Source organism: Saliphagus sp. GCM10025317, from assembly GCF_042663665.1.
Lineage (GTDB): Archaea > Halobacteriota > Halobacteria > Halobacteriales > Natrialbaceae > Natronosalvus.
On sequence record NZ_JBHTAQ010000005.1, the window covers coordinates 1,126,628 to 1,350,423 of the forward strand.

The 223,796-nt window shown below is 63.5% G+C and carries 224 protein-coding genes, 6 tRNA genes and 5 pseudogenes (2 of these 235 running past the window's edge); 121 read left to right on the top strand and 114 right to left on the bottom strand.

What is annotated here, in order from left to right:
- From mbhE to mnhG, 7 genes and pseudogenes are all read left to right on the top strand, one after another.
- Positions 1–441, top strand: partial view of a hydrogen gas-evolving membrane-bound hydrogenase subunit E gene (mbhE, locus tag ACFQS4_RS07590; protein WP_497903034.1) — the final stretch only. It extends 2,145 nt beyond the left edge of the window; the window shows 441 of its 2,586 coding nt (coding positions 2,146–2,586); its start codon lies off the left edge, out of view; its stop codon occupies positions 439–441.
- Positions 438–902: an MnhB domain-containing protein gene (locus tag ACFQS4_RS07595; RefSeq protein WP_497903035.1), complete on the top strand. Its 465-nt coding sequence runs from the start codon at positions 438–440 to the stop codon at positions 900–902. The genes mbhE and ACFQS4_RS07595 overlap by 4 nt, the downstream gene beginning before the upstream one ends.
- The gene (locus ACFQS4_RS07600) at positions 899–1,270 is read left to right on the top strand and encodes a sodium:proton antiporter (RefSeq protein WP_253433838.1); all 372 of its coding nucleotides are present in this window, start codon (positions 899–901) and stop codon (positions 1,268–1,270) included. Before ACFQS4_RS07595 ends, ACFQS4_RS07600 begins: the two co-directional genes overlap by 4 nt.
- Positions 1,267–2,928, top strand: a complete 1,662-nt coding sequence (locus ACFQS4_RS07605; protein WP_497903036.1) for a complex I subunit 5 family protein — start codon at positions 1,267–1,269, stop codon at positions 2,926–2,928. Before ACFQS4_RS07600 ends, ACFQS4_RS07605 begins: the two co-directional genes overlap by 4 nt.
- Positions 2,928–3,632 (top strand): Na+/H+ antiporter subunit E, encoded by a 705-nt coding sequence (locus ACFQS4_RS07610; protein WP_497903037.1) that lies wholly within the window; start codon positions 2,928–2,930, stop codon positions 3,630–3,632. Before ACFQS4_RS07605 ends, ACFQS4_RS07610 begins: the two co-directional genes overlap by 1 nt.
- Entirely contained in the window at positions 3,625–3,954 is a 330-nt protein-coding gene (locus ACFQS4_RS07615) for an MrpF/PhaF family protein (protein WP_497903038.1), read from the top strand. The genes ACFQS4_RS07610 and ACFQS4_RS07615 overlap by 8 nt, the downstream gene beginning before the upstream one ends.
- A pseudogene (gene mnhG / locus ACFQS4_RS07620) lies at positions 3,951–4,313 on the top strand (monovalent cation/H(+) antiporter subunit G); the annotation flags it as partial. The gene ACFQS4_RS07615 and the pseudogene mnhG, both read left to right, overlap by 4 nt.
- A gap of 98 nt (positions 4,314–4,411) precedes the next feature.
- On the opposite strand, the gene ACFQS4_RS07625 reads toward mnhG, so the two are convergent.
- The 6 genes and pseudogenes from ACFQS4_RS07625 to ACFQS4_RS07650 form a co-directional block, all read right to left on the bottom strand.
- Entirely contained in the window at positions 4,412–4,981 is a 570-nt protein-coding gene (locus ACFQS4_RS07625; RefSeq protein ID WP_497903039.1) for an SHOCT domain-containing protein, read from the bottom strand.
- 127 nt (positions 4,982–5,108) lie between these two features.
- Positions 5,109–7,553 carry a PAS domain-containing sensor histidine kinase gene (locus tag ACFQS4_RS07630; protein WP_497903040.1) on the bottom strand — a complete coding sequence of 815 codons (2,445 nt, stop codon included), beginning with the start codon at positions 7,551–7,553 and terminating at the stop codon, positions 5,109–5,111.
- 158 nt (positions 7,554–7,711) lie between these two features.
- Positions 7,712–8,227: pseudogene (locus ACFQS4_RS07635) on the bottom strand (peptidase M14); the annotation flags it as partial.
- 83 nt (positions 8,228–8,310) lie between these two features.
- Positions 8,311–8,703, bottom strand: a complete 393-nt coding sequence (locus tag ACFQS4_RS07640) for a DUF6176 family protein (protein ID WP_497903041.1) — start codon at positions 8,701–8,703, stop codon at positions 8,311–8,313.
- Positions 8,704–8,878: 175 nt separating this feature from the next.
- Positions 8,879–11,038, bottom strand: a complete 2,160-nt coding sequence (locus ACFQS4_RS07645) for a DHH family phosphoesterase (RefSeq protein WP_497903042.1) — start codon at positions 11,036–11,038, stop codon at positions 8,879–8,881.
- Between the two features lie 99 nt (positions 11,039–11,137).
- Positions 11,138–11,404, bottom strand: coding sequence for a hypothetical protein (locus ACFQS4_RS07650; protein ID WP_497903043.1), 267 nt, complete (start codon positions 11,402–11,404; stop codon positions 11,138–11,140).
- Between the two features lie 333 nt (positions 11,405–11,737).
- Between ACFQS4_RS07650 and ACFQS4_RS07655 the strand changes: the two genes are divergently transcribed.
- The 3 genes from ACFQS4_RS07655 (at position 11,738) to ACFQS4_RS07665 (ending at position 13,378) form a co-directional block, all read left to right on the top strand.
- A complete protein-coding gene (locus tag ACFQS4_RS07655) occupies positions 11,738–12,460 on the top strand; it encodes a metal-dependent hydrolase (RefSeq protein ID WP_497903044.1) in 723 nt (240 codons plus the stop codon).
- A gap of 18 nt (positions 12,461–12,478) precedes the next feature.
- Complete coding sequence (locus ACFQS4_RS07660) at positions 12,479–12,916, top strand: SHOCT domain-containing protein (RefSeq protein WP_497903045.1); 438 nt, start codon at positions 12,479–12,481, stop codon at positions 12,914–12,916.
- Positions 12,917–12,982: 66 nt separating this feature from the next.
- Complete coding sequence (locus tag ACFQS4_RS07665; protein ID WP_497903046.1) at positions 12,983–13,378, top strand: OsmC family protein; 396 nt, start codon at positions 12,983–12,985, stop codon at positions 13,376–13,378.
- Positions 13,379–13,543: 165 nt separating this feature from the next.
- Here the strand turns inward: ACFQS4_RS07665 and ACFQS4_RS07670 are convergent, their stop codons facing one another.
- Entirely contained in the window at positions 13,544–13,987 is a 444-nt protein-coding gene (locus ACFQS4_RS07670) for a DUF4870 domain-containing protein (protein ID WP_312912393.1), read from the bottom strand.
- Positions 13,988–14,126: 139 nt separating this feature from the next.
- Between ACFQS4_RS07670 and ACFQS4_RS07675 the strand changes: the two genes are divergently transcribed.
- Positions 14,127–15,194 (top strand): mRNA surveillance protein pelota, encoded by a 1,068-nt coding sequence (locus tag ACFQS4_RS07675; protein WP_497903047.1) that lies wholly within the window; start codon positions 14,127–14,129, stop codon positions 15,192–15,194.
- Positions 15,195–15,219: 25 nt separating this feature from the next.
- Here ACFQS4_RS07675 and ACFQS4_RS07680 read toward each other — a convergent pair whose 3' ends face one another.
- The 4 genes from ACFQS4_RS07680 to ACFQS4_RS07695 form a co-directional block, all read right to left on the bottom strand.
- Positions 15,220–15,984: a TrmB family transcriptional regulator gene (locus ACFQS4_RS07680; protein WP_497903048.1), complete on the bottom strand. Its 765-nt coding sequence runs from the start codon at positions 15,982–15,984 to the stop codon at positions 15,220–15,222.
- Positions 15,981–19,085 carry an MMPL family transporter gene (locus ACFQS4_RS07685; RefSeq protein ID WP_497903049.1) on the bottom strand — a complete coding sequence of 1,035 codons (3,105 nt, stop codon included), beginning with the start codon at positions 19,083–19,085 and terminating at the stop codon, positions 15,981–15,983. Before ACFQS4_RS07685 ends, ACFQS4_RS07680 begins: the two co-directional genes overlap by 4 nt.
- A 156-nt stretch (positions 19,086–19,241) precedes the next feature.
- Positions 19,242–22,310 (bottom strand): MMPL family transporter, encoded by a 3,069-nt coding sequence (locus ACFQS4_RS07690; RefSeq protein WP_497903050.1) that lies wholly within the window; start codon positions 22,308–22,310, stop codon positions 19,242–19,244.
- A 123-nt stretch (positions 22,311–22,433) separates the two neighbouring features.
- Positions 22,434–23,168: an MBL fold metallo-hydrolase gene (locus ACFQS4_RS07695; protein ID WP_497903051.1), complete on the bottom strand. Its 735-nt coding sequence runs from the start codon at positions 23,166–23,168 to the stop codon at positions 22,434–22,436.
- 168 nt (positions 23,169–23,336) lie between these two features.
- Here ACFQS4_RS07695 and ACFQS4_RS07700 point away from each other — a divergent pair, with 168 nt between their 5' ends.
- Both ACFQS4_RS07700 and ACFQS4_RS07705 read left to right on the top strand, forming a co-directional pair.
- Positions 23,337–23,993: a DUF7344 domain-containing protein gene (locus ACFQS4_RS07700; RefSeq protein WP_497903052.1), complete on the top strand. Its 657-nt coding sequence runs from the start codon at positions 23,337–23,339 to the stop codon at positions 23,991–23,993.
- A 678-nt stretch (positions 23,994–24,671) separates the two neighbouring features.
- Entirely contained in the window at positions 24,672–25,460 is a 789-nt protein-coding gene (locus ACFQS4_RS07705; RefSeq protein WP_497903053.1) for a hypothetical protein, read from the top strand.
- 251 nt (positions 25,461–25,711) lie between these two features.
- On the opposite strand, the gene phoU is transcribed toward ACFQS4_RS07705, so the two are convergent.
- The gene (phoU, locus tag ACFQS4_RS07710) at positions 25,712–26,383 is read right to left on the bottom strand and encodes a phosphate signaling complex protein PhoU (RefSeq protein WP_497903054.1); all 672 of its coding nucleotides are present in this window, start codon (positions 26,381–26,383) and stop codon (positions 25,712–25,714) included.
- A gap of 311 nt (positions 26,384–26,694) precedes the next feature.
- Between phoU and ACFQS4_RS07715 the strand changes: the two genes are divergently transcribed.
- On the top strand, positions 26,695–26,961 hold the full coding sequence (locus ACFQS4_RS07715; protein ID WP_312912402.1) for a MarR family transcriptional regulator: 267 nt from the start codon (positions 26,695–26,697) through the stop codon (positions 26,959–26,961).
- Positions 26,962–27,225: 264 nt separating this feature from the next.
- On the opposite strand, the gene ACFQS4_RS07720 is transcribed toward ACFQS4_RS07715, so the two are convergent.
- Both ACFQS4_RS07720 and ACFQS4_RS07725 read right to left on the bottom strand, forming a co-directional pair.
- The gene (locus tag ACFQS4_RS07720; protein WP_497903055.1) at positions 27,226–28,242 is read right to left on the bottom strand and encodes a lipid II:glycine glycyltransferase FemX; all 1,017 of its coding nucleotides are present in this window, start codon (positions 28,240–28,242) and stop codon (positions 27,226–27,228) included.
- Between the two features lie 2 nt (positions 28,243–28,244).
- Entirely contained in the window at positions 28,245–29,858 is a 1,614-nt protein-coding gene (locus ACFQS4_RS07725) for an alkaline phosphatase family protein (protein ID WP_497903056.1), read from the bottom strand.
- Between the two features lie 241 nt (positions 29,859–30,099).
- Between ACFQS4_RS07725 and ACFQS4_RS07730 the strand changes: the two genes are divergently transcribed.
- Together ACFQS4_RS07730 and ACFQS4_RS07735 are read left to right on the top strand one after the other, a co-directional pair.
- On the top strand, positions 30,100–31,335 hold the full coding sequence (locus tag ACFQS4_RS07730; protein WP_500192753.1) for a DegT/DnrJ/EryC1/StrS family aminotransferase: 1,236 nt from the start codon (positions 30,100–30,102) through the stop codon (positions 31,333–31,335).
- Positions 31,336–31,560: 225 nt separating this feature from the next.
- Positions 31,561–32,172, top strand: coding sequence for a trimeric intracellular cation channel family protein (locus ACFQS4_RS07735; RefSeq protein ID WP_497903167.1), 612 nt, complete (start codon positions 31,561–31,563; stop codon positions 32,170–32,172).
- Here the strand turns inward: ACFQS4_RS07735 and ACFQS4_RS07740 are convergent.
- The 14 genes from ACFQS4_RS07740 to ACFQS4_RS07805 form a co-directional block, all read right to left on the bottom strand.
- Entirely contained in the window at positions 32,169–32,360 is a 192-nt protein-coding gene (locus ACFQS4_RS07740) for a hypothetical protein (RefSeq protein WP_497903058.1), read from the bottom strand. The two genes, ACFQS4_RS07735 and ACFQS4_RS07740, sit on opposite strands and share 4 nt — an antisense overlap.
- A gap of 153 nt (positions 32,361–32,513) precedes the next feature.
- Entirely contained in the window at positions 32,514–33,311 is a 798-nt protein-coding gene (gene rpsB, locus ACFQS4_RS07745; RefSeq protein ID WP_497903059.1) for a 30S ribosomal protein S2, read from the bottom strand.
- Positions 33,308–34,513 (bottom strand): phosphopyruvate hydratase, encoded by a 1,206-nt coding sequence (gene eno, locus ACFQS4_RS07750; RefSeq protein ID WP_497903060.1) that lies wholly within the window; start codon positions 34,511–34,513, stop codon positions 33,308–33,310. Before eno ends, rpsB begins: the two co-directional genes overlap by 4 nt.
- On the bottom strand, positions 34,510–34,689 hold the full coding sequence (locus tag ACFQS4_RS07755) for a DNA-directed RNA polymerase subunit K (protein WP_253433913.1): 180 nt from the start codon (positions 34,687–34,689) through the stop codon (positions 34,510–34,512). Before ACFQS4_RS07755 ends, eno begins: the two co-directional genes overlap by 4 nt.
- Positions 34,686–34,880: a DNA-directed RNA polymerase subunit N gene (locus ACFQS4_RS07760; RefSeq protein ID WP_254160139.1), complete on the bottom strand. Its 195-nt coding sequence runs from the start codon at positions 34,878–34,880 to the stop codon at positions 34,686–34,688. The genes ACFQS4_RS07755 and ACFQS4_RS07760 overlap by 4 nt, the downstream gene beginning before the upstream one ends.
- A 12-nt stretch (positions 34,881–34,892) precedes the next feature.
- Positions 34,893–35,291 (bottom strand): 30S ribosomal protein S9, encoded by a 399-nt coding sequence (locus tag ACFQS4_RS07765; protein WP_253433919.1) that lies wholly within the window; start codon positions 35,289–35,291, stop codon positions 34,893–34,895.
- A complete protein-coding gene (locus ACFQS4_RS07770) occupies positions 35,285–35,734 on the bottom strand; it encodes a 50S ribosomal protein L13 (RefSeq protein WP_497903061.1) in 450 nt (149 codons plus the stop codon). Before ACFQS4_RS07770 ends, ACFQS4_RS07765 begins: the two co-directional genes overlap by 7 nt.
- Complete coding sequence (locus tag ACFQS4_RS07775) at positions 35,734–36,102, bottom strand: 50S ribosomal protein L18e (RefSeq protein ID WP_343233696.1); 369 nt, start codon at positions 36,100–36,102, stop codon at positions 35,734–35,736. Before ACFQS4_RS07775 ends, ACFQS4_RS07770 begins: the two co-directional genes overlap by 1 nt.
- A 159-nt stretch (positions 36,103–36,261) precedes the next feature.
- Positions 36,262–36,346 (bottom strand) — tRNA-Leu (locus ACFQS4_RS07780).
- A gap of 178 nt (positions 36,347–36,524) precedes the next feature.
- Positions 36,525–37,274, bottom strand: a complete 750-nt coding sequence (locus ACFQS4_RS07785) for a DNA-directed RNA polymerase subunit D (protein WP_497903062.1) — start codon at positions 37,272–37,274, stop codon at positions 36,525–36,527.
- Between the two features lie 3 nt (positions 37,275–37,277).
- Entirely contained in the window at positions 37,278–37,664 is a 387-nt protein-coding gene (locus ACFQS4_RS07790) for a 30S ribosomal protein S11 (RefSeq protein WP_253433931.1), read from the bottom strand.
- 1 nt (position 37,665) lies between these two features.
- On the bottom strand, positions 37,666–38,187 hold the full coding sequence (locus ACFQS4_RS07795; RefSeq protein WP_497903063.1) for a 30S ribosomal protein S4: 522 nt from the start codon (positions 38,185–38,187) through the stop codon (positions 37,666–37,668).
- Positions 38,187–38,708: a 30S ribosomal protein S13 gene (locus tag ACFQS4_RS07800; protein WP_253433936.1), complete on the bottom strand. Its 522-nt coding sequence runs from the start codon at positions 38,706–38,708 to the stop codon at positions 38,187–38,189. The genes ACFQS4_RS07795 and ACFQS4_RS07800 overlap by 1 nt, the downstream gene beginning before the upstream one ends.
- Before the next feature lie 106 nt (positions 38,709–38,814).
- Positions 38,815–38,897, bottom strand: a tRNA-Ser gene (locus ACFQS4_RS07805).
- Positions 38,898–39,080: 183 nt separating this feature from the next.
- On the opposite strand from ACFQS4_RS07805, the gene ACFQS4_RS07810 reads away from it, so the two are divergent.
- Genes ACFQS4_RS07810 through ACFQS4_RS07820 form a run of 3 tightly spaced genes read left to right on the top strand, consistent with a single transcriptional unit; the run spans position 39,081 to position 42,495 of the window.
- Positions 39,081–40,040, top strand: coding sequence for a DUF4129 domain-containing protein (locus tag ACFQS4_RS07810; RefSeq protein ID WP_497903064.1), 960 nt, complete (start codon positions 39,081–39,083; stop codon positions 40,038–40,040).
- The gene (locus tag ACFQS4_RS07815; protein WP_497903065.1) at positions 40,037–42,004 is read left to right on the top strand and encodes a DUF58 domain-containing protein; all 1,968 of its coding nucleotides are present in this window, start codon (positions 40,037–40,039) and stop codon (positions 42,002–42,004) included. Before ACFQS4_RS07810 ends, ACFQS4_RS07815 begins: the two co-directional genes overlap by 4 nt.
- A complete protein-coding gene (locus ACFQS4_RS07820; protein WP_497903066.1) occupies positions 42,001–42,495 on the top strand; it encodes a DUF7519 family protein in 495 nt (164 codons plus the stop codon). The genes ACFQS4_RS07815 and ACFQS4_RS07820 overlap by 4 nt, the downstream gene beginning before the upstream one ends.
- Positions 42,496–42,552: 57 nt before the next feature.
- Here the strand turns inward: ACFQS4_RS07820 and moaA are convergent, their stop codons facing one another.
- The gene (gene moaA / locus ACFQS4_RS07825; RefSeq protein ID WP_497903067.1) at positions 42,553–43,536 is read right to left on the bottom strand and encodes a GTP 3',8-cyclase MoaA; all 984 of its coding nucleotides are present in this window, start codon (positions 43,534–43,536) and stop codon (positions 42,553–42,555) included.
- Positions 43,537–43,761: 225 nt separating this feature from the next.
- Between moaA and ACFQS4_RS07830 the strand changes: the two genes are divergently transcribed.
- Complete coding sequence (locus ACFQS4_RS07830; RefSeq protein WP_497903068.1) at positions 43,762–44,427, top strand: DUF7504 family protein; 666 nt, start codon at positions 43,762–43,764, stop codon at positions 44,425–44,427.
- Positions 44,428–44,607: 180 nt separating this feature from the next.
- Here ACFQS4_RS07830 and ACFQS4_RS07835 read toward each other — a convergent pair whose 3' ends face one another.
- The 3 genes from ACFQS4_RS07835 to ACFQS4_RS07845 all read right to left on the bottom strand — a co-directional run bounded on the left by ACFQS4_RS07835 (position 44,608) and on the right by ACFQS4_RS07845 (position 47,521).
- Complete coding sequence (locus tag ACFQS4_RS07835) at positions 44,608–45,060, bottom strand: response regulator (RefSeq protein WP_497903069.1); 453 nt, start codon at positions 45,058–45,060, stop codon at positions 44,608–44,610.
- 116 nt (positions 45,061–45,176) lie between these two features.
- Positions 45,177–46,016 (bottom strand): VOC family protein, encoded by an 840-nt coding sequence (locus ACFQS4_RS07840; RefSeq protein WP_497903070.1) that lies wholly within the window; start codon positions 46,014–46,016, stop codon positions 45,177–45,179.
- A 368-nt stretch (positions 46,017–46,384) separates the two neighbouring features.
- Positions 46,385–47,521, bottom strand: a complete 1,137-nt coding sequence (locus tag ACFQS4_RS07845) for a cobalamin-independent methionine synthase II family protein (RefSeq protein ID WP_497903071.1) — start codon at positions 47,519–47,521, stop codon at positions 46,385–46,387.
- 407 nt (positions 47,522–47,928) lie between these two features.
- Between ACFQS4_RS07845 and ACFQS4_RS07850 the strand changes: the two genes are divergently transcribed.
- Positions 47,929–50,058 (top strand): PQQ-dependent sugar dehydrogenase, encoded by a 2,130-nt coding sequence (locus ACFQS4_RS07850; protein WP_497903072.1) that lies wholly within the window; start codon positions 47,929–47,931, stop codon positions 50,056–50,058.
- Between the two features lie 9 nt (positions 50,059–50,067).
- Here the strand turns inward: ACFQS4_RS07850 and ACFQS4_RS07855 are convergent, their stop codons facing one another.
- From ACFQS4_RS07855 to ACFQS4_RS07880, 6 genes are all read right to left on the bottom strand, one after another.
- On the bottom strand, positions 50,068–51,237 hold the full coding sequence (locus tag ACFQS4_RS07855; RefSeq protein ID WP_497903073.1) for a zinc-dependent alcohol dehydrogenase: 1,170 nt from the start codon (positions 51,235–51,237) through the stop codon (positions 50,068–50,070).
- A complete protein-coding gene (locus ACFQS4_RS07860; protein WP_497903074.1) occupies positions 51,234–52,007 on the bottom strand; it encodes an SRPBCC family protein in 774 nt (257 codons plus the stop codon). The genes ACFQS4_RS07855 and ACFQS4_RS07860 overlap by 4 nt, the downstream gene beginning before the upstream one ends.
- A 97-nt stretch (positions 52,008–52,104) precedes the next feature.
- Positions 52,105–53,790, bottom strand: a complete 1,686-nt coding sequence (locus ACFQS4_RS07865; protein ID WP_497903075.1) for an NADH-quinone oxidoreductase subunit D — start codon at positions 53,788–53,790, stop codon at positions 52,105–52,107.
- A 250-nt stretch (positions 53,791–54,040) separates the two neighbouring features.
- Positions 54,041–54,220 carry a glycine zipper domain-containing protein gene (locus tag ACFQS4_RS07870; RefSeq protein ID WP_497903076.1) on the bottom strand — a complete coding sequence of 60 codons (180 nt, stop codon included), beginning with the start codon at positions 54,218–54,220 and terminating at the stop codon, positions 54,041–54,043.
- Between the two features lie 163 nt (positions 54,221–54,383).
- A complete protein-coding gene (locus ACFQS4_RS07875) occupies positions 54,384–57,590 on the bottom strand; it encodes a M14 family metallopeptidase (RefSeq protein ID WP_497903077.1) in 3,207 nt (1,068 codons plus the stop codon).
- 115 nt (positions 57,591–57,705) lie between these two features.
- Positions 57,706–58,269 (bottom strand): winged helix-turn-helix transcriptional regulator, encoded by a 564-nt coding sequence (locus ACFQS4_RS07880; protein WP_497903078.1) that lies wholly within the window; start codon positions 58,267–58,269, stop codon positions 57,706–57,708.
- Between the two features lie 428 nt (positions 58,270–58,697).
- Here ACFQS4_RS07880 and ACFQS4_RS07885 point away from each other — a divergent pair, with 428 nt between their 5' ends.
- Entirely contained in the window at positions 58,698–58,856 is a 159-nt protein-coding gene (locus ACFQS4_RS07885) for a hypothetical protein (RefSeq protein ID WP_497903079.1), read from the top strand.
- 772 nt (positions 58,857–59,628) lie between these two features.
- On the opposite strand, the gene ACFQS4_RS07890 is transcribed toward ACFQS4_RS07885, so the two are convergent.
- Both ACFQS4_RS07890 and ACFQS4_RS07895 read right to left on the bottom strand, forming a co-directional pair.
- Positions 59,629–59,922 carry a HalOD1 output domain-containing protein gene (locus ACFQS4_RS07890; protein ID WP_497903081.1) on the bottom strand — a complete coding sequence of 98 codons (294 nt, stop codon included), beginning with the start codon at positions 59,920–59,922 and terminating at the stop codon, positions 59,629–59,631.
- Entirely contained in the window at positions 59,919–60,275 is a 357-nt protein-coding gene (locus tag ACFQS4_RS07895; RefSeq protein ID WP_497903082.1) for a DUF7344 domain-containing protein, read from the bottom strand. Before ACFQS4_RS07895 ends, ACFQS4_RS07890 begins: the two co-directional genes overlap by 4 nt.
- A gap of 421 nt (positions 60,276–60,696) precedes the next feature.
- Between ACFQS4_RS07895 and ACFQS4_RS07900 the strand changes: the two genes are divergently transcribed.
- A complete protein-coding gene (locus ACFQS4_RS07900; RefSeq protein ID WP_497903083.1) occupies positions 60,697–61,356 on the top strand; it encodes a helix-turn-helix domain-containing protein in 660 nt (219 codons plus the stop codon).
- Between the two features lie 587 nt (positions 61,357–61,943).
- Here the strand turns inward: ACFQS4_RS07900 and ACFQS4_RS07905 are convergent.
- Positions 61,944–63,185, bottom strand: coding sequence for an inorganic phosphate transporter (locus ACFQS4_RS07905; protein ID WP_497903084.1), 1,242 nt, complete (start codon positions 63,183–63,185; stop codon positions 61,944–61,946).
- Positions 63,186–63,396: 211 nt separating this feature from the next.
- On the bottom strand, positions 63,397–64,116 hold the full coding sequence (locus ACFQS4_RS07910) for a DUF2270 domain-containing protein (RefSeq protein WP_497903085.1): 720 nt from the start codon (positions 64,114–64,116) through the stop codon (positions 63,397–63,399).
- A 502-nt stretch (positions 64,117–64,618) separates the two neighbouring features.
- Between ACFQS4_RS07910 and ACFQS4_RS07915 the strand changes: the two genes are divergently transcribed.
- Positions 64,619–64,825: a HalOD1 output domain-containing protein gene (locus tag ACFQS4_RS07915; RefSeq protein WP_497903086.1), complete on the top strand. Its 207-nt coding sequence runs from the start codon at positions 64,619–64,621 to the stop codon at positions 64,823–64,825.
- Positions 64,826–65,123: 298 nt separating this feature from the next.
- Here the strand turns inward: ACFQS4_RS07915 and ACFQS4_RS07920 are convergent.
- Positions 65,124–65,194, bottom strand: a tRNA-Gly gene (locus ACFQS4_RS07920).
- Between the two features lie 149 nt (positions 65,195–65,343).
- Positions 65,344–67,254, bottom strand: coding sequence for a polysaccharide deacetylase family protein (locus ACFQS4_RS07925; protein WP_497903087.1), 1,911 nt, complete (start codon positions 67,252–67,254; stop codon positions 65,344–65,346).
- A gap of 270 nt (positions 67,255–67,524) precedes the next feature.
- Here ACFQS4_RS07925 and ACFQS4_RS07930 point away from each other — a divergent pair, with 270 nt between their 5' ends.
- The 26 genes from ACFQS4_RS07930 (at position 67,525) to ACFQS4_RS08055 (ending at position 82,734) form a co-directional block, all read left to right on the top strand.
- Positions 67,525–68,406, top strand: coding sequence for a putative RNA uridine N3 methyltransferase (locus ACFQS4_RS07930; protein WP_497903088.1), 882 nt, complete (start codon positions 67,525–67,527; stop codon positions 68,404–68,406).
- Between the two features lie 4 nt (positions 68,407–68,410).
- A complete protein-coding gene (locus tag ACFQS4_RS07935; RefSeq protein WP_312912428.1) occupies positions 68,411–69,430 on the top strand; it encodes a 50S ribosomal protein L3 in 1,020 nt (339 codons plus the stop codon).
- 11 nt (positions 69,431–69,441) lie between these two features.
- Complete coding sequence (gene rpl4p / locus ACFQS4_RS07940) at positions 69,442–70,194, top strand: 50S ribosomal protein L4 (protein ID WP_497903089.1); 753 nt, start codon at positions 69,442–69,444, stop codon at positions 70,192–70,194.
- The gene (locus ACFQS4_RS07945) at positions 70,191–70,445 is read left to right on the top strand and encodes a 50S ribosomal protein L23 (RefSeq protein WP_312912430.1); all 255 of its coding nucleotides are present in this window, start codon (positions 70,191–70,193) and stop codon (positions 70,443–70,445) included. Before rpl4p ends, ACFQS4_RS07945 begins: the two co-directional genes overlap by 4 nt.
- A gap of 2 nt (positions 70,446–70,447) precedes the next feature.
- Complete coding sequence (locus ACFQS4_RS07950) at positions 70,448–71,170, top strand: 50S ribosomal protein L2 (protein WP_497903090.1); 723 nt, start codon at positions 70,448–70,450, stop codon at positions 71,168–71,170.
- The gene (locus tag ACFQS4_RS07955) at positions 71,167–71,592 is read left to right on the top strand and encodes a 30S ribosomal protein S19 (protein WP_253433984.1); all 426 of its coding nucleotides are present in this window, start codon (positions 71,167–71,169) and stop codon (positions 71,590–71,592) included. The genes ACFQS4_RS07950 and ACFQS4_RS07955 overlap by 4 nt, the downstream gene beginning before the upstream one ends.
- Positions 71,593–71,599: 7 nt before the next feature.
- On the top strand, positions 71,600–72,073 hold the full coding sequence (locus ACFQS4_RS07960; protein WP_312912433.1) for a 50S ribosomal protein L22: 474 nt from the start codon (positions 71,600–71,602) through the stop codon (positions 72,071–72,073).
- Positions 72,073–73,071 carry a 30S ribosomal protein S3 gene (locus tag ACFQS4_RS07965; protein ID WP_497903091.1) on the top strand — a complete coding sequence of 333 codons (999 nt, stop codon included), beginning with the start codon at positions 72,073–72,075 and terminating at the stop codon, positions 73,069–73,071. Before ACFQS4_RS07960 ends, ACFQS4_RS07965 begins: the two co-directional genes overlap by 1 nt.
- Complete coding sequence (gene rpmC / locus ACFQS4_RS07970; RefSeq protein ID WP_497903092.1) at positions 73,071–73,292, top strand: 50S ribosomal protein L29; 222 nt, start codon at positions 73,071–73,073, stop codon at positions 73,290–73,292. The genes ACFQS4_RS07965 and rpmC overlap by 1 nt, the downstream gene beginning before the upstream one ends.
- Before the next feature lie 10 nt (positions 73,293–73,302).
- A complete protein-coding gene (locus ACFQS4_RS07975) occupies positions 73,303–73,737 on the top strand; it encodes a ribonuclease P protein component 1 (protein WP_497903093.1) in 435 nt (144 codons plus the stop codon).
- Complete coding sequence (locus ACFQS4_RS07980) at positions 73,728–74,183, top strand: 30S ribosomal protein S17 (RefSeq protein WP_497903094.1); 456 nt, start codon at positions 73,728–73,730, stop codon at positions 74,181–74,183. The genes ACFQS4_RS07975 and ACFQS4_RS07980 overlap by 10 nt, the downstream gene beginning before the upstream one ends.
- Complete coding sequence (locus ACFQS4_RS07985; protein ID WP_253433997.1) at positions 74,183–74,581, top strand: 50S ribosomal protein L14; 399 nt, start codon at positions 74,183–74,185, stop codon at positions 74,579–74,581. The genes ACFQS4_RS07980 and ACFQS4_RS07985 overlap by 1 nt, the downstream gene beginning before the upstream one ends.
- An 8-nt stretch (positions 74,582–74,589) precedes the next feature.
- Positions 74,590–74,946: a 50S ribosomal protein L24 gene (gene rplX / locus ACFQS4_RS07990; protein WP_497903095.1), complete on the top strand. Its 357-nt coding sequence runs from the start codon at positions 74,590–74,592 to the stop codon at positions 74,944–74,946.
- Positions 74,943–75,668, top strand: coding sequence for a 30S ribosomal protein S4e (locus ACFQS4_RS07995; RefSeq protein WP_497903096.1), 726 nt, complete (start codon positions 74,943–74,945; stop codon positions 75,666–75,668). Before rplX ends, ACFQS4_RS07995 begins: the two co-directional genes overlap by 4 nt.
- Positions 75,665–76,210 carry a 50S ribosomal protein L5 gene (locus ACFQS4_RS08000; RefSeq protein WP_254160195.1) on the top strand — a complete coding sequence of 182 codons (546 nt, stop codon included), beginning with the start codon at positions 75,665–75,667 and terminating at the stop codon, positions 76,208–76,210. The genes ACFQS4_RS07995 and ACFQS4_RS08000 overlap by 4 nt, the downstream gene beginning before the upstream one ends.
- Complete coding sequence (locus ACFQS4_RS08005; RefSeq protein ID WP_253434008.1) at positions 76,203–76,391, top strand: 30S ribosomal protein S14; 189 nt, start codon at positions 76,203–76,205, stop codon at positions 76,389–76,391. The genes ACFQS4_RS08000 and ACFQS4_RS08005 overlap by 8 nt, the downstream gene beginning before the upstream one ends.
- Complete coding sequence (locus ACFQS4_RS08010; RefSeq protein ID WP_254160199.1) at positions 76,388–76,780, top strand: 30S ribosomal protein S8; 393 nt, start codon at positions 76,388–76,390, stop codon at positions 76,778–76,780. Before ACFQS4_RS08005 ends, ACFQS4_RS08010 begins: the two co-directional genes overlap by 4 nt.
- A gap of 2 nt (positions 76,781–76,782) precedes the next feature.
- Positions 76,783–77,316, top strand: a complete 534-nt coding sequence (locus ACFQS4_RS08015) for a 50S ribosomal protein L6 (protein WP_254160201.1) — start codon at positions 76,783–76,785, stop codon at positions 77,314–77,316.
- 3 nt (positions 77,317–77,319) lie between these two features.
- The gene (locus tag ACFQS4_RS08020) at positions 77,320–78,027 is read left to right on the top strand and encodes a 50S ribosomal protein L32e (protein WP_497903097.1); all 708 of its coding nucleotides are present in this window, start codon (positions 77,320–77,322) and stop codon (positions 78,025–78,027) included.
- Positions 78,024–78,473, top strand: coding sequence for a 50S ribosomal protein L19e (locus tag ACFQS4_RS08025; protein ID WP_497903098.1), 450 nt, complete (start codon positions 78,024–78,026; stop codon positions 78,471–78,473). The genes ACFQS4_RS08020 and ACFQS4_RS08025 overlap by 4 nt, the downstream gene beginning before the upstream one ends.
- Positions 78,473–79,021 carry a 50S ribosomal protein L18 gene (locus tag ACFQS4_RS08030; protein ID WP_497903099.1) on the top strand — a complete coding sequence of 183 codons (549 nt, stop codon included), beginning with the start codon at positions 78,473–78,475 and terminating at the stop codon, positions 79,019–79,021. The genes ACFQS4_RS08025 and ACFQS4_RS08030 overlap by 1 nt, the downstream gene beginning before the upstream one ends.
- A complete protein-coding gene (locus ACFQS4_RS08035; RefSeq protein WP_497903100.1) occupies positions 79,018–79,650 on the top strand; it encodes a 30S ribosomal protein S5 in 633 nt (210 codons plus the stop codon). Before ACFQS4_RS08030 ends, ACFQS4_RS08035 begins: the two co-directional genes overlap by 4 nt.
- Complete coding sequence (locus tag ACFQS4_RS08040) at positions 79,647–80,120, top strand: 50S ribosomal protein L30 (RefSeq protein ID WP_497903101.1); 474 nt, start codon at positions 79,647–79,649, stop codon at positions 80,118–80,120. The genes ACFQS4_RS08035 and ACFQS4_RS08040 overlap by 4 nt, the downstream gene beginning before the upstream one ends.
- Positions 80,121–80,122: 2 nt before the next feature.
- Positions 80,123–80,635: an uL15m family ribosomal protein gene (locus ACFQS4_RS08045; protein WP_497903102.1), complete on the top strand. Its 513-nt coding sequence runs from the start codon at positions 80,123–80,125 to the stop codon at positions 80,633–80,635.
- A 2-nt stretch (positions 80,636–80,637) separates the two neighbouring features.
- The gene (gene secY, locus ACFQS4_RS08050) at positions 80,638–82,110 is read left to right on the top strand and encodes a preprotein translocase subunit SecY (RefSeq protein WP_497903103.1); all 1,473 of its coding nucleotides are present in this window, start codon (positions 80,638–80,640) and stop codon (positions 82,108–82,110) included.
- A gap of 195 nt (positions 82,111–82,305) precedes the next feature.
- Positions 82,306–82,734, top strand: coding sequence for a hypothetical protein (locus tag ACFQS4_RS08055; protein WP_497903104.1), 429 nt, complete (start codon positions 82,306–82,308; stop codon positions 82,732–82,734).
- Between the two features lie 399 nt (positions 82,735–83,133).
- Here the strand turns inward: ACFQS4_RS08055 and ACFQS4_RS08060 are convergent, their stop codons facing one another.
- Positions 83,134–83,394 (bottom strand): cytochrome C oxidase subunit IV family protein, encoded by a 261-nt coding sequence (locus ACFQS4_RS08060; protein ID WP_497903105.1) that lies wholly within the window; start codon positions 83,392–83,394, stop codon positions 83,134–83,136.
- Positions 83,395–83,718: 324 nt separating this feature from the next.
- Between ACFQS4_RS08060 and ACFQS4_RS08065 the strand changes: the two genes are divergently transcribed.
- The 3 genes from ACFQS4_RS08065 (at position 83,719) to ACFQS4_RS08075 (ending at position 86,464) form a co-directional block, all read left to right on the top strand.
- On the top strand, positions 83,719–85,125 hold the full coding sequence (locus ACFQS4_RS08065) for a hypothetical protein (protein WP_497903106.1): 1,407 nt from the start codon (positions 83,719–83,721) through the stop codon (positions 85,123–85,125).
- 153 nt (positions 85,126–85,278) lie between these two features.
- The gene (locus ACFQS4_RS08070; protein WP_497903107.1) at positions 85,279–85,563 is read left to right on the top strand and encodes a DUF7410 domain-containing protein; all 285 of its coding nucleotides are present in this window, start codon (positions 85,279–85,281) and stop codon (positions 85,561–85,563) included.
- Positions 85,564–85,672: 109 nt separating this feature from the next.
- Positions 85,673–86,464, top strand: a complete 792-nt coding sequence (locus ACFQS4_RS08075; RefSeq protein ID WP_497903108.1) for an NAD-dependent epimerase/dehydratase family protein — start codon at positions 85,673–85,675, stop codon at positions 86,462–86,464.
- An 88-nt stretch (positions 86,465–86,552) separates the two neighbouring features.
- Here ACFQS4_RS08075 and ACFQS4_RS08080 read toward each other — a convergent pair whose 3' ends face one another.
- Positions 86,553–86,888 (bottom strand): DUF7344 domain-containing protein, encoded by a 336-nt coding sequence (locus tag ACFQS4_RS08080; RefSeq protein ID WP_497903109.1) that lies wholly within the window; start codon positions 86,886–86,888, stop codon positions 86,553–86,555.
- A gap of 136 nt (positions 86,889–87,024) precedes the next feature.
- A complete protein-coding gene (locus ACFQS4_RS08085) occupies positions 87,025–87,681 on the bottom strand; it encodes a helix-turn-helix domain-containing protein (RefSeq protein WP_497903110.1) in 657 nt (218 codons plus the stop codon).
- Between the two features lie 282 nt (positions 87,682–87,963).
- Here ACFQS4_RS08085 and ACFQS4_RS08090 point away from each other — a divergent pair, with 282 nt between their 5' ends.
- The 3 genes from ACFQS4_RS08090 to ACFQS4_RS08100 all read left to right on the top strand — a co-directional run bounded on the left by ACFQS4_RS08090 (position 87,964) and on the right by ACFQS4_RS08100 (position 89,233).
- The gene (locus tag ACFQS4_RS08090; protein ID WP_497903111.1) at positions 87,964–88,605 is read left to right on the top strand and encodes a helix-turn-helix domain-containing protein; all 642 of its coding nucleotides are present in this window, start codon (positions 87,964–87,966) and stop codon (positions 88,603–88,605) included.
- Between the two features lie 92 nt (positions 88,606–88,697).
- The gene (locus tag ACFQS4_RS08095; RefSeq protein ID WP_497903112.1) at positions 88,698–89,051 is read left to right on the top strand and encodes a HalOD1 output domain-containing protein; all 354 of its coding nucleotides are present in this window, start codon (positions 88,698–88,700) and stop codon (positions 89,049–89,051) included.
- Positions 89,048–89,233, top strand: a complete 186-nt coding sequence (locus ACFQS4_RS08100; protein ID WP_497903113.1) for a hypothetical protein — start codon at positions 89,048–89,050, stop codon at positions 89,231–89,233. Before ACFQS4_RS08095 ends, ACFQS4_RS08100 begins: the two co-directional genes overlap by 4 nt.
- A 106-nt stretch (positions 89,234–89,339) precedes the next feature.
- Here ACFQS4_RS08100 and ACFQS4_RS08105 read toward each other — a convergent pair whose 3' ends face one another.
- On the bottom strand, positions 89,340–89,774 hold the full coding sequence (locus ACFQS4_RS08105) for a DUF7539 family protein (RefSeq protein WP_497903114.1): 435 nt from the start codon (positions 89,772–89,774) through the stop codon (positions 89,340–89,342).
- 144 nt (positions 89,775–89,918) lie between these two features.
- Between ACFQS4_RS08105 and ACFQS4_RS08110 the strand changes: the two genes are divergently transcribed.
- Entirely contained in the window at positions 89,919–90,314 is a 396-nt protein-coding gene (locus tag ACFQS4_RS08110; RefSeq protein ID WP_497903115.1) for a hypothetical protein, read from the top strand.
- A gap of 135 nt (positions 90,315–90,449) precedes the next feature.
- Here ACFQS4_RS08110 and citE read toward each other — a convergent pair whose 3' ends face one another.
- From citE to glmS (ACFQS4_RS08135), 5 genes are read right to left on the bottom strand one after another with little or no spacing between them, the layout of a single operon-like run.
- The gene (gene citE / locus ACFQS4_RS08115) at positions 90,450–91,496 is read right to left on the bottom strand and encodes an L-malyl-CoA/beta-methylmalyl-CoA lyase (protein WP_497903116.1); all 1,047 of its coding nucleotides are present in this window, start codon (positions 91,494–91,496) and stop codon (positions 90,450–90,452) included.
- 39 nt (positions 91,497–91,535) lie between these two features.
- Entirely contained in the window at positions 91,536–92,681 is a 1,146-nt protein-coding gene (gene mch / locus ACFQS4_RS08120) for a 2-methylfumaryl-CoA hydratase (RefSeq protein ID WP_497903117.1), read from the bottom strand.
- The gene (locus ACFQS4_RS08125; RefSeq protein ID WP_497903118.1) at positions 92,674–93,954 is read right to left on the bottom strand and encodes a methylaspartate ammonia-lyase; all 1,281 of its coding nucleotides are present in this window, start codon (positions 93,952–93,954) and stop codon (positions 92,674–92,676) included. The genes mch and ACFQS4_RS08125 overlap by 8 nt, the downstream gene beginning before the upstream one ends.
- Complete coding sequence (locus ACFQS4_RS08130) at positions 93,944–95,389, bottom strand: methylaspartate mutase subunit E (protein WP_497903119.1); 1,446 nt, start codon at positions 95,387–95,389, stop codon at positions 93,944–93,946. The genes ACFQS4_RS08125 and ACFQS4_RS08130 overlap by 11 nt, the downstream gene beginning before the upstream one ends.
- The gene (gene glmS, locus ACFQS4_RS08135; RefSeq protein WP_497903120.1) at positions 95,390–95,851 is read right to left on the bottom strand and encodes a methylaspartate mutase subunit S; all 462 of its coding nucleotides are present in this window, start codon (positions 95,849–95,851) and stop codon (positions 95,390–95,392) included.
- A 135-nt stretch (positions 95,852–95,986) separates the two neighbouring features.
- On the opposite strand from glmS (ACFQS4_RS08135), the gene mct reads away from it, so the two are divergent.
- The 7 genes from mct (at position 95,987) to ddfA (ending at position 100,735) form a co-directional block, all read left to right on the top strand.
- Positions 95,987–97,159 (top strand): succinyl-CoA:mesaconate CoA-transferase, encoded by a 1,173-nt coding sequence (gene mct, locus ACFQS4_RS08140; RefSeq protein WP_497903121.1) that lies wholly within the window; start codon positions 95,987–95,989, stop codon positions 97,157–97,159.
- Positions 97,160–97,212: 53 nt separating this feature from the next.
- Positions 97,213–97,533: a DUF5785 family protein gene (locus tag ACFQS4_RS08145; RefSeq protein WP_497903122.1), complete on the top strand. Its 321-nt coding sequence runs from the start codon at positions 97,213–97,215 to the stop codon at positions 97,531–97,533.
- Positions 97,534–97,766: 233 nt separating this feature from the next.
- Complete coding sequence (locus tag ACFQS4_RS08150) at positions 97,767–98,522, top strand: GTP cyclohydrolase III (RefSeq protein ID WP_497903123.1); 756 nt, start codon at positions 97,767–97,769, stop codon at positions 98,520–98,522.
- Positions 98,523–98,627: 105 nt separating this feature from the next.
- The gene (locus tag ACFQS4_RS08155) at positions 98,628–99,206 is read left to right on the top strand and encodes a CBS domain-containing protein (protein WP_497903124.1); all 579 of its coding nucleotides are present in this window, start codon (positions 98,628–98,630) and stop codon (positions 99,204–99,206) included.
- Positions 99,207–99,419: 213 nt separating this feature from the next.
- Positions 99,420–99,935 carry a GNAT family N-acetyltransferase gene (locus tag ACFQS4_RS08160; RefSeq protein ID WP_497903125.1) on the top strand — a complete coding sequence of 172 codons (516 nt, stop codon included), beginning with the start codon at positions 99,420–99,422 and terminating at the stop codon, positions 99,933–99,935.
- Positions 99,936–99,950: 15 nt separating this feature from the next.
- Positions 99,951–100,024 (top strand) — tRNA-Thr (locus ACFQS4_RS08165).
- Between the two features lie 435 nt (positions 100,025–100,459).
- Positions 100,460–100,735, top strand: a complete 276-nt coding sequence (ddfA, locus tag ACFQS4_RS08170) for a DdfA family disk-determining factor (protein ID WP_497903126.1) — start codon at positions 100,460–100,462, stop codon at positions 100,733–100,735.
- A gap of 91 nt (positions 100,736–100,826) precedes the next feature.
- On the opposite strand, the gene ACFQS4_RS08175 is transcribed toward ddfA, so the two are convergent.
- The 3 genes from ACFQS4_RS08175 to ACFQS4_RS08185 all read right to left on the bottom strand — a co-directional run bounded on the left by ACFQS4_RS08175 (position 100,827) and on the right by ACFQS4_RS08185 (position 103,273).
- On the bottom strand, positions 100,827–101,585 hold the full coding sequence (locus ACFQS4_RS08175; RefSeq protein ID WP_497903127.1) for a ribonuclease H-like domain-containing protein: 759 nt from the start codon (positions 101,583–101,585) through the stop codon (positions 100,827–100,829).
- Positions 101,586–101,828: 243 nt separating this feature from the next.
- Complete coding sequence (locus tag ACFQS4_RS08180) at positions 101,829–102,026, bottom strand: hypothetical protein (protein ID WP_497903128.1); 198 nt, start codon at positions 102,024–102,026, stop codon at positions 101,829–101,831.
- A gap of 104 nt (positions 102,027–102,130) precedes the next feature.
- Complete coding sequence (locus ACFQS4_RS08185) at positions 102,131–103,273, bottom strand: DUF7350 domain-containing protein (protein ID WP_497903129.1); 1,143 nt, start codon at positions 103,271–103,273, stop codon at positions 102,131–102,133.
- Between the two features lie 92 nt (positions 103,274–103,365).
- Between ACFQS4_RS08185 and ACFQS4_RS08190 the strand changes: the two genes are divergently transcribed.
- From ACFQS4_RS08190 to glmS (ACFQS4_RS08215), 6 genes are all read left to right on the top strand, one after another.
- Positions 103,366–104,223 (top strand): SCO family protein, encoded by an 858-nt coding sequence (locus ACFQS4_RS08190; RefSeq protein ID WP_497903130.1) that lies wholly within the window; start codon positions 103,366–103,368, stop codon positions 104,221–104,223.
- 1 nt (position 104,224) lies between these two features.
- Positions 104,225–104,782 carry a TlpA family protein disulfide reductase gene (locus ACFQS4_RS08195; protein WP_497903131.1) on the top strand — a complete coding sequence of 186 codons (558 nt, stop codon included), beginning with the start codon at positions 104,225–104,227 and terminating at the stop codon, positions 104,780–104,782.
- Positions 104,783–104,785: 3 nt separating this feature from the next.
- A complete protein-coding gene (locus tag ACFQS4_RS08200) occupies positions 104,786–105,460 on the top strand; it encodes a cytochrome c biogenesis CcdA family protein (protein ID WP_497903132.1) in 675 nt (224 codons plus the stop codon).
- A 154-nt stretch (positions 105,461–105,614) separates the two neighbouring features.
- Positions 105,615–108,950, top strand: coding sequence for a bacterio-opsin activator domain-containing protein (locus tag ACFQS4_RS08205; RefSeq protein WP_497903133.1), 3,336 nt, complete (start codon positions 105,615–105,617; stop codon positions 108,948–108,950).
- Between the two features lie 243 nt (positions 108,951–109,193).
- Positions 109,194–109,883: a helix-turn-helix domain-containing protein gene (locus ACFQS4_RS08210; protein WP_497901046.1), complete on the top strand. Its 690-nt coding sequence runs from the start codon at positions 109,194–109,196 to the stop codon at positions 109,881–109,883.
- Positions 109,884–110,310: 427 nt separating this feature from the next.
- A complete protein-coding gene (gene glmS / locus ACFQS4_RS08215) occupies positions 110,311–112,125 on the top strand; it encodes a glutamine--fructose-6-phosphate transaminase (isomerizing) (protein ID WP_497901047.1) in 1,815 nt (604 codons plus the stop codon).
- A 253-nt stretch (positions 112,126–112,378) separates the two neighbouring features.
- On the opposite strand, the gene ACFQS4_RS08220 is transcribed toward glmS (ACFQS4_RS08215), so the two are convergent.
- Positions 112,379–112,663 (bottom strand): translation initiation factor eIF-1A, encoded by a 285-nt coding sequence (locus ACFQS4_RS08220; RefSeq protein ID WP_256548189.1) that lies wholly within the window; start codon positions 112,661–112,663, stop codon positions 112,379–112,381.
- A gap of 167 nt (positions 112,664–112,830) precedes the next feature.
- Positions 112,831–114,012 (bottom strand): bifunctional sugar-1-phosphate nucleotidylyltransferase/acetyltransferase, encoded by a 1,182-nt coding sequence (gene glmU, locus ACFQS4_RS08225; protein WP_497901048.1) that lies wholly within the window; start codon positions 114,010–114,012, stop codon positions 112,831–112,833.
- Positions 114,013–114,215: 203 nt separating this feature from the next.
- Here glmU and ACFQS4_RS08230 point away from each other — a divergent pair, with 203 nt between their 5' ends.
- Both ACFQS4_RS08230 and ACFQS4_RS08235 read left to right on the top strand, forming a co-directional pair.
- Positions 114,216–115,532 carry an RNA-guided endonuclease InsQ/TnpB family protein gene (locus ACFQS4_RS08230; RefSeq protein ID WP_497901049.1) on the top strand — a complete coding sequence of 439 codons (1,317 nt, stop codon included), beginning with the start codon at positions 114,216–114,218 and terminating at the stop codon, positions 115,530–115,532.
- Between the two features lie 470 nt (positions 115,533–116,002).
- On the top strand, positions 116,003–116,212 hold the full coding sequence (locus ACFQS4_RS08235) for a DUF7563 family protein (RefSeq protein WP_253434122.1): 210 nt from the start codon (positions 116,003–116,005) through the stop codon (positions 116,210–116,212).
- Positions 116,213–116,325: 113 nt separating this feature from the next.
- On the opposite strand, the gene ACFQS4_RS08240 is transcribed toward ACFQS4_RS08235, so the two are convergent.
- The 8 genes from ACFQS4_RS08240 to trkA form a co-directional block, all read right to left on the bottom strand.
- Positions 116,326–117,417, bottom strand: coding sequence for a deoxyhypusine synthase (locus ACFQS4_RS08240; RefSeq protein WP_497901050.1), 1,092 nt, complete (start codon positions 117,415–117,417; stop codon positions 116,326–116,328).
- Positions 117,418–117,628: 211 nt separating this feature from the next.
- Positions 117,629–119,317 (bottom strand): hypothetical protein, encoded by a 1,689-nt coding sequence (locus ACFQS4_RS08245; RefSeq protein WP_497901051.1) that lies wholly within the window; start codon positions 119,315–119,317, stop codon positions 117,629–117,631.
- Between the two features lie 459 nt (positions 119,318–119,776).
- Positions 119,777–120,544: a Nif3-like dinuclear metal center hexameric protein gene (locus tag ACFQS4_RS08250; protein WP_497901052.1), complete on the bottom strand. Its 768-nt coding sequence runs from the start codon at positions 120,542–120,544 to the stop codon at positions 119,777–119,779.
- Positions 120,545–120,645: 101 nt separating this feature from the next.
- Positions 120,646–120,906, bottom strand: a complete 261-nt coding sequence (locus ACFQS4_RS08255; protein WP_497901053.1) for an AN1-type zinc finger domain-containing protein — start codon at positions 120,904–120,906, stop codon at positions 120,646–120,648.
- A 97-nt stretch (positions 120,907–121,003) separates the two neighbouring features.
- Positions 121,004–121,801, bottom strand: a complete 798-nt coding sequence (gene pyrF / locus ACFQS4_RS08260) for an orotidine-5'-phosphate decarboxylase (RefSeq protein ID WP_497901054.1) — start codon at positions 121,799–121,801, stop codon at positions 121,004–121,006.
- 646 nt (positions 121,802–122,447) lie between these two features.
- Positions 122,448–122,867 (bottom strand): VOC family protein, encoded by a 420-nt coding sequence (locus tag ACFQS4_RS08265; protein WP_497901055.1) that lies wholly within the window; start codon positions 122,865–122,867, stop codon positions 122,448–122,450.
- A gap of 51 nt (positions 122,868–122,918) precedes the next feature.
- Positions 122,919–124,472: a TrkH family potassium uptake protein gene (locus ACFQS4_RS08270; RefSeq protein ID WP_497901056.1), complete on the bottom strand. Its 1,554-nt coding sequence runs from the start codon at positions 124,470–124,472 to the stop codon at positions 122,919–122,921.
- On the bottom strand, positions 124,472–125,806 hold the full coding sequence (gene trkA / locus ACFQS4_RS08275; RefSeq protein ID WP_497901057.1) for a Trk system potassium transporter TrkA: 1,335 nt from the start codon (positions 125,804–125,806) through the stop codon (positions 124,472–124,474). The genes ACFQS4_RS08270 and trkA overlap by 1 nt, the downstream gene beginning before the upstream one ends.
- A 322-nt stretch (positions 125,807–126,128) precedes the next feature.
- Here trkA and ACFQS4_RS08280 point away from each other — a divergent pair, with 322 nt between their 5' ends.
- The 6 genes from ACFQS4_RS08280 (at position 126,129) to ACFQS4_RS08305 (ending at position 134,105) form a co-directional block, all read left to right on the top strand.
- Positions 126,129–128,489, top strand: coding sequence for an amino acid permease (locus tag ACFQS4_RS08280; protein ID WP_497901058.1), 2,361 nt, complete (start codon positions 126,129–126,131; stop codon positions 128,487–128,489).
- Between the two features lie 178 nt (positions 128,490–128,667).
- Complete coding sequence (locus ACFQS4_RS08285) at positions 128,668–129,099, top strand: universal stress protein (protein WP_497901059.1); 432 nt, start codon at positions 128,668–128,670, stop codon at positions 129,097–129,099.
- A complete protein-coding gene (locus tag ACFQS4_RS08290; RefSeq protein ID WP_497901060.1) occupies positions 129,092–131,407 on the top strand; it encodes an amino acid permease in 2,316 nt (771 codons plus the stop codon). Before ACFQS4_RS08285 ends, ACFQS4_RS08290 begins: the two co-directional genes overlap by 8 nt.
- 305 nt (positions 131,408–131,712) lie before the next feature.
- Positions 131,713–131,961, top strand: coding sequence for a hypothetical protein (locus tag ACFQS4_RS08295; RefSeq protein ID WP_497901061.1), 249 nt, complete (start codon positions 131,713–131,715; stop codon positions 131,959–131,961).
- A gap of 190 nt (positions 131,962–132,151) precedes the next feature.
- Entirely contained in the window at positions 132,152–133,678 is a 1,527-nt protein-coding gene (locus ACFQS4_RS08300) for a TrkH family potassium uptake protein (protein WP_497901062.1), read from the top strand.
- A 52-nt stretch (positions 133,679–133,730) separates the two neighbouring features.
- Positions 133,731–134,105, top strand: a complete 375-nt coding sequence (locus ACFQS4_RS08305) for a methylglyoxal synthase (RefSeq protein ID WP_497901063.1) — start codon at positions 133,731–133,733, stop codon at positions 134,103–134,105.
- Positions 134,106–134,567: 462 nt separating this feature from the next.
- Here the strand turns inward: ACFQS4_RS08305 and ACFQS4_RS08310 are convergent, their stop codons facing one another.
- Complete coding sequence (locus ACFQS4_RS08310) at positions 134,568–135,044, bottom strand: VOC family protein (RefSeq protein WP_497901064.1); 477 nt, start codon at positions 135,042–135,044, stop codon at positions 134,568–134,570.
- A 232-nt stretch (positions 135,045–135,276) separates the two neighbouring features.
- On the opposite strand from ACFQS4_RS08310, the gene ACFQS4_RS08315 reads away from it, so the two are divergent.
- On the top strand, positions 135,277–136,722 hold the full coding sequence (locus ACFQS4_RS08315; protein ID WP_497901065.1) for an aldehyde dehydrogenase family protein: 1,446 nt from the start codon (positions 135,277–135,279) through the stop codon (positions 136,720–136,722).
- Positions 136,723–136,782: 60 nt separating this feature from the next.
- Here the strand turns inward: ACFQS4_RS08315 and paaK (ACFQS4_RS08320) are convergent, their stop codons facing one another.
- The 6 genes from paaK (ACFQS4_RS08320) to paaA all read right to left on the bottom strand — a co-directional run bounded on the left by paaK (ACFQS4_RS08320) (position 136,783) and on the right by paaA (position 141,095).
- Positions 136,783–138,066, bottom strand: coding sequence for a phenylacetate--CoA ligase PaaK (gene paaK, locus ACFQS4_RS08320; RefSeq protein WP_497901066.1), 1,284 nt, complete (start codon positions 138,064–138,066; stop codon positions 136,783–136,785).
- Positions 138,067–138,234: 168 nt separating this feature from the next.
- Complete coding sequence (paaE, locus tag ACFQS4_RS08325) at positions 138,235–138,402, bottom strand: 1,2-phenylacetyl-CoA epoxidase subunit PaaE (RefSeq protein WP_305882370.1); 168 nt, start codon at positions 138,400–138,402, stop codon at positions 138,235–138,237.
- A 1-nt stretch (position 138,403) separates the two neighbouring features.
- Positions 138,404–138,808 carry a 1,2-phenylacetyl-CoA epoxidase subunit PaaD gene (gene paaD, locus ACFQS4_RS08330; protein WP_497903168.1) on the bottom strand — a complete coding sequence of 135 codons (405 nt, stop codon included), beginning with the start codon at positions 138,806–138,808 and terminating at the stop codon, positions 138,404–138,406.
- 162 nt (positions 138,809–138,970) lie between these two features.
- Positions 138,971–139,825 (bottom strand): 1,2-phenylacetyl-CoA epoxidase subunit PaaC, encoded by an 855-nt coding sequence (gene paaC, locus ACFQS4_RS08335; protein ID WP_497901067.1) that lies wholly within the window; start codon positions 139,823–139,825, stop codon positions 138,971–138,973.
- A complete protein-coding gene (gene paaB / locus ACFQS4_RS08340) occupies positions 139,825–140,154 on the bottom strand; it encodes a 1,2-phenylacetyl-CoA epoxidase subunit PaaB (RefSeq protein WP_253434174.1) in 330 nt (109 codons plus the stop codon). The genes paaC and paaB overlap by 1 nt, the downstream gene beginning before the upstream one ends.
- Before the next feature lie 2 nt (positions 140,155–140,156).
- Positions 140,157–141,095 carry a 1,2-phenylacetyl-CoA epoxidase subunit PaaA gene (paaA, locus tag ACFQS4_RS08345; protein WP_497901068.1) on the bottom strand — a complete coding sequence of 313 codons (939 nt, stop codon included), beginning with the start codon at positions 141,093–141,095 and terminating at the stop codon, positions 140,157–140,159.
- 87 nt (positions 141,096–141,182) lie between these two features.
- On the opposite strand from paaA, the gene ACFQS4_RS08350 reads away from it, so the two are divergent.
- Positions 141,183–141,821 carry a helix-turn-helix domain-containing protein gene (locus ACFQS4_RS08350; RefSeq protein WP_497901069.1) on the top strand — a complete coding sequence of 213 codons (639 nt, stop codon included), beginning with the start codon at positions 141,183–141,185 and terminating at the stop codon, positions 141,819–141,821.
- Positions 141,822–141,927: 106 nt separating this feature from the next.
- On the opposite strand, the gene paaI is transcribed toward ACFQS4_RS08350, so the two are convergent.
- Both paaI and paaK (ACFQS4_RS08360) read right to left on the bottom strand, forming a co-directional pair.
- Entirely contained in the window at positions 141,928–142,323 is a 396-nt protein-coding gene (gene paaI / locus ACFQS4_RS08355; protein ID WP_497901070.1) for a hydroxyphenylacetyl-CoA thioesterase PaaI, read from the bottom strand.
- A gap of 501 nt (positions 142,324–142,824) precedes the next feature.
- Positions 142,825–144,111 (bottom strand): phenylacetate--CoA ligase PaaK, encoded by a 1,287-nt coding sequence (paaK, locus tag ACFQS4_RS08360; protein ID WP_497901071.1) that lies wholly within the window; start codon positions 144,109–144,111, stop codon positions 142,825–142,827.
- Between the two features lie 162 nt (positions 144,112–144,273).
- On the opposite strand from paaK (ACFQS4_RS08360), the gene ACFQS4_RS08365 reads away from it, so the two are divergent.
- Entirely contained in the window at positions 144,274–145,446 is a 1,173-nt protein-coding gene (locus ACFQS4_RS08365) for a thiolase domain-containing protein (protein ID WP_497901072.1), read from the top strand.
- Positions 145,443–146,978 carry a zinc ribbon domain-containing protein gene (locus ACFQS4_RS08370; RefSeq protein WP_497901073.1) on the top strand — a complete coding sequence of 512 codons (1,536 nt, stop codon included), beginning with the start codon at positions 145,443–145,445 and terminating at the stop codon, positions 146,976–146,978. The genes ACFQS4_RS08365 and ACFQS4_RS08370 overlap by 4 nt, the downstream gene beginning before the upstream one ends.
- A gap of 93 nt (positions 146,979–147,071) precedes the next feature.
- Here ACFQS4_RS08370 and ACFQS4_RS08375 read toward each other — a convergent pair whose 3' ends face one another.
- Positions 147,072–148,214, bottom strand: coding sequence for a thiolase family protein (locus ACFQS4_RS08375; RefSeq protein WP_497901074.1), 1,143 nt, complete (start codon positions 148,212–148,214; stop codon positions 147,072–147,074).
- A 169-nt stretch (positions 148,215–148,383) separates the two neighbouring features.
- Here ACFQS4_RS08375 and ACFQS4_RS08380 point away from each other — a divergent pair, with 169 nt between their 5' ends.
- Positions 148,384–149,304 (top strand): 3-hydroxyacyl-CoA dehydrogenase family protein, encoded by a 921-nt coding sequence (locus ACFQS4_RS08380; RefSeq protein ID WP_497901075.1) that lies wholly within the window; start codon positions 148,384–148,386, stop codon positions 149,302–149,304.
- On the top strand, positions 149,304–150,146 hold the full coding sequence (locus ACFQS4_RS08385) for an enoyl-CoA hydratase/isomerase family protein (protein WP_497901076.1): 843 nt from the start codon (positions 149,304–149,306) through the stop codon (positions 150,144–150,146). Before ACFQS4_RS08380 ends, ACFQS4_RS08385 begins: the two co-directional genes overlap by 1 nt.
- Before the next feature lie 120 nt (positions 150,147–150,266).
- Here the strand turns inward: ACFQS4_RS08385 and ACFQS4_RS08390 are convergent, their stop codons facing one another.
- The 3 genes from ACFQS4_RS08390 to ACFQS4_RS08400 form a co-directional block, all read right to left on the bottom strand.
- Positions 150,267–150,863 carry a GNAT family N-acetyltransferase gene (locus ACFQS4_RS08390; RefSeq protein WP_497901077.1) on the bottom strand — a complete coding sequence of 199 codons (597 nt, stop codon included), beginning with the start codon at positions 150,861–150,863 and terminating at the stop codon, positions 150,267–150,269.
- Between the two features lie 73 nt (positions 150,864–150,936).
- Complete coding sequence (locus ACFQS4_RS08395; RefSeq protein ID WP_497901078.1) at positions 150,937–152,190, bottom strand: RNA-guided endonuclease InsQ/TnpB family protein; 1,254 nt, start codon at positions 152,188–152,190, stop codon at positions 150,937–150,939.
- Between the two features lie 214 nt (positions 152,191–152,404).
- Entirely contained in the window at positions 152,405–152,818 is a 414-nt protein-coding gene (locus ACFQS4_RS08400; protein WP_497901079.1) for a universal stress protein, read from the bottom strand.
- A gap of 145 nt (positions 152,819–152,963) precedes the next feature.
- Between ACFQS4_RS08400 and ACFQS4_RS08405 the strand changes: the two genes are divergently transcribed.
- From ACFQS4_RS08405 to ACFQS4_RS08425, 5 genes are all read left to right on the top strand, one after another.
- Positions 152,964–153,425, top strand: coding sequence for a MaoC/PaaZ C-terminal domain-containing protein (locus ACFQS4_RS08405; RefSeq protein ID WP_497901080.1), 462 nt, complete (start codon positions 152,964–152,966; stop codon positions 153,423–153,425).
- A 145-nt stretch (positions 153,426–153,570) separates the two neighbouring features.
- Positions 153,571–154,875: an ABC transporter substrate-binding protein gene (locus tag ACFQS4_RS08410; RefSeq protein ID WP_497901081.1), complete on the top strand. Its 1,305-nt coding sequence runs from the start codon at positions 153,571–153,573 to the stop codon at positions 154,873–154,875.
- Positions 154,876–154,893: 18 nt separating this feature from the next.
- Positions 154,894–156,939: an ABC transporter permease gene (locus ACFQS4_RS08415; protein ID WP_497901082.1), complete on the top strand. Its 2,046-nt coding sequence runs from the start codon at positions 154,894–154,896 to the stop codon at positions 156,937–156,939.
- Positions 156,939–157,748: an ABC transporter ATP-binding protein gene (locus ACFQS4_RS08420; protein WP_497901083.1), complete on the top strand. Its 810-nt coding sequence runs from the start codon at positions 156,939–156,941 to the stop codon at positions 157,746–157,748. Before ACFQS4_RS08415 ends, ACFQS4_RS08420 begins: the two co-directional genes overlap by 1 nt.
- On the top strand, positions 157,741–158,466 hold the full coding sequence (locus tag ACFQS4_RS08425; protein ID WP_497901084.1) for an ABC transporter ATP-binding protein: 726 nt from the start codon (positions 157,741–157,743) through the stop codon (positions 158,464–158,466). Before ACFQS4_RS08420 ends, ACFQS4_RS08425 begins: the two co-directional genes overlap by 8 nt.
- An 81-nt stretch (positions 158,467–158,547) precedes the next feature.
- Here ACFQS4_RS08425 and ACFQS4_RS08430 read toward each other — a convergent pair whose 3' ends face one another.
- Positions 158,548–159,807: a cation:proton antiporter gene (locus tag ACFQS4_RS08430; RefSeq protein WP_497901085.1), complete on the bottom strand. Its 1,260-nt coding sequence runs from the start codon at positions 159,805–159,807 to the stop codon at positions 158,548–158,550.
- 117 nt (positions 159,808–159,924) lie between these two features.
- On the opposite strand from ACFQS4_RS08430, the gene ACFQS4_RS08435 reads away from it, so the two are divergent.
- The 5 genes from ACFQS4_RS08435 to ACFQS4_RS08455 all read left to right on the top strand — a co-directional run bounded on the left by ACFQS4_RS08435 (position 159,925) and on the right by ACFQS4_RS08455 (position 165,549).
- The gene (locus ACFQS4_RS08435) at positions 159,925–160,545 is read left to right on the top strand and encodes a DUF8159 domain-containing protein (RefSeq protein ID WP_500192863.1); all 621 of its coding nucleotides are present in this window, start codon (positions 159,925–159,927) and stop codon (positions 160,543–160,545) included.
- Between the two features lie 146 nt (positions 160,546–160,691).
- Positions 160,692–161,186 (top strand): cation:proton antiporter regulatory subunit, encoded by a 495-nt coding sequence (locus tag ACFQS4_RS08440; RefSeq protein WP_497901087.1) that lies wholly within the window; start codon positions 160,692–160,694, stop codon positions 161,184–161,186.
- Between the two features lie 33 nt (positions 161,187–161,219).
- Positions 161,220–162,494 carry a cation:proton antiporter gene (locus ACFQS4_RS08445; protein WP_497901088.1) on the top strand — a complete coding sequence of 425 codons (1,275 nt, stop codon included), beginning with the start codon at positions 161,220–161,222 and terminating at the stop codon, positions 162,492–162,494.
- Between the two features lie 117 nt (positions 162,495–162,611).
- Positions 162,612–163,265 carry an HAD family hydrolase gene (locus ACFQS4_RS08450; RefSeq protein ID WP_497901089.1) on the top strand — a complete coding sequence of 218 codons (654 nt, stop codon included), beginning with the start codon at positions 162,612–162,614 and terminating at the stop codon, positions 163,263–163,265.
- A gap of 1,228 nt (positions 163,266–164,493) precedes the next feature.
- Complete coding sequence (locus tag ACFQS4_RS08455) at positions 164,494–165,549, top strand: Leu/Phe/Val dehydrogenase (protein ID WP_497901090.1); 1,056 nt, start codon at positions 164,494–164,496, stop codon at positions 165,547–165,549.
- Positions 165,550–165,607: 58 nt separating this feature from the next.
- Here the strand turns inward: ACFQS4_RS08455 and ACFQS4_RS08460 are convergent, their stop codons facing one another.
- Genes ACFQS4_RS08460 through ACFQS4_RS08470 form a run of 3 tightly spaced genes read right to left on the bottom strand, consistent with a single transcriptional unit; the run spans position 165,608 to position 167,175 of the window.
- Positions 165,608–166,012, bottom strand: coding sequence for a DUF7993 family protein (locus tag ACFQS4_RS08460; protein WP_497901091.1), 405 nt, complete (start codon positions 166,010–166,012; stop codon positions 165,608–165,610).
- A gap of 23 nt (positions 166,013–166,035) precedes the next feature.
- On the bottom strand, positions 166,036–166,488 hold the full coding sequence (locus ACFQS4_RS08465) for a DUF2240 family protein (protein WP_497901092.1): 453 nt from the start codon (positions 166,486–166,488) through the stop codon (positions 166,036–166,038).
- 51 nt (positions 166,489–166,539) lie between these two features.
- Complete coding sequence (locus tag ACFQS4_RS08470; RefSeq protein WP_497901093.1) at positions 166,540–167,175, bottom strand: ribonuclease H family protein; 636 nt, start codon at positions 167,173–167,175, stop codon at positions 166,540–166,542.
- Between the two features lie 132 nt (positions 167,176–167,307).
- On the opposite strand from ACFQS4_RS08470, the gene ACFQS4_RS08475 reads away from it, so the two are divergent.
- The 7 genes from ACFQS4_RS08475 to ACFQS4_RS08505 all read left to right on the top strand — a co-directional run bounded on the left by ACFQS4_RS08475 (position 167,308) and on the right by ACFQS4_RS08505 (position 177,397).
- Positions 167,308–168,963, top strand: coding sequence for an ABC transporter substrate-binding protein (locus ACFQS4_RS08475; RefSeq protein WP_497901094.1), 1,656 nt, complete (start codon positions 167,308–167,310; stop codon positions 168,961–168,963).
- Positions 168,964–169,129: 166 nt separating this feature from the next.
- Complete coding sequence (locus ACFQS4_RS08480; RefSeq protein ID WP_497901095.1) at positions 169,130–170,206, top strand: ABC transporter permease; 1,077 nt, start codon at positions 169,130–169,132, stop codon at positions 170,204–170,206.
- The gene (locus tag ACFQS4_RS08485; RefSeq protein ID WP_497901096.1) at positions 170,203–171,204 is read left to right on the top strand and encodes an ABC transporter permease; all 1,002 of its coding nucleotides are present in this window, start codon (positions 170,203–170,205) and stop codon (positions 171,202–171,204) included. The genes ACFQS4_RS08480 and ACFQS4_RS08485 overlap by 4 nt, the downstream gene beginning before the upstream one ends.
- Position 171,205: 1 nt before the next feature.
- Positions 171,206–172,417: an ABC transporter ATP-binding protein gene (locus ACFQS4_RS08490; protein WP_497901097.1), complete on the top strand. Its 1,212-nt coding sequence runs from the start codon at positions 171,206–171,208 to the stop codon at positions 172,415–172,417.
- Positions 172,414–173,712 (top strand): ABC transporter ATP-binding protein, encoded by a 1,299-nt coding sequence (locus ACFQS4_RS08495; RefSeq protein ID WP_497901098.1) that lies wholly within the window; start codon positions 172,414–172,416, stop codon positions 173,710–173,712. Before ACFQS4_RS08490 ends, ACFQS4_RS08495 begins: the two co-directional genes overlap by 4 nt.
- 100 nt (positions 173,713–173,812) lie before the next feature.
- On the top strand, positions 173,813–173,971 hold the full coding sequence (locus ACFQS4_RS08500) for a hypothetical protein (protein WP_497901099.1): 159 nt from the start codon (positions 173,813–173,815) through the stop codon (positions 173,969–173,971).
- A 474-nt stretch (positions 173,972–174,445) separates the two neighbouring features.
- Positions 174,446–177,397 (top strand): hypothetical protein, encoded by a 2,952-nt coding sequence (locus ACFQS4_RS08505; RefSeq protein WP_497901100.1) that lies wholly within the window; start codon positions 174,446–174,448, stop codon positions 177,395–177,397.
- Between the two features lie 397 nt (positions 177,398–177,794).
- Here the strand turns inward: ACFQS4_RS08505 and ACFQS4_RS08510 are convergent, their stop codons facing one another.
- Positions 177,795–178,913 carry a hypothetical protein gene (locus ACFQS4_RS08510; RefSeq protein ID WP_497901101.1) on the bottom strand — a complete coding sequence of 373 codons (1,119 nt, stop codon included), beginning with the start codon at positions 178,911–178,913 and terminating at the stop codon, positions 177,795–177,797.
- A 698-nt stretch (positions 178,914–179,611) separates the two neighbouring features.
- Between ACFQS4_RS08510 and ACFQS4_RS08515 the strand changes: the two genes are divergently transcribed.
- Complete coding sequence (locus tag ACFQS4_RS08515; protein WP_497901102.1) at positions 179,612–180,175, top strand: DUF7344 domain-containing protein; 564 nt, start codon at positions 179,612–179,614, stop codon at positions 180,173–180,175.
- Between the two features lie 278 nt (positions 180,176–180,453).
- Here the strand turns inward: ACFQS4_RS08515 and ACFQS4_RS08520 are convergent, their stop codons facing one another.
- Positions 180,454–183,372 carry an Eco57I restriction-modification methylase domain-containing protein gene (locus ACFQS4_RS08520; RefSeq protein WP_497901103.1) on the bottom strand — a complete coding sequence of 973 codons (2,919 nt, stop codon included), beginning with the start codon at positions 183,370–183,372 and terminating at the stop codon, positions 180,454–180,456.
- 229 nt (positions 183,373–183,601) lie between these two features.
- Here ACFQS4_RS08520 and ACFQS4_RS08525 point away from each other — a divergent pair, with 229 nt between their 5' ends.
- The 4 genes from ACFQS4_RS08525 to ACFQS4_RS08540 all read left to right on the top strand — a co-directional run bounded on the left by ACFQS4_RS08525 (position 183,602) and on the right by ACFQS4_RS08540 (position 186,985).
- A complete protein-coding gene (locus tag ACFQS4_RS08525) occupies positions 183,602–183,784 on the top strand; it encodes a DUF8106 domain-containing protein (protein ID WP_497903169.1) in 183 nt (60 codons plus the stop codon).
- 373 nt (positions 183,785–184,157) lie between these two features.
- Complete coding sequence (locus ACFQS4_RS08530; RefSeq protein ID WP_497901104.1) at positions 184,158–184,619, top strand: hypothetical protein; 462 nt, start codon at positions 184,158–184,160, stop codon at positions 184,617–184,619.
- An 832-nt stretch (positions 184,620–185,451) separates the two neighbouring features.
- The gene (locus ACFQS4_RS08535; protein ID WP_497901105.1) at positions 185,452–185,913 is read left to right on the top strand and encodes a type IV pilin domain-containing protein; all 462 of its coding nucleotides are present in this window, start codon (positions 185,452–185,454) and stop codon (positions 185,911–185,913) included.
- A 484-nt stretch (positions 185,914–186,397) separates the two neighbouring features.
- Complete coding sequence (locus ACFQS4_RS08540; protein ID WP_497901106.1) at positions 186,398–186,985, top strand: tyrosine-type recombinase/integrase; 588 nt, start codon at positions 186,398–186,400, stop codon at positions 186,983–186,985.
- A gap of 21 nt (positions 186,986–187,006) precedes the next feature.
- Here ACFQS4_RS08540 and ACFQS4_RS08545 read toward each other — a convergent pair whose 3' ends face one another.
- Together ACFQS4_RS08545 and ACFQS4_RS08550 are read right to left on the bottom strand one after the other, a co-directional pair.
- A complete protein-coding gene (locus ACFQS4_RS08545) occupies positions 187,007–187,510 on the bottom strand; it encodes a hypothetical protein (RefSeq protein ID WP_497901107.1) in 504 nt (167 codons plus the stop codon).
- A 73-nt stretch (positions 187,511–187,583) separates the two neighbouring features.
- Positions 187,584–187,775, bottom strand: coding sequence for a DUF8053 family protein (locus tag ACFQS4_RS08550; protein ID WP_497901108.1), 192 nt, complete (start codon positions 187,773–187,775; stop codon positions 187,584–187,586).
- A 121-nt stretch (positions 187,776–187,896) separates the two neighbouring features.
- Here ACFQS4_RS08550 and ACFQS4_RS08555 point away from each other — a divergent pair, with 121 nt between their 5' ends.
- The 3 genes from ACFQS4_RS08555 to ACFQS4_RS08565 are packed head-to-tail and all read left to right on the top strand — an operon-like array spanning position 187,897 to position 188,635.
- Positions 187,897–188,331 (top strand): DUF8023 family protein, encoded by a 435-nt coding sequence (locus ACFQS4_RS08555; protein ID WP_497901109.1) that lies wholly within the window; start codon positions 187,897–187,899, stop codon positions 188,329–188,331.
- A 16-nt stretch (positions 188,332–188,347) separates the two neighbouring features.
- Positions 188,348–188,473: a hypothetical protein gene (locus ACFQS4_RS08560; RefSeq protein WP_497901110.1), complete on the top strand. Its 126-nt coding sequence runs from the start codon at positions 188,348–188,350 to the stop codon at positions 188,471–188,473.
- Complete coding sequence (locus ACFQS4_RS08565) at positions 188,474–188,635, top strand: hypothetical protein (RefSeq protein ID WP_500192879.1); 162 nt, start codon at positions 188,474–188,476, stop codon at positions 188,633–188,635. It begins immediately after the preceding gene.
- Between the two features lie 380 nt (positions 188,636–189,015).
- On the opposite strand, the gene ACFQS4_RS08570 is transcribed toward ACFQS4_RS08565, so the two are convergent.
- The 14 genes from ACFQS4_RS08570 to ACFQS4_RS08635 all read right to left on the bottom strand — a co-directional run bounded on the left by ACFQS4_RS08570 (position 189,016) and on the right by ACFQS4_RS08635 (position 200,016).
- A complete protein-coding gene (locus tag ACFQS4_RS08570; protein WP_497901112.1) occupies positions 189,016–189,243 on the bottom strand; it encodes a hypothetical protein in 228 nt (75 codons plus the stop codon).
- A 94-nt stretch (positions 189,244–189,337) separates the two neighbouring features.
- On the bottom strand, positions 189,338–189,583 hold the full coding sequence (locus ACFQS4_RS08575; RefSeq protein ID WP_497901113.1) for a hypothetical protein: 246 nt from the start codon (positions 189,581–189,583) through the stop codon (positions 189,338–189,340).
- Between the two features lie 198 nt (positions 189,584–189,781).
- On the bottom strand, positions 189,782–190,048 hold the full coding sequence (locus ACFQS4_RS08580) for a hypothetical protein (protein WP_497901114.1): 267 nt from the start codon (positions 190,046–190,048) through the stop codon (positions 189,782–189,784).
- A 276-nt stretch (positions 190,049–190,324) separates the two neighbouring features.
- Positions 190,325–190,624 (bottom strand): hypothetical protein, encoded by a 300-nt coding sequence (locus tag ACFQS4_RS08585; protein WP_497901115.1) that lies wholly within the window; start codon positions 190,622–190,624, stop codon positions 190,325–190,327.
- A 335-nt stretch (positions 190,625–190,959) separates the two neighbouring features.
- Positions 190,960–191,031 (bottom strand) — tRNA-Ala (locus ACFQS4_RS08590).
- Between the two features lie 95 nt (positions 191,032–191,126).
- Positions 191,127–191,741 (bottom strand): rhomboid family intramembrane serine protease, encoded by a 615-nt coding sequence (locus ACFQS4_RS08595; RefSeq protein ID WP_497901116.1) that lies wholly within the window; start codon positions 191,739–191,741, stop codon positions 191,127–191,129.
- Between the two features lie 176 nt (positions 191,742–191,917).
- Complete coding sequence (rpsJ, locus tag ACFQS4_RS08600; protein WP_253434333.1) at positions 191,918–192,226, bottom strand: 30S ribosomal protein S10; 309 nt, start codon at positions 192,224–192,226, stop codon at positions 191,918–191,920.
- Complete coding sequence (gene tuf, locus ACFQS4_RS08605) at positions 192,227–193,492, bottom strand: translation elongation factor EF-1 subunit alpha (RefSeq protein ID WP_497901117.1); 1,266 nt, start codon at positions 193,490–193,492, stop codon at positions 192,227–192,229.
- Between the two features lie 249 nt (positions 193,493–193,741).
- Positions 193,742–194,686, bottom strand: coding sequence for a homoserine dehydrogenase (locus ACFQS4_RS08610; RefSeq protein WP_497901118.1), 945 nt, complete (start codon positions 194,684–194,686; stop codon positions 193,742–193,744).
- Complete coding sequence (locus tag ACFQS4_RS08615; RefSeq protein ID WP_497901119.1) at positions 194,686–195,321, bottom strand: amino acid-binding protein; 636 nt, start codon at positions 195,319–195,321, stop codon at positions 194,686–194,688. The genes ACFQS4_RS08610 and ACFQS4_RS08615 overlap by 1 nt, the downstream gene beginning before the upstream one ends.
- A 122-nt stretch (positions 195,322–195,443) precedes the next feature.
- Positions 195,444–195,806 carry a NifU family protein gene (locus ACFQS4_RS08620; RefSeq protein WP_312907027.1) on the bottom strand — a complete coding sequence of 121 codons (363 nt, stop codon included), beginning with the start codon at positions 195,804–195,806 and terminating at the stop codon, positions 195,444–195,446.
- Positions 195,807–195,844: 38 nt separating this feature from the next.
- Positions 195,845–197,401, bottom strand: a complete 1,557-nt coding sequence (locus ACFQS4_RS08625; protein WP_497901120.1) for an LVIVD repeat-containing protein — start codon at positions 197,399–197,401, stop codon at positions 195,845–195,847.
- Between the two features lie 87 nt (positions 197,402–197,488).
- Positions 197,489–198,466, bottom strand: a complete 978-nt coding sequence (locus tag ACFQS4_RS08630) for an ROK family protein (RefSeq protein WP_497901121.1) — start codon at positions 198,464–198,466, stop codon at positions 197,489–197,491.
- A 233-nt stretch (positions 198,467–198,699) separates the two neighbouring features.
- A complete protein-coding gene (locus tag ACFQS4_RS08635) occupies positions 198,700–200,016 on the bottom strand; it encodes an RNA-guided endonuclease TnpB family protein (RefSeq protein WP_497901122.1) in 1,317 nt (438 codons plus the stop codon).
- A 43-nt stretch (positions 200,017–200,059) separates the two neighbouring features.
- Between ACFQS4_RS08635 and tnpA the strand changes: the two are divergent.
- Both tnpA and ACFQS4_RS08645 read left to right on the top strand, forming a co-directional pair.
- Positions 200,060–200,457, top strand: a pseudogene (tnpA, locus tag ACFQS4_RS08640) (IS200/IS605 family transposase).
- A gap of 406 nt (positions 200,458–200,863) precedes the next feature.
- Positions 200,864–201,685 carry a TrmB family transcriptional regulator gene (locus ACFQS4_RS08645; RefSeq protein ID WP_497901123.1) on the top strand — a complete coding sequence of 274 codons (822 nt, stop codon included), beginning with the start codon at positions 200,864–200,866 and terminating at the stop codon, positions 201,683–201,685.
- Positions 201,686–201,760: 75 nt separating this feature from the next.
- Here the strand turns inward: ACFQS4_RS08645 and ACFQS4_RS08650 are convergent, their stop codons facing one another.
- From ACFQS4_RS08650 to ACFQS4_RS08665, 4 genes and pseudogenes are all read right to left on the bottom strand, one after another.
- Entirely contained in the window at positions 201,761–202,087 is a 327-nt protein-coding gene (locus ACFQS4_RS08650; RefSeq protein WP_497901124.1) for a HalOD1 output domain-containing protein, read from the bottom strand.
- A 66-nt stretch (positions 202,088–202,153) separates the two neighbouring features.
- A complete protein-coding gene (locus ACFQS4_RS08655) occupies positions 202,154–202,945 on the bottom strand; it encodes a TrmB family transcriptional regulator (RefSeq protein WP_497901125.1) in 792 nt (263 codons plus the stop codon).
- Positions 202,946–203,027: 82 nt separating this feature from the next.
- A complete protein-coding gene (locus tag ACFQS4_RS08660) occupies positions 203,028–203,363 on the bottom strand; it encodes a DUF7344 domain-containing protein (RefSeq protein ID WP_497901126.1) in 336 nt (111 codons plus the stop codon).
- A gap of 276 nt (positions 203,364–203,639) precedes the next feature.
- Positions 203,640–204,776, bottom strand: a pseudogene (locus tag ACFQS4_RS08665) (thiolase family protein).
- Between the two features lie 183 nt (positions 204,777–204,959).
- On the opposite strand from ACFQS4_RS08665, the gene ACFQS4_RS08670 reads away from it, so the two are divergent.
- Positions 204,960–206,927, top strand: coding sequence for a beta-propeller domain-containing protein (locus ACFQS4_RS08670; RefSeq protein ID WP_497901127.1), 1,968 nt, complete (start codon positions 204,960–204,962; stop codon positions 206,925–206,927).
- A 384-nt stretch (positions 206,928–207,311) separates the two neighbouring features.
- Positions 207,312–207,920, top strand: coding sequence for a DUF5806 family protein (locus ACFQS4_RS08675; RefSeq protein WP_497903170.1), 609 nt, complete (start codon positions 207,312–207,314; stop codon positions 207,918–207,920).
- 80 nt (positions 207,921–208,000) lie between these two features.
- Here ACFQS4_RS08675 and ACFQS4_RS08680 read toward each other — a convergent pair whose 3' ends face one another.
- A complete protein-coding gene (locus ACFQS4_RS08680) occupies positions 208,001–208,237 on the bottom strand; it encodes a hypothetical protein (RefSeq protein ID WP_497901128.1) in 237 nt (78 codons plus the stop codon).
- A 797-nt stretch (positions 208,238–209,034) separates the two neighbouring features.
- Between ACFQS4_RS08680 and ACFQS4_RS08685 the strand changes: the two genes are divergently transcribed.
- Entirely contained in the window at positions 209,035–209,607 is a 573-nt protein-coding gene (locus ACFQS4_RS08685) for a twin-arginine translocation signal domain-containing protein (RefSeq protein WP_497901129.1), read from the top strand.
- 156 nt (positions 209,608–209,763) lie between these two features.
- Positions 209,764–211,959, top strand: a complete 2,196-nt coding sequence (gene rqcH / locus ACFQS4_RS08690; protein ID WP_497901130.1) for a ribosome rescue protein RqcH — start codon at positions 209,764–209,766, stop codon at positions 211,957–211,959.
- 102 nt (positions 211,960–212,061) lie between these two features.
- Here rqcH and ACFQS4_RS08695 read toward each other — a convergent pair whose 3' ends face one another.
- Entirely contained in the window at positions 212,062–212,340 is a 279-nt protein-coding gene (locus tag ACFQS4_RS08695; protein WP_497901131.1) for a HalOD1 output domain-containing protein, read from the bottom strand.
- Between the two features lie 202 nt (positions 212,341–212,542).
- Between ACFQS4_RS08695 and ilvD the strand changes: the two genes are divergently transcribed.
- Positions 212,543–214,285, top strand: coding sequence for a dihydroxy-acid dehydratase (ilvD, locus tag ACFQS4_RS08700; protein WP_497901132.1), 1,743 nt, complete (start codon positions 212,543–212,545; stop codon positions 214,283–214,285).
- 695 nt (positions 214,286–214,980) lie between these two features.
- Positions 214,981–216,123 carry a S8 family peptidase gene (locus ACFQS4_RS08705; protein ID WP_497901133.1) on the top strand — a complete coding sequence of 381 codons (1,143 nt, stop codon included), beginning with the start codon at positions 214,981–214,983 and terminating at the stop codon, positions 216,121–216,123.
- Positions 216,124–216,342: 219 nt separating this feature from the next.
- Here ACFQS4_RS08705 and ACFQS4_RS08710 read toward each other — a convergent pair whose 3' ends face one another.
- The 4 genes and pseudogenes from ACFQS4_RS08710 to ACFQS4_RS08725 form a co-directional block, all read right to left on the bottom strand.
- Entirely contained in the window at positions 216,343–217,125 is a 783-nt protein-coding gene (locus ACFQS4_RS08710; RefSeq protein ID WP_497903171.1) for a CAP domain-containing protein, read from the bottom strand.
- 189 nt (positions 217,126–217,314) lie between these two features.
- Positions 217,315–217,419: pseudogene (locus ACFQS4_RS08715) on the bottom strand (AN1-type zinc finger domain-containing protein); the annotation flags it as partial.
- A 134-nt stretch (positions 217,420–217,553) separates the two neighbouring features.
- Complete coding sequence (locus ACFQS4_RS08720; RefSeq protein WP_497901134.1) at positions 217,554–217,679, bottom strand: hypothetical protein; 126 nt, start codon at positions 217,677–217,679, stop codon at positions 217,554–217,556.
- Positions 217,680–217,846: 167 nt separating this feature from the next.
- Positions 217,847–217,917, bottom strand: a tRNA-Pro gene (locus ACFQS4_RS08725).
- A gap of 162 nt (positions 217,918–218,079) precedes the next feature.
- Here ACFQS4_RS08725 and ACFQS4_RS08730 point away from each other — a divergent pair.
- Positions 218,080–218,370 (top strand): DUF5779 family protein, encoded by a 291-nt coding sequence (locus ACFQS4_RS08730; RefSeq protein WP_497901135.1) that lies wholly within the window; start codon positions 218,080–218,082, stop codon positions 218,368–218,370.
- A 14-nt stretch (positions 218,371–218,384) separates the two neighbouring features.
- Here ACFQS4_RS08730 and ACFQS4_RS08735 read toward each other — a convergent pair whose 3' ends face one another.
- Positions 218,385–219,107 carry a VOC family protein gene (locus ACFQS4_RS08735; RefSeq protein ID WP_497901136.1) on the bottom strand — a complete coding sequence of 241 codons (723 nt, stop codon included), beginning with the start codon at positions 219,105–219,107 and terminating at the stop codon, positions 218,385–218,387.
- Between the two features lie 118 nt (positions 219,108–219,225).
- On the opposite strand from ACFQS4_RS08735, the gene ACFQS4_RS08740 reads away from it, so the two are divergent.
- Complete coding sequence (locus ACFQS4_RS08740; RefSeq protein ID WP_497901137.1) at positions 219,226–219,909, top strand: hypothetical protein; 684 nt, start codon at positions 219,226–219,228, stop codon at positions 219,907–219,909.
- Positions 219,910–219,993: 84 nt separating this feature from the next.
- Entirely contained in the window at positions 219,994–220,419 is a 426-nt protein-coding gene (locus ACFQS4_RS08745; RefSeq protein WP_497901138.1) for a JAB/MPN domain protein-containing protein, read from the top strand.
- A 61-nt stretch (positions 220,420–220,480) separates the two neighbouring features.
- On the opposite strand, the gene ACFQS4_RS08750 is transcribed toward ACFQS4_RS08745, so the two are convergent.
- Entirely contained in the window at positions 220,481–221,245 is a 765-nt protein-coding gene (locus tag ACFQS4_RS08750) for an aldo/keto reductase (RefSeq protein WP_497901139.1), read from the bottom strand.
- Between the two features lie 121 nt (positions 221,246–221,366).
- On the opposite strand from ACFQS4_RS08750, the gene udk reads away from it, so the two are divergent.
- Positions 221,367–222,026, top strand: coding sequence for a uridine kinase (udk, locus tag ACFQS4_RS08755; RefSeq protein WP_497901140.1), 660 nt, complete (start codon positions 221,367–221,369; stop codon positions 222,024–222,026).
- A gap of 87 nt (positions 222,027–222,113) precedes the next feature.
- Here udk and fdhF read toward each other — a convergent pair whose 3' ends face one another.
- On the bottom strand, positions 222,114–223,796 hold the 3' portion of the coding sequence (gene fdhF, locus ACFQS4_RS08760; protein WP_497901141.1) for a formate dehydrogenase subunit alpha. Its footprint extends 396 nt past the window's final position; the window shows 1,683 of its 2,079 coding nt (coding positions 397–2,079); its start codon lies off the right edge, out of view; it ends in the stop codon at positions 222,114–222,116.

The window sequence follows — 223,796 nt, forward strand, 5'->3', positions numbered from 1 at the left end:
GCCTTCGTCACGGTGCTCGTGACGACCGGCGCCCGTCCGGACGGCGCGACCGACGTCGCCGAGTACTACGTCGAGTGGGCCGTAGAGGGGGGTGGCGGGACGAACATCGTCAACGTTACCCTCGTCGACTTCCGGGGGTTCGACACGCTCGGCGAACTCGTCGTGGTCGCGCTCGCGGCCATCTCGATTTCGACCCTGATCACGATGCGCTCGAACACCGAACGGACGGGCGACCGGGCGAAGCGGGCGCGACTCGAGGCGGACGACTATCCGGACGATGCCGATGTCCTCGAGCGCGGGATGGGGGGTGAGGCGCAGGGGTTCTACACGACGACTGGTGAGACGGATGTGGACGGGGATACGGACGAAGAAACTGGTGACACAGGGACGGATACGGACACGGACACAGACACAGATGACTCGAGAGGTGCCGACCGATGACCACCGTAATCATGCGGACCACCGCCCGCGTCGTCGTCCCCATCATCCTGGTCGTCGCCGCCTCGCTGTTCGTCGAGGGCCACAACCTCCCCGGCGGCGGCTTCATCGGCGGCGTCCTCGCGGCCACCGCCTTCGTCGTCATCTACCTCGCGTTCGACCTCGACTTCCTCGAGCGCGGCGTCCTCGGACGCGATGTCGAACCCGGCGGGCCACCCTCCCGGGATCGCGTCGTCCTCGCCTACCGTCGACTGTTTGAGTACGGGCTGGCTATCGCCGTCATCAGTGCCCTGGTCCCCATGGCCCTCGGCTACCCGTTCCTCAGCCAGACGTTCCGCGAGTTCGAGGGGGTCCCGATCTACCACCACGTCGAGATCGCCAGCGCGCTGGCGTTCGACTTCGGGGTCATGTGCGTCGTACTCGGTGGCCTCCTGACGATCCTCTCGGTGGTGGGTGACGAATGACCGCTATCGTCGTCGCGACCGTCGTCGGCGCGCTGTGTGCCATCGGGACGTACCTGCTGCTCCAGCAGGACCTCGTGCGCGTCGTCTGGGGGCTGTCGCTGCTCAGCCAGGCGGCGAACGTCTACCTGCTGGCAATGGGGAATATACTCCCTGCTGGCCCCGACGCAGTCCCCGTCCTGGCGGGCCACGGCGAGCCGCCGTCGGGCGTGACCGATCCGCTGGTCCAGGCGCTCGTGTTGACGGCCATCGTCATCGGCTTCGGGATGACGGCGTTCGCCCTGTTCCTCTCGTATCGGGTCTACCAGGAACACGGGACGCTCGCGCTGGCCGAGTTGGCCGAAGCGGACGAGGCGGGTGATCGACGATGATCGCGCCGTGGATCCCGATCCCGGCGGCAACAGGAACCGACGCGGCCTCCACCCTCGTCGTCGCTCCGCTCCTGATCGCCCTCGTGACCGCCGTCGCCAGCCTGCTCTCCGGCCGCCAGCACCGCGGCCGGATCGGTGTCAGCGTCCTCGGTGCGGTCGCGTACCTGCTCGCCGTGGTGGCGATTGACTGGTACCTCGTACTCGCGCCCGACGCCCCGGGGATCGCGACCTACCAGGTCGGCGGCTGGGCCGCCCCCTTCGGGATTACGCTGGTCGTCGACGGTCTTTCGGCGTTCATGCTGACGATGGTCGCCGTGATCGGGATGGCCTCGCTGCTCTCCTCGATCCGGGTGTTGCCCGACCTCGACCGCCACCGGTACTACTTCCCGCTGTTTCACTTCCTGATGGTGGGCGTGACCGGGGCCTTCCTCACGGGCGACCTGTTCAACCTGTTCGTCTGGTTCGAGGTGATGCTCATGGCCAGCTACCTCTTCGTCGCCTACGACGGCGGCCCCCTCCAGACCCGGGCGGCGTTCTGGTACGTCAGCCTCAACCTCGTCGCGAGCGCCGTCTTCCTGCTCGGCGTCGGCGGGCTCTACGCCACGACGGGGTCGCTCAACATGGCCGACCTCTCGAGGCGCCTCGCGGAGCCGGCGGCCTACGGCATTGACCCCGTGCCGGTCGTCGGCCTCTTCGGCCTCCTGCTCGCGGTCTTCGCCATCAAGGCGGGACTCGTCCCCTTCCAGTTCTGGATTCCGTCGGCGTACCAGGCCGCGCCGCCACAGATCGCCGCCCTCCTCGCCGGGGCGACGAAGAAGGTCGGCATCTACGCGATCATCCGGCTCTCGTTCACCGTTGTCGGCGACGCACCGGTCGACGTCTCCCTCGCGGTACCGTTCACGGGCCTCGAGCTTGCCGGCGACTCGCCACTCGTCTTCGTCGGCGCGGCGCTGTTCGCCATGGCTGTCGCGAGCATCTTCGTCGGCGGACTCGGCGCCGTCGGCGGCCGCTCCATCGAGTCGGTGCTGGCGTACTCGAGCATCGGCCAGGTCGGGTTCATCGCGCTCCCCGTCGCCATCGCGGCGGCGGTCCCGGAGCTCCGAACGCTCGGCATCGTCGCCGCACTCGTATACGCGCTCAACCACACCCTGGCGAAGGGGCTGCTCTTTCTCGCGGTCGGGGCGGTCCGGACCGCGACGGGAACGAGCCGCCTCGCCGACCTGGGCGGTCTGGCCGGGCGCAGTCCGTCGATTGCGGTGCCGTTCTTCGTCGGCTCGCTCGCACTCGTTGGCATCCCGCCGCTGTCGGGCTTCTTCGGGAAGTTCCTCGTCTTCGACGTCGCCGCGCGCACGGCCTCGAGCGCGCTCGTGGTCGTAGTCGTCGCCGGATCAGTGTTGTCGCTCGTGTACGCGACGCGCCTGTGGACGCGGAGCTTCTGGGGCCCGCCGTCCACGGCGGTCGAGACGGCGGTGACCGATCACGTACAGGCGGCCGTCCTCCTCGCGCTCGCCCTCGCGATCGTCGGCGTTGGCGTCGGCTTCGAGCCAGTCTACGCCTTCGCCGAGGCCGGGGCTGAGGCCGCGCTGGACGCCGACACCTACGTCGAGGCCGTCGATCCGGCTGACGAGGTCCCGACGGGATCCGGGGGTGACCACTGATGCGGACCAGAACCTGGCCCCTCGCCGGCGTCGTCTTTGCACTCCTGTGGGTGTTCGTCCGCGGCGTCACCCTGACGCCATCTGCCGTCCTCGGACAGCTGCTCCTGGGACTCGCCGTCGGCTTTCCCGTCGCGTTCGTCTTCCGTCGGCTCTACGACGAGTGGGTCGACGTCCCGCGGAGCGTTCGCGCGATTCCGTCCGCCCTCTCGTACCTCGGGATCTTCACTTGGGAGATCCTGCGGGCGAACGTCGACGTCACGAAGCGCGTCCTCTCGCCCTCGATGCCGATCGAACCGGAGGTGTTCCTGTTCCCCCTGCGCGTCGAGACCGACCTCGCGATCACGACCATCGCCAACAGCGTCTCAATCACGCCGGGGACCGTCACGCTCGACTACGACGGCGAGACGAACGCGCTCTACATCCACGCGGTCGACGGCCGCGACCCGGAGGCGATCGCCAGAACGATCAGGACGTGGGAGGAGTACGCACTCGTGATCTTCGACGAGCGAGCGAGTCCCGAGGATCCGACGCGGGACATCGTCGTCTCCGGCGGTACTCGGGCGAGCACGCCGACCCCGCCCGACGAACGCGCCGACGAGACCTCGGCGGTGAACCAGCTGCCAGCGGACGAGCTGGCCGACGAACTCGAGGCTGCCGACAGAGCCGGGCGAGAGAACGAAGACGGAGGCGAGAACCGTGACTGACCCCACCCTTCTCGAGGTGCTCTCGGCCACGCAGCCGAGCGCTCCGCCGGCCGTCCTCGAGACGACTATCCGTGCGGCGCTGGTGATCGCGGGTATTCTGTGCGTACTCGCGAGCTATCGCGTCATCCGCGGGCCGACGGAACCGGACCGCGTCATCGGACTCGACGCCATCGCGACGAACGTGGTAGCCATCGCCGTCCTCGTGGCCCTGTTGACCGACCGCGGGCTGTTCATCACCGTGAGCCTCGTCCTGGCGATCATCGGCTTCATCGCGACCGTGGCGGTCGCGAAGTTCCTCACCGAAGGGGAGGTGATCGAGTGATCCGAACGACCCTCGTGATCGGCCTGGTCGTCGTCGGGACGTTCTTCCTGACCGTCGGCACCATCGGGCTCCTGCGACTACCAAACGTCTACAACCGGATGCACGCGACGAGCAAGCCGACGACCCTCGGAACCGCCTCGATGTTCCTCGCCGGGTTCGTCCACTTCGGCCCCGGTGCCGAAGGACTGACCGCGCTCGTCGGCATCCTCTTCCTGTTCCTGACGATTCCGACGGGCTCGCACATGATCGCCCGCGCCGCCGAGCGCATTGGGATTCCCTTCGTCGAGGGGGTCACCTGGCCCGATCCCGACGCGCTCGAGCGACCGCCCGAACGGACCGGCGACGAACGAGCACCCGATCCTGGCGACTCGAGGCGATACGAAACGGGCGCGAACCGATCGGGAGAGCCTGGCGAGGCCGAGGACTGACCCCGCACCGATTCTCGTCGTATGAGCAACTACTCACGTTCGTTCTCGTGATCGCGTTCGCGATTGGTCGATCTCTCCCGTTCGCCCGGTTCCGACCCCTCGTCCGTCGTTCCGTCGCGTGTGCGCCTCCAGACCTCGGCGTCCTCGAGCGTCTCGACCTCGAGCAAGCGCTCGAGTTTGTGTTCGAACTGCTCGTCGGTCAACTTGCCGGCAGCGTACCGGGTGCGAAGCGTCACGAGCGCGTCGGCCCGGTCTTCTGACGACGGGGCTCGAGATGCGGGTTGTCGTTGGTTTGGTTCGTGTGTGGCGGTTGTGGCGGTTGTGGCGGTTGTGCTAGTTTCGTTCGTTTCGCCCGGGACGTTCGACCAGCCCGCATCGTCAGCTTCGACAGATTCGTCGGTTTCGTCCGCTTCGTCCTCATCGTCGTCGAACAGTATCGACACCGCGGGAACGATCCCGACGTACCCGACGATGAGCACGGCGAGCCACAGGTCGCCGCCGATATCCCCGACGAGCAACCCGAGCCAGAGACCAGTGACGAGCGTCGACGCGATTCCGGTCGCGTTCGCTCGAAATCGCGCCCACAGATCCTCGTCCATGTACATGCCTGCGTCCCCTCAGTAAAAAGACGTTTCTCTCGATAGGGGTTCGTGTCCGTTCGGTTCGGTGAACTGTACTATCTCGTTGCGCACCCCCTCGTCAGGCGTTCACTGCTATATCTGGCACCTACTCGGTAGTGGCTGGTACCGGAATGGACAACGAAAACGTCGCACCCTCACCTGGCTCCGAATCGACCCAGATGTCGCCGCCGTGGCGTTCGACGATTCGCTTACAGAGTGCGAGTCCGATACCCGTACCGGCGTATTCTTCCTGCGTGTGAAGTCGCTGGAATACCTCGAAAATTCGATCCTGGTTCTCTGGGTCGATTCCGATCCCCTCGTCACGGACCGACACGACCCACTCGTCACCGTCTCGTGTGGCCGAGACGTGGACGCGTGGCGGATCGTCACCGCTGTATTCGATAGCGTTATCGAGCAAATTCTGGAATAACTGGCGAAGCTGGCTCGCGTCACCTGCGACCTCCGGGAGGTCGTCAATCGTGATATCGGCGTCGTGTTCCTCGATCTGGAACTGGAGATCAGCCAACACGTCCTCGAGAACTGTGTCCAGTTCTACCGGTTCAAACGCATCGCCCTCCGTCTGGATACGAGAGTACTCCAGTAAGTCCTGGATCATCGACCGCATCCGGTCAGCACCATCCACCGCGAACTCGATGAATTCCTCACCGTCCTCGTCGAGCTCATCGGCATATCGATTCTCGATCAACTGGAGATAACTCGAGACCATCCGTAACGGCTCCTGAAGGTCGTGAGAAACCGCGTACGCGAACTGCTCGAGGCGCTCGTTCGACTCCTGAAGTTTGCGTTCGTACGTCTTTCGTTCAGTAATGTCACGAGCCACTCCGACCACCCGAGTCGAACCGTCATCATCCTGTACAGGGTATCCAGGCGCTTCGATCCACCGTACGTCTCCGTCTCGAATAATCCGAATCTCCTCGTGCTTTGGCTCACCTGTTTCGAGGGCCTTCTCGATACCCTGTTGTGCTCGTTGTCGATCGTCCGGATGAATCACGTCGACGAACTCCTCCCACGTTTCGACTGTCGTCCCATAGAGCGATTCTGCAGAGGGATAGAACGACGCTTCGTCGTCCTCGACGTCCCAGTCCCAGACGACCGAATCGGTGGCATTGAGAGCGAACTCCATCCGGTCCCGGATGCGCTGGAGCTCCCACTCTCGTTCTTTTCGCTTGGTGATGTCCTGGAGTGCGCCACGGAGCAAGACGACTTCTCCGTCATCGACGTCGGGGTCGCCCTTGACGTGAAGCCAACGGACCTCACCATCGGGTGTTCTGAACCGAACCTCCACGTCGAACGACTCGCCGGAGTCGAGGGCCTCCTCGACAGCGTGCTCGATGATCGATCGATCCTCTTCGTGGTACACGTCGAGGGCTTCGTCCAGCGGTGGTTCGTCGTCGTCGGGTATCGTCAGAATCTCGAAGAGGTGGTCGGTCCAGAACACCTCTCGGGTGTCGGTGTCGATCTCCCAGCCGCCGACGTCCGCGATGCGTTCGGCCTTCTCCAGGAGTTCGCGCGTCAGTTCGAGCTCTCTTTCGCGCTCCTTCCGCTCGGTGATATCCCGGAAATACACGGAGAGACCCGACTCGGAGGGGTATACCCGGATCATCGCCCAGATTCCCAGTGGGTCGGAGTACCGCTCGAAGCTCATCGGTTCCTGGGTGACCATCGTCGTTTCGAACTTCTCGAAGAGCGAGTCGGATTCGTCGACGTCGAGCACCTCCCAGGGTTTTCGCCCGAGAAGTTCCCGTTCCGACGTGTCGAAAAACGCCTCGGCGCGCTCGTTTACGTATTCGAACTGGAACTCGTCGTCGAGCGCGTAGAACGCGTCGTCAATTCGCTCGAAGACGTCGTCGAGTTCTCGCTTAAATTCGTCTCGCTGCCGTTCGAGCCGTTCAGCTTGCTCCTCTAGCTGCTGTTCGTACTCGCGCCGCTCGGTCATGTCACGCGTGACCTTGGTAAATCCTCGAAGGGTGCCCTCGTTGTCGCGGATAGCAGTGATCGTGACGTTTGCCCAGAACCTCGAGCCATCCTTGCGGACCCGCCACCCCTCGTCCTCGATACGACCTTCTGTCGCTGCGGTTTCGAGGTTGTGATCGGGCACCTCGTCGGCGATATCGGCCTCGGTATAGAACGTCGAGAAGTGTTCGCCAGTGATTTCCGCTTCGGAATAGCCCTTGATCTGCTCGGCTCCCTCGTTCCAGGTGACAACCGACCCCTCGGGATCGAGCATGAAAATCGCGTAATCTTTGACCGCACTCACGAGGGCGCTGAACTGCGCTTCGCCCTGGTGCGGGTCGTCAGCGAGATTGTTCGCAGCCTTCCACCAGATCCTGCTCGAGTCACCTCCCTGTTTGGTCTGAATCTCGCCCCGTTCGGCGAGGGCCTCCAGGCAGTGACGGACGGTTTGATGGGGACACTCGAGTGCCTCGGCGACTTCCTCGGTGAACACTGGCGTCGATGGCTGATCGGTTCGACTGAAGAACTCCTGGACGTCCGCGATCGTACGTTCCGGTGGTGGTCCAGGCGAAACCATTGCTTCCGGATATCGCCGTGACCCTAAAAGTTTGCTGTTCTAGGTGTCGTTTCTGACAGATCGCCTCTCTCTACGCACACGACGTGGACTGTTTTTCGCCTCTCGCCTTCCCCGTCGAAAGGCCAGGACGAAGGGATTGCTCGAGTCCAATCCCTGTTTTAGCGGAGTTCACCCCACATGCCCACGAGGTCACCGTCGACGTAGCGGCGCTGCTCGAACCCTAAGGCATTACAGATCAGCGTGTAGCCCATGAACGAGAGGGTGTAGTCGGCCATGCCGAACGGGTGGAGTTCCCGCTGGTTCGCTGGTGGCAAGAGCGAGCCGATAACGTTGATCTCAGCGGAACCCGCCGAGAGGGTCCCCGCTCCGACCTCGCCGGGGACGTATATCTGTTCCCAGTTCCCGTCTTCGTCCTGTTCCCAGTACGTCTCTTGGCCGAGTTCTCCGGCAACAGAGCCACCGGCGGCTTCGAAGGCAGCAGTATCGACGGTCCAGGCGGGCGAGTCGTCGCCCGTCGTATACCCGAGCTGGGATACTTTCCAGATCTCCTGTTGAATGGGCCTGACGTCCGTCAACAGCGCGTGCTCGAGGTTCCGACTTCCGGGATTCGGGATGTCCATCGTCTCGTAAGCGATGTCGTCCGCATCGAGTTCCGCGGCGTCACCGACCTCGATTCGGCGAGGAGGTCACCCCTCGCACTTCCGTCTGAACCACCTCGATAGGTTGTCGAGTCTCAGCACGATCCAGGATGCGTGTGTCAGGACTCCTCGACGTACTGGTGAACATCGAAATCGTTCGGGCGTTCGGAACTCACGCCGTGAAGCAGGGGTTCGAAATCACCGCTCTCGTTCGGATTTTCCAGGACGTCCTCCATCATCGCGTCTTCGACGTCGTGTAGCGGATGTGTCGAGGCACGTCGAGCGTCGATGAGCTGGTCCATCGAGTCCGCCTCGAGATACCAGACGAAGTAGTCGCCGTCTGAAGCGTGCTCGATGAACAACGATATCGTGTAGAGACTCTCCGCTGACCAGATGTCCTGGACGCCCTGACTGTCGGCTTCGGCTTCCTCGCCCATCTTTGCCATCCACTCGCGGAGGCGTTCGGTTTTGCCGGGGCGAATCTTCTGTTTTCGGATGAAGATTTCTGCCATCGGGGACAAATTTGATCGGCGAGATGATAGTTTTTCTGGGGCGAGACGTACTCTCGAGATTCTGTGCGGCCGTTCGAATAGATCTCTCTCCCAAGGATTTCAACGGGACCGCTCGTGTCTGTATCCGTATTCGTTATTGGTACCGCTCAAGCCAAACGAGACGGGAGAAACCGACTTACGCGAGCGTCTCGCCGAGCGCCTCGAGCGCCGCCTCGCGAACGGCCTCGCGTTCGCCAGAAAGGAACTCGACGTAGCCGTCGCGCCCGCCGACGACGGTGATTCCAGCGTCGGGGACGGTGGTCTCGAGTGTCGAACCGAGTTCGCGGACGTCGATGTCGTCGTCCGAGCGCACGTAGAGTTCGTCCTGGCCGACGCCGAGGGTGACCGACTCCTCGCCGCGTCGGTGGAGTTCGTCGAGCAACAGCGTCGTCGTCGGGAAGTCGAAGCGGTGGATGAACGCCGCGGTGTCGATCACGGCGACCGAACGGCCATCGACGTCGCGAACCTCGAGGTTCTCCCGGGCCGTCTCGAGTTCCGTCTCGAGTTTGGCCCGGAACTGGGCGGCGACGTGCGCCGCGAGGTCGCCGTCACCGGCGCCGTCGAATAACAAGTCGGCGACGAGTTCGCGCTTGTCCTTGTAGGACTGGTAGTACGCCTCGAGGGCGACGGCCTCCCGTCGCTCGGCGCAGGCGTCGGCGTCGTAGCCGGCGTTTTCCGCAAGGTCGGCGTAGGCTTCCGGAACGTCGCCCCAGAAACTCACGGCGGGCAGGTGCTCCAGGTCGGCGCGCACGTCGTCGTTGACGTGGGCGGCGACGTTCGCGGCGAGCGTGCTCGTGGTGATCGCCGAGCGGTCACTACTGGCGTCTTCGTCGGCGAGTGACGGCGAGACTACGACGTCAACGGCGTCGGCGACCGCCGCGTCGGCGCGACTGTCGTCGATCACGAGTCGGTCGGCACCGTAGATGTCGAGCAGTTCGAAGCCGTCAAGCGAGTCGGTCGTCGACCCGGCGTCGACGAGCACGATCAACGGCAACTGCTCGCCGTGGCGGTCGCGGGCCTCGAGCATCGAGGTCACGTCGCCCGTGGCGGCGTCCATGTCGTAGACGTGGCCGTCGAGCGGTCGGCGCTCGACGTAGTGGTAGACGGCGTCGTCGCGGGTGTGTTTCTCCTCGATCAGCGGCAGGATGGCGCGCTCGAGGGCGGCGCCGGCGACGTAGCCGTCGGCGGTCGCGCTGTGGCGGACGACGATGGGTCGTGCCTCGACGACCGCACGGCGGATGGCCGTCGCGGCGTCGACGATCTCGTCCTCGACCGTCTCGACGACCGGGTCGTCGACGAGCGGAGCGACGATGGTCGGACGCGCCTGCTGGTCGATGGCCTCCTCGAGTCGGTCGGTGACGGTCTCGCGGTCCTCGCCCTCGAGGACCTCGAGCGTCTCCGTTTCGATCTGGAGGTCGCCGTAGTGGCGCTCGACCTCGCCCTCGAGGGTGACGACGTCGCCGATTTCGACGGTGGGGTAGGCGCGAACGCCGGCCTCTTCGAAGGCAGCGGACTCGACGGTGCCGGTCTCGTCGCTGAGTTCGAAGACCGTCGGGCCGCTGGTCTGGCGGACGCCCGTGATCTCGCCCTCGAGTCGGACGATGGAGCCGACCTGGTTCTCGATCGCGTCGATCGTGGTCCGGTTGAGCGGGGTCGAGGGCGTCGCTTCCTCGGTTGCGGTCGCTGCGTGGGCGCTCGAGTCGGAACCTGAACTCGAACTCGATTTTGAATCCGAACCACGACCAGCATCGTCGCTCGAGGTCGAGGTCGATGCAGCGGCAGATGCCGATGTCGATTGCTCGTCGGCACTCGACGTCGTCTCGGTGATGACATCAGCGTCAGCCGACACGTCGGCAGTACCGCTCGGTCGCGTCTCGTTCGATTCGTCAGAAGACTCGCCACCGTCGTCGGCTCGTTCGTCCGGCAGGACGTCGCCGTCGGGGGTCTGGATGACCTTCCCGCGGAACTCGCGGTCGTCCTGGCGGATCGACCAGCCGAGGTCGATGTTGCCGTTGTCTCTGACGTCCAATACTTGTACGTAGACCGGATCGCCGGGCTCGAGATCAAGACTCTCGAGGCGACGATCCAGCTCGCTTCGGTGGAGCAAACCCGTGACGTGGTCTCCGATGTCGACGAAGAGACCGAAGTCAGCGTAGCCGTCGACCGAACCCCGGTAGTACCGGGAGGTGACGAGCTCCGACGCGGAGGTGCCTTCGAATTCGAAGGCGACGTCCTCCTCGTGGAACTCGCACACGTGGTCTTCGACGGGTTTGCCACAGATGATACAGGTACCCATCTACTTCACACAAGCAGGTTCGTCCTAAAACGGTTGTCGAAATCCACTCGCGTCGTGACGGCACGGTTCGTCCGCCGAAATCGATAGCCGTGGGCGCGATCACTCCTCGAAGACCGGTGATTCCGCCTCGAGCGCCTCGAGGTCGTCGGCGATCGCGCGAGCGTCCTCGGGGAAGAGCGCGGCCTGGAGTTCGTTCCCGTCGTCGTCCTCGAAGACGAGTTTGACGCGTTTGTCGCCGAACTCGCGGGCCTCCGCGCTGTAGACGTCGAACAGTTTCGCGGTCGCGGACTTGTTCGTCGGGCCGACGTTCTTCACCGAGCCGTCCTTGAGTTCGATCATGAAGTCCTCGAGCGAGAGGGTGAGCATACGCCCTATCCTCGGGGCGACCGCCGTAAAGATTGATGGTTCCGGGTGGTACTCGTCCGGTGCACGTCCGGGGCTCGACTGCCCGTCGGCTGACCAGTCTCGTCGATAAAAGACACGGCATCGCCGTGTTTTGCTCCCGGTTCGCGCGAACCGGCAGTCCCCGTCTCCCTGATCGGTTTGACCGCGTGGTGTGTCAGCAGTGCGGTCACCGACTATCGGCCCCATCGTCACATAAACATTGGTGATCGTACGCATTCACGGTCGACGAGTAGAGCCAGCCGGCACACGGTCGCGCCCACCTTTATGCCGATAACGCGAGTAGGTCGACCCGCAATGGAGCTCACCTGGCACGGCCACTCGACGTGGCACGTCACCGTCGGCAGTACCGACCTGCTGATCGACCCGTTCTTCGACAACCCGAACACGGACCTCGAGGCCGACGACCTCGAGACGCCGGACTACGTGTTGCTCACGCACGGCCACGCCGACCACATCGCTGACGCCGGCGCCTTTTCGGATGCTACGCTCGTGGCGACCCCGGAACTCGTCTCCTACTGCCAGGACGAGTTCGGCTTCGAGGACGCCGTCGGCGGCATGGGCATGAACATCGGCGGGACCGTCGAGTGCGGTGACGCCTTCGTCACGATGCACCGCGCCGACCACACCAACGGCATCATGACCGAGTACGACGTCGACGCCGGGATGCCAACCGGGTTCGTCGTCTCGGACACGAAGCCGACCCAGGTCGCGGACGAGGAGTCGACGACGTTCTACCACGCCGGCGACACCGGCCTCATGACCGAGATGCGGGAGGTCATCGGCCCGTACCTCGAGCCCGACGCCGCGGCGCTGCCCATCGGCGATCACTTCACGATGGGGCCGTGGCAGGCCGCCATCGCGGTCGACTGGCTCGACGTCGACTACGCCCTGCCACAGCACTACGATACGTTCCCGCCCATCGAGCAGGACCCCGACGACTTCGCTCGCGAGGTGAAAGCGACGGGGAGCAGTGCGGAGGTCGTCGCTCTCGAGGGCGACGAGACGTTCGACCTGTAAGGACAAGCTACCGAACCGATGATCGACGATCTCGCTGCGTTCGTGGCCGACGATCTCTGGCTGCTCGTCGCCATCGTGACCTTCGCCCTCGCCGGCTTGGCGGGCGTCGCAGGTCTCGGAGGACTGGCCGGAGCCATCACGATCGTCGGCTGGTTTCTCCTCACGCCGGTGTTCCTGTTCTGGGACGAGGAACTGGCAGCGATCGTTTTCGAGTCCGACGAACCCGCCCGCGGGGGCGACGAGCGAGCGCGCCAACGAGAGTACGATCCGCTCGAGAGACTCAAGGATCGCTACGCCCGCGGCGAGATCGACGACGCGGAGTTCGAACGACGGCTCGATCGCCTCGTGGAAGCCGACGACACGATCGAGCGCGTCGACCGAGGCCGCGCCGCCGGAAGAGACGACCCGGACCGTCCCGACGAGTTCGATGCGGAACCGGCCCTCGATCGGGAGTAACTGACTTCGAGGACTCCATCCGAGAGAACAACGTTTACGCCGCGGGGGCACGATTGTCGACGTGCAATGACGAAAGAAGTGACCACCATCTCCGAGGAGGGATTCAGTGCGACGAACGAGGTCCGCGACTTCAGCGTCGACATCGACGCCACCGGCGAGGAGGCCCCGGACACGCTCGAGAGCCTGCTCGCGGCCTACGGCTCCTGTTACGTCCCCGCCCTGCGCGTCGGCGGTCAGCAGCGCGGCGTCGAGGAGCTAGGGAAAATCGAGATCGACGTCTCCGGGGACCTGAACGACGACGACAAACTCGAGTCGACGGCGTTCGACATTCGCGTCGAAGCGGACGTCGACGACGAGACGGGCCAGAAGATCATCGACCGCGCGTTCGAACTCTGCAAGGTTCACGACGCGCTGAAGGACAGCCTCCACGCCGAAACGTCGTTCCAGGGCGACGCGTTCTAAGCGCGACGACCACAGATCGACGGTTCGACGTTTTCACGGCCCCGCTGGTACTGTTTTTCGCCGTTCTGGAACGGGTCGTCGTCCCACTCAGTCCGACGGGGTCGGTTCACGGCTATCGAGAACCCGTACTCGAGTTGCCCAGAGCAGGGTCGATTCTCGAGCCGATCAGAGCAGGGTCGATTCCGCGAGGTTCCCGACGACCGGGATTCGAGTGCGCTTGCCCTGGAACGCAGTCACGACCAGGTACAGCCAGACCAGGAAGAGCGCGAACCAGACGAACAGCGAGACGATTGAGAGCCCGGCCCCGACGAGCCACCCGATCAGGAAGACGTCGCCGAGGACGACCGAAACCGTCACCCCGACGATCGTCAGACCTGCGTACAGGGCAATCGCGCCGACGCAGAGAGCGATGCACTGGGCGGCGTGGAACCTGGCGAACTCGTTTTCGTCCTCGAGCAGGTAGACGAGTAGCCCGCCGACGAGGGTAAAGTACGACAGCGCTCCGAGGACGTTCTCGTCTGGCCCGAGGCTCGTTTCCTGGGTTCGTTCGTCGGCGATCGTCGTCTCCGCGACGTCCGTCACGTCAGGTGCGGGAGTGTCGTTTGACATGTGCGTACGTCCTCCACCACGTCGACCCTGATATCCTCATCTCGTGAAATTTGTTCACGGTGTGACGCGCTCGCGCAAGTCTGGAACCCGATCGTGGCCGACCGCAGGTAACTTACCCCATCGGCGTCCATCACGGAGTATGCAGATCAAGAGTCGCGAGCCCCTCGAGGGCGGACGCGAGCGGGTGACGGTCGTCCCCGAGAGCGTCGACGACCTCTGGCACCTCCAGTACGTCCTCGAGCCGGGCGACCGCGTCGCCGGCGACACCACCCGGCGGATCCAGCGGGACGACGAGCAGATGCGCGACACGGGCGGCGAGCGCGAACACATGTGGGTCGCCATCGCCGTCGACGACGTCGAGTTCCACAAGTTCGCCAACCGCCTCCGGGTCGGCGGCGAAATCGTCGCCTGCTCCCGTGAGGACCAGCTGGGCTTTCACCACACGCTGAACGTCGAGGCCCGCGACGAACTTTCGATCGACAAGCGGTTCAAACCCGACCAGGACGAGCGACTCGAGGAGGCCGCCGAGGCCACCGAGAACCCCGACGTCGCCATCGCGACCGTCGAGGAGGGCGAGGCCCACGTTCACACGGTCGCCCAGTACGGGACTGAGGAGCGGGCATCCATTACGGGCCCGACGGGGAAAGGCGAGTACGCCCGCGACCGCTCGGAACTGTTCGCCGAACTCGGCACCATCCTCTCGCGACTCGAGGTCGACGCGATCATCCTCGCAGGGCCCGGCTTCACGAAACAGGACGCGCTGAAACACCTCGAGCGCAATCACCCCGAGGTTGCCGAACAAATAACGATGGTCGACACCGCGGGCGTCGGCGACCGCGGCGTCCACGAGGTGCTCAAACGCGGCGCCGTCGCGGACGTCCAGGAGGAGACGCGGATCGAATCGGAGGCCGCCTACATCGACGAACTCACGAAGCGAATTGCCGAGGGAGCGAAAGCGGCCTACGGCCCCGAGGCGGTCGCCCAGGCCGCCGAGTACGGCGCCATCGAGCGACTGCTCGTCCTGGACGAGAAGCTTCGCAAAGAACGCGGCCCCGATGGCGACTGGGCGATAAACGTCGACGACGTCGTCCGGACGGCCGAACAGAAAGGCGGCGACGTGACGGTCTTCTCGAGCGAGTTCCCGCCGGGCGAACAGCTCTCGAATCTCGGTGGCATCGCAGCGTTGTTGCGGTATCGACTCGAGTAAGCTGTCTTGGCCTCGCGCCAGCCAGCTACTCCGCCCGTCCGCGCGCTTCGCTATTGGCCTCGATCAACTGGATCAACACCGAGGCGAACAGCGAGTTGGCGCTCCAGATGGCGGTTTCGCTCCCGTCGTCGTCGACGACGCTGAGCAGAATCGTCTGGTCGTCGACGATCAGGATCCGTCCCGAACGGTCGTCGGCCTGGCGATGTTCCGGGGACTCGAACACCGCGATGCCCTCGAGCCGTCCGAACCGCGACCGGACTTCGGGTTCGGCGCTCACGGCCGTCACCTCGAGCCCCTCCTCGGCGCTGCTCTCGAGCAGTTGCTCGATCTCGTCGGTGACGAGCGGCGGAAGTCGCGCGCCGAATATGATTCGGTCTTCGGCGCGCGAGCAGAGATCGACCACGCGGTCGTCGATGCGCGCTCGGCCGCGAACCGTCCAGATGTCCTCCTGTTCTTCCTCGCCTCCGGGTTCTTCCCGGACGCGCTCGACGTAGTCGAAGGCGCGCTCCTGTTCTGACTCGAAGCGCGAGCGGAGGATCGAGCGCGCTTCCTCGAGGTTCACCGGTCGATACCGGATGGGACTGGATTGTTGCATCTCGAGGAGTCCGCGGTCGGCGAGGCTCTCGGCCACGCTGTAGACCTGTGATCGAGGGACGTCGGCGACGCTCGCGACGTCTCGAGCGGTGCCCGAGCCGAGTTGCTGGAGCGCGATGAACACCCGGGCTTCGTAGCTCGTGAGTCCGAGTCGTTCGAAGGACTCGATGGCGTCGTTCTCGGTCGGCGCGCTCACTCGTCGTCACCTCCGGTGGTCGCGTCGCCGGCCTCGCGGCCGCCGTCGCTGGCCGGCGTCGGCCGATCGGTCGACCAGTCGGCGCTCGACAGGTCGGGTCCGAGGTAGCGCGTCCAGAGCACCAGGAGCGTCGGGAGGACGATGACGCTCGCGAGGAACGCGTAGATGATCGTCAGCCCGGTGATGATCCCGAACTGGCGCAGGACCGGCAAGATGGCGAACGCGAGGACGCCGAACCCGCCGACGGTCGTCGCGGCGCTGCCCAGGAGGGCGCCGCCGGTGCCGGTCACGGTGGTTTCCATAGCCGTCCAGACGTTCCCGTGGCGCTCGAGTTCGAGCATGTACCGGGAGCTGACGTGGATGCTGTAGGCGATGCCGAGCCCGATCGTGAGGCTGGTGATCATCCCCGTGAGGACGTTGAACGACATCCCCAGCAGGTACATCGAGCCGAGGATCCAGCTCACGGCGAGCGCGACCGGCAGCAGCGTCACGACGCCCAGCGTCGCGCCCTTCCCCGTCAGCCAGTACGCGATCGAGAGGAAGACCACGACTGCGACGAGCGTGATCAGCAGGCTCTCCAGGACGGTCTGCATCAGGTCGTTCTCGACGACGTGGTTGACGACCGGGTCGCCGGTAGCGGTCGCCTCCCAGCGCGGGTCGGTGCCGCCGTCGTCGATGTCGTCGGCGATGGCGCGCATCTCCGCGGTGACGTCCGCGAGGTCGGCGTTCCCCTGGACCGCGATGGACAACTGGACTGCCTCGTACTCGCCGTCGTCGGTCCGGTAGACGTACTGGGAAGCCGACGGTTCGACCTCGAGCAAGTGGTCGTAGACGCCCTCGAGGTTCTCGGTCGGTACCGAGTCGGGCCCGCCGCCGGCGGCGGTGAACGTCTCGTTGAACGACTCGTTCTCGGCCGCCACGTCGCGCATGGTCGACAGCGGTCCGGAGACGTCGGCCTCGCCGTTCGGCAGGACGTAGACGACGTCGTCGTTCGCGGCGGCAGCGGATTCGGCCGCGTCCAGGCGCTCGAGCGTCTCCGGATCGGTCACGTCGCCCTCGACGAGAACCTGGGCGCGGACGTCCTGGCGCTGGAAGTGATCGTTAACGTAGTCCAGGTTGGACTTGGCGGTGTACTCGCCGGGACTCAACGGCCCCAGGTTCTCGGTCCAGGCGGGCGGACTCTCCGCGAGGAAGTCCTCCTCGCTGAAGGAGGTGTTGACCTGGCTCGCGCCGTAGACCCCGCCTGCGGTAAACAGGAGGGCCACGACGAGGATCACGAGGGGTGCTTTACGCGCGGCCGTGGATCCGAGGGTGAGTGCGTCGCTGAACCGGCCGCTCCCCGTTCCGAACGCCCGTTTCCGCCGGTCGAATCCGCGGGACTCGAGCAGGCCGTCGAGCTCGACTTTTGCGGCCGGGATAAGAACGCCGAAGATCGCCAGCGCCGCGACGATGCCGAACGAACTGACGATGCCGAAGTCGCGGATGGGTGCGATGGGGCTGATGAGGTTCGAGAGGAACCCGATGACCGTCGTCGCGGTCACCCAGACAAGGGCGACGCCGACGCCGGCCAGCGCGATGCGCATCGATCCGCGGACTTCGTCGGTCGTTCCCGCCTCCTCGCGTTGCTCCCGGTGGCGCATGAAGACGTGGATGGCGTAGTCGATTGACAGCCCGATCAAGAGGACCGGAACGGCGACGAACATCTGGTTGAACGCGATGTCGGCCCAGCCCATGAAGCCGAACGTCCAGACCAGCACCAGCAGGATGCCGAAGACCCCCAGCGCGATGTCGATCAGGTCGCGGTAGGCGATGGCGAGCGCCGCGACGACGAACAGCAGTGCCAACGGACCGACGATGGCCAGGCTGTCGCCCATCGATCGATCGATCTCGTCCGTGATGACGCCCGCACCGAATACGAGGTACTCCTCTCCGCCGTCGTCCTCGCTCGCGAGCGTCTGCATGTCGAGCTGGGCGTCGAGCGCGGGTCCACCGCCACCGCCCATTTCGGCCATGCCGCCACCCTCGGAGTTCTGGGTGACGAACAGCATTCGCGCCTCGGCGGACGTCTCGCCCGGCTCGTACTCCGCGGGCATGAACGCGAGCGCGGCGGTGTCCTCGCCGTCGTCGGACAGGACGTCTGAAATGAGCTCCTCGTACTCGTCGTCGTCGAGCCCCTCGAGGGCCTCGATCTGTTCCTCGAGCGACGGCTGGTCGGCGGTCCGGAGGGACTCCTGGTCCGCCTGGAGCGCCTCGCTATCTTCCTCGAGTTGCGCCCACTCGTCGGCGAGCACGCCGGCGGTGCCCTGCTCGAACAGTCCCTCGCGTTGCTCGGCGAGTTCGGCGGACTGGGTCTCGTAGGCTTCGTCGCTCATCTCGTCAGCCTCGTACTGGCGCTCGAGCTGGGCCTCCTGGTTGACGACAGCACGGAGGTCCTTGACCGTTACCTCGAAGGTCGCTGCCTGCTCAGACTCGAGGTCCGCAGTCGCTTCGTCGATGGTTTCCTCGAGTTGGGTTTCGATTGCGGCCGATTCCTCCTCGTACGTTCCCTCGTCGATCTCGCCGTTTTCGTAAGAGGTGTTGAGGGCGGCGTACTCGCGCTCGAGGGCGACGACGGTCACCAGCGACTCGTTGAGTCGGTCGGTCGTCTCGTTGAGCCGTTCGGTTCGATTCTCGAGTTCGGCGCCGCGTTCCTGGAGGTCGGCGGCTTCCTGGCCCCGAATGTGGGTGATCGCGGCGATGTTCTCGACGCCGGTGATGGCGTTTTCGTCGGCGAGGGTCGCGTTGATCGACTCGTTCTCGCGAAGCGACTGCTGGAAGCGAAGCGAGTCGATTAGTGACTCCTGGGACAGGACGTTCTCGCCGTTACCACGGACGATCACCTGGACGGTCGTCGTGTTCTCGGCGCCCTCGACGGTGAAGTTCTCGGCGATGTACTCAGAGGCCGCGACTTCCGGCGACTCGCTCTCGAACTGCCCGAGTGAGGAGTCGTCGTCGACCATCGGCGCGCCGGCGCCCACCACGAGCGTGAGCACGAGCATGATCGCGAGCGCTGCCTTGCTGTGGCTCGTGATCGTTCCGGCGATACGATCGGCGAGACTCATCTCGAGCCTCCGTTCTCGTCTCGAACTGCTGGGGGTACCATTCTGTTGTTACGATCCTACTAAATCAGCGCATAAATACTCGTTGTTATGATTATACTAACAGAATCAGTGGCTGACAGGCCATTGGAGGTCAGGTGACTCGCGTGGCGACGCAGCTCACTCGCGATCGTCGTCTCGAGTCGGCCGCGACCACAGCGACTTCCTCGAGGGGGCGACCGCGAGCGACGGAACGCGATAGGGTTTCGGGGCCAGATACCGCGTCCAGGTTGCGAGTAGCGTCGGCAGGACGAGGATGGTCGCGAGGAAGGCGTACCCGATCGTTAGCGCCGTTACTAGGCCGAATTGCCGGAGCAACGGGACGAGAGCGAAGACGAGAACGCCGAAGCCACAGCCGGTCGTCGCGACGCTCCCGGCCAGCGCGCCACCGGTCGTCGACAGTGTCCGCTCGAGGACATCCCATGCGGTTTCGCCGGCCTCGACCGCCTCGAGTTCGTGCGTGTACCGGGTCGTGACGTGGACGCTGTAGTCGATGCCGAGGCCGATCGTCAGACTCGCCACCATGCCGGTCAGGACGTTGAACGGGAGGCCGAGGAGGGCCATCGTCCCCAGCGTGGCGCCGAGTGCGACGAGGACCGGGATCGCGGCCACGAGTCCCAGCGTTGCCCCGCGGCCCGTGACTCGGTAGCCGACGGCGAGCAGCGCGACGATCGCCCCGAGCGCGACCGCGAGTGCGCCGACGACGCTCTCGAAGAGGGTTCGTTCGAGCGCGTAGGTGGTGAGTGGCCCGCCGGTCGCGACGGCGTAGCCGGAGTCGCCGTCGCCCTCGAGTACCGCGGCGACCGCCCGCATCTCTGTGGCCGTCTCGTCGCTCTCGGCGCTGGTCTGCACCCCGACGACAAGTCGAACCGCCTCGTACTCGCCGGACTCGCTACGGTAGACGAGATCGCTCGCCGAGTCGGGGTTGTACTCGAAGAGGCCGTCGTAGAGCCCCAGGTGGTTCTGGTCGGGTACGCGGTTTCCGGTCCGATCGGCCAGCGAGAACGTCGCATTGAAGGATTCGCTCTCGTCTGCCGTCGCCCGCATCACCGACAGGGGCGAACGCACGTCGGGTTCGCCGTCCGGGAGCACGTACACCACCTCGCTCGCCTCTGCACGCGCCGTCGCGTCCTCGACTCGCTGGAGGGTGTCACCCGCCGTGACGTTGCCACGCAACAGGATCTGCACCTGTCCGCCCTCGCGCTGGTAGCGCTCCTCGAGCACGTCGAGCGACGACTGCATCCGGTACTCGCCGGGGGAGAGGGGGCCGAGCTGACCTGTCCACGACGGAGGGGCGCCTGACAGGAACGAGCGTTCGTCGAACGTGGTGTCGACGTGGGTCGCCCCGTAGGCGCCGCCCGCGGTCACCAGCAGGGCACAGACGAGGACGACGAGCGGCGCTTTCCGGGCGGCGATCGCACCGACGGCGAGCATTCGGGCGACGCGGTCTTCCCCGCCGATCGCTCGCCGACGCCGGTCGAAGTCCCGCGCCTCGAGGGCCGCGTCGAGTTCGACCTTCGCGGCCGGAACCGCGGCCCCGAAGACGACGAGCGCGGAGCCGATGCCGAAGGCGCTCACGGCCCCGAACTCCCTGATTGGGTCGATCGGACTGACGACGTTTGCGAGGAAGCCGATAGCCGTCGTCGCGGTGACCAGCACGAACGCCGTTGCGAGCCCCGCGAGCGCGCCGGCCATCGACGTTCGAACGTCGTCTTCACCCGCTCGTTCCTCGCGGTGGCGCATCACGACGTGGATGGCGTAGTCGATCGAGAGCCCGATCAGTAGAACGGGCACGGCCACGAACACCTGCGTGAACGCAACGCCAGCCCACCCGGCCATCCCGAGCGTCCAGACGAGCACCGTCGCCGTGCCCGCGACGCCCAGTGCGATGTCGAGAACGTCGCGGTAGGCGATGGCGAGCGCTACAATCACGAAGAGCAGCGCAAGCGGGCCGACGATTACCAGACTGTCGGCCACCGCGCGGTCCACTTCGTCGGCCACCAGCCCCATCCCGAAGACCATGTCGTCCTCGCTGCGCTCGAGCACGCGCTCCTCGAGGGCGAGCTGGCTCTCGACGATGTCGGGACCGATTTCGCCGGGCGGTCCCGACCCGCGGTCGAGCGACTGTGTCACGAGCAACAGTCGCTCCTCGGATTCCAGCGAACCCGGTTCGTACGACGACGGGAGGAGGCGAAGCGCCGCGGCACTTCCCGGGCCGTCCTCGGCCAGCACCAGGGTGACCGCCCGGTCGAACCGGTCGTCGTCGGCGCGCTCGAGGGCCGAAATTTGCTCCTCGAGTGGCGGTCGGTCGAGGCGCTCGACCCCGTCGCGCTCGGCCTCGAGTTCCCTCGCTTCCTGCTGGAGAGACTGGAGTTCGTCGCCGAACAGCCAGCGCGAACCGTCGACGACGGCCTGCTCGCGGTCGTCCACGAGTACCTCCATGCGAGCCTCGTACTCCCGGTCTGTGACGGTACCCGCGGCCCGCTGGCGCTCCAGGTCGGCCATCTCGGACTCTATTGCCCGAATGGTCGCGGCCGCCCGCTCGAACCTTGCTGCTCGCTCGCTCTCGAGGTCGGCCGTCGCGTTCGAAACCGTCGCGTCCAGGTCGGCCTCGATGGCGGCTGCCCGCCTGTCGTACTCCTCGTCGCTCACCTCCCCGGCCGCGTAGGAGTCGTTCAGGGCCTCGTAGTCGGCCTGGAGCGAGCCCACCCGCTCGAGTGCCGACGCGAGGCCGTCGATCCGTTCCTCGAGGTGGCTCACCCGGGTTTCGAGGTCGTCGGCGCGATCATCGAGTTCGTCTGCCTGTTCCAGCCTGATGATCGCCGTAGCGACGACGTTCTCGACGCCGATCGTCGAGTCGTTTTCGACCAGCGTCGGTCCGATTGCCTCGTCCTGGCGGAGCGACTGCTGGAACCGGAGGCCCTCGAGCAGCGACTCGCGCTCGAGGGCGTTCTCGTCGGTGACGACGACGTGAACGGTCGTCGTGTTCTCACCCCGTTCTTCGAAGCGACGATCGGCGTACTCGAGCGCCTCGCTCTCGGGGGTGTCGGTCCGGAACTGCTCGAGGGTGGTGTCGGTCTCGAGGGCGGGAATCCCCGCGCCGAAGAGTAGCGTTGCGAGGAGACAGCCGACCAGCACGAACCGTGCGTGGGTCGTGATCGCCTCGACCAGTCGGGAGCGTCGCCTCACGCGACCACCTGCCGACCGTGCGACCCGACTCGCTGCATTCGATGAGCCGTTGACAGGCCGCGAGTATATAACTTGATGACGGCGCGTCTCGAGCAGATGCTGGTTGGGCCGGACGCGGGACGGCTACTCGACCGAAACCGTCTGGAGGTCCTCGGCAAATCGCACATCGCCGTCGTAGTGACGGGCAATCGACTCGCGCATCTCCGTGTGACGCCCGTCCGTGTGGGGGTAGAGGTGACTCAGGTAGACGCGACCGATTTCGTGCCCCTCGAGGACCTGCCCGAGTTCGCTCGGCGTGGGATGGTTCGAGACGTCGACGTCGTCAGGGAACGAACAGTCGTGGATCAGGATCGCCGAGCCGTCGGCGAAGTTCGCCAACCCCGCGAACGCCTCCGTGTCGCCACTGAAGGTGACGTAATCGCCGAAGCGGTAGGCCAGACACGGCAGCGAGTGACGCGTCTCGTAGGCCTCGACGTCGAAGTCCGCCACCGTGAACGAGCCTGGAACGACCTCCCTGACCCGCAACTCGAGTCTGTCCTGCATGTACTCGTGAACCTCGAGCAAGCCGTCGACGAGCGCCTTCGTTCCCTGCGGACCGACGACCTCGAGGTGTTCCTCGCCGGCGAGCCACCGGGCTTTCATCAGCGGGAGCAGGTCGGAGACGTGATCCAGGTGGTGGTGGGTCAGGAGAACGCTCGAGATTGCCTCGAAGCCGACGCCCGACTGTTGGAGGCGCTGGAGGACGCCGGCGCCGCAGTCGACGAGGACGGTCCGTCCCTCGCTCTGGACGAGCAACCCGGTCTGGAACCGTTCACCGGTCGGGATCGCGCTGCCGGTGCCGAGAAACGTGACGCGCATACTCGTAGATGTGGCCGGATCACGGATATATGTTCGTGGCTGACGGCTCGAGGCCATGCCGTCGTTCGGTCGATCGGGCCGAAACGATGTGTGCCGACCGTCCTATCAAAAGTGATAGGTGAAACCATCGATTTATATAATGTGATTTACGTATCGGGTAACGTACAAATGAGTCCCGGTGAGTCCACCCCGCCGGATCCGGCGTTAGCGGTCGGGGAAGCGTCAGCGACAGCCGGGCGTCGTTCGGGTGACTCTCCACCGTCGCTTCCGCCCGACGACCGGTATCACATCTTACAGACGCGTCGTCGTCGCGATACGCTCCGGTACCTTCGTCGGCGCGACGAACCCGTAGACGTCCGAGACCTTGCCGAGTGGGTCGCTGCACGCGAACAGGAGACGACGCCGGAGAGACTGACCTCCCGCCAGCGCCAGCGGGTCTACATCTCGCTCTACCAGACGCACCTGCCCAAACTCGACGAGTACGGTGTCGTGCGCTATCACAAGGACCGCGGGGCCGTCACCCCGCTGACGCTCGTCGAGCACTTCGACGAGTATCTCACCCCGTCCAAGGCCGGGGACGGAGTCGAGGAGGAGGGCGAGGACAGAGTCGCTCGAGCGTGGTGGCGACCGTACCTCGCCCTCTCCGGTCTCGGCGTCGCACTGGTCGGTCTGGCGGCGGGCGGCACTCTCCCGTTCCCCGCGCTCGCCGCCGCGGGTCTCGTCGTCTCCTCGTTCGCGATGCTGTCGATTTTCCACGCGCTGGTGGCGACGGGGCGGACGAACGGACTCGACCTCGAGGCGATCCAAACCCGAATCAGGCGGTGACGGCGGTAGTATGATCGGTCGCCGACCCTAATCGCGCTGCAACGTGGGCGACTCGACTTCGTTGAACCCCTCGAGCGGAGATCGGTTTCAGTATGACTGCTGAATACAGAGCGCGAATGTTGCACTGCATATTGGAGGCTTTTAACGAAGCTATCGACGGCAAATGCAGACACTACGGCTACTACGTTGGCGTACCAGGCCTTTGCTCCTGCTACACCGCCGCCGATTGCCGCGCCGCAGTGCCCACACGCAATCAGGTAGAATCGTTTCGACGCCGCGAAAAACCCAGTAGTAGCGTCCATTTCTACGAACTCAACATCTTCCTTCTCCGAGAGCGTTACCTCACAGTCAGGGCAGTGTACCATGCTCTCTCTTTTTGATAAGAAATAATAAGTTTTGTCCACAACTCTTTCGTTTGAACTCTACGGACATGCTGACTACCTCCTCTAAATCGGTCACGCCACTCCTGACAGAAGCTGAGTAGTTCAAACAACCCGTGCTGAACTCAGAGCGCGAATGTTGCACTCAATTCGGTTCGGTTTGCGTAGGGTGGTGAACGTTCAGTACAGACTGGGCCCGCCCCGTCCAGTCAAAGTACGCATCTCTCACAGGTGTACCTACAACCCCTCTTTTAGTTACCCAAATAACTATTTCCGAGGGGCCTCAATAATTCAACAAATGAGACGACGACGGTATCTACTTGGATTGCTCACGGCACCAGCTGCTGGCGTAGCGGGGTGTCTTTCACGTGGTTCAACGCCGGATAATGGATCTGATTTGACCCCCGAGGATAACCGAGACGTCGAGACGGTTGCCACGGAGACGTTCGACGACGATTTCACCCCAATCTGTGCCGAAGGTGAATTGCTCGAATCGGATATTGAGGGATTATACGCGGAACTCGTGACCGATCACGAATTTTTCAGAGACACCGAGAGCGGTCGATACGGCGTTCGTGGTCGAATTGCGGCGAGGGAAGATGGGAGTTTCCCAGAGGTCCAAGCAGAATTTTCCGACGAGTCGCATGCAAAGGATACAGGATTCAGCGTTGCTGAGGACGAGACGTATTTGTTCACGGTGGTGACTTCTGAAGGCGATCCCAACGCGATAGATGGGTATTCGCTCACCGTCGAAGAAGGCGGGGTCGACGACATCGGGACTGTCCCTGAGGAGTACGCAACGATTGATGGGGAGTGGGGCCAGATTGGAACGTACGATGACGTTTCGGTGTATGGATACGCTGGGACAGTTACCAATGATCACACGAAGGATGTCAGGCTATACCCACACCTGAAGGCGTACCTCGATGAGGTGACAGTGGCATACGCTGGCAAAAGTACTGAATTTTTTGTCGATCTCGCTCCGGGAGACACGCAAACAGTCTACTTCCCCTATCCACGATGCGATCCCGCGAAAATTGACCACGTTGAGGGGTGGCTCGAGTGGGGCACGATGAATAACCCGTAGCTCGCTTCGCGGAAGAAACGAAGAATCTCTCTTGAAGCCAGCAACTCCAATCAGTCTCTCGCAATAGTGTTGATCACTGGCCATAATTCAAAGCCAGATATAATTGGGTGACACAACCAGTAAGCACCCGTATGTAGTGGTTGGTTCCGGACTGAGTGTGTGAAATAAACAGTGCTACCGTGCTGCATCCATTCTCTATATTCAGCACGCGATTCCTATCAACTACGAAGGTATTCAACAGAGCCAGCGACTCAGTAGATGAGTTCGTCGTCGTTCTCGACCATGTACAGCGTCCGGGCGGCGATGTTGACCGCGTGGTCGCCCACCCGTTCCAGGTCTCGAATCGTCAACAGGAGTCGAGAGACGTCCTGGAGGAGGCTTTCGACCTCGTCGGGGGCGTCGAGTTCCCGCTCGATGAGATCGCGAACGACGATTTCGCTCGCCCGTTCGGCGAAGTGGTCGAGGTCGTCGTCCCGAACCGCGAGTTCCCGACAGGCGTCGACGTCCTCCTCGTCGTAGGCTTGCAATGCATCGTCGATCATCTCGAGGGTCAAATCACCCATCGCCTGCACGTCGACGTCGGGAAAGAGGTCCTGTTCCGCGTCGATGGTGTACTCTCCGAGGTTGACCGCCAGGTCGCCGATCCGCTCGAGGTCGGTAATGACCTTGAACGACGAGGCGATGAACCGCAGATCGCTGGCGACTGGCTGCTGGAGCGCTAGGAGGTCGATACACTGTTGCTCGAGGTCGAGGTACATCCGGTTAATCTCGCCGTCGCCGGTGATGACCTCGTTGGCGAGGTCCTCGTCCTTTTGTTCGAGCGCGTCGAGACCCATTCGGAGGCGTTCCATGACGACCTCGCCCATGTAACAGATGTCCGATCGAAGTTCCAGAAGCTGTTCCTGGTAGGAGGTTCTGGCCATGCACGAATCACCACGGCCGGCGTCCAAATACCTTACGTACGGGTGAGTTGCCGCCGCGTCGTCGGTCCGTGCTCGAGCGCGTCGGTCACGCCCGACCGACCCCTCGTTTGCTACGGCAGAAACGATTATACACCCTATATGAGATCGTTGTACTGGCGGAAAATCGCCGCTACGACCCGTTTTACGGGTTTCAGTCTCGAGGCATGTCAATCACAGTGTATCGACGTATAGTGACCGCATAGTTCCGTGAACGATGGGCGCCGTTGATAGTGGGATCCGTGGTCTGTCGACGTACCGACCCGCCTCGACCAATGAGCGTTACAGATACCGAACACACTAGCGACGAATCGACGCAGAGTACACTGGTCAGCGACCTCCCGCCGAGTGCCAAACTGGTTTACAAGGTGCTCGAGTACGAGGGCGCGATGACCCAGGAAGAGATTGCGACGGAGTCTCGGTTGTGCGCGCGGACCGTCCGCTACGCGCTCACGAAACTCGAGAACGTCGACTGTGTCGACAGCCGCCCGTCGCTGCGAGACGCGCGCCGGTCGATCTACACGGTCGACGGCGAATTGTAACGGCCGATTCGGCCGTTCTTCGGTCGGGGGTGGCCCGCCCCGTAACCCTGTCACACCATCGCACCACCACTATCGGGCCACCCATTCTTCGATCGCTCACCTGGTGAGCCGTCGGTTTGTCTCTCGAGTAGTGTCCCGCCGGCATGTCCATTGTGTAGTGACCTGCCGGTACGCCCCTCGAGTAGTAGCTCGCTTGTATGCACTTCGCGCATCGACCGATTCCTCACGTATCGATCGTTTCATCGCCCGTCCACTGCTCTCGTCTCACTTTCGCTTCCGATACCTGTCGATCAGCACATCGAGTCCGAACGCCCCGGACGTGACCGTGTAGTGAGTCTCGAGACGCGGATTGAACTTCGCTTTGTAGCGGTTGATGCTCGGCACGCCCGCTCCGACCAGGTCGTAGCGCTCGAGGCCGGCCTCGAGGCCGTCGCGCATGACCTGCCAGTCGAGCAGATCGTTGACCGGCAGGTCGACGTCCGCGTCCGGTTTCACTCCGCCCTGCCAGCGATACCGCGTCGAGTCCGACTCGAGCACCAGGATGCCGCCCTGGACGTCACCGTTCACGCGACAGACGTACGGCCGGACCGACCCCCGGGGGAGTTCCTCGTAGAGCGACCGAACGAACCCCGCTGAGAGGTGAAACGACTGCCCCTGGCTCGCGTAGCGCGACCGAACCTGCTCGACGATTCGGTCGATGTCGTCGATCGAACCCTCCTCGATCACGTACACGCCCTCGAAGTCGTCGGCGCTTCGCACGTTGGATCTGGCGTCGCTGCTGAAGGTGTCGAGCAAGTGCTCGAGGTCGTCCCCGAGGTCGACGACGTAGGTGTACTTCGGGTCGACCTCGTAGCCGTTCCAGACGAAGGGGCGAACGTCGCCGATACGAACCGACTCGAATTTGGCGTACATCGGCGAAAGGTGCTCGTCGATCCACTCGAGGCTCTCCTCCAGAAACGTCTTCATCCGCCGGTCGGCCTTGCGCCGTTTCAGCTTCTCGAAATTGCACGTGACCGGTCCGAGATAGCAGCTCCAGGAGTACGGCGCCGGCGAGAACGCGCCCGTGACCGGCCCCTTCCTGAACTCGAACACGGGAAAGAGGCCGACGACCTCCTGACCCTTGAATCCGACTAGCGAGTGGACCGTCGTGTTCGTGTCCTCCGCCTGCAGCGCGAGCGACTCGGCCCGGTAGAACGGGTGCGTCCGATCCGCGCGCTCGACGTACCGGTTCCACTCGTCGGCGTCTTCGCGGACGTCCAATCGCTCGATTTCGATGCCCATGGTCAGAGGTACCCCAGGTCGGTCAGTCGGTCCTCGACGGTCGCGTCGTCGGTGGCCCTGATTCCGTCCGGTTCGTAGCTCGGGTACGCGGTGCGTTCGCTCGCCTCGACCACCGGGAGGACCTCGCCGTCCATCGCCGCGTCGACGTTCACATCGAAGAACGAGCAGATCGTCGGTGCGACGTCGAAGATCGTCGCGTCCGAGAACGAGGCGCCCTCGTCGAAGTCCGCCCCGGCCGCGGCGATCACGCCCGTTCGCTTGTGGTTCCAGGACTCCCAGGGTTCGGCAAAGTGCTCGCCTTCGAGCCCCTCGACGACCGCGTTGTCGAAGCCCGCCGGAACCGTCACGATGTCGGGTGCGCGCTCGAGTTCGGGTCCGTCGAAAACCGCTTCCCGTGGCTCGACAGCCTCGAACATCGGCTCGCCATCGGGCGTCTCGACGGCGCGGAGGTCCTCGATCAGGGACTGCCGGTAGGCGTCGTACTCCTCGGTCGACACCTGGCCATTGGGCTCCCGTCCCTCGACGTTGATCCTGACGCCGAGTTCGCTCTTCGAGCGGAGGTACGCCCGCGAGTTCGGGAAGTCGACCTGCTCGCTCGCCGACCGGATCACGTCGTTCGGGATACGTTCCCCGACGAACTCCTTCAGTCCGACGCGATCGAGTGCGTTCGCGACGCGTTGGGTAGTGACCCCAGCCCGGGCAGCCAGGTTCATCGCTCGCTCGAGCGTGCTCCGGTCGTGGGTGCCTGCCGACTCGCCCTCGAGTAAGTCGTTCTGCCAGGCCCGCGACCAGGTGGGCATCCCCTCGCCGCCGCTCCTGGCGACCACGTCCCCGCGGTCTCGGAGGAACTCGTTGATGCGGAACTCCCAGCCCTCGACTCGTCCCATGCCGTGGTCGCTGACGACGAGGACGTTGTCCGGTTCGAACTCGAGGATGATCCGGGCGAGCTGATCGTCGACGGCCCGGTAGACCGCCTCGACGGCTCGCTTCTCGCCCGGGCGCTCGTGAAACACGGAGTCGGTCTGCTGGAACTGGAGGAAGGCGAACGCGGGTTCGAATCGCTCGAGGAGGTACCGAAAGGCCCGGCCCCGCCCCGCGATCGTCCGCTCGTAGCTCTCGATCGACGTCCCGGGTTCGGGGCCGCTCTGAGGATAGACCCGGTACTCGCCGCACTCGGCTTCGATCTCCTCGAGGATTCCCTCGGGATGACACGGTGGATCTTCCGGCGCGGTCATTCCCGGAATCAGCGCACCATCGAACTCCCGCGTCGGGTGGGTCACGGGCACGTTGACGACGACGCTCGAGAGGCCGTGGTCGCTCAGCAGTTCCCAGACCGGCCGGGCGCGAACGTGCGAGGCGTTGACCACGTCCCAGTCGTACCCCTCGAATCGGAGGAAGTCGTAGACGCCGTGTTTGCCCGGGTTCTGTCCCGTGTAGAGGCTGGGCCAGGCGCTCGCCGTCCACGGCGGCAATTGTGACTCGAGCGGGCCGCAGGCCCCGACCTCGAACAGGCGACGAAGCGTCGGCGTCGTTCCCGCCTCGAACAGTGGCTCGAGCACCGGAAAACAGGCGGCGTCGAGCCCTACGACGAGCAGTTGTGGTCCGTCGTCATCCATACTCGAGTGTTGGTCGTCGGCGCCATTGTTATGCGATTGTATTGGCCGTGTACGTCGAAACTTCCCCTGGTCGGCAGACGATACAGCTGGCTTCTGGGAGGCTGTAAGCCGACGTTGAATGACCGAATCGATCCGTATCGTCCGCATCACTAAGCCGGTGGCTGTCCATGGTTTCACCGATGATGGCAGGGCGGGTGACAGGACGGAAATCGATCGACGGCAAGCGGGCGTGGGCGAAGCAATGATCGGGGGAACGCCGTCGGTACTCGCGTCGATACGCGACGGCGGACGCCCTCTCCTCGAGCGGGCGTTCATCGCGCCGACTCGATTTCGAGCCACGGGTGCGCTCGCGGACGACACCCCTCTGGCGTCTCATCCGAATCGCCCGACCGTCGCAGCCTACCTCGAGGGACGTGCCGACGAAATGGCGTACTACGGCTCGAGCAAGGCGGCGCTCCGCGACGGCCTCGCGACGCTCCTGGCGATGGACGGGGAGGCGGCGACGAACGTCGCCCTCCCCGCGTACCTCCCCGACGCCGTCGTCGAGCCGATTCGCGAACTCGGCCTCGAGCCCCGGCACTACGCCATCACCGAGTCGCTCGCGCCAAACCAGCGGGACCTGGAGTCCCGCATCGACGACCGGACGCTCGCCGTCGTCTCCGTGAACTACTTCGGGTTCCCCCAACGGGGGTTCGACGTGATCGAGTCGCTGGTCGACGAGTACGACTGCTCCCACGTCGAGGACAACGCACACGGCCCGCTCAGCCTCGAGCGTGGTCGATTGCTCGGAACGCGAGGCGACATCGGCGTGACCAGCCTGTGGAAACTGCTGGCAATCCCGAACGGAGCGGCACTCTACCTCTCGGATCCGGACGTTTCGGCGCGATTCGAGCCGTCCACCCTGGCCGGCGTCGACGGTCGCGTTCGACGGTCGGACCTCGCGTTCGTCTGTAAATCGCTCGCGACCGACGCCTTTGCTCGACGTCCGTCGCTCGAGGACGCTGCCACCAGGGTCTCGAGGACCAATCGTGGCGGCGAGGAGATTCCCGATTCGAATAGCCGATACGAGGCGTCGAAGCGGCGTCTGTCGCGGCTCTCTGCGTCGGTACTCTCGGGAACGGACCCCTACGAGCTCCGCTCGCGTCGACGGGAGAACTACCGCGCCTGGTCCGCGTTGTTCGCGAACCGTCCCGACGTCGACCCTCTCTTCGAGACGCCCCCGCCGGGGGTCTGCCCCCAGGTCTTTCCCGTCCGAACCGATCGGCCCGAACGGCTCCGTCGCCTGCTCGAGTCCCACGGTGTCCACGGCGTGCACACCTGGCCGCGGCTCTCGCGGTCGGTGCTCAAGAATCCCGCCTACGAGACGGCCCACCGGCTCTCCGAGACGGTCGTCCTCCTGCCGGTTCACCAGCACGTCGATCCGGACGCGATTCGTGCGGTCGAACGGGCTATCGAGCGCCGCCTCGAGCCCGGGTGACGAGCGTTCGATTCTCGCCTCACGACGCGCCAGGACGGATGTTCTGGTAGCCGCGCTACATCATTTACTATAAAATTTGTAGCATTAGCTTCGGGCTCGAGGTGCGAATCCTCCTGGAAAGCGCCTCGAGTCGCGAGCGGTCGTCCGACACAGTCAATACTGTCTCGCCCGTGGCCACTCGTAGTGAGTCGATTCCAGACGCTCGTCGTGGACCCCTTCCTCGTGATGAACGCGATCGGACTGGTCGCGTTCGCTCTGGTCGGATCCGCCAAAGCGATTCGGGCGAAGTTCGACCTCTTCGGCGTCACCGTCGTCGGCCTCGTGACCACGTTCGCCGGCGGTGCGACGCGCGACGTGCTGGTCGGCCGCGTCCCGCTCGCCCTGCAGAACGTGGGGGAGGTCGCCCTCGGACTCCTCGGCGTCTGCCTGGCGGTCGTCCTCTACACCTGGCTCGAGGCGCCCGACGACCGACCGATCACGCTGTACGCCGACGCGGTCGGCCTCGCGGCGTTCGCCACGGCGGGAGCGATCGTCGCCACCGAAATCGGGTTGCCGGCGTTCGGCGTCGTCGCCATCGCCACGATCAACGCCGTGGGTGGTGGCGCGGTCGCCGACCTGTTGCTGGATCGGTCCCCGTTCATCCTCTTCGAGGACTTCTACGCCAGTTGCGCCGTCCTCGGTGGGAGCGCCTACTGGCTCTTCACGGCGCTCGCCGCCGACGCGACCCTGGCGGCTGCAGCCTGTGCGACCGTCACTGTCGGGACCCGGGTACTCGCTCTCTCGCGGGGTTGGACCGTGCCGACGGCCCAGCGACTCGAGGCCGTCGCCGGCGATTAGGGATTCCGTCCCTCCTCGAGGGCCTCGACGCGCGCCTCGAGTTCGCGGATCCGTTCGCCGTGCGTTCGCCTCGACGCGAGGAGACTGTACAGCGCCGCAATGAAAGCGAGTGGTACGACCAGCGTGAGCACGAGTGCGATCAGTAGTTCGGGGCCTCCCGGCGCACCTGGTATGAAGAGTGGGACCATACGCTCGATCACTGGATTTAGTGTTAAATAAGTAATGACTATCGGGCTCTCGATCCCCGGTTCCCCTCACGAGCATCCCTTCGTGGGACTCGACGCCGATAGCGCCACCGCTCACCGGCTCGAACTCGCGGAAAACACGATCGAAACGCGACCTTACACCAGGCTCTCGAAGTCCTCGAGCGCGTAGCTTGGCTCTGCACCGCGGCGGTCGAGGGTCTCGTTGGCCAGTAGCCAGTAGACGACCGACAGCGCCTTGCGCCCCTTGTTGTTCGTCGGGACGACGAGGTCGACGTTGCTCGTCTGGTTGTTCGAGTCACACATCGCGATGACCGGAATGCCCACCGTTATGGCCTCCTTGACGGCCTGGGCGTCGCCGATCGGGTCGGTGACGACCACGACGTCCGGCTCGATGTAGCCGTCGTACTTCGGATTCGTGAGCGTCCCCGGGATGAACCGCCCGGTGCGGGCGCGTGCCCCCACGGCCTCGGCGAACTTCTCGGCGGGGAAGCGACCGTACTGGCGACTCGAGGTCACCAGAATCTGTTCGGGCGCGTAGTTCGCGAGGAAGTCCGCGGCCGTGCGGATGCGGCCGTCGGTCTTCGAGACGTCCAGCACGTAGAGTCCGTCGGTCCGGACGCGGTGGATGAACCGCTCCATGTCCTGGGTCTTCTGCTGGGTCCCGATGTGGACCCCGGCGCCGAGGTAGTCCTCGACGGGGATGAGGAGGTCGGCCTCCTCGTCGCTCATGACGTCGTCGTCGAGCGTGGGTCCGGCTGGCTCCGCTTCTTCCTGTTCGTCCGCGGCCTCAGCGGCCTCGGCGTTCTGTTCGTCTACTGGCTCGACGTCCTCGTCGGTGGATTCGGCGGCGGGGCCGGCCCCTTCGGCTGGCTCCTCGTCGATCTCCGCCTCGGCGGCGTCGAGTCCGTCCTGTTGTGCGTTGTCCTCAGTCATGTCGCATCGTCTGCAATTCGGATGAGTTCGTTGAGTTTGGCGGTTCGCTCGCCGCCGACGGCGCCCGTCTTGATGAACGGGACGTCCGTCGCCACGGCGAGGTGTGCGATGGTCGTGTCCTCGGTCTCGCCCGACCGGTGGGAGACGATCGATTCGTAGCCGTTCGCGCGGGCGAGTTCGATCGCGTCGAAGGCATCGGTGAGCGTTCCGATCTGGTTGGGTTTGATCAGGATGCTGTTTGCCGCACCCTGTTCGATCCCCTCGGCCAGTCGCTCGGTGTTGGTGACGAACAGGTCGTCGCCACAGACGAGCGTCCGGTCGCCCACCTCCTCGGTGAGGTCGGCGAAGCCCTCGTAGTCGTTCTCGTCGAGGGGGTCCTCGACGTAGACGAGGTCGTACTCGTCGACGAGGTCCGCGACGTAGGCGATCTGTTCGTCGGTGTCTCGAGTCGTGTCGCTGTACTCGTAGACGCCGGCGTCGTCGTCGTACATCTCGGCAGCGGCCACGTCCAGGCCGAACCGAATCTCGAAGCCGACCTCGTCCTCGATGGTCGAGACCGCTTCGTCGACGATGTCGAAGGCCTCGTCGTCGTCGATAGACGGCGCCCACGCGCCCTCGTCGCCCTTGCCGGCGGGGACGTCGCGCTCGTGGAGCAGTTCCGAGACCTCGGCGTGGACCGCCGCGTTCGCGAAGACGGCCTCGGCGACGCTCGGGGCGCCGACCGGTGCCGAGAGGAACTCCTGGATGTCCGTCGCGTCGGCGGCGTGTTCGCCACCGCCGACGACGTTTCCGAGCGGAACCGGGAAGTTGTCGCCGCGGAAGGTACCGCCCAGATGCTGGAACAGCGGCGCACCGAGTACGTCGGCGCCGGCCTTGGCGGCGGCCATCGAGATGGCGACCGCGCTGTTGGCGCCGATTTCCGAGAAGTCGTCGGTACCGTCGGCCGCCCGAAGGATGCCGTCGACCTCGCGCTGGTTGCCGGCGAAGGCCTCACCGACGAGACGCGGGACGGCGGTTTCGCGAGCGGCGGCGATGGCCTCGCCGGCCGGTCGCTCGATCGCTTCGTACTCGCCAGTGCTGGCTCCCGAGGGGGCCGCGGCGCGGCCGAATCCGCCACTCTCGGTGAGGACGTCGGCCTCGACCGTCGGGTTCCCCCGCGAGTCCAGCACTTCCCGGAGCCGAACGTCGGTGATGCGCGTCATTTCCCTCCTCGATGAACGGTGAAGGGCAGGACACCGGCATCGTACTCCTCGGCCGCGATCAGGATCGGTTCGGACTGATCCGTGTCGATCAATACTGGTGCCCCGTAGGACACCTGCAGCGCTCGAGCGCCGAGGATGCGCGCTTTCTCGTATCGATTGTGGCGTTGTTGCATCATTGGTAGGGTGAGACGACGTCGACGAGGTCGGTGTGACTGACGAGCATGCGTCGGCAACAGAAGCGGTCGACGCCGAGGTCGTCGAGGACCTCCTGTGGGTCCTCGCCGCCCTCGTTCGCTCGCTCGTCGAACGCTTCCCAGTGTTCGCCGACGACGTTACCGCACGTGAAACACCGGACCGGTACCATCATATCTTGATCACCTCAGCGGTAGGACTTCTGGTAGCGGGCCCGTGCGCCGGGGCCGCCCCACTTCTTGGGTTCGGACTGTCGAACGTCGTTGACCAGCAGCGAGCGGTCGAACTCCATGTACGCGTCGCGGAGTTCGGCGTCGTTGGTGTGCTGGACGATGCCGCGAGCGATGGCGGTGCGGACGGCGTTGGCCTGGCCGCTGACGCCGCCACCCTCGACGTGGACTTCGACGTCGATGCCGTCGCGGAGGTCGTCGCCCGCGATGCGGAACGGCTCGAGCATCTTCAGTCGGGACATCTCGGGTTCGACCAGCTCGACCGGCTGGGAGTTGATTCGGACGCGACCCTCGCCCTCGCGCACCGTGGCGCGGGCGACGGCCGTCTTCTTCTTTCCACTCGTGTTCGTTACCATGTGACGTTAGCACCTAACTGTTCGGAGACTTCGTGCAGGTGGACGAAGCGGATGTTCGAGAGTCGGTCCAGCGACGTGCCCTCCAGGACCTCGGCCTCGTAGTCGTCGTCGCCCTCGTAGGGGTTGCCGACGTAGACGCGGACGTTCGAGAGCGCCTCGCGGCCGCGGGGCTTCTTCGCGGGAAGCATGCCGCGAACGGCGCGCTTCAGGATGGCGTCCGGACGACGCGGGTAGTACGGCCCACTGTCGGAGCCCAGCTGCTGGCGCGTCCGGTAAGTCTCGAACACGTCGTTCTTGTCGCCGGTGATCACGGCGTCTTCGGCGTTGACGATGGCGACGCGTTCGCCGTCGAGGGCGCGCTGGGCGACCTCACTGGCCACGCGGCCGAGGATACAGTCGCGAGCGTCGACGACGACGTCGGCGTCGTATTCGGCGACGCTCATCAGGCGATCACCCGGACGTTCGACCCGTCGGGGTTCTCCTCGAGCAGCTGCTCGAGCGAGACCGACTGGCCGACCTGTTCGATCTTCGTCTCGGCCGACGACGAGAAGTCGACGGCGGCGACGGTAACGTTCTTTTGTAGTGCGCCGGACCCCAGCACCTTGCCGGGGACGACGACGGTCTCTTCCTCGCGTGCGTACCGCTCGATCCGCCCCAGGTTGACTTCCGCGTGGTTGCGGCGGGGCTTCTCGAGACGGTCCGCGATGTCTCGCCAGACGGCCGCGTCCCGCTGTCGGGACGTCGACTTCAACTCGGCGATGAGATCGGTGAGTCGCGGATTGGTCTTTGTACTCATTGATTTCCTCCAGATTCGGTCTGCGTCGCGATTGCAGGTGCAGTCGAAGTCGCAGCCGCAATCGCGGTCGTAATCGTAGTCGTAGTCGCAATCGTCGAGACGCCGACGAACGCTCGAGGCCCGGCCGAAGCCGTTCCTCGAGCAGTCGACGTCCGATTTCGATCGGAGAAGTGATGCAGGGAGCAGGATTTGAACCTGCGGACTCCTACGAGACAGCGCCCTGAACGCTGCGCCGTTGGCCTGACTTGGCTATCCCTGCTCGCACTCCTCCGTACCCGTCGCCCCGTAAAACCCCTTTCGATTTGGGAGTCCGATCGGCTGCCAGTTTCGCCGCTCGCGGCCTCGGCGGCCGTTGGCGGCGAATCGGCGTCAGTGTGAACGGGGGTGGAACGTCGGGTCATTGGTTGTTCGTGTGTCGTTCGTTGTTCGGGGGACGCTTACAGCTGAACGGCTTCCTCGAGTTCGGCAGCGCGCCGATCGATCGAATCGACCGCGCGCGTGACGAGTTCCTCGACGCTGAACGAGCCGTCGGTCTCGACGTGGAAGACGAACGCGCCGGGCACGTCCTCGACGCGCACTTGCTTGCCGGGGTAGCGCTCGGAGAGGTCGTGGCCGAACTCGCTCGTGGGAACGAGCTCGCCGTCCTCTTCGATCACGCCGCGGACGATCTGGGTCTCCTCGTCTTCGAACTCGGAGAGGTCGTCCTCGACGGTCACGCGCTGTAAGTGGCGGTAGCCGACGGCCACGCCGCCCTGGTGTTTGGCGTGGTCCTTGCCGCGGTCGATCACGGCATCGGCCTCGGCCTCGAGGCGCTGTCCGTCCTTGAGATCGATGATCGGGACGTTCTCGTCGGCGGGTCGAACGAGGTCGTCGCTCGTGACCAGATCGCCCGAGTAGGCGGTCGCCGGTCCTTCGACGTCGATCGAGAGGGTGACGGTGTCGTCCTCGACGAACTCGCCTTCCGGGGGCGTCGTCAGCGGGACGAGCCCCAGTCGAAGCGCGAGTTGCTCGTCGAACATCACCGACGAGTTCTCGATGAAGCGAACCTCGTCGATCGCCATCGTGGGTACGTCCGCGATCATCGCCCGGCGGATGCCGTTGGCGAACGCGGGCGTGAGGCCGCGGACGAGAAAGCGCGCGCTCCGGTCGTCGCGTTCGACGAACTCGACGTCGTACGCTTCAGTCATGATCTAGTAGCCGCCCTTGCCTTTGGGTGCGCGCGATCCGTCGTGGGGGATCGGCGTGACGTCTTCGATGCGGCCGATCTCGAGACCTGCACGGGCGAGCGCGCGAATCGTCGCCTGCGCGCCGGGTCCGGGCGACTTCTGTAAGTTGCCACCGGGACCGCGAACGCGGACGTGGAGGCCGGTGATGCCGGCCGCCTTGATCTCGTCGGCGATGGACTCGGCCATCTGCATGGCCGCGTACGGCGACGCCTCGTCGCGGTTCTGCTTGACCGCCGTCCCGCCGGAGGACTTCGCGATCGTCTCCGCACCCGTGAGGTCGGTCACGGTCATGACGGTGTTGTTGAACGATGCGTGTACGTGGGCAATGCCCCATTTGTCGTCGTCTGCCATGTTATTGACCCTCCGCTCGTGCCGGGTGGAGTTCGTCCGCGATCGGACTGTTCTCGTCGAAGTCGACCAGGTCCTCCTCGTCGACGTCGACGACGTACGACGGGATTCGCTGGCGCTGACCGTCGAGGACGATGTGGCCGTGGGTGATGAACTGGCGCGCCTGCTGTGGCGTCTGGGCCAGTCCCTTGCGGTAGGCGACCGTCTGGAGACGGCGCTCGAGGACGTCCTCGATCTCGAGGCTCAGGACGGCGCCGAGTTCGTCACCTTCGTTGAGGATCCCGACGCGCTTGAGGCGTCCGAGGAACTCCTCGGTCCGGTTGATGACGGTCGCTTCGTCCTGTGGCTGGGCGAGCAGGTCGCGAGCTTCGCGTCGGTACGAGCGAAGTTCGGACTGGGCTCGCCAGAGCTCTTCTTTGTTCTTCAGGCCGTAGCGGTCGAGCAGCGCGTGCTCGCTCGAGATACGCTCGCCCTGGTAGGGGTGATTCGGCGTCTCGTACTGCTTGGTGTTGGATCCCAGCGGCATTATTCGTCATCCTCCGCTTCCGCTGCGGCTTCCTCGGCCTGTTCTTCGCGGATCTCCTCGACGTTGACGCCGATGGTCCCTTCCGTTCGGCCTGTGGACTTCGTCCGCTGGCCGCGGACCTTCTGGCCGCGCTTGTGACGGACTCCCCGGTAGGAGTCGATCATCTTCATGCGGTTGATGTCGTGTTGACGGGTCAACTGGAGATCGTTCCCGATCTCGTGGGTCGATTCGCCGGTGTAGAAGTCCTTCTGGCGGTTGGTGAGCCACTCCGGGACGTCCTCGGCGTAGTTCTCTACGTGCGTGACGACTTCGTCGATCGTCTCTTGATCGAGGGCACCGAACGTCGCCGTACGGTCGACGCCGGCTTCCTCCGCGATGATCCGGGCGGCACGTCGGCCGATCCCGTTCATCTCGGCGAGCGAGCGTTCGACGGACTTCGTGCCGTCGAGGTCGGTCTGCCCGATCCGGACGAAGTACTGAAGCTCGTCTTCCTCCTGTTCTTGCGGTTCTTCCTCACTCATGTGTTGTAGGTCGTCTGTGGTTCGTTGATCGGCTCTCGCCGGCGACGGGTCACGGGTTGTATGCTTGGGTCCCGTGACTCGTGACCGGCTGCGAGTGGGTGATCGACGTCGTGGCGGGGATTTGAACCCCGGAGGCTTGACGCCACATGGTTAGCAACCATGCGCCTTGGGCCGCTTGGCTACCACGACACCGTGGTCATTGTCGCCCTCGCGGACTCGGGGCCGACCCCCTACATTCGTATTGCACCCGTCACTTCCCGTGGCCAGTACTTAAGGGCAACGAAAGGCCGTGATTCGTCGCTCTCGAGTCACGTGCTACCACCTCGAAATGCTACGACTTATTAGGAACTAGGAACAACGCACTGACAATCGGTGCCTTCCAAAGAAACGCTCCTCCGACTGGTGGTTGCCCTCCTCGTGATCGTCGCGATCGGCCTCGTCGCCGCGACTATCACTACGCCCACCGATCCCGGGAGCGACGGCGTCGGCACCGGCGAAGGCGTCGGCGAAGGGCCGGGCGAAGGAGAAGGTGAGCCGTACGCCGATTCGGGTGCGGGCGTATGGGGCTCGACACCGGTATTTCTCCAGTATCTCGTGTACGCGTTACTAATCATCATGGCGCTCGTGGTAGTCTGGTACCTGATCAACTACCGGCGCGAGCTCGTCAAAATGGGAGCCGCCGCGGTGCTCGCGGCGCTCGTCATTTTCGCGCTCGTCTACCTCATCCTCGAACTCGGCGCGCCGCCGGAGTTCCCGGACGAGAACGGGACGGTCGATCCGCCAAACAATAGCTCAGGCGGTGGCGGCAGCCCCGGGAGCGACGCCCAGAGTACGGACACCTCGTTCGATTTCGGTCCGCTCCTGGGTGCGCTCGCCGTCATCGCGACGATCTTCGTCGGGGGCCTCGTCGCGAGCAAGCGGTCCTCGTCCGCGGACGACGCTGCGGCACTCGAGGAGGCGGCGGACGGCCAAAACCCCGAACAGGCGGCGGTCGCGGCCGCCGCCGGTCGCGCCGCGGATCGAATCGCCGACGAGTCCTCGACGGGCGTCGACAACGAGATCTACAACGCCTGGCTCGAGATGACCGACCTCCTCAAGGTCGACCGTCCCGAGTCGACGACGCCTCGCGAGTTCGCGGCCGTCGCGGTCGACGCGGGCCTCGAGCGCGACCACGTCGAGGAACTCACGGACCTGTTCGAGGCCGTTCGCTATGGCCACGAGGACACGACCGACGAACGCGAGGAACGGGCGGTCTCGATCCTGCGAGCGATCGAGTCGACGTACGGCGAAACGGACGCCGCCAGCCGAGACGAGCGGGGTGACGACCGATGACCCGCCGTCTGCCGCTCGTCGTCGGCGTTTTCGTGTTTCTCGCGGGCGTTCTCGTTCTCGTCGGTGCGACCAACTTCAACGCCGGACAGAGTCTGATCGGTCTGATAGGTGTGGTGGCGATTCTGGTCGCGATCAGCGGATTCAGCCGTCGCCGCACCGAGCGCGACCTGACGAAGACGACGGATCCCGAACACCGGACGACTGTCCCCGTTCCTGGACGAACGCTCTCGAGCGCCATCGCCCAGTTTCGAACCGACTCCTACGGATTCGTCTCCGGCTCGAGACGCATCGTCGACGGACTCCGGGAGGCCGCGATGGCGGTTCTCACGCGGTTCGATGGGCTTTCGACGGACGAAGCGCGCGACCGCGTCGAATCGGGTACCTGGACGGCCGACGAACGCGTCGCTGCATTTCTCTCGCCGGACCTCGACCTCCCGGAGACGTCCCTCCGGAATCGGGTCGTGGCTGCACTCGACCGCGAGACGACGTTCCGTCAGAACGTCCGGCGAACGGCGGCCTCGATCGCGGCGATCGGCTACGGTGGTCTCGGCGATCAGGTATTGCCCGACTCGATCCCGCAGTACGACCCGGAAGAACTGGAGGACGTCACCCCACGGACGACCCAGGATTCGTTCACCGGCCGGGTCGAACGGTCGGTTCGCGAGACGGGGTACTGGACGGGCGTCGGCGGCCTCGCGCTCTTCGCCGTCGGCGCTGGTGCCGTCGCCCAGTCACCGGGCGCCGTCCTCGCTGGCGTCGTCGGGGTTGGCTACGCCGGCTTCGCCCACCTGCGGGCCGCCCCGGACCCCGACCTCACCCTCGAGCGCACGCTCAGTGCCGACCACCCTGATCCCGGCGAGGAGGTGACGGTAACGGTGACGATCACCAACGACTCGGGCGGATTCGTCCCGGACCTCCGGTTCGTCGACGGGATTCCCGCGGGGCTCGCACTCGAGTCGGGTTCGGCACGGCTCGGGACGTCGCTTCGCCCCCACGACTCGGTGACCCTCGAGTACACCGTCACGGCCCGCCGCGGCAGACACGCGTTCGACCCGGCACTCGCGCTCACGCGCGACCTCTCGCGCTCGAGTGAACGCGAATCGTATCTCACGACCGAGACGGAGACGGCCATCGTCGCCGAACCGACGCTCCAGCCGCTCACGACCGCGGTCCCGCTCAGACCCGCCGCCGCGGCGTTTTCCGGTCAGCTGACGACCGCCGACTCGGGGGAGGGAATGCAGTTTCACTCGGTTCGCGAGTACCGGCGCAACGACCCGCTCAACCGGATCGACTGGAATCGTCACGCCCGGTCGGGCGAACTCGCGACTCTCGAGTTCCACGAGGAGCGGGCCGCTCGCGTCCTCGTGTTGATCGACGCACGGAAGGCTTCTTACCTGGCACACCAACCCGACGCCGCTCACGCCATCGATCGCTCCGTCGAAGCGGCCGGTCGGATCGCCGCGTCGTTGCTCGACACCGGCGATACGGTCGGGCTGGCCGCGCTCGGCCCCGTCAACCGGGAAGCCAACCAGCGGCTCAACTTGCGTGAGACGTGCTGGATCGCCCCCTCGTCGGGACAACACCACCGAATTCGACTCAGCGAGGCGCTCGCGTCCCACGAACAGTTCTCGACGGAGCCGCCCCGCGATGAGACCCAGTGGCGACCCCAACTGCGGATGATCCGTCGTCGCCTCGCCGCCGAGACCCAGATCGTCTTCCTCAGTCCCCTGTGCGACGCCGCCGCGGCCCGGATCGTCCGCCGTCTTGACGCCAGGGGCCACGCGCTCACCGTCATCAGTCCGAACCCGACGGCCGAACGGACGACCAGCCAGCAACTTGCCCGCGTCGCCCGCCGCATCAGGCGGTTCGACCTCCAGCGCGCCGGCGTCCCCGTGATCGACTGGGAGCCATCGGAGACGATCGACGAGGCGGTCGCTCGAGCGAACGCGGGTGGTCGCCGATGAACGAACTGACCAGGCGACCGACGCGGATCGCGAGCCTCGGAGCGGCTCTCGCCGCGGTGATCGTCGTCGGAGCGACCGTCGTCGGGTCGCCAGCCGGCGCGGTTCTCGCTGTCGTCGGAACCGCCTCGCTCGCCGCAGGTCTGGTGTGGGGGATCACCGACGCGACCGACGCCGGCGCCGGGTTGCTGTTCGTTGCCGTCGTCGTCAGCGGGTTGCAGGGGATGCCCCCCGAAGTGACGGTCGTCGGTGCTATCGCCGCCCTCGTCGCCCTCGATCTCGGCCGGAGCGCCGTCGAACTCGGCGAGCAACTCGGCCGCGAAACCGACACTCGCCGCCTCGAGGGCGTCCACGTCGTCTCGAGTCTCTCGGTCGGGCTGGTCGCGGCGACCCTCGGGTACGGCGTGTACGTCTTCGGCGGCGGCGGACAGCCCGCCGGAGGCGTCGTGTTGCTGTTGCTCGCCGTCGTCTTTCTCGTGGCCGCGCTCAAGTAGCGTTCGCCCTCGTGGCTGCGACAGGACACCAAATAACGTTCTTCCGTGAGTCGTGAATCAGGCGCCGATGTCGATGTACTCGTCGTTGAGTTCCCACTCTCCACTTGCGTTCCGGACCATGTACTCGCCGTAGTAGGGGACGCGATTGGCCACGACCTCGCGGAACGCCTCACGAATCTCGGGTCTGGTCATCTCGCCCATCGGACGCAGGTCGTCGTTGCGGTTGAGACAGCCCTTGAGGTACCCCTCGTGGGTGACGCGAACGCGGTGGCAGTTCGCACAGAACGTCGGGTTCTCGACGGGGTCGACGATCTCGACCATCCCGCGACCGTCTCCGTCCTCCTGGCCGATCCAGTAGCGCTTCCGGTCGTGCATCTCGCGGTGTTCGATTGCCTCGGCCTGCTCGGCCAGCCAGTCATGGACGCGCTCGATCTCGACGTGCCACTCGGGCTTGCCGGTCAACTCCGGCATGTACTCGATTAACTGGAGCTGGAGGCCGTCGTTTTCGGCCACGTGCTCGACCATCTGCGGGACGTACCCCGCGGTGTGTTCGAACACGACCATGTTGAGTTTGACGGGGTCGAGTCCGGCCTCGAGCGCCGCTTCGACGCCCTCGATCACCCGGTCGTAGGCCCCGCTCTTCGTCACCGCGGCGAACGCCTCCGGATCGAGGGCGTCCTGGGAGACGTTCACTCGCTCGAGTCCGGCGTCGACGAGCGCTTCGCCGCGGTCGGGCAGGAAGGTACCGTTAGTCGTCAGCGAGACGGCCATCGAGTCGGGCGTCCGCTCGATAATCTCCTCGAGGTCGTCACGCAACATCGGCTCGCCGCCGGTGAACTTGACGGCCTCGACGTCGAACTCGGCGGCGACCTCGAGAAAGCGGACGACGTCGTCGGTCCCCATCTCGTTTTCTTGCGGGTCCATCGGTCCCCGCGTGTCCCCCAGTCCTTCGTTGTGACAGTAGATGCAGTCGAAGTTACACCGATCGGTGAGCGAGATACGTACCCCGGAAACCTCGCGCCCGAAGTCGTCGGTGAGCATGCGACTGTCTTACGCACGAAACCGCTTAAACTCGAGGGTACATTCGGACGAGAGGTAACCGTTTGTGCTTACTTTTTAGGCACGTGCGTAGCTTTCCTCCAGGGGTATGCGGGCAACTACCATCGACGAGGCAACCGATTCCTCGAAGGTCGGTGTGGTAATATTTACTCCGTTCTGGGCTGTCACGGCCGGGCACTTTATTACGAGGACCGACGAGGGGTTCCTATGGGACGTTCTCCTCCGGCAGCGCTCGATCAGTACGACCCGGGCTCGAGCGTACTGGTCGTCAGCCCCTCCATGGACGCGTCCGACATCGTCACCACCGTCGAGGGCATTCGTTCTCCCGATCCGACCGGCGAGACCGACGACGAGCGGCCGACGGTCGTCGTCTCGCGCGTCCACACGGCCGAAGCCATCCTGGACGCCTGGCGGTCGCGCATCGGCAACTTTCCGAGCCAGTTCAGCATCGTCTCCATCGGCGAGGTCACCCGCTCGGTAGCCGCCGGCGCCAGTTCCGTGGAACTCCCCCAGGCGCACATCCTCACTGTCGGTACCGAGGACGTCACCGGCATCGGCATCGCGATCGGCGACGCACTCTCGCGGTGGGACGAGGGCGAGGGTGAAACCGAGGCCGAGATCAAAGCTGAAGATGGAGATGGACACTCGAACTCGAATCCAAACCAGCACCCCATCCTCTGGTTCGAATCACTCACGCCGCTCCTCGAGCGCAAGGGTCTCGAGATGACCTTCCGATTCCTGCACGTGACCCTCGAGGAGATTCGTCGGGCCGACGCTGTCGCGTACGTCCACGTCGACTCGTCGGTCCACGACAGGGAGACGATCATGACACTTACGCATCTCTTCGACGACGTCGTCGAACTCGAGCCGTGAGTATGAGTTCGACGCTCTGCGACTACCGCTCGAGTTTGGCCCTGTGTACGACGGCGTGAAACCTGCTACTACCGAAAAAACCCTTCTGAGGCGAAGCAACGGCAGGTATCGACGATCAGAAAGCGTCGGCAAGAGTCGGACGCAACGGGACGCGACGATTCCTGACGACGGCTCTCCGCCTCAGGACTCGATCGGTGGGTGCTGTACCGACTCGATCCAGAAATCCTCGACCGCTCGCACCATCGAATCGAACTCGTCCGGCGAATCGGGTTTGGTCAGGTAGGCGTTGGCGGCCCGTTCGTACGATTTGATGATGTCCTCTCTGGCCGTCGAACTCGAGAGGACCAACACCGGCGGGGACGGATGATCGAAGTCGTCTTTGAGCATCTCGAGAATCGAAAATCCGTCGAGCCGAGGGAGGTTCAGGTCTAGCAAGATCAGATCGGGAAAGGGCCGTTCGTCGTCCTGTTGGCACTCGTGTAAGAATCGGACGGCTTCCTCGCCGTCCGTCGCAATCTGAAAGCGCACCTCGTTCAGAGCCGATTTGAACGCCTCCTCGGTGAGCCGAATGTCACCTGGGTTGTCCTCGATGAGGAGAATATCGACGGGCTCCGTTGGTCTGAACGTCTGCACACACGTCCTTTCTTCCAGACCTGCCTAAAGGTGGTCCCTAAGCATGTGGGGTAAGCACCGATACGCGTCGATTTCGTGTGGAAGAACCACAAGCGACGACGTACGCTCGTGACGGCTCACGCGATTCCGACGCGAACCGTGCCCCCGTCCGGATCGATGGTCTCGAACCCGTTCTCACGCTCCGTTACGGAGACGTTGGTGGCGTCCAGCCGGTCACGGATCGTCTCGAGTGCCGCCGCGCTCGGAACGAGGAGTTCGAACCACGCCAGCCCGCGGCCGTCCACCGGTCGTGGCTGTGATCGACCGGCCCACGCGTTCACGCCCAGGTGGTGATGGTAGCCGCCCGCCGAGACGAACAGGGCTCTGTCGAGTTCGGTCTGTACTTCGAATCCCAGCATATCGACGTAGAACTCTCGAGCGGCCTCGAGCGAGGTCGTTTCGAGGTGGACGTGGCCGACCGTCGTCCCGTCGGGAACGGTCGTCGCTCCGTCCGATTCGGCGGCGACGGCCTCGAGATCCAGCGGAATTGTGCCGATCCGAACCGTTCCGTCGTCGCGGCGCGGCCACGCTGATCGCGGTCGATCGCAGTAGATCTCGACGCCGTTGCCGTCGGGATCGTCGAGGTACAGCGCCTCGCTGACGTAGTGGTCGGAGGCCCCGTTCAGCGTCCAGCTGTCGCGAATCCGCTCGAGGGCAGCCCCGAGCGCGGCTCTCGAGGTGACCTCGAAAGCGTTGTGGAACAGCCCCGCCTGGCTCCGATTACGTGGAGGGGCATCGGCGTCTCGGCGAAGCTCGAGCAACGGTTCCGTCTCGGTGCCGAGCGTCGCTGCCGTCTCGCTGTTCGCTCGGACGACGAGCCCGACGACGTCCCGATAGAACTCGATCGATTCCTCGAGGTTCGCGACGGTCAGCGCGGTGCGGCCGATGCGCGTCGAATCCGGGAGGTGGTCAGTCATGCGATTCGTGATCCTCGTCGGCGGCGGGCGGTGTTCGTCGGTCGTCGATCCGGCTGGTGGCTGTCACGATGTTCTGTTAGATATTCGGGCGTGAGTCCGATATACTTTCGCGAACACCGGTTTCACCTGGTTACGTCTATGTCATCCGGCGGTTGCTCGAGGGAGTGCGTCCTCCTGGTTTGTCCGGTTCACCAATTCGTTCAGGAAGCGGCAACCGTCCGAGAGGCGGCAACCGTATAGAAGAGACAACCGTCTGGCGGCGGAAACTCTGCGAACCGCGACCACGGACCACGAACCACGAGCACGCACTGTGAACCGCAACTGCGCCGATCCATCGACCCCGACCCATCCCCGATGGATCAGCCCGGTCACGTGAGCCGACTCGAGGCGAGTTCCGCACCCTCGACGAGCGACTCGAGCTTCTTCCAGACGAGGTCCGGGTAGACGAGATTCGCAGTCATCACCGTCTCGAAGCCACAGTCGCAACCGGCGACTATTCGCGACGGATCACCGACGCTCTCGGCGAATCGCTCGAGTCGGTCCGCGACGACCTCGGGGTGCTCGACGACGTTCGTCTTCACGTCGATCACGCCGGGGACGAGCGTCCAGTCGTCGGGGAGCGGGTGTTCCGCGATGGTTCGATACTCGTGGTTGTGCCGGGGATTCGCGCCTTCGACGACCAGCCCCGAAACGTCGGCCTCATAGAATTTGTCGATGACGTCGCCAAGCGCCACGTCGTGGTGGTGGGGACCCGGATAGTTCCCCCAGCAGGCGTGGAGTCGAACGCGGTCGGACGGGACGTCGCCGAGCGCGACGTTGATCGCCTCCACGTAGGTTTCGACCTGGTCGCGGAACTCGTCGGTCGAGGCGTCCTTGTAGGTGATCGTGAACCCGGCGAGCAGTTCCGGCGCGTCGATCTGTAACTGGGCACCGCTATCGACGATGATCTCGTACTCGGTCCGGAGCGACTCTGCGAGGTCGAAGATGTACGCCTCGTTCGAGTCGTGATACGTCGAGTCGGTGAACCGGAGGACGGCCCCCGGCGACGGTGCAGTGTGGAATCGATCGCTGAAGGAAACGCCCGTCTCCTCGACCGCCTCGTCGAAGCGAGTCAGGTCTCGCTCGAGGGCCTCCTCCCCGACGTACTCGATGGGACCCGTCGCGATCGGTCCGCCGATGTTGTCGATGTCACCCAGCGCGTGTTCGGCGAACTCGGGATACTCCTCGAGGTCGGCCGGTAGGTCGCGCTCGGCGAACCGATCCGAGTACCCGGAGAGGCGGTTCGTCACGTCGACGGAGTACGCGAGTCGACTCTGTTCGCCGTCGTTCGCGACGTCGATCCCCGCTTCGGCCTGTTTCCGGACCACGTCGCGGACCGCCTCGCCGACGGCGGTCTCGAACGCCTCTGAACGTGAATCGTCATTGCGACGCAACACTTCGCGGAGGGCGTCCGACCGGGGAAGGCTCCCGACGTGCGTCGTCTGGATGGAGAGATCACTGGACATCTACGTTCACTCGTGTCACGTGAACGTGGTCGAGCCACGTTTATATTCTCTTCTCCGCTGCTTCGACCGTCACGCGGGGGGTACGGGCGGCCATCGACATCCACGTCGACGTCGATTTCGATCACGGCCAGCCCCCATCGCCGTCGATAGTCCACTCGATATATTTCGGTAAACGCGCTGTTTTGCTCGTTCTGGAGGCGAGAAGTGTTGCAATACGATCGGCGGAAGGATCGACCGGGTAGTCGGCCACGACGGAGCGGATCCGACGGCGTCGTCGAGTAACTCCACGTTACGTCTGCGTCACCCTGTGCTCGTCGTCCACTTTAGGGACAACAGCCAATTGAGCGAGAAAACGAGGGGAACGGTTGGTGGCGTTTATTCATTCGTCTCTCGCCGTCTCGAGCGTTATGAGCGAACAGCCAGGCGACGACGAGCGAACCACTCGTCCGTACGAATCCGCAGGGACCGGGAACTCTCGCTGGTGGCCGACCACGCGGCGACGACTGCTCCAGGCGACCGCCGCTGCGGGCGGCCTCGCCGCAATCGGTAACTCGACGCTCGCCCAGGAGAGCGAGACGATCGAACTCGGGGGCGAGACCAGCGGATGGCAAGGAGTCGCTCCGGGCGAAATCGAAGGCGAAACCAACCCCACGCTGGAACTCGAGGAGGGAACGACGTACGAACTCACGTGGGAGAATCTCGACGGCCAGGCGCACAACATCGCCATCGTCGACGGCGACGGCGAGGAACTCGAGGGCACCGAACTCCTGGCCGAGGAAGGGGAGACCCAGACGCTCGAGTTCGAGGCGACGAGCGAGATGGCGGAGTACTACTGCGAACCGCACGCGGGGACGATGCGTGGGGAGGTCTCGGTCGGCGGTGAGTCCGACGACGAAACCGGTGACGAGTCGGAAGACGGCGAAGTGCCGGCGTTCTTCGACCCGGGGGCCGAAATCGGGCTCCAGTCGGTCGCGGAGGGGATGACGGCGCCGACCGACTTTGCCGTGATCGGTGGGGGTCAGGACCAGGACCAGGACCAGTACCTCGTCGCCGATCAAACGGGCGAACTCTGGCTCGTCGACGGCGACGGACGGCGAGAGGAACCGTTCCTCGACGTGAGCGACCGGCTGGTCGAACTCGGGACGTTCGAAGGATCGTACGCCGATCCGAACCAGGACTACGACGAACGGGGCCTCCTCGGCGTGGAGGTCCATCCGAACTTCGCCGAGAACTGTCGCTTCTTCGTTCACTATAGCGCGCCGCCGAACGACGAGACGCCCGATGGCTGGAGCCACGTCGAAGTCGTCTCGGAGTTCCACGCGTCGGGCGACCGGAGTGAAGCCGACCCGGATTCGGAGACCGTCCTCCTGGAGTTCCAGAAACCGCAGTACAACCACGACGCGGGCCCGATGGCCTTCGGACCCGACGGCTACCTGTGCGTCCCGATGGGCGACGGCGGCGGCGCAAACGACGACATGGAGGGCCACCTCGAGGACTGGTACGACGAGAACGCGGGCGGAAACGGACAGAACGTTACCGATACCCTCCTCGGCGGCATCCATCGGATCGACGTCGACGCGGAGGGCGACGAGCCCTACGCCGTCCCGGACGACAACCCCCTGGTCGACGTGGACGATGCCATCGACGAGTACTACGCGTGGGGGTTCCGGAACCCATTCGGCATCTCGTTCGACAGCGACGGGCGGCTGTTCGTTTCCGACGCCGGACAGGACCTCTACGAGGAGGCGAACCTCGTCGAGGCCGGCGGCAACTACGGCTGGAACGTCAAGGAGGGGACCCACTGCTTCAGTACGGATAGCCCGAGCGATCCGCCCGCAGACTGTCCGGACGCCGCTCCCGACGAACCGCCGTACAACGGCCAGGAACTGCAGGATCCGATCGTCGAGTACCCCCACGTGTACGAGGGTGAGACAGTCGGGATCACGATCATCGGCGGCCACGTGTACGAGGCCGACCAGCTCGAGGAGTTACAGGGCAAGTACGTCTTCGGCGACTGGACGGCCGATCCGGCGCGCCAGGCGCCGGCGGGTCGACTCCTCGCGGCGTCAGAGCCTACCGATGACGATTCGGACGACGACGGAGGTTCGGGCGACGACGAGACGACGGATACCAACTCGAGCGACGATGCTGACGGCGGGGAGGAGGACGTCGAAGCCGTCCCCCGCGACGAACTCTGGGAGATGGAAGAACTCCAGGTCTCGGGGACCGAAGACGGTTCGTTCCCCTACTTCGTTCGGCAGTTCGGCCAGGATGGCGACGGCAACGTCTACGTCCTCGCGAACCGGGAGGGTGTTCCGTCGGGCGACACGGGAGTCGTCATGAAGATCGTCCCACCGGGTGAGGGAGACGATATCTCGGTACCCGAGGACGGGACTGACGAACAGGAGGCGGACGAGGAGGCGACCGAGGACACCCAGGACGAGCCTATCGACGAGGACGAAGACGAGGGCGACGGTGCTGACGGCAACGAAACTGACGACGAAACGAACGGGAACGAAACCGACGACGAGACGTAGCCAGGATGCTCAGGGGGTGAAGACTGGCCGCACGCACCCGTCTTTCTTGTGCTTGAACAGTTCGTACCCGCGAGGTGCATCCTCGAGGGAGAGTTCGTGCGTCGCCAGATACGACGGGTCCATCTCGCCCTCGGCAGCGTGCTCGAGCAGCCGTGGGACGTAGCGTTGGCCGTGCTGCTGGGCGGTTCGGACGGTGAGCCCCTTGTTCATGACGATTCCCAGGGGGAACTTGTCCATCAGTCCGTAGACGCCGAGAATCGAGAGGGTGCCGCCCTTCCGACAGGCGACGATGGCCTGTCGGAGCGCCTCCCCGCGGTCGGTGTGGAGTTTGAGTCGTTGCTTGAGCCGGTCGTAGGCGTGAACGACGCCCGTGCCGTGGGCCTCCATCCCGACGGCGTCGATACAGGCGTCGGGGCCGCGACCGCCGGTTCGAGCGTCGAGTTCGTCGACGACGCTGTCGACGGCGGTGTAGTCGACGGTCTCGGCGCCGGCCTCCGTTCGCGCGAGCTGTAGCCGTTCGGGAAAGCGATCGATCCCGATCACGCGTTCGGCGCCCATGAGTTTCGCGCTCTGCTGGGCCATCAGCCCGACGCCGCCGCAGCCCCACACGGCGACCGTGTCCCCGTCTTCGATCCCACAGAAGTCGGCGCCCATGTAGCCGGTCGCCCACGCGTCGGAGGCGAACAGCGCCTGCTCGTCGTCCAGTTCGTCGGGAACGTGAAAGCAGTTTTCGTCGGCGTGCGGGACGCGAACGTACTCGGCGTGGGAGCCGGCGTACCCACCGAAGGCGTGGGTGTATCCGTAGATGCCGGCGGTTACGTCACCCAGGATCGGTTCCTGTAGTTCCGGGTTCGGGTTCGTGTTGTCACACAGCGACCAGAGATCGTCCGCGCAGTACCCGCAGTTCCCGCAGCCGATGAACGACGGGACGACGACCCGGTCGCCTCGCTCGAGGTCCGACACGCTCGGCCCGACCTCCGCCACCTCACCCATGAATTCGTGGCCGATGACGTCTCCCTCGCGCATCGTCGGCAGGTAGCCGTCGATGAAGTGCAGGTCCGAGCCACAGGCCGTCGTCTTCGTCACCCGGAGCACGACGTCTCGCGGGTTGACGATCTCGGGCTCCGGAACGTCGTTCACCTGGAGGTCGTTGACGTCGTGCCAACAGAGTGCTCTCATACCAGATCACCGTAGCCTCGCGCGGAGGGATTTCGCTCGAGCGTGGGGATCTCACCCGTCTCGACGAGGGCCTTAAATCGCCGAAGAGTCTTCGTCACGAGCGTGGCGGGAACGATCCCGCTGCGGTTCACCGCTGCGTCACCGAGCGCCCCGCCGGGCGGGTCGAAATTCAGATCGAGCGTGACGACCGTTCCGCGGTCCGCGGGCGCGGGCCGGAACCGAACGGTTCCCCAGCTCGGGATCGCCGCGTCGTCGTGCGACTCCCAGCCGATAAACGTACCGGGCTCCGATTCGACGACCTCCGTCTTCCAGGTCCATTGCCGGTCGAACGGGCCGGCGATTCGCCACGTCCAGACGTCCGGATCGTCCGCGGTGACGTCGACGACTGACCCGAGAACCCTCGTCACGGTGTTGGGATCGCGCCACCGCTCGAAGAGTTCCTCCGGCGATCGGTCGATCGTGATCGATCGTTCCACCGCCGGGGCCGCGCCGGAGAACCGCGCGTCGGGTCTCCGATCGCCGTCCGGTTCCGACTCGAGCAGTTCCGACTCGAGAGCGGTTCCTCTCCCGTCGCGCGCCGCGAGACCCCGATAACAGAGCAGGGCGCCGACGCCCGCGGCTATCGCTCCGCCGAGCGAACGCTTTCTCACCCCGATCACCAGGAGCGCGCCGCCGGCGACGATGCTCGCGAGGCGCGCCCAGAAGGGTCGATCGATTGCGGTCGAACCGGTCTTCGCGGATCGGTGTTCGACGGTTCCAGATTGCGTCATCGAAATCCCTCTACCTGTACTCGCGACGATTGTCCCCATCGATCAACGGGTTGAAAGTGCAGCCACCGCGCCCGCGGCATCGTTTCTCGTGGACCCGTCACCTGTCGACGCTCCCGAGCACGATGTCGAGGCTGCCCAGCGTGGCGATCATGTCCGCGACGTACTCCCCTTCGGCCATCTCCGGTAACGCGGAGAGGTTGTGGAAACACGGGCTCCGGATCTTGAACCGGGCCGGCGAGTTCGAGCCGTCCGACCGGACGTAGACGCCGAGTTCGCCCGTGGCGCTCTCGACCGCCCGGTAAGTCTCCGTGTCCGCCGGCGGTTTGAGCGTCCGGGGGACGTTGCTCTGTACAGTTCGCTCGTCCTCGGGCCAGTCCTCGATCAGGTCCAGACACTGTTCGACGATCTTGGCGCTCTCCTCGACCTCGTCCAAGCGTACGAGCACGCGCGAAAAGTTGTCACAGCCGTCCTCGGTGACGACGTCCCACTCCAGTTCCGGGTAGTAGCCGTACGGGTCGTCCCGCCGGAGGTCGTAGTCGACGCCCGACCCCCTCGCGACGGGTCCGGTGCAGCCGTAGTCCTTCGCCACCTCCGGCTCGAGGATGCCGGTGTCGACGGTCCGGATCTGGTAGACCTCGTTGCTCGTGAGGAGGGCGCCGTACTCGTTCATCTTCCGCGGGAGTCCGTCGAGGAAGGTCCGCGTCTTCTCGATGAAATCCTCGCGAGGTTCGGGCAGATCCCAGGCGACTCCACCCAGGCGGAAGTAGTAGAACATCATCCGCTGGCCTGTGAGGTCCTCGAGGATGTCCTGGACGACCTCTCGGTCGCGGAACGCGTACTGGAAGATGGCCGTGAAGTCGCCGTACACGTCGAGGGCGAACGTGCCGACGGCGAGGAAGTGACCCAGCATCCGACCGAGTTCGGTCGTCATTGTCCGCAACACCTGCGCGTACTCGGGGACCTCGAGGTCCGCGAGATCCTCGATGGCGCGGGCGACGGCCCACTCGTTGGGGAGGTTCGACGTGTAGTGCCACCGGTTCGAGTACGGGATGATCTGGTAGCGGTAGGTGCCCTGCTGGCACATCTGCTCCTCGCAGCGGTGGAGGTAGCCGATGTCGGGATCGACGCCGACGACTGACTCCCCGTCGAGGACGGTTTCCAGGTGGAGGACGCCGTGGGTGGCCGGGTGATGGGGCCCGACGTTCAGGAACATCGTGTCAGTGTCCGCGTCGTGATGGTCGGGCTGGAGCGGGTTGGCGTGCGCCGCCAGGTCGACGACCTGGGGCTTGTTCTGGTCGTAGTCCAGCGAAAGCGGGTGCCCCTGCCACGTCTCGGGCAGGAGTATTCGCCGGAGGTCGGGGTGGTCGTCATACCGGATGCCGACCAGGTCGAACGCCTCGCGTTCGTGCCAGTCCGCGGTGCGGAAGACGGGTTCGGCGCTCTGACAGACCGGTTCATCCTTCGGGAGGGGAACCACCAATGTCACCTCGTGCGTCCGCCGGTCGTACTTCGTCAGGTGGATGTTCGACTCGTAGCGGTCCTCGTATTCCTGGGGCGTGATCAACGAGAGGTGATCGAACCCCGCCTCCTCGCGTAAGGTCGTGAGTGCCTCCTGAACCTGATCGGGGCGAATCACGAACGCGGGCGCGTTCTTGTGGTCGTCTCGGCCGATGGTGTACTCCTCGAGTAACTCGGCGACCCGGTTCTCGTCGACGAGGTCTCTTCTGACGTGGTCGAAATCGGGCGGGATCCGTCCCCGCTGGTGTGTCGATTGGTCGTTCATGGAATCCCCCGCTGGGCACGTCTCGGCGCTCGACGACGCGCGTACACGTCGCACCCCTGCTACGCAAAAGAAGCTTTTCGGCGACGGAGACGACCGTCACGACGAGCCGAGAGACCGTCGATGGTGACTGTTTCCCACGGTGGCTCGAGGCTCGCCCATCGGTGACGGGTCGACAGGTAACGGCGAACCTCGTCCCTGGAGCGCGAGGTGGTTCTGGTCGCTGCCGTTGCCACTCGAGTCGATGGAAAATCTACGACTGCTGATTTTCCGGCCAGCCGGCATCCATGCCCGCACCGAGGATAATTCCGAGAGCGATCCCGATGGCCAACTCGTCCATCGCGACGCCGATGGCGACGCCGAGTACGAGCCCAATCGACATCCCCGTCCCGGGCGCTCGTCCGGATCCATCCTCTTCGTCTCTGGTAGTCATAAGGACGTACTCGCCGCAGTCGGAGATAATCCTATCGCTGAACGTACCGAAAGCGGTCATGTGAGTTGAGCCTCTATTGGTCGCGGCGACGCCTGATACGCCGACGAGTTTCAGGACCCGACGGCGTGTCGAAGCACACGCGAGCGCCCCGTAGCCGTCGTGATCAAACGTCCTCCGCAACGACGGTTACGTCTCGATCGGTGCCACCGAGCAGAATCCACTCGCGGTCGGTGAGTGTCTCGTCGCTGCCTGTGTCACGCGAGACGGCGATCGGTCCGAACGTGTACTCACCGCTGTCGAGCAGGTCGTCGGGAGCCTCCGCGAAGTGCGTGAGGTTCTCGGAGACCGATTGGGCGTCCTCGAGGCCGAAGTAGACGTGCGTGCCACCGTTCGACGCCGGCGTCGTCGCCTCGACGTCGCCGTACTCCTCGTGGGCAGTCCAGCCTTCCGGCACCGTGTCGCGGACCAGAACCGGTTCGGTGGCCTCGACGTCCAGTTCGGTGCGATTCGTTTGTCCGCCGGTGAACACCGAGCCCGAATCCTCGCGCTCACCGGCGACCGCGAACGGCGGGCCCTGCTCGCGGTCGCCGACCGTCCGGACGACCTCGCCGTCCACGAACCGTCGCTGCTCCATGCCGAGCGCGTTGACGAGGACGGTGAACCCGAAATACGAGAGGACGTAGTTCTTCAGCCCGAAGGGGTGCAGTTCCTGCTGACTGGCCGGGGGAAACAGTCCGCCGATCGCGTGGATACCACGCCACTCCTCGCTGTCGGTGAAGATCGACCCGCCGCTCACCAGGTCGTCGGTCGTCCCGGCGACGGTTCCGCCGGACGTCTCGAAGGCATCCGCGTCGAGCAGCGTCATCGGCGCGTCGTTCGCGTACGGGTAGCCGAGCGGTGCCACCTTCCACGTCATCCGCTGGATCGGGCGGGTATCGGTGAGCAGCGGGTGTTCCTCGTCTTTCTCCTCGAGGTGACTGACGCCGAACGTCTCGTCGACGATGTCACCCTCGCCGACGCCGGGTGCGGTCTCCAGGTCTGCGAGCAGATGGAGGCCAGTGTCGGTCACCACGAGGTTGCCGCCCGACTCGACGAAGTCGTCGATCGCCGCGGCGTAGCCCTCGGGGTCGTCGCCGCGGTCGTCGTGGACGACGACGAGGTGATCGGCATCGACCCCCGCTTCGACCACCTCTTCGGGGGTGAGTGCGATCGTGGTGAGGAGTTCGTTCTCAGCCTCGAAGTCGTCAAAGAACGCCAGCGGCGTCACCTCGTACTCCTGCTGTTCGAAGCCGAGCGCGTCTCGAGGGTCCGGGTTGTCGGCCTCCGACTGCAGCGTCCCGACGTGAGCGTGGAGTTCCGTCGCCTCCTCGGTCATCAGGCTCTCGACATCGAGTGTCCACTCACCACCCGCCGGCTCTTTCACGACCATCGGCGGGATGTGGTGATGTCGATCGCCGTTGAACGTCGAGGGGCGGTACGAGCAGACCTCGTTCCTGTTCGGATCGCGGAGCACGACATCGACGAGGCCGTACGGCGCGTGCGCGTGTACTGACAGCGTGTGCAGGTCGTCGGCGACGTCGAACGTCAGCGTCTCGGTGGATTCGGCGTCGACGATGAGTTCGTGCTCGGTGCTGGCGAGTTCGGTTTCGCCGCTATCGGTATCGTCATCCTGCAGGAACGAGAGGTCGTCCGACGAGCGCGTGAGTTCGTCGGTCGTCACGTAGGCGATCTCCGTGGGTTCGCCGTCGCGGGTGACGACCTCGGAGTCGACGTCGCGGAGCGCGTAGTCGGTCATCGTCTTCATTGCCGCAATGTAGCCCGTCACCCACTTGTCGGCTAACTCGGGATTGTACACGTTCCCCCCGATCATGTGGCTGTAGGCCATCTCGAACGCCATCGTTGTCACGTCGAGGCCGCCCAGATCCTCGCTGGCGCCCATGAAGCCGATGAGCCCGCCGGTGATCGTGTAGCCGATCGTGTCCCAGATGGTCGAGTAGTCGTAGGCCGTCTCGGGCAGCGTGGGCATGAGGACTTCGGGGTTGAATTTGCCGGTGGCCTCCTCCTGGACCTCGGCGAGCGTTTCCCAGTCGTCCATCGCCTCCTCGAGGTTCGTCTCCAGGGTCCGGTTCATCTCGTAGAGGTCGTGGAACTCGTCCTGGGTGTACTCGATCTGGTTGATGAGTCCCAGGATGAAATCCGAGTTCCAGAACATCGCGTGGAGGTCAGCGCCGTGAGTGAGGTTTTCGTACCCACGGAAGTGCTCGACGACGCCCATCGCGTCGGGCACTTTGTCGACGATGTCGTGTGGATTGTCCTCTGCCCAGCGGCCCTCGTCCGGCTCTCCAGGATGGTGGACCGGATCGATCCACCCGATGGTGGGGTACTGCCGGTTCGTGTCGTACACCTCGGCGTTCCCCCGCTCGTGGAGTGGCGCCGCGGGAAGGCGCGGATGGGTCGCACCAGATCCCCCGGTCTGCCAGCCGCTATCGTACTGCGGGCTGCGGGCCACCCAGCCGTCGGGATTACACGAAAGGATGATCAACACGCAGTCGTCAAGCAGTCGCTCGAACTCCTGCTCGCGTCCCGTGAGCACTCGTTCGATGAAGCGATAACACGCCTCGGGGCCGGCGCGCTCGAGGCCGTGCATCGAGGCCTCGAACATCACCTTCTGACGGTTCTCGAACTCCTCAGTCCCACGAATTTCGTCGATGTCGTTCGTGATTTCGGCGACGTGGAGATCTTTCGGATCGTACCGGTCGGTGAGTCGGTTGTGGTGGCCGGGACTCGTCCCGAACTCGACGTCGTGCGGGTTCTCCGCGTCCGCGAGAGCGTAGAAGTTGAGCCTATCTGCGTGCTCGGACTCGAGGTACTCCATCCCGCTGATCATCTGCTCGTAGTCGATGAAGTCGACGGCGCGGTGGGGTGCCGGGAAGACGCCGAGGGGATAGTACCCCAGTCGCCAGAAGGGGTTCGACCCGGGCGTGTAACTCAACTCCTCGGCGGTTGGAATCTCGAGTACCTCCTCGACCTCCGCTGTCGTGAGTTGCGCGTAGGCTGCGGGTGGCTCCTCGAGAATCCAGTCGTCGTCGAGCTCGACCTCGAGGTCGAGTCCGAGCAGGTCGTCGATCCCCGACTCCTCCTCGAACTGGATCAGCGTCGCGACGGCGTAGTCGTCGGGTGTGTGATTGACGACGTACTCGTACTCGTCGGTCATCGCCGAGTCTTCGAGGTCAGCGATAGCGTTGCCAGGTAAGGCCAGGACGCCACCTAGTGCAGCAGAGAGCCGTACGAAGTCGCGTCGGTTGATCGGTACGGTATCGAAGGTCGCCTCGGCTTCGTGCGTGTCGTCCGCGCCGTGTTCGTGTTCCATCATAGTTCGTGTGCAGGGTGGTCCAGCGGACCTATCGCGGTCAACAATAATCATGATAAAAATGGTATTGACAAACTCATCCAGGGGTCTTCTCGAAGTCCGGATACCGATTGAATCAGCCGTCGAGACGGCTACACTTCGTAGACGATTTCGCGACTTCAGCCTCGAGTCGCGACTCGGACTCGTCCGATCGGTGATTCGACCAGTCTTCGAATATTACGGACTCGACGGTGGGATCGAGTTCGTTGACGACTGTCCGGCCGTCGCGCTCGCGAACGACGAAGCCGGCGTCTTCGAGCATCGAGAGGTGGTGTGAAACCGTACTCGAGTCGCACTCGAGTGCGGTAGCGAGGCAAGCGTTGTGCGTCGGACCCAATGTCGCCAGTGCCTCTAGCACCCGTCGCTTTGCCGGTTCGAAGAGGACGCTTCGCAACTCGACGTCGTCCTGACTGAACGGAAAATATCGTCGTTTCCCACAGACAGTGACTGATTGGATCACGTTCTCGTCTTCGAGAACGCGGACGTGATAGCGAACGGTCGAGAGTGCGATGCCGCTTTCCTCGCTCACGGCGGAGAGACAGAGACCGGGTTCGGTCTCGACGGTCTCGTAAATCGTCCGCCGTCGTTCGTTTTCGAGCGGACACGAATCGCCAGATGGCTCATTTTTGGAAACCGCCATCGTCACACTCGTCGTTGAAAGAACCGACATCTTGACGGACAGTCCATTACCACTACCAATCTCCTCCTCTCATCGACGACGTCGACTGCGCTCGAGCGAACCCGTTACGATTGGGTATCGGCTTCGTTCTACGAGCCGGTTCCCACCACCGCCGTTGTCCCAGTTCAAATGTGTCATCCATTCCGTGAAATCGAACTGCTCTGGTTTCGCGTGCCATTCAGTCCCATGAATATCACGATCTGGTATAAATCAATGTTGCCGATATATTTTGGATTGGGTGTCTATCTCGGACATATGTGAAAATGTATGTAAAATATTACCGATATGTGTGGGAATATGCCAGGAAAACACCGGATCGAGATCGAGGCTGAGGACGACCTGGACGACCTCCGCGAACGCGCCCTCGAACGCCGCGCCAGGTGGGCCTGATGAACGCCCGTCCGTGGGCCAGGTGCGCGGCGTGCGGCGGCGCCGTTCGGTTCGTCCGCGCGGACGGCCTCAATGCCGACCGCGTGCTTGAGCACTTCCGGTGCGACGACCGGAACCTGCCGAGCGGGCGGCCACCTGGTGCGCGATCGCCGGTCTGACGCCGTTGAGGCGCTCCAGGGACCCGTCTTCGAAGGACGAACCGCGGGGTATCGCGCTCATGAGCGCCTCGTCGACGTGTTTTGAGTGTGGGCGGGCGCTATCGCTGGTCCCCGAGGACGAAATCGCCCGTGCCCGGGAGTCGCTAGGATTCGGCCAGGCGAACGACCGACTTCGTGAGTTCTGCGGGGTCCGGTGCCGGGCGCGGTGGCGCCACGTCGATCCCGTCCTTAAGGAGACGCGCCAAACGCGGCTTGAGGCGTCGACCGCTGGTGGAATTGGTCTTGAGGCGCCAGGGGCGATCATATATGGACGGTGAGGTCGCCCCAATCAGGAACCGGTCACGCTCGTCATGCTTGAATGGAGCTGTTCGTCTATATCGCTGGTACAACCCGAAAATACCCCCTCATGGAGGGTATCTGTGGAATTTCAGACCGGTAGTGAGGGGAATCGGTCTCGGAGAGAAAGGGCGATACTGGGGCTCCCTCTCAGAGGCTGAACCCCGAATGTGGGGAGCTATGATAGGCCAAAGTGGCGTGTACAAGGATACGAAGTGATTTCTCATAGAGATTAGCAACGCAACTCATGGGTTGGGTCATTTCCTTCTATTATTCGACAGATAAGGTCTGCTGAATACACAGCGCGGATGTGGCACGAGCTGAGGGCCGATCCACGGAGGGTGCTGATCGATCAGTCCAAGTGAAGAACTCATCACGGTAGTGGCCGTCTATCCGACACAGCCCCCAGAGCCCGTTCTGGACCAGCCTCGGCCACTTATTCGACTGATCGGCCCGTGACGCGAATCTCGACCCCACCACCCCCCCAGAGTTCGACCTTAACCCCGTCGGTGCCGAACGTCACGGTCGTTCTCGACGGTGCGTCGTGGCGAAAGAGGGAATTGAGCGCGTCAGCGTCTATGTCTTCGTAGAGGACGAAATCCGCTCGCAAGAGGTCTTCCCCCTTATAGTCCTCGATGGCGTCGAGCACCGCTTCGGTCAACGAGCGATCCTGATCAGGGGTGAACCATTCCCGTGTCTGGCTCGTTTGCCTGGGCTTGTCTTGCGTCATGTGCTACTCACTCCTCCATGGCAGTTGGTGGAACCGGACTCGGAGAAGCGCCCCGCTATCTGTTCGAGTTGCGAGTGACCGTGATATCGGACCGTTTTGGTCCGCCTGTTGTAGTCAACGAGTCCAGCGTCGTCCAGTTTGGGGAGTGCAGCGTGGTGGAGCCGGATTGCAACCTGCGTCTCGTCTGCGTGGTCACGTCGGGCGAGCGCAATTGCAAGGTCATCGACGGTGGCGTGGTCTTCGGACGCATTTTTGAAGTACTCGATGACAAAACGAGAGTGCCGATTGGCGAGCGCGAGGAGGAGCGTATCTCTTCTGGGAATCATTGGCGAGGAGTCGGTTTCCGTGAACATGGTGTACTTAACTCTGAAGAGACCGCTCCACGTGAGATTTCATTTTGGTTATACAACTTCCTTTTATAGCTTCAGGCACAGGCCTCCAGCGCAGAGAGGGATTTGTCGAGGGTCTCCGCGTCCCTCGCCGGCGTCGAGAGGTACTTGACTGCTGTGAGATCCCGATTACTGCTTGTACGGACGTGTAGTGGGCGGGTGGTTCTCCGGGTTCGGTGTGAAACAAACGAAGCCGCCGCGCTGAACTCATCCTCTGTATCTCGCACGCTATCCTGATATAATTCGAGTTGTTCGGTCTACTCTGCTGAACACAAAGCGCGTAGTCAGCAGATTGAGCGCGCACAAAGCGGATTGACGGAGTCCTTCGTCCCCTCCACATTGTTCCATGGAAGAGTTTTACAATCAGTGCACCATCGTTCGAGTCATGGCGACTGAGGCGACCTATATCGTTCCATCCGATCAGTTCCCCCTCGGCACCGTCTTCGCACAACTCCCGGACGTGACGGTCGAACTGGAGCGACTGATCCCGTCACAGGACGTGGTGATCCCCTACTTCTGGGTTCGAGGAACGGAAGTTGAGGACATCGAGGCCGCGTTTGATGCCCACCCGGGCGTGAGGGACATCCAGCTCGTCGATTCCGTCGATGGCGAGTATCTCCTGCGGGTTGAGTGGTCGATCGAGTACGACGACGTGCTGAGCGTGCTGACTGAGACCGGCGTTCCGCTCATCAAAGCGACCGGCACGAGCCGTCGGTGGACGTTCGACATTCGCGGAGACACTCGAAGCGATCTTGCAACCTTTCAATCTCGCTGTCGAGAGTTAGACATCCCGGTCACGCTGACAGAACTACACGCATTGACACCGGTTGAGACCGAAACCGAGGCAGCACTCACTGACAAGCAACAAGACACACTGGTACTCGCCCACGAGCGTGGGTACTTCGAATCCCCGCGCGAAGTGACGATGGAAGAACTCGGCGACGAACTCGGCATCTCTCAGCAGGCCATCGCATCTCGGCTCCGCCGGGGGATAAAGCACATCCTCGAGAGTACCCTCCCCAAAACAGCGGAGTCGGATCAATAGCTTGCTTAAATACCCATTGGATACCCAAAAGAAGCGCTGACAGTATTACTCGCTGAAGGGATAGTTATGCCTAATGGAAAGAGCAAACGGACAGCCGTTACATGTCTCAATTGCGGAGCTGCCTATGCAGCGGAGCAATGGCCTGACGGCACGGCACAACCGATCGGGGCGAGAAACGGATGCCAATGCGGGTCAACCGAATTTCAGGCCGTCGAAAAGACGAGTAATACGGGTTTCCGTAACGACTGAGTTGACAAACGAGTGGGCTACTGAGCAGACCGAGGAAATACGCCACACTATCGTGGTGAACTTATTCTCTGTATCTTGCACGGCTCTCTTGACAGCGATTCGGTAGCTCGCTACACCTCTGCAAGATACAAAGCGCGTATTCATCAGACCAGTATCTACAACGAGTGAGTTCGGCAAAGGGCGAGAACTGGACTTTCTCGATTGACCTCAGCAGCAGCCTTCTCGCTCGCAATCTCTATCGGGGTATTGGTTTTGTGAGAAATGGCAATGATGGGCTTACCGTGGATATCTGAATTCTGACCAGGCTTGCCAGCCTGCTATTACATCTGACGGGGGTATCACAGGAACACGAACACCGGGTAGGAGGCGGCAACTGCCAGCGAGGGGGTCAAAACCCACATCGTAGCGATACGTTTTGCCGCCGCTGGATTAAAGAGACTTTTCTCGTCGAGATCAGCTGGTCCCTCTGCACTAATATTCGGTACATCTGGGATCTCCTCCGGCCTCTCTGGCGGTTCTTCGTGTCTGGCAATATCTCCAATAGTCGGACCAACGGGTACGTCTTCGGCGCGTGAGGTAACTAACGCACCTGTCGCCATCTCAAAATCCGAACGCTCGGGCGTCGGCGTCACTAACTTTGGAAGTGTCGCTGCCCGACTTGCCCGGCCCCACCCGAGCCCAATGATGGTCGCTGTTGTACTGACAGCGAGACTTGCAGGGATCCCAAAATAAGAGAGGATTGTGATGACTGTCCCACCGACTGTGGAGACAATCAGCGAAGCGAGAATCGGTAGCTCTGTGATTTCATCTCCAACTGTCTCCAGCGTACGACGAGCGATAGTGAAACTACCCAAACCGAAGGCAAACACCGCGAGCAAAACCCCCTGATTGACGGTAAGTGATCCCCCTTCGCCAACGAGGGGAGCCACAGCGTTCGCGGCGTTCGACGCCCCTGCCGAGAATGCCATATAGCAGGCAATGACGACTACCAAGAGTGATCCGACGATGTCTTGCGGAGATGCGTTCGGATTGACATACGGGCGTGGAATCACCTTCGAGCGGTCAAGCTGAACGAGCTGGAGGGTGAACGTCGTAAACGCGACGTAGCGGTCAAGATACGGGTAGATGTAGCGCCCAACTCCGATCCCGATACCAAAGCACAAGAGCGGGGCGACGATCCACGCCGAAATAATAACGAACATAAGCGCCTGATTGAGCGTACCCGACGCGAGTCCCAGTCCGACGATGGCTCCAACGGCTGTCATTGAGGTCGACGCTGGAACGCCGTAGAGATTCGAGATAAGTAGTGACGCACCGGTGAAAAACAGGACGACCACGCTTGCAACAGGCGTGAACTGGGTTGCTGGGACGATACTGCTGCTCATTGTGGCAATGACGTTTCGACCAACGGTCCACGCACCAAGGAAGCCGAACACGAGGAACAGGGCCGCCGCGGTCGTCTTCCGAACGAGGCGTGAACCGACCGCCGGACCGAACGCTACGCCCGTCGACGACCCACCGATATTGAACCCGACAAATACGGCGACAACAACACCGACGATAGTCAGCAGTGAGACCATCTTCCCGTGTGTGATAATGTCACTCGCCTCCCCGAATATAATTTCCGGATTGAGTTTCCTTGGAAAGCCCCGCAGATATTGATTGTTATGGCCTTGTTGAAACCCTCAAGCAGTGATAGGCTTCAGCGGCCGTATTGAATACTTAGCGCGAATGTCGCACGAAGTGGGAGCCAATCTGGATGGGGGTGATCGATCAGTACAGAGAACGGATTTATCGGTCTGTTTCTTTCCAATCGCCCGGGTCCCCTTCACGGAATTCACCCTTGGCATGGCGCTCGTGGGGCCAGAAGGTGACACCCAGCAGTACGACGTAGAACACACCCACAACGACAACCACAGCAATCCCGGGGATACGGGCGATTCCAGCGGTTGTCAGCCAGTCCTGGCGCGGCGCGAACGCTGTAATCCTGAAGACCCACGCGACCAATAGGACACTGAGCAGAGCAAGGTACACACGCCGGAGTCGGTTTGCGAGTGCTTCGTAGAACGAGACTTTCAGCGTCGGCCGGCGATAGTCCCTGCTCAGTTCCGCTCGCCAGTCGTGGCTTTCAGTACCCTGGGACGGATCGAGGGCGTTTGCGAACAGGTTCTCCTGAATGACTCGAGTGCGAGAGCGAAAGACATCGTAGTCCCGGTACCGCCGTGCTTCGATGCCCAGAAAGACGGTGACGACAACGATACCGATCAGCACGATATAGTGTGGGTTATCGGTACTCGAAAACGCCCACGTCAAGATTGCTGCCATCAGCGTTACCGCCCACGTCGTCGTCTCGTCGAGGCGCTGGCGCCACGTCCCCACTCGGTCGATCTCTCCGCGGTAGGCGTGGGCCATCACCGAACCGAGTCCCGTGCTGTCGTCAACCATTTTGCGGCCGACCTCCCGTTGGTCTGGTGCTGTTGGGTCGAACTCGTCTCTACTCGAATCGGTCATAGAGGAGAGACATCTCCTCGTTCCATAAGCAGCTATGGTGATGGCGTAATCTGAGTGCCATGTACTGAGTCGGTTACGTCGTTTCTGACAAGAACCGGGTAGTTCATGTAGTGTGTGCTGAACTCAGAGCGCGAATGTCACACGAAATTTGGCCTGATTTGTGAAGGTGGTGATCACTCAGTACAGTTGATTGGCTAATCGTTATTCCACTAACCGTTGTGTACCATGCCGTGCTACTTTCCTCGTTGTGGTCCATATTCTGAGCCAGACAATGGCAATTGATCCGCCTACCTCCGAAACAGAGTTCGCACAAGTACTCGGCACCCCTACAAAGCGCATACCAGAACGGGGTAGAAGTCGCTGATGGCGGCTACGAACTAATCCATCATGATGACTCCCACGCCAAGTATAACCGAGTCTAACCCTACTCTGAGATGTGGATACTATGACATCGACTGAGTCGGTTCAGAGGCAATACGATTGGTCGGATATGGTTCCGAGTATGGCCGTCATCGATGCGCTTGCATCCTTAGAAGACGTACGGCCAGTTAATCTCTCAGATGAAGTGGACGGGACCCTATGTGATTTTGTTGATCCGGAAGCGCTTGATGCTCTCGTCACCGACAAGGGCACAACCTCGATTTCGTTCACGATCGCCGAGTATGAGGTGCACATCGACGGAGACAAGTTGCAAGTCTATTGCGAGTGAGAGGTCTACTGGTAATCCCAGCGGTCAGTTCGCAGTCACATGTATCGGTTGGTTTCGGCCTGAACGTGTGGAATAAACGAGAGGACCGTGCTGAACTCATCCTCTAAGTCTTGCACGCCGATTTCAACATATCTGTAATCTGCAACACTGGAAAGCATGAGAATATACGCTAATCCTATCAGTAGCACCAACTGGAATCTCCAAATCCAATTTAAAGAGTAGAGGTTACTATTGGATTCGTTGACGTGGATCCTTGAGAAGGTGGATTTCGAGTAGGGTGTTGCACCCTTTGTATGTATGCGCTGGCTGGGATTTGAACCCAGGTTGTGACCATGGCAAGGTCACGTGATACCACTACACTACCAGCGCCCTGTTGCACTCTCACCTATACCGGCAAGGGTGTATAAGGGTTGCGAATCGGGAGGGGTGTGGGCTACGACTGCACGCCTCACACCGCGGGCCCGGCCGGCGGTTTATCGACTCGATAAATGCCTCGAGACCGGGAACTCGGTGACGACTTACTCGATCTCGAGCGACCAGTCGCCGTCGGCCTCGACGTCGATCCAGCAGACGTTGGCGGCGGCGTACGACCGGGATCCTTCGAACTCCCCGCTCTGGTTGACCAGCTGTTCCCAGCTACCGTCGGCTCCCCAGCCGTCCACGATGAACGTCCCATCCCCGCTGTGAGTGACCTCGAGGCTGAGGTCGTCTTCGGTCCACAGCGGGCCAACGAACGACGGCCCCGACCCGGACGCCGAGGTTGGGACGTCCGTCAGGCCATCGGCGTGAACTTCGGGCTGGTCGAGACCGATCTCCCACTCGCCGTCGGCTTCGACGTCGAGTTCGTAAGAGCCCTCGCCGACGATCATCATCGACTCGCCGTCCGCGCCGTCGGCGGTCTGTACCAGCAGGTCGTCAGCGAGGTCGTCGTCGCTCGACTGGAGCGTGGCGACGAACTCGCCGTCGGCCGAGAAGTCTCCAACGAGGATTCCCTCGGAGAGGTCGAACGAGTCCGACGTCGTCGAGCCGTCGCCGTCGAACGAGAGCGAACGGCCGTTCTCGAAGATCGTTCCCTCCGGTCGTTCGGCGGTTTCGTCCTCTTCGCCATCGTCGCCGTCGCCACCGCCACCGAGGTTATCGTCGACCACGTCCGACAGCGTCACGACGTCGAGACCGCGCTGTTCGATGTGGTCGAGCAGGTGCTCGAGGTCGTCGATGGACATGCTGTTCGACGTCGACTCGCCCTCGACGATCCGCGGAATGCGAAGGATGGAGAGCTGGTTCCACTGGTCGACGTTGTTGATGTGACGGCGGACGCCCTCGTGAAGGGCCGGCCCCCAGATCTGAGGGAGAGTGTGAATGGAGGTCGGATTGCCGCTGGTCGGTCCGCCGCCGAACAGCAGCCCCGAGTCGTAGTGCTCGCGGAGTGCCTCGTGGGTCTCCTGGGTCATCTGATCGTCCGGGACGACGAAGTGCCGGGCGCCCTTTTCGAAGCCACGCTCTTCGAGCGCGGTTCGAGTGGCTTCGAGGACGCGCTCCTGGCGCTCGATGGGCATCTCCGGTAGCGCACCCTGACTCACGGGATAGGCACAGACGTCCCAGCCCTGATCCTGCAGTTCCTCGAGTTGCTCGAGCGACATCTGGCTGCGCCCGCCGATCTGTTCGGGATCGACGGCGACCGCTGCAGACCAGCCGCGCTCCTCGAGCATCGGCGCGGCGATTTCGTACTGGGTACGGTGGCCGCCGTAAAACGCCAGGAGTGCCTTGCCGTTGTCGACGCCCTGCGTCCTCCGGAGGTCGTCGACCACGAGTCGCGTGGGTCCGTCCTCGGGGCCGTACCCGATGATGTTTATCCGGCTGACGTTCGGAAGGTCGGGTTCGCCGTACTTCTGGCCGTATCCGAAGTCGATGCGGAGCCAGCCTTCGTACCCGCCAGGGACCACGCGGATGCTCTTCAGTCGGTTTCCACGGCTGCCGCTGGTTTCGACCTCGAGGGCGACCCGGTTAGCCGACTCCACCTTGACCGCCAGCGAGACGTCGTATCCGTCGAGGTCGAGCCGATCAGGGAAAGCCGTCGTGGCGATGACCTGACTCGAGTCACTCTCGAGGACCGCCGCCTGCGATCCGGTTCTGGCTTCGTCGGGTGCGGCCTCGATCGTCCCCTCGGTCGTCCGCCAGTGCTCGAGGTTCTCGAAGGTGTCGATGGGTTCGCCGGTGTCGGTCGCGGGCCACGCGATGTTACCACCGTCGTCGTCGCCGTTCCCGGTTCGATCGCTGTCGCCGTTTCCGTTGCCGTTTCCGTTGCCCGACGTTCCGTTGCCGTTTCCGTCCCTCGGGTCGCCGCCGGGAATCATGTCCAGACAGCCAGCGAGCGATGCCGAGCCTGCGCCCAGTGCAGCCAACAGTTTGCGTCGAGATGACGGTTGCATTGGGCCACCGTCTGGGGCCGGGTGACTTCTTAATGGAGGATATAATGAAAAAAAGCCAACCGTTTCACGGATACGGACCAACCTTTCTCTCTCGCTAAGCGCGCCGAACCCGGTAGCGATTGCCGCGTTCTTGGGACCATTTTGTGTTCCCGAGTGTCACGAATTTGGCCCTGCGAACCCCTCACAGCCGGGAATCGAATCCGCTACCCTTTTAAGACACTGTCCGTAACACATCGCTACAGTCTAGTGACGAGGCGCCGAAGTCGCGGTATGACCGTCAGCGTGCTCGTGCCGTCGTCACTCAGCCGGGAAGCCGAGGACAAACGCGAGGCCACTCGCAAACTCGGATACGTCGCCCGTGCGGCGACCATCTTCCGGGCCGATCGCCTGATCGTCTACCCCGATCCAGGGGGCGACGACGGGCGATTTGGCGACGGGTTCGTCGAAACCGTCTTGCGGTACGCCGCGACGCCCCCGTACCTCCGAAAGGAGGCCTGGGGCAAGCGGGACGAACTGGAGGCCGTGGGCGTCTTACCGCCGCTCCGTGCCCCGTCACAGACCGGCTCCGAATCGAACGGTTCGGGGTCGACAAGACAAGGAATCGTGACCGAGGTCGGACCTGAAGGGCGCGTCCGGGTCAATTGCGGACTGCAACACCCGATCTCCCTCAACACGCCTCCCGGAATGGAGGTCGGTGAGGGAGAGCGCGTGACCGTCAGGATCTCTTCGCGACGACCGGTCCGGGCGAAACTCGTCGACGAACCCTCACCGGGGTTCGCCGTCGAGCGGACGGACCTCCCGGCAGCACTCGGCCGTGAGGACGCCGGCGTTCGCATCGCGGCCTCCCGATACGGTGAACCGCTCACCGTGGGACGCCTCGAGACGCTGGCCGGACGCGTCGAACGGGACGGGATGACCGTCGCCTTCGGCGCACCCGAGAGAGGGTTGCCGGACATCCTCGGTATCGACCAGGGAGCCGTCGAGGCCGCCTACGCCGATACCGAGGACGACGCAAACGTCGAACCCAGCGATCTGCGCACGGAAACGGGGTTCGACCTCTGGCTCAATACGGTTCCGAACCAGGGGAGCGCGGTCGTGCGAACGGAGGAGGCTCTGTTCGCCACCCTCGCACCCCTCTCACTGAGAGCGTGATAGAATGCCACAACCAAACGCACCACGCAAAGGCTCACTCGGGTTCGGCCCACGAAAGCGGGCGACCAGCGAGGTCCCACGCTTTTCCTCGTGGCCGGACGACGACGGACAGCCAACGCTCCAGGGCTTCGCGGGCTACAAGGCCGGCATGACCCACGTGGTTATGGTCGACGACACCGCTAACTCGCCGACCGAGGGAATGGAACAGACCGTTCCCGTGACCATCGTGGAGACGCCGCCGATGCGCGCCGTCGCCCTGCGTGCGTACGAGAACACACCGTATGGACAGCAACCGATTACCGAGGTCTGGACCACCGAGTTCGTCGACGAACTCGAGCGCGTCCTCGACGTCCCCGGCGACGAGTACGACGCCGAGGCCGCCGAAGACGAGTTCCGCGAGGAGCTCGAGGCCGGTCGGGTCGACGACGTTCGCGTCATCACCCACACCGTCCCCGGTTCGATCCCCTCGGTTCCCAAGAAGAAACCCGACGTCATGGAGACGCGCGTCGGCGGCGGCTCCGTCGAGGAGCGCGTCGACTTCGCGCTCGAGACGATCGCCGAGGGCGGCGAGCACGTCATGAACGACGTGTTCCGCGCCGGCGAGTACGTCGACGCCAGCGGCGTCACCAAGGGGAAAGGTACCCAGGGTCCCGTCAAGCGATGGGGCGTCCAGAAGCGCAAGGGCAAACACGCCCGGCAGGGATGGCGCCGCCGCATCGGGAACCTCGGTCCCTGGAACCCGAGCCGCGTCCGCTCGACGGTCCCCCAGCAGGGTCAGACCGGGTACCACCAGCGGACCGAGCTCAACAAGCGCCTCGTCGACATCGGCGACGGCGACGACGCGACGGTCGACGGCGGCTTCGTCAACTACGGCGAGGTCGACGGCCCGCACGCGTTGATCAAGGGCTCGCTCCCCGGGCCGAACAAGCGCCTCGTGCGCTTCCGCCCGGCGATTCGACCCGGAGACCAGCCGCGTCTCGATCCCGAGGTGCGCTACGTCTCCACCGCATCCAACCAGGGGTGAACTAGCAACACATGAACGCAACAGTACGAGACCTGGACGGCGCAGACGCGGGGGAGGTCGAGCTCCCGGCGGTCTTCGAGACGGAGTACCGCCCGGACCTGATCGCCCGCGCGGTCCGCGTCGCACAGGCAAACCGAAAACAGGCCTACGGTGCCGACGAGTTCGCCGGGATGCGTACCCCCGCCGAATCGTTCGGTAGCGGTCGCGGGATGGCCCACGTACCCCGGCAGAACGGACGCGCTCGCCGCGTTCCGCAGGCCGTAAAGGGACGACGGGCCCACCCGCCGAAGGCCGAGAAGGACCAGGGCGAATCGATCAACAAGAAAGAACGCAAACTCGCGACCCGAAGCGCCATCGCCGCGACGGCCGACGCCGACATCGTCGCCGAGCGCGGTCACGCCTTCGACGACGACGCCGACCTGCCGCTGGTCGTCAGCGACGACTTCGAGGAGCTCGTGAAGACGAAAGAGGTCGTCTCCTTCCTCGAGGCCGCCGGGGTCAACGCGGACATTCAGCGCGCCGACGACGGACGCAGCGTCCGCTCGGGGCAGGGCAAACTCCGCGGTCGAAAGCACAAAGAGCCCAAGTCGATCCTCTTCGTGACCTCGAGCGACACCGGTCCATCGCGCGCCGCCCGCAATCTCGCGGGTGCCGACGTGGCGACCGCTGCCGAGGTCAACGCCGAGGACCTCGCACCGGGCACCCAGGCCGGTCGACTGACCGTCTGGACCGAGAGCGCCCTCGAGGAGGTGGCTGACCGATGAGTTCGATCATCGAGTACCCGCTCGTCACCGAGAAGGCCATGAACGACATGGACTTCGAGAACAAGCTCCAGTTCCTCGTGCACGTCGACGCCTCGAAACCCGAGATCCGGGACGCCATCGAGGAGCGCTTCGACGTCGAGGTCGCGAACGTGAACACACAGATCACCATGGACGGCACGAAGAAGGCAACGGTGACGCTGGGCGAGGACGACGACGCCCAGGAAGTCGCCTCACGAATCGGGGTGTTCTGAGCATGGGACGACGAATCTTCGGTCAGCGTCGAGGGCGCGGATCGCCGACGTTCCGCGCGCCGTCGCACCGATACAAGGCAAATCTCGAGCACAAGACGCTCGAGGACACCGACGTGGTATCGGGCGAGGTCGTCAGCATCGAGCACGACCCGGCCCGCTCGGCACCGATCGCGGCCGTCGAGTTCGACGACGGTGAACAGCGCCTGATCCTCGTTCCCGAGGGCGTCGCCGTCGGCGAGGAGATCCAGGTCGGCGTCAGCGCCGAGATCAAGCCCGGGAACACGCTCCCGCTCGCGGAGATTCCCGAGGGGGTCCCGGTCTGTAACGTCGAGGCCAAGCCGGGCGACGGCGGCAAGTTCGCCCGCGCCTCCGGCGTCAACGCGGACCTCATCACCCACGACCGCAAGGCTGCGGTCGTCCAGCTGCCAAGTGGCGAAGTCAAGCGGCTCGATCCACAGTGTCGCGCCACCATCGGCGTCGTCGCCGGTGGCGGCCGCACGGAGAAGCCGTTCGTCAAGGCAGGCAAGAAGTACCACAAGATGCGCGCCCGCGGGATCAAGTGGCCGCGCGTCCGCGGGGTCGCCATGAACGCCGTCGACCACCCCTTCGGTGGCGGCGGTCGTCAGCACCCCGGTCGCCCCAAATCCGTCTCGAAGAACGCACCGCCGGGACGGAAAGTCGGTGACATCGCCTCCCGGCGAACCGGTCGAGGTGGAAACAAATGAGTTCGGAATACCGTACCGGCCGCGAGGGTGAGGAGTTCACCTACCGCGGTCACACGCTCGAGGAGCTCCAGGAGATGGAGCTCGAGGAAGTCGCTGACGTGCTTCCGGCACGCCAGCGACGGAGTATCGTGCGCGGGCTCTCGGTCGAGCAGGAGAAGCTGCTCGAGAAGGCCCGCGAGAAAGACGAACAGGAGACGGCCAACTCGCCGATCCGGACGCACCTGCGCAACATGCCGGTGCTTCCGGAGTTCGTCGGGCTGACCTTCGCCGTCTACACCGGACAGAGCTTCGAGCGCGTTCGGATCGAGCCCGAGATGATCGGCCACTACCTCGGTGAGTTCCAGCTCACCCGATCGTCCGTCACGCACGGACAGGCCGGTATCGGCGCGACCCGATCGTCGAAGTTCGTCCCACTGAAGTGATCATCGCATGGGAATCAACTACTCAGTCGACGCCGACCCGGACACCACCGCGAAAGCGATGCTCCGGGAGCGTCACATGAGCCACAAGCACAGCAAGGAGATCGCCCGCGAGATCAAGGGTCGAACGGTCGACGACGCCGTCGAATACCTCGAGGCGGTCGTCGAGGGCGAGCGCTCGGTTCCGTTCCGGTCGCACAACTCCGGCGTCGGCCACCGCTCGGACATCGACGGCTGGGACGCCGGTCGCTACCCCGAGAAGGCCAGCAAGGCGTTCCTCGAACTGCTCGAGAACGTGGCGGCCAACGCCGACCACCAGGGCTTCGACGGTGGGTCGATGGAGATCGCTCACTGTGCCGCCCACAAGGTCGGCGAGTCCGTCGGACGCAAACCGCGTGCGATGGGCCGGGCCTCCGCCTGGAACACCCCGCAGGTCGACGTCGAAATCGTCGTCGCGGACGCGGACGCAGAAGGTGACGACTAATGGCAGACGAACACGAATTCATCGAGAACGGCCTGCAGCGGTCCCAGATCGACGAGTTCTTCGAGGAAGAACTCGGCCGCGCGGGCTACGGTGGCATGGACGTCGCCAAGACGCCGATGGGAACTCAGATCGTCCTCAAGGCCGAGAAGCCGGGGATGGTCATCGGCAAGGGCGGCGAGAACATCCGGAAGGTCACGACGGCTCTCGAGGAGAAGTTCAACCTCGAGGACCCTCAGATCGACGTCCAGGAGGTCGACGAACCCGACCTCAACGCGCGGATCGTCGCGGACCGACTGGCCAACGCCTTAGAGCGTGGCTGGTACTTCCGGAAGGCCGGTCACACGACGATCGACCGGATCATGGACGCTGGCGCCCTCGGTGCCGAAATCGTCCTCGCCGGAAAGGTCACTGGCGCGCGCTCGCGCGTCGAGAAGTTCAACCGTGGCTACATCAAGCACAACGGCGAACCCGCCGAGGAGATCGTCGACACCGGCCAGGGCGTCGCGGTGATGAAGCTCGGTACGATCGGCGTGACGGTCAAGATCATCCCGCCGGGAGCCGAACTTCCCGACGACTTCCGCATCCACGACGACCTCGATCCCGAGGAAGTCGTCCCCGATGCCGTCGAGGCCAACGAGGCCGAGGGCGTCGAGGAGTTGCTCGAGGGTGAGCCCGAGGAAGATGAGGCCGAGGCCGACGAAGGCGAAACGGAAGCCGAAGGTGGCGAACCGGCACCCGCCGACGAGGCCGAGATCGACGAAGAGGTCGTCGAGGAGGTTCTCGAGGAAGAAGTCGTCGACGAAGAAGAGACCGACGCCGGGGAATCCGAGGCAGCGGTCGGTTCCGAAGACGCCGAGGACGTCGAGGAGGAACTCGACGAACTCGACGAGGAGATCGAGGCGGAAGCCGAGGACCTCGTCGCGGAGATGGAAGCCGAGGACGAGGGCGACGAAGCCGAAGCCGAAGACGACGAAGCAGACGAGGGAGGTGACGCCTGATGGCAATCCTCCACAACGAGGAGATCCGCGACATGACGCCCGCCGAACGGCAGTCCGAACTCGAGGACCTCGAGACGGAACTGCTGAACGCCAACGCTGTCCTCGCCGCCGGTGGAGCCCCGGAGAACCCGGGCGAAATCGGCGAGCTCAAGCGGACCATCGCGCGGGTCAAGACGATCCAGCGTGAAGAGGGCGACCTCGACGACACCGACGAGGAATAATCGATACACGATGGCACTGACACCCGAAACGCTCCCACGACACGAACTCAACGGCCTACCGGTCCGGGTCGTCGATAGCGACGACGCCGGCCGCGTGGGTATCGAGGGACGAGTTGTCCTCGAGACGACGAAGACCCTTTCTATAGAGATTCGCGAGAACGGGACGTCCCGGGTGCTCACCGTGCCGAAATCGGGCTCGGTATTCGAATTCGCGATCACAGATGAAGCCGCCGGAGACGAGAAGTCTCCGGGGACTGCGTCCAAACTGGCCGATACACAACCTGCCGATTCTCCGGCAGACTGCGCCGAGGGTGACAGCGTCGGCGATCGTGCCAGCGGGCACGCTGCTGGCGAGGACGTAGCCTACGTTACGGTCGATGGATCGCGACTGCTCTCACGACCCGCCCGACGCACCGAAACGAAAGGTGACTCACCATGGCAATAGGACTAGATGTTGAAACGCCTCCGGAACCCGAAAACCCGGAGGAGTACGACTACGAGAAGTGTCCGTTCTACGGCGACCTGCCGGTCCGAGGTCAGATCCTCGTCGGCACCGTCGTCTCGACGGACATGGACAAGACCGTAGTCGTCGAGCGAGAGTACGACGTGACGGTTCCGAAGTACGACCGTCAAATGAAACGTCGCTCGCGCATTCCGGCACACGTGCCGGGCGTGCTCGAGTCGCTCTCGGTCGGCGATACGGTCAAGATCGCAGAGACCCGACCACTGTCGAAGACGAAATCGCACGTGGTCGTCGAAGTAACCCAGGAAGCGACCGCCGTCGACGTCGCCGAACTGACGCTGGAAGAGGAACACGATCCTCAGCTGTCGGCCGAAGACTTGGCCGGCGGTTCCGGCGACGAGGACGAAGCCAACGAAGGTGATGCCTGATGGAGGCGATGAAAGCCGACGTCACGCAGGGCCTGAAGAAGGGCTCGCTCGTGACCTGCGCCGACAACTCTGGCGCACGCGAGTTGAAGATCATCAGCGTCGCGGGCTACCACGGCACCAAGAACCGCCAGCCGAAGGCGGGTCTCGGTGACAAAGTCACGGTCTCCGTGACGAAGGGGACGCCCGAGATGCGACGCCAGGTCCTCGAGGCCGTCGTCGTTCGCCAGCGGAAGTCGATCCGCCGGCCGGACGGGACGCGTCTGAAGTTCGAGGACAACGCCGCCGTCATCGTCGACGAGAACGAGGAGCCGCGAGGCACCGAGATCAAGGGGCCCATCGCCCGCGAGGTCGCGGAGCGCTTCGGCGCAATCGCCAGCACGGCGACGATGATCGTATAGGATAGACTATGAGTAAACAACCACGCAAACAACGAACCCAGACTGAGCAGGCGCCGCTTCACCAGAAGCACAAGCAGGTTCACGCCACGCTCTCCGACGATCTCCGCGAGGAGTACGACGTGCGTCGCACCCGCGTCAACGCGGGCGACCGCGTCGAGGTCATGCGCGGCGACTTCGCCGGCGACGAAGGCGAGGTCCTGCGCGTCGACCTCGACGAGGCCGTGATCCACGTCGAGGACGTGACGGTCGAGACGGCAGACGGCGAGGAAGTCGCCCGACCGCTCGACGCGTCGAACGTCCGAATCGTGGAGCTCGACCTATCGGACGAGCGCCGCGAGACGCGCCTGGAAGGTGATAGCGAATGAGCAACCATCAGAAACGACTCTCGGTACCGAAATCGTGGCCGGTCGAGCGCAAGACCGACGTCTTTACCGTCAAAGCGCGTGCTGGCCCCCACGGCGAAGCCGGCGTTCCGCTGGTCATCATCCTTCGGGACGTCCTCGGCTACGTCGACTCGAAGAAGGAGGCCCGCTACGCCCTCTCTCAGGACGCGATCCTGGTCAACGGCGAGCCGATCAACGACGAGAAGCGTCCCATCGGGATGTTCGACATCGTCGGCTTCCCCGGACGCGAGGAGTACTACCGCGTCTTCCCCGACGAGGGCGGCCGCCTCTCGCTGACCGAAATCGACGCCGATGCCGCAGACAGCCGTCTCGGTAAGGTCGTCGGCAAACAGCAGGTCAAAGGCGGCGAGACCCAGCTCTCGCTCCACGACGGCACGAACGTCGTCGTCGCGGACGAGTACAGCACGAACGACTCGGTCGTCGTCGACAACGAGGACAAGTCAGTCGTCGCGCACTTCCCCTACGAGGAGGGTGCGCTGGTCACCGCCGTCAGCGGCAACCACGGCGGGAAGATCGGCGAACTCGTCGACATCGACGTGACCCTCGGCAGCGGCTCGAACATCGTCACGGTCGAAACCGACGACGGCGAGTTCGAGACCGTCGAGGAGTACGTGTTCGTCATCGACGAGAACTTCGTCGGCGACGACTCGTCGGAGACGGCGAGCGGAGGTGACGACGAATGAGCGAAAGTGAAGCCGGTGAGGCCGACTTCCACGAGATGCGCGAACCCCGCGTCGAGAAAGTCGTCGTCCACATGGGCGTCGGCCGCGGCGGCCGCGACCTCGGACGCGCCGAGGACATCATCGAGGAGATCACCGGCCAACAGAGCGTCCGCACGCAGGCGAAGGCGACCGAACCCGAGTTCGGCATCCGCCAGGGCGACCCGATCGGCACGAAGGTCACCCTCCGCGGTGACGACGCCGAGGACTTCCTCGAGACGGCGCTGCCGCTCGCGGACCTCTCGGCGTCGCAGTTCGACCAGACCGGGAACTTCAGCTTCGGCGTCGCCGAACACACCGAGTTCCCGAGCCAGGAGTACGACCCGAACGTCGGGATTTACGGCCTGGACGTGACGGTCAACCTGGTCCGACCGGGCTATCGCGTCACGAAGCGAGCCAAAGCGACCCAGGCGATCCCGTCGCGACACCGGCTGACACCCGAGGACGCCATCGCGTACCTCGAGTCGAGTTACGACGTGGACGTGGAGGTGCCAGACGATGAGTGAGAGCGAAACCGAGACTGAGAACGAACAGACGGGCGAGCACGCCGCCAAGCGCACGGGGCAGGAAGCGGCCTGCCAGCGCTGTGGTCGCAAGCAGGGGCTGGTCGGCAAGTACGACATCAACCTGTGCCGGCAGTGCTTCCGCGAGATCGCCCGCGACATGGGATTCAAGAAGTACAAATGACCGGGAACGATCCACTCAGTAACGCGCTGTCGGGCATCGACAATGCCGAGAGCGTCGGACACCTGAGCCACGAGGTAGAACCCGCCTCCAACGTCATCGGCAGCGTCCTCGAGGTCTTCTACGACCGCGGGTACATCGACGGCTTCGAGTTCGTCGACGACGGCAAAGCCGGGACGTTCGAGGTCGAACTGAAAGGAGCGATCAACAAATGCGGCCCCGTCAAGCCCCGATATTCCGTCAAGGCCGACGAATTCGAGAAGTGGGAGAAGCGATTCCTCCCGGCTCGAGACTTCGGCGCGCTCGTCGTGACGACGAGTGAAGGAATCATGAGCCACTACGAGGCTCGAGAGCAGGGCATCGGTGGCCAGGTGATCGCGTACGTCTACTAACAATGCGAACCGAACTGGACATCCCAGACGACGTAACCGCCGAGGTCGATCACCTCGACGTGACGATCGAGGGCCCGGAAGGCAGCGTTACCCGCCGCCTCTGGTACCCGGACGTCACCGTCGACGTCGACGACGACCGCGTGGTCATCGAGAGCGAGACGGAGAACGCGAAAACGAACGCGACCGTCGGTACCTTCGAGAGCCACATCCGAAACGCCTTCCACGGCGTGACCGAGGGATGGGAGTACGAGATGGAAGTCTTCTACTCTCACTTCCCGATGCAGGTCCGCGTCGAAGGCGAGGAGGTCGTCATCGAGAACTTCCTCGGCGAGAAAGCACCGCGACGAACGACCATCCACGGCGACACCGAGGTGAACGTCGACGGCGAAGCGCTGACGCTCTCCGGCCCGAACAAGGAGCACGTCGGTCAGACCGCCGCCGACATCGAACAGCTGACCAAGGTGAAAGGCAAGGACACCCGCGTCTTCCAGGACGGGGTCTACATCACCCAGAAGCCACAGAAAGGAGGTGCCTGATAGATGGCTGACGACGACCAACCACAGGAACTCGAAGACATCAGCGGCGTCGGTGAGAGCAAGGCCGACGCACTCCGCGAGGCCGGGTTCGAGTCCATCGAGGACGTCAAAGAGGCCGACCAGGACGAACTGGCCGAGGCCGAGGGCATCGGTAACGCGCTCGCTGCGCGTATCAAAGCCGACGTCGGCGACCTCGAGGTCACGGAAGAGACCGAGGCCGAGATCGAAGACGAGGCCGCCGAGGAAGAAGAAGAGACCGAAGACGTCGAAACCGAACTGCAGCCCCGCGGGCTGACCGAGAAGACGCCCGACCTCGACGACGAGGAGGCGCGCTTGCTCGGACGGCGCCACGCCGAGGGCAAGCCGCAGTTCAAGCGACAGGACTACCACAAGAAAAAGCGCACGCCGGAATCCTGGCGTCGCCCCCGTGGTGGCCTCTCCAAGCAGCGTCGCGGTATCAAAGGCAAGGGCCCGAAGGTCCAGGCCGGCTACCGCACGCCCGAGGCTATTCGCGGCAAACACCCGAGTGGCTTCGAGGAAGTCTACGTCGAGAACACGGACGACCTCGAGGGTGTCGACGGCGACACCCAGGCCGTTCGTATCGCCAGCTCCGTCGGCGCTCGCAAGCGCGAGCGAATCGAGGAGCAGGCCGAGGACGCGGAAATCCGCGTTCTGAACCCGACCTACGTCGAAGTCGAGGTGGACGAATGACTGACCTGAGTTCACAGAAGCGACTCGCAGCGGACGTCCTCGACGTCGGGCAGAACCGTGTCTGGTTCGACCCCGAGGCCCAGGGCGACATCGCGTCGGCGATCACGCGTGAGGAGATTCGCGAACTGATCGACGACGGAACGATCCGGGCGAAAGACGCCCGCGGGAACTCCCGTGGTCGTGCCCGTAAACGCAACGAGAAGCGCTCCTACGGCCACAAGAAGGGGCCTGGCAAGCGCCGCGGCAAGAAGGGCGCCCGCCAGAACCAGAAAGAGGAGTGGACGAACAAGATTCGCGCACAGCGCCGGAAGCTTCGCGAACTCCGCGACCAGGGCGAAATCACGCCCACGCAGTACCGCCGGCTCTATCGGAAGGCAGCCGGCGGGGAGTTCCGCAGCGTCCGGTACCTGTTGAACTACATCGACAACGAATACGGTGACCAATAATGGCGACAGGACCACGATACAAGGTACCGATGCGGCGTCGCCGTGAGGTCCGGACAGACTACCATCAGAGGTTGCGCCTGCTGAAATCGGGGAAACCCCGCCTCGTTGCTCGCGTGAGCAACAAGCACGCCACGGCGCAGCTGATCACCCCCGGCCCTGACGGTGACGACACGCTCGCCAGTGCTCACTCGAGCGACCTCGAGGAGTACGGCTGGGACGCGCCGACGAGTAACCTCTCGGCTGCGTACCTGACCGGCCTGCTGGCCGGGAAGCGAGCGGTAGACGCCGGCGTCGACGAGGCCGTCCTCGATATCGGCCTCAACAAGGCGACGCCCGGAAACAAAGTGTTCGCGATCCAGGAGGGCGCGATCGACGCGGGGCTCGAGATTCCCCACAACGACAGCGTCCTCGCCGACTGGTCGCGTACTCGCGGTGAGCACATCGCCGAGTACGCCGAACAGCTCGACGAGCCGCTTTACAGCGGCGACTTCGACGCGACGGACCTTCCCGAACACTTCGACGACGTACGAGAGGCGATCTTAGAATGAGTGCAAACGACTACGACGACGGGTGGCAGCCCGTAACCCGACTCGGGAAGCTCGTTCAGGAGGGCGAAATCGACACGATGGAGGACGCCCTCAACTCTGGACTTCCCCTCAAAGAGCCCGAACTCGTCGACCAGCTCCTCCCCGGACTGGACGACGAGGTGCTGGACATCAACATGGTCCAGCGGATGACCGACTCCGGCCGCCGGGTGAAGTTCCGGTGTGTCGTCGCCGTCGGCAACCGCGACGGCTTCGTCGGCTACGCCGAGGGTCGCGAGGACCAGGTCGGCGCCGCCATCCAGAAGGCGATCGGTATCGCGAAGCTGAACCTCATCCAGGTGCCCCGCGGCTCCGGGTCGTGGGAGGACCGTTCGGACCGGCCTCACTCGCTGACCCGACGGACGACCGGCAAGGCCGGCTCCGTCGAGGTCGAACTCATCCCGGCCCCCGAGGGGCTGGGCCTGGCCGCGAGCGACACCGTGCGCGCGGTGCTCGAACTCGCCGGCATCGAAAACGCCTGGACGAAGAGCCACGGCAACACCCGAACGACGGTGAACCTGGCGAAAGCGACCTACAACGCACTCGAGAACGCCTCGCAGTCGCGCATCCCACGAGAGGTGGCCGAACGATGACGGCGAAAGCAATCGTCCAGATTCGCGGCGAGGTCAACCGCCAGCAGGCTGTCGACGACACGCTGTCGATGCTGAACCTGCACAAGGTCAACCACCTCACCATCGTCCCCGACTCCGACACCTACCGCGGGATGATCACCAAAGTCCACGACTTCGTGGCCTACGGCGAACCCGACGCCGAGGTGCTCGAGACGGTGCTCGCGAAGCGAGCGGAACCGCTTGAGGGCCGCCAGTGCGACGTCGACGAGGACTGGATCGCCGAGCACACCGAGTTCGACGACTTCGCCGCCCTCGCCGAGGCGCTCCTCGCAGAGGAGACGACGCTTCGCGAGCAGGGGCTGTCGCCGACGCTGCGACTGCACCCGCCACGCGGTGGCCACGAGGGCGTCAAACACCCAACCGGAAACGGCGGGCAACTCGGAAAGCATACAACCGAGGAGATTAACGCCCTGCTAACGGCGATGCGATAACCATGACGAGCAAGAAACGACGTCAGCGCGGCTCGCGAACCCACGGCGGCGGTACGCACAAGAACCGCCGCGGGGCCGGCCACCGAGGTGGCCGCGGCAAAGCCGGGCGTGACAAACACGAGTTCCACAACTACGAATCGAGAGAGAAACACGGCTTCAAGCGACCGCAGGGCGCCCAGCCCACCGTCGCCGAGATCGACGTCCAGAAACTCGACGAGGACGCGATCCTCTACGTCGCCGACGATCAGGCTGAAGAGACCGGCGACGGCTACGCCATCGACGCCCGCGACGTCGTCGAGGACGGCTACGAGGCCGACGTCGTCAAGGTCCTCGGCAGCGGCCAGGTCCGGAACGCACTCGAGATCACTGCGGACGGCTTCACCGAGACGGCCCGCGAGAAACTCGAGGACGCCGGTGGTGAAGCGATCGTCTCCGAGCGTGCACAGCAGGCTGCGGAGGCGGACGCTGACGACGCAGACGACGCTGACGAAGCCGACGAGGCGACCGAGGACTAACCATGGGATGGAAGGAAGCCGCCGAACCGGTCTTGACGCGGATGCCCACCGTCCGCCGCCCGGAGGGGCACGTCCCCTTCAAGCGAAAGCTGGGGTGGACGGCGGGAATCCTCGTGCTGTACTTCTTCCTGACGAACATCGCGGTTTTGGGGATCAGTACCCAGGGTGGTGAGGACCTGTTCGGCCAGTTCCGGGCGATCCTCGCCGGTGCACACGGCTCGCTCCTGCAGGTCGGTATCGGCCCGATCGTCACCGCCAGCATCGTGTTGCAGTTGCTCGGTGGGGCGAATCTGCTCGGGCTCGACACCGACGACCCGCGCGATCAGGTCCTCTACCAGGGCCTGCAGAAGCTGCTCGTCGTCGTGATGACGGCGCTGACGGCCCTGCCGATGGTGTTCGCCGGCAGCTTCCTTCCGGCAGCGAACGTCATCCAGCTCGGCGGCCTCACGCTCACCGGGGCGGAGGTGCAGACGCTGATGTTCATACAGATCTTCATCGGCGGGATCCTCATCCTCTACATGGACGAGGTCGTCAGCAAGTGGGGCGTCGGCAGCGGTGTCGGCCTGTTCATCATCGCCGGGGTCAGCCAGCGACTCGTCTCGGGATTCCTCTCGCTTTCCGACGAGGGATTCTTCTACAGCTGGTACCAGATCCTGTTCACCGACGAGATTGCGGTCAACTCCTGGCTCAGTAGCGAGGGCTTCAATACGCTGTTCATCGCCGACAACGGCGGACAACTGCTGGCGCTCGCGACGACGCTGTTGATCTTCGGGATCGTCGTCTACGCGGAATCCGTCCGCGTCGAGATTCCGCTGAGCCACGCCCGCGTAAAGGGTGCTCGCGGACGCTTCCCCGTGAAGCTCATCTACGCGAGCGTCCTGCCGATGATCCTCGTTCGCGCCGTGCAGGCGAACATCCAGTTCCTCGGCCAGATCATCCATAGTCAGTGGTCGATGCCCGGATGGCTCGGCGTCTACACCAACGGACAGCCGGTCGGCGGGTTCTTCTACTACTTCGCGCCGATCTACTCGCCGAACGACTGGATGTGGTGGACGGGACAGACCCCCGCACCGATCGACCCCTGGCAGATCATGGTGCGGATCGGCATCGACCTGACGTTCATGGTCGTTGGCGGTGCCATCTTCGCCATCTTCTGGGTCGAGACGACGGACATGGGGCCGAAGGCGACGGCTCGACAGATCCAGAACTCCGGGATGCAGATCCCTGGCTTCCGCCAGAACGCGGGCGTCGTCGAGAAGGTCATGGAGCGGTACATTCCGCAGGTGACCGTCATCGGCGGCGCGCTCGTCGGGTTGCTCGCCGTCTGGGCGAACATGCTCGGTACCATCGGTGCCGTCTCCGGAACCGGCCTGCTGCTCGCGGTCTCGATCACGTACAAACTGTACGAGGAGATCGCCGAGGAGCAGTTGATGGAGATGCATCCGATGATGCGCCAGATGTTCGGCGGCGAGTAGCCGCGCCTTTCACTTTTCCTGCCGTACTCATCGTTCTCGAGCGACGCATCTATCGGGGCCGCGGCGCCCGACGGGCTTTTTCGAGTCTCGAGCGAACCGTCCGAAGCACAACTGCAGGATATATATGGGCGAAGGGACAAGCCTCTGCTAAGAGCTGGTTCGATGTCAGAGATATACCTGATAAGCACACTCCTGATGGGATTAATCGTGCTCGGCGCGGCGGCGATCATCACCCGAATGGGTCAGCGGGCGACGCCGAGCGGGCAGGCGGGAACGCGCAGCGGGTACGCCGAGTGGTCACCGCGAACGGCTACCGAAGACAGCCGTCTCGTCGGCCTCGCGAAGACGCCCGCGGTCTGGGCGCTCGGCTTCGTCGGCACCGCCGTTGCCCTCCTGGCCGGCGCCGTGCTGGTCGTCAGTGAAGGTGAGTACGTCGACTCGGCGCTGGTCGAACCGATCGTCTTCGCCGTCGGCGGCGCCGCCCTGATCGGCTACGTCTTCTTCGGTGCGTACTTCGCCGCTCGAGATCGGTTCGGAAACACGGCCATGGGCGTTGCCTTCGCGACGCTCACCCTGGGCGTCCTGGGATTGCTCGCGGTTGCGGTCCTCCTCCTGATGGGATAGGCCTGACGTCTTTTCAGTACTTCAGTACGTTTTCTCGACTGGCCGGATTGATCGCTCGAGCGAGTGGGGACGCTTCTATCGTTCTCGAGTGTTATCCATGCCAGCGCAGTCTGCTGGGGGCACGTCCGTACGATGACTGCCTCGTGGATGTGGGTTCATCGGAGACGTCTGTACGTCGGTTGTGGACTCAGACGATCGCTCGAGTCCACGACCCGAGAGCGATACGTCTGTGACGTCGGCACCCGGTGTGGCTCGCCGTGACGACATCTCAGTCGGTGACTCGAGTGTCGTGACGTCACGACGTTCGCGAGACTGAGAGCGGGAGAAATGAGATACGAGAAAGAGCGGCACAGGCGAGAAAACGGAAGAGACCGTGCGAACCGCCGCGGCCTTCGACCGCTACTGGATCGAGAAGCCGGCGGCGACCGCCAGCAGGAAGACCATGAAGACGGCGCTGAGCATCACGTAGGTGATCGAGCGGGGTTCGTCTACGAGATGCTGAAACCAGCCAGCGATGAGCAGGGACTTGATGAGGGCGAGGAAGAGCGTCGCCCCCACGGCGAACTCGTAGGTGAAGGGGAGTTCGAAGAACACGAACTTTGCCGTCCCTAACGACAGCAACAGGACGTAGATGAGGGTGTAGGTTCGTACACTCGACATTGGTGAGACTTCGGAGAGACGCACACTTATACCTTCCTCATGCGGCTTCCACGGGTGACTGTTCGCGTTTGGGACCGGTCGCGTTTCGCGTGCTCAACTGGTTGTGTTGCACGGCCGAGAACGGTCGTGTTGCACGGTCGAAACTGACCGAACTGTACGATCGGCGAAGGTCGCTCTGCATGGTCGACACTGGCCGCCCAGTTTCGTCGACACGGGCCACTCGAGCCGACGATTGCAATATCGGCGACGAGCGTCCGGACTACGGGGCCCGGACCCGACTCGACAACGACACCATCATGCCCGTCCGGGCCCTCGAGTCGACCAATGACTGGGCGATCGGTCGCCGCTCGCCGAATGGGAATCGTCGCGGGGCTGGCCTTGCTCGCCGTCGCGGTCGCAACGGGCGTCGTCTCCGCGAGCAACATCGCCTCCGGATTGACCCAGAGCCGCGGCGACGTGAGCGTGCCGACGTGGCTCTACCTCGCGACCGGCGCGGGCGTCGTCGGCGTCTCCGCGCTGTTGACGATGCTGGTCACCGATCGGGAGTTCCTCGCACACGCCCACGATCAGCACGTGGGCCTCTCGAACCGGACGCTCGCTCGCGCCGCCTCGATCATCGGCGGGACGATCGGCGTGGGCGTCCTCCTCGGAATGGTCGTCGTGGGGATCGTCGGTCCGCAGGGAATCGGCCTGACCAGCGCTACAGTGCTCCTCTCGTTCGTCGTCGTTCGCGCCATCCTGACGACGGTGGCCTACACGGTGGGCGATCCGTGGCCCACCCTCAATCCCTGGCGACGGATCGCGAGCGCCCTCCCGACGCTCGACCGCACGTACCCGTCCTCGCTCGGCTCCTGGCCGGCCGTCGGCGCGCTCCTGGTGTTCGTCTGGCTCGAGGTCGTCGCCCCCGTCATCTCGAGTCCGCGGCTCCTGGCGGTGATCATCCTCGTCTACTCGGTGCTGACGGTGGCCGGCGCGGTCGCGTTCGGGTCGTCGACCTGGTTCGAGCGGGGCGACCCGCTGTCGGTCTGGTTTCGCCTCTACGGGTCGGTCGCTCCGATCCAGCGAACCGACGACGGCCTCTCGCTGCGCTGGCCGGGCGCCCGGTTGAGCGACGACGACGTGGTGACGGACCTCTCGGTAGTCGGGTTCGTGCTCGTGTTAGTCTGGGAACTCACGTTCAGCGGCTTCATCGTCACCCCACCGGGTGTCGCAGCGATCGAAGCGCTGGTTTGGATCGGTCTGCCACCACAGCTGGTCTACCTCCTGTTGCTGGTCGGAGGGTACGCACTCTGCTGGTGGGTCTACTGGGTCGCGGCTGGACTGACCCGCTCGAGAGCGGAGACGTACCTCTCCCGGCGATACCTCGCGATCAGGTACGCGCCGCCGCTGCTGGCGATCGCCGCCGGCTACCACTTCGCCCACTACATCGGCTTCTCCATCTCGCTGTGGCCGGCCCTGCTCGAGGCGCTGAGCGCACCCCTGAACCCGGGGGCGAACCCGACCCAGCTGGCGCTCACGTCCTGGTTCGGCTACGTCGAGATAGCTGGCATCCTGGTCGGGCACGTGCTCGCCGTGTGGATAGCCCACGCGGTCTCGATCGAGCTGTTCCCCGGGAAGCTTCAGGCGATTCGGAGCCAGTATCCGTTCATCGTCGTCATGATCGTCTTCACGATGATCAGCTTGTACCTGGTCTCGTTGCCCACGTTGAGCGCGCCGTTCGTTCCCGCTTAGGTGGGGACTCGAGGTTCGTAGCTGTTTTCGCCCTCGTCCTAACTCGAGCAACCCGACGCGCTTGCTATTGCTTCTACTCTCGTCTCACTCGAGCAGCCCCCTGTTCTGGAGAACCGGCAGACACTTTTTCGACCGCGCCCTACTCGGGAGTAGATGCACGCGGAGCCCGTCACCGAACCCGAATACGACGTGCCCGATGAGGGGCCGGCACTGACCTGTCCCTACTGTTCTCGCCCGCTCCAGACCGAGGAACTCCTCACGTACCACGTGGGTCTGGCTCACGACGACGTCTGCAGCGACGACGAGCACGAGGCGTTCGAGGAGGCCCGCGAGGACGAGGAGTTCGACCTGTTCACCTTCCACGCGAAGGCGGCCGTCTCGGTGTTTCTGGTCTACTTCATGTTCGTGTTCCTCTACGGGCTCGTCTGGTCGGGCTGACGCGATAGGCCTCGAGTTCGCCCCGCTCGAGCCCAGCTCCCGAGCCCATCCGCCAAAACCGGCGCGCGCCGCCCGCACCTATTTTGGGCTCTGCGTCGTGCAGCCGTCCATGGCGGACCACCACGGCTCGACCGATCGGACGGTGGCCATCACCGGCGCCTCCGGACAAGTCGGTCGACAGGCGATCGAGGCCCTGTCGGCGTACGACTGTCGACTCTTCAGCCACAGCGGACACGAGGACATCGACAGCGAGACGCTCGAGATTGCCGACCTCGACGCCTTCTCGAACGCGCTCGAGGGCGCGGACGTGCTGATCCACCTCGCCGCGAACCCCTCCCCCAGGGCCGAGTGGGACGACCTCGAGGGGCCGAATATCGATGGCGCGTACAACGCGTTCGAGGCCGCCCTCGAGAACGACCTCGAGCAAGTGATCTTCGCGAGTTCGAACCACGCCGTCAACGGCGAGAACGTCGTGGACCCGACGAGGGTCGAGACCACCGGAGGCGATCCACGCGTCGTCCGCCCCGACGACCCGCCCAGCCCCGACAGTTACTACGGCGTGACGAAGGTCTTCGGGGAGGCGATGGGGGAGTACTACGCCCGCAGACACGGCCTCGAGGTCGTGAACCTGCGGATCGGCTGGCTCCTCGACGAGGACGAGTTGCGCAAGACCTGCGACGAACGCGACGGCTCCGGCGAGCGCTACGCCCGCGCGATGTGGCTCAGCCCCGCCGACTGCCGGCGCCTGCTCGAGGCAACGGTTTCGGCCTCGCTCTCGACCCACGCGGTCACCGCCCACGGCGTCTCGAACAACGCCGATCGCTTCCTGTCGCTGGCTGAGACGATGCACGAACTCGAGTATCGGCCCCGCGACGACTCGAGCGTCGTGCTCGACGAGTAATCGCGCAGACGGTCGATACCGAAAATCGGTTAGATCGCTGGACCGAGACGGATCGAACCGTCGAACGGTTCGATCGTCGAAGGCGGCGTTACACTTGTGTCTCGTAGGACTCGAGCATCGTCAGCAGTTCCTGATCCAGGTCGTCGGTGGCGTTCCGAATCCGATTCGTTTCGGTGTCGCGGACGACCATCCCGCACGCTTCCAGTTTCGGGAGGTGGACGTGATGGAGCGCCGTTCGGACGCGTTGTCTGTGCTCGCTGTCTGCTCGATCCGTATTCCGTAGCGCTTCGGCAACCCGGTCCGCAAGCGCGTCCATCTCCATCGCCTCTTCGTCGGCGAGCTCTAACGTTCGAAGAATAACTCGACGCTGTTCGCTGGCAATTGCCAGGAGAACCTCGTCGGGAGGACTTGGTTCGCTGCTCACCGGTGAACTGGTTCTCGTCGCCTCTCCCCCTACCCCCAATCCTTCCGCGCTCGACTTGCTCGACTGGCGATCCATATCCACACATTACCGGGTGAGAAGTGTGAGGATTCGCCATGATGTACGAGGGAACCCGATCTCACGTGTCATCCTCGGAGGGGATGAGCGTGTACGTGACGAGCGCCCCGATCGCTCGGCGGAGTCGTTCCGTGACGGCCTGATCGGAAATCTCGAGTTCGTCGGCGAGTTCCTTGGTCGTACAGCCTCTCGGGATGTCGTAGTACCCCATCTCCACGGCCAGCGTGATCGCTTCTCGCTGGGGACTGGTCAGGCCGTGCCACGGACCGGCGTCCGGTTCTGTCGGATTGTACACGCGAGCCACTTCCAGCGAGATCTGTGCGTCCTCACAGCTGGTCGTGAACTCGCTGAGGGCCGTGTGATCGGGGAATCGCAGTTCGAAGGCCCACGATTCGGGTGTCCCGGTGGCACTCAAGAGCTGGCCCTCGGTTTCTCTGATTCCCCGAAAGAGGTGGTCCTGGTTCGCGTCCCAGTCGAGCGTGAAGAGCGTTCGGTCCTTGAAGACGTCGACCTCCGATGCGTCGTTGACGGTCGGGTGGCGTTTGACGGCGTCGACGAACGAGGTTCTCGTCGAGTTGTGGATCCAGAAGAGGGGAACGGTGGCCTCACCGATCGGCACGAGGTTCTCGAGTTCGATGGACGTAATCCCCTCGATGTGCAGAATCCGCCCGAGTTCGAAGTCGGCGGATGGGATTCGGAATTCTGCGATCACGCTCATGACTCGCTCTCGTCACCATGGTTGGCCATGCCGGTACAAAACTAGGTGGCATGGTACACCATGCTTTACCAAGATTGGAACCAGGCAACCGTTTCCCCGCCTCAAAATTCACTGCTCGAAGCATCATGTCGTGCTCACACTGCCATTACCTGGCACACCGCGTCTCCAAACTGCCATTACCCGAGTCGCTGCGTCGTTCTCGAATCGCCATTGTCGGACTGCTGCGTCGTGGCTTGATACATCACCCACACCGGTTATTCACCGTCCCGACGAACTGGGAGTATGGCTACCGTGCTAGAATTTACGAGTCCAGCAGAGGAGTTTCCGCTGGGAACGATCTTCGAAAACTTGCCGGGGGTCACGGTCGAACTCGAGCGACTCATCCCGCACGAGACCCTGATCATCCCCTACTTCTGGATCCGTGGCGCGGAGGCCGAGGATATTGAAGCCGCCTTCGAGGCTCACGCTGGCATAGTCAGCGTCGACCTCGTCGACAGCGTCGACAGCGAGTTTCTCATGCGGGCGGAGTGGGAGGAGTCGTACTTCGGTATCCTGAGCGCGCTTGCCAAGACCAACGTCGCCGTCCTCTCCGGGATCGGGACGAGAGACGGGTGGCGTTTCGAGGTTCGAGGCGAAAGTCGCGGCGCGATCAGCGAGTTCCGAACCAGTTGCCAGGAACACGACATCTCCATCGAAATCACTGCCGTGCACGCGCTACTCCCGATACAGGGCGACGGGTACGAGTTGACTGACCCACAGCGAGAGGCACTGGTGCTGGCGTACGAGCGGGGTTACTTCGATTCGCCGCGCGAGGCGTCGCTCGAGGACGTTGCCGACGAACTCGGCATCACCCAGCAGTCGCTTTCGTCCCGACTCAGACGCGGCCATCGCCGTCTCATCGGCGCAACGCTCGCTAATCCGTAGACATGGGCGGAATGCTCGGTAGACCGGTATTAGTATCTTCTGTATAATCAGTGCCGCTCTTCACCCGACTCAGGCCGCTAGGGTGACGTAGTATGATTGATACACAGGCCGGTGTCGAGTTGGCGTCGATGGCGTTTCATCCGGAGTCGGAAACGTACAGAGCCGAGTACGACCAGACTTCAGTCTCTGCGAGCATGGCCGTCGTGGCGGTGCTCTCGGAGGTGATGGATGTCGATCCAGTCGAACTGGAACCGCTTCACGCGTCCGTTAACACTGGTGCGCTCGACAATCTCGCCCGCGTTCGAGACGGAACGGGGGAGGGGGTTTCGATCACGTTTCGGGTAGCGACGTACGCGATAACCGTCTCCAACGACGGTACGGTCGCGCTCACTTTGCGAGAGCGGACGGGAACGGACGGCGTGGCCGAGGGAGTGTCTCCCGTATGACCTCCGAAGAAGCCTCACTCGCGACTCGAGCGGAACTCAATACCGAATTGCAGTCGCTCCTTCGTCGAGCGTCCGGTAACGGTGTCGACGTCGAAGGTGGGTGGGAGTGTCGGAACGGTCCCGAGCATCCAGACTGGGACGTGATCGTCACGGAAGTGCGAAAGAACGGCGAGTCGGAGTGAACGAGTGCGTCGGCGAACGCGATTTCTGCGGACGATGATCTTTTCGCCGAACGATGTTCAGCCCCGGTAGCAACGAAGGGAGTGCAGGCGTCCGATCTCGGCTCGATTACGTTTCGCGCTGGACTCGATGGACGAACTCCTCGAGTTCGTCTTCGATGAGCGTCGAAACGCGTTCTCCGTATCGCCAGAGTGCCGCGTTGAGTCGCTCTTCGATCTCGTCGTCGATATCGTCTCCATCTCGGAGGACGGAATCTTCGGTTATCTGTGGGTGATAGACACAGACGACACCGAGCGGGACGTCAGAGCCCATGTCACCGGCGGTGTGAATCCCGTACTGATCGGTTCCCCAGACGCCGTCTCCACCCTGTCGCTCGAGTGCCGAGTCGAGCGCATCGAGGAGCTGTACGTCCTCGGCCGTGAGAATCGGGTCGTCACCTTCGAACAGTTCGCTGTACGCCTCCGTTCGGGCACGGTTCGTCCATTGCTCCAGGTGAGACCGTGCGCGTACGATCAGTTGCCGTTCGTCCGGACGCTCAATCATGGCCTAGTGACGACTGCCAGGTCAATCAACGTTTGCGTCGACGGTCTGTGAGTTCGCTGGCGACGGTGGCGTGACAGCCATTCATGGGGCGTCCATTAACGTGCCGTCCACAGCGTTATCACGATCACGACTGTATGTCACTATATGGCAGACACGAAACGGAGTCGAGAGAAGCAGGCTCGGGACGAGGAGAACCGACAGCGAGAACGGGAACTCTCGGAAGCGCGCGACCGTGGCGACGAGGCCGAACCACCGGATGAGTGGGACGAAACCGACGAGGAAGGCCCGACGGGCGACGATTACGACTCGCCTCGAGAGTGCCACCGCCGCGACTGTACCGAACCGGCGACGTTCGTCGTCGTCGAACGCTATCAGGAAGAGACCGGACACGGTGCCGTCGAGGCGAAGGCGTTCCTGTGTCGCGCCCACACCGACGAAGAGAGTCCCGCTAATCTCGACGGTGCGTACGACGACTACCTGTTTCGCGTCGAGATGCTTTCGGAGGCAGGAACAGAGACAGACACCGCGACGACGGAGTGATTGGCGCCTCGATTTGCATTTGCAGTCGAACGCTCGAAGCCCGTTGCCCGATCGCTCGAGGCCGTTCCCCGGCCGCTCGAGGCTGCCTCCAACCGCTCGAGACCGCTCTCCCAACCACTCGGCGAGTCCGATGGCCTACCGGTACGATAGCTCGAGATCGAGCGCCCGCTCGAGCACCCCCTCGTCGTACAGGTCGTCCGTCTGTTCGGGACGGGTACGGTGGATCGCTCGAACCGTCTCGACGGTGTTCCGGAAGTTCTTGAACGTCGCCTCGTCGACCATCTGGCCGTCGATCGTCACCGCACCCGTTCCCTCGACCTTCGCGGCGTTGAACCGCTCGATCTTGTCCACGTCGCGCTCGAGTTCTGCCGGCGTGGGCGTGTGGATCCGGTTGGCCTGGATCGTCTGTTTGGGGTACAGCGACCAGGAGCCGTCGAGACCGATCCGCGCCTCACGCTCGACCTGGTCGGCGTAGCCGTCGGCGTTGTAGACGGTTACGCCCGCGCGTTCGGCGAAGAGGTCGTCGAACGGGCCGCCGATCGCCAGCAGGTCGTTCGCGCTCGCCTCGTTCGAGAGCGCCTCGAGCAAGCCGTCCCAGCGCGGGCGGCCGTCGCCGAGGTCGCGTCCGCCGAGTTCGGCGGTGTAGTCGACGGGGCCGAAGACGAGGGAGGTGAGGCGCTCGCCGCCGGTATCGGTCCCCAGCCGAGCGATTTCGCGCAGATCCGACCGGGCGCGTGCCGTTTCGACGATGATCGAGAGCCCAATCGATCCCTCGGGGTGGCCGTGATCGGCTTCCGCTCTGGCCACCGCCTCGAGGGCGCGCTCGACGTCTCCCTGTCGGCCGACCTTGGGGACCACGACGCCGTCGATTTCCTCGCCTACGTCGCGGACGAGCGTGTCTATTTCCTCGCGGCCCCTGGCACGCAACGTTTCGTCGTCGTAGCTCCACTGGACGCGCGGCCAGATCTCCCCGGGAAATTCGAAGTCGGGGAGCAACTCGCAGACGTTCTCGAGCCCCTCGGCTTTCATGTCCGGGGCAGTGCCGTCCTCGAGGTCGGGGACGAGCCAGTCGGGGGCCTGGAAGCCCTCGGCGGTGAGGCCGGATCTGAGGTACTTCGCCGTGTCGTCTTTCGGGACGGCGGCCGGTGCGGTCTGGAAGGTGCGGCAGGTTCGGTCGGTCATGTGGTATGTAGGTCGTGTTCGTGTCGTGATGAAAACGATTCAGTCGTCTCGAGTCAGCACTTCGGCGGTTCGAATCCCGGAGTACACCGGCTCGTCGTGCTGGTTGAACGCCACGTGCTGGAAGCGGACGGTCCCCGCCCGCTCGTTCGCGGTCGTCGTCTCGCGACTCGTCTCGAGGACGCGCGTGAAGCAGTAGACGGTGTCGCCGGGGGTGACGAACGCGTGGAAGCGTTCGTCCTCGAAGCCGACTTCGCGGTGGGTTCGCTCGTCCGAGCGAGCGTGGCCCAGCGCCGTCGAGCGCGTCACGTCGCCGTAGGCGACGATCCCACCCGAGGGAGCGTCGGCCATCGCGTCGGCGTTGTGGTGCTGTTTCGCCGTGTTGAGCGTCGCCAGCGGCAGGGTCGCGACGGTCACGTCGTCCATGGTGCGCCCGCGTTCGTGCCGGTAGGCGACGACGGCGTCCCGGTTCTCGGCCGTCTCGAGAGTAGCCTCGAAGTCCTCGAACGCGTCGCCTGCGGGGGTCACGAACGTCTCGGGGAGTGCACTCGCGGGACGTTCGGTATCTGACGGGCGGCCACCGCCGTCGGCCTCGGCGCCGCTCCCGTCCGTCTCGAGTCGCTCGCGTCGCGGAATCATGTTGGTCCGCTCGTAGGCACAGAGCGTTTTGCCCGTCCCGGCGTCGTACCCGCGGGTCGCCCAGGTGACGATGCCGTAGTCGGGCCTCGAGTTCGACCCCTTCGTAGTCAGGACTTCGCTCTCGACGCGCAGGTCGGTCCCCGGAGTGACGACGTCGGCCGGAAAGCGGACGTTCGTCCGGCCAAGGAAGTAGCCACCTTTCTCGCTCAGGTCCTCGACGGTGCAGCCGAGGGTGGCCGCCAGCAGGTAGTCCGGGTGGATCGGCGGTTCGTCGTACCCGCGATCGCTGGTGACGTCCGCGCGCCAGTACACGGGGTCGTGGTTCAGCGTCTGGCTCGTCCACAATTCGTTCCCCCAGCGAGTCAGCCGGAGTCCGGGTTCGTGTTGGATTACGTCTCCCTCTGCGAAGTCCTCGAAGTGGTGTCCTTTCTCGCGGGTGTCCGCTCGCTCGAGCGCGCTAGTGAAGGTGTCGGGGTCGGTCCACTCGAGGTCGTTCCTGACACTCGAGTCGCTCTCGTCTCGCGAACCGTCCGCGTTGGCGTCAGTCATCGGCAGTCACCTCCTCCGGTTCGCTCGAGGCGGTCGGTGCGTGCCCGCGGCGGGCGAGCGTCCGGCGCATCTCGTTCTCGACGATCATGTAGCCCTCGTCGAACCCCATGCCGGGCTTGGCCAGCACCTGGGCGGCGTCCGTCGCGAGCGCGACGTGCGCACAGGCACGTGCGGAGATGTCCGTCTCGTTGCAGGTGCCCCCGAGGTACGCGCGCGTGTCGGTCCCCTCGCAGTAGCGGACGGCCTCGCCGCTCCGGTGAACCCCGCCGAGGTCCGGCGTCTTCACCTGCACGAGGTCGGCGGCCCCGGCGTCGACGAAGGCCTGGACGTCCTCGAGGGTGTTACACCACTCGTCGGCCACGATGTCGACCTCCACGCCTGCCGACGAGAGCCCGTCGCGCAGTTCGGCCATCGCGTGAATCTGATCCTCGCGCGTGCCGACGTCCATTGGTCCCTCGATCTGGAGCGGAATCGGGTCAGCGGCGGCCTCGAGGTCGGCGAAGTACTCGAGAATTTCGTCGTCGTCGAACGGCGCGCCGAATAGCTCGCCGATCGTGCCGTAGACGTCGACGTGGAAGCGCGGTTCGTAGCCCTCGGGACCCAGTTTGCCAGCACGCTCGCGGAGCCACTCGAGGTAGGCGAGCAGGTTCTCGCCCTCGGGGCCGAGCTTCGAGGGGCTATTGAACAGCCCGTGGGGGAGAACGGGAACGCCCTTGAGCAGCATCTTCTCGGCGTTTCGTCGACGGTCGTCGCCGGACTGGCCGAAGACGGGGACCGGCTCGGTCGCCGGTTCCGTCCCGAGCACGTCTGCGAGCACGTCGGTCATAGTTCTCACGCGCGTGCGCGCGGCTGCGGCGAGGAGGGCCTGGGAGACGCCGTAGCGGACGGCAGTGTGCAGTTGGGAGCCGTCCTGGCGAAGCCCCTCGAGCACGGCCGCGTTCTCGCCGAAGTCTCTCGGGTCGCGGCCGACGAGCGCGTCGGCGACCGCCCCCTCGACCAGGGGGGCGTATTCGGCGGCGCGAAAGAGCGGGTCGCGCCCGCCCGCCCCGGAGTACTGGACGGCCGCGCAGTCGCCACGAACGACCGTTCCGTCGCTCAACTCGAGGTCGACGAGCAGGGCTTCGCCCGCCTGACGGACCGACTCGAAGCCGTCGGTGAGCGGTTCGCCCGCGTAGGCGAAGCCATCCTCGCGGGCGCCGCGCTTGATGGCCAGCTGGTCGTCGGTGTAGAAGCCGGAGACCCCGAGAGTTGCTCGGATTGATTCAATCTGCACGGGTGTCACCCCCGTTCGGCCGGCCGATGAGGCGGCCGTCGCTGATCGCGTCGACGTCGTCGGCGACCATGCGAAACGACTGCTGGCGGCCCTCGGTTTCGGCCCGCTGGGCGAGGCGTGCGGCGTGGGTTTCCTTGACCTCGTCGCTCATCGCGAGGTCGCCGAACTCGAGGATGCGGACGCGGCCGTCGTCGTCGCGGGCCGGGAGGACGGCTCCGCGGGCGCTGTCGCTCGGGGCGAAGGGAACGTCCATCGCGCCCAAGTCGAACGCCCGGATCGTTCCGCGGGCGACGTCACCGTCGCCGTGCTCGAGGACTGACTCGAGGAGACAGCGGGTTTCACGCTCGATCAGATCCTGTTCCTCGTCGATGCCGTCGATGTCGATGTCCTGTTCGAGTGCCATGTCGATGATCTGTCTCGTGGTTCGGAGGCCGGCCGCGTTCGCCTCCTTCGTCGGAACGCCCTGGAACTCCTGGGGTGATTTCGTGATGACCTTGTCGGGGCGGGCGATGGCCGCGGTCATGCCGCCGAGGCCGATGACGCCGTTCGCCCGCGCCTCGTCGGGCGGGAACCCGCCCATCCACTCGTGGAAGACGGTGGTGACGCACACCTCGTCGGGGAGGTACTCCTCGCCGAGGGATCGGAGTGCGCGGAGTGCGGCCACGTCCTGGACGACGTTCCCGACCTGGCCGTAGCCGAGGGTTAGCGAGCGCACGCCCTGTGTGGCAGCGAGCAGCCCCTCGAGCACCATCACCGCGATGGCGATGCTCGGCGGGACGAGCGTTCCCGTGAGCGGGCCGAACGGCTCGCGGTTGATTCGGACGCCGCGTTCGGTGTAGGCACCCGCCAACCGGTCGACGAACTGCCAGTGTTCGATGGTCGTCGCCAGGTCGTGGCGCTTCGTGTAGGGGATGTTGTAGGAGATCGGGCCACCCTCGAAGCTCTGGAACCCGCCCGCGAAGGTGATCGCGGCCAGCAGACGGGCGTCGGGGGTCCCGTGGCGGACCTCGATCGGTGCGTCGACGGCCTCGATCAGGTCGCGACAGCCGTCGACGCCGTGGTTGACCGCCGGGAAGCCGTTGAGGGTGTCCTCGCCCGACTCGCGGGCGGCCTCGAGTCCCTCCTGGGCCTTTCCGTACTCGTTGTCGCGCGTGTAGGAGTCGATGGTCGTCGGCAGGAGGTCCGCCTCGCCCTCCGAGTGAAGGTACTCGAGTAGGCCGATCTGGTCCTCGAGGCGCGGAACGCCCGCCCTCGGTTGCAAGAGCGGGTGGGTGGCCGACTCAAGTACGTCCGCGAAGCGCTTCGTGGACGGCAGCGACTCGTGGAACTCGACGGCTTCGTCGAAGTCGACGGCCTCGCCAGTGGGCCAGTTCTCGCGGAGGGCCGCGTCGATGCGTTGCAACTCCTCGGCCGGAATGCGCTCGTCGCGTATCATCTACGAGGTGACGGTGGCCCGGTCTCGTTCTTGCTCCGTGGCCGTGAGCTGGAGGTCGCGCTTCAGGGCCGTGATTGCCTCTTCGGGCTGAGTCTCGGCGTCGAAGACGCGATCGAATCCCAGTTCGTGGAAGGTCTCGCGAGTCCGCTCGAAGTCGTCCTGGCCGACGGCGAGGTTGCCGCCGATGTAGGTCACCGCGTCGACTTCGTGGGCCTCGAGCGTCTCCTCGAACCCCTGGCAGTCCTGTTCGGCGTGGCCGTAGAGCGAGGAGACCAGTACGGCCTCGGCGTCGTGCTCGCTGGCGGCGTCGGCGAACTCCTCTTGGGAGGTCTGGACGCCGAGGTTGATGACTTCGAAGCCTGCTGCAGCGAACGCCTGCTCGAGGATCGTGATGCCGACGACGTGGGCGTCGGACCCGATGACCCCGAGAACGACCGTGCGGGACATTGTGTGCACAACCATGATAGACCTGTGTTTAAAGTTAATGGTCGATCATGATAATACACCTAATACACCTTAACACCCCTCCTGTGGGACCCTATGACACCATCATGATTTATAGTAAAGGTTTTTACCTCCATTACGTGAGGTGAGGGCATGGGAGCGCTCTCCTCGCTTCGCGTGCTGGATCTGACGCAGGTGCTCGCCGGACCGTACTGTACGATGTTGCTCGCGGACATGGGCGCGGACGTCGTCAAAATCGAACGGCCGGGTGGGGACCTCATCCGACCAAACCCACCGTTCGTCGAAAGCGCCCAGGATGAGGCCTACGGCGGCTACTTCCAGAGCGTCAATCGCGGAAAGCGCAGCCTCGAACTCGATCTCGGGGCCGAGCGTGACCGCGAGGCGTTCCTCTCGCTCGTCGAGGAGGCCGACGTGGTCGTCGAGAACTACCGCGCGGGCACGATGGAGCGGTTCGACCTGGGTTACGAGACGCTCGCCGAGCGCAATTCGGAACTGATCTACTCCTCGATTCGGGGCTTCGGCGACCCGCGGACAGGCGAGACGCATCGGCAGGGCCAGCCGTCGTTCGACCTCGTCGCGCAGGCGCTGGGCGGCGTCATGGAGATCACCGGCCAGGAGGACGGCCCGCCGACGAAGGTTGGCCCCGGCATTGGCGACCTGTTCACGGCGACGCTGAACTGCGTCGGTATCCTCGCGGCGCTGCACCACCGCGAGCGAACCGGCGAGGGCCAGTACGTCGATACCGCAATGTACGACGCGATGATCAGCATGACCGAACGGGCGATCTACCAACACTCCTACACCGGCGAGGCGCCGACGCGTCAGGGGAACTCCCATCCGACCCTCTTTCCGTACGACGCCTTCGAGGCTGCCGACGGCCACGTCGTGATCGCCGCGTTCGGCTCGAACCACTGGAACGCCCTCTGTGAGACGATGGACCGTCCGGACCTCGCCGCCGAGTACCCGGACGCCTCGAGTCGGCTCGGTAGTCGAGAAACGCTTCGGGCGGCCATCCTCGAGTGGACGCGCGAGCGCACGTGTGACGAGATCTGCGACGCGCTCGAGGGCCGGGTCCCCGTCGCGCCCGTCCAGAACACAGCAGACATCTTCGACGACTCGCACGTGCACGCGCGCGAGATGCTTGTTCCGGTGGCCCAGCCCGGAGCCGACCGCGAAGTCGAAATCGCGGGCAGTCCGATAAAGATGAGCGAGACGCCCCCACGACCGCGTGGGCGCGCGCCGCTGCTCGACGAACACCGCGAGGAGGTACTCAGGGACGCGGTTCGAACGGCGGAATCCGACTGAGTCCGCGACAGCGGAGAGTAACCCTTTTGCGCCCCCCGGGCACACGCTCTGGTATGGACTGGCCACACGACCCCGACGGGGAGGAGGGCAGCGAAGGGATGCGCAAGTTCGACATGGCGATCATCGCCAAAAAGGTCGACGAGGACGAGGACTTCCCGCTCGAGCGCGACGCGTTCGTCGAGGCCCACGGCGACGAACCCATCCGTATCAATCACCAGTCGGTCGTCGCGCTCGCGGACATCTTCGAGTACGTCGACGAGTCGGAATTCGAGACGATTACGGACATGCACAAAGCGGTCGGCGCGGCCATGCGCGAGGGGAATTTCTGGGACTACCATCCGGTTGGCGCGAGCCCCGAGACGAAGTCGGCCTGATCGACGCGTCGTTTCGATCGACCGTCGGTGCGCCGTTCACGTTCTCGTTTTCGTTCTTGTCCCTTCTCGTTTCAGGTCTCAGTACAAATCGACTCGAGTCGCCTGACCAGTGACCGTTCCTCGGGCGCGGTCCGTGTGGTCGAGTAGACCCCCGATCGAGTTGCCTCTGATCTCTCATCACGAATCTGGATTACGTATCGCTTATACGATATCGTTCGAAACGGACGAGTACCGTGACGAACACGCAGGTAACGCTCTTTCAGATCGACAACTACGGACCGTGGACCGTGACGCCGGAACCGCGACGGGAAGCCGACCTCCAGACGCTCCAGTCGCGACTGTACGCCGACCTCTCGCAGTACATCGGCGCCCGCGACGGCTACGTCTTCTTCACGCGATTCGACAACATGATCGCCGTCACGAACGGCCTCGACGTCGAGGACCACGCGTTGATCCAGGAGTCCGTCGGCAACCGCTATCCGGTCACCCTGAGCCTCGGCGTCGCGACGGGGACGACCCCGGTGCAGGCGCTCTCGGACGCGACGAGCCTCATCCAGGACGCCGGCAGCGCCCAGGACGAGCATCGCCGCGAGATCCTCGAGGGCCGAACCATCGACGACGCTCACCGAACCGACGGGGACGTCCAGATCGCCCACTTCGACGTGATCGACGCGACGGGGCAGTACACCGACGAACTCAACGCCTTCGATAGCTTCATCGAGATCGAACAGGGCTACGCCGCGCTCATGCGCCACATGCGCCGCGCCCACGGCAGCCTCTCGTTTTTCGTCGGTGGCGACAACGTCATCGTCGTCTGCCCCGACCTTGAGCGAGCGGACTACCTCGAGGCCATCGAACACGTCGAGTCGGCGGTCGACGTGACCATGCAGGTCGGCGTCGGCACGGGAGCCAGCGCTCACGATGCGGGATACGCGGCGAAACACGCCCTTGAGCACTGTCGGGCGAACGGGACGCGCGTGGAGTTCTGAATCGCCGCCGGGCCGTTCGGGGAGGACAGAAATCGGAACTTCAGTGTGTGACCGTATATACGTGTCGGAGGTACCTTTTAGGTCGTTTGGGCTGTGTATTTGGCTATGGAATCGGATCTGTCGGTCAGGGATACCCTGACGACTGAATACGTCGGTGTAAGTGAATCCGACACCGTGCTCGGTGCGGTGCAGTTGATGCGCGAAGAGCGCGCCGGCTGCGTGCTCGTCGTTCGTGGATCCGAGGCCGTCGGAATCATGACCGAGTGGGACGTCCTGGGCGTCGTCGAAGACGAGGATGACCCGGGTAAGATGACCGTCGGCGAGGTCATGTCGTCGCCGGTGCTCACGATCGAGACCGACCGCTCGCTGACCGATGCCGCCGACACGATGGCGAGTCAGAACATTCGCAACCTCGCAGTGGAGGAAAACGGCGAACTCGTCGGGGTGCTGACCCAGCGCGACGTCATCGCCGTCGCGGGATCGTTCCAGGGCGCGACGAGTCAGCCGGCCGCCGAAGGGGTCGGCGTCACGAACGAGGGCACCACGACCCTCTCGGACGAGTACGCGACCAACGGTGGCGAGGAGTTCAGCACGCAAGGCGTCTGTGAGGCGTGTGGGACGCTCACCGACTCGCTCCAGGAGGCCAACGGCCAGTTGGTCTGCGTGGACTGTCGGCAGGTGTGACGTGCCCGCCGAGCTGTGTGGCCGGCCGATACGGCCCGTGGCTCGTTCACCCGGACATCTCGAGCGGCGAGGCCGGTACCTCGAGCGGCGATGTCCGTGTCTCTCCCGATGGCGCTCGGTCCTCGAGCGGCGGCACCCATCGTTCGAGCAGCGATACCCGCTTCTTGAGCCGCCAGTGCTAGCAAACCCACCTCGAGCGCCACCCACCCGCGAATGACGGTCGGTGACGATATCGACCTCGTGATCGAACTGGCAACGAGTGACGACCTCGAGGCCGTCACGGAGTGCTGGGTCCGCCTCGCGACCGATCAGCGCCGACACGGATCCGTCGTTCGCTCGGAGGCCAACCGGGAGACGATGCGGGCAACCCTCGGTGCCCACCAGGTCGACGACGGATTGCTGGTCGCCCGTGACGGGACCCGAATCATCGGATTCGCGTCCTTCTCGGTCGAACACGGCGCGCTCGAGTTGGCGTGTACGCGCGGTTTCCTCTCGAACCTCTACGTCGACCCCGACTACCGTGGCCAGGGAATCGGGTCGGCGTTACTCGAACACGTCGAGGCCAGCCTCGCCGACCGCGGCGTCGATCGGCTGATTCTCGAGGCAATGGCCGACAACGAGGCGGCCAGGCGCTTCTACCGCGAGGCGGGGTACGAACCGTTCAGGGTCGGGCTCGAGCGCGAACTCGATCGGCCGGCCGAAAACGATACACACTCAAAGGACGAGTGATAACTCACAGACCGCGCCAGGGGAGCATGGGTGGTACATGCACTCGACTTGTAATCGAGAGTTCACGGGTTCAAATCCCGTCCCTGGCTCCTTCTTGCGATCGTCGGCTCCGACGTCGAGCGGCGCGGACGATTGCCTCGATTCGGCGTCGCGCTGTACACGCTGACCCGGAGCGACTCGCCCGCAGTCCAGAAACACTCCGTCTTCACCTGCTGTCGAACTGTCGCTGTGAGTGTCACTTACTCACGTGGTTGATGGCGAGAAACCCGGTAAAAATTGTAACCAACTGTGACGTTCGGTCAATTGACCGACTGTTTCATAGAATCCAGACGTTCAATACGTGATTACACTCTCGAGTTCGCCACTGAGCTCGTTCAGACTACGCTGACAGTACTAATTTTATAATCAAATTAGGTCCCAAATTGAAAAATAATGGCCATACTAGGTCATTGATGGATAGAAATGTGCAGCAAGAGGGGCTTGAGGCCACAGGTTTTATATCCAACCGTGTAAAGCATCCGCCAATGCTACTGTCAGCCGACCGATCGAGCATGAAAGAAGGAGTTCCTCTTAGTTTCCGTATCGTCGAAGCCGTTGCCAGAGAAGAGGGTGTCGACCCAGTCGAAATCGAACCTCCCGAGTACGACGCGCTCTACGACGTTCTCAATCCAGAAGCGCTCGACTCCCTGTTTGCGCCACGCGAGGATGGCACCCCACGGAGCCCCGGCGAAGTAACGTTCACGTTCTGTGGCTACGAGATGGTCGTCGAGAGCGACGGCGAAGTCACTATTCTCGATTGACTCGTTCGCGTTTACGGTCGTCTTGCCCACACACCGCACAGCACTGCCCAGAGCGACGTAGTGTCGTCCGCATCGAACATGGCGCAAACGGCTACTCGAGTCTACGTCCGCAGACTGGTTCGAAGATTGACTCGTGGAGGCGTTCGGCCACCGTCTCCATCAGCGGCTCGAGGTTCGCGGTGTCGGCCCGATTGTACTGAACGAGCGTCTCGAGGGCGTCCTCGTCGCCACGTTCGTACTGGTGCCAGAGGCGAACCGCGTCGCGGCCGCTGATGTCCGGCTGGTCGCGGTCGATGCCCAGGTCCCGTTCGATCCGTTTGAGCCCGCCCGTCAGGTCGAGTTTCCGACAGGGATACATGAGGTCGATGTGGGGCACCGAGGCATCGACGTCGAACGCCGTCTCGAGGAAGGGGACGTCGAAGCGCTGCCCGTTGAACGTCACGAGCGCCGCGGCGTCGTCGAACTCGGTCTGGAGGCGGTCTCGCGTGAGGTCCTGGCCGTTGACGTACGTCCGGGTTTCACCCCGGCGGTGGACGCTCACCGTTGTGACGTCGTGATGGCTGGCATTGAGGCCCGTCGTCTCGATGTCGAGGTAGCAGACGTCGTCGCGAACGTTTTCGAAGAATCGCCAGCGACTCGCCGCCGGGAGCGCCTCGGCGAACGGCGAGACGTCACCGGCCTCGAGGTGGCGTCGGCCGTCGTCGATAAAGGTCTCGATGCGGTCGGCGACGGTCGAGCCGACGACGCTGCCGTCGAACTCGTCCCAGTGGGTGATGCCGTGTTCCCAGAGGCGACGCTCGGTGGTCTCGCCCACGCCGCGAACGGGGAGAAAGCTGTTCTCGATTTGCACGTCCGATGAGGGGCGTTCAGGTCGCAAAAACGTGTGGGTTCGACCGGACACGAAACGAACGGTCCGTCGTCTTTGCTATATTTTCTATACGTATGGTCGAGGTAGACTCGAGGCGCCCTCGGCGTTCGACTCGCCATTACTGGCTCGAACGGTATCGAAACCCCCCCCCCCCGTTGTACCCTGCGGTCGATTTCGATTGGCTAGCGGTCGGCTCGTGAGAATCCGAACCCCCTCCCCCGAAACCTAGTAATAGTACAGCTCGACGGTGTGACCGCAGTTGTGACACGTCGTCTCCGTACCGCTGAGACGGTGTTCCTCGTCGCTCGCCTCGAGGTCGTGTCCGGGTTTCCTGATCCCCGGTCCGCCGGGGACGGCCGCGCGAACGGACTCGCTACAGGCGGGACAGCCGACCGTTACTCGGGGGCGTTCAGATTGTGACATACCTGCCACGTACCGTATCGGTCGTTTTTGTTATACGAGTCATAAGCCCGGTCAGCGGCCGCCTAGCCGGGATCTAACTCGCTGAAACCGTTCGGAAGCGTGCCTCACCGATCGAACGAAACGGGCTCGAAGTCGAAGAACGCGGTCTCGTACCCGTCGTGTCGAGCGACCTGTGGCGCGGTGTCGACCGAGACGGTCACGTGGTCGGCCGCGGTCACGTCGTCGGTCGCCAGCCCGTAATGGTGACCGAACTCGTGATCGAGCGTTTCGACCAGCGGCTCCTCGAGCAGCGTCTCGCCGTCGGCCTCGAGGGTGACCGACAGCGACGTGAAGGGGAGCGGCACGTCGTTGTACGGCGTGCGCGGGAAGACGGCGAGGTACGTGTCTGCGTCCGCGTCGGCAGACAGCCGCTCGAGGTCGGTCTCGATGGCCGTAATGGCCGCGTCGCCGCTCCGTTCGGTGCCGAAGCGGGTTCCGGGGAGGTCCGAGACGGCGGGTCCGGTGAACGCGGGTGCGGCGCCGTTTCCGTGTTCGTCGTTGCCCGACCCGGTTTCGTCGTGCTCGCCCTCGTGCCCGCCTCCGCCCCCGTGGCTCATCACCCCGAGTGCCCCCCGCGTCCCCTGTTCGTCCTCGGGAACCGAGATCAGTTCGAGGTCGCGCACGTCAGCGCGGGCGTACTCGAACGGAATCTCGACCGTCTCGGGCGACTCGAGTCGTCCCTCGAGGTCGCCGGTTCGGCGGGTCGTGATCGGGCCGACCTGGATGCGGGCCGTGTACGATCCCTCCTCGGGGAGGGTGACGTTGTCGCCGTAGTGAAATCCCATTCGCTGGGCGAGCATCGACCAGGGGGCGTCGCCGTGGACGAGGTCGCCGTCGGCGTCGACGATCTCGAGGCCCAGGTCGGCGGGGAGGACGACGCCGGTCGCGTCGTCCCAGACGGTCATCATCAGGTGGTGCGTGTCCTCTGTCTGGACGTCGACGCGCTCGCGCTCGCCGGAGACGAGCCAGAACCGGTGGGGAAAGGTGTAGGTGAGCGAGACGGCGTAGTCGCCCGCCGTCGCCTGACCGTACGTGGCCATCTCCTCCTCGCCGGCCGGCACGTAGACGGCGTCGGGACGATCCTCGAGCAGCGGCGGGGTGTTCCAGGCCGACTGTTCCTCGAAGCCGAGGCGCTCGAGGCAGCCAGCGAGTCCGAGCGAACCGGCGATGGCGGCGTAGCGGAGCGCGTCTCGCCGAGAGGCGGTCATACTCGAACCGAGGGTCGAGGCGCCAAAACCGCTGTCGGTTCGCCGATCGCCGAACCAACGAGCCTTTGATCGACCGGTGCCAGGATTCGAGTATGGACAGACGGACGTATCTCGGCGGTCTCTCGACGGCGGGTCTCGCCGGGGTTGCGGGGTGTCTCGGCTCGGTCGAAGGCGTGCTGGGTGGCGAGGATTCCGACGACGACGTGAACGAGTATTGGGGCGACGGGCAGACCGTCCTCGAGGCGCCGGCCGAATCTCAGGGCGACCCCGTTTACCCGATTTACGGCCAGGAGATGCCGTCGTTTTCCTTCCCGGACCCACTAACCGGCGAAACCGTCTCCTCGAGCGACCTCGAGGGCGAAAAATCCTATCTGCTGACGTTCTTCTTCACGTCGTGTCCAGACGGGGTCTGCCCGGCCCTGCTGTTGCGCCTACGGCGGGCGCAGGCCGACGCTATGGAACGCGACTACGTCGACGATCTGGACCTGCTGGCACTCACGTTCGATCCCGAGCGTGACACCCCCGAAGTGCTCGAGGAGTACGCCGGTCAGCAGGGGGTCGATCTCGAGGTCGGCAACTGGCACTTCCTTCGGCCCGAGGACAACGAGACGGCGAAGACGACGATCGACGAGACGTTCGGGATGAAGATCGAGCGGGTGGACGACGCCGAGGAGGGTAGTGACGGTGACGGTGACGCCAGCGACGAAGGCGAAAGCGGAGGCGACGAGAATCACGGGAACGACCACGGAAACGAAACCGAAGCCGAAAACGACAGCGAGGATGGCGGCAATGATACCAGCGGCCACGACCACGGCGAGTACACGTTCACCCACATCGCCCTGACTTTCCTCGTCAACGAACACGGCGTCGTCGAGCGCGCGTACCGGAACGGCGCCTCGGTCGACACCTCGAAGGTCCTCGAGGACGTACGCACGGTCGTTGGACAGTAACATGCGCAGGCGCGACCTCCTCGCAGGGCTCGGCAGTCTCGGCGTCCTCGCTACGGGCGGCGTGGTCGCCACGACCGACGTCTCGAGCCTGCAGTCTCGCATCCGGCGTCGCTTCGGCGACGAGGCCGACCAACTCGAGATCGAGACGGTCGACACCCAGGGGAGCGAGGCCGGGACCATCGCCCTCCCGTCGCTCGAGCAGCCGACGTTCATCGACTTCTTTGGAACGTGGTGTGCGCCCTGCATCAAGCAGATGCCTGCCCTCGTCGAGGCCCACGAACAGCTGGGCGACGAGGTACTGTTCGTCTCGGTGACCAACGAGAACGTCGGGTCGTCGACCGGGGCCTCGATCACGGAGGCGGAACTCGCCGACTGGTGGGCCGAACACGACGGCAACTGGACGGTCGGCGTCGATCGCACCGTCGAACTCGCCGAGCGCTACGGACTCCAGGGCTACCCGTACGCAGTCGCCGTCGACGAGTACGGCTTCGTGCAGTGGTCCGAGGACGGCATCAAGTCGGTCGACGAACTGATCGCTGGCATCGAACGCGCGCTCTGATCGATGGTCGATCTCGCCTTCGTGTCGACGGTCGCGTTCGCAGTCGGAGCCGGTATCGCGACGTTCTTCTCCCCGTGTGCGTACCCGTTGCTCCCGGGGTACGTCGGCTACTACGCGAGCCGAACCGAGGACGCAGAGCCAACGCTCGGGGGTTCGCTCGCTCGCGGTGTCGTCGCCGGTGCTGGCGTCATTGCCACGTTTCTCGTCCTCCTCGGGGCGACGTTCGTGGTCGGCCACGAGACGCTCTCGAACATTACCCTGTTCGAACCGATCGTCGGCGCGTTGTTGATCGTGTTCGGACTTCTGGTCGTCGCCGGACGAGCCCCCTCGCTGTCTTTCGCGCTCCCGAAACGGCGCTCGAGCGTCCTCGGGTTCGGCGTCTTCGGCGCCGGGTACGCGCTCGCGGCGGCCGGCTGCGTCGCGCCGCTGTTCCTCGGCGTCCTGACCAGCGCGCTCTCGTTACCGGCGGGCGCTGGCGCGCTCGTCCTCATCGCGTACGTGGGGAGCGTCACCGGACTCATGATCTCGCTCACCGTCGCGACGGGGATGGGACTCGTCGCCGGGGCGGGGTGGATCGCAGCGCACACGGGAACGATCGAACGCCTCGCTGGCGCCGTCATGATCGTCGCCGGACTCGGGCAACTCTACCTCGCGATCGTGATCCTCGAGGTGCTGTGAGCGGTTTCGGAACCGTCGCCGTGAACGCAATCGCTCGCTACCGGTCGATACGGTGGGGCTACTTAATCGTCTCAGGACGGTCGTGTTCGACAGTGACTGACGAGACCGGGCGGCCAGACGACTCGCAGACGCCACCGCGTCGGAGGTGACTCCGGTGAGCGAGCGCGCCGGCCTCGAGTCTCGCGGTACGCCGCCAGTCCTCGTGATCGACCCGGCCGATAGCGTCGGCGAGACGGCGCGAACGCTCGAGGACGCCCTCGGCGTGGAGGCCGTTCATCGGGTGACCGACCTCGGGACGGCCCTCGAGTACCTCGAGATGGCGCAGGCGGGCTGTCTGGTGTACCCGTTCGACCTCCCACCGGCCGATCTGGAACGCGTTCGCGAGCGCGCCGACTGCCCGTTCCTGGCGGTCGCCGCTGGCGCTGACGCCGAGGCAGCGCTCGAGGCCGGGGCGACGGACGTGCTCGATCCGGACGCTTCGCGAGCGGAGGTTCGCGCACGCGTGGAAACAATACTCAAAGCGTCGTCACCGCCCGCCGTCGACCAGACCTGGACGGCACTCGAACGGGCCGCCCTCGAGAACGGACCCGGGACGGCTCTCGTCGTCGACTCGACGGATACCGTGGAGTCGGCCCTCCCCTCCGTCGAGGCCGTGATGGGGTACACGCCGGGCGAACTCGTCGGCCGACCCGTCGCGGATGTCGTCCACGACGACGACCGACAATCGATCCGGCGCGCGCTCGAGGTGGCACGAACCTCGTCGGCGGACGAGGCGGGGGACGAGACGGCGGACGAGGGGGGAGTCGAGGCGGGGGGCGCCCCGACTGGGCCGCGAATCGTTCAGCTTCGCCATGTCGATGGCACGTGGCGAACGCACGTCGCGACGGTGAGAGGCGCCGACCCGGTACCCGACGACGGCCTCGTTCTGACCGTCGGCCCCACGCCAGAACCCGACTCGAGCGACGTCGAAGCCTGGGTCGGCGCGCTCGAGCGCCCGGCGTTCGCCGTCGACGAGGCGTGGCGGATCGTCGCGGCGTCCGACGAAGCCAGCGTCCTCTTCGTCGACGGTCCCACGGCCCGGACCCCGATCCAGGAGGCGCTGCCGGCGGACCGTCACGAGGCGATTCTCGCCCGTCTTCGGGAGGCTCGAGAGAGTGGGTCGTCGGTTCGGTTTCGGACGTCGCTCTCCTTCGACGGGGAGGGGTCGCCGGACGAGGAAGGCTCGACGCTCGAGTGGGTGGCCGCGCCCACGGACTCGGGCATGCTGGCCATCGCCGTGGGTGCGTCGACCGATCGCGACGAGGCGTCACCGAAGGACGAGGCGGGTCCGGCCGTCGAGACGGCACGGGCGCTCGAGGCGGTGACGGCGGCGCTCCGAATCGGCGTCGTCGTCTTCGACCGGGAGACGGAGCGAACGCTCGAGGCGAACCCGGTCGCACGGGAGCTGCTGGGTGCGACGGACGTGCTCGCCGGCGCGCTCGACTCGCTGGTTGACGAGCGAACGATGGACAGAATCCGACATCGAGCGGGCGACTCGACGGTACGGCGCGCGGACACCTTCGAGGCGACCGTCCGAACGGGAGACGGCGACCGAACCGTCTCGTCGACCGTCGTATCGCTGTCTCGAGACCGGGCGGCGCTCTGCATGCTCGGCGACCGGCCGCCGTCGGCGGACGTCGCCATAGTCTCCGCTCTCTTCCAGGCGAGTCGCACGATCCGGTCGGCGAGGTCGCCGTCGGTAGTGAGCCAGCACCTCGCCGACGGCATCCTCGCGCTCACCCCGTCGTCGGTCGCCTGCTGTTACCTGCTCGATGGTGAACGACTCTATCCGGCGGCCGTCGCGCCGACCGACGCCGATCCGGCGATACACTTCCCGACCCTCGACTGTGCGGACGTCCCGGCGCTGGACCCGCGGCAGCTGTCGGGACCGTCGCTCGGCCGTCTCGAGTCCGGGGCGTTCGACCCGCTGCTGGCAACGGGTGCGGTGGCGACCGATCAGGTGTTCGTCGCCCCGGTCGGCGACCGCGGAGTCGTCGTCGTGACGGGACTCGGCCTGCGAACGCTCGATTCGATGGACGTCGAGGCGACCGGCTGGGTGACGGCTCTGGCCGCGACCGAACTCGAGGCGATGGATCGCCGGCGCGCGCTCGAGGCGCTGGAGGAGACGGTCGACCGCCTCGAAGCGGACCGCGACCGACTGGGCGAGCTCGAGGCGGTCGTGCAGGGGCTCGAGTCCACGCTGGCCGATACCTCGGACCGTCGGGCCACTGAGTCGATACTCTGTACCGACCTGGCGGCGCTCGAGTGGATCGACGGCGCCTGGTTCGGTGACGTCGATCCGGCCGCCGAGACCGTCACCGAGCAAGCGAGCGCTGGGTCGTTGACCGCGAGTTCGCCGATCGGAAGCGACGGCTTCGCGGAAGACGGCGACTCGCTTTCGGCGGCAATCGAGTCTGGATCGGTGAGCCACGTCCCCGCCGCCGACCGGAACACGCCGGGGACGGTGGGACGAACCGACCGTCGTGGCCGATTCGACCGCCCCGACGACCAAGTCGGGGACGTCGTCTTCCTTCCATTGTCGTTCGACGACCGGCGATACGGCGTGCTGGCGCTCTCCGTCCCGGCAGCCGCCGTGACGTCCGACTTGCTCGAGCGACTCGAGACCCTCCGAACGCACCTCTCGCTCGCCTTCGCCGTCGGCGAGTACCGACGGTTCCTGAGCGCCGAGGACCGACTCGAACTCACGTTCGCGCTTCCGTCGGTCGACGACGGGGCGGACCGTCTTCGAACTGCGCCGGAGGAGCCGGCAGAAGGGCTCTCCTCGGATGAGGGTGGTGGTAGTGGTGACCCCCTCGTCGCCCTCGCCACACGCTGTCGGTGCCGGATCGACCTGCTGGCGCTCTCGGAGGGGGTGAGCGGGACGTCAGTCGTGTGCTCGATTGCAAACGACGACCTCGAGGCGTCGGCCGTTCGCTCGAATGCTGACGGGATCGAGGGCCTCGAGGCACTCGACGTTTCGAGCGAACGAGGCGCCCGTCTCCACGTCGAGGTTCGACTCGCTGGCGAGACGCTCGCCGGACTGGTAGGCGCACACGGGGGAGACCTCCGAACGATAGACGGGCGCGAGCGGCGACCGGCGTTCGTCGTGGACCTCGCACCCGGAACCAGCATCCGGTCGTTCGTCGACCGACTCGAACGCTGGGAATCGGGCGTCGAACTCCGTTCGAAACGCGTCGTCTCGTCCGGGGACCGTCCGGCGAGTTCGTTCGAGGACCGCGTCAGCAATCAGTTGACCGAGCGCCAGCTCGAGACGCTCAGGCTCGCTTACTACTCGGGTTACTTCGAGTCCCCGCGCGAGCACACCGGCGGCGAGGTCGCCGATCTGCTCGACGTCTCTCAGCCGACGTTCACGCGACACTTGCGCATCGCCGAACGAAAAGTGTACGAACTTCTGTTCGAGGCGGGGTGGCTCGAGCGACCACCGGACTGACTCGCCGTTCCGGACCCTCATCTCGTCGCTGGAACGCACGTCGCGGCCGGAAATTCCGAATTACTCACCACGTCGTGACTATCACTGAAGTCGATGAATGAATCAGTTTAGCGCCTCGTTAACCGTCCGTTTCGCCATTTAGCGTCTACCACCAAGTGACTCGGGGCGAAATGCACGCTTGATGTACTTGTCTGCGATAAGCGGCGATTACCCGACTCTCGTTCCGTGCGGGGTGGTCCGTCGATGAGCACTAACCCCCTCGACGCCGATTCGGTTCCGCTTCGATCTCAGGCCGACGGCGGAATTGTCGCCGAACTCGAACTCGATCACGACGCGTTGATTCTTCGACCGACGCTTCAACGACTCTCCAGCGGTCGCGTCGACCTCGAGTACTCGAGCGAACTCGAGGACGGCACTACGGTGATCTTCTTCGTCGCCGAGGCCGCTCCTTTCGACGAGCTCGAATCTGCGCTCGCGCGCGATACCACGGTCTCGAATCCGACGCTAGTAGAACGATACCCGCGAAAACGGGTGTATCGAGCCACGGTTACCGACCGCGCCGTTCGATTCACGAGCCAGGTCGTCGAAGCCGGCGGCCGCGTCCTCGACCTCTCGAGCGGACAGACCGGCTGGGTGCTTCGAACGCGCTTTCCCGACCGCGATAGCTTACTGGCGTTCAACCAGTCGTGTCGCCGACGAGGAATCTCGTTTCACGTCAACCACTTGCGCCTGGCGGAAGCGAACGAGACGACCGCGATTGGACTAACCGAGAAACAGGAAGAACTTCTGAGCGTCGCCTACGAGGAGGGGTACTTCGACGTTCCTCGTGGCATCTCACAGGACGAACTCGCCGAGACGCTGGGGATCTCGAAATCCGCCGTCTCCCAGCGGCTCCGCCGGGCGGTGACCGAGCTGTGTGAGTCGTCGCTCTAGGGCTCGATCCGAGCCGCTCGAGTCACGATTATAGACTGTGTTATAGACGCTGTTTTCGATCGTGTAATCAGTTCAAAACTGTTTCCGGAAACGCGATGGGTGAACATACCGATGGAAAGGACCGTCTGCGCGGGCGGAATTCTCTCCCATCTCGTGAAATAATTCCATCTGCGTCGAAAGACGGCAATTTCGACGGGCTCGAGGCCGGTTCGCGACGTATCAGCCGGTGGAGAGAGTACGTGGTGACTATCGACTGCGTTAGTGGATCTATAGTAATGGGTCGAGCGCCGCTCTGTAGTGCTATGACAGTGCATCGTTTGACGGTCCGAGCGACCCGTGGCGGCTCCCCCCGAAACCGCTTCGCATCTCTCCCTCGCACCCGGCAGACTCCCGCGGTCGACGTCGCGATCAACGAGGTGAGCCACTGATGTGTGGCATCATCGGACGCGTGGGCACCGACCAGGCGATCGATACCCTGCTGACCGGGCTCGAGAACCTCGAGTATCGCGGCTACGACTCCGCGGGCGTCGCCGTCCAGAACGGCTCCGGAATCAAAGTCCAGAAGCGCTCCGGGAAGGTCGACGATCTGAAGCGCACGATCGACAGCGACAATCTCCACGGCGAGGTCGGCATCGGCCACACCCGCTGGTCCACCCACGGGCCGCCGACTGACGAAAACGCCCATCCTCACACCGATTCGACCCAGGACGTCGCCGTCGTCCACAACGGTATCATCGAGAACTACGCCGAACTGAAAGCCGACCTCGTAGCCGCGGGCCACGAGTTCACCAGCGACACCGACACCGAGGTCATCCCGCACCTCATCCAGTCGTACTTCGACGAGGGCGCCTCCGCCGAGGCGGCGTTCCGACAGGCCATCGACGACCTCGAGGGCAGCTACGCGGTGGCCGCGATGGTCGCCGACGATCACGTCATCTATGCCGCTCGACAGGGCTCGCCGCTGGTCGTCGGCCTCGACGAGGAGGGCTACTTCCTCGCCAGCGACGTCCCCGCGTTCCTCGAGTACACCGACAGCGTCGTCTACCTCGAAGACGGCGACGTGATCGTCGTCCGTCCCGACGGCATCGAGTTCACGGACCTCGAGGGCAACGCCATCGAACGTGAGGCCGAGACGGTGAACTGGGACCCCGAACAGGCCGGCAAGGGCGAGTACGACCACTTCATGCTCAAGGAAATTTACGAGCAGGGCACCTCGCTCAGCCAGGCCATCGAGGGCCGGATCGATCACGAGGCCGGCGACGTCGCCCTCGAGTCGTTCCCCCCGGGAACGTTCGAGGGAATCGAGCGCGTGCAGTTCGTCGCCTGCGGTACGTCCTATCACGCCGCCCTCTACGGATCGATCGCGATGAACTGCGCCGGCGTCCAGACGAGCGCCCACCTCGCCAACGAGTACGGGGTAAGTGCTCCTCCCGTGGACGAGGACACGCTCGTGATCGCCGTCACTCAGAGCGGTGAGACCGCAGACACCCTCTCGGCGATGCGCCAGGCGGCGGCCGACGGCGCCCGACTGCTGACGGTGACGAACGTGGTCGGCTCGACGGCCGCGCGACTGGCCGACGACACCCTGCTCATCCGCGCCGGCCCCGAAATCGGCGTCGCCGCGACGAAGACGTTCTCCTCGCAGGCCGTCATGCTCCTGTTGCTCGCCCAGCGGGTGACCGGCGACGTCGTCGGCGAGCAGCGAGCGAACCTGGAGTCGCTGCTCGAGGACATCTCGGCGCTCCCGGAGACGATCGAGTCGGTCCTCGAGGACGACGATTCGAGGGACCTCGCCGAGCAGTACCTCGACAGCCAGTCGTTCTTCTTCATCGGTCGCGGCCTCGGATTCCCGGTCGCGCTCGAGGGCGCGCTGAAGTTCAAGGAGATTACCTACGAGCACGCCGAGGGGTTCGCTTCGGGCGAACTGAAACACGGCCCGCTGGCGCTCGTCACCCCCGAAACGCCGGTGTTCGCGATCTTCACCGGCGAGGAGGACGAGAAAGTACTGAACAACGCCGAGGAAGCCCAGACGCGGGGCGCACCGGTGATCGCGGTGTGTCCCGAGGGCCATCGTGCGTTGAACATCGCGGACGCCCACCTCGAGATTCCGGACGTCGATCCGGACCTGGCGGGCCTGCTCGCGAACGTCCAGCTCCAGCTGGTGTCCTACCACGCGGCGAACGCGCTGGGACGACCGATCGACAAGCCCCGGAATCTGGCGAAGAGCGTCACGGTCGAATAATCGGGCATCAATTCGGGTGACCGCCTCGAGGTGACGAGGCCGCCGTTTCCGGTCACGTGATCCCGACTATCGAGACGCTGCCGTGGTGCCGGACGGTTTTCATCGGTTCGATTCCCAATACTATACAATCAATAGTCAGAACGCGGTCTCGTTACAGGTGGTCGAGTGACTCTCTTGGTCTCGGGTGACGCGCCGATTAGCACCGAATGCGTCGCTCTCGAGGCGAGCCAGCGAGTACCGTCAGCGAAAACACTCAGTCGATGTGCCCTTCGCGGCGCAGCTGGTCGGCGTCCTGGCCGGTGTAGCGCCACTCGATCGTCGCCTTCTCGTCCTGCCAGTCCCAGGGTTCGGCGACGACGATGTCGTCCTCGTTGATCCAGGTCCGGTACTTCATGCGGCCGGGGATACGGCCGAGACGGCTCTTGCCGTCCTCACACTGGAGTCGGACGTGGTTGCCGCCGAGGTGTTCGGTGACAACGGCGAACACTTCGTCGTCGTTGGGCATCCGCAAATTGCGTCGTTGGTGTTCTTCGCTCACACCATCACTACGAACTCCAGCGGTATAACGTATCGGTGGCTCGTGGTATCATATAACGAGACACTCGAGGGAGGAAACACAGAGACGCACCCGTCGGTTGGCGTCGGACTCGAGATGCGTCGAGAACTGTCCGTGAGTATCGGTCCTGGTCGACTGCCGCCTGCTGGCTATCGGTCCCGGTCGACGGTCTCTCCCGGATAACTTGTCGCCCCCGAAGAGAGTTTCAATCCCGGCGTCAGGCTGGTGTTGATGCCCGTCTTGACCTCGTCGCCCGCGACGACGCCGAACTTCCGGCGACCGGTCGAGACGCGCTCACCCTTTACGGTGAACCGGACGTCCTCGCCGTCGTGGCGCAGGTTCGCGACGTTCGTCCCGGCGCCGAAGTTCACGTTCTCCCCGAGGACGCTGTCGCCCACGTACGAGAGGTGGCCCACGGTCGCTCCCGCCGAGAGGACGCTGTTTTTCACCTCGACGGCGTGGCCGACTTTCGCGCCCTCGCCAACGAGGGTCGAGCCGCGAACGTAGGCGTTCGGACCCACGGTCGCCCCCTCCCGGATCAGCGCCGGTCCTTCGATTACGACGCCGGCACGGACCTCTGCGCCCTCCTCGACCACGACGGTTCCCTCGAGTGTGGCGTCCTCGCTCACGTCGCCGTCGATTCGGGAATCGAGTTCGCCGAGTTTCCACTCGTTGGCCTCGAGCAACTCCCACGGGCGACCCACGTCGAGCCAGCGGTCGACGACCACGGGCGTGACGTCGAACTCGTCGATGACCGTCGCGAGCACGTCCGTGATCTCGTACTCGCCGCGCTCGCTCTCGGGAACCTCGAGCCACGCTTTCGCCTCGGCGGGGAAGGCGTAAGCCCCGGCGTTGGCGAGGTTGGTGGGCGGGTTCTCCGGCTTTTCGACGATGTCCGTGACGCTTTCGTCGTCGGTGCTGAGCACGCCGTAGTGTTGCGGTTCCTCGACTTCGATCGCACAGACGGCAGGACAGCGAGTGAAGAGTTCGTCGATGGCCGCCTGATCGTAGAGGTTGTCGCCGTTGAGAACGGCGAAGGGGCCCTCGAGGTGCTCGCGCGCCGCGTTGACGGCGTGGGCGGTTCCCTCCTGGGACTCCTGGACGGCGTAGCGGATCGGTGTCGAACGGTACTCTGTGCCGAAGTGCGAGCGAACCGCATCGGCCTCGTACCCGATTACCAGAACGATTTCGTCGGCTCCGGCGTCGATGGCGGTGTCGACGGTGTGGCCGAGCAGCGGGCGGTCGGCAACCGGGAGCATCGGTTTCGGCAACTCGCCCGAGAGCGGACGAATCCGGGTCCCCTCCCCAGCAGCGAGAATCACGGCTTTCATCAGTACCTACGGGTTATACGAATTCACGGATAACTATACGGGTTATGGGATGAGAAGGTGCAAAACCTCGCCGTTCACGGTGGGGATACGCGCCGTCACTGGATGACACTACCCACCGATGACTGCACGGCTGGATATTCCACGTACCAACCCAAACATTCACAATAAAAGGCACCATAACTGGTTATGGAGACGTTTCACGAATGTACGTCCACCGCACATATCGGGCGAAAATCCGCAACCACTCACCAGTGGAGCGGATGCTCGACCTGCACGCATGGAGTGCATCGAAACTGTGGAACGTTGCGAACCATCACTCCCGGCAAGTGTGGGAGGAAACTGGCGAGATTCCCGACGATTCGGACTTGAAGCGCGAGTTGAAAGGTCACACCAAATACAAGGGACTGCACAGCCAGTCCAGTCAGCGCGTTCTGGAGGAACTCGCTGAAGCCTTCAACTCGTGGTATGGCAAACGCAAGAACGACTCTCGTGCGAATCCGCCCGGCTACCGCAAGAAAAACTACTACGACGACAACGGCAACCGCGTCCACGAAGAACACCCGCGTTCCACCGTGACGTGGAAGCAGAAAGGCATCCGTCACGACTCGAAACACAATCGCGTCCGCCTCTCGAAGGGCGCGAACCACAAAGACCACCCGCGAGACTGGGACTACATCCTCGTCGAGTACGAGACTCGTCCCGAGGTCACGGTTGAAAACCTGCAACAAGTCAGGGCCGTCTACAGCAAGTCGAAACAGCGGTGGGAACTCCACCTTGTCTGCAAACACGAAGTGGAGACACCCGACGCACCCGGCACCGAGACGGCGGGCATCGACCTCGGCATCTGCAACTTCGCCGCCGTCGCATACAGCACCGAGGAATCCGACCTCTATCCCGGCAACCGCTTGAAGCAAGACGGGTACTACTTCCCGAAAGAAATCGCCAAGTGCGACGACTCGGGCGGTAAAGAAGCTACTCGTCTGCACGCGAAGTGGTCGGAGCGCCGCACCCACTTCTTCCACAGTCTCGCCAAACACATCGTCGAACGGTGTATTGAGAGAGGAGTGGGGCGCATCAACATCGGTAAGCTCAACGGTATTCGAGAGGACGAGAACGGTGAGTCGAAAAGCTGGGGTCGGCACGGCAACCTTGACTTGCACGGGTGGGCGTTCGACCGCTTCACGAAGATACTCACTTACAAAGCGAAAGTCGAGGGCATCGAGGTCGTAGAAGTATCCGAACGCGACACGAGCAAGACGTGTTGCGTATGCGGTAGGAAAGTCGATAGTCAGCGCGTTGAACGCGGCCTGTACGTGTGCGACGAACACGATGATGCGTTCAACGCCGACGTGAACGGGGCGGAGAATATCCGTCTCGACATTAATCAAAGTAACTCCGAGTCTTCGGCCAGTTTGGACGAGGATAGGAGTACCGGCTGGTTGGCACAGCCCGGAGTCTACCTTCACGACTTGACACGCGGATTCTTACCGCGTGACCAAGTGGTAGACTGCAAACCATAATATCCCAACGCTCGGGAATCCTCGCCCTTCAGGGCGGGGAGGATGTCAAACGATCACCCGATGGGAACGTGACCGACTCTCGAGGACGTCGTTCAGCGAGGGAGACGCGACGGCGTTTCGTCGACCACACCGGTTCGGCGTTGAGATCGGGCCACTACCCGAGCGAGCACGGTCGGGTGAACGATTCGCATTCGTCTTCCCGAGTGTTGCAACTGACCGTATCGGGTTCGTTCGCGTTCGTTCCCCTCGAAAACGGCAGGGACCACTCGGCCGACTGGCGACCGTCTATCCCGCGACTAATTTCGTATTACGTGCAAATAACGATCCATTACACGCTTACCGTCGGCTGATTGTCCGGATTTCGGGACACTGTCCCATTCGAGACTTGCACGGCGATTTGAAACGCTTGCAGCCGATTTCATTCGTTAGGCGACCTATAGTAAATACCCTAACGTCGAAAGAGGCTGTTGATGTCGACTGAACCAACGCAGTGGACCCCGATGGCGTCTCGAGAGGCGGCGACCACGACTACACCTGAGTGCCTGAACTGTGGCAACCGGGTGACCCGGCAGTTCGCCCGCGTGTTCGGCGACAATCGAGACGACGTCCACGCGTGCCCGGACTGTTCGACCTACCGCGAGATGAAGACGGCCGATTTCATCCCCGAAGATCGACGCTGACCGCCCGTCGTGGTTCGTAAACCCCTACCTGATCACTCGGCCCCCACGCTCCGCGGCTCGAACACCAAAATCGCCTCGTCCGGGAATTGCCTGTCACCCGGCATCGAGGCGCTTTATTCGACGCGATCGCGCGCCGCCGCCACGACCAGCGGCAGCGTGATGGTCGCGTCGGCGTACACCGACACATTTTGAGCCTCCGGCTCGAGTTTCCCCCACGACCGGGCCTCGTCGAGGGTCGCCCCCGAGAGGCCGCCGGTCTGGGGCGGGTCCATCGTCAACTGGACGGCGTAGTCGTAGGCTCGTGGAGTGACCAACATCGTCTGGAGCGTGAAGTTCTTCGGCACCCCGCCGCCGACGACGAACGCGCCGGCCTCGTCCGCCTCGAACGCCAGGTCGGTCAGGCCGGTCATGTCCCCCAGTGCGTCGAGTGAGAAGGCGGTCGTCTGGGAATACATCCAGGCCTGGAGTCCCAGCACCGAATCCTGGACCGCGGGACAGTAGATCGGCACGTCGTTCTCGTAGGCCGCCGCCGCGAGACCGGGATCCTCGTCGATGCCGTTTCGTTCGTTCACGTCCGCGTTCGCCCGTCCGAGTTCGCGGGTCAGCCGTTCGATCGAGACCGACCCCTCGTCTTCGCACTCGGACTCGAGGACGGGGAACACCTCCTCCCGGAGGTGGTTCTCGAACTCGGCGAAGTGTTCCTGGGGGAGGTAGACGTTGTAGATTCGGTCGACGCCCTCCTCGCGAAGCGATTCGTCGTGTTCGCGTTCGGTCTTGCCCTCGGCGTGGACGGCGCCGTGGTGGTGTTTCCCGCCGATGGCCTCGATCGAGTCGTGAGTGAGGTTCGCCCCGGTCGTCACCAGGACGTCGATGTACCCGTCGCGAACGAGATCGGAGACGATCTTGCGCATCCCCGTCGGCACCATCGCGCCCGCGAGGCCGAAGAAGACGGTGACGTCGTCGTCGAACATGGCGCTCGTGACGTCGATCGCCTCGTGGAGGTTCGCCGCGCCGACGCCCGCGCGTCCGTACTGGGTCGCGAGATCGTCGACGGACATCCCGGAACGGACTTCGGCGTGGCCGACGGGGTCGTGGGCGAACGTCTCTCGCTCGGGTTCGTGATGATCGGCATCGTGTTCCGAATCGTGACCGTCGTTGTCGTGACCGTGATCGTGATCGGGGTCGTGGGCCTCGTCGCCAGTCATACTCGAGCGTGAGGGTGCCAGTCGTTTCAACGCCGCGATTTCCGGCACGACAGGTTCGTCGAATCGCACCGGCGTTCTCGATGATTCTGCCAATTGGTCTCGAGCGGTTCAGTCCGAACTGAAAGCCTACGGCTCGAGGCTCGTGGCTCACGCGTCGCATCGGCGGCGAAAAAATAACAGGTGCAGGGGAACTGTCGGCGTTCGCGTCAGGTCAGTCGTCGTACTCCTCACACAGCGTGTCGGTGTCGGCGTCGGCCTCGTCGATCTTCTTGTTGTTGAAGTAGAGGTTGACCATCGCCTTCCCTTTCTTGTCGAGGTCGACCCAGAAGTAGTGGGTCTCGCCGACGTCGAGTTTGATCGTGTCGGCCTCTTTAGTGTAGGCGCTCTTCCAGGTCACCCGGACCTTGTAGTCGTAGCAGTTGTGGATGGCGAACCTGGCCTTCCCCGGCTTCTTGCCCTTTCCGGGCTGGTAACAGAGCCCGTCGAGGTCGATGGCCTCTTTGGGGTTCTCGGGGCCACAGACCTTCTCGGCGACCTCGTCGGTGTCGAGTTCCTCGCCGAGGTACGAGAGGGTCACGTCGTCGTCATCGTCGTCGACGTCGACCCAGACGTCCAGCGAGTCCATCGCGGGGACGTAACCGGAGCCGTCGTAGTCGCAGTCGTCGTCATCGTCATCGTCATCGTCGTCGACCGACCAGGACACGGGCACCGTCTGCTGGTTGTAGTTGAACACGCGGAAGCGTGCGCGGCCGTTCTCGTGGCAGACCGCCCGGAACCGGATCTTGTGCGGGTTCGGCGTGCAGCGTTCGTCGGTGTTGGCGTCGGCCTCGTCGACCTGCTCGTCGTCGTAGAGTAGTTTGACGTGTGCCTTCCCCTTCTTGTCGAGGTCGGCCCAGAAGCATCGCGTGCCGCGTGCGGGCACTTCCAGGAGTCCCGCCTGGTGCATGTAGGTACTGCGCCAGACGACCTTGACGTCCTCGTAGAACTGGTTGTGGACGCAGAACTTCGCCATCCCGGGGAAGTGGTCGCCCTTCTTCTTTTTCTTCCCTTTCGAGCCGTCGTCGACGTCTCCGATCGTGAACGCGCTCACCGACGACTCCTCGTCGTTCAGCGTGAACCGCGCGGTGTAAACGCCCGCCTCGGCCGGGTTCTTGACGTCGTCGAGGCAGACCCGGATCTCGTCGCCCTCCTCGAGGTCGTAATCACCGCCGAAGGTGAGCGTGAGCGTCTGGCCATCGTCGTCATCGTCGACCTCGTCCAGGTCGTCGGTCACGTCGTCACCATTCAGCTCGACCGATACGTCATCGTCGTCGACGTTCGAGACGTCGATGCCGCTTCCACAGAAGTCGGCCTCGATCTCGTTCAGCGAGTTCCCGTCGGCGTCGTCACCGACCGTGAGCGTGAAGCAGTACGTCGCCTCGTCGCAGGTCCCGTCGGGGTCGACCGTGACGTCGTTCTCGCCGTTGTAGACGCGTTCATCGATGTAACACGCGGCCTCGAGGTCGATCGCTTCTTTGGGGTCTTCGGGCGCACACACCTTCTGGTCGTTGGCGTGCTTGACGTCGATCTGTTCGCCGTCGTAGAAGAGCCTGACCGTGGCGTCACCGTGGTCGGCGTTGACCCAGAAGTACGCCGAGTCCTTGCCGGACACTTTGAGCGAGCCGGACTGGTCGGTTCCGTAGACGTCCCAGGTGACTTTCACCGTCTTCTTGTTGTGGTTGTCGACGCGGAACTTCGATCGGTCTTCCTCGTAGCAGCTGGCCACGAGCCTGATGTTGTCGGCCATCCCCTCGCCTGCGCTCACGGTCCCGGTAGCGAAGCCGGTGCCACCGAGGAGCGCGCCGGAGGCGGCGATTCGTTTGAGGCTGTCTCGTCTCGTGATGGATCGTTCGTCTGTCATCGTAGTCTCCCGGGGGATCGCCCCCAGAGTGAGTACACCTCCACGAGATGGACAGTTTGTAATCGATGAACTACCGGTTTTCACGAGCATCCTTCGGCGCGAATCGTCTCGCACGCGAGAATGCCACCGTCGCTGAACGAACGAGGGTGTGAGAATCGCTCGAGTAACAGGTCCCAAACTCGATTCCATCACTGATTAGACGAGTGACAGGACACGTATCCGGCCAGCCGACCCGTCGATTCGTTCCCCGAGTAGAGACCCCCTTCGCCGGAAACGGACCGCCGTTTGAGGGAGTAGGAGGCGATTAGCGGGCTCGAGAACGGCCCATGTGGAGTCGTTGCCTCTCCTCGATGTGTTCGCGCGCCCCAGGGTAGCGACGGCGGAACGAACCGAAATTCGATGCAATGGTTGGCGAGCTAATTGGTCGACGCGGGCGCGGCTCGTCGCCGGATCACCTGCTCACAGCCCCGTCGGCGCCTCCAGGAACGTCGTCTCGAGGCCCCACTCCTCGACCATCCCCTGCAACGACCGGACGCCGAACGTCTCGGTGGCGTAGTGGCCCGCCAGGACGACGTGCACTCCCGCCTCCTTCGCCTCGTGGTAGACCTGCTGTTTGCCCTCGCCGGTGACGAGTGCGTCTGCGCCGGCGTCGACGGCCTCCTCGAGCCAGTCGACGCCGGATCCGGTGACGATGGCGACGTTCTCGATCTCGTCGGGACCGGAATCGAGGAGTTGGACCGGCTGGCCGCCAGTGTCGAGCGTGGACTCGAGCGTCTCCTGGAGTTCCTCGGGTGCGTACGACTCGGCCGTGCGCCCTCGCTGGCCGATGTACTCCGGCCCGTACGCGCCGAACGGTCGGCGCTCCTCGAGGTCGAGCACGTCGGCCACTCCGGCGGCGTTGCCCAGTTCCTGGTGGCCATCCAGCGGGAGGTGGGAGACGTAGAGCGCCAGGTCGTGTTCGATCAGGGGCTCGAGGCGGTCGTAGGTCCGTCCGGTGACGCGCTCGAACCCGCCCCAGGAGAGACCGTGATGGGTGACGAGTACGTCCGCGCCTGCGTCCGCGGCGGCGTCGATCGTCTCTCGAGCGGCGTCGACGGCGAACGCCGCGTGCTCGACCATCTTTTCGTCGGGGCCGACCTGGAGGCCGTTCGCGCTGGCGTCCAGGTCGGCGAAGTCCGCGGTTCTGAGTTCCGCGTCGAAGCGGTCGACGAGCGTGGTGAGGTCCATGCTCGAGGGTTCGTCGGGAGGGGTGTTGAGTCGGACGGTTCGGACTCGACGTCGATCAACGCTCGACGCATCTCGGGATAGCGGGAGGAACGTGACGATACTCAAAGGAACAACACGATCAGGGTGGCGAGTATCGCGAGAACGAGTATCCCCACGCCGATTCGTACCGGCGTGAAAGCGCTGTCCTCGTTCGCAGGTTGGACCGCTGTCTCACGAAACTCCGGCCCGAGGGTGTGAACTTGGTCCAGGTTCGGGCAGCTGTGGTTCTCGGAAAGACGGTGTTCGCGACAGTAGTATTCGCCACAGTAGTTGCAATCGTTCGGAAGATCCAGCGGTTCGTGGCACACGTGACAGCGGGACATCTGTACTAGCGCTAGCTCTCGATTAGGACGTGATAACGTTTCCCACGTTCGAGTTACTGGATGAAGAGTTCTATTCGACCATCGCTTCGGCTCGAGCCTACCGGTACTGATTCAATCGCGCTTTCAGCCGCTTCGCCGCCTGGCCCGCGACGTCGGCGAACTTCTCACCTGCCTCCTCGCCCGCGAAGATGATCCCGCGCGAGGAGTTCACGAGGCCGACCCCGTTCGCCAGGCCGAACTCGACGGCCGCCTCGGCGTCCCCGCCCTGGGCGCCGACTCCGGGGACCAGGAACGGCAGGTCGGGCACCTGCTCGCGCAGGTCCTCGAGTTCCTCGGGCTTCGTCGCACCCACGACCAGCCCCACGTTGTCGTTCTCGTTCCAGAGGTCCGCGAGGGCCGCGACGCGTTCGTACAGTGGTTCGCCGGTCTCGAGTTCGAGGTCCTGCAGGTCGGCCCCGCCGGGGTTCGACGTGCGACAGAGGACGAAGACGCCCGCTTCTTCGTTCGCCAGGAACGGCTGGAGGGAGTCCCGGCCCATGTAGGGGTTGACGGTGATGGCGTCTGCTTTCTCGAGCAATTGTGCATATTGTCGCGTCGTGTTCCCGATGTCTGCCCGCTTGGCGTCGAGCAGCACGGGAACGCCCTTCCCGTGGGCGTAGGCGATGGTCTCCTCGAGGGCTCGCCAGCCGTCGGGGTCCTCGTAGAACGCGGCGTTGGGTTTGAACACCGCGGCGTGCTCGTGCGTGGCGTCGATAATCCGGCGGTTGAACGCCCACCGCGGGAGGTCGTGGTCCCGCAGGTGCTCGGGAATGCGCTTCGGGTCCGGGTCGAGACCGACGCTGACGACGCTGTCGACCGTCACGATGCGGTCGTGCAACCGATCGAAGAAGTTCATGGCCTCAAGTGCTCGAGGCAGGGACGAAAACGTTGCTATTGTGGACGTCCGGACGGAGTGATGGTCGCTGGTTCGAACGACCGGTCGGGGTGGAAGGGATTCGACACCTGATACGGTCGCTTCGCCCTCTGGGTTGCGCCTCGAGAAGGGGATCTGGCGCCCATCTCCAGTTACATGTGTTATCCAGCACAATCTCGGATGCGTTCGAGCGCGCCAAAATAAACGCTCGAGGCGGCGCTCGCCGCAGAGAGCGCGGACAGTCGTCACCGCGCAGCCAACGCGTGTCGCTCTCGGGCCGCCAGTGCCCCGTCGTGGATCGCACGACGGTGATCGTTCCAGGTTACGTACTTCGAGATCGGCGTCGCCCCGACTGGGACGGTCGATCGGTGCTGTGCTTTCGGGTGCTCCATAGCACAGATACCTATGTCATGTGTGAGCATAAGACAGTCGTCGGCTGCCCGTCGACACAATCGTTCGCTGGCACGAGCGAGACCCTGTTCGCGGACGGCTCTCTTCAATCCTCCTCGGTTCGGCGCCTGTCAGTCCTCGCGCTCGAGAGCGAACGCCTCGAGGCCGTTTTATCGGCCGGATTCCTCCATCGAACGTTCGCCGAAACCACGGAACCGATGTGTCGTGTGCGAGCCGTCTACCGCTCGAGTACTTCCACCAGGTTCCCTTCCGGATCGCGCAGAAAGAGGATCGAGGTACCGCTCTCGGTGGTCCGGGGTTCGCTCAGCGTCTCCACCTCGGCGGGCAGGGACGCGAAGAACGCCTCGAGGTCGGCCACCTGGAAACCGACGTGGGTCGCTCCCGACTGATTCAGCTCGGGTTTCGACTTGGCCGTTCCCGTCGGCGCGTACTCGACGAGTTCGAGGCGAACGTCACCAGTCTCGAGGTGGACGAACCTGCCTGCGGCGTCGGGGACGTCCACGGCCTCAGCGAACGCTTCTCCCGAAACGGAGAATCGATCGAGCACGTCGAACCCGAGGACGTCTCGGTAGAAGGGAAGGACGGATTCGAGGTCAGAGACGGTGATCCCGACGTGATGTGCGCGTGGCGTCGTCATCGCCTCGACTTCGTGGGGGCGGCGTCAAAAGCGCGTCGACCGCCTCGCGGATCACGACCGCCAGTACGCCGCCGTCAGCAACACCAGTACGGGGAAGATCTCGAGACGACCGATCCACATGTAGAGGATCATCAGGAGCCGCGAGGTGACCGGGAACTCGCCGTAGCCGCCCATTGGACCGATGATTCCGAACCCGGGGCCGATGTTGCCCAGGGTGGCGATCGAGGCCGTGACCAGTTCGATGCTCTCGAGTTCAAGGCCGACGCGGGCGGCGTCGGCGGCCAACAGCAGAACTCCGAGGAAGAACAGGCAAAAGTACAGCAACGTGAACGCGTAGATGCCCCGAATCGCCTCCTCGTCGAGGGTTTTTCCGTTCATGCGAACCGGACGGACGGCCTCGGGGTGGACGGTCGTAAACAGTTCCCGCCGCAGGGATTTGAGGATGACGAGCCACCGGAGTACTTTGATTCCCCCGCCGGTCGACCCGGTGCTCCCCCCGATGAACATTGCAAAGAGCATCACGGCCTTCGCAGTGCCGCCCCACTGGTCGAAGTCGACGTTCGCAAAGCCGGTCGAGTTGGTCAGCGAGGCAATCTGGAAGGTCGCGTACCGCAACGAGGGCTCGAGGCGACCGCCGATCTGGCCGACCTCGTCGGTGCTCACGGTGGCGTCGAAGAAGAGGACGGCCGTGAGCACGACCGAGAGCGTGGTGACGGCCCCGAGGTAGAGTCGGAACTCGTTGTCCCGGAACAGGGCTCGCGTGTCCCCCGAGACGAGGTGCCACCAGAGGACGAAGTTGACCCCGGCGATGAACATGAACGGCACGATGAGCCACTGGACGGCTGGCGAGAACGCCTCGATGCTCCTGGCTTCGGGCGAAAACCCGCCGGTCGGCATCGTCGAGAGACCGTGAGCGATCGAGTTGTACAGATCCATCTCCGGTGCAAATCCAGCGAGGTGAAGGCCGTACAGCAGCGTCATCAGAAGGAGGGTGAAGCCGATGTAGGCGAACCAGAGCACCCGCGCCGTCTCCGCAATGTGTGGTGTCAGTTTCGACACGCCGGGCCCTGGGCTCTCGGCTTCCATCAACTGCGCGCCACCGACGGACATCTGGGAGAGGATCGCCACCGCGAGGACGATGATCCCCATCCCGCCGACCCACTGGGTGAGCTGGCGCCACAACAACATCGCCCTCGAGTGGGTGTCGAAGGAGATGTCGCCCATCACCGTCGCGCCGGTCGTCGTGAAGCCGCTCATGCTCTCGAAGAGGGCGTTCGTCGGATGGGCAACGGTTCCGTTCCCGGCGAGAAGGTAGGGAAGCGCGCCGAAGATTGCGGCGAAAAGCCACGTCAGCGCGACGACCATGAACGCCTCTCGAGCGCCGGGGTCCGGATCCGTGTCGAGTTGTCGGAGCACGAGGCCGAACCCGACGGTGACGCTCATCGAGATGACGAACACCCAGAGATCCTCGCCGCCGTATGCGAGCGCCGTCACGATCGGGAGGACGAAAGCGAGCGAGAGAAATGCGAGTATCGTCCCGACGAGGCTCAGCCCGGCCCGCCAGTCGACGCGGAGATGGGAGTCGACGTGGAGATGGGAGTTCATCAGATCGCCTCGAGCACCTGATCTAGAACCGTCGCATCGACGAACAGCACGATGTGATCGCCGGACCTGAGCGTCGTGTCTCCACGCGGGGTCACGAGGTTGCCGCCGCGGGAGATGGCGCCGATGACGACGCCCTCGGGGAGGTCGGCGACCGAGTCCATGATTGTTCGTTCGGCCAGGGCGCTGTCGGCACCGACCTCGATCTCGATGACCTCGGCGCGGTCGTGCTCGAGCATGGCCACCTTCTCTGCACGGTTCGATCGCGTGAAGCGGACGATCTCTTCGGCGGTCTCCTCGCGGGGGTTGATCGCCACGTCGACGCCCACGGTCTCGAACAGTTCGGCGTACTCGAGGTTCTCGATGACGGCGACGGTGCGGTCGACGCCGAGCCGTCGAGCGAGCAGGGAGACGAGCAGGTTGCGCTCGTCACTGCCGAGGGCGGAGACGACGATGTCAGCCTCGTCTATGTGCTCCCGCTCGAGGAACTCGGTGTCGGTGGCGTCGCTCTGCATGACGAGCGTGTTCGGGAGAGCTTCGGCGACCTCGCGGGCGCGGTCGGGATCTCGCTCGATGAGACGGGGTTCGTAGCCGTGTTCTTCGAATTCACGGGCGGTCTGGTAGCCGATCTCGCTGGCGCCAACGATGACGACCTCCTCCTGTTCGGTTTCCGGGAGACAGACGAGGTCGTCGGCGAAGGTCGAGACGGAGTCGGGACTCCCGATGACGACGACCCGGTCGTTCGGTTCGATCACCGTCTCTCCGCGAGCGACGATCATGTCCCCGTTTCTGAAGATTCCCGCGAACGTCAACGAGTCGTACCGGTCGGCGTCCTGGACGCTCTGGTTGGCGATCGGGCTCTCGGGGCTGATCTCGAACTCGGCCATCCGCACGAGGCCGCCGGCGAACATGTCGACGTCCTGAGCGCCGGGGAGGCCGGAGATGCGGAAGATCGCCTGGGCCGTGAGCAGGTCGGTACAGACCATGAAGTCGACGCCGAAAGCGCCCTCCGACCCCTCCCACGTCTCGAGCAGCGTCCGTCGTCGCACGCGGGCGATGGTGAACGCGTCGGTCAGCGTCTTGGCCGCGCCGCAGATGACGAGGTTCACCTCGTCGTCGTCCGTACAGGCGATGACGAGGCCGGCTTCCTCGACGTTCGCCTCGTGAAGCGTCGTGATCTCGGTCCCGTCGCCCTCGATGGCGAGCACGTCGAGCGAGTAGGTGAGGTCCTCGACGATGTCAGAATCCTGATCGACAATCACGACGTCGTGGGTCTCCTCGAGATTTTTGGCGATCGATCGACCGACTTCGCCGGCACCGACGATGACTACGTGCACGATGCCACCCGTGAAGGCTCGTTCATTGAGGTGGTGTTTTGTTGGTACCGAAATAGACGTTACGACGTAGTACGACAGGCTGACTGACTGGTTAGTATGCACGAGCCCACAATCTGGACGTCGCTGACGACGCCGAGAGAGCGAAGCCCTGATATCACCCGTGTGAATACGTGGTGGTAGCAGCCGTATTCTTCCAACTAATGTTCATACTCGCTCACCCATCTTCCGACCGTACCGACGGACGAACGCCACGAAATTACCACGGAACGCCGCGCTCGAGCCACACTCTCGCCCGCGACGAGGTCCCTCGAGGTGACCCGACGTGAGCGGCGATGAGGAACTCGCGAAGGACCTCGGGCCCCTCGCGGCGCTGACGATTGGGATCGGGACGATGATCGGGGCGGGTATCTTCGTCCTGCCGGGGACCGCCGTCTTCCGGGCGGGACCGTTCGCCGCGGCAACCTTCGTCCTCGGCGGGGTGATCGCCCTGTTTACGGCGCTCTCCGCCTCGGAACTGGGGACGGCGATGCCGAAATCCGGCGGGGCGTACTTCTACGTCAACCGGGCGCTCGGCCCGCTGTTCGGCTCGATCACCGGATGGGCCAACTGGATCGGCCTCGCGTTCGCCTCCGCCTTCTACATGTACGGCCTCGGCGAGTACGTCAACGACCTGGTCGGCCTCGGCGCGCTCGCACTCGGGCCGCTGACACTCGGCCCCGCCCAGATGATCGGCCTGGTGGGGGCGCTCTTCTTCATCGCCGTCAACTACATCGGCGCGAAGGAGACCGGGACGCTTCAGATCGTCATCGTGCTCTTACTCGTGGGGATTCTGGCGCTGTTCTCGGTCGTCGGTCTGCTCAATGCTGACCTGAACTCACTCGCCGGATCCGCGCAGCCGGGTATGGCCGCTGAAATCCTTCCCGTCACGGGGATCATCTTCGTCTCCTACCTCGGCTTCGTCCAGATTACCTCCGTCGCCGAGGAGATCAAGGACCCCGGCCGCAACCTGCCGCGCGCGGTGATCGGGTCAGTGGTCATCGTCACGACCATCTACGCGTTCTTCCTCGTGGTCCTGCTCGCGGCCGTGCCGAACGAACTCGTCGCCCAGAACAATACAGCCGTCGTCGACGCCGCCCGCCTTCTGTTCGGGAAGTACGACCTCCTCGGCTACAGCCTCGGCGCCTTTGGCGCTGGCCTCCTGCTCTTCGGCGGACTGCTCGCGACGGCCTCCTCGGCGAACGCTTCGATCCTGTCGTCCTCGCGGATCAACTTCGCGATGGGACGGGAGAAGATCGTCACCCCGAAACTCAACGAGATCCACCCCCGCTTCGGAACGCCGTACAAGTCCATCGCCGTCACGGGCGGGCTGATCCTCTTCTTCCTGATCGTGGGCGACCTCGCGTTGCTCTCGACGGCCGGATCGGTCCTGCACCTGATCGTCTACGGGCTGTTGAACATCGCGTTGATCGTCATGCGCGAGGCCGAACCCGAGGGTTACGACCCGGACTTCGAGGTGCCGCTGTATCCCATCGTCCCGATCATCGGGACGCTCTCCTCGTTCGCCCTCATCGTCTACATCGAACCCCGCGTGATCTATCTCTCGCTGGGGCTGGTCGCCTTCGCGGCGCTGTGGTATCTCTTCTACGCCCGACGGCACGTCGAAGCGGCTGGCGTCCTCGACGCCTGGATCCTCGACCGCTCGGAACAGCTCCCGGACGTCGCCGTCTCCGCCGCGACCTCCGTCGCTCCCGAACAGAGCGATTACCGGGTCATGGTGCCGCTGGCCAACCCCGAACACGAGAAGGACCTGATCTCCCTTGGATCGGCCGTCGCCAACCACCACGACGGTACCGTCGTCGCCGTCAACATCGTCGACGTCCCGAGACAGACCGCTCTCGAGGCCGCGCGCGAACAGAAAGCACACGAGACCGCCCACGACTTGCTCGAGCAAGCCCAGGCCGACGCCCAGACCTACGGTGCTGATATCGAGACGCACATCGTCCTCTCGCACGACCCGTTCGAGGAGATTTTCGGGGCGGCGAAACGCTACGGTGCCGACGTGACGGTGATGGGCTGGGGTCCCGAATCCCACGGTGCCCCGGGCCGGGCCGAAACCACCATCGACGAACTCGCTCACTCGCTCCCGTGTGACTTCCTCGTCTTCCGCGACCGCGGGTTCGATCCGTCCCGCGTCCTGCTCCCGACCGCTGGAGGTCCCGATTCCGACCTTGCCGCTGCCGTGGCGAAGACCCTCCAGTCGCAGTACGACGCCGACGTCACGCTGTTGCACGTCACCGATCACGGCGATCGCGAGCGCGGCGAGGCGTTCCTCGCGTCCTGGGCAGCCGACCACGACCTCGAGGACGCGAGGCTCCGCGTCGAGACCGGCGACGTGCAGTCGCGGATCGCGGAGGCGGCCGAGGGCGCGACCTTGCTCCTGATCGGTGCCACCGAGAAGGGCGTCCTCTCGCGCCTCGTTCGCGGGTCGCTCGTGCTCGACGTTCTGGACGAGGTCGATTGCTCCGTGCTGCTCGCAGAGAAACGCCACACGCGGAGCCTTCGCGATCGGCTCTTCGGCAGCGGAGCCGGCGACAGCGACCTCGAGGAGGACGACACGGGCGTCGAACCCGAGCCGACGACGCCCGACGTCGACGAGAGTAATACCGAAACCACCTCTCAGTAAACGGCGGCGAACAGAGTCACTATCGATTCGCCAATACCTCGTCCCAAGATTCAGGATTCGAAAATACAAGCGAGGGTTTTATCATGTATCGATAAATACCCTCGAATATGATACCATCGGATAGTCGCTGTACACTGCTCTGGAAGAACGCTCTCGAATCCACCGGAGGCGGCTTCGGATGAGCGAGGGGCCGTTTCGGCGCGTTCTGGTGCCGATTGCGAACGAAGAGGACGCCCGAGTAACGGGCAAGGCCGTCGCCGGTCGGTTCGACGACGCCACCCTGATCCCGATCTACGTCGTCGAAAAAGCTGGCGGTGCTCCCGACGCTGCAGGCGTCGAACAGCGAGAGGAGTTCGCCGAAACCCTCTTCAAGATCTTCGAGGCGGTCATCGACGATCCCACGCTCGCTGTCGAACCCACCCTCGGATACGGGCCCGACGTCGCGGCGACGATTCTCGAGGTCGCCGACGACGAACGCGCCGACGCGATCGTCTTCGTCCCGCGCAGCGAGAGTCGGTGGCGACAGCTGCTAACGGGGGACGTTGCACGAAAATTGATCAATCGAACCGATCGACCGGTCCTGATCCTTCCGGGTGACCGAGATGAGTGACGAGGAACTCGCCAAGGACCTCGGCTTGATTCCCGCAATGACCATCGGCATCGGGACGATGATCGGGGCGGGCATCTTCGTCCTTCCCGGTGAGGCCGCCCAGGGAACCGGCCCGATCGTGGTCATTTCGTTTCTCGTCGGCGGGGTCATCGCCATGGTCAACGCCCTGTCGGTCTCGGAACTCGGAACGGCGATGCCGAAAGCCGGCGGTGCCTACTACTACGTCAACCGCGCGCTCGGCCCCTTGTTCGGCTCGATATCTGGACTGGGCGATTGGCTCGGGCTCGCGTTCGCCTCGGCCTTTTACACCATCGGATTCGGCCGCTACCTGGGCGAACTCCTCGAGTTACCCTCGATCCTGTTTCTCAGTAACGTGCAGGTAGGGGCGATCCTCGCCGGGGCGGCCTTCGTCGGCGTCAACTACATCGGCGCGAAGGAGACCGGCGGCGTCCAGACGATCATCGTCACCATTTTACTCGTGATCCTGGGAATCTTCGCGGTCGCAGGCTGGTTCGCCTTCGACTGGGCGACGGTCTCCGGAAGCGGCGGCTATACGCCGTTCGGAACCGCTGAACTCCTGCCGGCGACCGGCCTCGTCTTCGTCTCCTTCCTGGGTTACGCCAAGATCGCCACCGTCGGCGAGGAGATGAAGAACCCGGGACGGAATCTCCCAATCGCCATCGTCGGCAGCGTCGCCATCGTCACGGTACTGTACGGCATTCTCGTGACGATCATGCTCGGCGTCGTCCCGTGGCCGGATCTCGACCTCGAGGCGCCAGTCGCCCAGGCGACCGAAGTGGCGTTTCCCGGCAACTTCGCAGGTGCGGCCGCGGTGATCATGGCCCTCGGTGCGCTGCTGGCGACGGCTTCGTCGGCCAACGCCTCGATTCTGGCGTCGGCCCGGATCAACTTCGCGATGGGTCGGGACAAGATCGTCAACGACTGGCTCAACGAAATCCATCCGCGATTCGCGACACCCTACCGATCGATCGTCGTTACCGGCGGGCTGATCATCGTCTTCATCGTCGTCATGGGCGGAGACGTCAAGGTGCTCTCGGAAGCGGCGAGCGTCCTCCACCTGATCGTCTACGCCCTGATGAACGCCGCGCTGATCGTCTTCCGCGAAACCGACCACCCCGACTACGATCCAGACTTCACGGTTCCGCTGTACCCGATCGTACCGATTCTCGGATTCGTCCTGTCGCTGGGACTCATCTACTTCATGGACCTCACCTCCCAGATCCTGGCAGTGGTGTTCGTCGCCGGCGCCATTCTCTGGTACGTTCTCTACGCACGCTACCGCACGCCAATCCAGGGCGTTCTCGGCGAGTACGTCCGCGACCGGTCCGAAGAAATGCCCGACATCGCGGTTTCAGCCGCCGAGGCTGCCTCCCCCGACGCGACCGCCCCCTACAACGTGATGGTCCCCGTCTCGAACCCCCGGACCGAGGACGAACTGGTCGCCCTCGGCTGTACGATGGCCGACCAGAACGACGGCGTCGTTCACGCCGTTCACGTCGTCGAGGTCCCCGACCAGACGTCCCTCGAGTACGTGGCCAATCAGCTCGAGACGGTCGACGGCGAGTCGAGTCGGCTCCTCAAGAACGCCCGGAGGGTCGCCGCGGAGTACGACGTCGAGATCGAAACCCACACCGTGGTCTCTCACCGATCGCTCGAGGAGGTCGTCGACTCCGCTAAACGGCTGAACGCCGACACGGTCGTCATGGGCTGGAGCCCGAACCGACCGTGGACCAGCGGGCGGACCAGCGCCGGCCTCGAGGACCTCACGATGAACCTCCCCTGTGACTTCCTGGTGTTCAAAGACCGCGGGTTCGACCCCTCACGCGTGCTCGTGCCGACGGCTGGCGGGCCGGATTCGGACCTCAGCGCCGAGGCTGCCAAGGCGCTTCGAGACGTCCACGGCGCCGACGTGTCGATCTTGCACGTCGTCGACGAGGACACCGACCGGGCGAAAGGAACGGCGTTCCTCGGCACCTGGGCCGACGACCACGGGCTCGGCAACGCGACCCTCCTCGTAGAAACAGACGGCAACGTCGAGGGAGCCATCGAGCGCGCCGCGAACGATCACACGATGGTGGTCCTCGGCGCGACCAGAAAGGGGCTACTCTCCCGGCTCGTGGGCGGCTCGCTCGTGTTCGACGTCGTCGATGAGGTCGACTGTTCGGTCCTGCTCGCGGAGCGTCCGGCCAAACGGTCGCTCCGCGAACGGCTCTTCGGCCGTCCAGGAGGCGAAGCGTCGACAGAAACAGAAGAAGAAGCCGAGACAAGAACGAAATCCGGCTCCTGATCAGCGGTCGACGATCTTCTCGAGCCTCGCTCGGTGATGTGCTCGAGTCTCGCGACACAGAACGGGCCGGTCTCACGGTCTGACACCCGCGGGAACAGTCGCGGAACGACGCGTTTGCAGGTACGACTCCTGATTAGTCCAACGTGTCCAACCTGGCTCACCTGGCCCGATTGACGCCTCTTTCGCCCCCACGAAACGGTCGCTTCCCTCAGTGCGAACGGCGCAATCGGATGCTCTCGAAGCGGTGATCCGAAACCTTCGACCGCAAGCAGTCAGGAAAAAGCACTTGAAGTAGAACAACGCGTATGAGAAACGGAACGAACACATCTCACTCGCCCGCCGATAGCGGCCTCGAGCGCGGCCGAACGTACACGCACGCACGGCAGGGGCGCGTCGAAGTTACGGGTCTCTGGCAGGGAACCCGGTGGGTCGACGCGGTGGACCAGCCAAACGAGGGGGAAATGGTCGTCGTCCGCTACTTACCCCCCGACGGAGAGAGTTGGAGGGACGAACGCTCCGCGCTCCTGAACAATTTTCTCGCGGCGCTCGAGTGAGCCCGTGGCCTTCGATGCTGCACTCTCGACGCCGCACTCTCGACGCTTTCCCCTCGAAACCGAACGCTCGACGCCCTGCCCCTGACACCGTACCCCCAACGTCACGATCGAATCCCGCTGAAACCCACCCGTATCGGACGACGAAACCCAGTATCGTTATCACCGTCGCTGACACAGGTCGAGTCGTTCGATGAGGATCCGAGTCGACTGGCGCTCGAGCTGTAGCGTGACGGGGACCGTTCTCTTCTGGCTCGCTGTCCCACTAGCCGCGCCGCTCGCGCTCGCGGCCCTCGACGGCGACGAGACGATTCCGTTCGTCGTCGCCATCGCCTGCACCGTCGCCGTCGGCACGCTGCTCGAGCGCCTGACCGACGAGCGCGACCTCGGTCAGCGCGAGGCGTTCCTGATGGTCGCGCTGACGTGGTTCGGAGTCGCGCTGATCGGCGCGATTCCGTTCGTCCTGCTGGGATTGGGTGCTGACCCCGCCTCCGCCTTTTCTGGCCGACTCGAGGGACCGGTCAACGCGATGTTCGAGAGCATGAGCGGCCTGACCACGACGGGCGCGACGGTGATGAGCGGCTGGGACTTCACGAACCAGCCGCGCTCGATCCTGCTCTGGCGACAGATCCAGCAGTGGCTCGGCGGGTTGGGCATTCTGATCGTCGCCATCGGCCTGCTCTCGAACCTGATGGTCGGGGGTGCACAGCTGATGGAGACCGAGACCCAGACCCAGACGGTCACGAAGCTCACCCCGGAAATCGAGAGCACGGCACGGCTCATCTGGGGACTCTACGTCGGGCTGACGGTTGCGGCGGCGGCGATTTTCTACGCGTTTCATCTCCTCGGTCTGGCGCCGGAGATGGACCTCTTCAACGCGATTTCTCACGCGCTGACGAGCGTCTCGACGGCTGGCTTCTCGCCCGAACCGGATAGCATCGGGGCGTTCACGCCGATCGTGCAGTGGACGATGATCCCGATCATGATCGTCGGCGCGACGAACTTCGTGTTGCTCTACGCGGTCGCCCGCGGGTCGTACACACGGCCGCTCGAGTCCGAGGAGTTTCGCTTCTACATCGGCGTCATCGCCGTCTTCGGAGCGCTCGTCTCGCTCCTTATCGGCCTCGCCGGGGACACAGTAGGCGTCGAGGCGACGCTCAGACACGGCCTGTTCAACGTCGTCTCGATGGTGACGACGACGGGGTACGCCTCGGTAAACTTCGACCTCTGGAATCCCGGCGCGAAACACATCCTCTTTCTGGGGATGTTCGTCGGCGGCATGGCCGGCAGTACGACCTGCTCGATCAAGTCCCTGCGCTGGCTCGTGATCCTGAAAGGATTGGCTCGCAACCTCTTTCTCTCCATCCACCCGCGAGCGGTCAGACCCGTCCGACTCGGCGATACCGTCGTCGACGAGGACACGATCAACGACATCTTCGCCTACGTGATGCTCGCGATCATCATTTTCTTCCTGTTGACCATCTTCATCGTTGTCGACGCGGCGCGCGACGGGATCACCGTCTCGGAATTCGAGGCCCTCGGCGCGGCCGCCTCCATCTTCCTCAACATCGGGCCCGCGTTCGGCCTGGCTGGTCCGTTCGAAAACTACGCCGGTTTTCCGCTGTTCACGCGCTTCGTCATGATCTTCATGATGTGGATAGGTCGCATCGAGATTATCCCCGTTCTCGTCCTCTTACTCCCGGCGTACTGGCGCTCGTAGACTCGAGGGCGAGCGCCCGAGGTATCTTGCCCCTCGAGGACGAATCGAGCCTATGGTTCGACTCGCACTCATCGCCCACGACGAGAAGAAGGACGACCTCATCGCCTTCGCTCGCGAGTACGAGGACGTGCTCGCCGACTACGACCTCATCGCGACGGGAACGACCGGCAAACGCCTCCTCGAGGCGACCGACCTCGAGATCGAACGGAAGGAGTCGGGACCGCTCGGCGGCGACCTGATGATCGGCAGCGAGGTGGCCCAGGACCTTCTCGACGGGATCGTCTTCCTGCGCGATCCGCTCACGGCCCAACCGCACGAACCCGACATCTCGGCACTCTTGCGGATCTGTGACGTCCACGACACCGCCCTGGCGACGAATCTCGCGAGTGCCCGATACCTGCTCGAGGGAATCGACGACGTATCATAAGTTACTGTACTATTTCACTAATATGTCGACAAACATATACTCATACTCTCGATTTTATCGCCCCTCCGCTTCGACGATACAAGGGTCGACCATATAGCCGTTATAGAGCTAATTACGGCAGAATCTGAACTTCATCGACCTTGTACGCTGGCCGTACGGGATCCCCGACGTCGAAGACTGCTGCTGGCCTTTTTCAGAAGTATACGCCGTCAAAGCCGATTCCTCTCGATCGACGTCACCGGCGCCAATTTCCGTTCTCGATACAGAAATACCATACTTTGGTCAATTATTTAATTCCGATAAATGACCAATCCAGGCCGAACGCGCCGTATTACGTTAGTAACTGACACACTATTACATAGCTATGCTCGTAATCTATACTAATTCATCACGCTTTCAGCGCGAACGCCCGGTCGGCTAGTCGCGAACTGGCGGACGGGCCACCGGCCAGCGAGAACGGACTCACTCGAGGGGTGTTCCATCGACGAACAATCGACAGCCAGCGTCCCGTTCGCCGGCGTACCCCTCGTAGTACTCAATCAGCTGGAAGAGGACGCCCGTGGGATTCGCCGGGGAGACGAACGCCTCGCCCCAAGTCTCGAACTCGTTGTAGTCGATGACCGACACCTCGGCCGCCTCCAGTGCCTCGACTGCGGCCTCGAGATCGGCCACCTCGAGGGTGACGTGGTGGAGGCCGGGGCCGTGTTCCTTGAGGTAGTCGGTCAGGAAGGACTCCGACCCCGGTCGCGGGGCGATGAGTTCGAGTCGGGAGGCGCCGCCGAGCACGTAGGTCGCCCAGGTGAATGACCCGTACTTGCTCGGCTCCTCGTGAATCTTCTCACAGCCGAGGGCGAACAGGAGCGGTTCGGCCTCCGGAATGGATTCGACGGCGATTCCGGTGTGATCGACGCGCATCGGCGGCAGGTCGTCCCCGTCCATACGTCGGAACGTCTCTCGAGAACGATAATCGTTTGGGATGTCGCCGTCGCGCTCCCTGCGGCGTCGAGTCCGGATCCCAAGCCGGGCCACCGTCTTCCGGGCGGGGCTCTCACTCGAGTCGTCTTCGCCGCGCTGGGAGCCGTGCGACGCAACTGAGACCCCCCTCCGAGCACGCCCTGAGGCGTGCCGTTACAGCAACCTATAACACGCTTCCGTCCGTCGGTTTTCGTGCATGAGCTACACGGGTCCAATGGACCTCTACATCGACGGCGAATGGGCCGACGGCGAAGACAGCGGGCAGATCGAGACGGTCGACCCCGCGAACGAGACGACCTACGCGACGGTCGCGGCGGCTGGCGAAGCAGACGTCGACGCCGCCGTGTCGGCGGCCGACGCCGCGCTCGAGCGCGGAAGCGAGTGGGCTTCGCTCGACCCCGCCGAGCGGGCGGCGTACTTGCAGGCATTCGCGGACCAGCTCGAGGACTGGAAGGACGAAATCGCGCTCGTCGAATCCCACGACAACGGCAAGACGCAGTTCGAGGCGACCCTCGAGGTCGGGATGGTCATCGACACGTTCCGGTACTACGCCGGCTGGGCGGACAAGCTCGCGGGCGATCAGATTCCCGTCCCCGGTGACCGCCTCGATTACACCATCCGAGAGCCCGTCGGCGTGACGGGCCACATCGTCCCGTGGAACTACCCGTTCCAGCTAGCGGGACGCAGTCTCGCCCCGGCACTCGCCTGTGGCAACACCGCCGTGGTCAAGCCCTCGAGCCAGACGCCCCTCTCCGCGCTGTACTACGCGAAGGCCGCCGAAGAAGTCGGGCTTCCCGACGGCGTGCTCAACGTCGTTCCCGGCCGTGGAAGCGTCGCCGGGGCGGCGCTGGCCGAACACGAGGGCGTCGACCACGTGGCCTTCACTGGCAGCACGGAAATCGGCAAGCGCGTGATGGGCCAGGCCGCCGACAGCGTCACCGGTGTTACGCTCGAACTCGGCGGGAAAGGACCAAACATTATCTTCCCCGACGCGGACCTCGAGGCCGCATCGAAGGGCGTCCACTACGGCATCTTCATGAACGCTGGGCAGATGTGCTGGGCTGGCTCCCGACTCGTCGTCCACGAGGACGTCCACGACGAGGTCGTCGAGAGCGTCGTCGCCGGCGCCGAGAACACGCCGCTCGGGAACGGCATCGACGACGACGCGCGAATGGGCCCGCTCGTCAGCGAGAGTCACCGTGACGAGGTCGCCGACTACGTCGAAACCGGCCTCGAGGAGGGCGCGACCGTCGCGACCGGCGGCGAGGTCCCTGACCGGGAGGGCTACTTCCTCGAGCCGACCGTGTTGACTGACGTGACCAACGACATGACCGTTGCCCGCGAGGAGATTTTCGGACCAGTGCTCTCGGTCATCGAGGTTGAGAGCGAGGAGGAGGCGCTCGAGGTCGCCAACGACTCGCCCTACGGCCTGCTCGCCGGCGTCTGGACAAACGACCTCTCGCGGGCCCACCGCTTCGCCCGCGACCTCGAGTACGGGATGGTGAGCGTCAACGAGTATCCCGTCACCTTCCCACAGACGCCGTTCGGCGGGGTCAAAGAGAGCGGCGAGGGCCGCGAGCAGGGCGCCGAAGCCATCGGCGAGTACACGCAGGCGAAGAACGTGAACATCAACTTCGAGTAGCAGGGCGAACGGCCGCGGTCGTCGCCCGGCGCCGATTCAGTCGGTTTGGTGCTATCCGAATCAGCGGTGGTCGTACACCCGCTTGACCTTCCCAACCTCGGTTCGTTCGATCGAGCCGTACTCCACGAGGTCTAGCGTGTCGGGAGTCAACGAGAGCGTGCTCGAGATCGCCTCGAGCAACCGTTCTCGGAGCGCTTCTTCGTCCCCATCGAACCCACGCTCGAGTTCCACCGTCAACTCGAGTCGGTCGAGCGCGCCCTCGCGATACAGGTCGATCCGGTACTGGGGCGCCATGGCGTCGAACTCGAGGATCACGGCCTCGAGTTGGCTGGGATAGAGGTTGACGCCACGGACGATTAGCAGGTCGTCGGCGCGGCCGGTGACGCCGTCCATTCGGATCGTGGTTCGACCGCAGTCACAGGGCGCTTCGATCAGGGTGGTCATGTCGCCGGTCCGGTATCGAAGCACGGGCAGGGCCTCCTTCGTGAGCGAGGTGAGCACGAGTTCGCCCTCCTCGCCAGGCGGCAATGGGTCGCCGGAGTCGGGATCGACCACCTCGGGGTAGAAGTGGTCGGTCTGGATGTGCAGCCCGTCCTGGGCGTGAGCGCACTCGACGGCGACGCCGGGCCCAATCAGCTCCGAGAGGCCGTAGTTCTCGATCCCCGTGACGCCGAGCCGGTCCTCGATGGCCTCTCGCATCGGCTCGGTGCAGGGCTCGGCGCCGTAGAGGACGACCGACAGCGGGAGTTCCCGCGGATCGATACCCATCTCCTCGGCCCGTTCCGCGAAGTACAGCGCGTAGGAGGGCGTACAACAGAGCGCGTCGCTCTCGAGGTCCGCGGCGAGTTCGACCTGGCGCTGGGTGTTGCCGCTGCTCGCCGGAATCACCGTCGCCCCGAGCGACTCCGCTCCGGCGTGAAAGCCGAGGCCGCCGGTGAAGAGCCCGTAGCCGTAGGCGTTCTGGACCGTATCGCCTGCGTCTAGGTTGGCGGCCCACATCGCTCGTTCCATCACCTCGTTCCAGAGCTCGAGGTCGCCCGCGGTGTAGGCGACGATCTTCGGCTTTCCGGTGGTCCCCGAGGAGGCGTGGATGCGGACGACGTCTTCGTCGTCGACGGCGAACAGGCCGTCGGGGTAGGTGTCTCGAAAGTCGGCTTTCGTCGTGAACGGCAGTTTGGTGACGTCCTCGAGCGTCTCGATGTCGTCGGCCGTGACGCCAGCTGCTGTGAGCCGCTCCTCGTAAAATGGGACGTTTTCGCAAACGCGTTCGACGGTCTCACGGAGCCGCTTTGTCTGCTGTTCCCGGCGTTCCTCCCGCGGGAGCCGTTCGTCGGATGCGACCATGCTGTCTCGAGGGGACGAAGGGGAGGCCTATAGTTCTTGGCGCCCCGGGGGGTCGCCGCACGCGGGTGGTTTGTGCGTCGGCGAGCGTTACGATTCCCGCGCGACCCGCTACTCTGCCGCTCTGCGACTCCATCACTCGAGTCCTCGTCGCTCAGTCGACCGTCTCCGTTACTCGAACTTCTCGAACGGCTGCTGGCACTCGTTGCAGTAGTGCATCGAGCGACACAGCGACGGGCCTTTCGGATGCTCGCGGACGGTGTCCGTCGACTCGCAGTACGGACACTCCGCTCCCGACGCCTCGCCGCTCGTCATCACGGATGGATCTGTCTCGCGCATATTAGACGCTCAACCCGAACTCTCGCAGGTCGGATCGGCCCTGTTCGGTCACCATCTCGATGGTCCAGCCGGGACTCCAGACGAGGCGGAGGTCGACCGACTCGACGCCGTCGACGTCCGCGACGGTCTCTCGGATCTCGTCCTGGAGCATGTCCCGTGCGGGACAGCCAGAGTACGTCAGCGTCATGTCGACGGTCGCGTGGCCGTCCTCGACTACGAGCCCGTAGATCAGGCCGAGGTCGACGATGCTGACCGGCATCTCGGGATCCTCGACCCCGTAGAGGGCGTCCCAGACGGCGGCTTCGACGCCCGTCGCGCCCTCGCCGGTCGCCGGGAGGTCCTCGACGGCCTCGCCGGATCGGTAGTCGGTGTACGAACACGGGGTCGCCTCGTTCTCAGCGTCCAGGTCCGGGTCGAACCCGGTTTCGAGGCCGTCGTCGGTTCCGTCGACTCCCTCGGTCGGTGGGTCGGCCTCGAGCGTGGCATCGGCGTCAACGTCGACATCGGATGGTGTGTTACGGTTCATTGTGGTTGGTAGCAGTGGGTACGGGACGGGTGCCTGGAGGCGTTACTCCGGTTTCTCCATGATCTTCGTCGCCCCCGAGCGACCCAGTTCGCGGTAGGTGCTGGTGAACTCCTCGCGGAGGTCCGCCCAGACGTCGGTGTGGTCGCCGTCGCGTCCGCGCGGAACGTCCGGGTCGAGGTCGAGGACATCGTCTTCGCCGATCGGCACGTCGAGTCCCAGTCCCTCGAGGAACGGCACGACCTCGCTCGCCCAGTCGGTGGCCAGCTCCTCGAGCGTGGCGTCGCGGAAGCCGGCCTCCTCGATTGTCGCCTCGGTTTCGTCGTCGACGGGGGCGAACAGGGTCAGTGCGTACGGGAACAGCCGGTCGACGGCCTGCTGGAGGCGTTCTCGGCCGCCGTCGTCTGCGTCGTCGTCAGCAAGCCGTTCCATCCAGTTCTGGGCGTGTTCCAGGTGGTAGCGCTCCTCGGCCTGAATCTTGCCGACGCGGTCGGCGAGTTTCGGGTACGCCGAGTCCTCGAGCGCCTCGAGGCGGCGCTTCTCCGCCACGTCGTAGAGGTAGTGACGGACGATGGCGTCGGCCCAGTCGCCCCCGGGGAACGGCCGTTCGACGAGGGTGCTGTGGCGCCAGGCGTCAGCCTCGCGCTCGTAGATGAGTTCGTGCTCCTCGTAGCCCAGGTCCTCGAGCACGTCGTACCAGAGGCGGGCGTGGCCCAGTTCGTCCTGGGCGTTGTTCGACAGCGCGAGGTCGGACTCGAGGGTTGGCGAGCGGACCTGCCACTCGGTGTAGCGCTCGGCGAGGACGAACTCGTCGTCCGCCAACCGGAGCAACAGCGCCTCGAGCGCGTCTCGTTCGTCGGCCGAGAGGTCGTCGGTCGTGACGGGTTCAGCACTCGCCATCAGTCGTCACCCTGCGCTTTCGAGCGCTGTCGTTCGGCGGCTTCCTGTTCCTTGTCCGATTCGATGACCTCGGCGGCGTGATCGACGTCGGACTTGTAGGTCGGCCCCCAGCGGTAGCTCTTGTCGGTCGTGCCGCCGAAGGAGGTCTCGTCGGCGTCGATTTCCGCGACCTCTTCCTTCGGGACGACCCAGAGGCTGTTGGTCGCCTTGCGCCGTCCGTGCTGGATGGCTGCAAACTGCCTGGCCATCTCGCGGTCGGGCGCGTGGACGTTGCCACAGTGGGTGTGGTATCCACCTTGCTCTTCCTGTCGGAATACTTCCCAGATCATGGTCAGTCAGCCGCCTGTGGTTTCGGGCTGCCGGTCGGTCGGTTCTCCCACTCGAGGCTATCGCGGACCCACTGGACGGCGTCCTGGGCCTGCTTACGGCCGTTGATCTGGCCGAGACCGGGCTCGTAGTCGTTCTTCGCGATCTGGAAGAACTCGTCCCAGTCCAGGTCGTCCTCGACGACCTCGTAGCCGTTGTCGGTTTCGCGGATACGTGGCTCGTCGGGAATTTCGAGCCCGTAGCGCTCGGCCTTCGGGATGTACTCCCGGAGGAACATCGAGCGCAGGTCGTCATTGGACTGCGCTTTGAGCCCCACCGCGGCGGAGAAGTCGTGGTGGGTGCTCTTGTCGTTGGTCGGCCCGAAGAACTGGATGATCCGGGGCCACCAGGTCTCGAAGGCCTCCTGGGTCATCTCCTGTTCTTTCTTCGAGCCGGTCATCAGCTCCGCGAGGATGCTCTCGCCGTGTTTGACGTGGAACCCCTCCTCGAAGCACACCTTGTCCATGGCGTGGGCGTAGGGCTCCCAGCTGGTGCGTCGCAGCGTCGCCTGGCGGCGCATCGCAGCGCCGTCGACGAAGAAGGCGATCATCGGCGTCTCGACCCAGCTGTCCATCGGGTAGTGGAAGCAGTTGAGGAACTTCCCCTTCCCGTTGGCCAGGTCGTCGAGCATCTCCTCGCGCGTCTTCACGCCCAGCGACTCCGCCGCACGGTAGAGCAACTGCCCGTGGCCGATCTCGTCCTGCACCTTCGCCGAGAAGGCCAGTTTGCGGTCGATACTCGGTGCCTGTCGAATGAACGGCCGCTCGAGGTATGCCCCCATGATCTCGCTGTTGGCGTGGAACTCGATCATCCGGGTGGCAGCCTCCCGGTACTCGAGGGGCATGTCGTCCGCGGGGCTAAACTCCCGCGGCCCGGCCCGTTCTTTGACGGTGTCGATGTCCATCGTTCATTATACTACACGTCGTTTCGACCCTTAGCAGTTGACCGCCACATGACGGGGTTTTAAATACTCTCGCGCGTATTTTTCTGCATGATCGAGGAGTGTCTCGCCGTCGAATTCCGGGTGCAGCACGACGATTGCCCGCTCGCCGAGGCGACGAAGTCGGTCGACCTCGAGGTCCACGCCCAGGCGCCACAGCTGCGGGCCGACGGCTACGATCTGCTGCAGTTTAGCTCGCCGCGAAACGACCACTTCGTCGAGACGCTCGACGCCGACGACCGCATCCGCTACCTCCACGTCACCGAGGTCGACGGGCGGTACCGATTCCGGTGTCTCTCGAAGCAGCCCTGCGTGGTCCACGACCTGATCAACGGCGGCCTGATCGTCGAGACGCTCCGCTACCGCAACGGTGCCGCCACGGTCTTCGGGGCCGTCGTCGGTCGGGACGTGCTCAAGAACGTGATGGAGACCGCGGGCGACACCGTCGGCGTGCGCCTCGAGCGCGTCTATCCCATGGAGTCGGAGGCCCAGGAGGCGCCGAGCCAGCAGTGGGACCTGACGCCCGCCCAGGAGGAGTGTCTCCGGGTGGCCATGGAGCTGGGATACTTCGAGATCCCGCGGGGGACGAGTTCGGAGGCGGTGGCGACGGAACTGGGGATCAGCAAGTCGGCGTTCCTCGAGCGGCTGCGCCGGGCGGAAGAGGCGCTGTTTCGACAGATTTTCGCGTGAGGTGGTTCGTCGCTCGTTGTGCTCGTCGTCAGAGTCGTGTTCGGCACCTCGAGGCGGGTCTCGAGACACGCTTCGACGAGGACCGGTTTTAGATCGACTCGATCGATCACCCGAGAATGTACACGCGACCGCGGAACGTCGCAATCCGATCGCCGGCCTCGTCGGTAACGATTACCTCGTACTCCGCGGTGCGACCGGTGACGTGGGTCTCCTCCGCTGTCGCCGTCAGGACGTCGCCCACGTCCACCGCCTCGAGGTAGGAGATGTTCGTCTCGAGGGCCACGGCGGTATCCCCGTGCGAGTTAGAGGCGGCCGCGAACGCCGCGTCGGCCAGTGAGTAGACCGCCCCGCCGTGGGGCGTCCCGTGGAAGTTCGTCAGGTCCTCGGTGACCTCGAGTTCGGTCCGGGCGAGGCCGGGTTCGAAGTCGACGAGGTCGATGCCGAGGGTGGCACAGTAGGGATCGCTCTCGATGTGCTCGCGCAGCGCGTCGGTGTCTGCCATACCCACAGCCAGTGTGGTCGGGTGGCAAGAAACTACTGGTGGGGGCAACCGAACGTCGGGAGGGACGTCGGCTCGAGCGATACGGGAGACGAGGCACGGATCGACCGGTGATCGATCACGAGAACCACAGACACGACGAAGGTCGGCCACGAACACGGCGACAAATACGACGAAAGCCCTCTCGGCGCGAGCGTCGTTCGCCCTTTCAGTCCGCCAGGACGGACGCCAGCTATTCCCCGAGTCGCACGGCCCGCTATCGCGGGCACGTGCTTCCGGCCACCGTACGTTCTGGTCCATGGCCGCATTGCCGGACTGGCGCGACTCCCTCTCGACTAGCTCCCCGGTTCGGGCTGGTCGCTCGAGTCTTCAGTCACTCTCTGGTTAAAACTATAGATTCTATACCTAATACTATAGACTCTATACCAATGCTCGTGAATCGACGCTCGAGAACACGTTGAGAACCGGTCTTCGAAATCGCGCTCCGTTCACCGAGAACTGGCTTCAGCGGTGGTCGTAGACGCGCTTGACCTTCCCGACTTCCGTCCGCTCGATGCCACCGGGCTCCTCGATCGTGAGGGTATCGGGGGTGAACGAGAGTACGTTCTGGAGGCGGGTGAGTACCCGGTCGCGCAGTTCCTCGCGGTCGCCCTCGAAGTCGTGCTCGCACTCGATGGTGATCTCGAGGGTGTCCAGGTTGTTCACTCTGTCCAGGTCGATCCGGTAGTGAGGCGCCACCTCGTCGAACTCGAGGACGACGTCCTCGACCTCGCTCGGGTAGAAGTTGACCCCACGGATGATCACGAGGTCGTCGGAGCGACCGGTGACGTTGTCCATGCGGATCGTGGTGCGTCCGCACTCACACTCCCCGCTCGAGAGCGTCGTCAGGTCGCCGGTCCGATACCGGAGGACGGGAAGGGCCTCCTTCGAGAGCGTCGTGAGGACGAGTTCGCCCTCTTCTCCTTCCGGCAGGGGTTCGCCGGTCTCGGGATCGACGACCTCGGGGTAGAACCGGTCCTCGTGGATGTGCAGTCCCTCCTGGGCCTCCACGCACTCGATGGAGACGCCGGGACCGACGATTTCGGAGAGGCCGTAAATGTCGATTCCCTTGACGCCGAGGCGTTCCTCGATGGCCTCGCGCATCGGGTCCGTGCAGGGTTCGGCACCGAAGATGACCACCCGCAGCGGGAGGTCCTTGAGGTCGACGCCCATGTCTGCCGCGGTCTCGGCGAGGTACAGCGCGTACGACGGGGTGCAGGCGATGGCGTCGCTCCCGAGGTCCTGGAGCATCTCGACCTGGCGCTGGGTGTTGCCGCCGCCGATCGGAATTACGGTCGCGCCCAGTTCCTCGACGCCGTAGTGGAGCCCGAGACCGCCTGTGAAGAGCCCGTAGCCATAGGCGTTCTGAACCGTATCGCCCGCGCCGAGGCCGGCGGCCTCGAGACACCGGGCGACGGCGTCGCTCCAGACGTCTACGTCGTTTTGTGTGTAGGAGACGATCTTCGGCTTTCCGGTGGTTCCCGAGGAGGCGTGGATCCGGACGATGTCCTCGTTGTCGACGGCGAACAGGCCGTCGGGGTACTCGTCGCGGAAGTCCTCCTTCGTCGTGAAGGGGAGTTTCGTGATGTCGTCGACCGTCTCGATGTCGTCGGGGGTGAGTCCGGCGTCCTCGAGCGCGTTCCGGTAGAAGTCGACGTTCTCGTAGGCGTTTCGCACCGTTTCCTGTAAGCGTTCGTTCTGGCACTCCCGGAGTTCGTTCCGCGGAGCGGTCTCTATTGCCTGGTAGGCCATCTCATCTCCCTCTCTGGAGTGGGGCACCAAAAATTATGTGGTAGGCACAAACCACCCACGGCGTCGGGGAACGCAACGTCCGTCGATGGTGACAGCGACTCGACTCGAGCGACAACTGCCAGGGTCCGAAGCTATATACCCGCCACCTGACAAGGACCGGGTATGCGGGACGTCTACGTCATCGGTGCTGGACAGACCGCCTTCGGTTCGTTCCCGGAGCGAGGCTACCGGGACCTGTTCGCGGAGGCGTACGCGGCCGCCAGAGATCGGGTCGACCACGGCCTGGACACGGACGACGTCGACGAGGCGGTCGTCGCCACCCTCGGCGTCGGCGGCCGCCAGATCGGCCTCTCGGGGCCGGCCGTCACGGAACACGTCGGCCTCCACAACGTGCCCTGCTCGCGGATCGAGAACGCCTGCGGCGCCGGCGGCTTCGCCGTCCGCCAGGGCGTCCAGGCGATCAGGAGCGGCATGGCCGACGTCGTCCTCGCGGGCGGCTTCGAGGTCATGACCGACATGTCCGGCGACACCACGAAGTACTGGCTCGGCGTCTCCGGAGAGACCGAGTGGGAACGCCTCACCGGCACCACTTTCTCCGGTGTGTACGCCCAGATGGCCAGCGCCTACCTGGACGCCTACGACGCGACCCCCGAGGACCTCTCGCGAGTCGCCGTCAAGAACCACGCCAACGGCGCGAAGAATCCGAAGGCCCACCTCGACTTCGAGTGCTCGCTCGAGGACGTCGTCGCGGCGCCGGCGGTCGCCGACCCCCTCAATCTCTACCACTGCTGTCCGACCTCCGACGGCGCCGCCGCGGTCCTCCTCGCCAGCGAGGACGTCGTGGCCGAGTACACCGACGAGCGCGTTCGCGTCGCGGGCGTCGGTGCGGCCAGCGAGCGGGTCGGCCTCGCGGAACGCGACAGCTACACGAGCATCTCGGCCTCCCAGGAAGCCGGCAGACGAGCCTACGAGCGCGCGGGAATCGGCCCCGACGACCTCGACTTCGCCGAGGTCCACGACTGCTTCGCCATCGCGGAACTCATCGCCTACGAGGACCTGGGCTTCTGCGAACCCGGGGAGGCGCCGCGACTCCTCCGCGAGGGCGTCACCGACCCGGACGGCGACCTCCCGGTCAACACCTCCGGCGGCCTCAAGTCGAAAGGTCACCCCATCGGTGCGACCGGCACCGGGCAGGTCGTCGAGGTCTTCGATCAACTGACCGGAAACGCGGGCGACCGCCAACTCGAGGACCCACGCTACGGGCTCACCCACAACGTGGGCGGGAGCGGTGGCGCGACGGCGGTCCACGTCTTCGAGCGGGAGGTGGCGCGATGACCGCCTCTCGAGCGAGCGGCGAGGCGCCCGGCCCGAGCGAGGCGACAAAGCTTGGTATCGCGGGCGTCGGCGCGTACGCCCCCGACTACCGGCTCACTGCGGAGGCCATCACGGAGGCCTGGGGGCAGTTCCAGGGCGCCGGCATCTCCGAGACCGCCGTCCCCGCTGGCGACGAAGATACGCTGACAATGGCCTACGAGGCCGCCCAACGGGCGCTCGAGGCCGCAGACGTCGACCCCGGAACCATTACGCACCTCCTCCTCGGGACGACCACGCCACCGTACGAAGAGGAGGCGCTGGGGCCGCGCCTGACCAGCTTCCTCGGACTTGCCTCGTCGCTCGAGAGCCGCCAGTTCACCGGGAGCACCCGCGTCGGCGCAGACGCACTCCGGACGGGCCTCGAAACCGCGACCGACGGCGCCGTCCTGGTCGTCGCCAGTGACGCCCCACGTGGCGCCCCCTCGGACGAACACGAGCACGCGGGTGGAGCGGGCGCCGCCGCGCTCGTCTTGACGCCCAACGGCCCCGGGAGAGTCACTGACGCCGGAGAGTACGTCGACGCCGTCCCCGGAATCAGGTATCGAGAGGCGGGTTCGAGGGAAACGACCGGCCTCGACATTACGCAGTACGACCGGGACGCCTACACCGACGCCGTCGCGTCGGCCGTCGAGGGGCTCGAGTCCTCCCTCCAGGACGTCGACGCCGTCTGCCTCCAGTCGCCGAACGGCAAACTGCCATACCGTGCGGCGAGCGCGCTGGGGGGCGACGCCGAACGGATCCAGGCGGGGACGACCGTCCACGACATCGGGGACACCGGCGCCGCGAGCACCCTCCTCGGGCTCGCGAAGGCGCTCGAGGCCGGCCACCGCTCGCTCGGCCTGGTCGCGTACGGGTCGGGCGGCGGCGCGATCGCGATGCGCCTCGAGGTGGGCGGAGGCGACGCGGACGGTGGCGACGAGACCGACGCGGGCGGTGACTCCAACTCGAGCGACAGCGTCCCCGTCGAAACCGCACTCGAGGGCAATCGAACGCTCTCCTACGGCGAGTACCTCCGCATCCGCGGCGACGTGACGCCCGGCGAACCCGACGGCGGCGGCGCCTACGTCAGCGTCCCCAGCTGGAAACGGACGATGGCCCAGCGCCACCGCCTGGTCGCGGGCCGGTGTCGGGAGTGCGGGCGGCTCGCGTTCCCGCCTTCCGGCGCGTGTCGGGAGTGCGGAACGCTCGACGAGTACGACGACGTCGAACTCCCCGGGACGGGAACCGTCGAAGCCGCGACCGTGATCGGCCAGGGTGGCGCCCCACCGGAGTTCGTCGAGCAGCAGGCCCGCGAAGGGGCGTTCGTCAGCGCCGTCGTGGCCCTCGACGGCCCCGAACCCGACGACGAGCCCGTCTCGACCCCCACGCAGGTGCTGACGCCCGACACGGCGTCCGTGTCGGTCGGCGACAGCGTCGACGCGACGGTCCGGCGGATCTACACCCAAGAGGGCGTGACCCGGTACGGATTCAAGATGCAGTTGCTCGAGTCCTGATCCTCGACTCCTGAGCGCCCGAGTTCTGAGCACTCGAGTCCTGATCGCTCGAACTGGATTTTCGTCTCGACAAAATAGCGCGCTCGAGCTGGCTCACTCCCGCTCGAAGACGACGGCGACGCCCTGGCCGAACCCGACGCACATGGTCGCGAGACCGTAGCGGCCGTCGCGGCGAGCCAGTTCGTGGAGCAGGGTCGTCGTAATGCGGGCGCCGGAGCAGCCCAGCGGGTGGCCGAGCGCGATGGCGCCGCCGTTGACGTTCAGCTCGTCGTCGTTGAACCCGAGTTCGTCGGCGCAGTAGAGGCTCTGGGAGGCGAACGCCTCGTTGAGTTCCACGAGGTCGAGGTCCGAAACCGAGAGGTCGGCGGCCTCGAGCGCCTGCCTGGTGGCGGGAATCGGCCCCGTCCCCATCACGGTCGGATCGACCCCGGCGACGCCGCGGGCGCCGACGCTGGCCATAATCTCGAGACCGCCTTCCTCGGCGTACTCGCGACTCGTGACGAGCAGCCCTGCGGCGCCGTCGGTCAGCGGGGAGGCGTTGCCGGGCGTTACGGTCGCCGCGTCGTCGTCCGCGAACACGGTGGGGAGGCCGGCGAGGGTCTCGAGGTCGGTGTCAGGGCGGGGGCCCTCATCCGTATCAACTGTCCTGTCAGGCGCTTCGACCGGAACGACCTCGTCGTCGAACCGACCCTCGTCCCACGCCTCGAGCGCGCGTTCGTGCGAGCGAAGAGCGAATTCGTCTTGGGCTTCCCGCGAAATGTCGTACCGCCTGGCGACCCGTTCGGCGGTCGCACCCATCGGCAGGTCGTCGGTTTCGTAACGCTCCTCGATGCCGGGGTGGAGCCAACTCGAGAACGGGATCCGGCTCATGTGCTCGACGCCAGCGACGGGGTAGACGTCGCCGTCGCCCGTCTCGACGGCCCGGACGGCGTCGACGAGCGTCGTCAGCGATGAGCCACAGAGCCGAGTCGTCGTGGCTCCAGGGACGGTCTCCGGGAAGCCACCGGCGAGTAGCGACTGGCGGGCCAGGTTCCGCCCCTGTTCGTTCTCCTGGTTGGCACAGCCGAGTCGGAAGTCGTCCCACTCCTTGGCGGGGACGCCCGTGCGTTCGACCAGCGCCTCGAGGACGGTTACGACGAGGTCCTCGGGGTAGGTCTCGGCGAGTCCGCCGTTCTTGCGTCCCTGCGGCGTCCGTACGGCATCGACGATAACGGCCTCTGCGTCGGCGTCTGTCATCACGAGGGTGGTCGGACGGTCGGGGGTTAAGCGTTTGGCTCCCTGCAGTGGTCGTCGGTCTTGTGGGGTCGGGGCGGCGGCGAACGACCCGACGCGCAGGGTTGTTCGCCAGGCCGAACGTATCGCCCGAACGGAAACGGCTTTCACACAGCCCCGAAAACCCCGACACATGCGAGTCGCAGTACTCGGCGCCGGCACCATGGGCCACGGCATCGCCCAGGTGACGGCCATGGCGGGCCACGACGTGACCGTGCGAGACATCGAAACCGAATACGTCGAGAACGGCCTCGAGTCCATCGAGGCCAACCTCGAGGGCGGCATCGAACGCGACAAGGTCACCCGCGAGGAGGCCGACGCCGCGCTCGAGCGCCTCTCGGGAACGACGGATCTCGCGAACGCCGTCGAGGGCGCGGACCTCGTGATCGAGGCCGTCCCGGAGGACATCGACCTCAAGACGGGAACGCTCGAGGACGTGGAGGAACTCGTCGACGACGAGACGATCATCGCGACGAACACCTCGTCGCTGTCGATCACGGAGATCGCGAGCGCGGCCGAACGCGACGGACGGGTGATCGGCCTGCACTTCTTCAACCCGGTCCACATCATGGGGCTGGTCGAGATCGTCGTCGCCGAACAGACTGACGACGACACCGTCGCGTTCGCCCACGACTTCGTCGACGATATCGGCAAGACGCCGGTCGAAGTGACCGACTCACCCGGCTTCGCCTCCTCGAGACTCGGCGTCGCCCTCGGCGTCGAGGCGATCCGGATGGTCCAGGAAGGGGTCGCCGACCCGCGGGACGTCGACGCCGCGATGGAACTCGGCTACAACCACCCGATGGGACCCATCGAACTCGGCGACGTGGTCGGCCTCGACGTTCGCCTGGACATCCTCGAGTACCTGCGCGAGGAACTCGGCGAACGGTTCAGGCCGCCCCAGGCGCTCAAGCGGAAGGTACGTGCCGGCAAGTTAGGCAAGAAGACCGGCGAGGGGTTCTACGTCTGGGAGGACGGCGAGATCGTTGGCGTCAGCGGCGAGTACGAGGGTGACGGCGGCGAAGACGGTGACAACCGCGGAGGGGCGAACTGATGCTCCCCGACGAACCCATCGACGGCGTCGAGGACGTCGACGCCGCGGCCGAGGACTGCGACCTGGTCCACGCGAGCGTCGGCGACCACGTGCCCGGCGTCGCGACCGTCACGATCGATCGCCCGGACGCCCGAAACGCGCTCAACGCGCAGGTTCGGCGCGAGTTGAAGGAAATCGCGGCCGCCATCGTCGAGAGTGACGTCCGCGTCGTCGTCCTCACGGGTGCCGACGAGGCCAAGGCGTTTGTCGCCGGCGCCGACGTCGGCGAGTTCCGCGATCGGAGCGCCCTCGAGCAGCGTGAAATCTCGAAGCGCCCCCGCGTCTACGAGGTCATCGACGACATGCCCCAGCCGGTGATCGGCCGGCTCAACGGCCACGCGCTGGGCGGTGGCTGCGAACTCGCCCAGGCCTGTGACGTGCGAATCGCCCACGAGCGGGCGAAGATCGGCCAGCCGGAGATCAACCTCGGGATCATGCCCGGCGGTGGCGGCACCCAGCGCCTCCCCCGTCTCGTCGGGGAGGGCCAGGCGATGCGCCTGATCCTCTCGGGCGACCTGATCGACGCCGCAGAGGCGCTCGAGATCGGTCTCGTCGATGTCGTCTGTGGAGACGCCGAGGAACTGGACGAGGAGGTTTACGGCCTCGCGGAGTCGATGGCCGAGCAGAGCCCCGTCGCCCTCGAACTGGCCAAGACCGCCGTCAAGGCGGCTTCCCGGACCGACCTCGAGCAGGGCATCGAGTACGAGGCCGAACTGTTCGCTCAGCTGTTCGGAACCGCGGATAAGAACGAGGGGATCGACGCGTTCTTCGAGGATCGAGAGCCGGAGTGGACGGGAGAGTAGCCCGAGTTTCTGGGTCTTTTGCGGACGCTGTTCCGCCCGTCTACGGATCTCGCTCGAGTCGTCGTACCAGCCGACTGTACGTGTACAGAAAATCGCGCCGATGGTCGGCTCGAGCGCCGTTCAGGCGGGCGTCTCCCGCTCGGCCGGCGGCAGTCGGACGGCGTCGACGATGGGTTCGTCGAACGAGAGGCGCATGGCCAGGTCGCCGCCGCTTCGACCGGTGATCCGAAACCCCAGTTTCCGGTAGACGTGTACGGCTCGCTCGTTGGCCGCGTCCACGTCGAGCGTGAGCGCCTCGTGGCCGTTCTCGGCGGCCGTGGCGATCGTGTGCCGGCAGAGTTCGCTCCCGACGCCGCCGTCGTGGTAGTCGGGGTCGACGAAGATCACGAACTCGGGTTCCGCGCTCGAGTTTGCCGCGTAGGCCGCGTGGCCGACGACGCGCGTCCCGTCTCGAGCGACGAGATTGGTGCCCGTCTCGAGCAACGCGTCGAGCCAGGTATCGATTCGCTCGAGACGAATCGGCGGCAGTCCCATCGACCGGTGTGCGTCGGGGTAGTCCGCGTACATGGCTCGGAGGCCCTCGCGGTGGCGGTCGCTCGCTGGTTCGACGAGGAGCGCTCGTCCGTGTTTGTCGATGAAGCGTGGGCACCGGGGCGGACAGCCAGCGGTCCCCTCACACGCTGACGGGTTCCAGGCGGCGCAGGTATCGGTCGACATTATCGTTCTTGTCAGTAGATACGGATGCCAGCACCATCACGTTCTCCCCGAACATGCGTGGGTAGTTTTTGAGCTACTCACGACTGAAGTCGTGGGATTCAGCGTGGACTCCCGTTCTGGCCGATTCCTCGGCAGGAGAATAGCCTCCATTCACGTTCATTATCCCGCTGTTCAAGCGCACGCCCAAGGATGCGCCTCCGCCAGACCCAGTTTGGTTCCGACGGAGATACCGTAAGCCGATGTTCTTCGCGGCGTTGTAATCTGCGTGATTCTCGTACCCGCACTTCAGACACTCGAACTCCTCGCCGTTGCGGTTGTCAGGGTGCGTGAACCCACAGTGCGAGCAACGGCGTGACATGTTCTCGGGGTCAACCTGCTCAACTGTGATGCCGTGTTCCTCGGCTTTGTACTCGACATACTCGTACAGACGGTTGAACGCCCACTTGTGTCCCCACGACGCGCCAGTTCGCTCACGGATGTCGGTCAAGTCCTCGAACGCGATGACCGTACACCCGTTCTCACGAGCATCAGCGACGAGTTCGTTGCTGATACGGTGAAGCATTAGCTTGAACCGATCTTCTTCCTTCCGTCCGACTGACTGGATGTTCTCGTGTGCCCAGCGCGTTCCGCATTGTTGGAGTGAGCCACGACGTTTCTCGTACTCGCGCCGCCAGTGGTCGAACTCGTCGCCCGTCCAGAACGTGCCCGTCGATGTGACGGCGAGGTTGTTCACGCCGAGGTCAACCCCGAGAACCGTTCCGTTCTCAGGTGTTGCCTTCTCCGACGTGTCAGACTCCACATCCTTCTTGCAGTGGACGTGAAGCACCCAGTAGCCGTTGTGGTAGTGTAGTTCCGCACCCGTGATTTCGTATTCGTGTGAAAATAGGTACTCCGAGTGCGGCGTGTCACTATCCTCGCCGGGCAGTACGTAGTCGGCTTCGATGCGACCATCTGTGGTGGCGAGAGATACGTAATCGTCGTGGAATGTGGCGGTTCGGTGGTCGTAGACGACGTGTGGGCTGGTGAACGTCGGCTTCGAAGCTTTCTTGCCGTTTTTCCAGCGTGCGACGACGCTTTTGCAAGCTTCAGCGGCCTTGTTCCGAGCGGCTTGCACCAACCCACCGTTGAACCCGTCCGTTTTCTCGCGTACGTCGTCGTAGGTTTCGTCGTCTAGCGTGGTTTTGCTGGTGGTGACGTAGTCACCTTTGAAAGCGTGGTCTACGACGTGCTGTGCCGACCAGAGGAACGTGTCTACGGTGTCTTCGAGGAGTGCGGCGCCGTCGCTGTCCACGTCGAGTGCAACGGGGACGGTACGCCGCACCTCCATATCTTATATGTAGCACTGGTATTTCTTAAACGCTGGGGAGTCGGCCTGCCACTGTAGCGTGGTTTGGTTCAGCAGTGACGGATTCATCCCACGGCTAAAGCAGTGGTTTTTCTCCTGAATTTTGTATAACTCTCGAGGGGCGAACGCCGCCTCGAGCGAGTGTCTCGAACGTGCGGCGAGTCCTGATCCTGCGCTCACTCTGGCGAAACGGTCGTCACTGGTCGCTCACTGCTGCGGACGACGGCGAGACGGTCGTCACCGGTCGCTCGCTACTGAGGATTACCGCCTGGGTGACGCTCCCGAAGAGCACCTTCCCGGTGGGCGTCCGCTTGCGGCCGGAGAGACAGATCATGTCGGCCTCGAGGTCGGCCGCCGCCTCGACGAGTTCGCTCGCCGGGTCCCCACTCGACTCGAAGTACTCGTACTCGACGTCGTGGTCCTCGAGGACGTCGATGGCGCGTCGGACGGAATCGAGTTGCTGGATCGACGCCCCCTCCGGGTTCTCCTGGAAGACGTGGGTCAGGATTGCGGTCACGTCCGTACTCGCTGCGGGCAGCGAGGCGATCATTCGAGCCTGGGCCTGTGCTCGTTCGACGTTCGTGTCCAGACCGACCAGTATTCGGTACATGCGCGTCGATTGTGGTGGAATCGTCATAATCTCTCGGGTCCAGGGGTCATTCGAGGCGATTTGGGTGTGCTGCTCGAGGGGCCGTCGGTCGGGACATATGACGGGAGGAAAATCTATTTATCCGCTCTATTGGAACAGTCGTATCATGGCATACAGCTACGAGCCTCACTACTTCGAGGACTTCGAAGTGGGACAGACCTTCGAGAGCGTCGGCCGAACCGTGACCGAGTCCGACTTCGTCCTCCACTCGATGTTCACCGGCGACTGGACCGAGCTCCACACGAACAAACACTTCGCGGAGGAGGGTCACTTCGACGGGCGGGTCGCTCACGGCCCGATGACGTTCACACTGGCGACCGGGTTCGTCTACCGCTGTGGGATCGTCGAGCGAACGGTCTACGCCTTCCTCGGGATGAACTACATGAACATCCCCAATCCGGTCTACATGGACGACACCATCGAACTCGACATGGAGGTCACCGAGAAGCGCGAACTCTCGAGCAAGGACGACGCGGGCCTGGTGACGATCGATACCACCATGACGAACCAGGAGGACGACGTGGTGTTCGAGGGCGACATGAAGTTCCTCATCAAGATGCAGGAGTAATATTTCAACGTCGTTCGGGGTGAACCGTTCGTCTTCGGTCGATTTTCCGACAGTCGAACTACTTCTGGGACATATATAACCCGTTCATCTACGGGTGAATATTTATACAACATCCGCGATAGATGGACTTGTGACTCGAGATACCATGAGACAGGGGAACAGGCGGCAGTTTTTGAGGGGTGCAGTCGCTGGCGGGGCAGCCGGGCTGACCGGACTCGCCGGGTGTATTCAATCGTCAGGTGACGGCAATGGCGACGGGAACGGGAATGGAAACGGCAACGGCAACGGTAACGGAAACGGCAACGGCGGCGCGAGCGGAACCGTTCCACTTGCCGTCCTCGAGCCGTTCACGGGGCCATTCAGCGCGCTGGCCGAAGAACGCCACCGAGGAACGGAACTGGCCATCCAGCAGATAAACGAGAGCGACGAGTACGAGTTCGAATTCGAATACGAGGAGTACGACACCCAGCTCGACTCCGAGTCCGCGATCCAGGAGGCGAACAATGCCGTCCAGTCCCAGGGCGCGGAGTTCTTCACCGGGTGCATCTCGAGTTCGGTCGCCCTGGCGATGAACGAGTTCGCCCTGAACAACGAGGTGCTGTACACGCCGGGGGCGGCCGACGTCTCCATCACCGGGGAGAACTGCAACGAGTGGGTGTTCCGGTTCGAGACGAGCACTGCCCAGATCGCGGAAGTCATGTCGCGGTGGATGGCCGAGGAAATGGGCGACCAGCTGTTCTACCACATAGCCGACTACGCCTACGGCAACTCCGTCCACAACGAGATCAGTACGCGGATGGAGAACCTCAGCGATGGGTACGAGGAAATCGGCATCACCCGCTCGGACCCCGGTTCGACGGACTTCGCCTCGTTCATCACGCAGATTTCGGACGCCAGCGACGAGGCGGATGCGCTCGTCGTTGGGATGACCGGCGCGGACCTGGCGACGTTCCTCACGCAGGCGAAAGATCGAGGGCTCCACGACGACATTCCGATCGTGACGACGACCGGATCGTTCCGGGCCGTGATGTCCGGTGCGGGCGAGGGTGCCTACGGCATCTACAGCGGGACCCGGTACGTTCCGACGATCGAGACCGGCGACAACCAGACGTTTGTCAGCGACTACCAGGACGCTTACGACGGCGACCTCCCGGACAACTTTTCGCGCGTCGGCTACGAATCGATCCGAATGGTCGCGAACGGTATTCGGGAGGCCGGTTCGACCGACCCTGCTGACGTCAAGGACACCCTGCCTGGTATGGAACACGAGACGATTTTCGGTCCCGTCGAATTCCGGGAGTGCGATCACCAGGCGACGAACCCGGTCTGGATGGCCGAATGCGTCGAACCCGAGGAGGGGGACATCGCGGACGTGAACCTCCTCGAAGGGTGGGAACTCGACGGCGAGGAAGCTGCCCCCGACTGTGAATCGACGGGTTGTTCACTCTGACCGGAGAGCACTAGTTGAATGATATCTTCACACATCCTTCTGGAGGGGGCCACGACCGGAGTCTTTTCTTTCGTCTCCTTGCAGGGACTGCTGGACGGGCTCACGGTCGGCCTCATATACGTCCTGCTAGCGGCCGGGCTTTCCGTGATCTTTGGGGTCATGCACGTTATCAACTTCGCCCACGGCGAACTCTTTACGCTCGGTGCGTACTTCGCGCTCGCGTTAATTGCACCCCTCGGTGGCGGTTACGCGTTCTTCGCCGCCCTGTTGATTGCACCGCTTCTCGTCGGGGTCGTCGGCGTGGCGATCGAACGATTCACCGTCCGACCGCTGTACGGTCGAAATCCCCTCTATCACATCTTGCTCACGTTCGGACTGGTGCTCGTCATCAACGACCTGATCTATCTGGTGTGGGGGACGGGGAACCGCTCGTTCAATCGCCCCGGGATTATCCGTGGCACCTTCGAGCTGTTCGGGTTTAGTTTTAGCTCGTACAACCTGTTCATCATCGTCTTCGGGACTCTCGTCGCCCTCGCCGTCTGGGCGGCGCTCGAGCACACGCGGTACGGGCTCATTATTCGCGCCGGGTCACAGGACCGCCAGATGGTCCGGAATCTGGGTATCGATATCGACCGATACTACTCGCTGGTGTTCGGTGCTGGCGCCGCCCTCGCGGCGATTGCAGGGATCATCGTTGGCGGAACCCAGCAAGTGAGCCCCAGCATGGGGATGTCGTTCATCATCCCAGCGTTCGTCATCGTCGTCCTCGGCGGTCTCGGAAGTTTCAAGGGTGCGGTCGTCGGGGGGCTTCTCGTCGGGGTTCTCCAGGAGACGATTATTCGACCCAACGTCCCCGCGCTCGAGGGGACCGTGATCTTCCTACTGATGATCGCGATTTTGTTGGTTCGCCCACAGGGGCTGTTCGGAACCGAAGCTCCGGAGGACGAAAGCGGGACGTTACTGGCCGGAACCGACGGTGGCTTTCTGGATCAGGACACGCGACTGAAACTCGGGTTCGTGATGGTGGTCTTGCTGGTGTTGATTCCGTTCGGAAGCGGCTGGCTCTACTCGGGGTACGCAGTCACGCTCGTGACCCGGATGCTCCTGTGGGGACTGTTCGCGCTGTCGCTCGATTTCGTCATGGGGTACACCGGCCTCGTTTCGCTCGGCCACGTCCTCTTCTGGGGGCTTGGCGCATACACGGCCGCGATCACGCTGATCAACGTGAGCGAGTCCGCGTTCGTCGCAATCGCGCTGGCTATCGCGCTCTCTGCGGTGGCCGCGTGGATTGTCGGGGTTCTCTCCATTCGGGTCGCCGGCGTCTACTTCGCGATGATTACGCTCGCGTTCGCGGAATTGTTCTACAACGCGATCTATTCGATGGATACAATTTCGCTCTTCGGTCTCATCGAGGAGCGGCCGTTTACCGGCGGTTCGGACGGGCTCTTTGGCTTCGGCGCGTACTACGGTGTCGGAGGCGCCGGCATCGAACTCAACGAAATCGAGGTCGTCCTCGGTCCGGTCGTCCTCGGTGGCTCAGCCCTGTTCTACTACGTCGTACTGGCCGCCCTCGTCGCTTCGTTCTTCCTCACCCGACGAATTCTCAACTCGCCGTTCGGCGCGGTCATGAAAGCGATCCGTGAGAACGAACAACGGGCGACGTTCCTCGGCTACGACACGACCGTCTACAAGCGCCGTGCGTTCGTCATCAGCGGGGCAGTTGCCGGACTCGCCGGCAGTCTGTCAGCGCTCAACACGGGACTCGTTACGCCCTCGGCCGTCGAGTGGATCAAATCGGGCGAGGTTATCGTTATGGTCGTCCTTGGGGGCATGGGGACGCTGTACGGGCCGATTCTGGGCTCGTTCGTCTTCTTCGGCCTCGAGAACGTGCTGACCGACTTCACCGGCTACTGGCGACTGGTACTCGGTGTCATCTTCATCCTGTTCGTCATCTTCCTTCCGCGGGGACTGGTCTCGATCCCGGGACTACTACGACCACTCCTCTCGGGTGGGCCCGGCTCGAAACCAACGCCGGACGACACAACTCCCGGAGGTGACGACTGATGGCGACCGAACCGCTTCCGAGCAACGCAGACCCTATCCTCCGCACCGAGGGACTGGTCAAACGCTTCGGCGAGTTCACGGCGACGGATCACGTCGACCTCGAGCTCGAGCACGGCGAGTTCCGGAGCCTGATCGGGCCGAACGGGGCCGGCAAGACGACCCTGTTCAACCTCATCTCCGGGGCACTTCCGGTCACGGAAGGGGAGATATACTTCGCCGGACGCGACGACGAGGAACCGACTGCCATCACGTCGCTCTCGCCGGCCGAGCGCGTCCGCCGCGGCATCGGCCGATCGTTCCAGATATCGAATATATTTGGTGGCTTATCAGTTAGAGAAAACGTTAGGCTGGCAGTCCAGTCGGTAAACCGAGAGGAAATTGGGCTGCTCGAGTCGCTGTTTCGACCGACCGACCGCTACGACGAGATCACCGCCGAAACCGAGCACATTCTCGAGCGCGTCGGCCTCGAGTCGGTCGCGGACGTCACCGCTAACGCGCTTGCGTACGGCGATCGCCGTCGTCTCGAGATCGGCGTCGTTCTGGCGACCGATCCCGAACTGGTCTTGCTCGACGAGCCGACCGCCGGAATGAGCGTAGAGGAGACGCGAGAGACGATCGATCTGATCCAGGACGTCCTGGTAGATCAGACATTATTACTCATCGAACACGACATCGAACTCGTCATGGAACTTTCCGATCGAATCAGCGTGTTGAATCGCGGTGAACTCCTCGCGGAGGGAACGCCGGATCAGATCGCCAGTAACCAGGCCGTCCAGGACGCCTATCTCGGAGGGACGCTCGATGAGTGATCGCGTCCCACTTCTGGAACTCGAGGACGTCGACGCGGGCTACGGCGAGACGCGAGTCCTGCACGACCTGTCGCTCGCGATCGACGAGGGTGAAATCGTCTCGTTGATCGGGCGCAACGGCGCCGGTAAGACGACGACGCTCCGGTCGATTATGGGAATTATCACGCCTACGTCGGGAACGATCGCCTATCGCGGCGAGGATATCTCCCAGCTCGACGCCACGGCGACCGCCAAGCGGGGACTCTCGCTCGTCCCCGAGGAGCGCCAGATCTTCCCCGAGTTGACCGTCCGGGAGAACCTCGAACTCGCTTCCTACGGCGGGGCTGACGAGGTCGATTCGCTGTCGGTCGACGAGGCGCTCGAGACGTTCGAGAACCTCGCTGAACGCCACGAAAACGCCGGGTCGTCGCTTTCGGGCGGCGAACAGCAGATGCTCGCCATCGCCCGGGCGCTCGTCGCGGGGGCCGACCTCATCCTGCTCGACGAACCGACCGAGGGGCTCGCTCCCTACATCGTGCAGGACGTCATGGACATCATCGAGGACCTCAACGACCGGGGGATCACGGTTCTCCTCATCGAACAGAACGTCCACGTCGGCCTCGCCCTCGCGGACCGGAACTACGTCATCAACCAGGGCGAGATCGTCTGGGAGGGGACCTCGGCGGAACTCGAGGCCGACGAGGAGGTACTCGATCGGTTCCTCGGCGTCACCGCCTGAGAACCGTCTCCCCCGTGCGGGATATTTGGCTCGAGTCGCCGCTGGCCGGCGAGTCACGACCTCCCGCTCACGGCGTCCAACTTACGACGAATCCGTCACCGCTCGCATGACGGGGTTCGCCGTGATTCCGTGGACGACGATCGAGACGAGGACGACGGCCCCGACGAGCGCCCAGAGCAGATCGGCGTCGGAGAAGGCGGCCTCGTTGAGGCCGTGAGCGAGATAGTAGAACGAACCGATTCCTCGGATACCGAAGAACGCGATGGCGCCGCGTTCGGCCCACCCCGTACTCGAGCCGAGGAAGCCGACGAGACCGGCCAGCGGACGCACGAGGAAGACGATGACGACGGCAGCGATCGCCGCCTCGAGCGTCAGCGGCGCCAGTAGTCCCCCGGCAATCGCCCCGCCGAAGAAGACCATGATGACCCCCATGGAGACCTGTTCGGCGAGTTCGCTGATCTGGTGGAGCGCGTCGTTGTACTCGTGCGACCGTTCGGAACTGCGGATCGTCACTGCGGCGACGAAGACGGCGATGAAGCCGTAGCCGCCGACGAGTTCGGTAATCCCGTAGACGAGGAGTGTCCCGGCGACGGCCTCGAGCCCCTGGACGGACCTGGCGATCTGTGTGTTCGGTTCGGTGCCGAAGATGAGTCTGGCGCTGATCCAGCCGAGGATGACGCCGGCGAGGGTCCCGACGACGACCCGGTAGCCGACGTCGACCAGCAGCCACTCCCCCATCCAGTTACCCGGGGCGATGCCGACGAGGGCCATGGCGACGGCGAGGTTCGTGAACGGGAAGGCGAAGCCGTCGTTGAGTCCGGCCTCGGAGGAGAGCGCGAACCTGACCTCGTCATCGTACTCCCCCTCGCCGATCACGTCCTCTTCGGATCCGTCTCCGGGGTCTTCAACCTGAACTTCGGAGGCGAGCACGGGATCGGTCGGAGCGATACACGCCCCCAGGAGAATCGCCGTCGGGACGACGAGGCCGACCAGCCACCAGCCAACCAGCGCCGCACCGGCGATCGATAACGGCATTGCGATCAGCAGCAATCGCCAGGTCGACGACCAGGCACGCAGCCCTGGCGCCCGGTCGAGTTTCAGTCCGACGCCCATCAGCGCGATGATGACCCCGAACTCTGCCAGTCGTTCGACGACGTGGCCCTGCTCGAGCGGATCGGGGGCAGGGAGCCCGAACGGTAATCCGAACGCGAGAAACCCTAGGACCACGAAGAAAATGGGCAGAGAGATCGCTCTGTCGGCGACGTATCGGGGGAGCACGGCGATGCCGAACAGCGTCACACCGACGACGACGAAGCCGATGTCGTACAACTCGAGTACCACACCGATACTATCCATCAACGATCGGATAAGACCGGACCCGTCAGTTGCAGGCACAGCGTCGTTTACCGTGGTCGTCGTTCGTTCGCTATGGACCGACGGTTCGGAGGGGCGTCGAGTGTGTCGGAGTCGAGCGAATCGGGGCGGATTGAGTCAGAGTCGAGTGCGTCGGATCGAATCTCGAGACGCACCGCGCTCGGCATCCTCGGCGTCGGCGTTACCGCGTCGCTCGCGGGCTGTACCCAGGACGTAGGTGAGGAACTCCCACCGAATAAGTCCTGGCCGATCGCCGAACTCGTTCCCGACCTGCCGATAACGAAACGGACGGACGTGTTCGCGGCGGGAGTAGAGTCGGTAGACGACGAAATCACCGACGAGGACGCGTTCGCAGAGACGCTCGAGTCCGAGGGACTCGAAGTCGAGTCCCTCGAGCGCGAGCGGGACGTGCTGACCCTCGAGTACATCAACCGGGAGCGGTACGAAACGGGGACGATCCACGAACTCGGACCGATCGTCGGAGCCTACGCGGCCCTGGTCGACGCCGGCTACGACGCCGTCGCCCTCGCGATCACGATTCTCGACGACGCGCCCGAATCCTACGGCTCGGCGACGGTCGAGAGCGCGTGGGCCGAACGCTACGTGAGCGGCGACCTGACGGCCGCCGAGTACGGCGAACTGGTGGCAGGGACGATCGATTCGCGGCGCCACCCGCCGTTCGTCGGCGTCTCTCCGGAGGAGTAGCGTGATCGAGTAACCCGCGCCGGTCGTCTCGGTAGCCTCGTCCAGGACGACACTCGAGTTGGTGCCGATAGTCCGTCCTCTAGGTTTCCGCCGATAGCCTACCGATTCCCGCGGCGTTTATTACGTTCCCTTCCCGTCTTCGGGGTATGACCATCTACGAGAGCGACCTTCCCGGCGTCGGCAAGAAGTACGAGGTGGAACTCGAGGACGGGGAGCGCCTCGTCATCGTCACCCACAACACGGGCAAACGGGAGATCTACAAGAAAGTCGAAGAGGGCGCCGACAGCGAGAAGGTGTTCGAAATGTCCGATCGGCTCGCCCGCAAGGTGGGAACGATCCTCGAGGGGGCGTACTTCCAGCCCGTTCAATCGGAGCGCGTCGAGACCATGCTCACCGGCGAGACGTTCATCGAGTGGTACAACCTGGACCCGGCCTCGGAACTCGTCGGTCAGACCATCGCCGAGGCACAGATCCGCGAGCGGACCGGCGTCTCGATCGTCGCGATCCAGCGTGGTGAGGAGGTTCTCGCCGCACCGGGCCCGGAGACGACGTTCGCGGCCGACGACACGCTCGTCGTCGTCGGCGACCGGGACGACTGTCGGGACTTCGAGTCACTCGTTGGAGGCGACGGCGGAAGGTGATCCCCGTGCAGCCACCACTGGAGGTGTCCGAGAGTGGCAGCTGAAACCCACCTCGTCGACGTCGGCGCGCTCTTCGCCGTCGCCGCCGTCGCTGGCCTGCTCGCCTCGCGCATCGACCAGTCGGTGATCCCGTTTTACATCATCGCCGGGATGCTTTCGGGCCCGTACGTGCTCGGAACGGTCGACCTTCCGGCCCTCCTGGGGACCGGCGTTCTCCCACACGGGGAGGCCCTGGCGCTCGACGGCCAGTCGGAGTTCATCCACCTGGGCGCCGAACTCGGGATCGTCTTCCTGTTGTTCTTCCTCGGCCTCGAGTTCAACCTCGAGCGACTGCTGGCGTCCAGACACGACATCGGGAGGGCCGGGAGCGTCGACCTGGCCATCAACTTCGGCGCCGGACTGGTCCTCGGGTTCGTCCTCTTCGAATCCCTCCTCGCGGCCCTGCTCGTCGCGGGCATCGTCTACATCTCCTCGAGTGCGATCATCACCAAGTCCCTGATCGACCTCGGCTGGATCGCCAACGACGAGGCGAACCCGCTGCTCGGCACGCTCGTCTACGAGGACCTCTTCATCGCGATCTATCTCGCGGTCGTCTCCGCGCTCGTCCTGGGCGGCGGCGACGTTGGCGAGGCGCTCGGCTCGATCGGGGTCGCGATCGGGTTCATCCTCGCGCTCTTGATACTCGTCCAGTTCGGCACCGCCTGGTTCCAGCGGAGCCTCGAGACCGACTCGAACGAGTTCCTCGTCCTCCGCACGCTGGGAATCCTCGTCCTGATTGCAGGCGCCGCGCTCGCCCTGGGTGTGAGCGAAGCCGTCGCCGCCTTCTTCGTCGGGATGGCCTTTTCGGCGACCGACCACGTCCACGACCTCGAACAACTGCTCGAGCCCGTCCGGGACGTCTTCGCCGCCATCTTCTTCTTCTGGATCGGCCTCGAGACGAACCCGCAGCTGTTCGCCGGCGTCGCCGGGTTGATCGCCGTCGCGGTGATCGCCACGACGCCGACGAAACTGCTGAGTGGCTACCTCGGTGGTCGAATCTACGACCTCGACGAACGACGATCCCTGCGGGTCGGCCTCGGCATGACGACTCGCGGTGAGTTCTCCCTGATCATTGCGAGCATCGCCCTGGCCGGTGCTGGCGGGGCGCTTTCGGACTCGATTGCGACCGACATCTACGCGTTCGCCGTCGGCTACGTCCTCGTCATGAGTATCCTCGGGACGACCCTCATGCAGTACGCCGACCGTGTCGAAGCGGTGCTCGTGCCGCGCCTCGAGGCGCGCAGCGGGGCGGTCTCGAGCGGCGATTGATCGATCGATTCGACCGTCGAGTTTCTTCGTCCGAAACGAACTCACAGCAGACGTCGGTACGACTCGCGCCAGAGTTCAACAGACAACTTCAAACCCCTCGAGCCCCCTCCATCCCCCATGCTCGAGGCAGTCGTCTTCGACCTAGATTACACGCTGGCGGTCCCCGACCGGGACCGGGAGACGTTGCTCACCGAGGCGACGGCCGCGGCCGGCGCGCCGCCGCTCTCGCGCGAGTCGTACCTCGAGGCCCACCGGAACAACCTCACGCGCGAGAGCCGCGAGCCAATCTTCGCGGACCTGCTCGCCGACCACGACACGAGTGCCGAACCCGGCGCCATCGCCACGGCCTACCGGGAGTCGATCGCCGACGCCCTCACGCCGCTGGCGGGCGTCGAAACCATGCTCGAGGACCTCCGGTCGACCTACCGCGTGGGACTCCTGACGAACGGGCCCGTCCGGGCCCAGCGGGACAAACTCGAGACGCTCGGTTGGGAAGGCCGGTTCGACGCGGCGCTGGTGACTGGCGAGCTCGAGGCGGGCAAGCCCGATCGGCGGGCGTTCGAGGCAATTCTGGGGGAGCTGGCTGTCGAACCCGAGCGAGCCGTGTACGTCGGCGACGAGCGCGAGGCGGACGTGGAGGGGGCAACTCGAGCCGGAATGCGGGCGATCCAGGTGCTCCGATCGGACACCGAACCCGACTCGCGGGCGGTCGCTCACGTCGACCAGTCTGCCATCACACGCGAACTGCCTGCTGTTCTCGCGTCGCTGTAACCACTCGCATCGGCACGTGGTCGCTAGAGTCGCGTGCGGTCCTGGCCCGTCACCGATACATTGGGGCCACCCCCACGGTGATATCGCGCATACCGGTTCCGGGCTACTAACCGCATGCTCACCCCGACATGGAGTAAATGTGGACGTAGCAGCTCTTGATTCCAGAGTAACCGCTAAACTGAAAGCGAAAGGTAGGGGTCTCAGTGAATATGCTCCCTAACGAACGAAGGAGTTCACAGAGGGGACGATCGCTTTACCATCGTATTGGCCGGAACACTTGATGGTCATAACCACGACAACTGTCCGGAAGATGTGTGTAGAAGCGGTCTATGGACGAACCTAGGAAGAGATCCTAAAGAAGGCGGTTATCGCTCGAGATGGCGTCCAGGACAGAGGGAGGCATGAGCAGGACAAAGAGAGTGACCCGGAAAAGAGGGAGAAATCACGCTCTCAAAAATTCATAATCGGTTACTGTCTTGCGTTTTCGGGGTTAGCGGTCACCAGGAAGAGAAACGCTACGAAGAGGGCCCCAAGCCAGTCTCACCAAATCGAATTCGCTGGTTTAGAGCCTTCTCTGGAGGGGATCTCACTCACCCACTCGAGTCGAACGTGTGGCCGACCAGTACACGACTCGAAAGTTCATAATCGGTTCCCTGCTATCGGTTTTGGGGTACTAGATAGCACTGGAATTACCGGAGAGACTGAGACACTTTCCGAGAAGGCAAACACACGCGAGAGCACGTCTCGAACCGGATATGAACGTTTAACGACTCGAGTCCTGCATCTGCTCAGCGAGCGCCGATCACGAAACGGACCTCGCTCACCCATTAGTCTCGGCAATCACCAAAACATACGCGAAGGCTCCTTAATCGCCTCGAGGGGGCTCTTACTCGATGATTGGGTCACAGGTCATGCTCTCGAGGGAGGCCCTTATCGTGCAATCCTTCCTAGACTATCTTCATAATCGGCCCTCGAAACAGAGACCAGACCTACTCTTCCGGACAGAGAACCCGATTATGAGGTATCTGATACGCGATTAGTACGTTTTGTTGTAAATCGACCAGATGCCGTGCCACCTTCGCGCTCTCAATTCGCACGACAACCGAAATGTATCGCCATAGATGGATCTCACGAGGCACAGTTCGCATCGTCTTTCCGCGACGAGGAACTGGACGCAAATAATCGAAAATAGCCACATTAATAGTTCCATTCGTGCAATTCTTGCACAATGGTACACGGGAAGATGGCTGCGTCCGGCCACGAACAGGTAACGCACTTCGTCGACGACGAAACCGGCCTGGAGGCGATCGTCGCCATCCACGACACGACGCTCGGCCCCTCTCTCGGCGGCACTCGGCTACTCCCCTACGAGGGCCACGACGCCGCCCTGCGCGACGTCATGCGCCTCTCGCGCGCGATGACCTACAAGGCGGCCGCCGCCGACCTCGACTTAGGCGGCGGGAAGGCCGTCATCCGCGCCGATCCGTCCGAGAAGACCGAGGACCTGATGGCGGCCTACGGACGGATGATCGACCGACTCGGCGGCTACTACATCACCTCCGTTGACGTCAACACCGGCGTCGCGGACATGGACGTGATCGCGGGCGAAACCGACCACGTCGTCGGTACGAGCGCAGGACTCGGAGATCCCTCGCCGATCACGTCCCGCGGCGTCTTCGAGGGACTGCGAGCCTGCGTCGAGGCCACCTACGGGACGCCGGACGTGGACGGCCTCTCCGTCGTCGTCCAGGGCGTCGGGAAAGTCGGCAGCGGCCTCGCCGAACTCCTCGACGAGCACGGCGCCGAGGTCGCGGTGAGCGACATCGACGAGGAAGCGACCGCCGCACTCGCCCGCGAGTACGGCTTCGAGACCGTCGCCCCTTCGGCCGTCTACGAACAGCCCTGTGACGTCTTCGCCCCCTGTGCGATCGGCGGCGTCGTCAACGACGAGACGATTCCCCAACTCGAGTGCGACATCGTTGCCGGTGGGGCGAACAACATCCTCGACGAGCGGGCCCACGCGCAGGCGCTCCGGAATCGGGACATTCTCTACGCGCCCGATTACGTGCTCAACGCGGGCGGTCTGATCACCGTCGCCGCTGAACATACCGGTGACACGAGAGAACAGGCGCTCGCCGACGCGATGGCCATCGGCGACCGGACCCGGACGCTCATCGAGCGCGCCGAGGCCGACGACGTAACCGTCCTCGAGGCCGCGGATCGGTACGCGCTCGAGCGGATCGAGGCGGCCGAGGTCGAGGCGGCGTCTCCGTCGTCCAGGTAATGCCTGAGCCGGACCGACCCGATCTCTCTTGGACCGAGTCCCTCCCGCGTCCCGGAGTTCACCGGCCACCGGTGTCCCGAGCCGCGGCCTGCACGACGGTCACGCCGCGTTTGACCGTCGCGGCGCGCTCGAGAAAGACGAGCGTCTTCGCCGGCGTCGTCGCCTTCGGGCGCGTTCGCAAGTCGGCCTCCCCGGCGGCGTCGACGGCCGCTTCTCGTCCCTGGTCGAACTCGAGGTGGGCCCGATCCGGGTGAACGAAGACGCGAGCGAGGCGCTCCAGCGGGTCGCCGTCCTCGTCCACGAAGGAAATATCGAACGCGCGAGCCCCGCCGACTGCCGGTTCGACGTTGCGGTCGGCGTTCGTCACCGCGAGTGACGCGAGTTCGTCGTCTGCCCGCCCGTCGATTTCGGAGGCGAGCAACTCGGCGATCCGCCGGCCGTCGGTAATCCGATCCTCGACCATACGCGCCGTTGTCCCCGGGCAGGCTAACCGTCTTCGATCAACGCCGAGCGGGCTGTAGGGGCGAGTTCGCCGACGTCGATCCCCTCACCGCTGGCGTAGACGACCGCAGCGGCCTCAATCGTGATCGCGTACTCCTGCTGGAGCGAGTTGATCGCGCCGACGGCCTCGTGCTTTTCGACGCCCGAGGCGACCAGCGCGTCCAGCACGCGCTCGAACGTCGAGCGCTCTCTGAGGAGGTCGTCGCCGGGGACGAAGTCGTCGTCGATGGTCACGCTCGAGGGATCGAACGTCGCCACCAGTTCGGGACCATCGCGCTCGAGGACGCCCTCCTGGGTCGCGACGTCGATGAGTCGCTGTGACTGGTCGGGTGAGAACCAGTCGCGATCGAGCGACAGCGCAACGACGAACTCGTTTTCGCGCAGTCGGTTCGTTCCGTGTTGTTTGAAGGGCGCGGCGACCGCGACGCGAAGGCTCATCGAGAACGACTCTCGCGACGGGGTGAATAACGTTGACGATTCAGGTTACCCTCAGTCCGACGCTCGCCTACCCTGATTCCGATTGGCTCGAGACGGCGGTGGAACTTGCGTCGACGTCACCTCGGGCGGGTCGGGAAGCACGCAGCGATCGAGTTCACGGTTGACGTGAGCGTACTCCTCGGGGGCGTTCGCGAGGGGATGTGCGGGGTTCTGGCTGCTGTCGATGCGAGCGGCCCGGACCTCGCCGAAGCGGTTGAGTCTGGCAATGATCCCGCGCCAGTGGTGAGTCGTCGCCGCCGGGACAGTGTACGGACGCGGCGGTTTGCGGTCGGGGTGTCCGGCGGCCAGGATCGCGGCGTTGACGTTGCTCGCGAGTTCGTCGTGATCGACGAGGATGCCGACGCGGGCGTCGACCGGCGCCCTGGCTGCGAGGACGTCGAGACCGAGGTGGAGTGCCCGGTACTCCGCGACGTTGTTGTCCGGCGGCACGTCGGTGGTCGCGATGCGACCGACGCGCGTGCCGTCGCGCGTTTCGATGACGGCCCCGAGGCCGCCACCCGCCCGTCGGAAGGACCCGTCGGTGGCGACGTAGAAGTCACGATGATGGGTTGACGGGGGGTGGGCGATGTGCGGTGTCGGCGACTCGTCGAACAGATCCCGAAGTGCGGGGCGGCCGTGAGCGGCCATATGCCGCTGTAGGACAGTCAAGTACTTAACAACTAGGCCGTCTCTCACCGAGCGTTAGTCGATCGGTTCCACCAATGTGCTGGTCGATCGAATCCAACAACGTATAAATAGGATGATTGTACATGTATGCGTATGCAGGGTGCTGACAAATTCACCACGAACCGCCGGAACGTCCTCCGATACACAGCCGGTGCGACCACGCTTGGACTCGCATCGATCGCCGGTTGTATCGGTGATGATCCGGACGATGGTAACGGCGGCAACGGGAACGGCAACGATAGTAACGGTAACGGCAACGGCAATGGAGGCGGTAGCCTCGACGAGATCACGCTGACGCTGACGCAGTTCCCGGACACCCAGGACCCGCTCGATCACATCACCGGGGACTACTTCAACGTCTACGACCACATCTACGAGCCGGTCTTCGACTTCCAACCCGGCGAGGGTATCCTCCCGCGCATCGCCGAGGAGTGGGAAGCACAGGGCGACGGCACGACCGAGGTCTCCCTCAGAGACGACGTGGTCTTCCACAACGGCGACGACCTCACCGCCGAGGACATCGCCTGGACGATCAACCGAACGATCGACCCCGATATGGGAGTCCAGAGTCCGATCGGCACGTACGGTCTCGGCTCCATCGAGGGCGCCGAAGCCGTCGACGAGACGACCCTCTCGATCAGCTACGGCGCGTCGGCCGGCCTCGCGGAGTTCGAGTTCGGGAACTACGCGCGAGCGATGAACAAGCAGTGGGCGGTCGACAACTTCGATGCCGAGAACGAAGCGATCGCCGGCGCTGATCCCGAAGCGTTCAACGGGACGGGACCGTACCAGGTCGTCGAGTACACCTCCGGTGAAGAAATCGTCGTCGAGGCGTTCGACGACTACTGGGGCGACCAGCCGCCGTTCAGCCGGGTCACGTTCAACGCCTCTGGCGAGTCGAGCAGCCGCGTCGCTGCACTCGAGACCGGCGAGAGCGACGTGACGATGAACATCCTCCCCGAGGACGTCCAGACCGTCCAGGACGCCGACGGCATCGACATCCGGAACGTCACGAGCTTCCGGAACATCTTCTGCCCGATGAAGAACACGGTGGAACCGTTCGACAGCCAGGAGTTCCGCCAGGCGATGAACTACGCCGTCGACAACGAGGCGATCGTCAGCGAGATCCTCAGCGGATTCGGCGAACCACGAGGACAGCCGGTCGCACCCGGTATCAACGGCTTCAACGACGAACTCGGACCGTACGAGCACGACCCCGGACGTGCCGAGAGCCTCGTCGAAGACAGCGGCTACGGCGACGTCGAGATCACGCTCACCGCCCCGCAGGGTCGCTACCTCAACGACGCCGCGATCGGCGAGCGCGTCGCCGACATGATCAACCAGCTCGACAACGTGAGTTGTGAGGCCGAAATCGTCGAGTTCGGGACGGTATCCGACGCCAACCAGGCCGGCGTCGACCCCAACGAGTTCGACATCCCGTTCTACATGATCGGCTGGGGGACCATCACGGGCGACACCGACTACGGCGTGCAGGGATTCTTCACGATTCCCGACAACCCGTCGCGAACCTTCGACGACGAGGAACTCAGCGACGCGATCCTCGAGACCCAACAGATCGACGACCCCGAGGAACGGACCGCGGCGCTCCAGGAGGTCAACGCGATGGCGCGTGAGAAGGCGCCGTTCGTCTTCCTGCACACCCAGGAGAGCATCTACGGGGCGAACAGCAACATCCAGTGGGAGCCCCGCGAGGACGAGACCATCTACATCTGGGAGATGGAGAACTAAGTCGGCCCTCAGCACCATCGAATAGAAACGCCATCTGACTTTTGTAGCGCCGAACGATCGGGTCCAGTAGTGACATCTCGGGCTCCCGTTCGGGTCCCGAAACCGCCAGAATCGGTCGGGGACCGACAGTATAATTAATGTTCGTGGATTCCTTCGATACATTCCGATGGCACTGAGGAAATTTCTGGTTAGACGAATACTGCAGGGCGTATTCGTCCTCTGGGGCGTGGTGACGGTCCTGTTCGGCCTCCGGGCCGTTTCACCGGGTGATCCGGCGACGCTGATACTCGGGCAGGGGGCGAACCGGGAGCTCGTCGAACGGGTCAGAGAAGAGGAGGGGCTCAACGATCCCATTTACGTACAGTACTTCGATTACGTCGAGGGGCTGCTCAGGGGAGACCTCGGCTATTCCTGGCAGTCGAGCCGGGACGTTTCGGCGATGGTCATCGAGCGAATTCCGGCGACGGTCGAACTCACGGTCGCCGCGACGATCGTGGCGATCGTCATCGCAATTCCCCTCGGAGTCGTCTCCGCGACGCGCCGGAACGAGCCCTCCGATTACGGCGCGACGCTGTTTTCACTCCTCGGAATCAGTACGCCGAACTTCTGGCTCGGGCTGATGTTGATCCTCGTGATGAGCGTCTGGTTCGGTATCCCGTATCCGGACGTCGCCACCGATACCTTCTCTATCGGAATCGTCCACATCCCGTATCCCACCTACATCGGCTTCGACTTCTACGGGTTCCCGACGGGGAGGCGTGGCGTGAGCTTCGCCGACGCAGTTCGGGCGATCGTCTTCGACCAGTCGATCAACGAGATGGGAACCTGGTTACACTACATCACCCTTCCGGCGATCACCCTCGGGACGTACTTTACCGCGCTTATCACCCGGCTCACCCGGAGCGGCATGATCGACGAACTCGGGAAGCCATACGTGACGGCGACGAAGGCGAAAGGGTTGCCGAACCCACTCATCCGATACAAGCACGTCCTTCGTAACACGATGATTCCGATTATCACGGTTCTGGGCCTTCAGATGGGGTCACTGATCGGCGGGTCGGTTATCACCGAAACCGTGTTCAACTGGCCGGGTCTCGGCCTCCGTCTGGTCGATGCGCTGAACGCTCGAGACTGGCCACTGATGCAGGGGATTATCCTCTTCATCGCCATCTCGTTCATCGTCATCAACATCGCTGTCGACGCGCTGTACACGTCGCTCAATCCGCAGGTGAACAACGAATGATCTCCAACCGAATTACGTCGAATCTCAAGCAGACGTTCGTCGAGAGTCTCCTGCCCAAAATCGGACTGGTTCTCCTGGTCGCAATCATCCTGATGGCGATTTTCGCGCCATTGCTGGCCACCCACGACCCGACCAGGACGGGGTACTACGCCGAGAGCGGCTCGCCGTACCCACCGCTGGGCCACTCCTACGAGACGCAGGTCGCCCAGGAGGGCGAAATCGGTGATGTCTCCGTCGAACCCACGAGCGAACACATCCTGGGAACCAACAACGTCGGACAGGACGTCTTCTCGCGGTTCGTCTACGGCGCTCGCGTTTCGCTGCTGGTCGCCTTGTTGGGAACCGCACTGGCCATGGTCGTCGGGGTTCCAGTCGGGCTCATCGCCGGCTACTACGGGGGCCGCGTCGACGACGGACTGATGCGGGTCGCCGACACGATGTTGGCGTTCCCCTCGCTCATCCTCGCGATGGCGCTGGTCGGCGTCTTCGGCTCCTCACCGATCTACGTCCCCGACCCGATCGTCGTGGCGGGACTCGCCGACGGCATGCCCGAATCGATACCCATTCCCGGTTCGGTGACGGTCGTGGCCGGTCTCGTCATCTGGGTCTGGTTCGCGCGAGTCGCTCGCGGAGAGGCCCTGTCGCTACGGAATCAGGAGTACGTTAAGGCGAGCAAGAGCTACGGGATGTCGAGTAGATCGATCCTCACCAAGCACATCCTCCCGAACAGCCTGACGCCCATCATCGTCCTCGCGACGATTCAGGTCGCCGTGGTGATTCTCCTCGAGGCGTCGCTGGCGTACCTCGGGTTCTCCGGCACGACACTGTCGTGGGGGTACGAAATCGAGCGTGGGCAGGACCTCCTCCGGACGCGCCCGTGGATCGCGATGATTCCTGGAATCGGCATCATGCTCACGGTGATTGCGGTCAACCTGCTCGGCGACTGGTTCCGCGATGCGCTCGACCCGAACATCGAAGGAAGCGAACGAGGTGCCTAACATGAGCGACGACATTCTCCGTATCAGCAACCTATCGACCCAGTTTTTCACCAGTGAGGGACAGGTAAACGCTGTCGACGACTTCGACCTGACGATCGAACGCGGCGAGGTCTTCGGTATCGTCGGCGAAAGCGGGAGCGGAAAGAGCGTGACGGCGCTTTCGATCATGGACTTGGTCGAATCGCCAGGGGAGGTGACGAGCGGGTCGATCGAGTACCGAAATCCGACGTTCGCCGACGCGATGCGAGAATCCCATCCGGCGGCCGTCGAGGGAGAGATGGTCGACCTGCTCGCGATTCCCGAGGAGGCTCGTCGCTCGCTCAGGGGCACCTCCTTCAGCATGATCTTTCAGGATCCCGAGAGCAGTTTCAACCCCAGTCTGACGGTCGGCGAACAGATCGCCGAAGCCGTCGAGGTCCAGCAACGGGCGACCCCGAACCCGCGTTCCGGCGAGGCTCGAACGCGGGGGCCGGAGTACTCCCTGAGATCGTACGTCATGTCGATGGCACTCCCCTCGAAACGCTACGTGAGCGAGGAGAGTAAGGCGAAAGCGATCGAATTGCTCAAGACCGTGGGGATTCCGGACCCGGCCCAGCGCGCCGACGAGTACCCCCACGAGTACTCCGGCGGCATGCTCCAGCGGGCGATGATCGCTCAGGCGCTTGCCGGCGAACCGGACATCCTGATCGCCGACGAACCGACGACCGCGCTCGACGTGACGATCCAGGCCCAGATCCTCGACCTCCTGGACGACCTCCAGGAGGAGTCGGGCATGACCATCCTGCTGATCACGCACAACCTCGGCGTCGTCGCCCGAATGTGTGATCGCGTCGGCGTGATGTACGCTGGGGAGATCGTCGAACGCGGCACTCTCGAGGACGTCTTCGACCGGTCGGTCCACCCGTACACGGAGGGACTGCTCGGGAGCGTTCCCGATCTCGAGGGAACCGCCGAGCGGTTGCGATCGATCCCGGGGAACGTCCCGAGCCTCCTCGATCACGAGATGCCCGACCGGTGTTACTTCGCTGATCGGTGCCCGAAGGCGATGGATGAGTGCCTGAAGAAGCCGCCGGCGTACGCGGCCGAGGGAAGTGCAAACCACACAACGAAGTGTTATCTCGCGGAGATGGAGTACGACCCGAATCAGGCGCTCGAAAACGATGCTCTCGAGCGGGAGGCGACGGCGACGACCGACGGAGGTGAGTCACAATGAGCCTCGATACCGGAAGTGACCAGCCGCTGGTGCGCGTCGAGGGACTCCGCAAGTACTTCTACGAGCAAGATTCGTACATCGACCGGTTGTTTGGGCAGGAGCCCGTCGCCGTCCGTGCGGTCGACGACGTAGACTTCGAGGTGCACCGCGGCGAGACGCTCGGTCTCGTCGGCGAATCTGGCTGCGGGAAATCGACGACGGGAGAGACGCTGTTACACCTGCAAGAACCCACCGACGGCGTCGTCCAGTTCGAGGGCCAGAACGTCTTCGAACTCGAGGGCGACCGTCGCAACGAGTTCCGGCGGAACGCACAGGTCGTCTTCCAGGATCCGTTCTCGAGCCTCGATCCGCGAATGACGATCGGAAAGACGATCCAGCAGCCACTCGCGGTCCACGACGTCGGCACTGCCGAGGAACGCCGCGATCGGGCCCAGGAATTGCTCGAGCGCGTCGGCCTGTCGGCCGACCAGATCGATCGCTATCCACACGAGTTTTCGGGCGGCCAGCGCCAGCGGATCGGCATCGCGCGGGCGCTCGCCCTCGAACCCGAGTTCATCGTCCTCGACGAACCGACGAGCGCACTCGACGTGAGCGTCCAGGCACAGGTCCTCAATCTGCTCGAGGACCTCCAGGAGGAGTTCGACCTCACGTACCTGCTCATCAGCCACGACCTCTCGGTCATCCGCCACATCTGTGATCGGGTTGCCGTCATGTACCTGGGCGAAATCGTCGAAACCGGCCCGGTCGAGGAAATTTTCGGCGCGCCGAAGCACCCCTACACGCGGGCACTGCTCGAGAGCGTCCCGCGGGCGTCGACCGACGAGCGCGATCGCGACCGCGAAACGCTATCCGGTGACGTCCCCTCGCCGCGGGACCCGCCGAGTGGCTGCCGGTTCCGGACGCGGTGCCCGAAGGTGATTCCGCCCGAAGACGTCGCTATCGAGCAAGACGCCTACCGGGAGATCATGACCCTCAGAGAACTGGTCGAACGGGAGAATATCAGTCTCGAGGTCGCCAGCGACCACGCCGTGATGACCGACGAGGGAATCGACGTCGACCCGGCCGATACGGACGCCTTCGTCGCGGACCTGAAGGCCCACGTTCTCGACACGCAGCTGCCGCCGAAACACGATGCGGTAGTCGAGGATGCGCTGGCGCCACTCGCCAACGGGGACTGGGACGAATCCGCGACGCGGTTGCGCGACGCCTACGAGAGCGTCTGCGAACTCGAGAACCCGGAGTTGGGGAACGACGCTCACCCCGTCGCCTGTCACCTCTACATCGACGAGCGCTGACGTTCGACGAATCTGGATTTTCCTGGGAAATGGCGGATTACTCCCTCGAGCGCCCCGTTTCGGACGCGATGCTTTTGCGCGTTTCTCGCGTATCGGTGCTATGGCGAGCAAAGCACCGATCTACTGCGAACTGTGTAAGGAGACGATCGACACCGACGAGAGCCTCGAACACCACCTGTTGAACGAACACCGACCGCCCGAACTGGCCGAGCGGCTCGCGTCCCAGTGGGAATCTGAAGAACTGGGCGATCCTTCCTGACGGATTTGTGTGCTGTGTACTGTGAGCCGTTTGCTGTGTGCTGTGTGCTGTGAACCGTGTGCTAAGCGACGTGATCCGTAGAGGCCACTCGAGAAGCGGCTTTTGAGCCTGGCAACCACACTGAACGCAGGGGTGACCTCGATAACCGGACTCCGGCCGCTGTCTCGTGCACTTCGCGAATGGATCGGTTCGGCTGCGTCGCCGACCGACCGGCGTTCGTACCGTTTACGAGCATCGGTTCTCGAGCCGTGGATCGATATCGGCGATTACACCGTTTTCTGACGACAGTAACGGCGATTACGGCTTCGCAATCGATGTTACTGGCAGACCCGAGATTTGTAATCGAAATTATCGGCGTGTTCGGTTTAGATAACAAAGTAGGGTATCCTCGAGAGGATGTGTTGGCGGGCTATCCGCCGGATGAAACAAATGTCAGGAAAGGACCGTTTTGTCGTAGCTTTCGTCGCGTTATTCGTGGCGACCGGCATGATCTTTGCCGGGAGCGCAGTGGCGCTAGGGGCGACATCGGCATCAGATGCATCGAATTGTGAACAGGCGGAAGTAACGATCGTCAATGGGGCGCAAGATAGCTATCAGGAAGCCGACGGCGACGAGAATTACCAGGACCAGGTCGCCACGGTAGACGGCGAGTTGCTACAGAGTCAACTCGCGACCGGCGACGACAACTGCCAGGAGGCGACCCAGGTGCTCTACTACCAGCAGAGCCAGGAGCAGTGGGCGTTGTTCGGTGACGACAACGAGCAGGTGGAGGACCAGGGTATCCTCGTTTTCTACACACAGAATCAGTCCGCCGAGGGTGACGACAACGATCAGAGCGCCGAACAGCACGGAGACATCCAGCAGGACCAGATCCAGTACGTCATCCTGGGTGTCGACAACGACCAGCTGAGCGCCCAGGAGGCGGCGCAGGTGCTCGTCCAATCGCAGTCCGTCGAGGGTGACGACAACGACCAGAGCGCCGAACAGAACGACAACAACATCAGCCAGTTCCAGATCCAGCTTTCAATTGCTGGGAACGACAACGCGCAAGGCGCGAGTCAGACTGGCGTGCAGGTGCTCGAGCAATCCCAGACGGCCGAGGGTGACGACAACGACCAGAGCGCCGAGCAAAACGACAACGACATCGGCCAACAGTCGGTTCAGTTGGTGATCTTCGGCAACGACAACGAGCAAAATACTACTCAGGCTGCCGAGCAACTCTTCAGCCAGGAGCAGTCCGCCGAGGGTGACGATAACGACCAGAGCGCCGAGCAAAACGACAACGACATCGACCAGCAGTCGGTTCAGCTCGTGCTCTTTGGCGACAACAACGATCAGGACGCCAGCCAGAGTGCGAGCCAGTCGTTGAGTCAGGAACAGAGCGCAGAGGGTGACGATAACGACCAGAGCGCCGAGCAAAACGACAACGACATCGACCAACGGTCGGTTCAGCTCGTGCTCTTCGGCGACGACAACGAGCAATCGTCCGACCAGGACGGTGAACAAAGCAGTAGCCAGGAGCAGACGGCAGAGGGTGACGACAACGAGCAGGAAGCCGAGAGCGAGCAGGAGATCGATCAGGACGCCGAGCAGAAGGCGAGCGGCTACGAGAACGAACAAGCGTCCGAGCAAGAAGCCGACCAGGAGGTCGAGCAGGAACAGGAAGTAGAGGACGGTGACGACAACGAGCAAGAAGCCGAAGCTGAACAAGAGTCAGATCAGGAGACCGACCAGCAGACGAACGGCGACTACAACGACCAGGAAGCTGAACAGGAGGCTGAACAAGAAGCTGAGCAAGAACAAGAAGTCGAGGACGGCGACGACAACGAGCAAGAAGCCGAAAGCGAGCAAGAATCTGAACAAGAAGTCGAACAGGACGCCGACGGCGTCAAGAACGACCAGGAAGCCGAACAGGAATCCGAACAGGAGGTCGAACAGGAGCAGGAAGTCGAGGACGGTGACGACAACGAGCAAGAAGCCGAAAGCGAACAGGAATCCGAGCAGGAAACTGAGCAGGACGCTGACGGTGCCCTGAACGACCAGGAGGCCGAACAGGAGACTGAACAAGAAGCCGAGCAAGAGCAGGAAGTCGAAGACGGCGACGACAACGACCAGGAAGCCGAAAGCGAACAGGAAACCGAGCAAGAGGTCGACCAGGACGCTGACGGCGCCCTGAACGACCAGGAGGCCGAACAGGAAGCCGAGCAGGAGGCCGAATCTGAGCAGGAAGTCGAGGATGGTAACGACAACGAGCAAGAAGCCGAATCTGAGCAGGAAACTGAGCAGGAGGCCGAACAGGACGCTAGTGGTCTCGACAACGAGCAGGAAGCCGAGCAGGAAGCCGAGCAAGAAGTCGAACAGGAGCAGGATGTCGAGGACGGTGACGACAACGAGCAAGAAGCCGAGGCTGAGCAAAAGACGGAACAGGATACCGAACAGGACGCCGACGGCGCCCTGAACGACCAGGAGGCCGAACAAGAAGCCGAGCAGGAGGGCGAACAGGATCAGGAAGTTGAAGACGGCAACGACAACGAGCAGGAGGCCGAAAGCGAACAAGAGACCGAACAGGAGGTCGAACAAGACACCGACGGTCTCGCTAACGAACAGGAGGCCGAGCAGGAAGCTGAACAAGAAGCCGAGCAAGAGCAGGAAGTCGAGGACGGCGACGACAACGAGCAAGAAGCCGAAAGCGAGCAAGAATCTGAACAAGAAGTCGACCAGGACGCCGACGGCGTCAAGAACGACCAGGAAGCCGAACAGGAATCCGAACAGGAGGCCGAGCAGGAACAGGAAGTCGAGAACGGTAACGACAACGAGCAGGAGGCGGAAACCGAACAGGAGACCGAGCAAGAAGTCGATCAGGACTCGAGTGGTGTCGCCAACGACCAGGAGGCTGAACAGGAAGCTGAACAGGAGGCCGAACAGGAACAAGAAGTCGAAGACGGCAACGAGAACGATCAGGAAGCTGACCAGGAGAGCGACGTCGAACAAGAGACCGACCAGGAGGCGACCGGAACCTCGAACGACCAGAACGTCGAGCAGGACGCCGAAACCGACCAGAACCAGGAGCAGACCGTCGAGAACGGCGACGACAACGAGCAGACTGCCGAGCAGGACGCCGAGGTCGAACAAAACGCCGACCAGGAGGCCACTGGCGACGATAACGACCAGTCCATCGAACAGGACGCGGACGTGAACCAGGACCAGGAACAGACTATCGAGGACGGCGACGGCAACGAACAGACCGCCGAGCAGGACGCCTCGATCGAACAGAACGCCGAACAGGACTCGGACGGCACTGACACGGTGACCCAGACCGACGAGACCGAGGTCGACCAGACGCAAACCCAGCACGCGTCTGGCGACGACAACACGCAGTCCCAGTCCCAGTCGACCACTATCACGACCAGCCAGAGCGCCGCGTAATCGCCTTCAGCTGGTATGTTTTTTTGAAGCCGTGCGACCCGGACTCGAGTACACACGTAGAAACGCAGCTTCGTTGTTTCGTCAGCTTCGCCGTTTCGTCGGCTTCGTCGAACGTCTCGAGCGAGTCAGGCGAGTTGAGCGAGTCGACCGTCAAATGTCTCGAACGTCTCGAACGAGGGTCGACCGAGAGTCGTGCGAAAATTGCCCCGCATCAATCCAGGTTATTCGAGCCAATCGGCCAGACCAGTTCGTCTGGCTGCTCGGTCCTGGAGGCGTTCGGGGCTCATCACTGACGAAATTTGTGACGAAATGGTGAGAAACGGCACGGACTTCGATTCGTTCGACGTCTGTCCACGCCTAGTGCTGTTTCCCGTTGGTCCGACTCGCCGTTCGTTATCTACGGGTGATCGGCCTTCTTTTGTTTCTTGTAATCCGGCATGCACTCGCTCTCGTCCTCATCTTCGTTTTCGTCTTCGTCGCCATCACTTTCGTCGTCCCCGTCGCTATCGTCTTCGTTTTGGTTGTCGTCGTTTTCGTCCTCGTCATCGCCGTCGTCACTTTCGTCTCCGTCACTCGTGCTCGTGTGTTCCTCCTGCGTGCTAATCTGTACGCTCTCCTGGATCACGTAGATCGCACTCTCGTCCGCCTCGACGGCGATATCGACGTCCTGGTCGTTCAGCTGAGAACTCTCCTGTATCACGTCAGCCGTCGCATCCGGACCTGCCGCGGCGGCCATCGCTTCTTGCTCGCTGACCTGGACGTTGATCTGGGCGACGACGACCGCCGCCTCCGAGGCGGTAACGTTCACCGAGGCGAACTGCATCGCACGCTGGTCGTTCTCCTGGTGGACGACCGCCGACGCGTTCTCGCCGGCCGCCGCCGCGTAGCCGGTCTGGTCGTTCTCCTGGACGTTCAGTTGTACGACCAGGACTGCTGCCCGCTCGGCATCGACCGTGACCGTCGCGTTTTGGTTCGTCGTCTGACTGTTCTCTTGATAGACCTCCGCGCGACTGTTGGGTCCAGTCGCCGTCGACTCGCCGTCCTGTTCGGTCCGGTCGCGTGTGACTTGCTCCACCGTCACGACCGTCCCGTGATCGGTCGTGATCGTCGCTTCACCGTCGTCGACGGCGAGCGTTTCGCCGTTCGCAGTCGACGCCGTCACGTCGTTCGTGAAGTCCGCGAGCGTCGCCCCATCGGTGTCGTCCGCCGACTCCAGCAGCGTTCCCCAGACGAGTTCGGCATCCTCGTCTTCCAGGGCATGTACCTGCGTGTTCTCTTCCCCGTCGACTGCACTCGATTCGATGACGACCGCCTCGAGTTCGTCGGTGTCGAACTCGGCGAGTGCCTCCTCGACCGACATCGTTCCGTCTTCGGTCACGACCGTGGCCGAGTCGGTGCCGTTCCCGGCGTTCGTGTGCGACTGATCGGGTTCGAACGTCGTCGCCTCGAGTGGCGTCTGGGTCGCTTCCGTGACGGTACCTGTCGCTGCCAGCGATGCGCCTGCTGGGACTGCCATGCCGATCACGACTATGACAACCGCGAGCAGTGTGATCGGGATGGGAGTGTGTTTTTGCATGATAATACCGATTCTGACGACGGTAACAGTGTGTTTTAATAATGACTTCCCAACCATTCGTAGGGTGGTTCAACGGGCCTGCTGGGGCAAATTCGGGAGACCGTCAGCAGGCAGAGTCGTCGGAAGCAGCGAATATCGAGCACGTACCGCAAACGTCGCTCGAGAGAGGAGGCCATTCCCGAGGTGTACGGACTGAATACCGATCGGTACGTCCAATTACGGACCGGAGCCGGCGCGAACGAACGGAGTTAAAAGGGGGTTACGGGCCGGCTGTCGGAATCGTCACCAGGAGAGGTGTCCATACGGATACCACCACGTTCGGTAAGCCTCGAGTACGAGGGACGTAATGTGGCCTTTCGATGAGATGATTCGTTCTCTCCCGGTGAGCGAATCGATCACAGCGCGACCCGGAACCCTCGCGGTTCGCGTATGGAAACCACTCTTGATATATCGGTGCCACGAATATTTCGGCGGCGAAATGGCACGTATCGACGACCAACACGCACGATGACGAGTAATCGCGTACGGAAATTTCGACATGTGACGGTTCACGGACGATATAAGTCTAATTGTCAGCCTATAACGAGGTTCTCCCTTTAAGAGATCGGTCGTCGATGAGTCGAGTGACTGCCGTACGCATGAACGGGAATAGCCAACTGCTCGAGGATCTCTCTGAAGACATCCGGGAGATGACGAGGAATATCCGGAGACGATACGTCCTGTATTGCCTGTCAGAGCGGGACGGACCGGTGGACCTCTTCGACCTCGTCGAACGCGTCGCGAGTTGGGAATCCGGGTGCGAACCCGATCAGCTCGACAGACGAACCATCAAGTCGGTCTACAGCTCGCTCTATCAATCGCACCTCCCGTTGCTCGAGGAGCGAAACCTCGTCTCGTTCGACCGGCAACGAAAGATGGTCTCGCCGACGGATCGAACGGAACGCGTCACGATCGAATTTCGGACGGACCCATCTCCTCTCGACCGACAGTCGATGGCCACGATCGTCGGGGTCTCTATCGCAGCCGCGTCGGTGAGCCTCTGGGGAGGACAGTTCTTCCCGACTGCGATCAGTGGTCTCGTGGGAATCACCCTGCTCGCGGTCGTGCTCGTCTCGAGCTATGCCGCGTATCGATCCGCTCGACAATCGACGACGTCGATTGCGCCGGATTTCACGCTCACGGTCGACGACACGCGTCGCTAATCGAGTCGCAGTCGCTCCCTTCTACTCGAGAACAGTGAAGATTGTGTAGACTCGAGTTCCGAATTGCCCGTCGGTGACGTTTCGGATACCGAAGCTCGAAATGAGACGGCGGACCAACGGATTCGTCCAGCGCGAACGACCGAGGCCGCTACTGAGGCCAACGGAACGGTAGCCTTGAGCCTACAGTTCGTCAAGGTTCCAGTGACGATAGTGGCGATAGTAGTGATAGTGGCAATAGTGGCGAGAACACATCGAGAACGGACGACTCCCCGCACCGCTCAAAAATCGTCCACTCTCGCATCCTTTTGGCCGTCCGGTTCGTAATCGGGTATCGAGGAGGGCAGATCGGAGTCGTTGAACGCGTCGAACTCGTCGATGCCTTCGATCAGGACGTTCTCCGTTGCCGCCCCGTCTACTCGTTGTGCCACCAGTCCGCTGTGGACAGCCTGCAGTTCTTCGACGGATAGTCCAATCTCCAGAAACTCGAGGATCACCTGATCGAGTTCGTCCTGCGCACCGTCGACACCACGCACCAGCTTCTCCCCGGCCGCCGCAATCCGCACCCGTTGTGACTCGGACATCAATTCCGGGCTCGGAACCGGAACCGACGAAACTTCGTACGTGAGTAACTGAAGCGCCCCTCCGCCCTCGTGTCGGCCCCACAGCTCGAGCAGTACCTTGTACACCGTCGAGTGGAGAACGGAGGGGAGCACGTCGTGGTACGCGGTTATATCGACGCACTGAATCGCGTTCGTTGGCGCGTACCCACCGGCGTTGTCGACCGTGAACACCCGTTCGTTGTAGAACACCGGATGTAAGACGTCCGGGACGAGCAGGTCTCCCAGGTTGAACCAGGGCGTGTGCTGGGACACGGTTCGTCCATCGGGGACGCCCGCTTCTTCCCCGTACTCGAGGTAGCTGACCGTCGACTCGTACCCGTCGTTGCGCAATTCCTCCTTTACGTCTTCTGCTCGCTCGCTCGTCGAGCCCAGTCCGTCCTGCCGTGACTCGACGGCATCGACGTACGCGCCGAAATCGAGAAGGTACTGATCCGTATCCGCCACGCGATACGACTCCAGCGCTCGAATCGATCGAATCGCTGGCTGCAAGAATCGTTCGTCGATCCCCCACTGTGTGACGTCCTGCTCGTCGAGTAAGAAAAAGTCGTTGTTGCCCGTCTTGTTGCCGAACGCCACGTCTGCATACGTATCCAGCCGTCGCATCTTGTCACTGTGTACGAGCGGAATAAACGGGCTCGGACCGTACAGGTAGTGACCGAGCTTTCGTCCACCCTGTCTCTCCAGGCGAGCCTGGGGGAGACTAACGACTCGGTACGCTTCGGTCGTCTTGATTCCAAACGCCTTCCCGTCGGGAATCGACCGTCGAGCGCCCGCAATCGACGACAGTTCCTTTGGCGACAGCGACTCTTTCACCCTGATGAGGTCCATAACCGTCTCTCGGCGCTCCGCTTCGTCGGTACATCGTTCAGCGAACAACACTACCGTATCGACGAGCGCAGTGAACGCTCTGTCGGAGAACCCGACGATGGCGTGGACTTTCGTTTGATCGTACAGGAACTCTTGAAACGACTCGCCGTATTTCGTCGTCAGCCACTTCGTGGGGACGATGAATCCGAGGCGCCCCCCGTCTCGGAGGAACTGCAACGCGTGGGAGACGAAGTAGACGTACGCGTCGGATCTAGTCGAAAGTTTGTTTTGTCCGCTCGCGTATCGACTCGAGTTCTCCGCGCCGTACTTTCTCAGGTGAGAACGGAAGTGGTCCCTGTCGGGAGACAGGTTCTCCTGGCGGATGTACGGCGGGTTCGCGACTACTGCGTCGTATCTCATCGGTTCGTTTCCCGTCTCGTCTCCCTCCGATAGCCGACTATCCCTGGGAGACACGTTGAAGAAGGAGTCGTTGATCGTGTGTAACCGGCTGGTTCGCTCCTGGACGGTTCGTGACGCGAGATTGAGCGCCGTGAGGTGTAACGGGAATCGATTGACGTCAATTGCGGTGACGTTGCCGAGGATTTCCTGGTGTGTTGCGGTGGGTGCAAGTTCCTGCATTCGGTGGTACGCTTTTACCGGGAACGTACCGCTTCCGGACGCCGGATCGAGGACTCGAGGGACGCCATTTCCCTGCGGTTGCAGTGCCCAGTTACAAATCGCTTCGGCGATAGCTGGATGGGTGTAAAACTGCCCGAAGGACTTTCGCTCGAGTTCCGGGATCAGTTCCTCGTACAGTTCTCCGACCAGGTCTTCGTCGACGGTAGAGAGGTTCTTCGCTTCGATGCTTCCGTGCAACGCACGAACGGCCGACCGCGTTTTCGAGTTGTGTGGGTACGCGGCGAACAACGACGTGTCGTCGTCGAGCACCGATTCGAGGCCCACTTCCGCCTGGAGATCTTCGAACAGCCGCGCTATTCCGGTTTCACCATCGGCCGTTGAGGCGTCTTCGACGAGGGACACGAGCGGATTCCCGCTCTTCGTCTCTCTCGGTTCGGACGGCTGTTCTCGAACGACCTCGGAGAACAGGACGTGACTGGCCACCAGGTACGCGTACTGTTTGGCGGCGAGGGAGAACTGTTCGGACTCCTCGAGTGACGCGTAGTCGTTCTCTCGAACCCACTCGTCGAACGTTTCGGCAAAATCGGGGTCGGTTTCGTACGTTTCTCGGGCGAGGGTTCGAAACGTCGGCCAGCTCGCGTCGTGAAACGAGCGAAGTGGACCGACGATTCGGTCGCGTGCGCTCTGCCGGGGAAGTTCATCGTGAGTCGTGAGGGACTGAACCGCGTGGAGGATCGTCGAGAGCCGGTCGTTTGCCGACGGACCGTCGAAGTCGACGTCACGGAAATCGAGGTAGTAGTACGGAATCTCCGAAATCCCACACTGGTCGGTGTTGTGAAACAGGAAGAAGTCACGGGAGTTGCACGTCGCGAAGTGCTCGACACCTGCCGCGTCGGCATCGTCTCGAGCCTGTGTAATTACGTCGACGTCGAGGGGATTGACGCAATCGCGCTCGACTTCGATAACCAGGCTCTCGATAACTTCGGATTCGACGACAATGTTTCCCAGTCCCCGTTCGGTCCCCTCCTCAAGGCGAACGGAATCGACCGACGTTCGTTCGCGGTCGACGTAGTCCCGCAATCGCGTACAGAGAAGACGGTGGAACTCCGGTTCGGATGGAGTGCCCGGCATAGTTTGGACTCAGACGGGTCCGTATTGATTCTATTGATCAGTCGGTCACTCGAGTACCGCTCGGTGAACGGACGCGTGACGGTGGTAAGGGCTCGAGGGCGACCAGTGTCTGCAGCTAGTTGTGGCTGTGGACCATCACGTGGCAACCACCGTTATCCGTGTCCGGCCGCTACAGTCGAGTATGTCCCCCTCCGCTGAACCCCCCGAGCAATCGACGCCACGAAAGTCGATGCTCATTTGTTTCACGTGCGGTCACGAAAGCCCCCTCGAAGCGGACTGGATCCGCCGAGTGCACGACGACGCCACCGACATCGAGTGTCCGACGTGTGGAACGACGATCACCTCTCGCCCGACCAGTGCCGATTCGGTCACGGAGAGCAAGGGCGGCCTTTGCTACCGTCCAGGCGATTGAGTCGTCGACGTGCCGTTCTCGGACGGCTGTTCGGCGTCGACCAGAACTGCTCGTGGAGTGGTCGGGTTCGCTCGTGCCAGTTCACTTCTTAGCGATGGCCCTCCGACCATCTCACCGACACCCATGTCTCCCTATCCGACTGGATTAGACTAACTCGACGCAATAGTGTGGTGAATTACCGATCCTCGGCGACTCGAGTGTTCGTCTCACGTCGCCGTTTCCGGCTTGCACAGCACGTGCAGGGGAAGGGTGGGTGGGGGGGGGTGGTCACTCGACGGGGCGTCACGATGAGGGCTCGTCCGTCGATGATGGTGCCTCTGCCAGGCACCCCCTGAACCATAAGATATTCAATGGGTAGTGATTGTATTTATCCATGGACGAGGGAATTTCACGCCGAAGGGTTATCTGCCTGAGTAGCGCCACACTTTTCGCCAGTCTCAGCGGTTGCAGCTCTCTGGCAGAGCAGGACGAAACTGGGCGGTTTACACTGTGTACCCTCGAGATCCACAACAGAGATCAGCACTCGAATCACACGATCGAAATTCACGTCCAGGCCGATGGTGAGACGGTTCATCAGGGCACCTACGACTTGCCGAGCGCCAATGGCGACGTCGTTTCCGACGAGGAGTTGAATCCTCGCGATTGGTTCGACGGGACGGTAGAAACCCTCACCCTGGAGGGCCAGGTTGACGATCGAGAGCGCGTCGGCCCTCGAGAGGTGACGGCCTCACAGGTTAGTGAACAAACCGAGGTCCTCTATCTCATCGAAGAAGATGGCACGCTCGACATAAGCACCATGGTAGCGGGCAATGCATGTACTCGTGATGAGCAGTAAGCTCACGCTGTGAGCGGTGTACTCCCGAGACTGCCGGTTTGAACCCGGAGGAAGACGGTCGCTCGCTTCGCTCGTGCTGTGATTTCCAGGGCTTCAAATCCTGCCTCGACATATTCTCTCGCTTGAAAATTCGTTCGCTCCGATGGATTCGCCGGGATTGCGAAAATCCGACGGGTTTGCGATGTTGGGGAGTCAACGACTCGACGGGCATTTCGTGTCCCCGTACTCGAGATTGAGCCTCCCGTGTCGCCGCGCGGCCTCGATACACTTCACTGGGTCGGGTACACCGCCCTCGTCGATTCACGTTCGCAAGCGCGAGCGCGGGAGATCCAGTGCCGAGGCGGTCGCTCCCGATTTGACGTCGTGTCTCGAGGCGTATCACGTCGCTTTTCGGTACTGCTCGACGATCTCGACGGCGTCCTCGTAGGCCCCATCGTCGAAGGTTCGCGCCAGATCCTTCTCGGTCACGAACACGCTGTCACTCATTGATCGAGTGATGAATGGTAGTGTGTAATAGGATTCGGGTTTCGACACCACAGCGGAAAAACGCCAGACGTGAACGTTTCAAGGGGGTGCTGTAGGCCTTCCACGAGTCGCTGATTATCAATTCTGAAACCGTCTCAGTTACCTTGAATCTCGTTTATTCATACCTAGCCACAGGGTTTATTATACAGCCGTTAAGTGAGACTATCAGCACAGGTGCGACGCGAAGAACTGACGGTGTGGGAAGGTGAGTACCCCCAACCCCATCCGCCGACTGACTCGACACCGGGTCAGTCAATAAAGTTTCTGACCGTTCACATCTGCTGTGCGAAATAGAACAACGATAATCATGGACCTGAAGAAATACAGAAGCAAGCTGATCGGAAACGAATCGGAACGGGCCGTCTCTCCTGTCATCGGAGTTATACTCATGGTTGCGATTACGGTTATTCTCGCAGCTGTGATCGCGGCGTTCGTGCTTGACCTTGGTTCCAATACAGGACAAGCCAGCGTTAATGCAGTCGTCGATATCGAAGGAGATGATACTGATACTATCACAATCAGTATTACTGAAATGGGCGACGCTGATGGTGTTGCAGTTGTTGATGAGAATGGCGATGTTCAAGGGACTCTGTCTGGAACTGGCGCGTCCGCAACTTGGAGTGCAACATCTGATTTGGGCTTGTCAAGTGGACAATCCAAAGACTTCACAGTTCAGGCGTACGAAGGTGAAGGCTTAGCTAATGATAGCCCCATTGACAATCAAGCAGAACGGAATACCGTGATTAACGACTTCACGGCGACTGCCTAATTACGTCTCGATCGATATCGTCTATTTCTCGGACAGTTCTTCTTAATAGGATTACACAGCCAGAGCGAGCAAACGCTAATGCCATTCAAGATGATTGTCTATTTGTCGTTACGATAACCCGGTTTGAGGCCCAGCCTCGGCAGATAGACCCTGAACTGATTAACCATGACAGAATACTTACTGAAAGTGGCAGATGAGCATCGGACGATCCTTTTTATAGGATGACGCCTTGTTAATCGTAGCGCTAACCCGTTTTGAAGTGGAGTTCCGGGACGCTGATCCGATATTAGCAGAAAAAGCGTGGGTGTTGGCTGAGAAGTTCGCTTCCAAATATGAGATCGACCCAGTAGATGCTGCAACGCAACTCGAGTGGCCGTCCGATAAGGAGTAGATCTCGGACGAGAACCGGCCCGATCGGGCCGCCCATCGCACCAAAACACTCACTATACCCCGGGTTGCCGTCCGCCTTACTCGTAACCCGGATATGAATCTCCAGCAACATCGCAATCGCGACGACATGAACGTCTGGCTCAGCCAGGCCGAAGTTGCACAGCTCCTCAAGGCCGCCACCGACACCCAGCAGCACCTCGCCTATTCTCTGGGCGCGCGTTGTGGGCTCCGGTCGCACGAAATTCTCGATGTCTCGCCCGAGGACGTCGTCGACACTGACGCCGGAACGGTACTCCGTGTCTGGCACGGAAAAGGCGACAAGTTCCGTGAGACACCCGTTCCGCGGGATCTGGCGACGACGATCCGAACCGTGGCCGACGTTCGCGACGCCTCGAGCGAGAAACCGTTACTCGAGATCTCGACGACGCGCTCACTTCGGCGCTGGCTCAGCGGGACTGCTCGCGAGCTCTACCAGGTGACCGGCGACGACGGCTGGCTGTATCTCGGGATGCACGATCTCCGACGAACGTGGGCGACCGCGCTCGCCGCTGCTGACGTCGATCCGCTCCTAGTGATCGACTGGGGCGGGTGGAACGACCTCGAGACGTTCCTCGAGCACTATCGCGGAACGTATTCGCCGGAAGCTCAGCAGCGAGAACGCAAAAAAGTCGACTGGCTTTGATCGGAGTTTGATTGGACTCCGTTATCGTCCTTTACCGCGCCCGCCACTAGGTGCAACTTCGTACGTACCGGCGACCGTGATAACGTCGCCAGCTTCGTTCTTCCCGTTATCTAAATCCTCGTTGAATTCGAACTCCACCTCAAATTCGTATATTCCGGGTGATTTTGGCGGTGTCGTGTAGCGCCAGTACGTCGTCCAACCGTCCTCATCCTCGTTGATATCTCCTCGATATGAGTCGAAATCGTCTATGGGTTCTCCATCGATCCACGCTCGAATATCATATTTCCCGAGGAAGTCCTCGAGTTCCCCCTTAGTCGGTGAAATCCATCCAATTCGATGAGTGATCCAGTCACCGGTCGACACCTCCTGGGGCTCTGGAGTCGGAAACGGATGGATGGATGTGCTCGAGACGTTCTCGTTCGGTGGAAGTCGTCGATCGGACTCTGCAGCGGCCAGGCCCGAAGCGGCTATCGTACTACCGAGCGCTACCGATCCTGCGTTCACAAGGAGTTGTCTGCGACGCATAGTAGGAAATTTGACCTAATCATCTAATATATTCCGGTCAGGAAATATAATTGATGATGAAAATATAACGCCGTTACCTTTCGCTAAAAGTAATCTCGACCAATTCGACGGTCCATTTCCCTTCGTCGACGTGACGAATATGCGCGTGGTGTTCGCCTTCGACTTCGCCGTTTTCGTCGAGAATTCCCTCGAGGCGGAGGTCGTCTTTCGGGAGCGTAACACCGGCTGAGTTCTGGTCGAGCTGGCGTAATTTGTTCAGTGCCATATCCGGCGGGCAACCCGCCTTGGTATAAAGGTTGCTGACAGTCTGTTTTGCCGATAAATACCCGAGGCGTCGCCTATGAAATACGGAGTTTTTCGACCCGTTGGGGCGCCGCTACGGAGGTATGGCACTTAGCCTACCGCAGAACATGGTTCCCGGCGCGGTTCGCCGGGAGGACGGAATCGACCTGATTGACAGCGTGCTCGCGCCGCTGTTCGTGCTCGCGTCGGTCTCGATGGTCGGCGTGGTCTCGATCGCGCTGAACGCGCCGTTCAACGTCGGGATGGACGCGGCGCTCTACGCTGCCCACGGCACCGAGATCACCTACGCGTTCATCGTCTCAATGCTGACGCTCGTGACCGCCTGGGTCACGAACGGCCAGACGACGCTCGAGGACTACACCGACGTCGAGACGGTGACACTCCTGTTGGCGTTCATCCTCAACATCCTGTCGGCACTCGTACCCGCTGTTTCGTACGCCGTCGACTCGATGTGGTATCTCGGCTGGTTCATTGTCCTGCTGAACACCGCTGCGTTCTACCTGATCGCATACAAGTAACCTCGAGGCTCAATTCATGCAACTCACGAAATTCACCGGTACGAAAGCGGAGTGGTACGATTCGACGATCACCGGCTACATCATCACGGCCTCGGAGCTCTCGGTTGCGCTTACTGGGGTGATGGCTGCGGGGGTGATATAAGTGCGGCCCACGCCCACGGCTGGCCGCCTGGCCGCCGTTGCCGTCATCGTGTTCGCGCTCGGTGCCGGCCTCCTGGTCGGCCTTTGCGCCGCGGACACGAGCGAGCTTGTTCACTCGACATCGGACACCTCCTGCTCCGGCGTCGGCACGTGGCGAACGTGACCGTCGACGAACTCCACCTCGAGGCCAATCCCGCCGTCGATCATGCCCCGGCTGTAGTGATAGATAAAGAGCTCGAGAATCAGAATCTATTTTACCCAGTTGGTGTTTGATAATTGTTATGAGTGCGACAGAACGACGGCTTCGGAACCTCCTGTTGATGGCGCTCGCAATACAGTGTTCGATCTTCGGAATAATCTCCTCCGAATTGACACTCTTGTATCTCAGCCTGGGGATTACGACACTTGCAATTGGTAACGAGGCGTTCTGGGTGTTCGAAATTGACAAAGCGATAGATCGGTAGCGCACACTGGCGAGAAGCTGGGGCTCACCCTCCAGACGATCAGTACCGCTCAAGCAGTGAGCGCTTATTTTTACGCGGACTAAGGTCCGTGGCGACCGGGAACGAGCTCGGGCTCGGGAATAGTGATGATGAGGTGGGCGCGGTCGCGAGCGAGTCGCCACCCCTCCTCGGTTCGCTCGACGACCCCCAGCGCCTCTTGATCTTGGAGCGTGAGCTCGACCAGGTCGATCGGCATCCCGGTGACGTCGACGATCTCCCACTTCGTGAGCGGTCCATTGGCGAGGATGTGTTCGTCGAAGCGGCCCATGTGACCGAGGGCCACACCAACCGAGAAATAGGTGAGCCGTCCGGGGCGAAAGTGGTCGATACCACGAGATCACTTCAGGCCCTTCCGGAGTGAACTACTCGTACAGCCAGCTCAGGAGGTAGACGACCAGGCCGAATGCGGCCAGGAAAGCCAGGTCAGTGAAAAGCTGCATCCAGACGAAGCGACCGGAAATGATGGCACCGATAGTCAGGTGCGCCACTACCAGAATTAGGAAGATGAAAATCGCGGCCAGAGTGATCTGGACCAGGAGGACCAGCCCGAGCACGGACTCCTCGTAGCCTCCAGCACCGAATCGAAGTCGTGGTTCGGACTTGCTCACAGCTGTACTTGGCGGCTCTCCCATCAAATATTTAAGGGTTGTTGCGATCGTGCGTCAAACAGGTAGCAAAACGGTATCGGAGCCTCGCCTCCTAACGAACTCCTCGTTTGGCAGGCGCTTCCAGAGGAGTGAGACATCGGGAAAAGGAATCCGCCCAGGCAGGCCGTTCGAAGTTCACGCCGGCTGCTCCGGGCGGAATTACTCGTACAATTTGCCGAGGAGGTACACGGCTGCGGCCATCGCGAGGATCACCGGTATCCAGTGACCGAGGTACAGCACTGATCGCTCGGAGAAGATGGAGTTGGCAGTGATAAGTGTCCAGATCAGCATGGTGGGGATCAGGCAGATCCCGATCAGGCCCCGGAGTACAATAATTGCGTTGACCAAGGATCCTTCGTAGCTTCCAGCATCGAACCGGAGTTCTGGATCTGGCGGGTCTATGCGATCTCGATCTGACTGGGCCATAGCTCTACTATTCAATCAACTTGTAGGAGTAATAAGTGTTGTCGAAGATTTGAGATAAACATGTAGGAAAACGACATCGGATTACCACCTCCTATCGACTGGTTTCAGACGAACCCTTGTGGGGTTGAAGCCAGGGATTGGCTTCTGAGGGACACAAATAGAGCCGCTGTGGGGAGTTCCTTGTTTATATTCAGCACGGAACTTCTATCACCTTCTGGGAGGTTCAACAGAGCCTAATCAACAGTTTGCTACTGACTTCTGAGCCGTAGAGCCCGGTCAAAACAGCGATTTCAGGCGATCAAGCAGGGTGCGGTTCTCCTCATCAACCGTCTTATCCGCACGCTCAGTAGCCGCCTGTTCGGTTGCGGCCTTCTGGTGATTACGATCGAGGCTATCCAAGCGCGAAAGCGCCTGCTCAATATCGAACTCGTCTGTCCGCAGTTCGTGTTGGTGGCTCCCTGGCTCAGACGTCTCGACGGGCCGCATCACGCTTTCCCCGCACTGCGGACAGTAACGTGGGTTCTGCAACGTCACTTCCCCACAGTTCCGGCATTGGAACCGAAGCGTGTCAGCCATCAACCGGGACTGGTCACTGGTGTAACATAGTTCTCGCGGCCTGATTATCAGCCGCAGCTGTTGGCAGGTGCGCGATGTGCAAGGATCGGTCTCAGTGGACCTGTTTTCACCAGTGAGAATTGGCGTGGGAGAAATGTATACGGGGATAACGTTTACTGGCTGGGCGTCGGTCCACTGGATACAATCGCATGACGGCTGCGACGGGTCACCCGAGACGGGGTCAAATCGAAGCGTTAGCGGTTGCCGGAAAACGGGTTGGACTCGGGGCTCTGGAGCGTGTGAGTATGATAAAAGGCCGACGTGGGCTATCGATTAGGCTCCGCGTCGTCGCGTCATGGACTCGCCGGGATTTGAACCCGGGGCCTCTTCCTTGCGAAGGAAGCGATCTGCCACTGATCTACGAGCCCTCGAGGAATTCTATCCATGGTTCGTACTTGTAGCTTGTGTTTCGGGGTGGGTTCGACATGAAGTGGCGTGCTCGTTCGAGTCCCTGGCTCGCTTCTCACGCCATCGCTCGAGTTCGTTCGGCGGCCCGCGAGACCTCGAGGACGCCCAGACGACCGGTCACGAGCCCCAGCAGGAACCCGGTGAAGTGGGCCACGAGTGCGATGCCTGGGGCACCGGTGGCGACCGTGATCACGGCCGCCAGGACGACGAACGCCAGTAGCGTCGCCCAGAGCGGAATCTCGACGCGGGCGGCTACACTGTCGGAGACGCGGTTACCGGCGATCAGGTAGCCCATGAGCGCGAAGACGGCGCCACTGGCGCCGAGGACGGACGTGGCCGGCCCAATTGCACTCGTCACGAGGATCTGTGAGATCCCGGCGATCGCACCGGTCAGCACGAAGAACGTGTGAAATCGAAGCCGGGTCGTCGCACGAGCGATGGGCCAACCGAAGACGATCAGCCCGATGCTGTTCGAGACGAGGTGACCTACGCCGCCGTGGGCGTAGACGCTCGTGAGAATCGTCCACGGGTTGGACTCGAGCGGCGGTGCGAGGACGAAGAGGCCGGCCATCAGACCGAGGCTGAACATCGCTGCGATCACCTGCAGGACGAACACGATCGCGAACAAACCGAGCGTCTCGAGAATCGGGCTCGCGGAGTCAGACGCCATATTAGGTGTTCGTCGATCGGACACAAAAGTATGTACCGCGAATGTGCGTCGTCGGGTTCGGGGGCGGCAGGGGTCGCATTGAGTCTCGAGCCTGCCCTCCCAGTGCAGCCGCTCGAGCGTCGAATAAACGAGTGAAAACGAATCTCGTGACCGTGATCGTGACTCGAGAAACCGCCTCAGTCCTCGAGGACGATCTCGATCGAGACGTCGTTCGGCACCTGGATGCGCATGAGCTGTCGGAGTGCGCGTTCGTCGGCGTCCAGATCGATCAGGCGCTTGTGGACGCGCATCTCCCAGTGCTCCCACGTAGCGGTGCCTTCGCCGTCAGGCGACTTTCGCGTTGGCACCTCGAGCGTCTTCGTTGGCAGCGGGATCGGCCCGCTGAGGTTGACGCCGGTGTTGTTCGCAATCTCGCGGACGTCTGCACAGATGTTGTCCAGATCGTTCGGGTTGGTGCCCGCGAGTCGAACGCGTGCTTGCTGCATTTATTTCTCGTTGACGCTCAGGACCTTGCCGGCGGCGATGGTCTGACCCATGTCGCGGATGGCGAAGCTCCCGAGTTCGGGGATCTCGCTTGCCGGCTCGATGCTGAGGGGCTTCTGCGGTCGGATCGTGACGACCGCGGCGTCGCCCGACTGGATGAAGTCGGGGTTCTCCTCGCTGACCTCGCCGCTCGAGGGGTCCATCTTCTTGTCGATGGACTCGATCGTACAGGCGACCTGGCTGGTGTGTGCGTGGAAAACCGGGGTGTATCCCGCGGTGATCACGCTGGGGTGCTGCATGACGATGATCTGCGCCTGGAAGGTCTCGGCGACGCTCGGCGGGTCGTCGGCGGGGCCACAGACGTCACCGCGACGGATGTCGTCCTTGCCGATGCCGCGGACGTTGAATCCGACGTTGTCACCGGGGCCGGCCGAGGGGACTTCCTCGTGGTGCATCTCGATCGTCTTCACTTCGCCGCCCACGTCGCTGGGCTGGAAGGAGACGTTGTCGCCGACGTTCATCGTCCCGGTCTCGAGGCGTCCGACAGGGACGGTCCCGATACCGGAGATGGTGTAGACGTCCTGGATGGGGAGACGCAGCGGTGCGTCCGAGGGCTCGTCGGTCTCGGGCAGGTCGTTGAGGGACTCGAGAAGGGTACGGCCGTCGTACCAGGGCGTGTTGTCGGAGGACTCGGCGATGTTGTCGCCCTCGAAGGCCGAGATCGGGATGAACGAGTCGTCCGAGACCTGGAACTGGACCTGGTTGAGGAGCTTGTTGACCTCGTCGACGACTTCCTTGTAGGAGTCTTCGGAGTAGTCGACGACGTCCATCTTGTTGATGCCGATGATGAGCTCGTTGATACCGAGCGTGCGGGCCAGGAAGACGTGCTCCTGGGTCTGGGGCGCGACACCGTCGTCGGCGGCGACGACGAGGACGGCGTTGTCGGCCTGGGAGGCGCCCGTGATCATGTTCTTGACGAAGTCGCGGTGACCAGGACAGTCGACGATGGTGAAGTAGTACTTGTCCGTGTCGAACTCCTGGTGGGCGATGTCGATGGTGACACCACGCTCTCGCTCCTCAGCGAGGTTGTCCATGACGTAGGCGAACTCGAAGCCGCCCTTGCCCTTCTCTTCGGCTTCCTGTCGGTGCTGCTCGATGACGTGCTCGGGTACGCTTCCCGTCTCGAACAGGAGGCGTCCGACCAGCGTACTCTTTCCGTGGTCGACGTGGCCGATGATGGCCAGGTTCTGGTGCGGTTTGTCGCTCATTGTTGTAGCTCACGCGCAAAGGCGCTTATATCGGTCTCTTTTGGCCGATGCGGTTAAAACCATTTCGAAAGCGTATTCGTGTGACCCCGTCGCTTGCTTGCGGTTTGTGAGTAGTGCGCACGCACTGACGGTGTTCGTTGCTGATCGGTGGGTCGCTCACTCGAGCCCGGCGCCAGTGTGACAAACCACGGGGCGACGGCACGCGGGTCCTGGGGCGTGCTCGAGTCCTCAGAGTTACCCCGCCTCCCCTCAGAGTCGCCCCACGTCCGAGAGCACCGCCGTCGCCGTCTCCGGTCCGCCCGCGCCGCGGCCGCTCGAGTAGAGATCGCCCGCGTGGCGCGTCTGGATCTGGACGATGTTTCGCGTGCCGGAGACGGCCATCGCGCCGTTTTCGGGGACGAGTCGCGGGCCAACGCGCACCCCCTCCCGGGTCGCCTCCCCGACGAGGCGAATCGTTCGGCCGTCCTCGGCCGCGAGTTCGAGCGCGCTCGGCGGAACGTCCTGGATGCCGGTCACGTCGGCATCCTCGAGGGAGAATCCGCCGTCAGCGAGGACGTTCGCCAGGATGACGCACTTGAGCGCGGCGTCGGTGCCGTCGACGTCGAACGTCGGGTCCGCTTCGGCCACGCCCAGATCCTGGGCCTCCGCGAGGACGTGCTCGTACTCGAGACCCTCCGCGGCCATCCGCGTCAGAATGAAGTTCGCCGTGCCGTTGAGCACGCCGCGAACCGTGGTGACGGCCTGGGGCGTGCAATCCTCGATGGTCGAGAGCACCGGAATCGCGCCGCCGACGGCGGCCTCGAACCGAACCGACCCCGCGCTTTCGCGATCGAGCGCGCGAACGTCCTCGTAGCGCTCGGCGACCGGCCCCTTGTTCGCGAGGACGACGTGTCTGTCGTCGGCCAGCGCTCGCTCGACGTGCGAGAAGCCGGGTTCGGCGTCGCTGAGGGTCGTCGGGGTCGCCTCAACCAGGACGTCGTAGTCGGTCTCGAAGACCTGATCTGGGTCGCTCGAGCCGAGGGGTTCGTCGCTCGCCGCTCGTTCGAGTGTCGACTCGACGTCGAGTTCCCCGCCAGCGGGGGCGACAGCGGCCCGACTCGAGTTCGCCAAGGCGACGACCTCGTGGCCGTACTCGCCGGCGAGTTCCGCGACCGACCCGCCGACGGCCCCGGCGCCGAGAATCGCGAGGCGCATCAGATCTCACCTCCCGACAGCGGCTCGATCAGGCCGAGTCCCTTCTCGTCGGCGAGTGAGCGGAGGCCCTCCAGGACGGTCTCGCGTCGACCCGTGTCCACGGCGAGGCGAAGTCGCGCGCTCGAGACCGCGTCGGTTCCGTCGGGGGCGTTCAGCGAGAGATCGAGAACGCCGGCGTGGGCGTCGCCTTCGATCCGCGAGAGCGAATCCGAGAGGTCGGTCTCGACGAGGTGGCCGACGAGCACCACGGTCAGTTCTTCGCCGTAGCGCTCGGGTCCGGCCTGGATGACGTTGATGCCGGCGTCGCGTAACCCGTCGACGACGTCGTCGAACCGGGCCGGGACGCACTCGAGGTCGACCTCGACGGGGATGTGACCTCGCGGGGTGATGTTTCCGCGCTCGTGGTGGATGCTCAGGAGGTTGCCGCCGTGTTCGCTGATCGGCGCTAGCGCCCGGAGGAGTTCGCCTGGTTCGTCGACCAGCTCGAGGCGGACGGTGTAGGCCTGTCGGCCACCGTCGGTCTCCGGAGAGTTGTCTTCGCCGTCAGTCCCGGCGTTAGTGTCGCCGTCAGCCCCAGCATCGTCGTCGGCCGCGGTCCCTGTTGTCGACGACCCGGAAGCGTACTCGTCACTCATCGACGATCCCTCCTGACGGTCGTCCACGCGTCGTCATGGCTCCATCTGCGTAACGGGCATAAAAAAGCGTATAGGCGCCGCCAAAACTGACCGGCGGTGTCAGCAGGTGCCACGGTCAGGCTTTAAAAGTGGTCCTTCCCCGGGTTCGAGGACCCCCAGTCCCCGCGTCCGCCCTCGGTTCGGTCGATGCCCATGATCGACTCGGCCTGGTCGGGTCCGCCGAGGCTCTCGCGTGGGTCGGGAACCCGGACGGTGATGTCGGTAATCTCGGGCCAGGTCAGCAACTCGGCCTCGATGTTGCTGGTCGTGATGTCCGCGACCTCACAGCCGGTACAGCCGCCGCCGAGTTCGATGATCACCTCGCCGGTCTCCGGATCGGCTTCGCGGACGGCGCTCGTCCCGCCGTGCATCTTGATGATCGGCATCTCGCGGGTGAGCCACTGCTCGACGCGCGCTTTCAGTGGCTCGTCGTCGGCGTCGGTCATTGGGCGTTCTAGGAAGCCGACCGCCGAAAGGGTTTGGTTTACCGGCGACGACGCCAGGCCTCGAGCGCGAGGGTCCCGCCGACGACTCCCGCTGCGCCCGCGGCGGTGAATCCGGGGGTCGAATCCGATTCGGATTCCTCGGCCCCGGCGTCTGCGTCGGCCGTCTCGTTGTCACCAGGGTCGCTTTCGTTTTCGTCGTTGCCCGTGTCGGTTTCATTTCCGTCGTTACCCGCGTCGGTTTCGTTTCCGTCGGCATCTTCACTGGGATCGCCCGTGTCGCCCTCGAAAGACGGCGGATCGGCCTGTTCGCCGGCCTCGCTCGCGAAGACGTACAGCGCGCCCTCAGTTTCGGCGTTGGGGAGGATTGGCGTACTGCTGGCGACGAACGTCGCCGACGGCTCGAGTACCCGGGCCGTCCAGAAGGCGGCAACGGACGGGTCTCGCCAGGCGGCAATCTCCTCGGGCTCCTCGAGCGTCGAGAGGTCGTGGAGCTTTACGCCGCCACGGTACCACGAGGAGTAGAGGTGGCCGTCGTGAAGTTCGAAGTTGTGCGAGGTCGTCCACTGGCCGGCCTCATAAGCGCCGTTCGGCGTCTCCGGCGCGTCGATGGTCGCCGCGTGGACGGGGTTCTCGAGATCACTGACGTCGTAGAGGTCGATGCCGCCGTGTCGGTTGGCCTCGGGTGCGTCGGTCACCCAGGCCTCCCGGCCCACCGCGAGGATCGACCCGGTGTCGTCGAGCGCGCCGTAGTGGTCGTTGCCGGGGAGTCCGGTGTAGTAGTCCATCATCTCGGCGTCGCTGATCTCGAGTTGCTCCTCGAGGGACGTCTCCGACACGTGCGAAACGTACGTTGGCTCGCTCGGATCGCTCACGTCGACGAGGTAGGTGCCGGCGTTCCAGAAGGGGAGGACGGCGATCTCGTCGTGGACGGTTACGTCGTGAAGGTACCAGAGGAAGTGGTTGGTGACGTCGTCCCACCGCGGCTCGTGATCGAGCAGCGACCATTCGCCGAGGCGTTGGGGGTCGTCCCCGCTCAGGTCGTAGATTTCGACCGCGTTCGGCCGCCGATTCTGCCCCACCTCGTTGCGGGGGAGGTAGAGACGATCGCCGTCGAGAAAGCAGTTGTGGAGGTGATACCCCGTCTCGACGGGCTCGCCGATCAGCGTCGGGTTCGCGGGATCGCTCACGTCGTACTGGAGAAATCCGTGGAATATGTCGGGCTCGCCGGGATTTGCCGGCCCGGGGACGATCAGGCGGTCGCCGCTAACCTCGACGTCGAGGATCTCGGTGAACGAGCGGTCCTCGTTCTGGACGTCCTCGAGGAGGCCTCGTCTGTCGGCTAGCACCTGCGGATCGGCCGGATCGCTCACGTCGACGGTGGCGAAGCCGTCGACCGTCGCGAGGTAGGCCGTCTCCTGGTCGTCGCCGACGACGACCTCGCAGGCCCCGTCGACGGGGACCGATCCCAGGGGTTCGTAGGATTCCTGTGCCGCCGAGGCGATTGCGGATCCGCTCGAGAGGCCGAGACCGAGACCGAGGCCGACGCCGACGCCACAGCCACCAGCGACCGACCGAAGGAGGGCACGTCGTTGCATATTCTCAACACGAACCGGGGGTATAAAACGTTGTTCGATGTCGTTGGCGGTGCGACCCGCGCAGTCGACGCTGACGCCAGTACACGGCTACCCGCGCATTCGACGCCGGTCGCCGGTTCCCTCGGTCATCGCGCTCGCTAGCGCCCCCTCGAGGACGACGTCGTCTCCGTGATCGGTGACGGTGATCTCGGGGACGTTCGACATCACCATCTCGGGGACCCGTTTGCGGATGGGGTCGACCACGAGGTCCTCGTTGTGCAAGACGACGGCACCGCCGAGGGAGACGACCAGCGGTGCGTAAGAGTGAACGATGTTCGAAATGCCGATGACGTTCCAGTGGGCGACCTGCTCGATCGTGTGGTCGGCGAGTTGGTCCTCGCCGGCCAGATCGAAGACGTCCTTGGCCGTGAAGTCGGGGTCCTCGAGGGGCAGGCTGGTGTCGATCGAGGGGTCGTCCTCGGCCAGCAGGCGGGCGTACTCGGGGATGTTGTTCCCCGAACAGTACCCCTCCCAGTGGCCTTCCTTGCCACATCCACAGGTCAGTCGCCCGCGGGGGTCGACGACACAGTGGCCGACCTCGCCCGCGTTGCCGTCCCAGCCGGAGATGATCCGCCCGTCACAGCACACTCCAGCGCCGATCCCCGAGGAGACCGTGACGTACACCATGTCGTCGGGATTCCGGTCGGAGTGGAATCGTTCGCCGATGACGCCTGCGTTGGTGTCGTTGTGGAGGTAGACCTCCTCGGAGTCGACGAGCACCGAAATTGGGCCCGTTAGCGGGATTCGATCGACCGTCTCCGGAAAGTTTGCGGGATCGATCACCGCTCCCTCGGCGAGGTCGAACGGACCGATCGAGCCGATGCCGACGGCCTCGACCCGAGCCGGTTCAACCCCGGCGTCCGCGCAGGCTTCCCGAAGCGTCGCGAGAACTTTCTCGGTCACGTCGATCCCGGTCGGGCCTCGAGGCGTCCCGTTCTTGCTCGAGCCGATGGTTCGACCCTCGCCGTCGCCGACGACCGCACGAACGTTGGTCGCGCCGAGGTCGACGCCCGCGTAGTAGACCATTCCTATCCGTGCAACCGACGCCCCCACACTTAACTACACACATCCTTACTCGAGAGCGAGTACACCACCCAATGCACGTGTCAACACGCGTCTCGAGTCGACCAGCCGAACTAACGAGAGGGTAAATTCATCAACGTGTCGGGAGAAAGGTCGTACTCGAGTCACTTGTCGTGTCAATCCTGGTGTAAACGACCACGGGTCGGGTGACCCGTGGCTTTTCTAGTTCCCTCAGCCTACGCCGATAGCACTCCACGCGAAGCGATTTCGCGGGATGAGGATGGGCGGTTTACAGAGCGCCCCGACCCAGACAGGCTCACCTTCCGAACAATCGGTTGGGTTTTGCGAGTCCGGTAATTAACCGATTCAACGTCTACGCCAGCGTGTTTCGCCCACGTTCGCCACGCCACATTCACGCTCGCGTTTCGGTCAGCGTGATCTTGCTGAACCGCACACTCATCGTTAGTGCAGCGGAACCGCCGACCTTGGCGGTAGCCACGGTGTCCACAGCACGAACACGACTTCGAGTTGTACGGCGACTCAACCGTCTCACACGGAACCTGATTCCACGTTGCCTTGTATCGAACCTGTTTCTCGAACTTATGGAACGGGAGTTTATGCAGACGCCGGTTCATGTACGTGCCGTACTTGATGGCGTCTCGAATCCCACTCAAGTCCTCGAACACAATAACAGGGTTCGAGAATTGTTGGGCGAACTCGACCACGACTCGGGACATCCGGTGAAGAATCCACTCAGTGTAGCGTTCTTCTTTCTCCCCGAGTTGGTGGTGGATAGAGTGTTGGCCGTGTTCTTGACAGCGTTTGGCGATGGTGTGGTAGCGTTGGCGCTCGGCTTTCACCGAGCCGTAGTCAAGCACGAGTGTTCCGAGCGTGTCCATCGTCTCACGATTAAGAGCGGTGAGAGAGATGTTGCGCTCGTTAATATCGACGCCGACGAGTGTGTCAGCGTCTTCAGGTTCAGGCACTTCGACTTCTGTTTTGACCGTGACGTGTAGGTAGTACACGCCATCTCGGTACAGAAGTTCGGCCTGTCCCAACGACCACTCATCTTCGGTCAAGGCTGACTCGATGAGGTTGATGTCTTCCGGTCGCCCTCGAAGGTGTCCTTTCACCTTCTTGTACGGCTTTGGACTTACACGGAACCGAATACGGTTGTCCTCGTCGTCGTAGGTGAGTCGGTAGCCTTCGGTGTGCGCCATAACGAGCGGATAGGCTCCTTTCTTGTCCGTGGCTGGTGGCGACGGTTTCCCGACGTTGGTGTCGTTTTGGTCGTACCACCAGTTGAGGAGTTCTTTGTAGGAGTCCCACGCTTGCAGGGCTTTCCCGACGACCGCACACTTGTTGTTCCGAAGGAAGTCATCGCGGTCAACTTCGTTCTGAATCTCAGTGCGGTTGTAGCCTTGTTGTTTGAGTCGGAGTGTGTCGTTGGAGATGTCTCGTGCGGTGAATCGGGCATCTTTGAGCCACGACCGCTCACCAGACTCTATGCAGAGCCGAGTGCGTGCGGTCTTCGTAACTTCTTCGATACCCATACCTTGACTATCGAATCAAATGATAATAAAAGAAGGGTTTAGGATGGGAGACTACAGGAGTCATGCACATTCGATTGGTTCGTGTAAATATCATTTCGTGTGGTATCCGAAGTATCGGCATGAGGTGTTGGAGTAGTTCGAGGCGAACTTGCGGAGTTGTTTCAAGGAACTGCTGAACGGTTCGGTCACGAGATCGTGTCGATGGAGATTGCTACTGACCACGTTCACTTGTTCGTGGAGGCTGACCCGAAATGGAGTCCTGCCGAGATTGCCAAGCAATTCAAGGGCTACTGGGGCCGAACGATTCTGAAACGCCATCCAGAAATCAAACAGCGGTATTTCTGGGGAAGTGGGTTGTGGAAGGATGGATACTGCGTTGGGACGACTGGTGTTGTTTCCGAGGACGTGGTTCGTCGGTACATCGAGGAGACGGAACACTAGGCGAGTGTACGCGATTCACCTACGGGTCAGGTGACCCGTGGAACTCTTGCTGTTTCCTTTAGACTTCGTTCGTCCCAGCTGGACGAAAAATCCGGCACCGTCGGATCACTCACTGGTTGACGACTTCGATTGTCACCGATGCCACGAGTGGACGACGCGCTACTCAGCGCAAGGGTCGGTAGAAAGCGACATCAGCGTGTCCCATAGTGGTTGGGCCATAACGGGACACGCCAGTTGTCCATAGCGAGTGTGCCCTCAAGTAGTTTGTGTGATTATCTGAGTGAACAGTGTCTCCTCGCTCGATCCGCCGGAACGGATCTAGTCCGAGCGCGGTCTACGACACGAATCCTTTTCCGTCACCGCCGCCAACCGCACACGTTCGGAAAACCGGACTCGTGGTTGGGCCATGACACAGGAAGAACGCATCTCAGAGGCGATTAGTCTGCTGCAGGAACTCGGACTCAAGGAGTACGAAGCGCGCTGTTTTCTGGCGCTCACACAGCTGTCCACCGGCACGGCGAAAGAGATCCACGAGATCTCCGAGGTGCCTCGGACGCGGGTGTACGATGCAATCGGTGTACTCGAGTCACAGGGACTGGTCGAAGTACAGCACGCGAGCCCACAGCGGTTTCGAGCCGTGGGGATCGCCGAGGCGACGCGGACGCTCCGCCGGAAGTACGACGCCCGTATCGAATCGCTCGAAACGTCTCTCCAGACGATCGAACGCCGAAAACTCGAGGAGGAGGACACCCAGCTCCAGGAAGTGTGGTCGCTGATGGGAAACGAGGCGATCGAGTCGCGGACGCTCGACCTCATCGATGGGGCGGAATCAGAAATCGCACTGCTCGTCGTCGACGAGGAACTGCTGTCGGAGACGCTGTTCGAGCGTCTCGAGGCGGCACGCGAACGAGAACTCTCGATTCTTCTCGGCGGGCAAACGGAGTCGATCACCGCGCAACTCGGGACGGGACTCCCCAACGTCCGCACGTTCGAGACCGACCTGGATTGGCTCACCGGACCGGCGGTCGCCCACGAGGTCGCGATCAGCCGGATCCTGCTCGTCGATCGCGAGACGCTGCTGATCGGATCGTACTATCCAGACGCCGACGACGGGAAAACGAAAGAGCAGGCGGTGTTCGCGCGCGGTCTCGAGAACGGAATCGTGGTGCTGTTGCGTCGACTGGTATCGGCGGGGTTGCCCCCTTCGAACGATCCGGGAAACGCGTAGCCAGACGACCGAAGTAGTCGGCGATGCTTTCCGTTCGTGATCCAAGAGCAATTCCTGACCACTCGATGTACAGAGCTACGGTGACGAGGGATCGCTCGGTTCTGAGACGATCAGTTCGTCACCGTCGAATCGGACCTGGTAGCGGTCGATCGAAATGGTAACGCCGATCGATTCCGATTTCTGCTCTCGGACGAGGATATCGAGTGCCTCCGGGTCGGCGTGATCGTAAAGCGTCGTCTCGAACACGGTCAGCAATTCGGCTGGGTCGACGCTCTCGACGGTCGCGAGGGCGTCGATTACGGCGAAACTCGGCGCCGTGGCCGACCAGTCGTACGTCTTCCGGAGGTGAACGGCAGCCGATTCTGACGACTGCGCATCCCCCTCTCGATCACTACTGACCATTGCTCGTCCAACGCGGCCAAACAGCATTAAACTGGTGTGATGATGTGAGTGAATTATTGGACAGGGTCACGCCGATCGAGTGTCGTTGAGTCGCCAAGTGAAGATGGCTCGCAGGACGACGACGAGACTGTTGCGGTCGCCAGCGCCCCAGATCGCCGTCTCCCCAATCTCGTCGGCGCCGCTAGCCCCGTTCACGAGCGCGCTGACGAGCGCCGTCTCTTCGTCGGTGATCAACAGGCTCCCGGCGGGCGTATCCTGCCACTCCCAGAGGGTTTCGAACAGCTCGATCGACGGCACCTCCTCCCGAACGCGATCTTCGACCGCCTCCGAGATGCCCGCCAGATAGATCTCGACCCCTCGGTCGGCAGCAGCCTGCAGCGCGTCGAGATGGGCATCGGTGAGTAACTCGTCGACGGTCATGTAGACGATCTGCTCGTCTGCCTCGGCGATGAACTCGTCGATGCGGGAGGACACCGCTTCTCGACCGGTGACCGTCCAGACGCCGAACTGCTCGCGTTGTGGCTGGGCGGGGCCGATTTCCTCCAGACACTCCGAGAGTTCGGTAATCGTGGTTTCGCGTTTGGTGTTGAGCGTACGGACGATGGTCTCCTTCGAGATTATGGTGAATTTCCGCGGCGTCGTGTGCTGGATGTCGACGAACCCCAGTTCGTGGAGTTGATCCGCCGCTTCGTACACCCGCGTTCGGGGAACGCCGTTGATACGAGTGATGTCCTGTGCGGTACCCGTCCCGAGCTGCAGGAGGTTGATGAGCGTCTGGGCTTCGTACTGGGACAACCCGAGCTCCTGTAACCGGTCGAGTGCCTCGGCTTCGGCCTGCTCCTCGTCGAACGCTACCATAGTTGATCCGTCAATGGAGAGCGCAAAAAGCCTACCTCACGGTGGCACGCTCGAGTCGGCCTCGAGTCACGCTGAGAGAAGACTACTCGAGTTCAGTGGTGACGAACTGGTGCAGTTTTTCGACGCGGTCGTTCGGATGATAACGAACCGTTTCCGTTCGGTCGTCGTACTCGACGAGGCCGGCCTCTTCCAGTTTCGGGAGATGGTTGTGATACAGATCGAGAAGAAGTCGTTCGGAACTCATCGTTTCAACTGAGTCTGGGGGAGGGTTCTCCGGCGACAGGTCCTCGGCGAGCAGATCCACCGCCACGGCGTTCTGCTCGCTTTCGATCAACTGCGTGAGAACCGATCGACGTCGTTGGTTGGCGACGAGGTGTAGCGCCGTTTCGGTCGATATGTTGTAGATGGTCTGACTCATTGTGTTCCTAATTCAATCTTATGACGGTCGCCACGGGGATTAACCCCACAGTTCACTCGCATCCTCACACTCCAGGTGCTGACAGATCACGATTGGGCAGGGTGTTCTACACCTGCACTCTCGAAAAGAGAGGTCGGTCCGAGAGATATTCCCCCTACCGAAGATATTCGCTACTCGACCTCGAGTTCGATCGCCGCTCCCTGACGCAACCACCTTTTAACTCGCTCGGCTCGCGCCTCGCTCGCAAAAGCTGGACCAAAAAACCCAGTTCAGGCTCTACTCGACCTCGAGTTCGATCGCCGCTCCCTGGCCAAATCCAACGCAGAGCGTCGCCAACCCGCGGCCGCCCCCTCGCTCGAGCAACTCGTGGACCAGCGCGACGGGCAATCGGGCGCCTGAGGCGCCGAGCGGGTGGCCGATCGCGATGGCGCCGCCGTTGACGTTGAACTGCTCGTTGTCGATGCCGAGTTCGTCCCGGCTGTAGACGGTCTGGCTCGCGAACGCCTCGTTGAGTTCCACCAGGTCGTAGTCATCGATGTCCCGGCCGGTGCGCTCGAGCAGCCCTCGGGTAGCGGGGACCGGACCGATGCCCATCACGGTGGGGTCGACGCCGGCGACGTTGTTCGAACCGACCGTCGCCATGATCTCGAGGTCGTGTTCCTCGGCGAAGGCCTCGCTCGTGACCATCACGCCCGCCGCTCCGTCAGAGATCTGGGAGGCGTTTCCGGGCGTCACGGTTCCGTTGCCCTTGAAGACCGTCGGGAGGCCCGACAGGGTCTCGAGGTCGGTGTCGGGGCGGATGCCCTCGTCTTTCGTCACGGTGCCGTCCTCGGTCTCGATGGGAACGATCTGATCCTCGAATCGGCCCTCCTCGGTCGCAGCGTGGGCGCGCTGGTGACTCTGGAGGGCGTACTCGTCCTGGGTCTCGCGGTCGACGTCGTAGCGTTCGGCGACCTTCTCGGCGGTCATCCCCATCTGGAGTTCGCCGACGTTGTACTCGGTCGCGAGCTAGGGGTGGAGCGTCGTGTAGCTGTCGCCCATCGACACCTTCGACATGTTCTCGACGCCGCCGGCGATGATGCACTCGCGCTGGCCGGCGCGGATGGCGTCGGAGGCGGAGATGATCGCCTGCATCGAGGAGGCACACCAGCGGTTGATCGTCGTCGCCGGCACGGACTCGCCGAGATCCGAGAGCAACGCGATGACGCGGGCGATGTTGTTGTCCTGTTCGTCGCGCTGCTGGGCACAGCCCCACATCAGATCGTCGACGTCCTCGCCCGAAAGGCCGGTCTCGGCGAGCATGTCGTCGATCAGCGGAATGGAGAGATCCTCGCTGCGAACGTCGGCGAACACGCCGCCGTCTTTCCCTTGGGGGGTCCGAACAGCCTGGACGATCACTGGCGTCTGTGTCATACTGACACGGACGTCCCTCACGAACTTAAATGGCCGTAGAACTCGCGGAGACGCGTACAAAGTTTACGAATCAAAGCAGTAAACTGTCGTCCGACTCGAGACAGGTGCTTTGAATCGCTCACGGTGAAAGAGCGATTTTACCTTACCTTAGTATATTGAGGTATGGGGACGAATCACTAGCCGATGGGATTCGATCGACAGGTGCTGGCAGTCGCCCTCGTCGCCCTGCTCGTGGGCTCGAGCGTGGGATTCGCCTTCGCCGGCGAACTCGGTGGGACGAGACCGGCGGCAGCCGACACCAACGAACCGGAGAATCGACAGCTATCGAACGACACTCCTCAGCCGACTATCGAGCAGTTCGACTCCGAGGCGGCGTTCGCCGACTACCTGCGAGCGTCGAACGAGGGTTCCGGGTCCTTCGGCTTCGGAATGGGGCGGCCGGTCGAGACCGCCGAGGAGGAAGCCACCGACGACGCGGCGGACGGAGACGGCGCGAGCGGTAACGGCGGGAACGGCAACGGGAACGACGCGGCCAGGAGCGGCGACTCCTCGGGTGCCGACGAGCGCCGCTACGCCGAGACCAACGTCCAGGAGGTGATGCTGGACGAGCCCGACATCCTAAAGACCGACGGCCAGACCGTCTACTACGGCGACCGGCGCTTCCACGGCGGAAGCGCAACCCATGTCATCGACGCCTCGACGCCGAACGACCCGACAGCGCTGAGTGAGATTCCACGCTCGGGCGAGATGCTCTTGACTGACGACGACGTTCTGGTGCAGTTCGACCGCAATCGCCTGCGTGGCTACGACGTCTCGAGTCCCGAAGACCCTGAAGAGGCCTGGTCGGCGGACTTCGAGGGTCACCTCGAGACGGCCCGCCTCTACGACGGTGACGTCTACCTCGTTGTGGCCGACCGCGTCTCGCCGGCCGAACCCTGTCCGGTCGAACCGCTCGGCGACGACGGCCCCGCGGTCGACTGCACGGACGTCCACTACCCGAGCGATCAGAACGGCGCCGACACGGTGTACACGACGCTGCGCCTGGACCCCTCGAGCGGCGAGGTCACGGACTCGGTGAGTTTCCTCGGCTCGTCGTACACGACCGCGACCTACGTCTCCGAAAACGGCGTCTACCTGACGTACGTTGACTCGCCGTCCCACGCCGACGTCCGCCTCGAGTTCCTCCTGACGACCGGTGAGGCGTACCTCGACGACCGGACGCTTGAGCGACTCGAGCGCCTGCAGGGCTACGACCTGTCCGAACGCGCGACCATGACCGAGATCGAGGCCATCCTCGCCGACTGGCGGGCCGGACTCGACGACGACGAGCGACGAACGAAAGAGCGCGAACTCCGCGACGCCTGGGAGGAGTACGTCGAGGAGAACAAGCGAGCGTTCGACCGGACGGGGATCGTCAAGGTCGGATTCGGTGGCGACCTCTCCGTCGACGCCGGCGGCGCCGTCCCCGGCACGCCGCTGAATCAGTGGTCGATGGACGAACACGACGGCCACCTGCGCATCGCGACGACGATCAACGCCCCGGGCGCCGAGTGGGAGAACGACCTCTACGTGCTCGACTCCAACCTCGAGGTGACCGGCTCGGTCACCGGCATGGGCGTCGACGAGCGGGTCTACTCCGTGCGCTACGAGGGCGACAAGGCCTACGTCGTCACGTTCCGTCAGATCGATCCGTTCCACGTCATCGACGTCTCCGACCACGAGAACCCGGTGCTCGAGGGTGAACTCAAGCTTCCGGGCTACTCCGACTACCTCCATCCGCTGGGCGAGGAGCGCATCCTCGGCATCGGGCAGGAAGACGGGAAGGTCAAGGCCGTGATCTTCGACGCGAGCGACCCCGAGAACCCGGTGATCGAGGATGACGAGATCCTCGAGGATCGCTGGTCGGCTGTCAGCGAGAGCCACAACGCCTTCCTGCTCGACGAGCGCCACGGCGTGTTCTTCCTGCCGGGCAGCGAGGGCGGCCACGTCTACGCCTACGAGGACGGTCTCGAGCGCGTCACGACCGTCGACACCGACGGTCCGGCGTTCCGGGCGACGTACATCGGCGACTCGCTGTACGTCTTCGGCGAGGACGAACTGGTCGTCGTCGACCAGACGACCTGGGAGGAAGTGAAGCGCCTCGACCTGTAGCGCGCGAGGACAACCCTTATTTCGAGCGTCTGGGAATGACGTCGCATGGACGACACCGGCGAGCAGGACACCGGATCGCGGGCCGACGACCGCGACCGGATGACGGATCGCGACGGCGATAGCGACGCCGAGTCGGACGGCGTGGACGACGCCTCCGACCCCGGTACCTCCTCGAGGACGACACCCGGGTCAGACGGAGAAGGAACGGACACGGCCGTCGAGGGCGAACGCGTACGCGAACACGAGTCTCGAGGTTCCGAGGGCGGATTGGGGCGAACCACAGCAGGTGAACCTGAGGAACGGGACGACGAATCTGAGGGCCGTGACGTCGAAGGCGAGAGACGAGATGTCGAAGCCGAGGCACGAGACGACGAACCCGAAAGTCTGGACGACGAATCCGAACGGGACACAGCTCGCTCGAGCGAGGACCGCGACGAGACGGCGACGCCCGAACCGCCGATGCCCGGCGTCCCCGATCCCGACGCCGTCGACGAGGACGACGAGATCCCGGCCGACGTCCAGAAGTACGCTCGTTTCCAGAAGATGGACGGCGCCCAGTACGACCGGGTCAACGAGTTCCTGCGCGACCGAACGTACGTCACTGCCCGCGAGTGGGCCATCGCCCGACTCTGTTCGGACTTTCGGACCGAGACGGGCGTCGAGATGACCAAAATAGGCGAGAACCTGCCCGAACTCGTGCCGTTCATGACCGACACCTACACCCCGCAGGCGGTCAACCAGGCGCGGTCGTCCTTCGAAGAGAAAGTTCGAAAGTCGGGCGCGACCTTCCTCTACGGCGCGATGTGTGACTTCTTCACCGCGGAGGAACTCGACGACGTGATGTACGAGGCCACCGAGGTCGCGAAGTTCCTCCTCGAGGTCGAGGGCGTTGACCTCTCCGTCGAGGACGAACTCGAGGCCGAAGAGCGCATCTCGAGCGTGATGCGCGAGGTTCGCGAGGCGAGCAAGGAACTCCGGGAGGAGGAAACGTAGGCGACCTACAGGCCGGCTGTGAAACGACTTCTCGACGAATCTCCTCGACGCGCTGCGGTCGGAAATCGGCCGCTCAGCAATTAGGCCAGGTGAAAGAGGTTACGAAGCGTTCCGTCGTGGTCGCGTTCGGTACCGGGCGGAGGCCCAGCGGCTGTGCGATCCCCCTCGAGTACGGTGAACTCGCTCGAGCCACACGAGCAGCCGTTTCGCTGCCCGATCGGGCTGACGGTTCCATCGGGGTTCACGTGGGAGGCGTACACGTTCCCGCAATTGGTGCACTGTGCGATGACCTCGGAGAGTTCGTTTCGGTCGGTCATGACACGCACACCTACCACGGCCGTAACACAGAGTCTTTTGACAAACTCATCAAAACGTGCCACTCGAGCGCCTGGGGACAGGGAGACCGTAGGATCAACAGAGAACACGATGACGCTCCGTCGATGGCTCGAGGGACGGCGTCGAAACGGGGGCCTTCATTCGGAGCCGCCCTCGGCCCGCACTGATTGTTCCTTTTCATTGTACGACGGACGCTTTCGCCGTTCGTGGCGTTCAGCGTACGTGCCGACGAGAATATCGAGCGCTGTTCGTAACGGAAAACGGGGCGAGATCGCGTTCGCCCCCAATGATCGCCGTACTGGACCGGGTGTTCACTTTCACGTAATCGAGCCGTTTCGGGGAGAAATTTGGTTCAATTGCCCCGCCAAAACCAGACTCCTATTGCTGGTTCGGATTGGTCCAGTGGCGCTGGACGACGGCATGAGCGGTTTACGCTGCAATTTAACGGCGGGTTGAGCACACTACCGAACACGCTCCGTGGGACCGTATCTACCAGGACACCTCGAGCGAGCCCCCGGTTTCGGACAGAGGAATCATTACCCCTCTCTGTCCGTCCGTTTCAGGTGGAAATGCGTCCGTTACGGTGGCGGCCGTCGGCTCGGTGAAGAAATCAACAGTTACAGATCGAATTCGATAGACGAGAGAAGCGCCGCTACAGCTATTTTTGAGTCCGCACGAGGTATTATTCCCGACTGTTTGCGAAAAGAAGTGAAACGAACGAACTTACTTATACGAAACCTTGGCCAAACAATCGACCGCCCAACCTGGGCTGAGAGACATGAGAGAAGAACGAGACCCAGACGACGGAAGACGGTCATTCATGAAGAAGAGCGCGTTAGCAACAACCGCCCTGGCTGTCGGTGCCGGTGCCAGCACGAACGTGGCGGCTCAGGAAGACGAGGAGGACGGTGAAGGACTCCAAGAAGGAGAAGTCGTTATCCACGGTCGCGATTACTTCCCGGACTCCGATTTCACGGTCCTCGCCGAGTTGGACTCGGGATCTCGAGACACCCTCGTCGAGGCACTCGGCGACGAGTTCGACGACGATTGGGACGTGTACATTATTCAGGTCGACATCGGTACGGGTGGCCCGTTAGGGCACCTCTTCGTCGACGAAGACGAGGCGCAAGTCAGCGAAGGTGATACGGCAACGATGTCGTCTGACACCGTGTCGTACCGCAATCCGGAGTTGAACCTGCTCGAGCTCGATATCGGCGCCGCCAGTGGTGGAGGTGCTGCAGGAGGCGCCGAGGACGAGGAGGAAGAGGAGAACGGAGCCGGAAACGGCGGCGGCGCTGGGAACGAAACCGAAGATGATGCCGGAAACGGCGGCGGCGGCGGCGGTAACTGACGCGACTACTCTCGTCTCGGATTTTTTCGAAACTCGAGGATCAGGCGATGCTGTGAGCGGCCCGAAACGGGAGCCGTGGACAGATACTGTACGAGCTCGCCCTCTTCACACTCGAGGAACGACACGTCTTTCCCACCGTGGGCGACACTGTGGTGTATGAGCACCGAGCCAAAGCAGGAACTCACCAGCGTCGACCTCGCGGCGCTCGTCGGTGAACTCGGATCCTACGAGGGGGCTAAAGTCGACAAGGCCTACCTCTACGGCGACGACCTCGTTCGCCTCAAGATGCGTGACTTCGACCGCGGCCGGGTCGAACTCATGCTCGAGGTCGGCGACCGCAAACGCGTCCACACCGTCTCGCCAGAGCGGGTGCCGGATGCGCCAGGGCGCCCGCCGCAGTTCGCGATGATGCTCCGCAACCGCCTCTCGGGGGCGGATTTCGTCGGCGTCGAGCAGTACGAATTTGACCGCATCCTCGAGTTCGTCTTCGACCGCGAGGACGGCGTGACGCGGATCATCGTCGAACTGTTCGGCCAGGGCAACGTCGCCGTCACCGACTGCGAGTACGAGGTGATCGACTCCCTCGAGACCGTTCGGCTGAAGTCCAGGACGGTCGTCCCGGGCTCGCGATACGAGTTCCCGGAGTCTCGCGTCAATCCACTTACCGTCTCGCGGGAGGCGTTCAATCAGCAGATGGACGACTCCGACACGGACGTCGTCCGGACGCTCGCGACCCAGCTCAATTTCGGCGGCCTCTACGCCGAGGAATTGTGTACCCGCGCGGGCGTCGAGAAGACCCTCGACATCGAGGACGCGAGCGAGGACGAGTACGAGCGGATCTACCAGGCCATCGAGCGACTGGCACTCGACCTGCGAAACGCTACTCTCGAGCCGCGGGTGTATCTCGAGGGCGGCGGGAATGACGGTAACGACGAGAACGGCGACAGCGGCAGCGACGGGAACAGCGACGACGTGAATGCGGAACGCGAAGACGAGATGAACGACGCCCACGTCGTCGACGTCACCCCGTTCCCGCTCGAGGAGCACGAAGACCTCGCCAGCGAATCCCACGAGACGTTCAACGGCGCCCTCGAGGAGTACTTCTTCCGGCTGGACCTGGACGCAGACGAGCCGGATCCGCGCGACCAGCGCCCGGATTTCGAGGAACAGATCGCCAAGCACCAGCGGATCATCGACCAGCAGGAGGGCGCAATACAGGGCTTCGACGAGCAAGCCGAGGCCGAGCGCGAGAAGGCCGAGCTGCTGTACGCCCACTACGGCACGGTCGACGACCTCCTGTCGACCGTTCGCTCGGCCCGCGAGGAGAGCGTTCCCTGGGGCGAGATCGCCGGCCGACTCGACGAGGCGAAAGAGCAGGGGATGGACGCCGCCCAGCCGTTCGTCGACGTCAATGGGAAAGAAGGGACGGTGACGATCCGCCTCGAGGACGAGCCGATCTCGCTCCTCGTCGAGGACGGGGTCGAGAAGAACGCGGACCGGCTCTACACGGAGGCAAAGCGCATCGCCGAGAAGAAGGAGGGTGCCCTGGCGGCGATCGAGGACACGCGCGAGGAACTCGCAGAGATCGAGCGTCGGCGCGACGAGTGGGAAGCCGATGGCGGCGACGAAGAAACCGACGAGGAGGACGACGACGAACGCGACTGGCTCGCCGAACCCTCCGTCCCGATTCGCCAGAACGAGCAGTGGTACGAGCGGTTCCGGTGGTTCCGGACCAGCGACGACTACCTCGTGATCGGGGGTCGGAACGCCGACCAGAACGAGGAACTCGTCAAGAAGTACCTCGAGCGCGGCGACCGCGTGTTACACACGCAGGCTCACGGGGGGCCGGTCACGGTCCTGAAGGCCACCGACCCCAGCGAGGCGTCCTCGGGCGACATCGAGATTCCCGACTCGAGCGTCGAGGAGGCGGCCCAGTTCGCGGTTTCGTACTCGTCGGTCTGGAAGGACGGCCGGTACGCAGGCGACGTCTACGTCGTCGACTCCGACCAGGTGTCGAAGACGCCCGAGAGCGGCGAGTACCTCGAGAAGGGCGGATTCGCGATTCGCGGCGACCGGACCTACCTGGACGACACGCCGGTGGGCGTCGCGGTGGGCATCCAGTGTGAGCCGTACACGCGAGTCGTCGGTGGGCCACCGTCGGCGATCGAGGGCCAGGCGGTGACGACGATCGAGGTCGAACCTGGCCGGTTCGCTCAGGCCGACGCCGCAAAGCGAATCTACCGCGAACTCCGCGAGCGCTTTGCGGACGAATCGTTCGTCAGAAAGATTGCGAGCCCTGACCAGATCGCGCACTTCCTGCCGCCGGGTGGGAGTCGGCTGCTCGAGGAGTAGCGTTCGACGTGCGGTCCCGTTCGTGGGCTCAGAAGAGGTACCTCGACTTTGACCGAGAGCTCGAGGGTCGTCCGTCGTCCGACGTCCGTCGTCCGTACCCGACTACGCCTCGCTGTGGTGTGACTGGCTGCCGCAAGCGGTGGAGGAGTCACACTCGGGACGCGGGGTGAGTTGGACCGACTCGGGCCCGTCGAGGTGCACCGTGTACCGGCCGTACTCGAACGAGATGGAGGTGGAATCGTTCGTCGATCGAAGAACGTCCTCGAGTGCACCGACGTCGATTGCGACGTGGAGCGGTGGGTCGACGTCGAGCGGGTCGATCCCCTCTCGCGTGGCGATGGCTTCGATGATCCGGTAGCCGATATCGTGGTCCTCCTGCATATTTGTGGTGGCTACAACCGACGATAAATATCCCAGTGATTGTGTGGTGATAGGAGTCTGACGTTCGTCATGCTCCTGCCAGACCCGCTGGATCGAGCGTGTGCCACAGCGGACGGAGCCGAACACGTACGATTCGTCCTCGAAATCCGGCACCACTTGACCGAGTGGGGTGACTTATGCACGCTCGAGCCAAGTGGCGACCATGAGCAGCGACGACGCGTTCGACCACGGAAAAGACGAGCGGTTGACCAGCCGCGACGTGACCGAGGGGGCCGACCGGGCGCCCCACCGGGCGATGTTCCGGGCGATGGGATTCGACGACGAGGATTTCGGCTCGCCGATGATCGGGGTGGCGAACCCCGCCGCGGACATCACGCCCTGTAACGTCCACCTCGACGACGTGGCCGACTCGGCGCTCGAGGGCGTCGACGAGGCCGGCGGGATGCCCATCGAGTTCGGCACGATCACCATTTCCGACGCCATCTCGATGGGAACCGAGGGGATGAAAGCTTCGCTCATCTCGCGGGAACTCATCGCCGACAGCGTCGAACTCGTCAGCTTCGGCGAGCGGATGGACGGCCTCGTCACCGTCGCCGGCTGCGACAAGAACCTCCCCGGGATGATGATGGCCGCGATCCGCACCGATCTCCCCTCCGTCTTTCTCTATGGGGGCTCGATCATGCCCGGCCAGCACGAGGGCCGGGACGTGACCATCGTCCAGGTTTTCGAAGGCGTTGGCGCGTACGGAACCGGGGAGATGGACGAGGAGGAACTCGACGACCTCGAGCGTCACGCCTGTCCCGGCGCCGGCTCCTGTGGCGGGATGTTCACGGCGAACACGATGGCCTCGATTTCGGAAGCGCTCGGGCTGGCTCCCCTGGGAAGTGCCTCGCCACCAGCCGAGGACGAAGCGCGCTACGAGGTCGCCAGACGCGCGGGCGAACTCGCCCTCGAGTGCATCGAGGAAGATCGGCGCCCCTCGGACATCGTCACGCGCGAGTCCTTCGAGAATGCCATCGCCCTCCAGACCGCCATCGGGGGGTCGACCAACGGCGTCCTCCACCTCCTCGCGCTCGCCCGCGAGGCCGACGTCGACCTCGAGATCGGCGACTTCGACGAGATCTCGCGGCGGACGCCAAAGATTGCCGACCTCCAACCGGGCGGCACGCGCGTGATGAACGACCTCCACGAACTCGGGGGCGTCCCGGTCGTCCTCCGCCGACTGCTCGAGGCGGACCTGCTCCACGGCGACGCGATGACCGTCACCGGCCGAACGATCGCCGAGGAACTCGCTCACCTCGAGGAAACTGGTGACCTGCCGGCGAACGACGCCGACCTCGAGGCGGACTTCCTCTACACCGTCGAGAACCCGAAGGAGGAAGAGGGCGCGATCAAGGTCCTCGAGGGCAATCTCGCCCCCGACGGTGCCGTGTTGAAGGTGACCGGGGACGACGCCTTCCACCACGAGGGGCCGGCCCGGATCTTCGAGCACGAGGAAGACGCCATGGCCTACGTCCAGGAGGGCCACATCGAGAGCGGCGACGTGATCGTCATCCGCAACGAGGGCCCGCGCGGCGGTCCCGGCATGCGCGAGATGCTCGGCGTCACCGCGGCCGTCGTCGGCGCGGGTCACGAAGACGACGTCGCGCTCATCACCGACGGCCGGTTCTCCGGGGGCACCAGGGGCCCGATGATCGGCCACGTCGCCCCGGAAGCCTTCGTCGGTGGGCCCATCGGCCTGCTCGAGGACGGGGACGTCGTCACGGTCGACATCCCCGACCGGACACTCGAGGTCGACCTCGACGACGCGGAACTCGAGGACCGACGCGAGGCGTGGGACCGTCCCGATCCGGTCTACGACGGGGGCGTTCTGGCGAAGTACTGTCGGGATTTCGACTCGGCGTCGAACGGCGCCGTGACGAATCCGCGGCTCACTCGAGACTGAGCGAGTGCGGGCGGCGTTCTATCACTGACGGGCGTCCGTTTCGCCGCACTAGCTGTTCGCACAGACGCCATGCGACTTTCGACCCTCGACCCTCGACCCCACCATCGTATCAGAAAACCGTGGCGAATATTGAAATTCCTCGGTGTCGTCTTCAAAACCGGGGTGATCGCCTTGCGCGAGCACAATCGCGTCATGGCCGTGTGCGAACGCTGCGAATCGGTATACGCAGCGAAAAAGCTCCAGAGCGGTCGTATCCGCCCGATCGGAACGCACTCCTGTCGGTGTGGATCCGAACACTTCCGAGCGATCAGGTGAACTGATTCGCCACAACCATCGCGAACGCCCCTTTCACGTCGTGACGGCGCACTCGACCAGTCGCCGGTCTGGCGTGTGACGATATTACTCCAGTCGAATATGCGACGGATGCTGTCCACCCTCGAGCATACAGTGTGTGGCCGATATCGACCCCTGTCTCGACCATCGTAGGTGAATCGATAGCGTTGATACGTCGATACAACCGGCACAGACAGTTGTGTTGGGGAGTTGTTATTACATCTTTATTGACTCCAAATTAGTTCGAATGTACTTTTATATACGATGGTGACCGTCATTGCCTTACTTAATTTGCTATTCACTTAACATATGGATGTTACGACCGAAACGTTCATCATTGGGTGAGTGTCACGTGAAAACGGATGTCACGGGACACGCACCCAGTTGACAGACGAACAGTGTTGAAAGCAGTGGGCGGCACGCTCGCGACCGCCGGGGTCTCCGGGCTGGCAGCGGCCGACCCGGACGACGTCGTCGAGGTCAACGTCGGCTTCTCGAACGGCCGCGGTCGAACCGCGGCGCTCGAGGCGGCCTCGGACACGGTTCGCGAGTTCGCGTTCGACGCGGTGACGATTCGGGTACCAAAACGCGCCGTCTCCGGACTACAGAACAACCCCAACGTACGATACGTCGAGGAGAACGGCGAGATGCACGCGCTCGCCCAATCCACTCCGTGGGGGATCGACCGCGTGGATGCGAACGTCGCGCACGACAACGGCGAGACCGGCGCCGGGGCCGACGTCGCGATCCTCGACACCGGAATCGACTCCGATCACCCCGACCTACAGGCCAATCTGGGCGACGGCCGGGCGTTCGTGAGATGTAGAGGCGGACAGTGTACCGAAGACTGGGACGACGACAACGACCACGGAACCCACTGTGCGGGGACCGCCGACGCCGTCGACAACAACGAAGGCGTCGTCGGCGTCTCCACCGAGGCGACGCTGCACGCGGTCAAAGTCCTCGACAAGCGCGGCAGCGGATCGTTCTCCGATATCGCGGCCGGTGTCGAGTACGTCGCCGACCAGGGCTGGGACGTCGCTAGCCTCAGCCTCGGCGCGAGTTCCGGCTCCCAGACCCTCAGGGACGCGGGCCAGTACGCGTACAACAACGGCGTGTTGCTCGTCGCCGCCGCGGGTAATTCCGGCCCGTGTTCTGACTGCGTCGGCTACCCGGCCGCCTATCCGGAGTTCATCGCCGTCAGCGCGACCAGCGAGGACGACTCGCTGGCCAGTTTCTCCTCGACCGGTTCCGAGGTCGAGATCGCTGCCCCCGGCGAGGACGTCAACTCGACGGTTCCCGGTGGCGGGTACGACACGTTCTCCGGAACCTCGATGGCCTGCCCGCACGTTGCCGGCGCGGGCGGCCAGTTGATGGCCAACGGCTACACGAACACCGAAGCCCGTCAGCAATTGAAAGACACGGCCGAGGACATCGGGCTCTCAGACAACGAGCAAGGAAGCGGTCTGCTCGACGTCGCCGCGGCGCTCGGTCTCTCGAGCTGAACGGACCGGTCCCCGTTTCGTCGTCGCTCGGTACGCGACTCGTTATCAGTGAGACGACGAGGACGGAGTGATAGTCAACTCGAGGGCGTAAACGGGTGAACGAATCCGGAATGGAGTTAGACGTAGTTCTTTTCGCGGTCAGTCGTCGTCTTCAGCCATCACCCGGTCGGGAATCGTCTCCCGTCCTGGCGTGTCGAGTCAGCTACGGAACAATAGCGATTAACAAAAGTTCTGTGTCGCATATACTTCTCCGTCATCGCTAATGTGTAGACCAAGCCCCTGCCGGTGCCACTCTGTTCGGAGAATATTCTCACGGTGCCCTGGTGAATTCATCCATTCTTTCACAAGATGTTTTGCTAGTTCCTCTTCATCCGTGATTCGAACTGTGCTTCCCTTGTAGGACGCTCTAACTCGTTCATGAACGAACGTTTGCGCGATGTTCTCGCCTCCAGCGTCACATTGATATCCATAATCACGATACCGACCCATGACGTCCTGCCCATTTGGATCCACGTGATCGAAATAGTCTCGAGTATCCATGTCCTTGCTGTGCTTGGAAGCTATAATAGCGAGATCGTCATCATAGGCCAATGAATCAGCACCATGCTCTGTTCGCACCTGATTAATCTCCTCGTGAAAGATACGTTCGACTTCTGCTTCATCAAACGATTGGTCGTCATGGAGATCATTTGCCAGCCCCTCTAAATGGTCAGTCTCGTCGTTCAGGTAAACGAAGCCTCCCGCGACACCTGCCACAAGTAGTAAAGCCAGAATTGGCGTTGAGTACATTCGAATGAAACGGCCAACGCCTTTGATAACCCTGATCGGTAATCCGAGAATCAACATTAGCACCCCTATGATCAAAAAGACAGGAAAGAAAACTACATTCATCGTTTCATCTATAATTCTTGAGAATAGGGACTGTTGACTGTGATTCAAGTCCGGTTCTGCAGTCTCTTTTGAAAGTGACCCATTGACCTTCGTGCCCGGGCTCGGGTTCATATTCTTCACTTCCCGACGGCAGGTCAAGCAAAGGTCGTTTTCGGGAGTAGTATACGCTGAACAGCGGTCACATTGCTTTCGTTCCGATGTGTCCGATTTCCTTAATTTATCGAGAAATCCTTCATCTTGTGATTGATTCCAATTCCGGAATTCTGGACCTAGCGTTTTTGCATTATGTCTGCTTGGGCACCTGTGGTTCTCAGGGAGTCGGTGTTTAGAGCAGTGAGTTTTCCCACAGTAGTTGCACGTATAAGGCATATTGGCCCCCTCGCCGCAAACTGAACAATTCGCCATTTGAGTGAGTCACAGACCTCACTACAATTATATAAAATTTCCTGACGTCTTCTCCTTTGTGATTCAAACCCTCCTAAGTAGCCTTGCTAATCCATGTTAGCGAGGAACCAGTCCATCAATGTTGTAGTATATACTCAACCACAGAATTCCGGTCTATCGTTGCGCTCCGCCACGCCCATGATGTGTTGAATACGGTCGGCGTAGCTCTCGATGCCGTACTCGGCGCTCTCGACGAGCGCACGGATCTCCTCGCGATACATCCTGGCCCGATACGAGACCTTTGCATGTTCGATCTCGGCTCAATGCATAGTCCTGGCGCTCACGGATTTGTTCGCGTCAGAATATGGGACCGCCGAGATTGAGCAAACTCGAAGAGTTTGCGATGTACGGCGGTCTCACGATTGAGTGAGCATCGCGAATGAATGAGTGGGACCGCCGAGAGTCGAACTCGGGTCCTACGGACCCCATCCGCAGAGGATACCACTACCCCACGGTCCCGCATCTCGAACGATGCGCGTGTGTCGTTTAAGGGTATCGCTTCGGGGGCGGGGTGTGACTCCTTCGCCCGCTTCCGCCGACCCGCCGACCTCACCTAGACTCCCGACCAGGAGCGCTACCGACGGGGGGAACGTTTTTCTCGTCGGGGTTCAACCTCCGCACATGAGCGATTTCGACCTCGACCTGCGAACCGTCGAGGAACACATCGACGACGAACTCGAGCTCGAGGGGAGCATCCTGCTGGACGTCCTCGACGGCTCGAAAGACCCCGAAGAGTGGCTCGAGGCCGTCAACGCGGGCAACGTCCTGGTACTGAACGTCAACGGCGACGTCAACGAACTGGCGGCGGGCTTCGCTCGAGACATCAAGGAAGCGGGCGGCACGTTAGTCCACTTTCGGGGCTTCTTGATCGTCGCGCCCCCGGGCGTCGACGTGGACACGAGCCGCCTCTGAGCGAGTTTCGCTTTTCAATCCTCGAACACCGTCAGGTGGTGGCCGTCGGGGTCGCGCCCAACGAGTCGCGAGTCGGATCGCTCGAGCGAGCAAACCCACTCCTCGAGCACGGCTTCGACGGCGTCCAGGTCGTCCGTCTCGAATCCCAGGTCGACGTGGACGCCACCTCTGGCGTCGGCCAACCCTAGTTGCGGTTCCCAGAGTTCGAGGGCAACGAGGCCGTTCATCCGAACGCGACGGCGATCCGAGCCGCGGTCGACGGTCTCGAACCCCAGACGTCCGTAGCGGTCCTCTGCGTCCTCGAGCGACGCGACCTCGAGGACGACCTCGAACACGCCGTCGATGCCCGGCCCCGGAACGTCGCCCTGGCCCAGTTCCACGCAGTTGCCGTCGGGGTCGTAGAGGTAGAGCGAGCGAGCGTCACCGAAGGTGTGTTCCTGGAGGTCGTGTTCGTCCTCGAGTGCGTCCCACCAGTCGTCGTACTCGGCGGCCGGGATCGAGCAGGCGAAGTGGGTGTGGAGCCCGCCGCGCGGGAGTCCCGTCGGTCGCCGGAGGATCAGGTCCGTGCCACCGGCGTCGAACGCGACCGCTCGTCCGTCGTCGTCGCTTCGCGCCTCGTTCACGTGCCGAGCGAGGGGGCGATCCACGACCGACAACTCGAGGGTCTCCTCGTAGAATCGGCGTGCGGGTACGAGGAACTCGACTTCCAGCCCCAGCCAGGCCAGCCTGGTCAGCATGCGTCCGAGTACGCCGGATGGCCTCAAAGTCCCATCGCTGCCTCGAGTATCTGTTCTTCGGTCGACCTGTTCGTTCGCCTGTATGACGTTTATATTCGTCGCGTTCGAAGGGCTACGCATGAGCTTTCGTGTCGACGAGAGTGAGACGGCCCTCCAGGAGATCGACCGATTCGACGGCGGCGTCGGCTGGATTGCCCATCCAGAGGAGGCGATGAAGCGGGCCAGCCACGCCCTCGAAATCGACGGCGAGGTCTGGGTGTTCGACCCCGTCGACGCCGATGGGGTCGACGAATTACTCGCGTCGCTCGGCGAGGTGGCCGGCGTCGTCGTCATGCTCGACCGGCACAAGCGCGACGCGGGAGCGATCGCCAAACGCCACGACGCCGCGGTCTACCTGCCCGAGTGGTTCGACGGCGTGAGTGAGGAGGTCGGCGCGCCGGTCGTCAGGTTCGGCGACGAACTTGCGGACACGGGCCTCGAGTCGTTCGTGCTGAAGGACGGGCGATTCTGGCAGGAGGTCGGGCTGTACGATCCAGTCCGTGGAACGCTGATCGTCCCCGAATCGCTCGGGACCGTGGCGTACTTCCTGGCGGGCGACGAACCGCTCGGCGTCCATCCGATGCGCCGTCTGTCGCCGCCGCGTGGGACGCTCGGCGGCTACCGGCCCGAACGCATTCTGGTCGGCCACGGCGAGGGTATCCACGACGACGCGGCTCGGATTCTGTCGGAGACCCTCGATACGTCGCGGCGGCGGACCCCCAGAGTGTACGCCGGGGCGGTTCGGCAGTTCCTGCCGTTTTGACCCTGTGGCCCAAACTATGGCCGCGAGCCAACCCATGACGGGAACAGGTCTTTGTAGCCTCCGGGCCGAACTCAGGTCGTAACAGTGGTCTACATCACCCGCGGGCTGGTCGACGTCTTGCTCGAGTTGGCGGCCGACGCCGAGCCGTCGCGCCTGACGACGGGCCTCTCCGTCTCGGAGTCGTCGATGCTCGAGGGCGTCGATGCCGGTGTGCTCCCCGCGGAGACGCCGGTGTTCACAGACTTCTTCCTGCCCGACCCCGGCAACGCGGTCAACGCCGTCTTCGGCGTCAACCTGTCGACGCCGGCCAGGGAGACCCAGGGCCGATTCGTCTCCCACCCGACCGGCGAACTGCTGGTCACGCGGCGGGACGACCTCGCGGAGGTCGTCTTCGTGGCCGTTCCGCCGTGGGAACCGACCCCCGAGTCGTTCGCCGCCTTCGATCGGGCCGGCGAGCGACTGTTGCTCGAGGTCGTCGACGCGGAGCCGCCGGTGGAGTCCCTCGAGTAGTCTGGCTCGACGTTTTCGGGGACTCGTCGGCGAACTCGCCGTGGACTAATCCGTCGAACCGTCACTCGGGAAACAGCTCCTTACGCCGCTCGATCGCGTCTATCGCGTCGACGTCGCCGGACTCGAGATTGAGTCCGGCTGCGTCGAGATTGGCCTCGAGGTGCTCGCGGCTGCTGGCTTTCGGAATTGCGTGGACGCCGTCGTGAGTGAGGACCCACGCGAGTGCCACCGCCTCGGGCGTCGTTTCGTGCTTCTCGGCGACCGTCACGATGGGCTCGAGGTCGCGCACCCGACCGCCGGCGAGCGGCGAGTAGGCGACGACGGGGTATTCGTAGCGACGAGCGTGCTCGAGCAGGCCCGGAGATCGAAAGAGCGGGTGGAACTCGACCTGGTGGGCAGCGATCGGGGCCACGAGGATCGATCGGGCGGTCTCGAGTTCCTCGCGTGTGAAGTTGCTCAGGCCGACGTGTTCGATCCAGCCGCGCTCGCGGAGGCTGTCGAACGCAGGGAGCGTCGCCTCGGGGTCGTAGGTCTCGATCGGGCGGTGGACGTACAGGAGATCGATCGTCTCCACCCCCAGGCGCTCGCGGCTCGCGTCGGTGCTGTCGATCACGTCGTCGGGGGCGAGGCTGTCGGCCCAGACTTTGGTGGCGACGGTGAGCTCGTCTCGCGGGACGTCGCTCCGGGCGATTCCCTCACCGACGACGGCCTCGTTGCCGTAGATATGTGCGGTGTCGAGGTGACGGTAGCCGACCTCGAGGGCGGTCGCGATCACGTCCGGGTCCTCGATGCCCATCGTGCCGAGGCCGATCGGTGGCAGGTCCATACGTCGACTATCGGTCGGCGGTATTTCGGTGTCCCGGTCGGCTATCCGGGTCTCGCGCTGCGTCCCTTTCGAGCCGCCCGAGACCACCGTCTTCTTAACCGTGCGTTTCGATCCTCGAGTAATGAGTATCCCCTCCTTCGTCATCGGGATCGCCGGGGGAACGGGCGCCGGGAAGACGTCCGTCGCCCGCGACGTCGCCGAGGCGGTCGGCGAAGCCGTCACTCGAATCCCCGTCGACAACTACTACGAGGACCTCTCGCATCTCGAGTACGAGGAACGGACCGAGGTCAACTACGACCACCCCTCGGCCTTCGAGTGGGAACTCCTGCGCGAGCACCTCGACACGCTCTCGATGGGGCAATCGATCGAGATGCCCCAGTACGACTTCGAGCGCCACAACCGAATGGACGAGACGGTCACCGTCGAGCCCACGGACGTCATCGTCGTCGAGGGGATCCTCGCGCTGTACGACGACGTGATCCTCGCGATGCTCGACCTCTGCGTCTACGTCATGACCGACGCGGACGTCCGCATCCTCCGGCGGATCCAGCGGGACGTGATCGACCGCGGCCGGGACCTGGAGGGCGTCATCGACCAGTACCTCGAGACGGTCAAGCCGATGCACGAGCGGTTCGTCGCGCCGACGAAGAAGCACGCGGACGTCATCATCCCCGAGGGGGTCAACCGGATGGCGATCGACCTGCTCACGGAGAAGATCGAGTCGGAGCTCTCCGAGGAGTTCGAGCCGCGAGAGCCGCTCGAGACGCTGGATAACGACTGAGCCGCCGTTATCCTCTTTTCTCGTTCCAGCCGCGACGACTCGAGCCCGATCAGTCGTCGGTCAGCGCTCCACCCTCGCTGACCGCGGTCAGTCGTCGGCCGGCGCCCTACCCTCGCCGACCGGTTCGACCTCAGCCGCGGCCGCCTTGTACTCCGGAATCTTCGCCAGCGGATCCAACACGTCGTTCGTCAGCGTGTTCGCTCGGGCGTCCGAAAAGTGCGGGGTGGTCCACACGACGCCCTCCTTGATGTCCTCAGTGACGTTCGCCTCGAGGACGATCTCGCCGCGACGGGATCGGAGCACGACGTACTCCCCGTCCTCGATTCCCCGGTTCGCGGCGTCGGCGGGGTGGACGTCGACGAAGTTTTCGGGAGTCTTCCGGCGAAGCGTCGGCGACCGGGTGCTCATCGTCCCCGTGTTGTAGTGTTCCTCGAGGCGGGCGGTCGTGAGCACGAGCGGGAACTCGTCGTCCGGAACCTCGTCAGGTGCCTGATGGCGAACGCCGCGGACGACGCCGAGGCCGTCCTCGGTATCGAACGAATCGGCGTAGAGGTACTGGTCGCCCTCGTCGCCCGGTTCGTAACAGGGCCACTGGATGCCCTCGCGGCCGATGCGGTCGTAGGTCATGCCGTGGTAAATCGGACACACCTCCCGGAGTTCCTCGAAGACGGCTTCGGGGCCGTCGAAGTCGAATCCCGAACCAAAGAGTCGGGTACCGACGTCACAGAGGATGTCCAGGTCGTGGCGGGTGTTTCCGGGGACGTTGGTCACCTTTCGCATCCGCTGGACGCGTCGGTCGGTGTTGGTGACCGTGCCGCCACGTTCGGCCCAGGACGTGGCGGGCAGTATCACGTCCGCGAATTCCGCCGTGTCGGTCATGAAGATGTCCTGGACGACGAGGAACTCGAGGTCGGCTATGCGTTTTTCGACCTCGAGGGCGTCGGGTTCGCTCATCACCGGGTTCTCGCCCATGACGTAGAGTCCGTGGACCGAGTCGCCGATGGCGTTCGAGACCTCGACGTTCGTCAGCCCCGGTTCGGGTGGAATCTCGAAACCCCAGACCGATTCGACCGCCTCCCGGGCTTCGTCGTCGTCGACGTTCTGGTAGCCGGGGAGGACGTTCGGCATCGCGCCCACGTCGCAGGTGCCCTGGACGTTGTTCTGGCCGCGAAGCGGGTTGACGCCCGTGCCGGGGCGCCCGACGTTGCCGGTGATCAGTGCGAGGTTGACCTCGTTTTGGACGTTGTCGACGCCGCAGGCGTGCTGGCTCATCCCCATGCCGGTGAAGATGGCGCTGTTTTCGGCCTCGGCGTAGATCCGGGCGGCCTCCTGGATGTCCTCGAGCGGAACGCCACAGGTGTCGGCGGCCGCCGCCGCGTCGAAGTCCGCGAGGGTCGCCTCGAGGTGGTCGAACCCTCGCGTTCGTTCCTTCACGAAGTCCTCGTCGTACAGCCCCTCCTCGAGAATCGTGTGCAGGACGACGTTCAACAGTGGGATGTCGGTACCGGGCTCGAGCTGGAGGTGAATGTCCGCGTCCCGGCTCGTCTTGTTGGCGTGTGGGTCGACCTGGATCAGCGTCGCCCCCTCGCGGACGGCCCGGCGGAAGTAGTTGCTGTGGGCGATGACGTGCTGTTCGGCGGGGTTCGCCCCCTGGACCCAGTAGACGTCGCCGTGGGTCTCGAGGTCGGCCATGCTGTTGGTCATCGCGCCGGCGCCCAGACTCTGGCGGAGCGTGTAGACGGTCGAGGCGTGACACATTCGGGTGCAGTT

Bases quoted from the DNA above. Each gene is read 5' to 3' on its own strand.
- ACFQS4_RS07595 (WP_497903035.1), top strand. From the start codon at position 438: ATGACCACCGTAATCATGCGGACCACCGCCCGCGTCGTCGTCCCCATC.
- ACFQS4_RS07600 (WP_253433838.1), top strand. From the start codon at position 899: ATGACCGCTATCGTCGTCGCGACCGTCGTCGGCGCGCTGTGTGCCATC.
- ACFQS4_RS07605 (WP_497903036.1), top strand. From the start codon at position 1,267: ATGATCGCGCCGTGGATCCCGATCCCGGCGGCAACAGGAACCGACGCG.
- ACFQS4_RS07610 (WP_497903037.1), top strand. From the start codon at position 2,928: ATGCGGACCAGAACCTGGCCCCTCGCCGGCGTCGTCTTTGCACTCCTG.
- ACFQS4_RS07625 (WP_497903039.1), bottom strand. From the start codon at position 4,981: ATGGACGAGGATCTGTGGGCGCGATTTCGAGCGAACGCGACCGGAATC.
- ACFQS4_RS07630 (WP_497903040.1), bottom strand. From the start codon at position 7,553: ATGGTTTCGCCTGGACCACCACCGGAACGTACGATCGCGGACGTCCAG.
- ACFQS4_RS07640 (WP_497903041.1), bottom strand. From the start codon at position 8,703: ATGGCAGAAATCTTCATCCGAAAACAGAAGATTCGCCCCGGCAAAACC.
- ACFQS4_RS07645 (WP_497903042.1), bottom strand. From the start codon at position 11,038: ATGGGTACCTGTATCATCTGTGGCAAACCCGTCGAAGACCACGTGTGC.
- ACFQS4_RS07650 (WP_497903043.1), bottom strand. From the start codon at position 11,404: ATGCTCACCCTCTCGCTCGAGGACTTCATGATCGAACTCAAGGACGGC.
- ACFQS4_RS07655 (WP_497903044.1), top strand. From the start codon at position 11,738: ATGGAGCTCACCTGGCACGGCCACTCGACGTGGCACGTCACCGTCGGC.
- ACFQS4_RS07660 (WP_497903045.1), top strand. From the start codon at position 12,479: ATGATCGACGATCTCGCTGCGTTCGTGGCCGACGATCTCTGGCTGCTC.
- ACFQS4_RS07665 (WP_497903046.1), top strand. From the start codon at position 12,983: ATGACGAAAGAAGTGACCACCATCTCCGAGGAGGGATTCAGTGCGACG.
- ACFQS4_RS07670 (WP_312912393.1), bottom strand. From the start codon at position 13,987: ATGTCAAACGACACTCCCGCACCTGACGTGACGGACGTCGCGGAGACG.
- ACFQS4_RS07675 (WP_497903047.1), top strand. From the start codon at position 14,127: ATGCAGATCAAGAGTCGCGAGCCCCTCGAGGGCGGACGCGAGCGGGTG.
- ACFQS4_RS07685 (WP_497903049.1), bottom strand. From the start codon at position 19,085: ATGAGTCTCGCCGATCGTATCGCCGGAACGATCACGAGCCACAGCAAG.
- ACFQS4_RS07695 (WP_497903051.1), bottom strand. From the start codon at position 23,168: ATGCGCGTCACGTTTCTCGGCACCGGCAGCGCGATCCCGACCGGTGAA.
- ACFQS4_RS07700 (WP_497903052.1), top strand. From the start codon at position 23,337: ATGAGTCCCGGTGAGTCCACCCCGCCGGATCCGGCGTTAGCGGTCGGG.
- ACFQS4_RS07705 (WP_497903053.1), top strand. From the start codon at position 24,672: ATGAGACGACGACGGTATCTACTTGGATTGCTCACGGCACCAGCTGCT.
- phoU (WP_497903054.1), bottom strand. From the start codon at position 26,383: ATGGCCAGAACCTCCTACCAGGAACAGCTTCTGGAACTTCGATCGGAC.
- ACFQS4_RS07715 (WP_312912402.1), top strand. From the start codon at position 26,695: ATGAGCGTTACAGATACCGAACACACTAGCGACGAATCGACGCAGAGT.
- ACFQS4_RS07720 (WP_497903055.1), bottom strand. From the start codon at position 28,242: ATGGGCATCGAAATCGAGCGATTGGACGTCCGCGAAGACGCCGACGAG.
- ACFQS4_RS07725 (WP_497903056.1), bottom strand. From the start codon at position 29,858: ATGGATGACGACGGACCACAACTGCTCGTCGTAGGGCTCGACGCCGCC.
- ACFQS4_RS07730 (WP_500192753.1), top strand. From the start codon at position 30,100: ATGATCGGGGGAACGCCGTCGGTACTCGCGTCGATACGCGACGGCGGA.
- ACFQS4_RS07735 (WP_497903167.1), top strand. From the start codon at position 31,561: ATGAACGCGATCGGACTGGTCGCGTTCGCTCTGGTCGGATCCGCCAAA.
- ACFQS4_RS07740 (WP_497903058.1), bottom strand. From the start codon at position 32,360: ATGGTCCCACTCTTCATACCAGGTGCGCCGGGAGGCCCCGAACTACTG.
- rpsB (WP_497903059.1), bottom strand. From the start codon at position 33,311: ATGACTGAGGACAACGCACAACAGGACGGACTCGACGCCGCCGAGGCG.
- eno (WP_497903060.1), bottom strand. From the start codon at position 34,513: ATGACGCGCATCACCGACGTTCGGCTCCGGGAAGTGCTGGACTCGCGG.
- ACFQS4_RS07755 (WP_253433913.1), bottom strand. From the start codon at position 34,689: ATGATGCAACAACGCCACAATCGATACGAGAAAGCGCGCATCCTCGGC.
- ACFQS4_RS07760 (WP_254160139.1), bottom strand. From the start codon at position 34,880: ATGATGGTACCGGTCCGGTGTTTCACGTGCGGTAACGTCGTCGGCGAA.
- ACFQS4_RS07765 (WP_253433919.1), bottom strand. From the start codon at position 35,291: ATGGTAACGAACACGAGTGGAAAGAAGAAGACGGCCGTCGCCCGCGCC.
- ACFQS4_RS07770 (WP_497903061.1), bottom strand. From the start codon at position 35,734: ATGAGCGTCGCCGAATACGACGCCGACGTCGTCGTCGACGCTCGCGAC.
- ACFQS4_RS07785 (WP_497903062.1), bottom strand. From the start codon at position 37,274: ATGACTGAAGCGTACGACGTCGAGTTCGTCGAACGCGACGACCGGAGC.
- ACFQS4_RS07790 (WP_253433931.1), bottom strand. From the start codon at position 37,664: ATGGCAGACGACGACAAATGGGGCATTGCCCACGTACACGCATCGTTC.
- ACFQS4_RS07795 (WP_497903063.1), bottom strand. From the start codon at position 38,187: ATGCCGCTGGGATCCAACACCAAGCAGTACGAGACGCCGAATCACCCC.
- ACFQS4_RS07800 (WP_253433936.1), bottom strand. From the start codon at position 38,708: ATGAGTGAGGAAGAACCGCAAGAACAGGAGGAAGACGAGCTTCAGTAC.
- ACFQS4_RS07815 (WP_497903065.1), top strand. From the start codon at position 40,037: ATGACCCGCCGTCTGCCGCTCGTCGTCGGCGTTTTCGTGTTTCTCGCG.
- ACFQS4_RS07820 (WP_497903066.1), top strand. From the start codon at position 42,001: ATGAACGAACTGACCAGGCGACCGACGCGGATCGCGAGCCTCGGAGCG.
- moaA (WP_497903067.1), bottom strand. From the start codon at position 43,536: ATGCTCACCGACGACTTCGGGCGCGAGGTTTCCGGGGTACGTATCTCG.
- ACFQS4_RS07830 (WP_497903068.1), top strand. From the start codon at position 43,762: ATGGGACGTTCTCCTCCGGCAGCGCTCGATCAGTACGACCCGGGCTCG.
- ACFQS4_RS07840 (WP_497903070.1), bottom strand. From the start codon at position 46,016: ATGACTGACCACCTCCCGGATTCGACGCGCATCGGCCGCACCGCGCTG.
- ACFQS4_RS07845 (WP_497903071.1), bottom strand. From the start codon at position 47,521: ATGTCCAGTGATCTCTCCATCCAGACGACGCACGTCGGGAGCCTTCCC.
- ACFQS4_RS07850 (WP_497903072.1), top strand. From the start codon at position 47,929: ATGAGCGAACAGCCAGGCGACGACGAGCGAACCACTCGTCCGTACGAA.
- ACFQS4_RS07855 (WP_497903073.1), bottom strand. From the start codon at position 51,237: ATGAGAGCACTCTGTTGGCACGACGTCAACGACCTCCAGGTGAACGAC.
- ACFQS4_RS07860 (WP_497903074.1), bottom strand. From the start codon at position 52,007: ATGACGCAATCTGGAACCGTCGAACACCGATCCGCGAAGACCGGTTCG.
- ACFQS4_RS07865 (WP_497903075.1), bottom strand. From the start codon at position 53,790: ATGAACGACCAATCGACACACCAGCGGGGACGGATCCCGCCCGATTTC.
- ACFQS4_RS07870 (WP_497903076.1), bottom strand. From the start codon at position 54,220: ATGACTACCAGAGACGAAGAGGATGGATCCGGACGAGCGCCCGGGACG.
- ACFQS4_RS07875 (WP_497903077.1), bottom strand. From the start codon at position 57,590: ATGGAACACGAACACGGCGCGGACGACACGCACGAAGCCGAGGCGACC.
- ACFQS4_RS07880 (WP_497903078.1), bottom strand. From the start codon at position 58,269: ATGGCGGTTTCCAAAAATGAGCCATCTGGCGATTCGTGTCCGCTCGAA.
- ACFQS4_RS07885 (WP_497903079.1), top strand. From the start codon at position 58,698: ATGAACGCCCGTCCGTGGGCCAGGTGCGCGGCGTGCGGCGGCGCCGTT.
- ACFQS4_RS07890 (WP_497903081.1), bottom strand. From the start codon at position 59,922: ATGACGCAAGACAAGCCCAGGCAAACGAGCCAGACACGGGAATGGTTC.
- ACFQS4_RS07895 (WP_497903082.1), bottom strand. From the start codon at position 60,275: ATGTTCACGGAAACCGACTCCTCGCCAATGATTCCCAGAAGAGATACG.
- ACFQS4_RS07900 (WP_497903083.1), top strand. From the start codon at position 60,697: ATGGCGACTGAGGCGACCTATATCGTTCCATCCGATCAGTTCCCCCTC.
- ACFQS4_RS07905 (WP_497903084.1), bottom strand. From the start codon at position 63,185: ATGGTCTCACTGCTGACTATCGTCGGTGTTGTTGTCGCCGTATTTGTC.
- ACFQS4_RS07910 (WP_497903085.1), bottom strand. From the start codon at position 64,116: ATGACCGATTCGAGTAGAGACGAGTTCGACCCAACAGCACCAGACCAA.
- ACFQS4_RS07915 (WP_497903086.1), top strand. From the start codon at position 64,619: ATGGCCGTCATCGATGCGCTTGCATCCTTAGAAGACGTACGGCCAGTT.
- ACFQS4_RS07925 (WP_497903087.1), bottom strand. From the start codon at position 67,254: ATGCAACCGTCATCTCGACGCAAACTGTTGGCTGCACTGGGCGCAGGC.
- ACFQS4_RS07930 (WP_497903088.1), top strand. From the start codon at position 67,525: ATGACCGTCAGCGTGCTCGTGCCGTCGTCACTCAGCCGGGAAGCCGAG.
- ACFQS4_RS07935 (WP_312912428.1), top strand. From the start codon at position 68,411: ATGCCACAACCAAACGCACCACGCAAAGGCTCACTCGGGTTCGGCCCA.
- rpl4p (WP_497903089.1), top strand. From the start codon at position 69,442: ATGAACGCAACAGTACGAGACCTGGACGGCGCAGACGCGGGGGAGGTC.
- ACFQS4_RS07945 (WP_312912430.1), top strand. From the start codon at position 70,191: ATGAGTTCGATCATCGAGTACCCGCTCGTCACCGAGAAGGCCATGAAC.
- ACFQS4_RS07950 (WP_497903090.1), top strand. From the start codon at position 70,448: ATGGGACGACGAATCTTCGGTCAGCGTCGAGGGCGCGGATCGCCGACG.
- ACFQS4_RS07955 (WP_253433984.1), top strand. From the start codon at position 71,167: ATGAGTTCGGAATACCGTACCGGCCGCGAGGGTGAGGAGTTCACCTAC.
- ACFQS4_RS07960 (WP_312912433.1), top strand. From the start codon at position 71,600: ATGGGAATCAACTACTCAGTCGACGCCGACCCGGACACCACCGCGAAA.
- ACFQS4_RS07965 (WP_497903091.1), top strand. From the start codon at position 72,073: ATGGCAGACGAACACGAATTCATCGAGAACGGCCTGCAGCGGTCCCAG.
- rpmC (WP_497903092.1), top strand. From the start codon at position 73,071: ATGGCAATCCTCCACAACGAGGAGATCCGCGACATGACGCCCGCCGAA.
- ACFQS4_RS07975 (WP_497903093.1), top strand. From the start codon at position 73,303: ATGGCACTGACACCCGAAACGCTCCCACGACACGAACTCAACGGCCTA.
- ACFQS4_RS07980 (WP_497903094.1), top strand. From the start codon at position 73,728: ATGGCAATAGGACTAGATGTTGAAACGCCTCCGGAACCCGAAAACCCG.
- ACFQS4_RS07985 (WP_253433997.1), top strand. From the start codon at position 74,183: ATGGAGGCGATGAAAGCCGACGTCACGCAGGGCCTGAAGAAGGGCTCG.
- rplX (WP_497903095.1), top strand. From the start codon at position 74,590: ATGAGTAAACAACCACGCAAACAACGAACCCAGACTGAGCAGGCGCCG.
- ACFQS4_RS07995 (WP_497903096.1), top strand. From the start codon at position 74,943: ATGAGCAACCATCAGAAACGACTCTCGGTACCGAAATCGTGGCCGGTC.
- ACFQS4_RS08000 (WP_254160195.1), top strand. From the start codon at position 75,665: ATGAGCGAAAGTGAAGCCGGTGAGGCCGACTTCCACGAGATGCGCGAA.
- ACFQS4_RS08005 (WP_253434008.1), top strand. From the start codon at position 76,203: ATGAGTGAGAGCGAAACCGAGACTGAGAACGAACAGACGGGCGAGCAC.
- ACFQS4_RS08010 (WP_254160199.1), top strand. From the start codon at position 76,388: ATGACCGGGAACGATCCACTCAGTAACGCGCTGTCGGGCATCGACAAT.
- ACFQS4_RS08015 (WP_254160201.1), top strand. From the start codon at position 76,783: ATGCGAACCGAACTGGACATCCCAGACGACGTAACCGCCGAGGTCGAT.
- ACFQS4_RS08020 (WP_497903097.1), top strand. From the start codon at position 77,320: ATGGCTGACGACGACCAACCACAGGAACTCGAAGACATCAGCGGCGTC.
- ACFQS4_RS08025 (WP_497903098.1), top strand. From the start codon at position 78,024: ATGACTGACCTGAGTTCACAGAAGCGACTCGCAGCGGACGTCCTCGAC.
- ACFQS4_RS08030 (WP_497903099.1), top strand. From the start codon at position 78,473: ATGGCGACAGGACCACGATACAAGGTACCGATGCGGCGTCGCCGTGAG.
- ACFQS4_RS08035 (WP_497903100.1), top strand. From the start codon at position 79,018: ATGAGTGCAAACGACTACGACGACGGGTGGCAGCCCGTAACCCGACTC.
- ACFQS4_RS08040 (WP_497903101.1), top strand. From the start codon at position 79,647: ATGACGGCGAAAGCAATCGTCCAGATTCGCGGCGAGGTCAACCGCCAG.
- ACFQS4_RS08045 (WP_497903102.1), top strand. From the start codon at position 80,123: ATGACGAGCAAGAAACGACGTCAGCGCGGCTCGCGAACCCACGGCGGC.
- secY (WP_497903103.1), top strand. From the start codon at position 80,638: ATGGGATGGAAGGAAGCCGCCGAACCGGTCTTGACGCGGATGCCCACC.
- ACFQS4_RS08055 (WP_497903104.1), top strand. From the start codon at position 82,306: ATGGGATTAATCGTGCTCGGCGCGGCGGCGATCATCACCCGAATGGGT.
- ACFQS4_RS08060 (WP_497903105.1), bottom strand. From the start codon at position 83,394: ATGTCGAGTGTACGAACCTACACCCTCATCTACGTCCTGTTGCTGTCG.
- ACFQS4_RS08065 (WP_497903106.1), top strand. From the start codon at position 83,719: ATGACTGGGCGATCGGTCGCCGCTCGCCGAATGGGAATCGTCGCGGGG.
- ACFQS4_RS08070 (WP_497903107.1), top strand. From the start codon at position 85,279: ATGCACGCGGAGCCCGTCACCGAACCCGAATACGACGTGCCCGATGAG.
- ACFQS4_RS08075 (WP_497903108.1), top strand. From the start codon at position 85,673: ATGGCGGACCACCACGGCTCGACCGATCGGACGGTGGCCATCACCGGC.
- ACFQS4_RS08085 (WP_497903110.1), bottom strand. From the start codon at position 87,681: ATGAGCGTGATCGCAGAATTCCGAATCCCATCCGCCGACTTCGAACTC.
- ACFQS4_RS08090 (WP_497903111.1), top strand. From the start codon at position 87,964: ATGGCTACCGTGCTAGAATTTACGAGTCCAGCAGAGGAGTTTCCGCTG.
- ACFQS4_RS08095 (WP_497903112.1), top strand. From the start codon at position 88,698: ATGATTGATACACAGGCCGGTGTCGAGTTGGCGTCGATGGCGTTTCAT.
- ACFQS4_RS08100 (WP_497903113.1), top strand. From the start codon at position 89,048: ATGACCTCCGAAGAAGCCTCACTCGCGACTCGAGCGGAACTCAATACC.
- ACFQS4_RS08105 (WP_497903114.1), bottom strand. From the start codon at position 89,774: ATGATTGAGCGTCCGGACGAACGGCAACTGATCGTACGCGCACGGTCT.
- ACFQS4_RS08110 (WP_497903115.1), top strand. From the start codon at position 89,919: ATGGCAGACACGAAACGGAGTCGAGAGAAGCAGGCTCGGGACGAGGAG.
- citE (WP_497903116.1), bottom strand. From the start codon at position 91,496: ATGACCGACCGAACCTGCCGCACCTTCCAGACCGCACCGGCCGCCGTC.
- mch (WP_497903117.1), bottom strand. From the start codon at position 92,681: ATGACTGACGCCAACGCGGACGGTTCGCGAGACGAGAGCGACTCGAGT.
- ACFQS4_RS08130 (WP_497903119.1), bottom strand. From the start codon at position 95,389: ATGATACGCGACGAGCGCATTCCGGCCGAGGAGTTGCAACGCATCGAC.
- glmS (WP_497903120.1), bottom strand. From the start codon at position 95,851: ATGGTTGTGCACACAATGTCCCGCACGGTCGTTCTCGGGGTCATCGGG.
- mct (WP_497903121.1), top strand. From the start codon at position 95,987: ATGGGAGCGCTCTCCTCGCTTCGCGTGCTGGATCTGACGCAGGTGCTC.
- ACFQS4_RS08145 (WP_497903122.1), top strand. From the start codon at position 97,213: ATGGACTGGCCACACGACCCCGACGGGGAGGAGGGCAGCGAAGGGATG.
- ACFQS4_RS08155 (WP_497903124.1), top strand. From the start codon at position 98,628: ATGGAATCGGATCTGTCGGTCAGGGATACCCTGACGACTGAATACGTC.
- ACFQS4_RS08160 (WP_497903125.1), top strand. From the start codon at position 99,420: ATGACGGTCGGTGACGATATCGACCTCGTGATCGAACTGGCAACGAGT.
- ddfA (WP_497903126.1), top strand. From the start codon at position 100,460: ATGCTACTGTCAGCCGACCGATCGAGCATGAAAGAAGGAGTTCCTCTT.
- ACFQS4_RS08180 (WP_497903128.1), bottom strand. From the start codon at position 102,026: ATGTCACAATCTGAACGCCCCCGAGTAACGGTCGGCTGTCCCGCCTGT.
- ACFQS4_RS08185 (WP_497903129.1), bottom strand. From the start codon at position 103,273: ATGACCGCCTCTCGGCGAGACGCGCTCCGCTACGCCGCCATCGCCGGT.
- ACFQS4_RS08190 (WP_497903130.1), top strand. From the start codon at position 103,366: ATGGACAGACGGACGTATCTCGGCGGTCTCTCGACGGCGGGTCTCGCC.
- ACFQS4_RS08195 (WP_497903131.1), top strand. From the start codon at position 104,225: ATGCGCAGGCGCGACCTCCTCGCAGGGCTCGGCAGTCTCGGCGTCCTC.
- ACFQS4_RS08200 (WP_497903132.1), top strand. From the start codon at position 104,786: ATGGTCGATCTCGCCTTCGTGTCGACGGTCGCGTTCGCAGTCGGAGCC.
- ACFQS4_RS08210 (WP_497901046.1), top strand. From the start codon at position 109,194: ATGAGCACTAACCCCCTCGACGCCGATTCGGTTCCGCTTCGATCTCAG.
- glmS (WP_497901047.1), top strand. From the start codon at position 110,311: ATGTGTGGCATCATCGGACGCGTGGGCACCGACCAGGCGATCGATACC.
- glmU (WP_497901048.1), bottom strand. From the start codon at position 114,012: ATGAAAGCCGTGATTCTCGCTGCTGGGGAGGGGACCCGGATTCGTCCG.
- ACFQS4_RS08230 (WP_497901049.1), top strand. From the start codon at position 114,216: ATGTACGTCCACCGCACATATCGGGCGAAAATCCGCAACCACTCACCA.
- ACFQS4_RS08235 (WP_253434122.1), top strand. From the start codon at position 116,003: ATGTCGACTGAACCAACGCAGTGGACCCCGATGGCGTCTCGAGAGGCG.
- ACFQS4_RS08240 (WP_497901050.1), bottom strand. From the start codon at position 117,417: ATGACTGGCGACGAGGCCCACGACCCCGATCACGATCACGGTCACGAC.
- ACFQS4_RS08245 (WP_497901051.1), bottom strand. From the start codon at position 119,317: ATGACAGACGAACGATCCATCACGAGACGAGACAGCCTCAAACGAATC.
- ACFQS4_RS08250 (WP_497901052.1), bottom strand. From the start codon at position 120,544: ATGGACCTCACCACGCTCGTCGACCGCTTCGACGCGGAACTCAGAACC.
- ACFQS4_RS08255 (WP_497901053.1), bottom strand. From the start codon at position 120,906: ATGTCCCGCTGTCACGTGTGCCACGAACCGCTGGATCTTCCGAACGAT.
- pyrF (WP_497901054.1), bottom strand. From the start codon at position 121,801: ATGAACTTCTTCGATCGGTTGCACGACCGCATCGTGACGGTCGACAGC.
- ACFQS4_RS08265 (WP_497901055.1), bottom strand. From the start codon at position 122,867: ATGACGACGCCACGCGCACATCACGTCGGGATCACCGTCTCTGACCTC.
- ACFQS4_RS08270 (WP_497901056.1), bottom strand. From the start codon at position 124,472: ATGAACTCCCATCTCCACGTCGACTCCCATCTCCGCGTCGACTGGCGG.
- ACFQS4_RS08285 (WP_497901059.1), top strand. From the start codon at position 128,668: ATGAGCGAGGGGCCGTTTCGGCGCGTTCTGGTGCCGATTGCGAACGAA.
- ACFQS4_RS08290 (WP_497901060.1), top strand. From the start codon at position 129,092: ATGAGTGACGAGGAACTCGCCAAGGACCTCGGCTTGATTCCCGCAATG.
- ACFQS4_RS08295 (WP_497901061.1), top strand. From the start codon at position 131,713: ATGAGAAACGGAACGAACACATCTCACTCGCCCGCCGATAGCGGCCTC.
- ACFQS4_RS08300 (WP_497901062.1), top strand. From the start codon at position 132,152: ATGAGGATCCGAGTCGACTGGCGCTCGAGCTGTAGCGTGACGGGGACC.
- ACFQS4_RS08305 (WP_497901063.1), top strand. From the start codon at position 133,731: ATGGTTCGACTCGCACTCATCGCCCACGACGAGAAGAAGGACGACCTC.
- ACFQS4_RS08310 (WP_497901064.1), bottom strand. From the start codon at position 135,044: ATGGACGGGGACGACCTGCCGCCGATGCGCGTCGATCACACCGGAATC.
- ACFQS4_RS08315 (WP_497901065.1), top strand. From the start codon at position 135,277: ATGAGCTACACGGGTCCAATGGACCTCTACATCGACGGCGAATGGGCC.
- paaK (WP_497901066.1), bottom strand. From the start codon at position 138,066: ATGGTCGCATCCGACGAACGGCTCCCGCGGGAGGAACGCCGGGAACAG.
- paaE (WP_305882370.1), bottom strand. From the start codon at position 138,402: ATGCGCGAGACAGATCCATCCGTGATGACGAGCGGCGAGGCGTCGGGA.
- paaC (WP_497901067.1), bottom strand. From the start codon at position 139,825: ATGGCGAGTGCTGAACCCGTCACGACCGACGACCTCTCGGCCGACGAA.
- paaB (WP_253434174.1), bottom strand. From the start codon at position 140,154: ATGATCTGGGAAGTATTCCGACAGGAAGAGCAAGGTGGATACCACACC.
- paaA (WP_497901068.1), bottom strand. From the start codon at position 141,095: ATGGACATCGACACCGTCAAAGAACGGGCCGGGCCGCGGGAGTTTAGC.
- ACFQS4_RS08350 (WP_497901069.1), top strand. From the start codon at position 141,183: ATGATCGAGGAGTGTCTCGCCGTCGAATTCCGGGTGCAGCACGACGAT.
- paaI (WP_497901070.1), bottom strand. From the start codon at position 142,323: ATGGCAGACACCGACGCGCTGCGCGAGCACATCGAGAGCGATCCCTAC.
- paaK (WP_497901071.1), bottom strand. From the start codon at position 144,111: ATGGCCTACCAGGCAATAGAGACCGCTCCGCGGAACGAACTCCGGGAG.
- ACFQS4_RS08365 (WP_497901072.1), top strand. From the start codon at position 144,274: ATGCGGGACGTCTACGTCATCGGTGCTGGACAGACCGCCTTCGGTTCG.
- ACFQS4_RS08370 (WP_497901073.1), top strand. From the start codon at position 145,443: ATGACCGCCTCTCGAGCGAGCGGCGAGGCGCCCGGCCCGAGCGAGGCG.
- ACFQS4_RS08375 (WP_497901074.1), bottom strand. From the start codon at position 148,214: ATGACAGACGCCGACGCAGAGGCCGTTATCGTCGATGCCGTACGGACG.
- ACFQS4_RS08380 (WP_497901075.1), top strand. From the start codon at position 148,384: ATGCGAGTCGCAGTACTCGGCGCCGGCACCATGGGCCACGGCATCGCC.
- ACFQS4_RS08385 (WP_497901076.1), top strand. From the start codon at position 149,304: ATGCTCCCCGACGAACCCATCGACGGCGTCGAGGACGTCGACGCCGCG.
- ACFQS4_RS08390 (WP_497901077.1), bottom strand. From the start codon at position 150,863: ATGTCGACCGATACCTGCGCCGCCTGGAACCCGTCAGCGTGTGAGGGG.
- ACFQS4_RS08395 (WP_497901078.1), bottom strand. From the start codon at position 152,190: ATGGAGGTGCGGCGTACCGTCCCCGTTGCACTCGACGTGGACAGCGAC.
- ACFQS4_RS08400 (WP_497901079.1), bottom strand. From the start codon at position 152,818: ATGTACCGAATACTGGTCGGTCTGGACACGAACGTCGAACGAGCACAG.
- ACFQS4_RS08405 (WP_497901080.1), top strand. From the start codon at position 152,964: ATGGCATACAGCTACGAGCCTCACTACTTCGAGGACTTCGAAGTGGGA.
- ACFQS4_RS08410 (WP_497901081.1), top strand. From the start codon at position 153,571: ATGAGACAGGGGAACAGGCGGCAGTTTTTGAGGGGTGCAGTCGCTGGC.
- ACFQS4_RS08415 (WP_497901082.1), top strand. From the start codon at position 154,894: ATGATATCTTCACACATCCTTCTGGAGGGGGCCACGACCGGAGTCTTT.
- ACFQS4_RS08420 (WP_497901083.1), top strand. From the start codon at position 156,939: ATGGCGACCGAACCGCTTCCGAGCAACGCAGACCCTATCCTCCGCACC.
- ACFQS4_RS08425 (WP_497901084.1), top strand. From the start codon at position 157,741: ATGAGTGATCGCGTCCCACTTCTGGAACTCGAGGACGTCGACGCGGGC.
- ACFQS4_RS08440 (WP_497901087.1), top strand. From the start codon at position 160,692: ATGACCATCTACGAGAGCGACCTTCCCGGCGTCGGCAAGAAGTACGAG.
- ACFQS4_RS08450 (WP_497901089.1), top strand. From the start codon at position 162,612: ATGCTCGAGGCAGTCGTCTTCGACCTAGATTACACGCTGGCGGTCCCC.
- ACFQS4_RS08455 (WP_497901090.1), top strand. From the start codon at position 164,494: ATGGTACACGGGAAGATGGCTGCGTCCGGCCACGAACAGGTAACGCAC.
- ACFQS4_RS08460 (WP_497901091.1), bottom strand. From the start codon at position 166,012: ATGGTCGAGGATCGGATTACCGACGGCCGGCGGATCGCCGAGTTGCTC.
- ACFQS4_RS08465 (WP_497901092.1), bottom strand. From the start codon at position 166,488: ATGAGCCTTCGCGTCGCGGTCGCCGCGCCCTTCAAACAACACGGAACG.
- ACFQS4_RS08470 (WP_497901093.1), bottom strand. From the start codon at position 167,175: ATGGCCGCTCACGGCCGCCCCGCACTTCGGGATCTGTTCGACGAGTCG.
- ACFQS4_RS08475 (WP_497901094.1), top strand. From the start codon at position 167,308: ATGCAGGGTGCTGACAAATTCACCACGAACCGCCGGAACGTCCTCCGA.
- ACFQS4_RS08480 (WP_497901095.1), top strand. From the start codon at position 169,130: ATGGCACTGAGGAAATTTCTGGTTAGACGAATACTGCAGGGCGTATTC.
- ACFQS4_RS08485 (WP_497901096.1), top strand. From the start codon at position 170,203: ATGATCTCCAACCGAATTACGTCGAATCTCAAGCAGACGTTCGTCGAG.
- ACFQS4_RS08490 (WP_497901097.1), top strand. From the start codon at position 171,206: ATGAGCGACGACATTCTCCGTATCAGCAACCTATCGACCCAGTTTTTC.
- ACFQS4_RS08495 (WP_497901098.1), top strand. From the start codon at position 172,414: ATGAGCCTCGATACCGGAAGTGACCAGCCGCTGGTGCGCGTCGAGGGA.
- ACFQS4_RS08500 (WP_497901099.1), top strand. From the start codon at position 173,813: ATGGCGAGCAAAGCACCGATCTACTGCGAACTGTGTAAGGAGACGATC.
- ACFQS4_RS08510 (WP_497901101.1), bottom strand. From the start codon at position 178,913: ATGGCAGTCCCAGCAGGCGCATCGCTGGCAGCGACAGGTACCGTCACG.
- ACFQS4_RS08515 (WP_497901102.1), top strand. From the start codon at position 179,612: ATGAACGGGAATAGCCAACTGCTCGAGGATCTCTCTGAAGACATCCGG.
- ACFQS4_RS08520 (WP_497901103.1), bottom strand. From the start codon at position 183,372: ATGCCGGGCACTCCATCCGAACCGGAGTTCCACCGTCTTCTCTGTACG.
- ACFQS4_RS08525 (WP_497903169.1), top strand. From the start codon at position 183,602: ATGCTCATTTGTTTCACGTGCGGTCACGAAAGCCCCCTCGAAGCGGAC.
- ACFQS4_RS08530 (WP_497901104.1), top strand. From the start codon at position 184,158: ATGGACGAGGGAATTTCACGCCGAAGGGTTATCTGCCTGAGTAGCGCC.
- ACFQS4_RS08535 (WP_497901105.1), top strand. From the start codon at position 185,452: ATGGACCTGAAGAAATACAGAAGCAAGCTGATCGGAAACGAATCGGAA.
- ACFQS4_RS08540 (WP_497901106.1), top strand. From the start codon at position 186,398: ATGAATCTCCAGCAACATCGCAATCGCGACGACATGAACGTCTGGCTC.
- ACFQS4_RS08545 (WP_497901107.1), bottom strand. From the start codon at position 187,510: ATGCGTCGCAGACAACTCCTTGTGAACGCAGGATCGGTAGCGCTCGGT.
- ACFQS4_RS08550 (WP_497901108.1), bottom strand. From the start codon at position 187,775: ATGGCACTGAACAAATTACGCCAGCTCGACCAGAACTCAGCCGGTGTT.
- ACFQS4_RS08555 (WP_497901109.1), top strand. From the start codon at position 187,897: ATGGCACTTAGCCTACCGCAGAACATGGTTCCCGGCGCGGTTCGCCGG.
- ACFQS4_RS08560 (WP_497901110.1), top strand. From the start codon at position 188,348: ATGCAACTCACGAAATTCACCGGTACGAAAGCGGAGTGGTACGATTCG.
- ACFQS4_RS08570 (WP_497901112.1), bottom strand. From the start codon at position 189,243: ATGGGCCGCTTCGACGAACACATCCTCGCCAATGGACCGCTCACGAAG.
- ACFQS4_RS08580 (WP_497901114.1), bottom strand. From the start codon at position 190,048: ATGGCCCAGTCAGATCGAGATCGCATAGACCCGCCAGATCCAGAACTC.
- ACFQS4_RS08585 (WP_497901115.1), bottom strand. From the start codon at position 190,624: ATGGCTGACACGCTTCGGTTCCAATGCCGGAACTGTGGGGAAGTGACG.
- ACFQS4_RS08595 (WP_497901116.1), bottom strand. From the start codon at position 191,741: ATGGCGTCTGACTCCGCGAGCCCGATTCTCGAGACGCTCGGTTTGTTC.
- rpsJ (WP_253434333.1), bottom strand. From the start codon at position 192,226: ATGCAGCAAGCACGCGTTCGACTCGCGGGCACCAACCCGAACGATCTG.
- tuf (WP_497901117.1), bottom strand. From the start codon at position 193,492: ATGAGCGACAAACCGCACCAGAACCTGGCCATCATCGGCCACGTCGAC.
- ACFQS4_RS08610 (WP_497901118.1), bottom strand. From the start codon at position 194,686: ATGCGCCTCGCGATTCTCGGCGCCGGGGCCGTCGGCGGGTCGGTCGCG.
- ACFQS4_RS08615 (WP_497901119.1), bottom strand. From the start codon at position 195,321: ATGAGTGACGAGTACGCTTCCGGGTCGTCGACAACAGGGACCGCGGCC.
- ACFQS4_RS08620 (WP_312907027.1), bottom strand. From the start codon at position 195,806: ATGACCGACGCCGACGACGAGCCACTGAAAGCGCGCGTCGAGCAGTGG.
- ACFQS4_RS08625 (WP_497901120.1), bottom strand. From the start codon at position 197,401: ATGCAACGACGTGCCCTCCTTCGGTCGGTCGCTGGTGGCTGTGGCGTC.
- ACFQS4_RS08630 (WP_497901121.1), bottom strand. From the start codon at position 198,466: ATGGTCTACTACGCGGGCGTCGACCTCGGCGCGACCAACGTTCGTGCG.
- ACFQS4_RS08635 (WP_497901122.1), bottom strand. From the start codon at position 200,016: ATGGGTATCGAAGAAGTTACGAAGACCGCACGCACTCGGCTCTGCATA.
- ACFQS4_RS08645 (WP_497901123.1), top strand. From the start codon at position 200,864: ATGACACAGGAAGAACGCATCTCAGAGGCGATTAGTCTGCTGCAGGAA.
- ACFQS4_RS08650 (WP_497901124.1), bottom strand. From the start codon at position 202,087: ATGGTCAGTAGTGATCGAGAGGGGGATGCGCAGTCGTCAGAATCGGCT.
- ACFQS4_RS08655 (WP_497901125.1), bottom strand. From the start codon at position 202,945: ATGGTAGCGTTCGACGAGGAGCAGGCCGAAGCCGAGGCACTCGACCGG.
- ACFQS4_RS08660 (WP_497901126.1), bottom strand. From the start codon at position 203,363: ATGAGTCAGACCATCTACAACATATCGACCGAAACGGCGCTACACCTC.
- ACFQS4_RS08670 (WP_497901127.1), top strand. From the start codon at position 204,960: ATGGGATTCGATCGACAGGTGCTGGCAGTCGCCCTCGTCGCCCTGCTC.
- ACFQS4_RS08680 (WP_497901128.1), bottom strand. From the start codon at position 208,237: ATGACCGACCGAAACGAACTCTCCGAGGTCATCGCACAGTGCACCAAT.
- ACFQS4_RS08685 (WP_497901129.1), top strand. From the start codon at position 209,035: ATGAGAGAAGAACGAGACCCAGACGACGGAAGACGGTCATTCATGAAG.
- rqcH (WP_497901130.1), top strand. From the start codon at position 209,764: ATGAGCACCGAGCCAAAGCAGGAACTCACCAGCGTCGACCTCGCGGCG.
- ACFQS4_RS08695 (WP_497901131.1), bottom strand. From the start codon at position 212,340: ATGCAGGAGGACCACGATATCGGCTACCGGATCATCGAAGCCATCGCC.
- ilvD (WP_497901132.1), top strand. From the start codon at position 212,543: ATGAGCAGCGACGACGCGTTCGACCACGGAAAAGACGAGCGGTTGACC.
- ACFQS4_RS08705 (WP_497901133.1), top strand. From the start codon at position 214,981: ATGTCACGGGACACGCACCCAGTTGACAGACGAACAGTGTTGAAAGCA.
- ACFQS4_RS08710 (WP_497903171.1), bottom strand. From the start codon at position 217,125: ATGAACCCGAGCCCGGGCACGAAGGTCAATGGGTCACTTTCAAAAGAG.
- ACFQS4_RS08720 (WP_497901134.1), bottom strand. From the start codon at position 217,679: ATGTATCGCGAGGAGATCCGTGCGCTCGTCGAGAGCGCCGAGTACGGC.
- ACFQS4_RS08730 (WP_497901135.1), top strand. From the start codon at position 218,080: ATGAGCGATTTCGACCTCGACCTGCGAACCGTCGAGGAACACATCGAC.
- ACFQS4_RS08735 (WP_497901136.1), bottom strand. From the start codon at position 219,107: ATGCTGACCAGGCTGGCCTGGCTGGGGCTGGAAGTCGAGTTCCTCGTA.
- ACFQS4_RS08740 (WP_497901137.1), top strand. From the start codon at position 219,226: ATGAGCTTTCGTGTCGACGAGAGTGAGACGGCCCTCCAGGAGATCGAC.
- ACFQS4_RS08750 (WP_497901139.1), bottom strand. From the start codon at position 221,245: ATGGACCTGCCACCGATCGGCCTCGGCACGATGGGCATCGAGGACCCG.
- udk (WP_497901140.1), top strand. From the start codon at position 221,367: ATGAGTATCCCCTCCTTCGTCATCGGGATCGCCGGGGGAACGGGCGCC.